Origin of the sequence: Sphingomonas cannabina (assembly GCF_021391395.1) — a bacterium.
In the GTDB taxonomy this organism is placed as follows: Bacteria; Pseudomonadota; Alphaproteobacteria; order Sphingomonadales; family Sphingomonadaceae; genus Sphingomonas; species Sphingomonas cannabina.
The window spans coordinates 3,516,553-3,747,238 of the sequence record NZ_CP090059.1 but is presented as its reverse complement, the minus strand read 5'-3'; the positions used below and the strand labels follow the sequence as shown (position 1 = coordinate 3,747,238).

Annotated in this window: 190 protein-coding genes, 1 tRNA gene, 4 pseudogenes, 1 riboswitch and 1 other annotated feature (2 of these 197 running past the window's edge); of the genes and pseudogenes, 106 read left to right on the top strand and 89 right to left on the bottom strand. The window is 67.2% G+C overall.

The features are described 5' to 3' along the window. The 4 genes from LZK98_RS17600 to LZK98_RS17585 form a co-directional block, all read right to left on the bottom strand. Window positions 1–87, bottom strand: the 5' portion of a protein-coding gene (locus LZK98_RS17600) for an SDR family NAD(P)-dependent oxidoreductase (protein WP_233783819.1). 687 nt of this gene lie to the left of the window's left edge; only the first 87 of its 774 coding nucleotides appear in the window; the start codon lies at window positions 85–87; its stop codon lies off the left edge, out of view. 12 nt (window positions 88–99) lie between these two features. After that, entirely contained in the window at window positions 100–1,287 is a 1,188-nt protein-coding gene (locus LZK98_RS17595; RefSeq protein WP_233783818.1) for a zinc-dependent alcohol dehydrogenase, read from the bottom strand. Further along, window positions 1,287–1,877, bottom strand: coding sequence for an SRPBCC family protein (locus tag LZK98_RS17590; protein ID WP_233783817.1), 591 nt, complete (start codon window positions 1,875–1,877; stop codon window positions 1,287–1,289). Before LZK98_RS17590 ends, LZK98_RS17595 begins: the two co-directional genes overlap by 1 nt. Window positions 1,878–2,051: 174 nt before the next feature. After that, on the bottom strand, window positions 2,052–3,932 hold the full coding sequence (locus tag LZK98_RS17585) for a PQQ-dependent dehydrogenase, methanol/ethanol family (RefSeq protein WP_233783816.1): 1,881 nt from the start codon (window positions 3,930–3,932) through the stop codon (window positions 2,052–2,054). 86 nt (window positions 3,933–4,018) lie between these two features. Between LZK98_RS17585 and LZK98_RS17580 the strand changes: the two genes are divergently transcribed. The 9 genes from LZK98_RS17580 (at window position 4,019) to LZK98_RS17540 (ending at window position 13,981) form a co-directional block, all read left to right on the top strand. Further along, window positions 4,019–4,558 (top strand): c-type cytochrome, encoded by a 540-nt coding sequence (locus LZK98_RS17580; protein ID WP_233783815.1) that lies wholly within the window; start codon window positions 4,019–4,021, stop codon window positions 4,556–4,558. Then, window positions 4,555–5,490, top strand: a complete 936-nt coding sequence (locus LZK98_RS17575) for a cytochrome c oxidase subunit II (RefSeq protein ID WP_233783814.1) — start codon at window positions 4,555–4,557, stop codon at window positions 5,488–5,490. Before LZK98_RS17580 ends, LZK98_RS17575 begins: the two co-directional genes overlap by 4 nt. Then, window positions 5,487–7,391 carry a cytochrome c oxidase subunit I gene (ctaD, locus tag LZK98_RS17570; RefSeq protein ID WP_233783813.1) on the top strand — a complete coding sequence of 635 codons (1,905 nt, stop codon included), beginning with the start codon at window positions 5,487–5,489 and terminating at the stop codon, window positions 7,389–7,391. Before LZK98_RS17575 ends, ctaD begins: the two co-directional genes overlap by 4 nt. After that, window positions 7,384–7,995 (top strand): cytochrome c oxidase subunit 3, encoded by a 612-nt coding sequence (locus tag LZK98_RS17565; RefSeq protein WP_233783812.1) that lies wholly within the window; start codon window positions 7,384–7,386, stop codon window positions 7,993–7,995. Before ctaD ends, LZK98_RS17565 begins: the two co-directional genes overlap by 8 nt. Continuing rightward, window positions 7,992–8,321, top strand: coding sequence for a hypothetical protein (locus LZK98_RS17560; RefSeq protein WP_233783811.1), 330 nt, complete (start codon window positions 7,992–7,994; stop codon window positions 8,319–8,321). The genes LZK98_RS17565 and LZK98_RS17560 overlap by 4 nt, the downstream gene beginning before the upstream one ends. Beyond that, on the top strand, window positions 8,309–9,208 hold the full coding sequence (locus tag LZK98_RS17555; protein WP_233783810.1) for a cytochrome c oxidase assembly protein: 900 nt from the start codon (window positions 8,309–8,311) through the stop codon (window positions 9,206–9,208). The genes LZK98_RS17560 and LZK98_RS17555 overlap by 13 nt, the downstream gene beginning before the upstream one ends. A gap of 407 nt (window positions 9,209–9,615) precedes the next feature. After that, the gene (locus LZK98_RS17550; protein ID WP_233783809.1) at window positions 9,616–11,895 is read left to right on the top strand and encodes a TonB-dependent receptor; all 2,280 of its coding nucleotides are present in this window, start codon (window positions 9,616–9,618) and stop codon (window positions 11,893–11,895) included. Beyond that, on the top strand, window positions 11,892–12,458 hold the full coding sequence (locus tag LZK98_RS17545) for a hypothetical protein (RefSeq protein ID WP_319937512.1): 567 nt from the start codon (window positions 11,892–11,894) through the stop codon (window positions 12,456–12,458). Before LZK98_RS17550 ends, LZK98_RS17545 begins: the two co-directional genes overlap by 4 nt. Further along, complete coding sequence (locus LZK98_RS17540; protein ID WP_233783808.1) at window positions 12,455–13,981, top strand: PepSY-associated TM helix domain-containing protein; 1,527 nt, start codon at window positions 12,455–12,457, stop codon at window positions 13,979–13,981. Before LZK98_RS17545 ends, LZK98_RS17540 begins: the two co-directional genes overlap by 4 nt. 196 nt (window positions 13,982–14,177) lie before the next feature. Here the strand turns inward: LZK98_RS17540 and LZK98_RS17535 are convergent, their stop codons facing one another. From LZK98_RS17535 to LZK98_RS17525, 3 genes are all read right to left on the bottom strand, one after another. Further along, window positions 14,178–14,669, bottom strand: coding sequence for an Hsp20 family protein (locus LZK98_RS17535; protein ID WP_233783807.1), 492 nt, complete (start codon window positions 14,667–14,669; stop codon window positions 14,178–14,180). A gap of 219 nt (window positions 14,670–14,888) precedes the next feature. Next, the gene (locus tag LZK98_RS17530; RefSeq protein WP_233783806.1) at window positions 14,889–15,158 is read right to left on the bottom strand and encodes an usg protein; all 270 of its coding nucleotides are present in this window, start codon (window positions 15,156–15,158) and stop codon (window positions 14,889–14,891) included. Continuing rightward, window positions 15,155–15,490 carry a hypothetical protein gene (locus LZK98_RS17525; RefSeq protein WP_233786677.1) on the bottom strand — a complete coding sequence of 112 codons (336 nt, stop codon included), beginning with the start codon at window positions 15,488–15,490 and terminating at the stop codon, window positions 15,155–15,157. Before LZK98_RS17525 ends, LZK98_RS17530 begins: the two co-directional genes overlap by 4 nt. A 156-nt stretch (window positions 15,491–15,646) precedes the next feature. Here LZK98_RS17525 and groES point away from each other — a divergent pair, with 156 nt between their 5' ends. The 5 genes from groES (at window position 15,647) to LZK98_RS17500 (ending at window position 35,273) form a co-directional block, all read left to right on the top strand. After that, the gene (groES, locus tag LZK98_RS17520; protein ID WP_233783805.1) at window positions 15,647–15,961 is read left to right on the top strand and encodes a co-chaperone GroES; all 315 of its coding nucleotides are present in this window, start codon (window positions 15,647–15,649) and stop codon (window positions 15,959–15,961) included. A 37-nt stretch (window positions 15,962–15,998) separates the two neighbouring features. Next, entirely contained in the window at window positions 15,999–17,618 is a 1,620-nt protein-coding gene (gene groL, locus LZK98_RS17515) for a chaperonin GroEL (protein ID WP_233783804.1), read from the top strand. A 441-nt stretch (window positions 17,619–18,059) separates the two neighbouring features. Then, window positions 18,060–18,135: riboswitch (cyclic di-GMP riboswitch) on the top strand. A 262-nt stretch (window positions 18,136–18,397) separates the two neighbouring features. Further along, entirely contained in the window at window positions 18,398–32,902 is a 14,505-nt protein-coding gene (locus LZK98_RS17510; protein WP_233783803.1) for an autotransporter-associated beta strand repeat-containing protein, read from the top strand. Between the two features lie 414 nt (window positions 32,903–33,316). Continuing rightward, window positions 33,317–33,370: a sequence feature (sul1 is cis-regulatory element that is thought to sense ions involved in sulfur or methionine metabolism; They are found in Alphaproteobacteria), on the top strand. Window positions 33,371–33,475: 105 nt separating this feature from the next. Further along, the gene (locus LZK98_RS17505; protein WP_233783802.1) at window positions 33,476–34,306 is read left to right on the top strand and encodes a TylF/MycF/NovP-related O-methyltransferase; all 831 of its coding nucleotides are present in this window, start codon (window positions 33,476–33,478) and stop codon (window positions 34,304–34,306) included. Between the two features lie 235 nt (window positions 34,307–34,541). After that, window positions 34,542–35,273, top strand: a complete 732-nt coding sequence (locus LZK98_RS17500) for a class I SAM-dependent methyltransferase (protein WP_233783801.1) — start codon at window positions 34,542–34,544, stop codon at window positions 35,271–35,273. A gap of 287 nt (window positions 35,274–35,560) precedes the next feature. On the opposite strand, the gene LZK98_RS17495 is transcribed toward LZK98_RS17500, so the two are convergent. Together LZK98_RS17495 and LZK98_RS20565 are read right to left on the bottom strand one after the other, a co-directional pair. Beyond that, a complete protein-coding gene (locus LZK98_RS17495) occupies window positions 35,561–35,923 on the bottom strand; it encodes a hypothetical protein (RefSeq protein ID WP_233783800.1) in 363 nt (120 codons plus the stop codon). A gap of 203 nt (window positions 35,924–36,126) precedes the next feature. Further along, complete coding sequence (locus tag LZK98_RS20565; RefSeq protein WP_264757856.1) at window positions 36,127–36,258, bottom strand: hypothetical protein; 132 nt, start codon at window positions 36,256–36,258, stop codon at window positions 36,127–36,129. 161 nt (window positions 36,259–36,419) lie between these two features. Between LZK98_RS20565 and LZK98_RS17490 the strand changes: the two genes are divergently transcribed. The 4 genes from LZK98_RS17490 (at window position 36,420) to LZK98_RS17475 (ending at window position 38,031) form a co-directional block, all read left to right on the top strand. Then, window positions 36,420–36,842 (top strand): hypothetical protein, encoded by a 423-nt coding sequence (locus LZK98_RS17490; protein WP_233783799.1) that lies wholly within the window; start codon window positions 36,420–36,422, stop codon window positions 36,840–36,842. Between the two features lie 13 nt (window positions 36,843–36,855). Beyond that, window positions 36,856–37,395, top strand: coding sequence for a hypothetical protein (locus LZK98_RS17485; protein ID WP_233783798.1), 540 nt, complete (start codon window positions 36,856–36,858; stop codon window positions 37,393–37,395). Further along, complete coding sequence (locus LZK98_RS17480; protein WP_233783797.1) at window positions 37,392–37,736, top strand: DUF3761 domain-containing protein; 345 nt, start codon at window positions 37,392–37,394, stop codon at window positions 37,734–37,736. Before LZK98_RS17485 ends, LZK98_RS17480 begins: the two co-directional genes overlap by 4 nt. Before the next feature lie 97 nt (window positions 37,737–37,833). Then, entirely contained in the window at window positions 37,834–38,031 is a 198-nt protein-coding gene (locus LZK98_RS17475; protein ID WP_233783796.1) for a DUF6961 family protein, read from the top strand. A gap of 48 nt (window positions 38,032–38,079) precedes the next feature. On the opposite strand, the gene LZK98_RS17470 is transcribed toward LZK98_RS17475, so the two are convergent. Further along, window positions 38,080–38,715 carry an outer membrane protein gene (locus LZK98_RS17470; RefSeq protein WP_233783795.1) on the bottom strand — a complete coding sequence of 212 codons (636 nt, stop codon included), beginning with the start codon at window positions 38,713–38,715 and terminating at the stop codon, window positions 38,080–38,082. A 375-nt stretch (window positions 38,716–39,090) separates the two neighbouring features. Here LZK98_RS17470 and LZK98_RS17465 point away from each other — a divergent pair, with 375 nt between their 5' ends. The 4 genes and pseudogenes from LZK98_RS17465 to LZK98_RS17450 all read left to right on the top strand — a co-directional run bounded on the left by LZK98_RS17465 (window position 39,091) and on the right by LZK98_RS17450 (window position 42,794). Then, window positions 39,091–39,852: a Crp/Fnr family transcriptional regulator gene (locus tag LZK98_RS17465; protein WP_233783794.1), complete on the top strand. Its 762-nt coding sequence runs from the start codon at window positions 39,091–39,093 to the stop codon at window positions 39,850–39,852. A 739-nt stretch (window positions 39,853–40,591) separates the two neighbouring features. Further along, window positions 40,592–41,458: pseudogene (locus tag LZK98_RS17460) on the top strand (ArdC family protein); the annotation flags it as partial. Between the two features lie 90 nt (window positions 41,459–41,548). Next, window positions 41,549–41,770, top strand: coding sequence for a sigma factor-like helix-turn-helix DNA-binding protein (locus LZK98_RS17455; RefSeq protein ID WP_233786629.1), 222 nt, complete (start codon window positions 41,549–41,551; stop codon window positions 41,768–41,770). A gap of 94 nt (window positions 41,771–41,864) precedes the next feature. Beyond that, on the top strand, window positions 41,865–42,794 hold the full coding sequence (locus LZK98_RS17450; RefSeq protein ID WP_233783793.1) for a nucleotidyltransferase and HEPN domain-containing protein: 930 nt from the start codon (window positions 41,865–41,867) through the stop codon (window positions 42,792–42,794). 9 nt (window positions 42,795–42,803) lie between these two features. On the opposite strand, the gene LZK98_RS17445 is transcribed toward LZK98_RS17450, so the two are convergent. Next, the gene (locus tag LZK98_RS17445; protein WP_233783792.1) at window positions 42,804–43,106 is read right to left on the bottom strand and encodes a hypothetical protein; all 303 of its coding nucleotides are present in this window, start codon (window positions 43,104–43,106) and stop codon (window positions 42,804–42,806) included. Window positions 43,107–43,706: 600 nt separating this feature from the next. Here LZK98_RS17445 and LZK98_RS17440 point away from each other — a divergent pair. From LZK98_RS17440 to LZK98_RS17420, 5 genes are all read left to right on the top strand, one after another. Then, on the top strand, window positions 43,707–44,426 hold the full coding sequence (locus LZK98_RS17440; RefSeq protein ID WP_233783791.1) for a response regulator transcription factor: 720 nt from the start codon (window positions 43,707–43,709) through the stop codon (window positions 44,424–44,426). Window positions 44,427–45,058: 632 nt separating this feature from the next. Next, a complete protein-coding gene (locus LZK98_RS17435) occupies window positions 45,059–45,508 on the top strand; it encodes a hypothetical protein (RefSeq protein ID WP_233783790.1) in 450 nt (149 codons plus the stop codon). A gap of 171 nt (window positions 45,509–45,679) precedes the next feature. Then, window positions 45,680–51,355, top strand: coding sequence for a YadA-like family protein (locus LZK98_RS17430; RefSeq protein WP_233783789.1), 5,676 nt, complete (start codon window positions 45,680–45,682; stop codon window positions 51,353–51,355). Window positions 51,356–51,389: 34 nt separating this feature from the next. Further along, window positions 51,390–51,815: an outer membrane protein assembly factor BamE domain-containing protein gene (gene bamE, locus LZK98_RS17425; protein WP_233783788.1), complete on the top strand. Its 426-nt coding sequence runs from the start codon at window positions 51,390–51,392 to the stop codon at window positions 51,813–51,815. A gap of 19 nt (window positions 51,816–51,834) precedes the next feature. Then, window positions 51,835–52,185, top strand: a complete 351-nt coding sequence (locus LZK98_RS17420) for a hypothetical protein (RefSeq protein ID WP_233783787.1) — start codon at window positions 51,835–51,837, stop codon at window positions 52,183–52,185. 387 nt (window positions 52,186–52,572) lie between these two features. Here LZK98_RS17420 and LZK98_RS17415 read toward each other — a convergent pair whose 3' ends face one another. Beyond that, window positions 52,573–53,418: an oxidoreductase gene (locus LZK98_RS17415; RefSeq protein WP_233783786.1), complete on the bottom strand. Its 846-nt coding sequence runs from the start codon at window positions 53,416–53,418 to the stop codon at window positions 52,573–52,575. 49 nt (window positions 53,419–53,467) lie between these two features. Between LZK98_RS17415 and LZK98_RS17410 the strand changes: the two genes are divergently transcribed. After that, window positions 53,468–54,067, top strand: a complete 600-nt coding sequence (locus LZK98_RS17410; protein WP_233783785.1) for a TetR/AcrR family transcriptional regulator — start codon at window positions 53,468–53,470, stop codon at window positions 54,065–54,067. Window positions 54,068–54,821: 754 nt separating this feature from the next. Here the strand turns inward: LZK98_RS17410 and LZK98_RS17405 are convergent. Then, complete coding sequence (locus LZK98_RS17405; RefSeq protein ID WP_233783784.1) at window positions 54,822–56,297, bottom strand: serine hydrolase; 1,476 nt, start codon at window positions 56,295–56,297, stop codon at window positions 54,822–54,824. A gap of 430 nt (window positions 56,298–56,727) precedes the next feature. Next, on the bottom strand, window positions 56,728–58,113 hold the full coding sequence (locus LZK98_RS17400) for a serine hydrolase domain-containing protein (RefSeq protein WP_233783783.1): 1,386 nt from the start codon (window positions 58,111–58,113) through the stop codon (window positions 56,728–56,730). Between the two features lie 80 nt (window positions 58,114–58,193). Here LZK98_RS17400 and LZK98_RS17395 point away from each other — a divergent pair, with 80 nt between their 5' ends. Then, window positions 58,194–58,679, top strand: coding sequence for a MarR family winged helix-turn-helix transcriptional regulator (locus LZK98_RS17395; protein WP_233783782.1), 486 nt, complete (start codon window positions 58,194–58,196; stop codon window positions 58,677–58,679). A gap of 361 nt (window positions 58,680–59,040) precedes the next feature. Here LZK98_RS17395 and LZK98_RS17390 read toward each other — a convergent pair whose 3' ends face one another. Both LZK98_RS17390 and LZK98_RS17385 read right to left on the bottom strand, forming a co-directional pair. Continuing rightward, window positions 59,041–59,553 (bottom strand): hemerythrin domain-containing protein, encoded by a 513-nt coding sequence (locus LZK98_RS17390; RefSeq protein ID WP_233783781.1) that lies wholly within the window; start codon window positions 59,551–59,553, stop codon window positions 59,041–59,043. 101 nt (window positions 59,554–59,654) lie between these two features. Further along, the gene (locus LZK98_RS17385; RefSeq protein ID WP_233783780.1) at window positions 59,655–60,302 is read right to left on the bottom strand and encodes a hypothetical protein; all 648 of its coding nucleotides are present in this window, start codon (window positions 60,300–60,302) and stop codon (window positions 59,655–59,657) included. Window positions 60,303–60,497: 195 nt separating this feature from the next. Between LZK98_RS17385 and LZK98_RS17380 the strand changes: the two genes are divergently transcribed. Continuing rightward, a complete protein-coding gene (locus LZK98_RS17380; RefSeq protein ID WP_233783779.1) occupies window positions 60,498–63,491 on the top strand; it encodes a response regulator in 2,994 nt (997 codons plus the stop codon). Here LZK98_RS17380 and LZK98_RS17375 read toward each other — a convergent pair. Beyond that, a pseudogene (locus LZK98_RS17375) lies at window positions 63,459–64,091 on the bottom strand (IS5 family transposase); the annotation flags it as partial. The gene LZK98_RS17380 and the pseudogene LZK98_RS17375 sit on opposite strands and share 33 nt — an antisense overlap. Before the next feature lie 132 nt (window positions 64,092–64,223). Between LZK98_RS17375 and LZK98_RS17370 the strand changes: the two are divergent. Then, entirely contained in the window at window positions 64,224–65,045 is an 822-nt protein-coding gene (locus LZK98_RS17370) for a Crp/Fnr family transcriptional regulator (protein WP_233783778.1), read from the top strand. A 682-nt stretch (window positions 65,046–65,727) separates the two neighbouring features. Beyond that, window positions 65,728–66,666, top strand: a complete 939-nt coding sequence (locus LZK98_RS17365) for a family 43 glycosylhydrolase (RefSeq protein WP_233783777.1) — start codon at window positions 65,728–65,730, stop codon at window positions 66,664–66,666. 295 nt (window positions 66,667–66,961) lie between these two features. On the opposite strand, the gene LZK98_RS17360 is transcribed toward LZK98_RS17365, so the two are convergent. Both LZK98_RS17360 and LZK98_RS17355 read right to left on the bottom strand, forming a co-directional pair. Continuing rightward, complete coding sequence (locus LZK98_RS17360; RefSeq protein WP_233783776.1) at window positions 66,962–67,663, bottom strand: hypothetical protein; 702 nt, start codon at window positions 67,661–67,663, stop codon at window positions 66,962–66,964. A 2,114-nt stretch (window positions 67,664–69,777) separates the two neighbouring features. Then, window positions 69,778–71,340 (bottom strand): serine hydrolase domain-containing protein, encoded by a 1,563-nt coding sequence (locus tag LZK98_RS17355; RefSeq protein WP_233783775.1) that lies wholly within the window; start codon window positions 71,338–71,340, stop codon window positions 69,778–69,780. Between the two features lie 45 nt (window positions 71,341–71,385). Between LZK98_RS17355 and LZK98_RS17350 the strand changes: the two genes are divergently transcribed. Then, entirely contained in the window at window positions 71,386–71,904 is a 519-nt protein-coding gene (locus LZK98_RS17350; RefSeq protein WP_233783774.1) for a PadR family transcriptional regulator, read from the top strand. A gap of 659 nt (window positions 71,905–72,563) precedes the next feature. Here LZK98_RS17350 and LZK98_RS17345 read toward each other — a convergent pair. Continuing rightward, window positions 72,564–73,535: a LysR family transcriptional regulator gene (locus LZK98_RS17345; RefSeq protein WP_233783773.1), complete on the bottom strand. Its 972-nt coding sequence runs from the start codon at window positions 73,533–73,535 to the stop codon at window positions 72,564–72,566. Between the two features lie 97 nt (window positions 73,536–73,632). Between LZK98_RS17345 and LZK98_RS17340 the strand changes: the two genes are divergently transcribed. The 5 genes from LZK98_RS17340 to LZK98_RS17320 all read left to right on the top strand — a co-directional run bounded on the left by LZK98_RS17340 (window position 73,633) and on the right by LZK98_RS17320 (window position 80,996). Next, window positions 73,633–74,172 carry a YybH family protein gene (locus tag LZK98_RS17340; protein ID WP_233783772.1) on the top strand — a complete coding sequence of 180 codons (540 nt, stop codon included), beginning with the start codon at window positions 73,633–73,635 and terminating at the stop codon, window positions 74,170–74,172. A 434-nt stretch (window positions 74,173–74,606) separates the two neighbouring features. Then, window positions 74,607–75,176, top strand: coding sequence for an RNA polymerase sigma factor (locus LZK98_RS17335; protein WP_233783771.1), 570 nt, complete (start codon window positions 74,607–74,609; stop codon window positions 75,174–75,176). Continuing rightward, window positions 75,176–76,195, top strand: a complete 1,020-nt coding sequence (locus LZK98_RS17330; protein ID WP_233783770.1) for a FecR family protein — start codon at window positions 75,176–75,178, stop codon at window positions 76,193–76,195. Before LZK98_RS17335 ends, LZK98_RS17330 begins: the two co-directional genes overlap by 1 nt. Before the next feature lie 80 nt (window positions 76,196–76,275). Beyond that, window positions 76,276–78,870, top strand: a complete 2,595-nt coding sequence (locus LZK98_RS17325; protein WP_233783769.1) for a TonB-dependent receptor — start codon at window positions 76,276–76,278, stop codon at window positions 78,868–78,870. Beyond that, entirely contained in the window at window positions 78,864–80,996 is a 2,133-nt protein-coding gene (locus tag LZK98_RS17320; RefSeq protein WP_233783768.1) for an Atxe2 family lasso peptide isopeptidase, read from the top strand. The genes LZK98_RS17325 and LZK98_RS17320 overlap by 7 nt, the downstream gene beginning before the upstream one ends. Here the strand turns inward: LZK98_RS17320 and LZK98_RS17315 are convergent. From LZK98_RS17315 to LZK98_RS17285, 7 genes are all read right to left on the bottom strand, one after another. Beyond that, the gene (locus tag LZK98_RS17315; protein ID WP_233783767.1) at window positions 80,982–82,730 is read right to left on the bottom strand and encodes an asparagine synthase-related protein; all 1,749 of its coding nucleotides are present in this window, start codon (window positions 82,728–82,730) and stop codon (window positions 80,982–80,984) included. The two genes, LZK98_RS17320 and LZK98_RS17315, sit on opposite strands and share 15 nt — an antisense overlap. Further along, window positions 82,730–83,395: a lasso peptide biosynthesis B2 protein gene (locus tag LZK98_RS17310; RefSeq protein WP_233783766.1), complete on the bottom strand. Its 666-nt coding sequence runs from the start codon at window positions 83,393–83,395 to the stop codon at window positions 82,730–82,732. The genes LZK98_RS17315 and LZK98_RS17310 overlap by 1 nt, the downstream gene beginning before the upstream one ends. 51 nt (window positions 83,396–83,446) lie before the next feature. Further along, complete coding sequence (locus LZK98_RS17305) at window positions 83,447–83,566, bottom strand: benenodin family lasso peptide (RefSeq protein ID WP_233783765.1); 120 nt, start codon at window positions 83,564–83,566, stop codon at window positions 83,447–83,449. 123 nt (window positions 83,567–83,689) lie between these two features. After that, window positions 83,690–84,307 (bottom strand): GntR family transcriptional regulator, encoded by a 618-nt coding sequence (locus LZK98_RS17300; RefSeq protein WP_233783764.1) that lies wholly within the window; start codon window positions 84,305–84,307, stop codon window positions 83,690–83,692. Beyond that, window positions 84,304–85,185: a phytanoyl-CoA dioxygenase family protein gene (locus LZK98_RS17295; RefSeq protein WP_233783763.1), complete on the bottom strand. Its 882-nt coding sequence runs from the start codon at window positions 85,183–85,185 to the stop codon at window positions 84,304–84,306. Before LZK98_RS17295 ends, LZK98_RS17300 begins: the two co-directional genes overlap by 4 nt. Then, window positions 85,175–85,804, bottom strand: a complete 630-nt coding sequence (locus LZK98_RS17290) for an acyl-homoserine-lactone synthase (protein WP_233783762.1) — start codon at window positions 85,802–85,804, stop codon at window positions 85,175–85,177. The genes LZK98_RS17295 and LZK98_RS17290 overlap by 11 nt, the downstream gene beginning before the upstream one ends. A 54-nt stretch (window positions 85,805–85,858) precedes the next feature. Further along, on the bottom strand, window positions 85,859–86,626 hold the full coding sequence (locus LZK98_RS17285) for a LuxR family transcriptional regulator (RefSeq protein ID WP_233783761.1): 768 nt from the start codon (window positions 86,624–86,626) through the stop codon (window positions 85,859–85,861). Between the two features lie 243 nt (window positions 86,627–86,869). On the opposite strand from LZK98_RS17285, the pseudogene LZK98_RS20730 reads away from it, so the two are divergent. The 3 genes and pseudogenes from LZK98_RS20730 to LZK98_RS17275 form a co-directional block, all read left to right on the top strand. Continuing rightward, window positions 86,870–87,067 (top strand): annotated as a pseudogene (locus LZK98_RS20730) (transcriptional regulator domain-containing protein); the annotation flags it as partial. Between the two features lie 25 nt (window positions 87,068–87,092). Continuing rightward, complete coding sequence (locus tag LZK98_RS17280; RefSeq protein ID WP_233783760.1) at window positions 87,093–87,704, top strand: DUF2285 domain-containing protein; 612 nt, start codon at window positions 87,093–87,095, stop codon at window positions 87,702–87,704. Window positions 87,705–87,852: 148 nt separating this feature from the next. Next, on the top strand, window positions 87,853–88,419 hold the full coding sequence (locus LZK98_RS17275; RefSeq protein ID WP_233783759.1) for an imm11 family protein: 567 nt from the start codon (window positions 87,853–87,855) through the stop codon (window positions 88,417–88,419). 22 nt (window positions 88,420–88,441) lie between these two features. Here the strand turns inward: LZK98_RS17275 and LZK98_RS17270 are convergent, their stop codons facing one another. The 3 genes from LZK98_RS17270 to LZK98_RS17260 all read right to left on the bottom strand — a co-directional run bounded on the left by LZK98_RS17270 (window position 88,442) and on the right by LZK98_RS17260 (window position 89,678). Beyond that, window positions 88,442–88,750: a type II toxin-antitoxin system RelE/ParE family toxin gene (locus LZK98_RS17270; protein WP_233783758.1), complete on the bottom strand. Its 309-nt coding sequence runs from the start codon at window positions 88,748–88,750 to the stop codon at window positions 88,442–88,444. Between the two features lie 2 nt (window positions 88,751–88,752). Then, window positions 88,753–89,031: a type II toxin-antitoxin system ParD family antitoxin gene (locus LZK98_RS17265; protein WP_233783757.1), complete on the bottom strand. Its 279-nt coding sequence runs from the start codon at window positions 89,029–89,031 to the stop codon at window positions 88,753–88,755. Window positions 89,032–89,111: 80 nt separating this feature from the next. Beyond that, window positions 89,112–89,678, bottom strand: a complete 567-nt coding sequence (locus tag LZK98_RS17260; protein ID WP_233783756.1) for a hypothetical protein — start codon at window positions 89,676–89,678, stop codon at window positions 89,112–89,114. Window positions 89,679–90,310: 632 nt separating this feature from the next. Between LZK98_RS17260 and LZK98_RS17255 the strand changes: the two genes are divergently transcribed. Together LZK98_RS17255 and LZK98_RS17250 are read left to right on the top strand one after the other, a co-directional pair. Next, window positions 90,311–91,348 (top strand): ArdC family protein, encoded by a 1,038-nt coding sequence (locus LZK98_RS17255; protein ID WP_233783755.1) that lies wholly within the window; start codon window positions 90,311–90,313, stop codon window positions 91,346–91,348. Further along, entirely contained in the window at window positions 91,345–91,758 is a 414-nt protein-coding gene (locus LZK98_RS17250; RefSeq protein WP_233783754.1) for a DUF2958 domain-containing protein, read from the top strand. The genes LZK98_RS17255 and LZK98_RS17250 overlap by 4 nt, the downstream gene beginning before the upstream one ends. Before the next feature lie 168 nt (window positions 91,759–91,926). Here the strand turns inward: LZK98_RS17250 and LZK98_RS17245 are convergent, their stop codons facing one another. Continuing rightward, a complete protein-coding gene (locus LZK98_RS17245) occupies window positions 91,927–92,412 on the bottom strand; it encodes a MarR family winged helix-turn-helix transcriptional regulator (protein ID WP_233783753.1) in 486 nt (161 codons plus the stop codon). 141 nt (window positions 92,413–92,553) lie between these two features. Here LZK98_RS17245 and LZK98_RS17240 point away from each other — a divergent pair, with 141 nt between their 5' ends. Continuing rightward, window positions 92,554–92,979 (top strand): organic hydroperoxide resistance protein, encoded by a 426-nt coding sequence (locus tag LZK98_RS17240; protein ID WP_233783752.1) that lies wholly within the window; start codon window positions 92,554–92,556, stop codon window positions 92,977–92,979. 281 nt (window positions 92,980–93,260) lie between these two features. Here the strand turns inward: LZK98_RS17240 and LZK98_RS17235 are convergent, their stop codons facing one another. Both LZK98_RS17235 and LZK98_RS17230 read right to left on the bottom strand, forming a co-directional pair. Then, on the bottom strand, window positions 93,261–93,473 hold the full coding sequence (locus LZK98_RS17235; RefSeq protein WP_233783751.1) for a DUF6771 family protein: 213 nt from the start codon (window positions 93,471–93,473) through the stop codon (window positions 93,261–93,263). A gap of 187 nt (window positions 93,474–93,660) precedes the next feature. Continuing rightward, entirely contained in the window at window positions 93,661–94,104 is a 444-nt protein-coding gene (locus LZK98_RS17230) for a thermonuclease family protein (RefSeq protein WP_233783750.1), read from the bottom strand. A 451-nt stretch (window positions 94,105–94,555) separates the two neighbouring features. On the opposite strand from LZK98_RS17230, the gene LZK98_RS17225 reads away from it, so the two are divergent. The 4 genes from LZK98_RS17225 (at window position 94,556) to LZK98_RS17210 (ending at window position 96,420) form a co-directional block, all read left to right on the top strand. Continuing rightward, on the top strand, window positions 94,556–94,882 hold the full coding sequence (locus LZK98_RS17225; protein WP_233783749.1) for a DUF736 domain-containing protein: 327 nt from the start codon (window positions 94,556–94,558) through the stop codon (window positions 94,880–94,882). A 161-nt stretch (window positions 94,883–95,043) separates the two neighbouring features. Then, the gene (locus LZK98_RS17220) at window positions 95,044–95,268 is read left to right on the top strand and encodes a helix-turn-helix transcriptional regulator (protein ID WP_233783748.1); all 225 of its coding nucleotides are present in this window, start codon (window positions 95,044–95,046) and stop codon (window positions 95,266–95,268) included. Further along, a complete protein-coding gene (locus LZK98_RS17215) occupies window positions 95,261–95,833 on the top strand; it encodes a S26 family signal peptidase (RefSeq protein ID WP_233783747.1) in 573 nt (190 codons plus the stop codon). The genes LZK98_RS17220 and LZK98_RS17215 overlap by 8 nt, the downstream gene beginning before the upstream one ends. Next, entirely contained in the window at window positions 95,821–96,420 is a 600-nt protein-coding gene (locus tag LZK98_RS17210) for a lytic transglycosylase domain-containing protein (protein WP_233783746.1), read from the top strand. The genes LZK98_RS17215 and LZK98_RS17210 overlap by 13 nt, the downstream gene beginning before the upstream one ends. A 124-nt stretch (window positions 96,421–96,544) precedes the next feature. Here the strand turns inward: LZK98_RS17210 and LZK98_RS17205 are convergent, their stop codons facing one another. From LZK98_RS17205 to LZK98_RS17195, 3 genes are all read right to left on the bottom strand, one after another. Next, window positions 96,545–96,733 carry a DUF6961 family protein gene (locus LZK98_RS17205; RefSeq protein WP_233783745.1) on the bottom strand — a complete coding sequence of 63 codons (189 nt, stop codon included), beginning with the start codon at window positions 96,731–96,733 and terminating at the stop codon, window positions 96,545–96,547. Window positions 96,734–97,247: 514 nt separating this feature from the next. Continuing rightward, window positions 97,248–97,445 (bottom strand): hypothetical protein, encoded by a 198-nt coding sequence (locus LZK98_RS17200; protein WP_233783744.1) that lies wholly within the window; start codon window positions 97,443–97,445, stop codon window positions 97,248–97,250. A 69-nt stretch (window positions 97,446–97,514) separates the two neighbouring features. Further along, window positions 97,515–98,153, bottom strand: a complete 639-nt coding sequence (locus LZK98_RS17195; RefSeq protein WP_233783743.1) for a hypothetical protein — start codon at window positions 98,151–98,153, stop codon at window positions 97,515–97,517. Between the two features lie 1,554 nt (window positions 98,154–99,707). On the opposite strand from LZK98_RS17195, the gene LZK98_RS17190 reads away from it, so the two are divergent. Further along, window positions 99,708–100,064, top strand: a complete 357-nt coding sequence (locus tag LZK98_RS17190) for a hypothetical protein (protein WP_233783742.1) — start codon at window positions 99,708–99,710, stop codon at window positions 100,062–100,064. A gap of 95 nt (window positions 100,065–100,159) precedes the next feature. Here LZK98_RS17190 and LZK98_RS17185 read toward each other — a convergent pair whose 3' ends face one another. Then, a complete protein-coding gene (locus tag LZK98_RS17185) occupies window positions 100,160–100,480 on the bottom strand; it encodes a DUF1905 domain-containing protein (RefSeq protein ID WP_233783741.1) in 321 nt (106 codons plus the stop codon). 348 nt (window positions 100,481–100,828) lie between these two features. Between LZK98_RS17185 and rlxS the strand changes: the two genes are divergently transcribed. Together rlxS and LZK98_RS17175 are read left to right on the top strand one after the other, a co-directional pair. Then, entirely contained in the window at window positions 100,829–102,808 is a 1,980-nt protein-coding gene (gene rlxS, locus LZK98_RS17180; protein WP_233783740.1) for a relaxase/mobilization nuclease RlxS, read from the top strand. Then, entirely contained in the window at window positions 102,805–103,056 is a 252-nt protein-coding gene (locus LZK98_RS17175) for a DUF3606 domain-containing protein (RefSeq protein ID WP_233783739.1), read from the top strand. Before rlxS ends, LZK98_RS17175 begins: the two co-directional genes overlap by 4 nt. A 31-nt stretch (window positions 103,057–103,087) precedes the next feature. Here the strand turns inward: LZK98_RS17175 and xth are convergent, their stop codons facing one another. After that, a complete protein-coding gene (gene xth / locus LZK98_RS17170) occupies window positions 103,088–103,867 on the bottom strand; it encodes an exodeoxyribonuclease III (RefSeq protein ID WP_233786628.1) in 780 nt (259 codons plus the stop codon). A 47-nt stretch (window positions 103,868–103,914) separates the two neighbouring features. On the opposite strand from xth, the gene LZK98_RS17165 reads away from it, so the two are divergent. The 4 genes from LZK98_RS17165 (at window position 103,915) to LZK98_RS17150 (ending at window position 110,378) form a co-directional block, all read left to right on the top strand. After that, entirely contained in the window at window positions 103,915–104,493 is a 579-nt protein-coding gene (locus tag LZK98_RS17165) for an alpha-ketoglutarate-dependent dioxygenase AlkB (protein WP_233783738.1), read from the top strand. A 64-nt stretch (window positions 104,494–104,557) separates the two neighbouring features. Next, window positions 104,558–105,475 carry a HEPN domain-containing protein gene (locus LZK98_RS17160; RefSeq protein ID WP_233783737.1) on the top strand — a complete coding sequence of 306 codons (918 nt, stop codon included), beginning with the start codon at window positions 104,558–104,560 and terminating at the stop codon, window positions 105,473–105,475. 255 nt (window positions 105,476–105,730) lie between these two features. Next, on the top strand, window positions 105,731–106,720 hold the full coding sequence (locus tag LZK98_RS17155; RefSeq protein ID WP_233783736.1) for an aminotransferase: 990 nt from the start codon (window positions 105,731–105,733) through the stop codon (window positions 106,718–106,720). After that, a complete protein-coding gene (locus LZK98_RS17150) occupies window positions 106,707–110,378 on the top strand; it encodes a DEAD/DEAH box helicase (RefSeq protein WP_233783735.1) in 3,672 nt (1,223 codons plus the stop codon). Before LZK98_RS17155 ends, LZK98_RS17150 begins: the two co-directional genes overlap by 14 nt. A gap of 372 nt (window positions 110,379–110,750) precedes the next feature. On the opposite strand, the gene LZK98_RS17145 is transcribed toward LZK98_RS17150, so the two are convergent. After that, window positions 110,751–112,037: a DUF5623 domain-containing protein gene (locus tag LZK98_RS17145; RefSeq protein ID WP_233783734.1), complete on the bottom strand. Its 1,287-nt coding sequence runs from the start codon at window positions 112,035–112,037 to the stop codon at window positions 110,751–110,753. A gap of 310 nt (window positions 112,038–112,347) precedes the next feature. On the opposite strand from LZK98_RS17145, the gene LZK98_RS17140 reads away from it, so the two are divergent. The 3 genes from LZK98_RS17140 to LZK98_RS17130 are packed head-to-tail and all read left to right on the top strand — an operon-like array spanning window position 112,348 to window position 114,517. Then, window positions 112,348–113,061, top strand: a complete 714-nt coding sequence (locus LZK98_RS17140; protein ID WP_233783733.1) for a helix-turn-helix transcriptional regulator — start codon at window positions 112,348–112,350, stop codon at window positions 113,059–113,061. Between the two features lie 6 nt (window positions 113,062–113,067). Next, window positions 113,068–114,009, top strand: a complete 942-nt coding sequence (locus LZK98_RS17135; protein ID WP_233783732.1) for a TIR domain-containing protein — start codon at window positions 113,068–113,070, stop codon at window positions 114,007–114,009. 1 nt (window position 114,010) lies between these two features. Next, window positions 114,011–114,517, top strand: coding sequence for a hypothetical protein (locus LZK98_RS17130; RefSeq protein WP_233783731.1), 507 nt, complete (start codon window positions 114,011–114,013; stop codon window positions 114,515–114,517). Window positions 114,518–114,542: 25 nt separating this feature from the next. Here the strand turns inward: LZK98_RS17130 and LZK98_RS17125 are convergent, their stop codons facing one another. Beyond that, window positions 114,543–119,111, bottom strand: coding sequence for a restriction endonuclease (locus tag LZK98_RS17125; protein ID WP_233783730.1), 4,569 nt, complete (start codon window positions 119,109–119,111; stop codon window positions 114,543–114,545). A gap of 313 nt (window positions 119,112–119,424) precedes the next feature. Here LZK98_RS17125 and LZK98_RS17120 point away from each other — a divergent pair, with 313 nt between their 5' ends. After that, on the top strand, window positions 119,425–119,820 hold the full coding sequence (locus tag LZK98_RS17120; RefSeq protein ID WP_233783729.1) for a hypothetical protein: 396 nt from the start codon (window positions 119,425–119,427) through the stop codon (window positions 119,818–119,820). A 268-nt stretch (window positions 119,821–120,088) separates the two neighbouring features. Here LZK98_RS17120 and LZK98_RS17115 read toward each other — a convergent pair whose 3' ends face one another. From LZK98_RS17115 to LZK98_RS17105, 3 genes are read right to left on the bottom strand one after another with little or no spacing between them, the layout of a single operon-like run. Beyond that, the gene (locus LZK98_RS17115; protein WP_233783728.1) at window positions 120,089–120,754 is read right to left on the bottom strand and encodes an HD domain-containing protein; all 666 of its coding nucleotides are present in this window, start codon (window positions 120,752–120,754) and stop codon (window positions 120,089–120,091) included. Window positions 120,755–120,814: 60 nt separating this feature from the next. Next, on the bottom strand, window positions 120,815–121,267 hold the full coding sequence (locus tag LZK98_RS17110; protein ID WP_233783727.1) for a carboxymuconolactone decarboxylase family protein: 453 nt from the start codon (window positions 121,265–121,267) through the stop codon (window positions 120,815–120,817). A gap of 23 nt (window positions 121,268–121,290) precedes the next feature. Next, window positions 121,291–121,980 carry an HD domain-containing protein gene (locus LZK98_RS17105; RefSeq protein WP_233783726.1) on the bottom strand — a complete coding sequence of 230 codons (690 nt, stop codon included), beginning with the start codon at window positions 121,978–121,980 and terminating at the stop codon, window positions 121,291–121,293. A gap of 155 nt (window positions 121,981–122,135) precedes the next feature. Between LZK98_RS17105 and LZK98_RS17100 the strand changes: the two genes are divergently transcribed. The 13 genes from LZK98_RS17100 (at window position 122,136) to LZK98_RS17040 (ending at window position 135,167) form a co-directional block, all read left to right on the top strand. After that, window positions 122,136–123,125 carry a GlxA family transcriptional regulator gene (locus LZK98_RS17100; protein WP_233783725.1) on the top strand — a complete coding sequence of 330 codons (990 nt, stop codon included), beginning with the start codon at window positions 122,136–122,138 and terminating at the stop codon, window positions 123,123–123,125. Window positions 123,126–123,363: 238 nt separating this feature from the next. Beyond that, complete coding sequence (locus tag LZK98_RS17095; RefSeq protein ID WP_233783724.1) at window positions 123,364–125,388, top strand: conjugal transfer protein TraG; 2,025 nt, start codon at window positions 123,364–123,366, stop codon at window positions 125,386–125,388. Window positions 125,389–125,391: 3 nt separating this feature from the next. Further along, complete coding sequence (locus LZK98_RS17090; RefSeq protein ID WP_233783723.1) at window positions 125,392–125,796, top strand: CopG family transcriptional regulator; 405 nt, start codon at window positions 125,392–125,394, stop codon at window positions 125,794–125,796. Beyond that, a complete protein-coding gene (gene trbB, locus LZK98_RS17085) occupies window positions 125,793–126,779 on the top strand; it encodes a P-type conjugative transfer ATPase TrbB (protein ID WP_233783722.1) in 987 nt (328 codons plus the stop codon). Before LZK98_RS17090 ends, trbB begins: the two co-directional genes overlap by 4 nt. Window positions 126,780–126,782: 3 nt before the next feature. Continuing rightward, window positions 126,783–127,127, top strand: a complete 345-nt coding sequence (locus tag LZK98_RS17080; protein ID WP_233783721.1) for a TrbC/VirB2 family protein — start codon at window positions 126,783–126,785, stop codon at window positions 127,125–127,127. Continuing rightward, complete coding sequence (locus LZK98_RS17075; protein ID WP_233783720.1) at window positions 127,127–127,411, top strand: VirB3 family type IV secretion system protein; 285 nt, start codon at window positions 127,127–127,129, stop codon at window positions 127,409–127,411. Before LZK98_RS17080 ends, LZK98_RS17075 begins: the two co-directional genes overlap by 1 nt. Then, window positions 127,405–129,861, top strand: a complete 2,457-nt coding sequence (trbE, locus tag LZK98_RS17070; RefSeq protein ID WP_233783719.1) for a conjugal transfer protein TrbE — start codon at window positions 127,405–127,407, stop codon at window positions 129,859–129,861. The genes LZK98_RS17075 and trbE overlap by 7 nt, the downstream gene beginning before the upstream one ends. Continuing rightward, complete coding sequence (trbJ, locus tag LZK98_RS17065) at window positions 129,858–130,616, top strand: P-type conjugative transfer protein TrbJ (protein WP_233783718.1); 759 nt, start codon at window positions 129,858–129,860, stop codon at window positions 130,614–130,616. The genes trbE and trbJ overlap by 4 nt, the downstream gene beginning before the upstream one ends. Window positions 130,617–130,732: 116 nt before the next feature. Next, on the top strand, window positions 130,733–132,040 hold the full coding sequence (gene trbL, locus LZK98_RS17060; RefSeq protein ID WP_233783717.1) for a P-type conjugative transfer protein TrbL: 1,308 nt from the start codon (window positions 130,733–130,735) through the stop codon (window positions 132,038–132,040). Beyond that, a complete protein-coding gene (gene trbF / locus LZK98_RS17055) occupies window positions 132,037–132,849 on the top strand; it encodes a conjugal transfer protein TrbF (RefSeq protein ID WP_233783716.1) in 813 nt (270 codons plus the stop codon). The genes trbL and trbF overlap by 4 nt, the downstream gene beginning before the upstream one ends. After that, window positions 132,846–133,697, top strand: a complete 852-nt coding sequence (gene trbG / locus LZK98_RS17050; RefSeq protein ID WP_233783715.1) for a P-type conjugative transfer protein TrbG — start codon at window positions 132,846–132,848, stop codon at window positions 133,695–133,697. Before trbF ends, trbG begins: the two co-directional genes overlap by 4 nt. Then, window positions 133,694–134,935: a TrbI/VirB10 family protein gene (locus tag LZK98_RS17045; protein ID WP_233783714.1), complete on the top strand. Its 1,242-nt coding sequence runs from the start codon at window positions 133,694–133,696 to the stop codon at window positions 134,933–134,935. Before trbG ends, LZK98_RS17045 begins: the two co-directional genes overlap by 4 nt. Window position 134,936: 1 nt before the next feature. Further along, window positions 134,937–135,167 (top strand): DUF2274 domain-containing protein, encoded by a 231-nt coding sequence (locus LZK98_RS17040; RefSeq protein WP_233783713.1) that lies wholly within the window; start codon window positions 134,937–134,939, stop codon window positions 135,165–135,167. Window positions 135,168–135,207: 40 nt separating this feature from the next. On the opposite strand, the gene LZK98_RS17035 is transcribed toward LZK98_RS17040, so the two are convergent. The 3 genes from LZK98_RS17035 to LZK98_RS17025 all read right to left on the bottom strand — a co-directional run bounded on the left by LZK98_RS17035 (window position 135,208) and on the right by LZK98_RS17025 (window position 138,046). Further along, window positions 135,208–136,674 carry a tyrosine-type recombinase/integrase gene (locus tag LZK98_RS17035; RefSeq protein WP_233783712.1) on the bottom strand — a complete coding sequence of 489 codons (1,467 nt, stop codon included), beginning with the start codon at window positions 136,672–136,674 and terminating at the stop codon, window positions 135,208–135,210. 159 nt (window positions 136,675–136,833) lie between these two features. Beyond that, window positions 136,834–136,908: transfer RNA gene (locus tag LZK98_RS17030), tRNA-Gln, on the bottom strand. Between the two features lie 46 nt (window positions 136,909–136,954). Continuing rightward, window positions 136,955–138,046, bottom strand: coding sequence for a branched-chain amino acid aminotransferase (locus tag LZK98_RS17025; protein ID WP_233783711.1), 1,092 nt, complete (start codon window positions 138,044–138,046; stop codon window positions 136,955–136,957). A 52-nt stretch (window positions 138,047–138,098) separates the two neighbouring features. On the opposite strand from LZK98_RS17025, the gene LZK98_RS17020 reads away from it, so the two are divergent. Next, window positions 138,099–138,569 carry a MarR family winged helix-turn-helix transcriptional regulator gene (locus LZK98_RS17020; RefSeq protein WP_233783710.1) on the top strand — a complete coding sequence of 157 codons (471 nt, stop codon included), beginning with the start codon at window positions 138,099–138,101 and terminating at the stop codon, window positions 138,567–138,569. A 44-nt stretch (window positions 138,570–138,613) separates the two neighbouring features. On the opposite strand, the gene LZK98_RS17015 is transcribed toward LZK98_RS17020, so the two are convergent. From LZK98_RS17015 to LZK98_RS16990, 6 genes are all read right to left on the bottom strand, one after another. After that, window positions 138,614–139,216 (bottom strand): hemerythrin domain-containing protein, encoded by a 603-nt coding sequence (locus LZK98_RS17015; protein WP_233783709.1) that lies wholly within the window; start codon window positions 139,214–139,216, stop codon window positions 138,614–138,616. A 103-nt stretch (window positions 139,217–139,319) separates the two neighbouring features. Further along, window positions 139,320–140,123, bottom strand: coding sequence for a pyrroline-5-carboxylate reductase (proC, locus tag LZK98_RS17010; RefSeq protein WP_233783708.1), 804 nt, complete (start codon window positions 140,121–140,123; stop codon window positions 139,320–139,322). Beyond that, on the bottom strand, window positions 140,120–140,623 hold the full coding sequence (locus LZK98_RS17005) for a type III secretion system chaperone family protein (RefSeq protein ID WP_233783707.1): 504 nt from the start codon (window positions 140,621–140,623) through the stop codon (window positions 140,120–140,122). The genes proC and LZK98_RS17005 overlap by 4 nt, the downstream gene beginning before the upstream one ends. A 95-nt stretch (window positions 140,624–140,718) precedes the next feature. Beyond that, entirely contained in the window at window positions 140,719–141,018 is a 300-nt protein-coding gene (locus tag LZK98_RS17000; protein ID WP_233783706.1) for an accessory factor UbiK family protein, read from the bottom strand. A gap of 18 nt (window positions 141,019–141,036) precedes the next feature. Next, the gene (locus LZK98_RS16995) at window positions 141,037–141,591 is read right to left on the bottom strand and encodes a TspO/MBR family protein (protein ID WP_233783705.1); all 555 of its coding nucleotides are present in this window, start codon (window positions 141,589–141,591) and stop codon (window positions 141,037–141,039) included. A gap of 205 nt (window positions 141,592–141,796) precedes the next feature. Continuing rightward, window positions 141,797–142,540, bottom strand: coding sequence for a TlyA family RNA methyltransferase (locus tag LZK98_RS16990; RefSeq protein ID WP_233783704.1), 744 nt, complete (start codon window positions 142,538–142,540; stop codon window positions 141,797–141,799). A 170-nt stretch (window positions 142,541–142,710) separates the two neighbouring features. On the opposite strand from LZK98_RS16990, the gene LZK98_RS16985 reads away from it, so the two are divergent. Further along, complete coding sequence (locus LZK98_RS16985; protein ID WP_233783703.1) at window positions 142,711–143,358, top strand: RBBP9/YdeN family alpha/beta hydrolase; 648 nt, start codon at window positions 142,711–142,713, stop codon at window positions 143,356–143,358. Window positions 143,359–143,390: 32 nt separating this feature from the next. Here the strand turns inward: LZK98_RS16985 and LZK98_RS16980 are convergent, their stop codons facing one another. Together LZK98_RS16980 and dxs are read right to left on the bottom strand one after the other, a co-directional pair. Continuing rightward, window positions 143,391–144,200 (bottom strand): helix-turn-helix domain-containing protein, encoded by an 810-nt coding sequence (locus tag LZK98_RS16980; RefSeq protein ID WP_233783702.1) that lies wholly within the window; start codon window positions 144,198–144,200, stop codon window positions 143,391–143,393. After that, complete coding sequence (gene dxs / locus LZK98_RS16975; protein ID WP_233783701.1) at window positions 144,187–146,112, bottom strand: 1-deoxy-D-xylulose-5-phosphate synthase; 1,926 nt, start codon at window positions 146,110–146,112, stop codon at window positions 144,187–144,189. The genes LZK98_RS16980 and dxs overlap by 14 nt, the downstream gene beginning before the upstream one ends. Before the next feature lie 50 nt (window positions 146,113–146,162). Here dxs and LZK98_RS16970 point away from each other — a divergent pair, with 50 nt between their 5' ends. Further along, complete coding sequence (locus LZK98_RS16970; RefSeq protein ID WP_233783700.1) at window positions 146,163–146,699, top strand: GNAT family N-acetyltransferase; 537 nt, start codon at window positions 146,163–146,165, stop codon at window positions 146,697–146,699. Window positions 146,700–146,815: 116 nt separating this feature from the next. Here LZK98_RS16970 and LZK98_RS16965 read toward each other — a convergent pair whose 3' ends face one another. The 4 genes from LZK98_RS16965 to LZK98_RS16950 form a co-directional block, all read right to left on the bottom strand. Continuing rightward, window positions 146,816–148,318, bottom strand: coding sequence for a tryptophan halogenase family protein (locus LZK98_RS16965; RefSeq protein ID WP_233783699.1), 1,503 nt, complete (start codon window positions 148,316–148,318; stop codon window positions 146,816–146,818). Continuing rightward, the gene (locus tag LZK98_RS16960) at window positions 148,315–149,364 is read right to left on the bottom strand and encodes a cupin-like domain-containing protein (RefSeq protein ID WP_233783698.1); all 1,050 of its coding nucleotides are present in this window, start codon (window positions 149,362–149,364) and stop codon (window positions 148,315–148,317) included. The genes LZK98_RS16965 and LZK98_RS16960 overlap by 4 nt, the downstream gene beginning before the upstream one ends. Further along, window positions 149,354–150,079, bottom strand: a complete 726-nt coding sequence (locus LZK98_RS16955; RefSeq protein WP_233783697.1) for a SapC family protein — start codon at window positions 150,077–150,079, stop codon at window positions 149,354–149,356. Before LZK98_RS16955 ends, LZK98_RS16960 begins: the two co-directional genes overlap by 11 nt. Window positions 150,080–150,149: 70 nt before the next feature. Beyond that, window positions 150,150–153,374 carry a TonB-dependent receptor gene (locus LZK98_RS16950; RefSeq protein WP_233783696.1) on the bottom strand — a complete coding sequence of 1,075 codons (3,225 nt, stop codon included), beginning with the start codon at window positions 153,372–153,374 and terminating at the stop codon, window positions 150,150–150,152. Window positions 153,375–153,821: 447 nt separating this feature from the next. Here LZK98_RS16950 and LZK98_RS16945 point away from each other — a divergent pair, with 447 nt between their 5' ends. From LZK98_RS16945 to LZK98_RS16935, 3 genes are read left to right on the top strand one after another with little or no spacing between them, the layout of a single operon-like run. After that, complete coding sequence (locus LZK98_RS16945) at window positions 153,822–156,287, top strand: glycoside hydrolase family 3 protein (protein ID WP_233783695.1); 2,466 nt, start codon at window positions 153,822–153,824, stop codon at window positions 156,285–156,287. Between the two features lie 46 nt (window positions 156,288–156,333). Next, complete coding sequence (locus tag LZK98_RS16940; RefSeq protein WP_233783694.1) at window positions 156,334–157,581, top strand: MFS transporter; 1,248 nt, start codon at window positions 156,334–156,336, stop codon at window positions 157,579–157,581. Further along, window positions 157,578–158,597 carry a LacI family DNA-binding transcriptional regulator gene (locus LZK98_RS16935; protein WP_233783693.1) on the top strand — a complete coding sequence of 340 codons (1,020 nt, stop codon included), beginning with the start codon at window positions 157,578–157,580 and terminating at the stop codon, window positions 158,595–158,597. Before LZK98_RS16940 ends, LZK98_RS16935 begins: the two co-directional genes overlap by 4 nt. Before the next feature lie 7 nt (window positions 158,598–158,604). Here the strand turns inward: LZK98_RS16935 and LZK98_RS16930 are convergent, their stop codons facing one another. The 3 genes from LZK98_RS16930 to LZK98_RS16920 form a co-directional block, all read right to left on the bottom strand. Continuing rightward, on the bottom strand, window positions 158,605–159,903 hold the full coding sequence (locus LZK98_RS16930; protein ID WP_233783692.1) for an MFS transporter: 1,299 nt from the start codon (window positions 159,901–159,903) through the stop codon (window positions 158,605–158,607). Between the two features lie 21 nt (window positions 159,904–159,924). Then, window positions 159,925–160,719 (bottom strand): 2-keto-4-pentenoate hydratase, encoded by a 795-nt coding sequence (locus tag LZK98_RS16925; protein WP_233783691.1) that lies wholly within the window; start codon window positions 160,717–160,719, stop codon window positions 159,925–159,927. Window positions 160,720–160,820: 101 nt separating this feature from the next. Next, on the bottom strand, window positions 160,821–161,906 hold the full coding sequence (locus LZK98_RS16920) for an acyltransferase family protein (protein WP_233783690.1): 1,086 nt from the start codon (window positions 161,904–161,906) through the stop codon (window positions 160,821–160,823). Between the two features lie 188 nt (window positions 161,907–162,094). Here LZK98_RS16920 and LZK98_RS16915 point away from each other — a divergent pair, with 188 nt between their 5' ends. From LZK98_RS16915 to LZK98_RS16875, 9 genes and pseudogenes are all read left to right on the top strand, one after another. Beyond that, on the top strand, window positions 162,095–163,126 hold the full coding sequence (locus tag LZK98_RS16915; RefSeq protein WP_233783689.1) for a LacI family DNA-binding transcriptional regulator: 1,032 nt from the start codon (window positions 162,095–162,097) through the stop codon (window positions 163,124–163,126). A gap of 368 nt (window positions 163,127–163,494) precedes the next feature. After that, on the top strand, window positions 163,495–164,937 hold the full coding sequence (gene uxaC / locus LZK98_RS16910) for a glucuronate isomerase (protein WP_233783688.1): 1,443 nt from the start codon (window positions 163,495–163,497) through the stop codon (window positions 164,935–164,937). 21 nt (window positions 164,938–164,958) lie between these two features. Further along, on the top strand, window positions 164,959–165,801 hold the full coding sequence (gene kduI, locus LZK98_RS16905; protein WP_233783687.1) for a 5-dehydro-4-deoxy-D-glucuronate isomerase: 843 nt from the start codon (window positions 164,959–164,961) through the stop codon (window positions 165,799–165,801). Further along, window positions 165,798–166,553 carry a 2-dehydro-3-deoxy-D-gluconate 5-dehydrogenase KduD gene (kduD, locus tag LZK98_RS16900; protein ID WP_233783686.1) on the top strand — a complete coding sequence of 252 codons (756 nt, stop codon included), beginning with the start codon at window positions 165,798–165,800 and terminating at the stop codon, window positions 166,551–166,553. Before kduI ends, kduD begins: the two co-directional genes overlap by 4 nt. 118 nt (window positions 166,554–166,671) lie before the next feature. Then, window positions 166,672–167,676 (top strand): sugar kinase, encoded by a 1,005-nt coding sequence (locus LZK98_RS16895; protein ID WP_233783685.1) that lies wholly within the window; start codon window positions 166,672–166,674, stop codon window positions 167,674–167,676. A gap of 39 nt (window positions 167,677–167,715) precedes the next feature. Beyond that, window positions 167,716–169,287: a carboxylesterase/lipase family protein gene (locus LZK98_RS16890; RefSeq protein ID WP_233783684.1), complete on the top strand. Its 1,572-nt coding sequence runs from the start codon at window positions 167,716–167,718 to the stop codon at window positions 169,285–169,287. Window positions 169,288–169,291: 4 nt separating this feature from the next. Next, window positions 169,292–169,540 (top strand): hypothetical protein, encoded by a 249-nt coding sequence (locus LZK98_RS16885; protein ID WP_233783683.1) that lies wholly within the window; start codon window positions 169,292–169,294, stop codon window positions 169,538–169,540. Then, window positions 169,531–169,893 (top strand): annotated as a pseudogene (locus LZK98_RS16880) (YciI family protein); the annotation flags it as partial. The gene LZK98_RS16885 and the pseudogene LZK98_RS16880, both read left to right, overlap by 10 nt. Before the next feature lie 126 nt (window positions 169,894–170,019). Beyond that, window positions 170,020–171,282 carry an RNA polymerase sigma factor gene (locus LZK98_RS16875; protein ID WP_233783681.1) on the top strand — a complete coding sequence of 421 codons (1,263 nt, stop codon included), beginning with the start codon at window positions 170,020–170,022 and terminating at the stop codon, window positions 171,280–171,282. Here the strand turns inward: LZK98_RS16875 and LZK98_RS16870 are convergent. Continuing rightward, window positions 171,256–172,302: a glycosyltransferase family 4 protein gene (locus tag LZK98_RS16870; RefSeq protein ID WP_233783680.1), complete on the bottom strand. Its 1,047-nt coding sequence runs from the start codon at window positions 172,300–172,302 to the stop codon at window positions 171,256–171,258. The two genes, LZK98_RS16875 and LZK98_RS16870, sit on opposite strands and share 27 nt — an antisense overlap. Before the next feature lie 10 nt (window positions 172,303–172,312). Further along, window positions 172,313–173,920 (bottom strand): alpha-amylase family glycosyl hydrolase, encoded by a 1,608-nt coding sequence (locus tag LZK98_RS16865; protein WP_233783679.1) that lies wholly within the window; start codon window positions 173,918–173,920, stop codon window positions 172,313–172,315. A gap of 78 nt (window positions 173,921–173,998) precedes the next feature. Between LZK98_RS16865 and LZK98_RS16860 the strand changes: the two genes are divergently transcribed. The 8 genes from LZK98_RS16860 (at window position 173,999) to LZK98_RS16825 (ending at window position 180,050) form a co-directional block, all read left to right on the top strand. Further along, window positions 173,999–174,259, top strand: a complete 261-nt coding sequence (locus LZK98_RS16860) for a CBU_0592 family membrane protein (protein WP_233783678.1) — start codon at window positions 173,999–174,001, stop codon at window positions 174,257–174,259. A 3-nt stretch (window positions 174,260–174,262) separates the two neighbouring features. Further along, window positions 174,263–175,171 carry a phosphoenolpyruvate carboxykinase (ATP) gene (locus tag LZK98_RS16855; RefSeq protein ID WP_233783677.1) on the top strand — a complete coding sequence of 303 codons (909 nt, stop codon included), beginning with the start codon at window positions 174,263–174,265 and terminating at the stop codon, window positions 175,169–175,171. After that, window positions 175,168–175,599, top strand: a complete 432-nt coding sequence (locus LZK98_RS16850; protein ID WP_233783676.1) for a GNAT family acetyltransferase — start codon at window positions 175,168–175,170, stop codon at window positions 175,597–175,599. Before LZK98_RS16855 ends, LZK98_RS16850 begins: the two co-directional genes overlap by 4 nt. A gap of 569 nt (window positions 175,600–176,168) precedes the next feature. Further along, complete coding sequence (locus LZK98_RS16845) at window positions 176,169–176,516, top strand: ArsC family reductase (protein WP_233783675.1); 348 nt, start codon at window positions 176,169–176,171, stop codon at window positions 176,514–176,516. 53 nt (window positions 176,517–176,569) lie between these two features. After that, window positions 176,570–177,016: a hypothetical protein gene (locus LZK98_RS16840; protein ID WP_233783674.1), complete on the top strand. Its 447-nt coding sequence runs from the start codon at window positions 176,570–176,572 to the stop codon at window positions 177,014–177,016. A gap of 64 nt (window positions 177,017–177,080) precedes the next feature. Then, window positions 177,081–177,941 (top strand): 3-methyl-2-oxobutanoate hydroxymethyltransferase, encoded by an 861-nt coding sequence (panB, locus tag LZK98_RS16835; protein ID WP_233783673.1) that lies wholly within the window; start codon window positions 177,081–177,083, stop codon window positions 177,939–177,941. A gap of 67 nt (window positions 177,942–178,008) precedes the next feature. Next, complete coding sequence (locus LZK98_RS16830; RefSeq protein ID WP_233783672.1) at window positions 178,009–178,710, top strand: tetratricopeptide repeat protein; 702 nt, start codon at window positions 178,009–178,011, stop codon at window positions 178,708–178,710. Beyond that, entirely contained in the window at window positions 178,707–180,050 is a 1,344-nt protein-coding gene (locus LZK98_RS16825; protein ID WP_233783671.1) for a PQQ-binding-like beta-propeller repeat protein, read from the top strand. Before LZK98_RS16830 ends, LZK98_RS16825 begins: the two co-directional genes overlap by 4 nt. Before the next feature lie 158 nt (window positions 180,051–180,208). Here the strand turns inward: LZK98_RS16825 and coaD are convergent, their stop codons facing one another. From coaD to LZK98_RS16775, 10 genes are all read right to left on the bottom strand, one after another. Beyond that, a complete protein-coding gene (gene coaD, locus LZK98_RS16820) occupies window positions 180,209–180,718 on the bottom strand; it encodes a pantetheine-phosphate adenylyltransferase (protein WP_233783670.1) in 510 nt (169 codons plus the stop codon). Then, window positions 180,719–181,618, bottom strand: coding sequence for a polyprenyl synthetase family protein (locus LZK98_RS16815; RefSeq protein WP_233783669.1), 900 nt, complete (start codon window positions 181,616–181,618; stop codon window positions 180,719–180,721). Between the two features lie 8 nt (window positions 181,619–181,626). Next, the gene (locus tag LZK98_RS16810; RefSeq protein WP_233783668.1) at window positions 181,627–181,872 is read right to left on the bottom strand and encodes an exodeoxyribonuclease VII small subunit; all 246 of its coding nucleotides are present in this window, start codon (window positions 181,870–181,872) and stop codon (window positions 181,627–181,629) included. 174 nt (window positions 181,873–182,046) lie between these two features. Then, a complete protein-coding gene (locus tag LZK98_RS16805; protein ID WP_233783667.1) occupies window positions 182,047–183,729 on the bottom strand; it encodes a long-chain-fatty-acid--CoA ligase in 1,683 nt (560 codons plus the stop codon). 88 nt (window positions 183,730–183,817) lie between these two features. After that, complete coding sequence (locus LZK98_RS16800) at window positions 183,818–184,018, bottom strand: hypothetical protein (RefSeq protein WP_233783666.1); 201 nt, start codon at window positions 184,016–184,018, stop codon at window positions 183,818–183,820. Window positions 184,019–184,056: 38 nt separating this feature from the next. Beyond that, window positions 184,057–185,739: a sensor domain-containing diguanylate cyclase gene (locus LZK98_RS16795; protein ID WP_233783665.1), complete on the bottom strand. Its 1,683-nt coding sequence runs from the start codon at window positions 185,737–185,739 to the stop codon at window positions 184,057–184,059. 114 nt (window positions 185,740–185,853) lie between these two features. Next, on the bottom strand, window positions 185,854–186,081 hold the full coding sequence (locus tag LZK98_RS16790; RefSeq protein WP_233783664.1) for a type II toxin-antitoxin system RelE/ParE family toxin: 228 nt from the start codon (window positions 186,079–186,081) through the stop codon (window positions 185,854–185,856). Further along, entirely contained in the window at window positions 186,069–186,290 is a 222-nt protein-coding gene (locus tag LZK98_RS16785; protein WP_233783663.1) for a CopG family transcriptional regulator, read from the bottom strand. Before LZK98_RS16785 ends, LZK98_RS16790 begins: the two co-directional genes overlap by 13 nt. Before the next feature lie 3 nt (window positions 186,291–186,293). Continuing rightward, window positions 186,294–188,606 (bottom strand): ATP-dependent Clp protease ATP-binding subunit ClpA, encoded by a 2,313-nt coding sequence (gene clpA, locus LZK98_RS16780; RefSeq protein WP_233783662.1) that lies wholly within the window; start codon window positions 188,604–188,606, stop codon window positions 186,294–186,296. Window positions 188,607–188,735: 129 nt separating this feature from the next. After that, window positions 188,736–188,933 (bottom strand): DUF1192 domain-containing protein, encoded by a 198-nt coding sequence (locus LZK98_RS16775; RefSeq protein WP_233783661.1) that lies wholly within the window; start codon window positions 188,931–188,933, stop codon window positions 188,736–188,738. A 94-nt stretch (window positions 188,934–189,027) separates the two neighbouring features. Between LZK98_RS16775 and LZK98_RS16770 the strand changes: the two genes are divergently transcribed. The 7 genes from LZK98_RS16770 to LZK98_RS16740 all read left to right on the top strand — a co-directional run bounded on the left by LZK98_RS16770 (window position 189,028) and on the right by LZK98_RS16740 (window position 195,710). Continuing rightward, window positions 189,028–190,020: an NAD(P)H-quinone oxidoreductase gene (locus LZK98_RS16770; RefSeq protein ID WP_233786627.1), complete on the top strand. Its 993-nt coding sequence runs from the start codon at window positions 189,028–189,030 to the stop codon at window positions 190,018–190,020. Further along, a complete protein-coding gene (locus LZK98_RS16765) occupies window positions 190,017–190,538 on the top strand; it encodes a hypothetical protein (RefSeq protein WP_233783660.1) in 522 nt (173 codons plus the stop codon). Before LZK98_RS16770 ends, LZK98_RS16765 begins: the two co-directional genes overlap by 4 nt. 88 nt (window positions 190,539–190,626) lie before the next feature. Continuing rightward, window positions 190,627–191,256, top strand: coding sequence for a YqiJ family protein (locus LZK98_RS16760; RefSeq protein WP_233783659.1), 630 nt, complete (start codon window positions 190,627–190,629; stop codon window positions 191,254–191,256). Window positions 191,257–191,290: 34 nt separating this feature from the next. Next, window positions 191,291–192,982 (top strand): flotillin family protein, encoded by a 1,692-nt coding sequence (locus LZK98_RS16755; protein ID WP_233783658.1) that lies wholly within the window; start codon window positions 191,291–191,293, stop codon window positions 192,980–192,982. Between the two features lie 94 nt (window positions 192,983–193,076). Beyond that, window positions 193,077–193,697 carry a glutathione S-transferase family protein gene (locus LZK98_RS16750; protein ID WP_233783657.1) on the top strand — a complete coding sequence of 207 codons (621 nt, stop codon included), beginning with the start codon at window positions 193,077–193,079 and terminating at the stop codon, window positions 193,695–193,697. Window positions 193,698–193,800: 103 nt separating this feature from the next. Next, window positions 193,801–194,679 carry a UDP-2,3-diacylglucosamine diphosphatase gene (locus tag LZK98_RS16745; RefSeq protein WP_233783656.1) on the top strand — a complete coding sequence of 293 codons (879 nt, stop codon included), beginning with the start codon at window positions 193,801–193,803 and terminating at the stop codon, window positions 194,677–194,679. A 5-nt stretch (window positions 194,680–194,684) separates the two neighbouring features. Continuing rightward, on the top strand, window positions 194,685–195,710 hold the full coding sequence (locus LZK98_RS16740; RefSeq protein ID WP_233783655.1) for a glycosyltransferase family 4 protein: 1,026 nt from the start codon (window positions 194,685–194,687) through the stop codon (window positions 195,708–195,710). 139 nt (window positions 195,711–195,849) lie between these two features. Here LZK98_RS16740 and LZK98_RS16735 read toward each other — a convergent pair whose 3' ends face one another. From LZK98_RS16735 to LZK98_RS16695, 9 genes are all read right to left on the bottom strand, one after another. After that, window positions 195,850–196,644, bottom strand: coding sequence for a 3-keto-disaccharide hydrolase (locus tag LZK98_RS16735; protein WP_233783654.1), 795 nt, complete (start codon window positions 196,642–196,644; stop codon window positions 195,850–195,852). A gap of 202 nt (window positions 196,645–196,846) precedes the next feature. Then, window positions 196,847–201,058 (bottom strand): translocation/assembly module TamB domain-containing protein, encoded by a 4,212-nt coding sequence (locus LZK98_RS16730; RefSeq protein WP_233783653.1) that lies wholly within the window; start codon window positions 201,056–201,058, stop codon window positions 196,847–196,849. Continuing rightward, a complete protein-coding gene (locus LZK98_RS16725; RefSeq protein WP_233783652.1) occupies window positions 201,058–203,226 on the bottom strand; it encodes an autotransporter assembly complex protein TamA in 2,169 nt (722 codons plus the stop codon). Before LZK98_RS16725 ends, LZK98_RS16730 begins: the two co-directional genes overlap by 1 nt. A 136-nt stretch (window positions 203,227–203,362) precedes the next feature. Next, entirely contained in the window at window positions 203,363–203,590 is a 228-nt protein-coding gene (locus LZK98_RS16720; RefSeq protein ID WP_233783651.1) for a hypothetical protein, read from the bottom strand. Beyond that, window positions 203,587–205,032: a radical SAM protein gene (locus LZK98_RS16715; protein ID WP_233783650.1), complete on the bottom strand. Its 1,446-nt coding sequence runs from the start codon at window positions 205,030–205,032 to the stop codon at window positions 203,587–203,589. The genes LZK98_RS16720 and LZK98_RS16715 overlap by 4 nt, the downstream gene beginning before the upstream one ends. After that, window positions 204,977–205,705, bottom strand: a complete 729-nt coding sequence (locus LZK98_RS16710; RefSeq protein WP_233783649.1) for a prolipoprotein diacylglyceryl transferase — start codon at window positions 205,703–205,705, stop codon at window positions 204,977–204,979. The genes LZK98_RS16715 and LZK98_RS16710 overlap by 56 nt, the downstream gene beginning before the upstream one ends. Window positions 205,706–206,048: 343 nt before the next feature. Then, the gene (locus LZK98_RS16705) at window positions 206,049–207,488 is read right to left on the bottom strand and encodes a nucleoside hydrolase-like domain-containing protein (RefSeq protein ID WP_233783648.1); all 1,440 of its coding nucleotides are present in this window, start codon (window positions 207,486–207,488) and stop codon (window positions 206,049–206,051) included. Further along, the gene (locus LZK98_RS16700) at window positions 207,485–208,816 is read right to left on the bottom strand and encodes an MGH1-like glycoside hydrolase domain-containing protein (RefSeq protein ID WP_233783647.1); all 1,332 of its coding nucleotides are present in this window, start codon (window positions 208,814–208,816) and stop codon (window positions 207,485–207,487) included. Before LZK98_RS16700 ends, LZK98_RS16705 begins: the two co-directional genes overlap by 4 nt. 4 nt (window positions 208,817–208,820) lie before the next feature. Beyond that, window positions 208,821–211,679: a TonB-dependent receptor gene (locus tag LZK98_RS16695; protein ID WP_233783646.1), complete on the bottom strand. Its 2,859-nt coding sequence runs from the start codon at window positions 211,677–211,679 to the stop codon at window positions 208,821–208,823. Window positions 211,680–212,162: 483 nt separating this feature from the next. Between LZK98_RS16695 and LZK98_RS16690 the strand changes: the two genes are divergently transcribed. Next, window positions 212,163–215,030 carry a TonB-dependent receptor domain-containing protein gene (locus LZK98_RS16690; protein WP_233783645.1) on the top strand — a complete coding sequence of 956 codons (2,868 nt, stop codon included), beginning with the start codon at window positions 212,163–212,165 and terminating at the stop codon, window positions 215,028–215,030. Between the two features lie 84 nt (window positions 215,031–215,114). Here the strand turns inward: LZK98_RS16690 and LZK98_RS16685 are convergent, their stop codons facing one another. From LZK98_RS16685 to LZK98_RS16670, 4 genes are all read right to left on the bottom strand, one after another. Further along, a complete protein-coding gene (locus tag LZK98_RS16685; RefSeq protein ID WP_233783644.1) occupies window positions 215,115–216,743 on the bottom strand; it encodes a hypothetical protein in 1,629 nt (542 codons plus the stop codon). A 181-nt stretch (window positions 216,744–216,924) separates the two neighbouring features. Then, the gene (locus LZK98_RS16680) at window positions 216,925–218,439 is read right to left on the bottom strand and encodes a glycoside hydrolase family 27 protein (RefSeq protein ID WP_233783643.1); all 1,515 of its coding nucleotides are present in this window, start codon (window positions 218,437–218,439) and stop codon (window positions 216,925–216,927) included. A 33-nt stretch (window positions 218,440–218,472) separates the two neighbouring features. Beyond that, window positions 218,473–219,891: an amino acid permease gene (locus LZK98_RS16675; protein WP_233783642.1), complete on the bottom strand. Its 1,419-nt coding sequence runs from the start codon at window positions 219,889–219,891 to the stop codon at window positions 218,473–218,475. A gap of 24 nt (window positions 219,892–219,915) precedes the next feature. After that, window positions 219,916–220,572: a GntR family transcriptional regulator gene (locus LZK98_RS16670; protein ID WP_233783641.1), complete on the bottom strand. Its 657-nt coding sequence runs from the start codon at window positions 220,570–220,572 to the stop codon at window positions 219,916–219,918. A gap of 162 nt (window positions 220,573–220,734) precedes the next feature. Between LZK98_RS16670 and LZK98_RS16665 the strand changes: the two genes are divergently transcribed. Next, a complete protein-coding gene (locus tag LZK98_RS16665; RefSeq protein ID WP_233783640.1) occupies window positions 220,735–221,970 on the top strand; it encodes an NAD(P)/FAD-dependent oxidoreductase in 1,236 nt (411 codons plus the stop codon). A gap of 11 nt (window positions 221,971–221,981) precedes the next feature. After that, the gene (locus LZK98_RS16660) at window positions 221,982–223,169 is read left to right on the top strand and encodes a M24 family metallopeptidase (protein WP_319937567.1); all 1,188 of its coding nucleotides are present in this window, start codon (window positions 221,982–221,984) and stop codon (window positions 223,167–223,169) included. On the opposite strand, the gene LZK98_RS16655 is transcribed toward LZK98_RS16660, so the two are convergent. From LZK98_RS16655 to LZK98_RS16645, 3 genes are read right to left on the bottom strand one after another with little or no spacing between them, the layout of a single operon-like run. Then, the gene (locus LZK98_RS16655) at window positions 223,129–224,643 is read right to left on the bottom strand and encodes a peptide MFS transporter (protein WP_319937511.1); all 1,515 of its coding nucleotides are present in this window, start codon (window positions 224,641–224,643) and stop codon (window positions 223,129–223,131) included. The two genes, LZK98_RS16660 and LZK98_RS16655, sit on opposite strands and share 41 nt — an antisense overlap. A gap of 2 nt (window positions 224,644–224,645) precedes the next feature. Next, entirely contained in the window at window positions 224,646–227,390 is a 2,745-nt protein-coding gene (locus LZK98_RS16650) for a DUF5695 domain-containing protein (RefSeq protein ID WP_233783639.1), read from the bottom strand. Window positions 227,391–227,407: 17 nt separating this feature from the next. Then, the gene (locus tag LZK98_RS16645; RefSeq protein ID WP_233783638.1) at window positions 227,408–229,735 is read right to left on the bottom strand and encodes a S9 family peptidase; all 2,328 of its coding nucleotides are present in this window, start codon (window positions 229,733–229,735) and stop codon (window positions 227,408–227,410) included. 208 nt (window positions 229,736–229,943) lie between these two features. Here LZK98_RS16645 and LZK98_RS16640 point away from each other — a divergent pair, with 208 nt between their 5' ends. Continuing rightward, window positions 229,944–230,686: the 5' portion of a FadR/GntR family transcriptional regulator gene (locus LZK98_RS16640; RefSeq protein WP_319937510.1), read on the top strand. 4 nt of this gene lie beyond the right edge of the window; the window shows 743 of its 747 coding nt (coding positions 1–743); its start codon is at window positions 229,944–229,946; its stop codon lies off the right edge, out of view.

Here is a 230,686-nt window from a genome sequence, read left to right as displayed (position 1 = left end):
GTCGTAGCCGTCGCGCGCCGCGATGCGGGCAATCTCCAGGCCGATGCCGGAGGAGGCGCCGGTGACGATTGCGAACTTGTCGGCCATCGCTCGCCCCCTTCAGGCGGCCGCGGCCATGCCGGGCTTCAGCACGACCTTGGTCACCTCGTTCTGATCGTCGTGGAACATCCTGTAGCCGTCGGGCCCCTGCTCCAGCGGCAGGCGGTGCGAGATGAGGAAGGTGGTGTCGATCTTGTCCTCAAGGATCGCCGCCAGGAGCGCCGGCATGTAGTGCTGGACATGGGTCTGGCCGGTCCGCAGCGTCAGCCCCTTCTCCATGAAGGCGCCGAGCGGGAACTTGTCGACGAAGCCGCCATAGACCGCCGGCATCGACACCCGCCCGCCCTTGCGGCAGGCGATGATCGCCTGGCGGATCGAATGCGCGCGGTCGGTGCCGAGGAAGGTCGAGGCCTTGATCTGGTCGACGACGTTGTCGACGAAGAAGCCGTGCGCCTCCAGACCGACGGCGTCGATCACCGCGTCGGGACCGATGCCGCCGGTCATCTCCATCAGCGCCTCGTAGACTTCGCTTTCCTCGAAGTTGATCGTCTCGGCGCCGAATCCGACGGCCAGCTCCAGCCGGCGCGGGAAATGATCGATCGCGATCACCCTCTCCGCGCCCATCAGCATCGCCGACTGCACCGCGAACAGCCCGACCGGGCCGCAACCCCACACCGCCACCGTATCACCGGGCTCGATCGCGGCATTTTCCGCCGCCATCCAGCCGGTCGGCAGGACGTCGGAGAGGAACAGTACCTTGTCGTCGTCGACGCCGTCGGGGATCACGATCGGGCCGACGTCGCTGAACGGCACGCGGACATATTCGGCCTGCCCACCCGAATAGCCGCCCGTCATATGGCTGTAGCCAAACAGCCCCGACATCTCGGTGCCGTAGAGCTCCATCGCGATGTCCTGGTTGTCGGCGGGCAGGCCATTGGGGCAGGCTGAATATTGATGTTTGCCGCAGTGGTAGCACTGCCCGCACGCGATGGTGAACGGCACCACCACGCGCTGCCCCTTTTCGAGCGTCGACTTCGGCCCGGCTTCGACCACCTCGCCCATGAATTCGTGGCCGAGGATGTCGCCCTTCATCATCGTCGGGATGAAGCCGTCATAGAGATGGAGGTCGGAGCCGCAGATCGCGGTCGAGGTCACCTTAATAATCGCGTCGCGCGGGTTGAGAATCTCGGGATCGTCGACCGTGTCGATGCGGACGTCGTGCTTTCCGTGCCAGGTGAGCGCGCGCATCAGTTCTTCCCCTCCTGGCGAAGGCGGTGGTTGCGCGCGCCGGTGGCGATCTCGCCGGTTTCCATGAGCTGCTTGAAGCGCCTGAGGTCGCGCCGCGCCTGGATCGCCGGCTCGCGCTGGAAGACCTTGGCGATGAGCTTGCCGATCGTGCCGGCCGGCGGATCGTATAGGATGGTCGCGGTGACGACCGTGCCGCGCGGTCCGGCGTCGCGAAAATCGACGCGGCCCGAATTGGGAACGTCGGCGCCCGGCTCGGATGCCCAGGCGATGAACGCGCCCTCCCGCTCTTCGGTGACGACCGAATCCCATTCGACCGTCTTGCTGCCGGGTGCCTTCACCACCCAGTGCGAGCGGCGTCGATCGAGTACGTCGACCCGCTCCACATTCTCCATGAAGGTCGCGAGATTGGCGAAATCGCGCCAATAGGCGAACAGCTCCGGCAACGGCCGGTTGACGGTGACAGCGCGACCGAGCAGCGTATCGCCCTTGCGCTCGATCAGTGCGTCGGTGGCGGCGTCGACCGCTGCCGCCGGATGCTTCGAGGCAGCGAGGGGTGCATCGTCCGAGAGCTTGTTCAAGGCATCGTTCATAGGCCGCCTCCGTCCCCGACGGTCAAAACAATGCGGCAACAAGGTCGTTCCAAGTGGATCGATGCCCAAGGGTCTTTTTTACTTGAATTGTAACATGAGTTAATAATCCTGCCGAAACACGCGGCAGAGTTCTGGCGGCATTCCTATCGATTATATTGCAGAAGCAGCGTCCATTTAGGTCTTCGGAAGCGCAAAGACGAACAGCGTACCCGCACCCTTGTTGGTCACCTTCTTGAGGTCGGCGGTCATGTTGCCCCAGCCCTTGGCGGCGGTCGGATCGCGCGGGTCGAGGTTGTGCGAGATCATCGATCCGATCCAGCCGCCGATGCCGGAGATGATCGCGACATATTCGCGTCCATCGGTCCCGCGGAACACGGTCGGCTGGCCGATGATGCCGGATCCGGTCTGGAACTGCCAGAGCAGCTTGCCCGTGTCGGCGTCAATCGCTTTGAACCAGCCTTCGAGATTGCCGTAGAAGACGATGCCCGACGCGGTGACTGCTGCGCCGCTCCACACCGGCCAGCGCTCCTTGATCGTCCATACCTTGCGCCGGTTCACCGGGTCCCACGCCATGAACTCGCCAGCATTGCCGCCGGGGCCGGGGAAGAAGCGCGGTGTCACGCCGATATAAGGTGTACCGGCGATGTAGTTGGGCTTGCCCAGCAGCCAGTCCATGCAGAGATTGTTGTGCGGCACGTAGAGCCAGCCGGTCACCTTGCTGAATGCGCTCGGGCTCCAGTCCTTGGCACCGGGGGCATTGGGGCAGACGTTGCGGACCACCTTGCCGTGCTGGGGAATCATCTCGGGCTTGTGGCGCAGGCGCCCGGTCCTGAGGTCGACGCCGTCGGACACGGTGTTCGGCACATATTGATCGGCCGCCAGTACCTCGCCGGTGGTGCGGTCGAGCACGTACATATAGCCGTTGCGCTCGGGCCGGATGATCACCTTGCGCGTGCGGCCCTGCCAGGGAAGGTCGAGGACGATGTTCTCGTTGACGCCCGAATGGTCCCACAGGTCATGCGGGCTGTACTGGTAGGCCCAGTGCGCCTTGCCGGTCTTGGGATCGCGGGCGAACACCGCGTCGGTCCACAGGTTGTCGCCGGGGCGTACCTCGTGGTTCCAGGGCGATGGGTTCGAGGTGCCGTGGAAGATGAGGTTCTGCTCGGGGTCGTAGCTGATCCATCCCCAGGTGCCGCCGCCGCCGATCTTCCAGCTGTCGCCCGGCCAGCTCTTCTGCCCCAGGTCCTTGCCGCGATATTGCGGGTAGAAGGGCTTGAAGACCGCCGGGTCGATCAGCACGTCCTTGTCCGGGCCGGTGGCATAGGCCTTCCACGCGATCGTTCCGTCGCCGACATTGAGCGCTGCCACGCCGCCGCGCGCGCCGAACTCGGCGCCCGAATTGCCGACGATCACCTTGCCGCCGACGACGAAGGGCGCCATCGTCATCGTCTCGCCTCTGGTATAGTCCCATACGCGGGTCTTCCACTTAAGCCGGCCCGTCGCGGCGTCGACCGCGAGCGTGTGGGAATCGAGCGAGTTGAAATAGACCGTGCCGTCCGCAAAGGTCGGCCCGCGGTTGACGCCGTCGCAGCACGCCTCCCCCTGCGAGGCTGAATCGGCCATCGCATTGACCTTCCACTTCACGGTGAGGCCCGGGCTGGCGGGATCGGCGGCCTTGCGGAGGTCGATCGCGTAGAGGGTATTGGGGTAGGGTGTGACGAAATAGAGCGTGTCGCCCACCACGATCGGCGCTGATTCCTGTCCCTGGGTAGTGCCTGACGAGAAGGTGAGGGCGAGCTGGAGCCTGCCGACGTTTGACTTGTCGATCTCGGTCAGCCCGCTGAAGCGGGTGTTGGCATAATCCTTGGCGGGCATGATCCATTGCCCGTCGTCGGCAGGCGACGCGGCGGCGGGAGCGACCGCGCGGCCCGCAGCGAGCGCCCGGGTATCGGTCTCGGAACGCGGCGCGGGTGCATCGGCCCGGCCGGTCGACGTGCTGCGGTCGCACCCCGCCAGCAGCGCCAGGCAGAGGATCGCGGCCGCCCGCACTAACATAGATTAGCTCCGTAAAACCAATGGCTTGCCTGGAAACTTTCCTGTCGCTGCAAAGTTTCACGACTGGAACGACAGGAGAGGGGCCGATGCGGTTTCGCGCGCTGTTGCTGATCGCGTTGCTCGCGGGCTGCCACCGCGAGGCGCGCGAGACGCGGGACGCGCCGCTGCCCTTCAGCCAGACGCAGCTCGCGACTACCACCACGGTGATGGCCGGCGGCACCCAGCCCGCCGCGCCCGATCCGCGCATCGCCCGCTACGAGAAGAACGCCTGGCACGTCAGCGAAGGCCAGCGGCTCTATACCGAGTTCAACTGCGTCGAATGCCACGCGCATGGGGGCGGCGGGATCGGCGTGCCTTTGATCGACGACGAATGGATCTACGGCTCGTCGAGCCCGCAGATCGTCGCGACGCTGATCCAGGGGCGGCCCAACGGCATGCCGAGCTACCGCAACCTGCTCACGGAGGAGCAGATGTGGCAGATCGCTGCCTATGTCCGCTCGGTGGCGGGGCAGGTGCCCAAGGACGTGCCGCCGAGCCGCAGCGACACGATGGCCAACACCCCGCCGGTCACGCTGGAGAGCAAGCCGCTGCTGCGCGACAGCAACGAGGATGCGGCCGGGCGATGAGCGCGATCCAGTCCGCGCTCCATCCGGCGGGGGATCATGCCGCGATCACTGGGCAGCTGTTCGCGCTGTTCCTCGGCGTCACCGGCTTCTTCTTCCTGCTGGTGCTGCTGTTCCTCGGCTGGGCGATCTGGCGCAAGGATCGCGGCACGCCCGGCGAGCGGCGACTGCGCGTGAGCGTGGCGGCCTGGGCCGGCCTCATCACGCTCGGGCTGTTCGGGCTCACCATCGCCAGCTACGCGGCCGACCGCGGGCTGTTCTTCGCGGGGTCGGGACAGGTGCCGATCCAGGTCAAGGTGACCGCGCAGCAATGGTGGTGGGAGGTCGAGTACGACGATCGCGATCAGTCGCGGACCATCACCACCGCCAACGAGATCCACCTGCCGCTCGGCCGGCCCGCGCAGGTCACGCTCGTCGCCGACGACGTAATCCACTCGCTGTGGATCCCCAATCTCGCCGGCAAGCAGGACCTGATCCCGGGCCGCCGCACCGACCTCCAGCTCCTGCCGCGCCGGACCGGGCATTTCCGCGCGCAATGCGCCGAGTTCTGCGGGCTCCAGCACGCGCACATGGCGCTCGACGTCATCGTCGAGACGCCCGAGCAGTTCGCCGCCTGGGCGGAGAAGTCACGCCAGCCGGCGCCACCGCCCGTGACCGACGAGCAGAAGCGCGGCTATGCCATCGTCATGAGCCGCCAGTGCGCGGCATGTCACGCGATCACCGGCACCGACGCCTATGGCTCGGTCGGGCCCGCCCTGACGCGCGTCGCCAGCCGCGCGACGCTCGCCGCCGGGGAGGTGCCCAACGTACGCACTTGGCTCGATCGCTGGATCGCCGACCCGCAGGGCCTCAAGCCCGGCAACCGTATGCCGAAGATTCCGCTGTCGCCCGGCGACCGCCGTTCGGTGGTCGCCTATCTCGAGACGCTCAAATGATCCGCCGCGACGGGCCGGACTTCACCGGCGAGGCGCTGCATACGAGGCTCGCCGAGACCTGGTCCGACGCGCCGGGTTTCTGGGGCTGGCTCACCACCGTCGACCACAAGCGCGTCGGCAGGCGCTACATCGTGACCGCCTTCGTGTTCCTGGCGCTCGGCGGCGTGCTCGCGTTGCTGATGCGGCTCCAGCTCGCGCGGCCCGAGAGCGGGCTGATCGGCGCCGACCGCTACAACCAGATCTTCTCGATGCACGGCACGACGATGATGTTCCTGTTCGCCGTGCCGGTGATGGAGGCGATGGCGATTTACCTGATCCCGCTGATGATGGGGACACGTCAGATCGCCTTCCCGCGGCTCAACGCCTTCAGCTACTGGGTCTATCTGTTCGGCGGCGCCTTCCTGTGGATCGCCTTCGTGCTCAACATCGGACCGGAGGCGGGGTGGTTCTCCTACGTGCCGCTCGCCGGGCCGGAATATTCGCCGGGCAAGCGCAGCGACGTCTGGGCGCAGCTGATCACCTTCACCGAGGTCGCAGCGCTCGCCGGCGCGGTCGAGCTCATCACCACCATCCTCAAGCAGCGCGCGCCGGGCATGTCGCTCAACCGGATGCCGCTGTTCGCCTGGTCGATCCTGGTGACGAGCTTCATGATCGTCTTCGCGATGCCGGCGGTGATGCTCGCGTCGAGCTTCCTCATCTCGGACCGGCTGGTCGGCACCCAGTTCTTCAATCCGGCCGAGGGTGGCGACGCGTTGTTGTGGCAGCACCTGTTCTGGTTCTTCGGCCATCCCGAGGTCTACATCATCTTCATCCCCGCGGTCGGCTTCGTCAGCCAGATCGTCGAGACGTTCACCGGGCGCGAAGTGTTCGGCTATCCGCTGATGGTGCTGGCGGTGGTCTCGATCGGGCTGCTCGCCTTCGGCCTGTGGGTGCACCACATGTTCGCGACCGGGCTGCCGCGGGTTGGCTACAGCTTCTATACCGCGGCAAGCATGATGATCGCGCTGCCCGGCGGCGTGCAGATCTTCTGCTGGATCGCGACGATCTGGGACGGCAGGCCGCGCTGGGAGACGCCGCTGCTGTGGGTAGTCGCCTTCATCATCACCTTCGTGATCGGTGGGCTCACCGGCGTGATGGTGGCGAGCGTGCCGCTCGATCTCCAGCTCCACGACAGCTACTTTGTCGTCGCGCACTTCCATTATGTGCTGATTGGCGGATCGGTGTTTCCGCTGCTGGGCGCCGTCACCTACTGGTTCCCCAAGTTCACCGGACGACTGATGGCGGAGCCGCTCGGCAAGTGGAACGTCGCGTTCAGCTTCGTCGCCTTTCACCTGACTTTCTTCCCGATGCACCTGACGGGGCTGCTCGGGATGCCGCGCCGCGTCTACACCTATCCGCACGGGCTCGGCTGGGATTCGCTCAACCTCGTGTCGAGCATCGGCGCCTTCCTGTTCGCCGGCTCGGTGATCCTGTTCCTCGGCAACGTGGCCTGGAGCCTGCGCGGCGGGCGGACAGCCGGGGCGAACCCCTGGGGCGCGGCGAGCCTGGAATGGAAGCCGAGCTCGCCGCCGCCCAGCTATAATTTCGATCATATCCCGGTGGTCGACAGCCGTACCCCGCTGTGGAACGCCGATCGGCCGGTGATGCCGGGCCTCAGGACCGACAAGCGCGAGCTGCTTGTCACCACTGCGATCGACGCCATGCCGGACCTGCGCGATCCGAGCGCGCCGCCCAATGGTTGGCCGTTCGTCGCCGCGGTCGCGACGACGATCGCGTTCGTCGGATCGATTTTCACCCCCTGGGCGGTGGTGTGGGGCGCCGCGCTGATGGCGGTGCCGCTGATCCTGTGGTTCTGGCCGCACGATCCGCTCGAGCCCAAGCCGGAGCAGGGCGATGAGTGACACGCGCTTCGTCGGCGATGCCGCGAGCCTGCCCGATCACGGCTTCGGCACGCGCAGCGCCACCTGGTGGGGCGTCGCCGGCTTCATCGCGATCGAGGCGGCCGGCTTCGCGCTCGCCTTCGCCGCCTATTTCTACCTGATGGCACAGGAGAAGCAGTGGCCGTCGAGCGCGCTGCCGCCCGACCTGCTGTGGGGCACGGCGACGCTGGTGCTGCTGCTCCTGTCCGAGATCCCGAACGTGTGGGTGAAGCGGGCTGCCCAGGCGGAGGACCTAGGCAAGGTGCGAATCGGCCTCGCCATCATGAGCCTGATCGTCCTGCCGGTCTTCGTGACGCGCGGGATTGAGTTCGATCATCTCAACATCGGCTGGGACCGCAACGCCTATGGTTCGATCACCTGGGCGCTGCTCCTCATGCACACCGTGCACCTCATCACCGACTGGGTCGACACGCTGGTGCTGACCGCGCTGATGCATACCCGGCACGCCCACAAGGGGCGGCGCTTCGTCGATACCAGCGAGAATGCGCTCTATTGGCACTTCATCGTGCTGAGCTGGGTGCTGGTCTACGCGATGGTCTACTGGGCACCGAGGCTGACGGCATGACCCGGCTGTTGCCCTGGGCCGGGTGGATGGGCGGCATCGCCGGCTGGGCGATATCCGACCAGCTCGGATCCTACCTCGTCCAGCTCGACTGCACGCGTGCGCACATCGCGATGATGCTGCTCATCGGCGTGGGCGGTGCGGCGCTGGCGCTGATCGGCGGGCTTGCATCCCTGCGCGTCTGGCGGATGCCCGGGCCGCTCGACCAGCCCTATGCCGGCGCGCGCCGCTTCATCGCCGGCACGGGTCTCCTGGCCGCCGCGATCTTCCTGCTCGCAATCCTGTTCCAGACGATCTCCTCCGTCATCATCCCGCCATGCCACGCCTGATCCTGCTGCTCGCGCTCCTGCTCGCGCCCGGGCTCGCCGCCGCGCATGACGGCGCACATCCGGTGGATTCCGGGCCGCCGGGCTGGACGCTTGATCCTTCGGTGACCGTTCCCCTCGCGCTGGCGCTGCTCGCCTATCTGATCGGCTTCGTCCGGCTCGGCGCACGGCGCAGCCTGTGGCGCAACGCGGTGATCTTCCTCGCGGGCTGGCTGGTGCTCACCCTTGCGCTCGTGTCGCCGTTGCACGAGGCCGGCGAGCGCAGCTTCACGCTGCACATGATCGAGCACGAGCTGATCATGCTGGTCGCCGCGCTGCTGCTGCCCATGTCGCGGCCGCTCGGCGTGATGCTGTGGGCGCTGCCGCGCAAAGGGCGGCAAGCACTGGCGCCGGCGGGGCGTTGGCTGAGTGGTCTCGCCGATCCCGTGCTCGCGACCGCCCTTCAGGGCGTCGCGCTCTGGGCGTGGCATGCGCCGCCACTGTTCAACCGCGCGCTCGGGCATCCCGCCTGGCATGTCGCGCAGCACCTGTCGTTCCTCGTCACCGCGCTCCTCTTCTGGTGGGCGATCCTGCGCACGCCCAATCGTAGCTTGGCGGCGTTGTGCTTGTTTGTCACCTCGATCGTCGGCGGCGCGCTCGGCGCGCTGATGGCGTTATCATCAAGCCCTTGGTACGCCGGCTATGCGGCCATGGGCATGATGCCGTTCGGCCTCACGCCGGAGGAGGACCAGGCCTTGGCCGGGCTGATCATGTGGGTACCGGGTGGCTTGGTGCATGTCGGCGCCGCTTTGCTGATTCTCGGCCGCTACATCGCTGGCGGCGTTGCAATACTCCCGATCTCAAGGACGCAGCAAACAGCCCCTCCTGCCATAGCTTCTCCTAAGGAGTGAACACGCTGAGAGAATGGCCGTAAGCTGCTCGCGGCAAATGGCTCCAATGTCTGCAAATTAGACCTCCTTGCCTGAAACCTGCCGGTCGGCAAAAGGCCAAAAGCCGCCCGCTATGCGCTCTCTCTTCGGTCGGTTCAGCGGCCGCCGTGTTAATCACGAAAGCGGCCTTTCGTTCGGGGCGGTCGTCCACATCACGTCGAGCGTGGTCTTCAGCGCCGAGCCGTTCGTTTCCGTCCACGCGGCGAATCTCGCACGCGCTTCGCACATGTCGTTGGTTGCTGCGGGTCCTGTGCGTCATCGTAGGCAATCGCGCTGGTGGGCGTCAGCCCAAGAGCTCCGCGTTCTCAGTTTTGCGATTGACTCGCATTATCGTATCCCACTAGAGCGCACCCCGACAAGGGGGGTGCATGCTGGTTCGTCGATTGACCTTCTCCGCGGTCCTGCTTCTGCCCTGGCTGCCGGGCACCGCCTTGGCGCAGGATATCCAAGTCGATAGCGAGGAGATCATCGTCACCGGCGAAAAGGCCGGCCGCACCGTCAAGGAAACCACCACCAGCGTGGCGATCACCACGGCCGAGCGGATCAGGCAAGAAAACACCCAGACGATCCAGGATATCTACAATCGCACGGCCAATGTGTCGGAAACCTACGGCTCGTCCGGCTTCACCATCCGCGGGATCAACAACAAGGGCGTGGCAGCGGGCGGGGGCGCCGACACGGCGACGGTCTATCTGGACGGAGCACCGCTGCCCAACCAGGCGCTGTTCGGCGGACCTACCGACCTGTGGGACGTGGAACAGGTCGAAATCCTGCGCGGTCCGCAGTCGACGATCCAGGGTCTCAACACGCTGGCGGGTGCGGTGATCATCACCACGCGCGAACCGTCGACCGATCGCTGGTCGGCGGACGGCCGGGTCCTCTGGACCGATCAAGTGGACCGCACCTTTTCGGTGGCGGTCGGCGGGCCGCTCATCGAGGACGAGCTCGGCATCCGGCTGTCGGCGGAGCGGCGCGCCGATCGCGGTATCATCCGGAACATCACCCGGGGCGGACGGGACGATTCGATGCGCTCACTGAGCCTGCGCGGCAAGCTCAAATGGACCCCACAGGCATTGTCGGGCCTCACCGCGACGCTGACCTACAACCGCGTGCGGCGCGACGGCGGCTATCTGTTCGAATATGTCCGTACCGACCTGCCCGACTATTACGACCATCGCCGCAGCACCAGCGACGCCGAGATCCGGGGGCTCGTCCGCACCGATCTCGCCGCGCTCGATCTCGACTATGAGTTCGGCAGCGGCCTGACGCTGACCAGCGTCAGCTCGTGGAGCAAGGTCAGCGGCCGCTCCCTCACCGACGGCGACAATTCGCCAGCCGACGAGGAGCTCATCGACAACCGCTATCATTTCCGCACGCTGACGCAGGAGGTACGGCTCAACTATCGCGGCGAGCGATTGAGCGGCCTGCTGGGCGCCTGGTATTACCGCCGCACCGGCGCCGTCGACGCCGACAGCCGCATCAACATCGACACGCCCACGCCGACAATCGTAAACCTGCTCCGGGCCAACGGATTCCCCGCAGCGTCCGCGACCTCGATCGCGAACAGCTACGCCGTCGCCCTGCCGGTGATCCCGGTCAGCTATTCGGCGGACCAGCCGCTCAGGATCGAGACGATGGCGCTGTTCGGCGATGCCAGATGGCGGCTGACCGATCGGCTCTCGCTGATCGGCGGCTTCCGCTACGATCACGAGCGCAACCGTTTTGCAGCCGAGACGGTCGCGACCTTCATAGGCACCCTGCCGGACCCGGCGGCGTTCGCCCCGGCGGGCAATCCGGTCAATACCGCCGTCCGCGCGATCAATCAGGGCGTACTTGGCCTCGTCGCCCAGGCGGGCTCGCCCTTCGCCTCCAATGCGCGGACCTTCCATGCCTTCCTGCCCAAGGCAGGAATCAGCATGGAGTGGACGCCCGATCTCGTCACCGCCTTCACCGTTCAGCGCGCCTATCGCTCGGGCGGATCGAGCCAGAATCCGGCGCGCGCGCTGCTCGTCCCCTATGATCCCGAGCATAGCTGGAACTATGAGGGCTCGCTGCGCTCGACCTGGCTCGACGGCAAGCTGCGGCTCAACGCGAACGCTTTCTACGTCGAGTGGCGCGACCAGCAGGTGAATGTCTTCAGGGGCCTCAACGCCTATGACTACAACACGGTCAATGCGGGGCATTCGCACCTCTACGGGTTCGAGGTCGAGGCGGAGGCGCGGCCGAGCGCGGCCTTCGACGCCTATGCATCAATCGGTTACGTTCGCACCAAGTTCGACGATTTCGAGCTGCCGGCAGGGACGACCAGCACGGTCCAGCTCGCCGGATCGGAGTTCGCCTATGCGCCGCGCTGGACGCTGGCTGGCGGGGTCAACTATCGCCTCGGCGGCGGGTTCACCGCCAATGCCAATGTCAATTATCGGGGTGCCGTGTACGGCGACGTCGGCTCGAACCAGGCGACCTCCCGCCTTCCCGCCCGCACCATGGCCAACGTGCGCCTCGGCTATGACGCGGGCCGCTGGAGCCTGTTCGGCTTCGTGCGCAATCTGTTCGACGAGAAGTACAAGCAATATGCCCGCACCGACCTCCCGGTAGCGATCCTGGGCGAGCCGCGCACCGTCGGCGGCGGCGTCGAGCTGCACTGGTGAACGCGCTCGCCGCCCCCTTGCTGCTGGCCGGCGGCGCGGCGGGCGCCTGGCTGCTTCGGCGTGCCTGGTCGCTGAGGATCGGCGCCGCGCCCTATCGCTGGGGCGGATGGGCGGTCTTGCTCGCGACGCTGATCGCCGCCTCGTCGACGGTGGGCACGATGCGCGGTGCCTTCGTCGCGCTGACGCTGATCGCGGTTGCGGCGCTCGCCGTCGTCGCCGCCGGCCTCCAGATCCGCGCCGTCCGCGCCAGCCGGAACGGACGCGACTGCCTGGCCCCCGAGCCGCTCGATCGCCCGTCGACGACCTGGCGCGGTGTGCTCCGCTGGCTGCTCGCCGGGCCGATCGGGATGATCGCGGCGATGGCGGTCGGCATCTGTTACGCCGTGTGGATGCCGGGCGAGGCCCAGACGCGGCTGGTGACGGGCGGGCTGATCGTGCCGGTAGCCTGGGGCGGCGCCATGGCATGGACGCTGGCCGACAACCGCATCCTGCGCGCGACGGCGGTGCTGGTGGGAACCGCCGTCCTCGGCTTCGCGGCAGCAGCGTTGAAGGGTTTCGCATGAAGGCCGAGGACATGACGCCGGTCGCGAAAGGCGGGAAGCTGCCCGGGGCTGGCTGGACCATCCCTCCCAATTTCGTCCGTGCCGTCCTCAAGGGGCACAGCTCGCTCGGCCTCGCCTTTGCCGCGGCGATCTACATCGTCTGCCTGACCGGCACGATCGCCGTCTTCGCGCGCGAGCTGCAGCGATGGGAGAATCCGGCGGCGCCGCGGCTCGCCCGCGTCTCGCCCGAAGCGGTGCAGCGTGCCTATTCCACCGCTGCGCTGCGTGCCGGTCCGGGGTTGGAGCATGTCTACATCACGCTGCCGGCGCCGGACCTGCCCCGGCTGATGGTGACCACGGACGCCAGGGGTGGAGAACGTGACTGGATCGCGGACGGCGAAGGGCAACTGATCGAATCGCGGTCGATCTGGACGGAGTTCCTCACGCGTCTCCACATCAACCTGCACCTGCCGCGGACCTGGGGTGTGTTCCTGGTCGGGATGACGGGCGTCGCACTGCTGTCCTCGCTCATCTCGGGCCTGCTCGCCCATCCGCGCATCTTCCGCGACGCCTTCCACCTGCGCATAGGCGGCTCGCGCCGTCTGCAGGAGGCGGATCTCCACAATCGTATTGGCGTATGGGCACTACCCTTTCACCTGACCGTCTCGCTGACCGGTGCCTTCCTGGGGCTGACCACGCTGATCGTGGGCGTGCTCGGACTGGCGGTGTTCCAGGGCGACGTCGGCAAGGTCTACGCGCTGTTCCAGCCGCCCCGCCCGGCGCAGGACGAGCGCCGGGCACCGCCGATCGACCTCAGGCCCATGTTCGCCGAGGTCGCGGCGCGCAATCCGCAAGGCCGGATAGACTATGTCTTCCTCGAACATCCGACGGAAATGGGCGGCGCCGCGCTGTTCAACGTGACCGACGGCTCGACGCGGCTGAGCCAGACGGACGCCTATGCCTTCGACCGGAGCGCCAGGCTCTATCACGCCAAGCGGGCGCGCGAGAACAATCTGGGAGAGCGTGTGCTCGCCTCGCTCGGCACGCTCCATTTCGGCTGGTTCGGTGGCGGAGCGATCAAGATCGGCTATGGCCTGCTCGGTCTGGGCCTCAGCTATCTCGCCGCAGGCGGCGTCTCCATCTGGCTGGCGCGGCGGCGCGACAAGGGGCGCCCGACGTCAGGCTGGGAGCGGATCTGGACGGCGGTCGTCTGGGGACAGCCGCTCGCGCTCGCCGCATCCGCCGCGGCCACGCTCGTCGTTCCAGCCCCTGTCATCGCGCTGGTGGTGTGGGGGGTGATCAGCCTTGCGGCATTGTCCTGCGCCGCGTGGCTCCCGTCATCGCAGATCGGGCGGATGAGCCGCACCGGCACCGCCGCGCTGCTCATCCTGACGGCGATCCTGCACATCACTCTGCGAGGCGGTCGTGATCCCGCGGCCTGGACGGTGGACGGTGTCCTGTTCGCCTTGGGCGTGCTTATGCTCAGTTCGCTCCGGCGGAGGAGGAAAAGCAATCCGGCGCCGATTCAGGTCGTTCCTGACTAAGGGTGAAGTACGCGCTTGTGCGCCTCTCGCATACACCTGCCGGGTAGCGGACGGCATCGGCTGAGAAGGAATAAGAGGTTCGTTTACGTCGACCGACCTCATTCTTCAGAGGCTGCCCGTCGCTAGCGATAAAGGCTTGGACATTCCGCGGTACGAGCAAATGGGCCCGCCGCCCGGAGCGGCGGACCCGGTCGTCTTAGGCAGCTTCGAGTTGCCTGGCTTCAGTTGTCGCCTTCGAGGTGTCCTCGATACGACGCGCGCTTCCGCCGCTTGAGCCGATCGCGATCTTGCGCGGCTTCATCGCCTCGGGAATCTCGCGCACCAACTCGATCGAGAGCATGCCGTCCCGAAGGTCCGCGTTCTTCACCTGGACATAGTCCGCCAAGCCGAAGCGGCGCTCGAAGTCGCGCGCGGCGATGCCGCGATGGATGTAACGGCTGTCGTCGCTGTCCTGCTTGCGGCCGCTGACCGTCAGCATGTTCTGATGCGCGGTCACCTCGATCTCGTCGGGGCGGAAGCCGGCCACCGCCATGTCGATGCGGTAGCGGTCCTCGCCGTCGCGGACGAGGTCGAACGGCGGATAGCCGTCGGCGATCTGCGAAGTGAGGCCGTTCTCGAGCAGGTCGAACAATCGGTCGAAGCCGACGGTCGAGCGCCGGAACGGCGTGAAGTCGTAATTGGTCCTCATATCCAAGTCCTCCTATGAGCAACGAGTCTATGAAGATGCGCCCGAGAGAGCGGACGCTCTCCATGCCGGATCCGTGCCGGCATCCGGCGTTGGTTATCTGGTTAAGGTCAAATGATTTTCAAGGGTCGGGACGCCTCCTTTCATCATCGGAAAGGGATCTGGGAAGCCGATCGTAGCGCCGGCGCGCTTGCTCATGCGGGCGCCCCGATCAGGCCGCTTTCATTGAATCGAGATGACCCCGTCGACCGCCCGCCACTCCGTCGGCCGGATCAACCGCTCGTGCTCGATCCGCACCGAATGGAGCGCCGCCTCGATCTCGCGGCGCCAGTGATCGAGGAAATCCAGCAGCACCGGAAAATCGGGCGCCAGATCATATTCCTGCCAGACGAACAGCTGCAGCAGCGACGGCGCGTCGGGACGGTGATAGTGGATTTCCGCCAGCGTCAGCCCATAGCCTTCGAGTTGGACCAGAAGGGCACGATCGGTCACTGGACCCTCGCTCCTTCCTCCGGCCTGTCGAGCTGGCGAAGAGCCGCGAGCACATCGTCAACCGGAACCGGATGCGGCAACTCAGGCGGCTTGCGTAGCGCCGGCTGGGACTCGACCGCAAATCGGTCGGATGCCCAGGAGGCGAGCACCATGCGTTTGACCTCGGGCATGATCGCCGAGTGTGTGAGAACGTCCTTCGGACTCTTGAATGGAAGCCGAGCGCTGTTCGACACGCGATAACCTCCTTCCTTCAGTCGCTCCTTTTCCTCGGGCACGAACGCCCGAGCAGGTAATTTGTTGAACCTTATCATCAGCTTCAAGCTCAAGATCACGTAAGAATCCCTCTTGGCAGTCGCTGGGCCAGAGTGCTAAATAGGCGCTGCGGGTGTCCGGAAGCGGCTGTCCGTTTCCTCCGGCGCCCGCGGTCGCCGTGCCGCATTCGGGCGGCGACCCTTCACGAACATTGCTGGCAAATGGAGGTTTTGCAGATGCATTTCCGTCCCTTGCACGACCGCGTGCTCGTCCGTCGCATCGAGGCCGAGGAGAAGACCGCGGGCGGCATCATCATTCCCGACACTGCGAAGGAAAAACCGCAGGAGGGCGAAGTCGTCGCCGTCGGCGCGGGCGCGCGCGATGACAGCGGCAAGCTCGTCGCGCTGTCGGTCGAGCCCGGCGATCGCATCCTGTTCGGCAAATGGTCCGGCACCGAGGTCAAGATCGACGGCGAGGAGCTGCTCATCATGAAGGAAAGCGACATCCTCGGCGTGATCGAGACGGCCGCGGAGCTGCGCAAGGCTGCCTGACTTCAACCGATTGGCAAGAAAAGGAGTGATTTGAGCAATGGCTGCCAAGGAAGTGAAATTTGCGTCGGACGCGCGTGATCGCATGCTGCGCGGCGTGGATACGCTTGCGAATGCAGTGAAGGTGACGTTGGGGCCCAAGGGCCGCAACGTCGTGATCGAGAAGAGCTTCGGCGCACCCCGCATCACCAAGGACGGCGTCACCGTCGCCAAGGAGATCGAGCTCGCCGACAAGTTCGAGAACATGGGCGCGCAGATGCTGCGCGAGGTCGCCAACAAGCAGAACGATCAGGCCGGCGACGGCACCACCACCGCCACCGTGCTCGCCCAGGCCATCGTGCGCGAGGGCTCCAAGGCCGTCGCCGCGGGCATGAACCCGATGGACGTCAAGCGCGGCATCGACATGGCGGTGAACGCCGTGGTCAAGGATCTCGAGGCGCATGCGAAGAAGGTCAGCGCCAACAGCGAGATCGCCCAGGTCGCGACCATCTCCGCCAATGGCGACGCCGAGATCGGCCGCATCCTCGCCGAGGCGATGGACAAGGTCGGCAACGAGGGCGTGATCACCGTCGAAGAAGCCAAGAGTCTCGAGACCGAGCTCGAGACGGTCGAGGGCATGCAGTTCGACCGCGGCTATCTCTCGCCCTATTTCATCACCAACACCGAGAAGCTTCGCGTCGAGCTGGATGATCCGTACATCCTGATCCATGAGAAGAAGCTCTCCAATCTCCAGGCGCTGGTGCCGCTGCTCGAGAAGGTGGTGCAGTCGGGCCGTCCCCTCCTGATCATCGCGGAGGACGTCGAAGGCGAGGCGCTGGCGACGCTGGTCGTCAACAAGCTGCGCGGCGGCCTCAAGGTGGCTGCGGTCAAGGCGCCGGGCTTCGGCGATCGCCGCAAGGCGATGCTCGAGGATATCGCGATCCTGACCGGCGGCAACGTCGTCAGCGAGGAGCTCGGCACCAAGCTCGAGAATGTCACCGTCTCGATGCTCGGCCGCGCCAAGAAGGTCACGATCGACAAGGACAATACGACGATCATCGACGGCGTGGGCGCCAAGTCCGATATCGATGGCCGCGTCGCGCAGATCCGCCAGCAGATCGAGACGACCACGTCCGACTATGATCGCGAGAAGCTGCAGGAGCGCCTCGCCAAGCTTGCCGGCGGCGTTGCGGTGATCCGCGTCGGCGGCGCGACCGAGGTCGAGGTCAAGGAGAAGAAGGACCGCGTCGACGACGCGCTCCACGCCACACGCGCTGCCGTGGAGGAAGGCATCCTGCCGGGTGGCGGCATCGCGCTGCTGCGCGCACTGAAGGCGCTGGAAGGCCTCCAGGCCGCCAACGACGACCAGCAGTCCGGCATCGACATCGTTCGGCGCGCCCTGCGAGCGCCCGCGCGGCAGATCGCGGAGAATGCGGGCGAGGACGGGGCCTATATCGTCGGCAAGCTGCTCGAGCAGACCGACTACAACTGGGGCTTCAACGCCGCGAGCGGCGAGTATGAGGACCTGGTGAAGGCCGGTGTCATCGATCCGGCGAAGGTGGTCCGTACCGCACTCCAGGATGCGGCGTCGGTGGCATCGCTGCTGATCACGACCGAGGCATTGGTCGCCGAGCTACCCAAGGAGGAGAAGCCGGCGCCAGTGCCGTCGATGGATTATTGATCAACAAGAATGGGCTCGGCCATCGGCCGAGCCCACCCGCCGCGACGACTACCGACGGGGCGATTCTGTCAGCACCGCAGCTCCAACGCAGCGGACGGCGTCCTCCGTGTCCGGCCCGGAAGGCGTACGCTTTGAACACTGTCGAGCTTGAAACCTGCCTTCGGCTTGCGGCCCATGAGCCGCTGGGCAGTTTCCCGCGTGACCTGCCGGTCAGCTATCTTTGCATGCATGCTAACTAATAACCTTGTCAGTTTACATCTGTTTACAAACGGCTACGGGCGAAACCTGCTGAACAGTTCTTGACACGCGCATTGTAACGAATTGATAAGATAAGGCGTGTCTAGTGTTCGGCGGATCGTTGGCCGAAATTGCGCCAATTGGCTGTTCGGAGCTCGCGACGAACGGCACGCGCACTGAGCGGCGGGAGTTGCGAGCAACGATGCGCTGAAAGGGCAAACTGCCGGTGACGGCAGGACGCAAAGCCTCCGGGCTCGCAAGAGCTAGCGGGGCTGCCAGGGGGGGCTATGAGCGGCTGATATAGCGCTGCGGGGGTACGCTGGATCGACACCGTGCTCGTAGATCGCACGCTCCCAGGAAAAATCCCATTCGAGAATGTGCTGACCAATGGCTGAAATTCGCCGTGGTGGGGCTGTGTGCGTGCAAAAAGGGGCTGCCAGATGACCAGCAAGGTTCGGAAAAACGGGCGCGGGGTTCGCTCCGGAATTCTCCCCGCACGGCTCCTGTGCACGAGCTCGCTTTCCGCCCTGGTACTCCTGACGTTGCCCTCGGTCGCGCAAGCGCAGGACGCGAACCGGAACTGGGACGCCAATAGCACCACGCCCGGCAATGGCGGCACCGGCACTTGGGACACCAGCGGCCTCAACTGGAGTCCGAACACCGATGGCACAAGCGGCCCCTATGACGCCCCCTGGAACAACCTCCTGCTGGACAACGCCATCTTCGGCGGCACCGCCGGCACGGTAACGCTGGGCGTGCCGATCACCGCGCACAATCTCACCTTCAACATTGCCGGCTATGAGCTCACCGGCAACACGCTCACGCTTTCCGGAACCACGCCGACGATCTCCGTTAACACCGGCGTGACCGGCACGGCAACGATCAGTTCCGTTCTTGCCGGCACGAACGGTCTCACCAAGGCAGGTGCGGGCATCCTATTCCTGGACGGAGCGAACACGTTCAGCGGCGGCATAACGCTGAGCGGCGGCACATTGCGCGCCAGCGACAACGCCGCGTTCGGGGCAGCCAGCAATACAATCACGACCACGGCCAACGCAACATTGACCGTCGATTTGGGCACGACAGAGAACCGAACAGTGTCGATCGGGGCAGGAACGCTGCTCACCATAACTGCCGGCGGCGCGGGATCGGCGCTGTACACGGGTTCGGGCAACCTCAGCGTAGGTGCCGGGACCATACTCAACAACGACAACAGCAACTTCACCGGGACGGTGACGCTCAACGGTATTTTTGGTGTTGCCGGGACCGTCACCTTCACCTCCGTTCGCAATGTTGGAGAAGCAAGCTCGCTCGGCGCTGGCGGGACAATTACATTCACGAGGGGAGACCAACAGCCCGACAACATCACCTATAGGGGCGTCGGCAACACCTCGAACCGCGACTGGGTGTTCAGCGGCGGATCGCTCCGCCGGTTCAACAACTCGGGCAGCGGAGCCCTGACGCTCAGCGGCGGCATGTCTTTGTTGCAAGCCACGGAATTCAACGCCGACACCGGCGACTTCAATCTGCAGGGAGTGATCAGCGGCACCGGCGCAGCTGGCTTCACTGCCGCGTCGGGCCGCACAATCACTCTGGGCACCGCCAACAGCTTCACAGGAAATGCGACTATAAATGGGGCTGGCGTCGTCGTCGCCACGGCGCTCTCCGACTCGGGAGTAAACGGTTCCCTGGGCGCAGGATCGAACGTCGCTCTTGCAGGCACCTTATCCTATACCGGGTCCGGTGCGAGCAGCAACCGGGCCTGGACCAGCAACGGCCTGACCGCGATCCGCAATGACGGCACGGGCAGCCTCAATCTTACCGGCAACCTCTCGTTCGTCGCCGGTGGGACCGATACGCTTACGTTTGGCGGCAGCTCGACCGGAACCAGCACATTTTCCGGCGAGATTTCCGGTGTCGGCGGCTTGACCCGCGAGGGTTCGGGCGTCTGGGAGTTGACCCGCGCCAACACCTATTCCGGTGCGACAACCGTGAACGGCGGCACGTTGCGGGCCGGCAGCGCCGGCGCGTTCGGGGCGACAACCGGAATCACGGTCAACGGCGGTACTCTCGATCTCAATAGCTTTGCTCTAGCGACGCCCACACTCAACGGTACGGGCGGCACGGTTGCGCTCGGAAGCGCCGTACTCACGGTCAGTAGCGCCACGAACAGCTCCTATGCCGGCAGCATCGTCGGCACCGGCGGACTGACCAAGCTCGGCGCCGGCACGCTGACGCTCACCGGCGCCAGCACTTACACCGGAGCGACCACGGTCGGCGGCGGCACGCTGGTCCTTGATTTCTCACCGGCCGGTTTACCGGCCAGTAATATCCTTTCAAGCGCGTCGGCGCTCAGCATGGGCGGAGGTACGCTCACCATCACCGGCGCCGCCGGCGAAATCAACAGCCAAAGCTTCAATGGCCTGACGATCACCGGCGGCAACAACACGATCAGGACCACTTCGGGAGGTGCGGGAAGCCTAACGCTGAACCTAGGGACAATCACCCGCACCGGTGGCCTTGCAAACTTCGTGCTCCCGACTGCGGGGGCGATTACCACCACCAACGGCGCCGGTGCGCTGGGCGGCTGGGCCACGGTCAACGGCACCGACTATGCCAAAGTGGTGGGCGGCAACATCGTCGCCTTCACCGATGCCGACTACACGGATCAGGACGACGCGTCGCTCTGGGCGAACGGCCAGTTCATCTCCGACAGCGACGGCGATGCCGACAGCTTCTTCGGTACCGTCGGAAGCTCGGTTCAGCTCGGCGGCCTACAGTTCACGACCCCCGACGCCACGACAACGGTGACGATTGCGGGCGGCCAGACCTTGGGCGTGGACGGATCGATCATCGTCGCGCCATCCGTTCTGACCAACAACCAGACGATCACCGGTGGCAATCTGACCGGCACGTCGGGCGGCGGCGTGCTCGGCGTCCAGCAGAACGGCGCCGGCACCCTGACCATCGCCTCGCAGATCGTCGACAATACGGGCACGATCGGCTTCACCAAGTCGGGCACGGGCAGAGTCGTCGTCAGCGGCAGCAACAGCTACACCGGCGCGACGACCGTCGCTCAAGGCACGCTTTCGGTCAATTCGATCGGAAACGGCAACGCCGCGAGTGCCGTCGGCGCGTCGACCGCCGACGCCTCGAACCTGGTGATCCAGGGTGCGACGCTGGAATATACCGGCGGGACGACAATTTCCGATCGCGGATTCACACTGACGCGCTCGGGCGCGACCACCGCAGGCACGATCTCCATCACGGGCGCGGCGGCGAACCTGACCTTCAGTGGACAAGTCACCAGCCCCGACGCTGCCGGGCTCACCAAGATCGGCGACGGTACGCTGACACTTACCAATGCTGGCAGCGACTATACCGGCATCACCACGATCAGCGACGGCACGCTGGCGATTTCGTCGATCGGCAACGGCGGCGGGGCCAGCACGCTCGGCGCGTCCTCGGCCGCCTCGACCAACCTCGTGCTCCAGACGGGCGGCGAGCTCGAGTATACCGGCGGCACCGCAAGCACCAATCGCGGCTTCACGCTTGGAACCGGCGGGGGCGCGATCGACGTCGCTCAAGGCAGCACGACGCTGACCGTGAGCGGTGTTGCTGCCGGTACGGGGACGCTAAGCAAAAGCGGCGCCGGAACGCTCATACTCTCCGGCGTCAACACCTATTCCGGCGGAACCATCGTCAATGCCGGGATCTTGCGCGCCGGATCGACCCAGGCCTTTGGCACCGGCACGATGACGGTGAATGCCGGCGGCACGCTCGACGTGAACAACCAGAGTCTCACGATCGGGTCGCTCGCGGGCTCCGGGACGGTGACCAATCTCGGAACAAGCGCTCTGACGCTGAGTGGCGGCACGAGTACGTTCAGCGGCGTGATCGGCGGTAGCGGTGCCTTGATTCGCACCGGCGCCGGAGTTCAGACATTCTCGGGGTGCAACAACACTTATACCGGTGCCACCACCATCAACAGCGGCACGATCTCTACCGATTGCCTGGCCGACGGCAGCTTCGCCAGCGGCATCGGCGCATCGGGCAACGCTTCCTCGAACCTCGTCTTTATTGGCGGCCGGCTCACGTACACGGGCGCCAACGTCAGCATCGACCGCGGCTTCACCCTGCAGAGCGGGAACAATTTCCTCAACGTGAACGATCCCGCGGCGTCGCTGGAGTTCGAAGGCGTCGTCACCGGCGCCGGAACCCTGAACAAAGAGGGTGCCGGCACGCTCGTGCTTTCGGGGGCCAACACCCATACCGGCAACATCCGGGTCTTCGCCGGCGTGCTGCGCGCGGGGGCGGACAATGCATTCGGTCCGCAGGGTTATATGACGCTGGATAACACCGCCGGCGTACTGTTGGACCTGAACGACAACGATGCGGTGGTGACCGCGCTGATCGGCGGCGGCGCCAATGGCGGCAATATCGACCTTGGCAGCGGGACATTGACGATCAGCGCCGTCGACGTCCGCTCCTATGCCGGTGCCATCAGCGGGACCGGCGATCTTGTCATGACCGCAAACGTAAACAATGTCGGCAGGGTCCAGGAGCTGACCAGCTGCAGCAGCACCTATGACGGCACCACGACCGTCAGCAGCGGCGTGCTCGCCGTCAGCTGCTTGAACATTGGTGGTGCAGCCAGCTCGATCGGCGATTCAGGCGCGGCGGCCGGCAATCTGGTGCTCAACGGCGGCACCTTGCGCTATATCGGCGCCGGCGGAAGTACCGATCGCCTGTTCACGCTCGGTGCTTCGTCGGGCAGCAAGATCGAGGCGTCGGGAACCGGGGCGCTCGCCTTCACCAATACGGGGGCCATCGCGTTCGACAGCCCCGGCACTGCGCAGACCATCAGGCTCGGCGGCACGAACACGGCTAACAATAGCTTCGCGCTCCAGATTACCGATAACGGATCCGGCGTCACCTCGTTCACCAAGGAAGATGCCGGCACCTGGATCCTGACTAATACCGGCAGCACCTATACCGGCGTCACCAGCATCCTCGGCGGCGTGCTCGGGGTCGACAAGCTTGCGGACGGCGGCCAGGCGAGCAGCATCGGCCGATCGGGCCTCGACGCGACCAACCTCGTGATCGGCTCGGGCTCGACCTTGCGCTACACGGGTGCCGGGGATTCGACCAACCGCCTGTTTACGCTTCAGACCGGCGTCAGCTTCATCGAATCGTCGGGCACCGGGGCGATCACCTTCACCAATACCGGAACCATGGGGTTCCAGGGCAACGGTACGCGCATCTTTGCATTGGGCGGCACCAATACCGACGTCAACATCATGGGCGTCAGCATCACCGACGGTACGGGCGGCGCGACCACGGTTGCGAAGAACGATACCGGCAACTGGTACCTCACCGGCAACAGCACCTATACCGGGCCGACCAACATCAACGCCGGTACGCTGTTCATCGGCAACGGCGGCACCACCGGCTCGATCACCAGCAGCATCGTCAACGTGACCGGCTTCGGCGCGCTCGGCTTCAATCGTTCGGATACGGTGACCTATGCCGGCACCATCCAGGGCTCCGGCGGCGTGACCCAGGCGGGCACCGGCACGACGATCCTCACCGGCAACAGCACCTATACGGGTGGGACGACGATCAGCGCGGGCACGCTCCAGCTGGGCAACGGCGGGGCGACCGGCTCGATAGGCGGCAGCATCGCCAACAGCGGTACGCTCGCGTTCAACCGCAACGACGCCTACACGTTCGGCGGGACGATCACCGGCACCGGCACGATCGCGCAGATCGGAACCGGGACGACCACGCTCACCGCCGCCAACACGGCAGGTGCCGCCACGATCAGCGCGGGCACGCTGAACGTCAACGGCGCCCTGACGACGCAAACCGTCGCGATGACCGGCACCTCGACGCTGAACGTGAACGCCACGATGGGCGCCGCAGCGGGCGGTATTGCGACGTTCACCGGCGATACGGGCGCCAGCACGATCAATATCAATTCCGGCGGAACACTGCGCGCGGCAGGTGATCTCGGCGGCGGCCGCGACGTCATCAACGTCACGGGGGCGCTGAACACCGGCGCGGGCACGCTTTCACTCGGTGACGGCAACGATACCCTGGTGTTCAACGATCCGGGAACATTCAGCGGCAGTGTAGCCGGCGGTACGGGTACTGATGCGCTGCAGGTCAACAACGCGAATTTCCGTGCGCTGAACGGCGCGAACGTCACCGGCTTCGAGACGCTCACCAAAACCTTGGGCGGTATCTTAACGCTGACAGGCGACCATAGCTACGTCAATGGCGTGACCGTCGCCGCCGGCAGGATGGAGATTGGCGATGGTACCGCGACCGGGACGCTCGTCGGGGACATCGCGAATAGCGGCACGCTGAGGTTCAACCGCGCGGGCACCTCGACCTACGCAGGCGCGATTTCCGGAACCGGCTTCGTCCAACATAATGGCAGTGGCACGACGATCTTCACCGGCAGCAGCACCTATACGGGTGCGACCGGCATCAACGCCGGCACTCTGCTGATCAACGGCAACCAGTCGGGAGCGACGGGGCTCACCAGCGTGGCGTCGGGCGCGACGCTCGGCGGCACCGGGACGATCGGCGGCAATGTCAACATTCTCAATGGCGGAACGCTCGCGGCGGGTTCGAACGGCGTCGGCACACTGACGATCAACGGCAACCTCACGCTCGCCAATACGACCCAGCTCAACTTCGAATTCGGCCAGGCCAATGTCCCGGGCGGTCTCTTGAACGACCTGGTCAATGTCGGTGGCAACCTGACACTCGACGGCACGCTGAACGTCACCCAGTCGGCCGGCGGCACGTTCGGCCCCGGCGTTTATCGCATGTTCAATTATGGCGGCACGCTCACCGACAACGGGGTCACGGTCGGCTCGCCGGGATATCTGGTGCAGACCTCGGTGGCGAACCAGGTCAATCTGGTCAACTCGGCGGGCCTGACGCTGAGCTTCTGGGACGGCGATGCCGGGCCGCGTGCCGACGGCGTCATCAACGGCGGGAGCGGCACCTGGCGTGCCGCCGGTGACGTGAACTGGACAGACAACACCGGCATCTTCGCGGCGCCCTTCGCCAATACCAGCTTCGCGATCTTCCAGGGGACGGGCGGCACCGTCGCCGTCGACAACACTAACGGTCCGGTCCAGGCCGTCGGCATGCAGTTCGCCGCGAACGGCTACACCATTCAAGGCGGCGACCTCACGCTGGTCGACGACAGCGGCCAGGCGGGCCTGCAGTCGACCATCCGCGTCGGCGACGGCACGCCGGCGGGCGCGGGCTATACAGCGACGATCGCCTCCAACCTGAGTGGCACCACGCAGCTGGTGAAGACCGATGCGGGCACGCTCGTGCTCTCGGGCACCAACACCTACACCGGCGGGACCGCGATCAACGGCGGCACGCTCAGTATCTCCGCCGATGCCAATCTCGGCGATGCGACCGGCGGCCTCAGCATCAACGGCGGTACGCTCAACACCACCGCGACCTTCGGTTCGAACCGTGCTGTCGACCTTGCCGGCGCCGGCACGTTCCTCACCGACGCGGCAACGACGCTGACGCTGAACGGCGCGGTCTCGGGCGCGGGCGCGCTGACCAAGGATGGTGCCGGGGCGCTCGTCCTGACCGCGGCGAACAGCTATGCGGGCGGTACGACGGTCAGCGCCGGCACGCTCCAGATCGGTAACGGCGGCACGACCGGTTCGATTGCCGGCAATGTCGCCAACAGCGGCACGCTGGCGTTCAACCGATCGGACGGCGCGATTTTCGCGGGCACCATTTCGGGCACGGGCGCGATCGATCAGGCCGGCACCGGCGCGACCATCCTGACCGCCGACAGCAGCTATACGGGCGGCACGACGATCAGCCAGGGCATGCTGCAGCTCGGCAATGGCGGGACGAGCGGCTCGATCGTCGGCAATGTCGCCAATCAAGGTACGCTGACCTTCAACCGTTCGAGCGACTACAGCTTCGCCGGCACGATCTCCGGCACGGGTACTGTCCGCCAGGAGGGCACCGGCACCACGATCCTCACCGCCGCCAACAGCTACACCGGATCGACGGTGATCTCGTCCGGGACGTTGCTGATCAACGGCAACCAGACCGCGGCGGTCGGCGCCACCAACGTGCTCGGCGGCGGCGCGCTGGGCGGCATCGGCACGATCGGCGGCGATGTCTTCGTCGGCGGCGGTGCGACGCTGACCCCAGGGGATGCGACCGGCCCGGGCACGCTCCACGTCAACGGCAATCTCGGCTTCAGCCCGAACGCGGTGCTCGCCTATGAGTTCGGCCAGTCGAATGTAGTTGGTGGCCCACTCAACGACCTGACCGAAGTCGCCGGCGATCTCGCTCTCGACGGCACGATCGACGTGACCGTCTCACCGGGCGGCAGCTTCGGCCCCGGTCTCTATCGCGTGATCAGCTATGGCGGTGCGCTGACCAACAATGGCCTCGATGTCGGCACGATGCCGGCGGGCAGCACGGTTGCGGTGCAGACCTCGATCGACGGGCAGGTCAATCTCGTGAACGCGGCGGGTGGCACGTTCAACTTCTGGGACGGCGCGGCCCCCGCGAACGAGAGCAACAACTCCGTCGATGGCGGCGACGGCACCTGGCAGAACAGCAGCGGCAACAACGACTGGACCGCCACCGATGGTGCGGCGAGCGGTGCCTATACCGACGCCAGCTTTGCCATCTTCGCCGCGGCAGCGGGCACGGTCGACATCGACAACAGCCTGGGCGCAGTCACCGCTTCGGGCCTGCAGTTCGCGAGCGACGGCTACACGATCACCGGTCAGAACCTGACCCTTGTCGGACCTGAATCGGTGATCCGCGTCGGCGATGGAACGGCGGCCGGCCTCGGCATGACGGCGACACTCGACACCAGGATCTTCGGCGCCACCCAGCTGGTCAAGGCCGACCTCGGCACGCTGGTGCTGACGCGGGCCAATACCTACAGCGGCGGCACGCGAATCGACGCCGGCACGCTCCGCATCTCCGGCGATACCCAGCTTGGCGACGCGGCGGGGGCACTCAGCCTCAATGGCGGCACACTCAACACGACCACTGCGATGGCATCCGGCCGGTCAGTCAACCTTCTCGGCACGGGAACGCTGTTGACTGATGCCGGCACGTCGCTGACGCTTTTCGGGTCGGTCTCCGGAGCGGGCGGGTTCACCAAGGCCGGCACCGGCATCCTTATGCTCACCGGGAACAACAGCTTCGGCGGCGATGTCGCCGTGACCGCGGGCCAGATGTTCGTCAATGGCGACCAGTCGGCGGCGACCGGCGCGATGAGCGTCGCGTCGGGCGCAACGCTCAGCGGCTCGGGCATCATCGGCGGCAATGTCGCGCTCGCCGATGGCGCGGCCCTTGATCCGGGCGGCACCCTCTTCAGCGTCGGAACGCTCACGATCAACGGCAACCTGGCGCTGAGCTCCGGCTCGGTGCTCGACTTCCAGTTCGGCGAGGCCAATGTTGCGGGCGGGACGCTCAACGATCTCGTTAACGTGGGTGGCAACCTCACCCTCGACGGCACGATCAACGTGTCGGTTCCGGCTAGCGGCAGCTTCGGGCCGGGCATCTACCGCGTGTTCAACTATGGCGGCTCGCTCACCGACAGCGGCCTGGCGCTGGGCACCCTGCCGGGCGGCAGCGCGGTGTCGGTTCAGACGGCGGTCGCGGGGCAGGTCAACCTCGTCAACACCGCCGGCCTGACCTTGAGCTTCTGGGACGGCGATGCCGGGCCCAAGAACGACGGCGCCGTCAACGGCGGCAACGGCGTGTGGCGCGTCGGCGGCGGTTCCAACGACTGGACCGACGCCACCGGTGCGGTGAACGCCGATTATGCGCAGAACACCTTCGCGATCTTCTCGGCCGCACCGGGAACGGTGACGGTCGACAATGCTGGCGGCAACGTTCTCGCATCGGGGATGCAATTCGCGAGCGACGGCTACACCGTCACGGGCGGCCCGTTGACCCTGACCGGGGCCCAGGCGATCGTCCAGGTCGGCGACGGCAGCGTGGCGGGCGCGAGCTTCACCGCAACGATCGCAAGCGAACTCACCGGCAGCGCGGGGCTGGTCAAGACCGATGCGGGCAGGCTCATACTCACCGGCACCAATAGCTACACCGGCGGCACCACGATCGACGGCGGCACGCTGCAGATCGGCAATGGCGGCGCGACCGGCAGCATCACCGGCGACATCGACAATGAGGGGGCGCTGGTGGTCGATCGCTCGGGTACGCTCAACCTCGATGGCACGATCTCGGGCACGGGTTCTCTTACCAAGCGCGGCAGCGGTGTCCTGACGCTGACCGGCATCAACAGCTATAGCGGCGGCACGCTCGTCGACAGCGGCACGGTGCAGATCTCGAGCGACGCCAATCTCGGCGACGTGGCGGGCACGCTGTCGCTCCAGGGGGGCACGCTGCAGGCCGGCGCCTCGTTCACCTCGGCGCGCGACATCCTGGTCGGCAGCCCGGACTCCAACCGGATCGACACCCAAGGGTTCGATGTCACGCTGACCGGCACCATCGGCAACGGGGCCAACAACCAGGCCGGCAACTTCCTCGACAAGATCGGCTCGGGCACGCTTACCCTGACGGGCGTCAACACCTATGCCAACCGGACCGTCATCGCCGGCGGCACGCTGGCGTTGGCCGGTGCCGGCACGATCGGTGCCGGCAATCTGGTCGTCGGCGCGGGCACCGTCTTCGACATCTCCCAGGCCGATGTCGGTGCGCGCGTCATCCAGCTCAACAGCGGCCCTGCGGGCACGATCGCGCTCGGCTCCAAGACGCTGACGCTCGGCTTCGGTAACTCGTTCAGCGACTGGTCGGGCACGATCACCGACGGCGGCATCGGCGGCGGCACCGGCGGTAGCGTCGTGGTCGCGGCGCCGAACGGCGCGGTGCGCTTCTTCGAGGCCAACAGCTATACCGGCGGCACTACCGTCTTGTCGGGCAGCTTCGAGCTGATCGGCAATGGCTCGCTCTATGCGGGCGGCGCAGTTGACGTGAAGGCGGGCGGCGCCTTCAGCATCGCCGGTCTGGCCGGACCAGGTACCACCATCGGCGACCTCTCGGGCGCGGGCGCGGTTGCGCTCGGCGGCAAGACGCTGACCTTCGGGACGAGCAACAGCACGGCCTTGTCGGGGGCGATCACCGGCACCGGCGGTGCGCTGGTGAAGACCGGCACCGGCACGTTCACGATGAGCGGCGCCAACAGTTACACCGGAACCACCGACGTTACCGCCGGCACGCTGCTGGTCAACGGCAACCAGTCGGCGGCGACCGGGCTCACCAGCGTCGCCTCGGGCGCGACGCTGGGCGGCACCGGTACGATTGGTGGCGATGTCGTCATCGCTGACGGCGCGACGCTGACGCCGGGCGCCGGCGGGGCGGGCGCGCTCACCATCAACGGCGACCTATCGTTGGGTGCTGGCTCGCAGCTTGCCTTCGAGTTCGGCCGGGCGAATGCGCCGGGCGATCCGCTCAACGACGTGGTCAATGTCGGCGGCGACTTGACCCTCGACGGCACGCTCAACGTCGCGGTCACGCCCAGTGGAGCGTTCGACATCGGCCTCTACCGGATCGCCAACTATGCCGGCACGCTGACCGACAACGGCCTCGCGCTCGGCACGCTGCCGGCTGGCGCCGACGTGTTCGTGCAGACCGCGGTCGCCAATCAGGTCAACCTGATCAACGTTGGCGGCGCGACGCTCAACTTCTGGGACGGCGCAGCCGGACCGAAGTTCAACGGCGCGGTCGATGGCGGCGACGGCGTCTGGCAGGCCGGCACCGGCAACGACAACTGGGCTGACGCGACCGGCGCGGTCAACGCGCCGTTCGACGACGGCGCGTTCGCGATCTTCACCGGCACCGCGGGAACGGTCACGATCGACAACGGCCTGGGCGCGGTCACCGCCTCGGGCCTGCAGTTCGCGGCCAATGGCTATACGATCGCCGGCGACGCGCTGACCCTGACCGGTCCGCAATCGGTGATCCGGGTCGGCGACGGCACCGCAGGCGGGGCGGGCTACACCGCGACCATCGCTAGCGAGCTCGCCGGCAATACGCAGCTGGTCAAGACCGACCTCGGCACGCTCGTGCTGACCGGCGCGAACAGCTACACCGGCGGCACTGCGATCAACGGCGGCACGGTGCGGATCGCAAGCGACGCCAATCTCGGCGCTGCGTCGGGCGGGCTCAGCTTCAATGGCGGCGCGCTCAACACCACTGCCAGCTTCAGCTCGGGGCGCAGTGTCGATCTTGCCGACGCGGGCACCTTGCTCACCGATGCGGGTACGACGTTGACTCTGACCGGTGCCGTCTCGGGCGCGGGTAGTCTGACCAAGAGTGGCGCGGGTACGCTGGTGCTTTCGGGGACCGGCGCCTACGCGGGCGCGACCAGCGTCGCCGCCGGCGCACTGCTGGTCAACGGCAACTATGCGGGCGCGACCGGTGCGACCACGGTCGCCGCGGGGGCGAGCCTCGGCGGCACCGGCACGATCGGCGGCGATGTGACGCTGGCGGACGGGGCGACCCTCACCCCGGGCGCGGGCGGCGCCGGCACGCTCACCGTCGGCGGCAACCTGTCGCTGTCGGCCGGCACGACGCTCGCCTACGAGTTCGGCCAGGCCGGTGTCGCCGGCGGCGCGCTCAACGACCTCGTCAACATCGGCGGCGACCTGATCCTCGACGGCACGATCGACGTGACCGTGCCGACCGGCGGCGCATTCGATGTCGGCGTGTACCGCGTGTTCAACTATGGCGGCACGCTGACCAATAACGGGCTGACGCTCGGCACGCTGCCCGGCGGCAGCAATGTCGCGGTGCAGACCTCGATCGCCGGCCAGGTCAACCTGGTGAACTCGGCCGGCCTCGCGCTCGGCTTCTGGGACGGCGCCGCCGGACCCAAGAACGATGGGGTGATCCAGGGCGGCAACGGTATCTGGCAGGCGAGCGCCGGCAACGACAACTGGACCAATGCCGGCGGCACGGTGAACGCGGCCTATTCGGACGGCGCGTTCGCGGTGTTCGGCGGCACCGGCGGGACGGTCACGGTCGACAACGGCTTGGGCCAGGTGACCGCAGCCGGCCTGCAGTTCGCCGCCAACGGCTATACGATCACCGGCGGCAGCATCGCGCTGACCGGGCCGCAGTCGACCATCCGGGTCGGTGACGGCAGCACGGCGGGCGCCGGCTTCACCGCGACCATCAACGCGGCGCTCTCGGGCGACACGCAGCTGATCAAGACCGATGCCGGCACGCTCGTGCTCGGCGGTACCAACAGCTACACCGGCGGCACCGCGATCAACGGCGGTACGGTGCGGATCGCGGCTGATGCGAACCTCGGCGCTGCCGCCGGAGGCGTCAGCCTGGACGGTGGCACGCTGGCGATCAGCGCGAGCCTGGCCAGCGGCCGCGCCGTGACCTTGGCCGGCGCGGGAACGATCTCGACCGCGGACGCCACCACGTTCACGCTGGGCGGTCAGCTTACCGGCACCGGTGCGCTCACCAAGGCTGGCGCCGGCACGCTGCTCCTGACCGGCGACAGCAGCGGCTATACCGGCGCGACCACCGTCGCGGCCGGTACATTGGCGGTGACCGGCAAGCTGGGCAGTGCGGTTGCGGTCAACGGCGGCAGCCGCCTCGAAGGCACCGGCGCGGTCGGCAGCGTCGCCAATGCCGGCATCGTGGCACCTGGCCAGGGCGGGTTCGGCACGCTGACCGTGGGTGGCAGCTACACCGGCTCGGGCGGTCGCCTGGAGATCGAGACCGTGCTCGGCGGCGACAGCTCGCAGACCGATCGCCTCGTGGTGAACGGCGGCACGGCGGGAAGCACGACGATCGACGTGGTCAACCGCGGCGGCCTCGGCGCGCAGACGGTCGAGGGCATCAAGATCATTGACGTGACCGGCACCTCCGACGGCAGCTTCACGCTCAACGGCGACTATGTGTTCCAGGGCGATCCTGCGGTGATCGCCGGCGCCTATGGCTACCGGCTCTACAAGGGCGGGGTCGCCATCCCGACCGACGGCGACTGGTACCTGCGCTCGGCGCTGCTCAACCCGCCGAGCCAGCCCAATGAGCCGCAGGCGCCGCTCTACCAGCCCGGCGTGCCGATCTACGAGGCCTATGGCCAGACGCTGCTCACGCTGACCGAGGTCGGCACGCTGCAGCAGCGGATCGGCAACCGGCAGTGGGCCGAGACCGAGAGCGGCAAACCCTCCGGCATCTGGGGCCGGATGCAGTCCAGCCGCTCGCGGCCGAATGCCGCGTTCTCGACCAGCCTCTCGGACGTCAACGTCGACAGCTGGAAGCTCGAGGTCGGCGCCGACCATGTGCTGAGCGAGCGCAGCGACGGCGCCAGCCTCGTGCTGGGCGTGCTCGGCGGCTATGGCGAGGCGATCGCCAGCATCGGCTCGATCTATGGCAACGGCAGCATCAAGACCAAGGGCTACAGCGCGGGCGCCACGCTGACCTGGTTCGGGCCTGAGGGGTTCTACGTCGACGGCCGGGCCCAGGTGACCTGGTTCGACAGCAAGCTCCGCTCCACGGTGCTCGGCACGCTTGCCGACGGCAATAACGGCACCGGCCAGGCTTACAGCGTCGAGGTCGGCAAGCGCTCGTCCGTAGGCCGGACGCTGTCGGTCACGCCGCAGATCCAGGTCGTCTACCAGACGGTCAAGTTCGACCGGTTCACCGATCCCAATGGTGCGCTGGTCTCGTCCGACCTCGGCGACAGCCTCAAGACCCGCTGGGGCCTGTCGGTCGACCGGCAGGATGCGAGGAGCCATCTCTATGGCGTGGCGAACCTCAGCTACGAATGGCTCGATGGCACCGTCACCGACGTCTCCGGCACGCCGATCGCGCGGCAGAACCATCGCCTGTGGGGCGAACTGGGCCTCGGCGGCAGCTTGCTGATCGGTGATCGCCTGACCCTGTTCACCGAAACCTCGGCGAATACCGCCCTCAACGACTTCGCCAAGAGCTACAGCCTCAAGGCCATCGCCGGCCTCCGGCTTGCGTTTTGAGGTTGGGGCCGGCTCGCACCCCATCAGCCCGCGAGCCGGCCCAAAGCATCTGGGACTGGACACGCCACCAGCGACGCGACCAGCAGGACAAACCCTAACGAAACAACCGAGAGTTCTGCCAATCGCGCCTCCAGCTCAATAGCGGCTCAGGCCGATCTGCCCGTCCGAGTCCGAGCATATGCCGTTTGAAGTGGAATCAATGGAATCGATATCTGACCATGCCGCCTTGTCGAGGCGGATGCCCGCGGGTGATACTCAGCGGTCAATGCCGATCGCATTGCGGGACACCGATCCGATTCGCCCCCTCATCCGCCAACATGCGAAACGCGCAACTGCCGGCCTCCGCCGATCGGATGAAGTACCTCGACAGTTCAGTTGCGCCCGAACGGTAACTTCGTCACCAATCAAGCATCAACCGGACTCGGCTTAGTCGAGTGGCTCGGCCCGGCGCCTATCCCCGGGATAACATAGATGCATTGCCCGGCAGGCATTTCGGTTTCTGCTGTCGATGACCTGCAGGCCATGTGTCTTTGAATAGGTAGTGCAATGCCTCCCAGATCAGACGAACATTCCGTGTCGGGCGCGGTCTGCCTGCCCGACCATCCGGCAAAGCGCTGGGCAAATCGGGTCCTCGAACGTGTTCACCTGCGCAAGCCGCTGGGTAGGGTCCATGTCACCTTGCGCCATTGGGGATTGGCGCCTTGGCAACCGCTCGTTCCGGCGCAGCGATTCTCGGCATGCGTCGACAATGCGCTTGCAGAGCTGCGGCGGACGGATCCCTCCCATCAATTCGGCGATTACCTGGAGTTCGGCGTCAGCCGCGGGACGTCGATGGCAGCGGTCTATCATGTGCTGCAGAAGAACGACTTTGCGAGCGCTCGCCTGATCGGTTTCGATTCCTTTGCGGGCATGCCGCCCGAATCCGCGAGCGAGGGATGGGAGCCGGGCGCCTATGCCTCTCCCATCGGTCTCACCCGGCGGCACCTGCGCAGCAAGGGCGTCGACCTGGGCAAGGTGACGCTGGTGAAGGGATGGTTCTCCGACACGCTGAACGAGACGACCCGGTCGGGCCTTCAGCTGGGCAAAGCCTCGCTCATCATGGTCGATTGCGACATCTATACCGCTTCCAAGGAGGCCTTAGCGTTCAGTGCGCAGCACATCCACGATCGAGCGATCATGATCTTCGACGACTGGGGTTGGCGTGAGCAGGACGGCCAACCGGGCCAGAAGGAAGCGTTCGCGGAGTTTCTGACCGAACATCCGGACATCAAGGCAGATCCTCTCCCGTCCTATCTCGAGCAGGCGCGCGTGTTCATGATCACGCGCTGGGCGAACGCGTTGAAGCTGATCGGGGTGGTTGTCGCGTCAACGTTCGGCCTGGAATTCTCGCTGGAGGCGGTGTGATCGAAGCTTCGAGTTGCTTCATCGCGTCGGCTGCTCTCCAGTCGACCGCGCGTCGGCGACAGCGAAATTCGCGCAGGAGCAGTGAGCCATTATGACCTTCCTCCGCCCACATGCTTGACGGATTCGAGGGCATCGCTGGCGAGAACGTCGTCCGGAAGCGAGCAGTTCAGCTGTGGGGAAGTCGCCCGTTGGGCGATACACGATTTGAGAGGTTCGGATCTTGGGGAGAAAGGGCATGGCTTTGGTGCCCGCGTTCATCCGCCGGTCGAGCCTCTATCTTCGCTATGGTCCTGGCGCGCTGCGGTCGCGATTTCGCGATACCGGCAGAATATTCTCCGAGATTTATGAGAAGAATCTTTGGGGGAGGGATACGGCATCCTTCTACTCCGGACCAGGATCGCGGGGCGCAGCGGCGGATGCCTATGTCGAGCTCGTCATCCGATACGTACGGGACAATAATATCCGCCGGATTGTCGATCTCGGATGCGGCGACATGGTCATCGGCAGTCAGATCGCCCGGGCGTGCGAGCATTACACCGGAATCGACGTCGTCGAAGATCTGATCGCTGCGCACCAGAAGAAGCTTGGCTCCGAGAAGATGCGCTTCGCGTGCCTCGACATCGCCCGGGACCCATTGCCGGCCGGAGATCTCTGCCTGGTCCGGCAGGTCTTCCAGCACCTGTCGAATGCCCAGATCAAGGCGGCTCTCGATCGGATGCTTCCCAACTTTGCCAACATCATCGTGACCGAACATTTTCCGGCGCCAGCCGAGTTCAAGCGCCCCAATGTCGACATGGTGGCCGCTGCCTCAACACGGGTCCTGCTCGGTTCGGCGGTGGTGCTCGATGAATGTCCATTCGGTGTACCCTGCCAGGAGATACTCACCTGTCCCGCAGCGAGTGCGGAATCCGGCCACGAAGATGTTCATTCGCGTGGCCTGATCCGCTCATTCCTGGTCCGGACGTAGTCAAAGAATGCGACCGTAGGCCGGCAATATAACAGCCCCGACCAAGCTCCACTTTTCGTGAAGTGGAGGGGGCCGGCGGCGCCAAGACGCGCGTTGCTTCTTGTCTCTTGCATCGCAGATCGGTGTCGATATTCTGATAATGTGTTGCAATAGGCGGCGCCGAGGCTGAGAATTTCGCTGGAGGCGCGCTCGACGGCGCGACTATTGCCGGGTGGCCGCCGCGCATGTCCAGGCCTCGTGGCTAAAGGCGGCGGCGCGTGTCCCCCAAGACGAGCCGTTGGGCTGTATCAGGCTGCGGTCACGCCGGCGTCCGCTATCATTTCTGCTTCAGCTACGAGCGCCTGGAGAGGTGCTGTTTCAGCACCGGCCATCGGTAAATCGAGGTTTGCTGCTCGGCGTCTGAGGTCTTCGAGCCGCGGATCGGCAATCGGTATTGAGATGAAATCATCCCAATCCCACGGGCCACCCGTGCCGTTCAGAAAGTCTCTGAGGTAGCGCGCAACCTCGTCCGGCGTCCGCTTCACTGGTCGTTCAAATGGTATGAGAACGAGCTTCAGAGCGACAAAAGCGAGGAGCACCGGGGTCAGCAGCACAAACATGAGCACCTTGACGGACCAAGGGCTTTCGTCGCTGATGATGGGGCGTCGCATCGCAAGACTGTATCATCAGTCGTGCCGCTCGTTGATAGGGTGATCGACACCCCTTCTGTCCCACGCCGAACTCTGATTCAGCGTCGGCATAAGCCTCGAGTGAGCGTCAACAGTCGCCCACCTTTATGCTCGCGGGTCCTCGTCGAATAAGGGGCGGCGAGAGCCGGGCGGCTGAATGCTCGGCGTAAGCTCGCCGCTCCCGCTTATTTCGCCTTGTTCGCTGTCTTGGCAACGGTTTGTCCAACCGAGGCAACATCCTTTCCGGCGCCCTCGATGGTGTTGCATCCCGTGAGGGTGACGCTCGCGGCGAGCAAAAAGGTGGCGAGCGTGCGCATTCTCGATTTCCAAGATTGGCGATCGAACTAGCGTAGCTTCCGGAAAAGAAAAGCGCTCCCTGGCGAGGAGGCGAAGGTCGATTGCTTGACGGGCAGAACGATTTCCGTTTCCACTGAAACGATGGTCGGCTGCGGGGGCAGCCGAGTCGAAGGGGGCTCTTGTGAAGACGATCGCCATCGCGCTCGCCGTTGCGGCATGCGCCGCGCCGGCCATGGCGCAACGGACCGAGAAGAATGATGCGCTGACGCACGGCATGGTGCAGATGACCGTGAAGGTCGGGACCACCACGCAGGCGGAGGTGCTCGAGACGTTCGGCGCGCCGAACATCACCACCATCGACGGCAACGGCCGTGAGATGTGGGTCTACGACCGCCACGCGACGGTGACCTACGACAAGTCGTCGGGCTTCTCGATCGGGATGCTGCTCGGCGGGGGCGGCGGGGGTGTCGGTGGCGGAGGCGGCCTCGGCTTCGGATCGCGCAAGTCGAGAAGCGAGCAGACCCAGCGCACGATGACGCTGATCATCAAGTTCGGCCCGGACAAGGTCGTGAGCGATTTCCAGAGCCGCAGCAGCTCATTCTAAAAAGGGGGAAATGATGAGGGGGATGTTGTTCGCGGGAGCAGTTGCTCTCGCCTGCACCGGCAGTGTCGCCGAGGCAGGGAAGAAGGTGGAGCGCAGCGCGCTCGAGATCCAGCAGATGCAGTCGCGCGACATCGAAGGCGACAAGGCGCTGGTGTTCGGCGCGGTGATGACCGTGCTGCAGGACGCGGGCTATCGGATCCAGGCGGCTGACAAGGACACGGGCCTCATCACCGGGGTCTCCTCGACCAAGTCGAAGCTGACCTATAGCCTGTGGAGCGGGTTCGGCAAATCGAAGAAATCGCCGGTCGTCTCGGCGTTCATTGAGGAACGCGCGCCCGGTATCACCAACGTGCGCCTGAGCTTCGTGATGGCGAAGATGAGGTCGACCATCTACGGCTCGGGCGCGCAGGACGAGGAGCCGATCTACGATCCCGCCGTCTATTCGGACGCGTTCGAAAAGATCAACCAGTCGGTGTTCGTCCGCAAGAACATGGCGGCATCGCCCGCGGCGCCGGTGACGCCGACTCCAGCCGCGGTGACGACGCCGCAGTGATCGCCCGCCTCGCGCTGTGCATTGCCTGCGCCGCCGTGATCGCGGCGCCGACCGATGCGCGGCGCGAGCGCCGCCGCCAGGCTGCGCCGCATGCGAGGATAGCCAAGCCGCACCGCCCGCTCATGCGTACGCTCCGGCGGCCGTTGTCGCGCGTGCTCGATGGATCGCTGTTCGGCGGCGCCTATTATCGCTCCGCCGACGGGCATGTCGTGCACCGGCCCGTGTTCGAGGACCGCCGGCCGCCGGGCGCGACCGCGCGATGCCGTGACGGATCGTGGAGCTTCAGCCACAGCCGCCGCGGCACCTGCTCCCACCATGGCGGCGTCGGGACCTGGCTATGAAGCGGCGCCTGCGGGATATCGCGCTTCTGATCCTGGGATGCGCCTATGCCGGTGCCCTGCTCGGCTGGCCGCTGTTGCGCTGGCTGGGCTTATTGCCATGACCCGCGACGAGCAGCTCTGGGGCGCCGCGCTGGCGATCGAGCGGCAGCACGCCGGCCGTGCGCCGGCCTATGTCGCCGAGCGGATCGCCGCCGCGGCACGTGCCGGCGATCCGCTCGGTATCGAGACGATGACGGCGATCGCAATCCGGCTCGATCAGCTGCTCAGCGAGGTAGGAGAACGCCCCGCCCAGTGACCTGAGCGGGGCGCCGATCATCCGAGCTGGATGAGATGGATCAGGCGATCAGAAGCGAACGCCCAGCCCGAGCAAAACCTGATGGCGATCGAAGTCGGCGCTGGCGCCGAAGTCCGTCGTCTCGATGTCATAGCCGCTGTAGTTGGTGTAGACATACTCGAGCTTGGCATAGAGGTTCTTGCCGAAGCCGGACTGGACGCCCGCGCCGAGATGGAAGCCATCGAGGTTGTCGGACACCTTGCCGCTGTCGAGGATTCCTTCGAAGTCCTCGTAGGTCGCCTTCACCCGGCCATTGGAATAGCCGCCCTTGGCGTAGACCAGCGTGCGCGGGCCGACCGGCACGCCGGCGCGCACGCCGAGCGTGATGTTGCGGCGCGCCTTGAGGCAGGCCTCGTCGTCTCCGTAGATTTCCGAGCAATAATCGGTGCTGGCGAGATCGAGCCCAGCGTAGACGCCAAGCACGACGCCGGAGGTCACGACGTCGTAGCCGGCCTCGACGCCATAGGCGACGCCGTCGGTGCCGTCGCTCCCGCTGAACTGGTCGACGCCGTCGTCGTAATCGACGTCGAGATTGACCCGGTCATAGCCGACGTGGGCCTCAACACGGGCGCCGCCCATGTCCTGCGCCATTGCCGGAGTCGCGAGAACGAGCGCCGCGAGCGGCGCAACGAGATGCTTCTTCATTGTTCCCCCTGAAAGGTAAGACCGTCGCGGAGGCGACGGGCGGCGGCCTCTAGCCGGATGCTGGAGTCGCTGTCACGGGTCCGTGACGCCGGTCGGTTCCAACTCTCGGCGACTGTTGCCCGAAGATCACATCTGCGCGCCAGCCTGGCAGCCGTGCGACCAACTCCTATCAGACGCATCGAGGCGGTTCCGCGCCCAATCGCATTCTCGGTTCGCCTGAAGCAGGAGGCGATCCGTCGGAACGGTCGTCCCTGCCATTAACCCTGGTTGGAACGAAGCAGTGTAACCTATGTTGGACAGGCATCGTCGGCCAGCGATCTCGGGCGTCGGCGGCTGGAGGTTGGCTTCCTTCGCCCCAAGCCGAAGGACGCTGTGATGTTCCAAACTTCCCCTCTCTCGCCGATGATCGCGAAGCTCGCGCGCCGGCACCCGCTCGGCTCAACCGAAGTCGATGCGCTGCTCGCGCTTCCGCACCGCGTCGCGCGCCTCGAGCGGGGCAGCTTCCTGGTGCGCGAGGGCGACCGGGCGACGCATTGTCGCGTGCTGCTCTCCGGCTTCGTCTATCGCCATAAATGCACGGGCGAGGGTGCGCGGCAGATCGTCTCCATCCATCTCAAGGGCGATCTGGTCGACCTGCCCAATGTGATGCTCGACGTCGCCGACGACAGTATCCAGGCCCTGACCGAGGTGAGCGTGGCGATCGTCCCGGCCGAGGAGATTCTCGCGCTCGCGCTGGCCTCGCCCAACATCGCCAAGGCGATGTGGGCGGACACGATGGTCGACGCATCGATCCTGCGCGAGTGGCTGATCAATGTCGCGCGGCACGACGCGCGCCAGCGCATCGCGCACCTGATCTGCGAGCTCGCACTGCGCCAGGAAGCCGCGGGCGTTTGCGAGAGGCTCGAATATTACTGGCCATTGACGCAGGAGCAGCTCGGCGAGACGACGGGGCTTACCTCGGTCCACGTCAACCGGACGCTCCAGAAGCTCCGCGCCGAGGGCCTGCTGAGGACCTCGGCACGCCAGCTGATCGTCTCGGACTGGGAGGGCCTCAAGGTCGCCGGCGATTTCACGGCCGGCTATCTGCATCTCACGCCGGCCACGCCATCGCTCGCCCGCGCCTTCGAGAGCGCGTGATCGAAAGGGTCGCGGCGGACTTGCCGCTGCCGGTCAATTGCCGGAGCTTCGCGCGGTCGAGCGCTCGCCCTGGAATCTCCAGCGGATCGGGCCGCGGCGTATCGGCGGTCACCTGACTGTCGATGGCAATCGGCAGGCGCTGGACCTGAGCCATGGCTGGGCGGTTGCGCAGCGAGGTCGAGGCCTAAGACGGACGCACCGGATCCGGCGAAGCCTTCTGCTCGCCGGACAAGCGGCTCGACGCAGTTCAGGATTCGACCAGCATCTTCGGGGAGGCGCCGTTCCGGCAGATCGCCGATCTTGACGCGATGCTCGGTTCCTCCCCGCGACAGGACATAGCCTCTGACGCCATCACTCGACTTCCCGAGCGCGAAGGTGGAATCGCCGCCGGGGGAGTCGCGTTGTTCGCGATGACTGAGCCGTCTTCATGATCGATGCCGGATGTGCCGCGCGTGCTGGCGGCCGGTCGTGCTGCGACGACCGGAAGCGGCCAGCGCGGGCTGCCGCCCGCGCTGGCGCTGGTGCCTCCGGCACCGGTGCGGCGGGGTGGGCGTCGCTTCCCGCTAGTCCCGCCGCGGCGCGCCGCAACCCCGGCTTCGGCCGGGGTCCTCCACTGCGTTTCGGCCCTGCTTCGCGGGTGCGGTCCGCCGCTGGTGGCGGGACTGCCGGTCCGCTCCTGCCGCCCACCCCGCCGTTCCGGCGCCGGGTGCGGTGGTTTTTGGAGGAAGGAGCGAGGATCATGAGGGATACCGGCCATCGCGCGGACCTCTATGGCGAGGTGACCCGCGGGTGATCGCCGAGCTGGAGCAGGGGCGGCTGCCCTGGGTGCGGCCTTGGGACAGCGTGCCGAGCGGCTGCGCGCTGCCGGCCAATGCCGTGAGCGCGCGGCGCTATTCGGGGATCAACGTGCTGATCCTGTGGGCGGCGGCGGTCGCGCGCGGCTATGCGACGCAGCGCTGACTGACCTACCGCCAGGCCCTTCTCCTCGGCGGGCATGTCCGCAAGGGCGAGCAGGGCACAGCGGTCTGCTATGCCGATCGCTTCACGCCGAAGGGCGAGGCCGAGCGCGCGTTCGACGAGGGGCGCGAGGCGCGGGCGATCGCGTTCCTCAAGCGCTTCACCCTGTTCAATGTCGACCAATGCGACGGCCTGCCCGCCGCGCTCTCCCAGCCTTCCGAGGTCCGAGGCGACCTCGACATCCTGCCCGAGGTCGCGACACTGATCGCGGCGAGCGGCGCCGACGTGCGCATCGGCGGGGGCGAGGCCTATTATGCGCCTGGTCCCGATTATGTCGCGGTGCCGCCGCCGGCCGCGTTCCGCGCTGGTCGACTGGTATCGCACCTTGCTCCACGAGCTCGGCCATTGGACCGGCCACGTGAGCCGGCTCGCGCGCGAGCAGCGCGGCAGCTTCGGCAGCGGCGACTATGCCCGCGAGGAGCTGGTTGCGGAGATGGCGAGCGCGTTCCTGTGCGCATCGTTCGGCATCCGGCCGACCGTGCGCCATGCCGACTATATCGGGGCGTGGCTGGCGGTGCTGCGCGAGGACGGCAAGGCGATCGTCCGCGCCGCGAGCGCGGCGAGCAGGGCGGCCGACTATCTGCTTGCCTTCGCCCCGGACCCGGACGGCGTGCTGCGCCCCGGCCCGGCCGCCGCGGTTCCGGCCGCGGCGGCTGGGGGAGGGGAGGGTGCCCGGCTCATGGACCGCAGCGACGACGAGCGCCGCGCGGCGCTCCGCGCCGCGCTCGACCGCCTGCCGCTGTGGCCGCGCGAGGTCTATTGCCTGAGCGCGGTCGAGGGGCTCGGCCATGCCGCGATCGCGGCGCGGCTCGGGATCGATATGGGCGAGGTCGAGCGGCGGCTGGCCGAAGCGATCGTGCTGATCGGCGCACAGCTGGCGGCGAGTGATGGCCGCGCCTGATGCACGCGCTGCATCGCCCGCGACGCGGCAGCCCGGCCCGGCAAATCCGCCGCCGGCTTGCATGCTAGCGAACCCGCTCTAGGATTCGGGCTCCATGCGCACCGACCTCGACCATCTGCCGGCGGCCAAGCGACGCGAGCTCGAGCGCGTCGTGCAGATCCTGTTCGAGGAATTCGAGGAGGCGCGGGCGCTTGCGACCCAGGACTGGAAGAAGAAGGGCCGCATCCTCAAGATCATCCTCTACGGCTCCTATGCGCGCGGCGGCTGGGTCGACGAGCCGCACACCAAGAAGGGCTACCGGTCGGATTTCGACCTGCTCGTCATCGTCAACGACAAGCGCCTCACCGACATGGTGGACTATTGGGCGGGCGCCGAGGACCGGCTGATGCGCGAGCTGTCGATCACCAGGACGCTCAAGACGCCGGTCAACTTCATCGTCCATTCGCTCCAGGAGGTGAACGACGGCCTCGCCCACGGCCGCTACTTCTTCATGGACATCGTCCGCGACGGCATCGCACTCTACGAGAGCGACGACCGCAAGCTGCGCACGCCGACGCCCAAGACGCCCGAGCAGGCGCTGGCGATGGCTAAGGAGTATTTCGAGGAGTGGTGTCCAGCTGCTGTTGGAATGTTCGAGACTGCTCGATTTAGCCAGTCTCAGGGACGGCTTAAGGATGCGGCCTTCCTAATGCATCAGACGGTCGAACGGCTTTATCACTGTGTCCTGCTGGTACGGACCTTCTACACGCCGCACGTCCACAACATCGCCGCGCTGCGCAACATGGCCGAGAAGCTGGACTCGAGGCTGGCGCAGGTCTGGCCGTCCGGCACTCGGCGCGAACGCGGCATCTTCTCGAAGCTCAAGGACGCCTATGTGAAGGCGCGCTATTCCAAGCACTACCGCATCACCATGGAGGAGCTGACCTGGCTCGCCGCCCAGATCGAGGAGCTGGGGCGTGTCGTGCATCTTGTCTGCTCGGAGCGCCTCGCCGAGCTTGAGCGAGAGGCGAACGCCGCGACGTAGCGGTGCCGATTAGGGTCGTTTTCCCAAGAATCGTTCGGTCTGTTCGCGACCCTCTGCCGCGATCACGGCGGCGTCGGCATTGGCGCACTCGTCGCCGCGAACGGAGCCGTCGCGACATTGCGCCACGATCCGCCGGGCTTCGTCGAGATGCGCCGCGAAATATTGCATGCCGCGCGCCTCCGCCAAGGCGGACGGGGCGGCGGCAACCGGCGCCTGCGCGACCGGAACAATGACCGGACGTAGGACGAAACCCGCGACGAACCCGATGAACAGTGTGACCAAGGCGATGATGAGTGTTCTATCTTGCCTCATGACGGCCATCTCCGTGTGACGACGACCTCATTCAAGTTCCTCTAACGATAGCCAAGAGCAGGCACTTCTCTCAGTTGCGGTGGAGGTGAGGTGGGCGGTTCTATCCGATGGCCTCACTTTCTTTACCTCTGGCTTTTGCGGAAATTGCAGTCGCTAGCTACCGCGATCTTGATTATCGGGCCGGGGTAGCCAGCTACTCCGGCTCATCTGCTTAGCGCTCCATTCTGTTCGTTCAGCTGCCCTGAGCAGGTCGCTCCAATGCTGGCTCACGCGATCCTGTAATCCCAGCTCAGCGAAGGTCGATGCCTGGCTGAATCGTCGCGAGCCCGGCCTTCGCCCCATTATGGGCTGCAATGATAGCTATGGCTTTCAAAACGTTCCGCAAAATATTGAGTAAGCTAATCTTTTCTTTTGTCTGAGAATACAATATACACCTCATGCTGATGTTGCAGGTGCAAGCGGAGTGCGTGCTGATGCGTCCCTAGAACGCGGGGGAGCCGAGTCGTGCTGCCGGTTCATTGCAGCACGCGAGAGCATCTGATCCAAAAATAAAGGGGGCGGGAGCGGCGCATGGCGCCCCGCTCGAGTGCGGTGGTGTCTATGCGCGTCATCATTCTCGAGGAAAACGTTGCGGCCTGCCGTCCGCTGCAGAGTCGCCTGGAGCGAGAGGGCTTCGGGGTCGCGAGTGCCGGATCGGCGTTCGAATTCTATCGCAGCATCGCGATCGACGATTACGATATCGCCATCATCGGCGGCGTCTCGTCCGAACCGGCCGGTTTGGAAATCGCGTCCTGGCTCCGCCGCAAGGGCGACATCGGCATCATCCTCATTACCGCCGGCAACAAGGTGCAGGACTACATCCGGGCATTCGAAATCGGTGTGGATCTCCCTCTTGCAGCGCCGCTGACCGACGACGAGCTGGTCGAAGGCGTCCACAGCCTCGCGCGCCGGATCGCGCGACGCGGCGGTCCCGCTCCGACGCCCGCGTTGCCCGCTTCGGAATGGTACTTCGATCCGGCGTATTGGATCTTGCACGCGCCGACCGGCGCAATGGTCAAGCTGACCGCCCTGGAAACCAAGCTCATCGAGCGGCTGCTGCTCCGCTCCGGGACCCTGATCCCGAGGAACGAGCTTCGCGCTGAGCTCGGCTACAGCGCCGATCCCGCTGGCGACCGCAGCCTCGATGCCATTGTGCAGCGGCTGAGGCATAAGATCGAGCGGGCAACCGGTTTGCCTGCACCGGTGAAGACCGTCCATGGCCAGGGACATCTCTTCTCCGCCCCGCTCCTGCCGGACCGTCGGAGAGCCGCCAACCGCTGACGCGGCACGAGAACAGCGTTTGCAGTTGTAACAGCGGCGGCTGTTCGTCGCGCAACCGATATCCATACGCTCGGGACACGCGGCACGCTTGCCAGAGAGAAGGCGGCGCGGGCGCCCGAGGCTCTCCCATTCGCGACGGTGAGGCCGGGGCGCCATGCGGACCGACGCCCGATCTTTACCCCGACTCGCCGACCACAGCTCCCCGCCGAACTCGTGGCATCCGGTAGGATTGATCGGATTAAGCATAATCTTGTCGGAAGCCCATAAAATACTACAAGAAACCACAGCACTTTGTTGCGTTAACCATGAATATTCTGTTAATTTAACTTGAAATCCGGTTAAACCGTGGCATCATTCAAGTAGTGACGACATAAAAGGGGTCATAAACTCTTAGCACGCAACAGTTGAGTGATGATGATCCGCGCCTATGTTGGTAGCGGATGCCGCTCTATTTTTGCAAAAAAGGGGCAGTTGTCTGCATGATTGCGCATCTATCTAAAGTAAAGGCGCTTACCGATCGGCGGGACGCGCCGACAGCACGACGAAGCAACCTGATGGTCGTAACGCTCGTCTTAGTCCTTGTCGGCGGCGGTGTATCGGCGGGCGCCCAGTCCCGCCCCGATGCGAAGGCGATGCCGGCCGGAGACGTCTTCCGCGACCAAGCCAGCAAGCTGGGCGTGCGCAAGTGCGCCAATCTCTTCGCCGCCATGGGCCAGACTGTCTCCCACGGCGCCGCCTACACCGTCCAGGCACAGACCGAAGGCAGTGCGCCGGATGGCCATGGCGTACAGGGCGTGGTCGGCATGACCTACAACACGCCCGGCTATAGCGCCCAGGCGGCCGGCATCGTCATGGCGGCGCCGGTCGGCGAGAAATGCGAAGGACAGCTGGTGCGCGTCGCGCCGTTCCAGCGCGCCTGCAGGGATGTTGTCGCGCTGCTGCCGGCAGGCAGCACCGCCGCCGGCAACCTGTCCGGCGTGCCTCTTTACAACCTGGGCGGTGACCAGGGGCAAGCGATGCTGGTCTCCAGCGGCGGCGCCTGCGTGGTGGTGACGGTCGCGCGAGGTGCCGAGGTCGGATGAGTTTGGGAGGGCGGATGGGCTGAGGCTCATCCCGGCCCTCTCCATCGAGCCGAATTTGAATTCCTGAACTCGTGAAAGCGTCCGCGCGCGCCGGGGCGACGGGGAAGCTGTGTCTGTTCGCTCCCGGCCATCGGCCGAAATGCCGTGGCCAGTTCAACAAGGGGAAGTGCCATGTCCGGATTTGAGTCGCAGAATGTTCGTCGCGCCCGCTTTGCCGCGAACTGGGTCGTCGGCGGTGAGGGCGCGAGCTGGTCGCAGCGGCGGCGGCTGATGGCGGTGCTGCGCCGGGCGCATCGGGTGCTGGGCGTTGGTCGCAAGGACCTGGGCGTGGGATCGCTTGGTTTCGGCGGCGGCGCCCGTGCGGTGCTGCTGTCTTCGGCCAGCGCGCAGGTCATGATCGGCGGCCTCGCTGCCATCGCCACCTTCGGCGCGGCCACACCGGCGCTTGCGCAATATCAGGCGGGTGGCGGTTCGGCGACGGCTCCCAACTCCATCGCCATCGGCAACGCGTCGGCATCCGGATCAGGCTCGATTGCCGAGGGCGTTAACGCCAATGCCGGCGCCACCAACGCCATCGGGATCGGCGTAGGGGCGATCGCATCGGAGGCCAACACGATCTATCTCGGCGCGCGCACGGTGCCCGGCACGGGCGCCACGGGCGGCGGGGCTATCGCAATCGGCACGGACGTAACAGCAAGCGACTCATGGGCCGTCGCGATCGGGCTTCAGAGTGCAGCCTCAGGCCCGAGCGCTGTAGCACTGGGCCGCCTCAGCATAGCGTCAGACAGTGCCGCCACCGCCGTTGGCAACCGCGCCCAGGCGACGGGGAATAGCGCGACCGCACTCGGGGCGCAGGCCTTGGCCATTGGTGCAAGCACCGTTGCCGTGGGCCAAGGTGCCGGCGCCGGATCGACCGCCGGAAACGCAAGCTCCGTTGCGGTGGGCATTGCGGCCGGCACGCTCGTTCAAGGGGCGCAAAATACCGCGATGGGCGGCGGCATCGCCAGCGTGATGCGAGGCGCTGGTTCCGGCGTCACGGGGACGCGCAACGTCGCCCTCGGAAGCGGCAATGGCGCCGTCACCTACGACGGTACGCTTTCCGCCTCGGCAGGCAATCTGGTCACGGGCAGCGACAACGTCGCGATCGGAACCAATGCCGGCATCGGCGTGGCTGCCAACTCGACGACATCGATAGGCATCGACGCCCTGGCCAGCCAGACCAACGGCACCGCCGTTGGCAGTGGAGCAATTGCCAACGGTGTGAACGCCGTCTATCTGGGCGCGCGCACCGGAGCCGGCACGGGTGCCCTTGCTGAGAGCGCCATCGCCATCGGCACAGACGTGATCGCGTCCGCGACCGACACGATCGCGATGGGACGCGAAAGCACTGCGACCGGCGGCAGCGCCGCCGCGCTTGGTGTGGCTTCCAGCGCGGCGGGGACAAGCGCGGCAGCGTTCGGCCGCGAGGCTGATGCCTCGGGCGACTTCGGCGTGGCCCTTGGCAATCAGGCGGTGTCGAGCGGGCGCGGCTCGGTCGCGGCAGGTTCGGGCGCGCAGAGCACTGGCGTCTCCTCGTTGGCACTCGGCAACAACGCCAGCGCGACTGCTGAAAATGCCATCGCGGCCGGCCTGGGCTCGGTCGCGAACACCGCCGATGCCGTCGCTATCGGCACCAGCTCGACCGCGACGGGCGGCAAGGCGGTCGCGATCGGCGCCGGCAACCGCGCCAGCGGCGACGGCGCGGTGGCGATCGGCGATCCCAACACTGCCTTCGGCGACGGCGCGATCGCGAGTGGCAAGGACAATACCGCCAACGGCCTCGGTTCGGTTGCGATGGGCAACACCAACATGGTCGGCGGCGGCGGGCAGGCGGTGAGCACGCCCGGCACGGCGGCGCAGGGCGCGGTCGGCATCGGCTATCAGAACCAGGTGGTCGGCCAGGGCGCCGTGGCGCTGGGCAGCACCAGCAAGGCGTTGGCGGCCGGGGCCCTCGCGTTCGGCGACACGGCGGTCGCCAATACCGACCAGAGCATCGCGATCGGCTCCAATTCGACCGCGACCGGCGGAAGCGCCATCGCCATCGGGCGGCAGAGCGTCGCGAACGGGACAAATGCGTCGGCATTCGGCGCCGGCGCCCTCGCGAACGCTGGCAGTACGTTGGCGCTCGGAAACTCGGCCGCCGCCAATAATTTCGGCGACGTGGCGCTCGGCAACGGCTCGACCACCGCAGCCGCGGTCGGTACGGCCAGTATTACGCTCGGCGGAACGACCTATAATTTCGCCGGCGCCACGCCGACGAGCACCGTCAGCGTCGGTGGCAACGTGACTCCCTCGGGCACCGTGGCCACGCGCACGATCACCAACGTCGCCGCGGGCCGCATCAGCGACACCTCGACCGACGCGATCAACGGATCGCAGCTCTATGCGACCAACCAGGCGCTTTCGGCGGCGATCGCGGGCGCGGCCAGCCATTATTACAGCGTCAACGATGGCGGCAGCCCCAACGGCAACTACAACAATGACGGCGCGAGCGGCATCAATGCCTTGGCGGCGGGCGTGCAGACCGTGGCCAGCGGCGCCAATTCGGCAGCGGTCGGCGTGACCTCGACCGCCTCGGCCGACGGGGCCTTCGTCTTCGGCAACAATTCGACCGCCTCCGGCGTCAATTCGCTCGCGCTGGGCACCAGCACTGTCGCGAACCATCTCAATAGCATTGCGGTCGGCACGCAGGCCCAGGCGTCGGAGGACGGGGCCACGGCGATCGGCACGCTCGCCCAGGCCAGCGGCGGCAGCAGCGTCGCGCTTGGCACCGGCGCCAACGCGAGCGGGCTGGAAGGCGTCGCGATCGGCAATCTGACTCAGGCGACCGCCACCAACGCGACAGCCCTCGGTAATCAGATCGTCGCCGCGGGCGAAGGCAGCGTCGCGATCGGATCGAACACCGGGCTGGCCGTCGATGCGGCCTCGACCAATGGTGTCGCGATCGGCTGGGGATCGACCGTCGCCAACGCGCCGTCGGGCGTTGCCCTCGGCGACACCGCGAGCGCCAGCGCAGCCAATGCAGTTGCGATCGGGACCAATGCCAATGCGGCGGCGGCGGGCTCGCTCGCCTTCGGCAATGCGGCATCGGCCGGCAACGCGGGTGACGTCGCCCTCGGCGCGAACAGCGTCACGGCGGCGGCGGTGCAGACGTCGAGTACGGTGATTGGCGGTACAACCTATAATTTCGCCGGCACCACGCCGACGAGCACCGTCAGCGTCGGCGCGGTAGGTGCGGAACGCACCGTCACCAACGTCGCCGCCGGCCGGATCAGCGACAGCTCGACCGATGCGATCAACGGCTCGCAGCTTTATGCGACCAACCAGCAGGTCACCCAGAACACCACCGACATCGCCAACCTCGACGGCCGCGTGACCACGGTCGAGGGAGACGTGACCAATCTCGACGGTCGCGTGACGACGATCGAGGGCGATCTCACCAACATCAACAACGGCGGCGGCATCAAATATTTCCACGCCAACTCGAGCGATCCGGACTCGCAGGCGCTTGGGACGAACTCGGTGGCGATCGGCCCCAATGCGGTGGCCAACAACGCCGGCGACATTGCCCTCGGCAGCGGCTCGACCACGGACGTTGCGGTGGCCACGGGCGGCACGACCATCAACGGCACGGCCTATACCTTCGCGGGGACGACGCCCACCTCGACGGTGAGCGTCGGCGCGGCCGGAGCCGAGCGGACCATCACCAACGTCGCCGCCGGACGGGTCGACGGCGGCTCGACCGACGCCATCAACGGCTCGCAGCTGTTCGCCACCAACCAGGCCGTCGACGGCCTCGGCACGCAGGTGACCAACCTCGGCAATACCGTCACCAACCTGGGCAGCACCGTCACCAATCTCGACGGCCGGGTGACGACCGTCGAGGGTAGCCTCACCAATCTCGGCAACACGATCACCAACATCGCCGGGGATACCACCTCCGTCTTCACCGACGCGAACGGCGACGGCATCCGCTACGCCCGCACCAACGAGACGGGCCTCGCGCCGACCGACGCCTTCGCCCAGGGGGTAGGATCGACGGCGCTCGGCTATCAGGCGCAGGCGAGCGCCGGCAATGCGGTGGCGCTGGGCCGCGGCGCCCAGGCCACGGTCGAGGGCTCGCTGGCGCTCGGCGCCGGCTCGGTCGCGGATCGCGCCCTGGCGCCGACCGTCGGCCAGATCCCGGCGACCACCGGCTACATTCCCTACAATACCAGTGATCAGACGCTGCTCGGCGCCATCTCCGTCGGCAGTGCCGGTGCCTATCGCCAGATCACCAACGTCGCCGACGGCACCCAGGCGCAGGATGCGGTGACGATCCGTCAGCTGGCGGGGGCGCTGTCGTCCTTCGCGGTGACGCCGATCATGTATTTCCATGCCAACTCGACGGCGGCGGATTCGCTGGCGATTGGCCAGGAATCGGTCGCGATCGGGCCGCAGACCGTGGTCAACGGCAACAACGGCATCGGCATGGGCAATGGCGCGATCGTCCAGGCGACCGCACCGGGCGGCACCGCGATCGGTCAGAACGCGCAGGTCGCCCAGGCCGACGCCATCGCCCTCGGTACCAATGCCCAGGGCAACGGCATCCAGTCGGTCGCGATCGGCGCTGGGGCGAACGCCACCCATTCGGGCAGCGTCGCGCTGGGCGCCGGGGCGACGACTTCGGTCGGCTCCGAGAGCGGCTACACCGGCTATGGCCTCACCGCGCCGCAGAACTCGGCCGGCGAGGTCTCGGTGGGCAGCGCGGGCGCCGAGCGGAAGGTCACCAACGTCGCCGCCGGCTCGGCGGCGACCGATGCGGTCAACGTCAGCCAGCTTCAGGCGGTCGACAACAAGGTGACCAACCTCGACAACCGCGTCACCAACGTCGACAACCGGGTGACCGAGGTCGCCAACAATGTCACCAACCTCGGCGACAGCGTCGCGAACAGCTTGGGCGGCGGCTCGACCTATGATCCGACCACGGGCACGGTGACCACCCAACTCAACGTCGGCGGCAACACCTACAACAACGTCAACGACGCGCTGCAGTCGCTGAATCAGACGGCGAGCGCGGGCTGGAACATCCAGGCCAACGGCGGTCCGTCGACCAACATCGGGTCGAACGGCACGCTCAACGTCACCGCCGGCTCCAACACCGTCGTGACCTTGAACGGCAACCAGCTCCAGGTCGGGGTGGTCGACAATCCGACCTTCGCCGGCATGGTGACGGCGAACGGCGGGCTTACCGTCGGTGCCAACACCAGCGTCAACATGGGCGGCAACGTCGTCCAGAACGTCGGCGCGGGCGCGGTCAACGCCACCTCCACCGATGCGGTCAACGGCGCGCAGCTCCATCAGGTGCAGCAGGTCGCCAACAATTCGGTGCAATATGACGCCGACCATAATTCGGTGACGCTCAATCCGGGCGGGTCGGCGGCGACCATCCACAATGTCGCGGCTGGCGTGGCGCCGACCGACGCGGTCAACGTCCAGCAGCTCAACGACGGGCTGTCGAAGACGCTGCAGTCGGCCAATGCCTACACCGACCAGAAGGTCGCCGGGATCCAGTACGACCTCTCGCAGGTCCGGCGCGAGGCCAATGCCGGAACCGCCGGCGCGCTCGCTGCGGCGGGCATGCCGCAGGCGTTCGAGCCGGGTCGCGGGATGCTGGCGTTCGGCGGCGGCACCTATCGCGGCCAGTCGGCATTCGCGCTCGGCCTGTCGCGGGTGATGGATGATGGCGTGACCGTGGTGAAGGCAGGCGCCACCTACGACACCCAGCAACATGTCGGTGCCAACGTCGGCGTCGGCTTCCAGTTCTGATCCTCGTGAACCCCATCATCTCAAGGAGGACACAATGACCCTCAAGCTCCTCGCCCTTCCGCTTCTGGCCACCCTCGGTCTCTCGCCGGCGATCGCCGGGGAGAAGGCCGGCACCACCCCGGCTTATGTCGGCAGGGTCGATCCCAGCGCGTTCCACCCGACGCCGCTCGAGCACAAGAAGCTGGGCGTGGTCGTCGATCCCGCCGCGGTCCGGATGATCACGCCGGGCGTCGACAAGTTCACCGTCTACCGGCTGATCGGCACGCCCCACTTCGACGAGGGCATCACCCGGCGATGGAACTATGTGCTGTTCTTCCCCACCGCGCCGGGGAGCACGGAGCGGGTGCGTTGCCGGATGGAGATCCGCTTCACGCGCCAGCGCGGCCTCTACAACGTCTCCGTGTCAGAGGTGATCTGGCAGGATCAGGCCTGTGCGGACCGGGTTGCGGCCGCCGACTGATTGGGCGAGAGGCGGCGGCATGCGCTCGATCAGCCTCATCGCCGCCTCCCTGTTTGCCTGCGCCGCGATGCCGGCGCAGGCCCAGACCTTCGGCCCGCCGATCCAGGGCCTGTGCCTGCTGTCGCGCGCCGGCGCGATTGCCGCCTCCCGTGCAGGCCAGTCGATGCAGGCGCAGCTCAAGCAGATGCAGGGCTCGCTGAACGGCGATCTTGCCCAGCGCCGCGCGGCGCTGGATCAGCAGCGCCGGCAGCTCGAGGCGCGGCAGAGCGCGATCGCGCCGATCGAGTATCAACGCCAGCTCACCGCGCTCAATCAGCAGGCGCAGACGCTCGAGCAGCAGCAGAACGCGCGTTTCATCGCCGCCCAGTAGCGCGGCCAGCAGCAGATCGACGGCGCGCTCGGCCAGGCGCTCAGCCGCGTCGTCACCCGCACCGCCTGCAGCGTCGTCATGGAGCGCGACCACGCCTATGGCTGGAACAACGCGATGGACATCACGCCAGCGGTCACAGGCGAGATCGATCGGACACTGCCGGGCGTAACGCTTCCATAGGCCGCTCACTCGTGGTTCGTGATCGAGCCGCTTCATGGTGCTGGCGGACAAAGCCGGCGGAACCCGGTCCCGGGCCGGATCGTCGTCAGCATCGAGAGGGGGCGTCGCCGCATGGCTTCTTATCGCTGGCCGGTCCCCAAAGGTAACACGCGGCCTCGCTTATGTTCGCAGTGACGATCCGTTTCCTCAAGCCTCCTGCGCAATCGCTCAGAGGGGGAAGCCGGTCGAGCGGGAAAGCGCATCCCAGTCGGCGAGCTCCGCGCGCATCGCATCCAGCTTCTGCTCCACCAGTGCCAGCGCGTCCTCGCCCAAGAATAGCCGTACCGGCGGGTTGGGCGCCTCGACAATGGTGAGCAACGCCCGCGCGGCCCTGGCAGGGTCGCCCGGCTGCTTGCCGCTCTTGGCCTGCCGTGCACTGCGGATCGGGTCCATCACTGCATCATAGTCGGCGATGCTGCGCGGCGTACGGTCCATCGAGCGTCCCGCCCAGTCGGTGCGGAACTGACCTGGCGCCAGTGTCGTCACCTTGATCCCGAAGCCGGCCACTTCCTTGCCGAGCGCCTCCGAGATACCCTCGAGCGCGAACTTGCTTCCGCAATAGAAGCTGATGCCGGGCATGGTGATGAAGCCGCCCATCGACGTCACATTGATGATATGGCCATGCCGGCGACCCCGCATCCCGGGCAGCACCGCCTTGATCATCGCCACCGGCCCGAACACGTTGGCGGCGAACTGGCGCCGGAGATCCTCGATGGACGACTCCTCGAGCACGCCTTCGTGACCATAGCCGGCATTGTTGACCAGCACGTCGATGGGGCCGGCCTCACGCTCGGTATCGACGACCGCCGCCGGAATGGCATCGTAGTCGGTGATGTCCAGGAGCAGTGGATGCGCGCGGCCGGGTGCGAGCGCGGCGAAATTCGCGGCGTCGTCGTCGTGGCGCACCGTGCCAACGACCTGGTGCCCGGCCTCAAGGGCCTCGGCGGCGAAGGCGCGGCCCAGGCCTGAGCTGACGCCGGTGATCAGGAATGTCTTGGGATTGGGGGCAATCACTGGTCTACTCTGCTTCCGAAATTGACTATATCATGATATAGATACCTGTATGGCCACGAGCAAGACTGGACCATCCAAGCCTGCCAAAAGAGGCGAGCCGCTGCGCGAGCGCGTGATCGATGCAGCCGAGCGTCTGCTTCGCGAAGGCAAGGCAGAGTTCTCGATGCGCGACCTAGCCTCCGAGGCAGACGTCAGCTTCGCGACGCCGTTCAATCAGTTCGGCAGCAAGGGCGCGATCATGCACGCGCTGTCCGGGCGGCGGATCAATGCCATGATCGAGCGCTTCGACGCGGCGCCGCCTCTTGAAAATGCCGTCGACCGCGTGATGTCGGCTGTCGATGTGGCAGCGGCGGTGATGCTCGAGGAACCGGACGTGAACCGGGCTGTGATGGGCTGGCTCGGCACGGCGACTTCGTCCCCCGGTACGGTGCTGGCGCACTCGACGACATTATGGGCACGCGCGCTGGGCGATGGTGAGGGGCTCGCTGCGAACAGGCGCGAGGTGGCAATCCGTACGCTGCCGGAGCAGCTCGCGTTCACCTTCCGGGGCGTGCTGTCCTTCTGGACCGCGGGCGAGCTGTCGGACGATGCGCTAGCTCCTAGTGCGCACAAGATCGCGAGCACCTTACTGCTCGGCTTCGTCGATTAGCGAAACACTCAACAGTCTTGCCCTTTGGGGCGGCTGTTCGCTCGCGCTTATGCGATACAGAACCATGAAGCTTTGAATGGCCGGCTGCCTAGAGCTTCCGTAGCCTAGCGGCACGGCAATCTAGGGCCGTGCGCATTCGTCCCGCGAACGGAACCGTCGCGACATTGCGCCACGATCCGCCGCGCCTCGTCGAGATGCGCCGCGAAATATTGCGTGCTGCGTGCCTCCGCCGGCGAAGGCAGACGGGCCGGCGGCAAGCGGCATTTGCGTAACCGGAGCAATGATCGGACGCAGGACGAAGCCGGTGCCGAACCCGACAAACGGTGTGACCAGTGCGATGATGAGCGTTCTACCCTGCATCATGACGGCCGATCTTCGTGTGACGACGACTTGCTCTATCAAGATCTTCTAACGATAGCCAAGAGCAGGCACTTCTCTCAATTGCCGTGAGCTGAGCTGAGCTGAGGTGAGAAGGGCGGTTTCCGCCCGGATGGCGTCACTTTCCTCATCTCTCGTCTTCTATGGAAGCAGCTTACTGTCGCTATTCCCGGAATCATCGGGTCAGTGTAACTACTTATCTGGGTTACGTCTGCTTCGCGCCCCATTTCGATCATCCACCCCGTCCGCTAACGCCCACTTTTCGCCATTGAAGGCCCTATCGCGGTTCCTGATCGCCGACGTTCGTTCAGGTTCCCCGCGGCGTCATGATCGATGGACTGAGGGGACGAAGCGGGCTGCACGACCGGCTCGTGGTTCAATATCCCCCGGCAACCGGCAATCGAGCGCCAACAAACTGGGCGATGCGGGTAGTGATCTGAGAATCGGTATTGACGGCGATCGCGATGGCGTAGCCAAGCTCAGGGAACACCATCAGCTCGGCGGCCATACCGGGCGCGCCGCCGCTGTGACCGAACGCACGGGTGCCGTTTACCTGCCGCTCGACAAACCCGTAGCCATACGGTCCCTCTGCAACCTGCAGGCGCGTTGCCTCAGCCAGCAGCCGGGGATTCAGAAGAGTATTTTTGCGAAGCGCTTCGGAGAAGCGTATCAGGTCGCCGACAGTCGAGTAGCCACCACCTGCCGAAGTGCCTCGGCATGGTAGGCTGTCCGTATTAGGGCCGCTCTTCACCGGTCCGGTGGGGCCACGGGTGGTGTAGCCCACCACACGTTTCGGCACATGTGTCGTCTCTGGCAGAGATCCAGTCGCGGTCATTCCTGCCGGTAGGTAGATGTGCGTCCGCACATAGTCGAAATAGCTCTGGCCGGTAACCTTCTCGATAATCGCTCCCAGGAGCACGTAGCCGAAATTGCTGTAGGCGAAGCGTTCGCCGGGTTTGAAGGCTGCATTACGCTTGCCGTATAATGCGACGTAATCGGAGTGCTCGCACAATCCAAGCCGGTGCTGATCGAACTCGGGACCGAAAATATCTCCCGTCCCTCCGGTATGCGTCAGCAGGTGCCTGACCGTCACCTGCGAGGCGAGTTCCTTGTTTGGGTAGTCCCTCAGGTAAGTACCGATAGTGCCATTCAGCGAAATACGGCCAGCGTCGACAAGCTGAAGGATCGCGACGGCAGTGAACATCTTGTTCATCGAGCCGATACGGAACTTGCTATCGGATGTGTTGACGATGCCGTTCTCCCGATCAGCCTGACCGCTGACGAAATCGAACACCGTTCTTCCGTTGTGGGAAACCCGTACCGCTCCGGAGAACGCAAAATCGCCGCTTCCTGCCACCCGGTCGAGTTTCGCCTTCAACGCCGCCAGTGCCTCGCCTTCGGTCATTCTCTTGATGCGTGGCAGGTTCGCGGGCGCCGACGCCGGCTGGAGTGAGATTGCTCTGATTTTGCCGTTTAGCGGATCCACCTCGAGAGTGAGCTGTGAATAGGAGCCTTCCCAAAGCCGCTCCCCAAGAACCGCCACAATCCTGTTGTCGGTCGCGGATTGAAGTTCAACGAGATCAAAGCCGCCCGTTGCGGCTCGCAAGCCTGCGTTGGCGCTGGGCGCCCCGGAAGGTGGAGACTTTTCCCCGAAAAACTCGTTGATCCGCTCAGGCTCGTCGCTGTTGAAGGCTTCAAGGTAGGCACGCAGTTTACGGCCGACCGGCGTGTCGGGGATAGCGGCGGCTTGGGACGAGACCAGTGATGGGGTCGTCTGAGTAGCGATGGGCGTGGACGCGCTCAGTAGCGCGAAAATCGCCATTCGTGTTGCCAAGCGGATTGCCTTAAGCATGCTATTGTCCCCGGCTTATCCCAAGAAATGCGATATCGATCCGAACTCGTTCCAGCTTCAGAACGTGAGCACTGCTAAGATCGCTACAGAGTCTACGGACCTTCTCCATAGACTACATCTGTAGTCGTTCCATTTTTGAATACTGTCAAGGGGACAACTTGTCGGCGCGAGAACCTCGTGCCGGTGCGAGAGAGCTATCGCGCCGGGCCGGCCGCCAATGTCACCGAACCACGCAAGCCTGCCAGCTACGGAGCGGATTCTTTATCGCTGGGCGAGTGATGAGCGAGACTCAACGGCAGGACTTGCTTGAGCGCCAGCGCAACCGTCCCGTGGTGCCCTCACGGCCCGATGCGAAGTGCTAAAGATTTGATGCTGTCCGGTGCTGGATCTCCCATAATCCCGAGGCCAGGACGGCGCGTCACGCCGCAGCTCAGGTAATTGGCAACCGAGCGCCAACGAACTCCGCCGGGTTCGATGCGTGAGGATGCCCACGATTGCACAGCACGATGATCGTGTACCCGGAATGTGGATAGACGGCGAAGTCGGCGTTCACCCCTGGAGCGCTGCCGCGATGGCCATAGCTCGCCTCGCCGTTACGCATAGCGATGCGCAAGCCGAGCGACCATTGCGCGCTTCCGGCCGCGACAGTGGGCGTCGTCAGCAATAGGCGGTGGGCCGGATCGAGCAGGGCGCCCGCTCGCAGTGCCGTCGCGAAACGATGCAGGTCATCGACCGTCGAATAGCCGCCACCGGCGGGCAGTCCGCCATAGTAGGACAGCGGCTTCAATCCCGTTTGCGCGGCTCCGTTGAGCGGGACGGCGGTATCCTCCGCTGATGCGACGGCCGAAGTGGCCGTCATGCCGGCGACACGAAAGACACGTTGGTCCAGATGGGCGTCCCATCTTTGGCCGGATATCTGCTCGAGGATCGCGCCGAGCAGTATGAAGCCGAAATTGCTGTAGCCCCAGCGGGAGCCCGGCGGGAACAGTGGATCGCGCCGTCCGAACAGCCGGACGAAGTCGGATAGCGTGCGTAGCTCCGACGCGTGCGCGTCGTAGTCGGCGCCGAAGAAGTCCCCGGTCCCGCCGGTATGCGCGAGCAGCTGCTCGACCGTCACCGATCGGGCAAGCGGCGTATCGGGATAATCCGGCAGGCGCATCGCGATGGTGTCGGTCAGGCTCAGCCGGCCAGCCTGCACGAGCTGCAGCACGCCGACCGCCGTGAACATCTTGCCGGCCGAGCCGATGCAGAAGCGGGTGGCGGGGGTCACGGCCCGCGTATTTCCGGCATCCTGCGCGCCATAAGCCTCACGCAGGAGGACATGATCTCCCTTGGCGACCAGCACCGATCCCGAGAACCGGCCGGCAGCCGCCTCTGTGCGTAATTTTTCGTGAAGTGCGCGGACGGTCGCGCCTTCGCTCGTCCGCCGAACGACGAAGCCGGCCGGCTCGGACGCGCCAGTGAAGGACAGGTCATCGATGAGGCGGCCGCCGATCGACAGCACGACCTTCGAGAACCGCTCCCAGTTGCGGTCGCGGACCCATGCTGTGATTTCTTGGGGGCCTGTCTGCTCACTGCGCAGAAGGACGAAGCCGCCGGACGCCTCGCGCACCCCCAAATCCTCGTCCAGATAAGGGACCAGGCTCGGAATGTTCCGCCTGATGAACTCAGGATAAGTGGCGGCACCGGGATCGTTGAAGGCGGCCAGCCACCGGGACAGCCAGTCTATGGGCATGAGCGATTGCGCGGCGAAAGCACGTTGCGGACAGGCAAGCGCTAGCCCTCCGCTCAAGACATGGCGTCTCGATAGGATCATGAATCAACCTTCACGAATGATCGTTGCACCTAATTAGGTAGGTGCCTACCGATGAGTCAATCGAGATTTGGAGAACCTTGATGAAGGACTATGTTGCGGAAATGGGTGGTGCCGCGCTCGGCGCGCGCCTGCGGCGCCTGAGCGCGACGATCGATGCCGACGCCTCGCGCGTCTATGCCGCGCGCGGGGTCCGGTTCGAGCAGCGCTGGTTCGGCGTTATCAATCAGCTGGCGCTCGTCGGCCCGCTAGGCGTCCGACAGCTGGCCGATGCGCTTGGGATAACGCATGCTTCGGTCAGCGAGACCCGCCAGTCGCTCGAACGGGCGGGTTTGATCGCATCCGAGGCGGACCCTAGCGATGCGCGTCGGCGCGTGCTCACCCTTTCTCCGTCCGGCAAGGCCTTGGTCGCGCAATTGCGGCCGCTCTGGGCTGCCTTTGACGACGCGGCGCGAGCACTCGATGCCGAAGCCGGCAGAGTGACTGAGGCGCTGGCGAGACTTGAAGATGCACTCGCGCGAAAGTCACTGTTCGAGCGCATTGCCGATGGTGCAGCGAGTAGAATCTAGCGACCTCCTAATCCGTCATTTTGGTGGGACGGGGATGTCCACTTCGCGATCCAGCTCCCCAAAGTGGCTGCTCGATTTCAGCCATATCCAACCACGACGGGTAAGCGCCCCAATCGGCGACCTTTGAGGCTCCTGCCGAGGTTCCTGAAAACGGCCATTCGCTTATAGGTTGCGGCGCTCACACTCAGGGCGAGCCACATAACTGGCCGCCGAAGACCTAGAGCCTGACGCCGAAGCGGGCGAGCGCCCAGGTCATGGCGACATAGAGCAGGCAAGTCAGCGCATCCGGCAACCGGATTCCCCTCGGGGAGCCAAGGATCCAGATCAGCCGCCCGAAGCCGCAGCACGGGCAGACATCCGATCAGGCAGGAACGAGTTTCACGGCGCTCGGCTTCGCCGCTGGGAGACCCGCCGTTTTCGCTTGGGCGAGCAATTCCTCCTTACGGGCCAGCATCTGGTCGCGAAGCGCCACCAGATCGACATCCGTCTTGCGGCACTGCGCGAACATGCCCTCCCTGGGCATTTCCTCCTCGCGTACATGGTGCTTGATGTCCTCACCGAGCACCGTCACCTTGGCCTCGAAGAACTCGTCGTCAGGTGATCCGGATTCGATGTCGTTGATCAGAATCTTGGCACCGTCGTGCTCGACATGCGCCTCGTCGAGGACGTCATCGTCGATCTTGCCGCGAAACGCGGGATAGAACAGCTCCTCCTCGACGATCGTATGGATCTTGAGTATCGTGCAAAGCTCGAGCGCGATCTGCCGCTTCCTGGCGCTTCCCTTTGCTTTCTCGAATTTCTCGAATAGCGCCTCCGCGTCGCGGTGATCTGCCTTGAGCAACATGATGGCATCGGTGAACTGCTGCTTCGCCATGTGGCACCTCCCTAATGACGGTCCAACCATCTCCTGCCGAGGGCGTTCCGCCTGAGTGCACGGGCGCGAGATGATTGTTCGTGGCGATCGTGCGTGCGGGCTCAGGGATGCCGATCGCGAAGCCTGCCGCCGATCGCTCCGCTCACGCTTCCGATGAACGCGCCGATGACGAGCGACAGGCCGGTGAAACCAGCGAAGGTGGCAGCGGCCTTGCGTGCCGCGTCGATGGTCTCGCGCGTCGCTAGTGCGTCCACCGGCGGTGGCGGGACATTCGACAGGGCGGCCGCGACAACCGCGACGATCGCCATCAGGACGGTTGCCATGGCCCAAGTCAGAAAGCCATGGGCCGTGTCGCGGAAGAATACTTCGTCAGTGTGGAGCCCATGCCAGCGGACGCGGAGCCTGCCGGCAAGATAGCCGCCGAGAGCGGCCGAGAGCCATTGGGTGATGATCAGCCATATGCCGGCGCCGATGGTGAATGTGGTCGGCTTGGCACCGACGCCGGGCCAAGGCGAGACCGTAGCTAGGCCGAACGCCGAGCCGAGGGCCAGGAGAGTGAGGGTGAGAGCAATCGCGGCGACGGCGCCGGCGATCACGGCGGACCAGGCCACGGCTGAACTTCCCGCTCCGTCGGGAACGCCAGCCGGATAGAGGGCGGGATCGACCGCGCTGAGGGGTTTTTCTGCCATGATCAGTGCCAGAACAGCAGAAGAAGGAGAATGATCGGCAGCGGCACGCCCAGCAGCCACAATAAAATGCCTTTTCCCATGACCACTTCTCCAGCGACCAATGACTTATAGCTCGGCTGCGCAACGTGTTGCCGGGAGCTGGAGTTCCAACGAGTAGCATTCCGGTCAATCGAACGGTCTTGCGGCCGTGCCTCCTGCAACAAAACGGGGCGCCACTTGTTCAGCGATCGCCAAAAAAAGATGAGAAGGGGACACATGGCCGGAAGCGGGCGCGACGGGCATCATCCGATCACCGCGGACGAATGGCGCCAGATCGTCGACAGCGCGGTCGACACGGCGATCATCACAACTGATGTGGACGGCAAGGTCACCAGCTGGAGCAAGGGCGCGCAGCGGATCATCGGCTGGCGCGAGGACGAGATGCTCGGCCGCACGCTCGAGCGGCTGTTTCCGGACGACATTGGCGCGGAAGCGCTCGATCGCGAGATGCGGGACGCACTTGCTATCGGCCGTGGCGGTGGTGCGGAGGGCTGGCGCGTCCGCAAGGACGGCACACGCTTCTGGGCAACCGGCGAGATGACACCCATCCGCGACATCGGTGGCGAAGTCGTCGGTTTCACCAAGGTGCTGCGCGATCGGTCCAGCCAGCGTCAGGCGGAGGAAGCCCTGATCGAGGAGCGTCGCGCGCTGGAGATCCTCAATCGCGCGGGATCGGCGCTCGCCGCGGAGACCGATCTCCACGAGCTCGTCCAGATCGTCACCGACGCCGGAGTCGAGCTCACCGGCGCCGCGTTCGGAGCGTTCTTCTACAATGTGCTGAACGATGCCGGCGAGAGCTACATGCTCTACACGCTGTCGGGCGCGCCCGCCGAGGCCTTCTCGCAATTCCCCATGCCGCGCAACACTCCCGTGTTCGCCCCCACGTTCAATGGCGAAGGCGTCGTCCGCTCCGACGACATCACCAAGGATCCGCGCTACGGAAAGAACGCGCCGCGCAAGGGCATGCCCGAGGGACATTTGCCGGTGCGCAGCTATCTCGCCGTGCCGGTAGTGTCGCGGACCGGGGAGGTGATCGGCGGGCTGTTCTTCGGTCACGGCGACGTCGGGGTCTTCACGCCCGAATCCGAGCGCGGCCTCGCCGGCCTCGCGGCCGAGGCAGCGGTCGCGATTGACAATGTCCGGCTGTTCCAGGCGCTCCAGCTCGAGCTGACCCAGCGACGTACGGCCGAGGCCGACCTGGCCACCAGCGAGGACCGGCTGCGCCTCGCGAACGAGGCAGCGGACATCGGCACCTGGGACTTCGATCCGGTCAGCGGGAAGCTGCGTTGGGACGCGAAATGCAAGGCGCTGTTCGGTCTGCCGCCCGACGCCGAGGTCAGCTACGAGGGGAGCTTCCTCGCCGGGCTCCACCCAGAGGATCGCGAGCGGGCCCATGCGGCGGTCCAGGCTGCGCTCAGCCCGGACGGCTCGGGCGACTACGACATCGAGTATCGCACCGTCGGTCGGGAAGACGGCGTCGAGCGCTGGCTGGCCGCGACCGGCCGTGCGATCTTCGAGGATGGGCGGGCAGTGCGGTTCATCGGCACCGCCATCGACATGACGGCGCGCAAGCGTACCGAGGAGCGATTGCGCGATCTCAACGACCGGCTCGAGGAGAGGGTAGCGGAAGAGGTCGCACGTCGCGGCCAGGCCGAGGAGGCGCTACGCCAGGCGCAGAAGATGGAGGCGGTCGGCCAGCTGACCGGCGGGATCGCGCACGACTTTAACAATCTGCTGACGGTGGTCACCGGTAATATCGGCATGGCGAAGCGGGCGCTCGACGCTGCCGACATTGGCGACGTGCGCGTGCACCGCTCGCTCGACAATGCCATGAAGGGCGCGGAGCGAGCGTCATCGCTGACGCAGCGCCTGCTCGCCTTTTCGCGCCGCCAGCCGCTTGCCCCCAAGCCGATCGACCCGGATAAGCTCGTCACCGGCATGTCCGATCTGCTCCAGAGGTCCTTGGGCGAGCTCGTCCGGCTCGAGATCGTGACCTCCCCCGGACTGTGGCGGGTCGAAGCCGATCCCAACCAGCTCGAGAGCGCGATACTCAACCTCGCGCTCAACGCGCGCGACGCCATGCCCGAAGGGGGCGAGCTCACCATCGAGACCGCCAATGTGCGGCTCGACGAAGGCTATGCAGCCATGCAGGCCGAAGTGCCTCCCGGCGCCTATGTCATGATCGCTGTCACCGACACCGGCACCGGCATGCCGCGCCATGTGATCGAGCGTGCGTTCGAACCGTTCTTCACGACGAAGGAGGTCGGGAAAGGCACCGGCCTCGGGCTCTCGATGATCTACGGCTTCGTCAAGCAATCGGGAGGGCACGTCAAAATCTACTCGGAGGAAGGCGAGGGGACGACCGTCAAGATCTATCTGCCGCGCCTGCTCACCGATCCGGCCGAAGACGAGGAGCAGATGCGCGTGGGGTCCGGATTCGAGGGGAGCCCCCGCCAGGAGACGGTGCTGGTCGTGGAGGACGACGATGACGTCCGTACCTATACCGTCGAGTGTCTGCGTGAGCTCGGCTATCGCGTGCTCGAGGCGCATGATGGCGCGTCCGCGCTCCGACTGCTGGGGCGCCAGGACGACTGGGTCGATCTTCTGTTCACCGACGTGGTGATGCCCGGCATGAGCGGAAGCGAGCTTGCCGAGAAGGCGCGCGAGCTCCGGTCGGGCCTGCGCGTCCTCTATACTTCGGGTTATACGCGCAACGCGATCGTCCACGGCGGGCGGTTGGACCCCGGAGTCGAGGTGGTCATCAAGCCGTTCACCTTCGAGGTGCTCGCCCAGAAGGTGCGGGACATGATCGATGCCGGCGCCGGCATCGGCAGCGTGCTGATCGTCGAGGCCGAGCCCACCGTGCGCTCGCTGACGGCGGAAGCATTGGCCGGAAGCGGGTTCCGTGTGGAAGAGGCGGGCACGGGCAGCGAGGCGCTCGGCAAGGTGCGGGCGGCGCAGGGGCGCTACGATGCGGTCGTGCTGGACGATGCGCTTCCCGATCGAAGCGTTGACGGCCTGCTTCGCGAACTGCGCGCGCTTCATGCCGACCTGCCGATCGTGATCGCTTCGCAGCAGCGCGCGGACGAATTGAAAGAGCAGTTCGGCGACGATCGCTGCGTTCGCGTGATCGCAAAGCCCTACAAGGCAGGCGTGCTCGACCAGACGCTCAAAGAGCTAAGGGTCGCGTGTGCCGAACGAGAAGTCTAGGCCGTAGACCTCATAAGCTCGCAGCCACAGGCGCATTGAGGCGAGCTGGACCAGGGCGAGAAAGTTGGCGGTGAGCTTGTCGTAGCGGGTGGTGACGCGGCGGGAGTGCTTCAGCTTGGAGAAGAACCGCTCGATCGGGTTGCGCTCGCGGTAGAGCCGTTTGCTGAAGCAGGGCTTCCACTTCCGGTTGCTCTTGGGCGGGATGTTGGGCGTGGCGCCCTGGTCCTGGATCAGCTTGCGGATGCGGTCGGCATCGTAAGCCTCGTCGCCAGCACGATGGTACGCGGTTTAAGGTAGTCGAGCAGTGTGTCGGCGATCTGCCCGTCGTGCGTCTGTCCGGCGGTCAGGCCGAGCTGGATCGGGAGGCCTTCCGCGTCGACGACAACGTGGATCTTTGTTGTGAGCCCGTCGCGTGATCGACCGAGACAGTGATCGGCACCCCTTTTTTGCCGTCGCTGCCAGCTGGTGAGCGCGAACGGAGGTGCTGTCGATCATCTGGATGTCGCCGTCGTGCGCGGCGGTGATGGCGTCCATCGGCCTATCCCACACGCCTGCCTTCCGCCATCGCACGAAGCGATTGTAGCAGGCGATGCTCCGCCCGATTAGGAACTCACAGACCGATCCAGGTTGGAACCAAACATCGCAACCTTAGTTAAGCTACCATCGCCGATCGGGAATTCCGGGCGTCGGCGGCTGGAGGTTCGTTTCCTTCGCCCCGACGCGGAGGATTCCATGAGCCCAGATTCCCCCCTTCTCCATTCGATGGTCGCAAAGCTCGCGCGCCGGTACCCGCTCGGACCGAGTGATATCGACACGCTCCTCGCGCTTCCGCACCGGATCGCCCGACTCGAGCGCGGCAGCTTCCTCGTGCGCGAAGGCGACAAGGCGACGCACTGTCGCGTACTCCTGTCCGGCTTCGTCTACCGGCACAAATGCACCGGCGAGGGTGCGAGGCAGATCCTGTCTATTCACCTGAGGGGCGATCTGGTCGACCTGCCCAACGTGATGCTCGACGTAGCCGACGATAATATCCAGGCGCTGACGGACGTCAGCGTGGCGCTCATCCCTGCCCACGAGATCCTCACCCTGGCGTTGGCATCGCCGAGCATCGCCAAGGCGATGTGGGCGGACACGATGGTCGATGCATCGATCCTACGCGAATGGCTGCTCAATATCGGTCAACACAACGCTCGTCAGCGCATCGCCCACTTGATCTGCGAGCTGGCGCTTCGCCAGGAGGATGCGGGGATCTGCGACAGTGGCCAATATCATTGGCCGCTGACACAGGAACAGCTCGGCGAAACAACCGGGCTCACTTCGGTGCACGTCAACCGGACGCTGCAGAAGCTCCGCGCCGAACGCCTGTTGCGGACCTCAGGCCGACAACTACTGGTCGCCGATTGGGAGGGTCTCAAGGTCGCCGGCGATTTCAGGTCCGGCTATCTGCATCTCGCGTCCGCTACGTCGTCGTCCATCCAGCCCGCCCGGAGCCGTGATATGTTGAGAGCCGCTTTGCGTCATTCACAGGAGCACGCTGTCAGCAGACCCGGGTAACGTCGCCGGCACAGCGCGTCGGCCTGTTGCGGCGGCGGGTGCCGTTGAGGGTCGCTCGCCCTGGATCCACCATCATCGGCGCTTCGTCGGTTCGACGGGCGGCTCGATGCTTGCGCGCCAGTCGTACACCCTGGCCATCGTCATATGAATGCGACAGCTAGCGGGGTCCTTGGCTGCCATCGCAGCAGCCCTTTCAACCTCGGCGCGCTTCCTCAAATACTCTCGATCGCTCATGATACGCCTCAGCGTCGTCCTGTCCGGAATGAGCTTTAGAGGATCGCAAGCCTTGGTTCTTTAACAGTTGTTAGAGGCACTTCGGGCAAAATGCCGATACAGTACAAGAGGCCAGCTGTCGGACGGCTGACCTAGCAAATCTTCTGCACCAGCGGTTCGTTCCGCAACGTGACCACGTCCACGCCAGGACCGCGGGTCGCCGCGAACAGGATAGCCTCAGCCACCTCGGCCGGTGGAAGCATCATGTATGCGTCGATCTGCGCGGCCTTCTGTCAGGGATGTTTATCGGCGCGGTTGCCCATGGTCCGTCCTCTGTCGGCGATCGCGGAGGATGCCTTGGACATAACCACGGAGCTAACCGCAAAATTGGCATCGACGGGCATCGTTCCCCGCGCGCTTGACGACTTGCAGCCAACCTGATCTGACAGCATTAGTCAGACATTTGCAGGTGAAGATTGTGAAGGCTTTCGTGTGCGCCGCGATGCTCCTCATACCCTTGGCGGCTGCAGCGCAAACGCCGATCACCTCTCGCTTCAGCGCGGATCCCTCGCCGCACTTCTTTGCCGGGCAGTTCTACGTTTACGCGACCGACGACGCTTCGAACTCCGGTAAGTATTGGGATTCCACAGCATGGCGACTGTACACTTCCAAAGACATGAAAACCTGGGTCGATAAGGGAGCGCCACTCGACGTCACGGTGTTCAAATGGGCGAAGCCCGAAGCGAAGGCCTGGGCACCTGAAGTCGCTTTCCGCCATGGCAAGTACTTTTTCTACGCGCCGATCGGCGGCGACAAGATCGGCGTCGCCGTTGGGAACCAGCCCGAAGGTCCGTTCCGCGATGCTCGAACCGATGCGCTGATCGACAAGGCACGCGATCCGAATGTGGGCGATGAACCCATCGATCCTGCGGTTTTTCTCGACAAGGACGGCCAAGCCTATTTGCTGTTCGGCACGCGCGTGCCGAAGATCGTCAAGCTGAAGTCCGATATGGTCACGCTCGACGGGCCGATCAGGAACCTGACGATCAATGGCTTTCCCCGTGACGATCCCAAGAAAATGTATGGCGAGGCGCCGTTTCTGCACAAACGCGGCGGACTCTATTATTTCAGTTTCTCGACCGGCTGGCCCGGCCAGATCGTCTATGCCACGGCGACGACGCCGCTCGGCCCTTACCAGTATCGCGGCGTGATTCTGGGCTATCTGCCGATTTCGACGAACCATCAGGCGGTACTGGAGCATGCAGGAAAGTCATGGCTGTTCTACCATGACAATCTGCTTCCCGGCGGCGGCAGCCACCGCCGGTCCATCACCTATGCGCCGCTGCGTTACAACCGCGATGGCGCCATAGAGAAGGTAACGCGCCAGACCGTAGAAGTAGAACCATAACGATCAGGACGAGACGCGATCCTGCCGAAACATCTGGCGAACGGCAGCTATCGCACCTGCTTGCCCGAAAAGCCGCCAGTCCGCTTCCGACCCACGAGCAGCTCGCCGTTTTTGACGTAAGTTGCCGGCCGGGAATGCGCCCTCATTTCGGTCATTCGGCCTACCAGCCGGCGATCCTAGAAGCTGCCATTCGCTCAGATATCGATCGCATGGCGGCTATCTGGTGGTTAGCCGACCGGCAGCTTTGGGTACGCGCGATAGCTGCCGGTCCAAATAAGACCTGCAGCGATGGCAGCTAACGCCCGGTAGAAGCCGCATGCGGTCGGAACACGGCGGGATCGATCAGCGCATTTGGCATGACCTGATTGAAGCTCCAGGCTTCGTCGGGGCCGCTGCCATCATCGGTATAGCTCGAGCCCGACACCATCAACCCATGACTCAAGTCCTTCTGTGTGGAGTAGCATGCGATAGATCCAACGAAGCCGTCCCCCATATTTATGCACCGCGCCTCGACACCCGCGACCATCTCATTCGTGCACCGGTTGATGAGAGGCGAACGGTTGCACGGTAGAACTTTAAAGCTCCACCCTAAGCTCTTGAGATTGTCGGCAGTGGTCGACAGGATCTTGAACTCTCGCCGCAAGATGATGCGAGCTGTGCAAGCGGCCGCATCCGACGTTACTGCAGGAGCTGCCCTGAACTCGGCGATGAATTTCGCGCTCCGGTAGATCTGAAGAGTTCCCGACCATTGACGTTCATGCCCTTCGACCACAGCCTTCTTACCGCGAGCCGAACAGGAATTCTCCAGTTGTTCCAATTCATCGTTCACGGCCGCACTGCCGGTGCGCATCTCTGCATACAGGCCACGAAGTTTTGTTTCGTTTGACCCGGAGACGCCGGTTGGAAGCGGGGCTTCAAATAAGCGATCTTCAGGGGCTATAAAAGCGAGAACCAGAATGAGTAGCGCCGAAGCTCCAGCCACAGCTGACGCAGTCATCGCTCGCGACGTCCAGACGCAGTTCGAATTCGTCCGCTGGACATCCCAATTCTCCTCAATGCGGAAACTTCGCACCATAGCGGCCAAAGTCAATATCAGCGCTCAGTATTCACTCATTGGTGGTGGGAGATCGGGGCAGTTTCCCGCGACTAACGGCACTGCGTAAGCGGAGACTTTTCTCAGCCGAAAGCCCAGACGAAGCGTTGGCGGCGGTTTGCCGTGCCGCAGCTCGTTGCTGCGACAAAAAGCAACTTTGCAGATGCAGGTGGCGAGCTTCCAGGCGGCCGCAAATGGAGCGTTCGCCGACTGGCAGCTCCATCGTCCGAAAACGGCACGGCGGCTTCCAGCCTAGCCGGCGTGCCAACTTGGGCGAAAACGGCCGAGATCGGCTGGTCAGCGGACTGGCGGCTTTTGCTGCGCAGCGCGGCGAATTTGCCGCACAGTTCTGACCCAACGGGTGCCGCTGCGGGGGCGACAGCGCGGGCTTGACTACCCGCGAGTGCAAACTGCATCAGCGCCCCCAGCTGGCGCGTCAGTATTCCGCGCTTGCGGGGAAGTAGAGTTGTACCTGGAATACGGCGGGCGGCAGGTCGGCTGGACGACCTGACCTGTCGACCAGCGGGCGATGGCTAACGGCAATCAGGGGAGCCGCGGCGTCACGGACAAACCCGCTATGGACCAACGGGGATGGGAACGGGCCAACCTCCATCTGCGGCTCGACTACACCAAGCGGAGAGTAATGGGCAGCGTCGAGGCGAGTCGTCACGGCGCCAATAGTCAATGAATTCAGTCGCTGAAAGTATCGTGCTACGCAATCGGAACAGGACACTCCTGTCGTAGTGCGCCAGCGCGCGAAGGTTTCGATGCGGAGTTCGACGTATCGAGTCACGCCCGGTTTGCAGAACCGTGTCTCCGCCCATTGGCGCAAGGTGCCATCCGCGCGGCCGCACGCCCGAGTCGATACCACCACTTGGCTCGGAAACGGTGGGTTGGACGCTTCGGAAGTGTTCCCGGCGGCTTCGATGAGGGCGGCAAGCGCGGCGGCGCTCGGCGTGGCGGCTCCATCTAAGTGCTCGATAACGAGCCGAGGGATTTGGAATAATTCGAGGTTGGTCTCGAATCGACGCTCGGCCAATATGGGGCCACCAGCCACGCGCTGCGTCGTTTGACGAGAGGGGGTTGCGTTCGACAACGCGGATTCAGGAACGTCGATCGCTATCGGGTTGGGCTGGCTGCCCGGCGCGTAGGGCGAATATACCCAAGTCCGTCCAGGTGCAGCTGCCGGCTCAATCGACGTGCAACCACTTGCCGCCAGTCCCACTATTCCGATCGCCAGCAGATCACGCGCCTTCTCGTGGGCGCAAAGTGGGATGGCATGACCGATCGCACTCAACCGCTTCAAAGAATTACTTCGGCTTATCATACACCGTCTCGAAGGAACGAGGCAGAATTTACGGGATAGCGACGCAGCGTACTCTCTCTTCGGCAGGCAAATAGTTTAGTCGAGGATGAAGATGGCCATGTATATCTGCAATCGTCAAGGTACGACCGTTTTCGGGCTCGCGTCACAGCGAGGTTCCGACCGCAACTGGGGCGCGAGCGGTCTGGCCGCTTTTGGTTCGCCACTCTGCGCCGCTACGACCGAAGTTGGGTGCTAGCTGCCGAACCGGTTCAATAGCCGAGTAAGCCAACTTGGGCGTCGCTCGATAATCTCGGCCGTGCCCCAGACCGGATCTGAATGCTCGCGATCAAGATAGCCATTGATCCGAATGAGAATTGCGCCACCCGGCCGCCCTTTCCAATCGGCATCCCACGTAACGGCCATGTATGGTCCTTCACTCTCCGGCCTTACGTAAGTGCGCCCAACGGGGAGCCGCTCGGCCAGATCGGACCAAGCAAACTCCGCTACCTCGTATGCGACGTCACTGACACGAAGTTCCAGTTCCCTATTGTCGTTAGATTGCGCACTCATCTCAACCGATGGCTTATCTGCAAAGCGTCATGATCGCTATTGGGGTTGTGAGCAGACCTTCGATCTAAACACGTCGTGCCGACCGTTATGCGCCCTAATAGCAGCCATTCAGCGCAATCGTGGCGATCCCCTAAAGCTGTCGCTATCGTTGGCGACTGGCTTTGAGCGCCGCTTCGACCCGTTCGAGCGCGCCGGTGGAATCGGTGTTGTTCGCATCCAGCTCGAGCGAGCGCCGGAATGCCTGGAGCGCCGGCTCGAGCAGGCCAGCCTTCTCTAGGCCCTCGCCGTAGCTGTTGAAGGCGTTGCTGCTTCTCGGAAACAGATCGGTCATAGTGTGGAACGCAGCGAGCGCGTTGCGCATCCTGCCGTCCTCCATCAGCGCATAGCCGAGATTGTTCAGGTCACTCTCAGTCAATCGGTATTGCGTACTGTTCGTGCGAAGCTGGTCGACCCTGGCCCTTGCCGCTTCCGCGCCCTGATCAACAAGCGTTGCGCCGTAGATTCGGGCAAGCGACACCGGTTCGTCCAGTGGTGGCAGTCCGGCAAGGATGCGCATGGCCGAGAGCGCCGATTTGTAGAGATTCTCGCTATCTGCGTTGTTGAGCAGGATCACGGTGATGCCGTCGTCCAGATTGCGCATCAGGATCGTCTGGCATCCCGGCATGCCGCCGGTGTGCCATACGATCCTGCCCAAACTCTCATCGCGAAATCGGAACCAGCCCAGTCCGTTGTCGGCATCTCCCATCCCGCCGATGCCGAGCCACACGAAGGTCGGCGAGCCATCGGCGAGGCGCTGCGGTGCATAGGCCAGGTCCAGCGTTTCCGGCCGCAGCAGGACACCCTTGCGAAGCGCCGTGTCGAACCGCAACAGGTCGTCAGCGGTGGCTATCACCGATGCATTTCCGTAGAGCGTCTCAGCATAATAGCCGCGCACGCCCTCAAGCCGAACCCGCTCGCGCGACCAGCGATGTGGCCAGGCATAATTCTGAGCGAAGTTCGGGGTGTCCGCACGGTTAACCAGCGCAGTCTTGATATAGCTGTGGCGCATTCCTGCCGGCCCAAACACATGCGCATCGAGATATTCGGGCAGTGCCTCGCCCGACTGCTTTTCGACGAGCAGCGCGAGCAGCTGAAAGCCGAGATTGGAATACCACCAGCGTTCGCCGGGCTTCAGCTTCATTGTCCGCTGGGCTTGAGCGATCGCCGAAATCAACTCCCTCATCGTGAACGGCTGCGGGGCGAGCTTTGGGGCATAAGCCTCGACGAAGCCCGCCATGTCCTGGTCGGAGAGGCCGGAACTGTGCGACAGCAGCTGGCGGACGGTGACCGCCGGGTAGGGGAAGTCGGGAAAATAGCTCGCGAACGACGCATCGAGCCCGATCTTGCGACGCTCGACCAGTTGGAGCACGGCGGTTGCGGTGAAGAGCTTGCCTATGGATGCAAGCTCGAATTCCGTGTCTGCATCGACAAGCCGGCCCGCTTCCCCATCGGCAAGGCCGATATACTTGCGGTAGATCGGCTTTCCGTTACGAGCGATCAAAATCGCGCCATTCAGCCCATCGCGCTCGGAACGCTCGGTAAAGAAGGCCTCTAGGGCTCTGATCCGATCATCCCCGACGGGAGCTGCAATAGCTTGATCAAGTGCCGAAGCTGGCGCGGCGACGGTGGCAAACAGGGCCAGCGAGAGGAGAAGCAAGCGAACCATGTGCCCTCATGATATTACGATTCGTAATATAGATAGCGAAGCGTGATGACCGGTTCAACCGCCGCGCTTACCGAGCTGGAAGGCGCCGTCCTGTCTGAAATTCATCATCGCGCGAACCGAACAGCATTTCAGGTCCAGCGCGCTTTTCAGCGCTCGCCGTCTACGGAATGGAGCGGGAGTGCGGGAGCCGTTTACCCCGCGATCCGGCGACTGATCGAAGGTGGCCTGATAACGGCAACCCCCATGGCGGGCGGGCGCAAGGCACAAGCCCTGGAAGTGACGCGCGCCGGGGTTTCAGCGCTCACCGCATGGGCTTGCGACCCCGGACGTGCGGCCGGAGTGGGCCTCGATCCGTTTCGGTTGCGATCGGGCATCTGGCGTACCTTGCCGAATAAGGAACGACGGAACGCCCTCGAAGCCGTGGCAGCGGAGATACGACAGGATCTCGCCCGCCAGGGGGCAGACGACGCAGACACGGTGGAGCGGACGCGGGACGAACTTGCCGTCCGCCTCCAGCGGACCCGGCTTGACTGGATCGCCGAAGAACTGAAGGCGCTTGGCTAAACCAGACTTGTCTACATTGGAGGACTGCACCGAACCTCGACGATCTACGCAACGAGGTCCGCACAGATTTCAACCGAATGAAGGCACGCCGTTCGATCACTTAACGGAGGCCCTCGTTGTTCTGCCGCATCACTGTCGGCAGCTATCGCGAACTTACCGCTCCAAAAGCCGCCGGTCTGCTGTCGGCCCAGCTCCGGCCGCAAGCCGAGAAGATCTAGGCGCACGCTGAACGGCAATAACTGGACGTTGGCAGTCGTTCGCACGAGCTCAGCTTGGAACGCCAGCTATCCGACCTTACGCTCCCAGTAGCGGACTGTCCGGTCCTCACCCGAAAGCTGTCGTTCTGCTTCGATGCCGCACTCAATTCACGGATGTAGCGACGAGTGCCATTGTCCGCTCCGGCCTTCCCGCAATCAAACGCGACCGGCTCTGCACCAAGCGGCCCGTATCTACAGCTGGCCTGTTATTGTCCCTGCCGCCAGTGCCGGCTTGTCAATGGCGACGCCACTTAGCTTGAGCCCAAATGAGAGGTCTCGAACGATCTCATTCTGGAGAAAACAATCCTCCTTCGACCCAAATCATGACCTTGCCGGCGATCAATCTACCGTCATGCGCCCAAAAATTCGCCCGCCTTCTGAGCTTCACCCGTTTCGGAAATTTCATTCGACTGAAAGCCGACCGGATTGGATTTGCATCCCCGCGGCGCTGAGACGATCGAAGATCCATGCCAATCCTGAGTCCATCAATGCCACTTTGGGGATGAAGGCGTTGAGTCGGAAGCTGCCCAGAGGCAGCGGTGGGTCCTGAGTGGCTATACCGAAGCGTGTGGCATAGACTTCGGCGAACCGGCGCGGGATGGCGCAGAGCAGATCGGTTGAAGGCAGAATTGCGCAGGCGAACATGAAATTGGGAACGGTGAGCGCGACGCGGCGCGAAAGACCGTCCCTGGCCAGAACTTCGTCAACAAAGCCATGGGGATCGCCGGCGAGCGACACGACCAGGTGCCGGCTCTCGCAATAGGCGGGGATGGTGGAGGTCTGCTGGAAAGGATGGTCGGGACGCATGGCGAGAACGAAATCCTCCTCGTAGAGCGTCCGCTTATCGAACCTGGCCGGGGCATCCTCGACGGGTACCACCGCCACGTCGAACGCCCTCGCCTCAAGCTCCGAAAACGCCTCGCGCCACGCGCGGTCAGGTGCGGTCTCTCCGGCGATCGGCAGGAGCTGGCGAATGCCGATGTCGATTCCCGGCGCGCTAGCGGCGAGATCGATCAGCAGCGGCTGCAGGAAGACTGCGGACACACCATCCGGCGCGCCGATAATCATGCGGCGGACCGATGTCGCGGGATCGAAAGGCGCGGCATCCGAGATGACGGCCCGCACACGTTGCAGCACATCCGCGATCGACGGCGCCAATGTCTGTGCCCGGTCGGTCGCGACCACGCCTTTCGGCGTTTTGAGAAATAGCGGGTCGTTGAGCAGCCGGCGCAACCGACCGAGACCGTGGCTGACCGCGGAGGGCGAAAGGCTCAGTCGATCTGCGGCCCGGCCGACATGCCCTTCCTCGAAGACCGCCTCGAACAGCACGAGCAGATTGAGGTCGGCACGGGAAAGGTCAGTTTCATTCAGCATATTGGTGAAATCATATCATTTTATGCATTATTGAATAGTCGCCATCTCTTGAGGACTGCGCAGCCCGCGCTGCGCACCCGTCAGATGAGGTACGATCATGTTTTTCAGCCATTTCGTTGCGATCTGCGTCGCGGGTGTCGCGACCGTCGGTGCGCTCGGCGCGCTCGCCAGGAGCGACACCGATCCCGATGTGGCAACCCTGGCGGGCCGCGCCGCGGATGCCCATGCGAGCCTGATGCGCGGCGACATCGCACGCTATCGAAGCGCGATCGAGGTTACGCCGGATTTCACCCTGATGGATCCCTTCGGGGGCCAGCCGACCGGGGCGCCCGCCTCCGACGCGCACTGGGAGCGGATCGGCCGCTTCTTTCGCGAGGGACGCGACGCGCGGTTCGAACTGATCCACGCCTATCGTTCGGCCGATCTGGTGGTGCTTGTCGCCAATGAGCACGCCCATGTAGCAGTGGGGTCGCTGACGGCCCAGGACTGGTCGCTGCGCGTGACCCTCGTTTTCCGCCGCGACAATGGCGAATGGCGGCTCGCCCATCGCCATGCCGATCCGCTGGTCAAAGGCCTCACTCTGGAACAGGCTGGCCGGATCACCTTGGGTCGGCCCGAGGGTGAAGGAAATGGGTGAGAGACGCCCGATATTGACCCTCGCTCGCGGCCCTGCCGAACTGAACCCAGTGGTCAGAATCTGACGCTCGGTACCGGCTGACGTTTGCCGACGGTACTAGCTGAGACAGAGAGTTTACGGGCGCTTGAGCGGGCTCTTGGCGGATACTTGCATCTCTTGCTGAAGCCCTTAGTCTGTTCTTGCGCCGCCCTTGCGGCGCCGAGGCCTGAGAAACCTCGAACTTGAGAGACCAGATCCCGCGCGATGATGCGGCCGGGTGGCCGACGCGTATGTCCAGGCCAAACGGCTAAAGGCGTCGGCGCACGTTCTCAAGCGTGTTTCTCACACCCGGCTTTTTCGCCGGCAGGGCCTTGCCACGGGAAAGGTCCGAGGATGCAGTGCGGGTTGACGAGGGTGTCCGGTGATCGCGCGCGGCGGGCGGCGAGCCTCATGCCATGCGGGTGAACGTCGATCCGGTATCGCCGGCCGGGCAGGACGGCATTGCTCCGGCTAATGACGACGGCTCGCCCGGCCGGCTCTCGCTCGACGCACTTTATCGGGCGCAGGCCGGCCGCCTCTTCCGGCTCTTCGTCCGGCGCGCGAGCAGCCAAGAGGCGGACGATCTTGTGCAGGAGACGTTCGCCCGCTTCGCCGGTGCAGGCGCCGATCGCAACATCTCGATCCTCTCGCCCGAACGCTACCTGACGCGGATCGCCGGCAATCTGTTGCGCGACAAAGCAAGGAGCGCTTCGCAGCGTGCGATAAACCTGTCCGTATCGGCCGAAGACGCCGAGCTGACAGGACCCAATCTGATTGCAAATCTCGAAGCGCGCGACCTGTTGAATCGGGTCGAGCAGGTTATACTGAGACTCAAGCCGATGACCCGGGAGATTTTCATCGCGGCCCACTTCCATGGGCTCAGCCGCGCCGAGATTGCCGAACAGACCGGCCTCAGCATCAAGGGCGTCGAGAAGCACATGAGCAAGGCCTATGCGCACATCCATCGCTCGCTGGGGCGGCGCTGATGGTTCGGCAGCACCCGCCGCTGTCGCGCGCCGAGCGCGAGGCCACTGACTGGCTCACCCGTCTGCAGCTGGGCGACGGCTCCGAGCAGGCCGAGTTCGACGCCTGGCTCGCCGCTGACCCCGCCAATGCCGCCGCGTTCGAGGCGGTCAGGCAATCGGTCGCGACGACCGACGTCGCCGCGGGTTCGAAGCTGGTCCGCAATTCACGCCTGCATCGCGCGAGCGTCTTCCAGCGCAAGCCCGGAACGACGCTGGCACTTGCCGCCGGCCTCGCCGCCCTGACGGTGATCGGCGGGGGCGTCGCCTTGCGGGAGCTCGACAGCTTCCGTCCGTCGCTTTCCGCGGGCGAGGCAGCGGTCTATGCGACGCGGACGGGTGAGCTGCGCACGCTCGCGTTGGCGGACGGATCGAAGGTGACGCTCGATGCAGGGTCTCTGCTGCGCGTGACCTATACCGCCGACGCGCGACGCATCCGGCTCGACAGCGGTCGTGCACGGTTCGAGGTCGCGCACGATTCCGCGCGCCCGTTCATCGTCAGCGCCGGTGACGGGAGCATCGTTGCGCGCGGCACCGTGTTCGATGTCAGCGTCGGGCCGTCCGGGGTCCACGTCGTCCTGCTCAAGGGATCGGTCGAAGTGACCAGGAATGGGGAGGGTGCCGGGCAGTCCGCCGATGCGCCGCCGCGGCAGCTCAGGCCCGGCCAGCAGGTCACGTTCGACAGCCGCAGTCCCGTTCCGGAACCGGTGCCGGTATCGTCCGCCGAGCTTCGGTGGACGGCGGGCATGCTGGCATTCGACGACGTACGTCTCGTCGACGCCGTGGCCGAGCTCAACCGCTACTCGGCCCGCAAGATCCGGCTGGCGACGCCCGAGCTGGGCGACCGGCGCATCGGCGGCGGCTACCGCGCCGGCGACGTCGAAGGGTTCGCCCGCGCCGCGGCCGCCGCGCTCGATCTCAGGATCGAGTCCCGTGCCGATGGCATCCTGCTCGCCCCCGCCCAGTACCGCGAGAACCGCTAAAAAAGTCGGGGGGATTGTCCTTCCCGGCTCGTCACGCCTCCCACGACGCCACGCAAGAGCGTCGCAAGGGGAGGGCACGCATGCGGTTTTCATCATCTCTGTCGAGGTCGAGCTGGGGCGCCGCGGTTGCGCTTGCCGCTGCTGCAAGTTCGCCGGTCTGCGCCCAAGAGCAAGCGCGCTATCGCTTCGACCTGCCGGCCCAGAGCCTTGGCGCCGCGCTGCGCGACGTGACGATCATCACGCGCCGCAACATCGTCGCCGCGGCGCATGCGACCGACGGGAGGCGCGCGCCGGCGGTCCGAGGCACCTACACCGTCGAGGAAGCGCTCGCGCTGCTGCTCGATCGCACCGGACTGCGCGCTGACACCGTCGGCGACGCGCTCGTGATCCGGCCGGACGCAAGGGACGGGGCGTTGCCGCCGCCCGCCGACCCGGCCCAACATGACGGCGAGATCGTCATCACCGGGAGCCGCATCCGCGGCGCACGGATTGCCTCGCCGGTGATCAGCGTCAGCCAGGACCAGATCCGCGACGCTGGTCAGGCGACTCTCGGCGACGTCGTCCGCAGCATTCCGCAGAGTTTCGGCGGCGGCCAGAATCCCGGCATCGGCTTCAACGTCCCCGCGATCAGCGGCGTCAATGTCGGCGGCGGCGCCTCGATCAACCTGCGCGGCCTCGGCAGCGACGCGACCTTGACCCTGCTCAACGGCCGGCGGCTTTCCTACAGCGGCTCGCGGCAGAGCATCGACGTCTCGACCATCCCGGTCGGTGCGCTCGACCGCATCGAGATCGTCGCCGACGGTGCCTCTGCGCTCTATGGCTCCGATGCGGTCGGCGGCGTCGCCAACATCATCCTCAAGCGCGACCTCGACGGGCTTGAGACCCGCGCCCGCCTCGGTGCCTCGACCGACGGCGGCAATGTCCAGCAGCAATATGGCGCGACCGGCGGCCTGCGCTGGGGCAGCGGCGGCGTCATCGCCGCCTATGAGTTCAACCGCAATACCGCCGTGGACTCGGCCGATCGCGACTATGCCGCCACGCGCTCGCGCGGGCTCACCCTCTATCCATCGATGCGCAATCACAACGCGCTGCTCAGCGCGCATCAGCACTTGGCATCGACGCTGGAGGTCAGCGTCGATGCCCTGTTCAACGAGCGGCGCCAGGCCTTCACCTATGCCATGAACCCGGCTGGCGACCTTCGGGTGAGTCGCGCCACCCAGTCCACCGACAGCCGTGCCTTCGCGATCGCGCCCAGCCTCCAGTTCGAGCCGGGCGGCGGATGGAACGTCGTCCTGACCGGAAGCTATGCCGAGGACCGCACCGATTTCCGGGTCGATGCCGTCATCGGCGGCGGTGCGCTGGAGCTCGGCGCCGGCTGCTACTGCAACAGCGCGCGATGGGTCGAGCTTTCCGGCGACGGCCCGCTGTTCGACCTTCCCGGCGGACCGGCTAAGCTCGCGCTCGGCGTCGGATACCGTAATATCGAGCTCGAGAGCGACCGCGGCCCCGGTAATCCGCTCAACTTCATCCGCTCGCAGTCGAACCGCTATGCCTATGGCGAGCTCAGCCTGCCGCTGATCGGGCCGGCGCTGGGAATTCCGGGCCTTTATCGGCTCGACCTCACCGCGGCCGCCCGCCACGAGCGCTACGAGCGGGCGGGCTCGGTCACCACGCCCAAGGTCGGCATCGTCTATGCGCCATCGCCGAGCCTCGATCTCAAGGCGAGCTGGGGGCGCTCGTTTCGCGCGCCGACCCTCTACCAGCGCTACCTGCCGCCGGCCCTGACCCTGCTGCCTGCCCGCAACGTCGGCGCCGCCGGCGCCCCGGCCGGCGCAAGTGCGTTGCTGATCGAGGGCGGCCGGCCCGACCTCGCGCCCGAACGCGCGACGAGCTGGTCGGTGACCGCCGGTGTCCATCCTCCGACGCTTGCCGGCTTCACCGCCGAACTCAGCTACTTCGAGACGCGCTATATCGACCGGATCGTTGCGCCGATCGCCTTCGTGAGCCAGGCGCTTGCCGATCCGGCCTATGCCGCCCAGGTCACGCGCTCGCCATCGCCCGAAATGCTGGCGGCGATCCTGGCGAGCGGCGCCTATTTCGTGAACGGCACCGGCGCCCCCTATGATCCTGCGAACGTCATCGCCTTCATCGACAACAGCAACCTCAACGCGGGTCGCCAATGGGCGCGAGGCGTCGACCTCCTCGCCACCTATCGCAGCCGCCTCGGCAGGAGCGACGACGAGATCGCCGTGAGCGCCAATGCCAGCTATCTCAGCAGCCGCCGCCGGATCAGCGCGGACCAGGCCGCCCGGCCGCTCGCCGGCATCCTGTTCAACCCGCCGCACTGGCGCGGTCGCGCCACTGCCAGCTGGCGCCATGATCGCTTCTCGCTGACCGCAATCGCGAACTATACCGGCCGGCTTCAGGACACCCGCTTCTCGCCGGCGACGGTCGTTCCCGACCAGGTCCGGTTCGACTTCACCCTTCGCTACCGCAGCGGCGACACCGGCCCGGCGTGGCTGCGCGGCCTCGATGTGACGCTCGGCGTCGAGAACGCGTTCGGCGCGGAGCCCCCGCCGATCTTCATCTCGTCCGTCACCGACACGCCGTACGATTCCACCAACTACACGCCGTTCGGGCGGGTGATCAGCCTGGCGATCGCCAAGTCATGGTGAGGCGGCGCCCGGTCCATTGGTCATGGCAGTTGCTGAGGCTGGGCGTGTTGTTCGGCTGCCTCGCCGGTGCGGAGCCGGCATGGAGCCGCTGTGCCGATTGGGCGCCGCTCGGCCCGCCGGCAACCGGCGGCCGGACCGTGACCGTCAAGGATCTGGTCGAGCTCGCCGGGATCGGCCGCGCCGATGCCGAGCCGGTCGGCGGCGCCAGCCCGCTCGCGATCTCGCCCGACCGACGCCAGGCGGCGTTCGTGCTCCAGCGCGCCGATATCGACGAGAACCGCTATTGCCAGGCGCTGGTAGTCATCCGCCTGGACGGCCGCGCGCCGCCGCGCGTGCTCGATCGCGGCGGCGATGTCATCACCACCACCGTCGCGATGCGAGGACTGGAGATTGCCAACGGCTTTCCGGAGCAGATCGCCCCGGCCTGGTCTCCGGATGGCGGCGCGATCGCCTATCTGCGCCACGACCAAGACTCGACGCGGGTCTGGAGCGTCTCGCTTGATGGCGGCAGCGCCCGCCCGGTCACGCCCACCGATCTCGACGTGGTGTCGTGGGCATGGATGCCGGACGGCCGGATCGGCTTCGCGTTCGAACCGGATCGGCCGGCGCTCGACCGGGCGATCGACGCCGAAGGCCAAGCCGGCTGGATCTACGACGAGCGGGTGATGCCAGGGATCGGCTGGCGGCCGCAGCTCGGCGCGCCGCTGGCGCTCGCCTACCGAATCGCCGACGTGCGGTCCGGCAGGTCGACCCCCGCGACCGCAGCGCAAGCCGAGGCGCTGCGCGTGGCGGTCACGGCACGGGAAGGGCAAGGGGCAAGCGCTGGTGCGGCGCGCGCCTCGGCCGAGCCGACTGCATCCTCACCGCTGTCGCCGCGGCGCTTGCGGGTGACCGACGCAACCGGAACGCCACGCGCGTGCGTCTGGTCGGCCTGCACGGGCCGTTTTGACGGCCTGTGGTGGGACGAGGCCGGCGGCACGCTGTGGTTCCTGAAGCGCGAAGGCTGGAACGATCGCTACACGGCCCTCTATCGCTGGTCGCCGGGGCCCCTTCCTCCCGAGCGGCTGCTTCTGACGGACGACGTGCTCGAACGCTGCCGGCGCGCGGATGCGCGTCTGCTTTGCATCCGCGAGACGGCGACCCGACCCTCGCACATCGTTGCGGTCGACCTTGGCTCCGGCGCCGTCGATACGCTCTTCGATCCCAACCCGAGCTTTGCGCATCGGGCCGGCGCGACCGTCGAGCGGATCACCTGGCGCAATGCGCTCGGCCTGGAGGCCTATGGCGACCTCGTGCTACCCGCCGGCTATCGCGCGGGGACGCGGCTCCCGACGATCGTCACCCTCTATCGCTCGCGCGGGTTCCTGCGCGGCGGCACCGGCAACGAATATCCGATCTTCCTGTTCGCACAGCACGGCTATGCGGTGCTCAGCATCGAGGGCCCGCCGATGGCGGCGAGCCGCGTTCCCGGCCTCGAGACCTATGATGCGATCTATGCCGCCAACGTTCGCGACTGGGCCGAGCGGCGCAACGTGCAGTCGGCGATCGCGGCCGGGGTCGAGCTGCTGGTGGCCCGCGGCATCGCCGACCCCGCGCGGCTCGGCATCACCGGCCTCAGCGACGGCGCGAGCGCGGTCCGATTTGCGCTCATCAACTCCGAGCTGTTCGCCGCCGCCTCGCTCAGCAGCTGCTGCGTCGACGAATCGAGCGCAGTCCTCGTCGGACCGGCCTGGGGGCGATACAGCCGGTCGGTCGGCTATCCGCTGGCCTTCCCGGTCGATCGCGCGTTCTGGCGCCCCGGCTCGCTGGTGCTCAACGCCGACCGGATCCGTACGCCCCTGCTCATGCAACTCGCCGACAGCGAGGCGCTCTATGCGCTGCCGTCAATCACCGCGCTGCGCCAGCACCGCAGGCCAGCGGAGCTGCGGATCTTTCCCGGCGAATTCCATATCAAATGGCAGCCGCGGCACCGCGCCGCGATCTTCGGCACCAATCTCGACTGGTTCGACTTTTGGCTGACCGGCCGGGTCGATCCCGCGCCAGCCAAGGCTGGTCAATATCGCCGGTGGGAACAGCTGCGCCGCGAGCATGCGCCGGGAGAGGAGCGGCCGTCAGCGCGGCCATGATCGCGCCCAGGCCTCCACGTCAGCCAGCTCCATCGCCCTGGCATAGCTGCCACTCCGGGTCGGCCCGCGATCCTGGAGGACGATCTCGAGGGCCGCCCGGTCGATCAGGCCATGCGACGCCAGCCTCCCATCCAGCAGGAGGTCCGCCAGCGCCGCTCGATTCGCCTCGAAGATCTCGACGACAAAGCTGTCCATTGCGCCCTTCGAGCGCCGCCAGGCGATTTCGGCAGGAAGCCCGTCGGTGAACGCGTGACGCGCGACCGCGCGGTTGCATCCCCGGTCGAACCAGGCCCAGCTCGGTACCGCTACGCAGGCCTCGACGATCGGCTGCACGATCAGCGGCGCCAGCTGCGGAACGGCGGCGCGCGGATCGGGACTTTCGGCGACGCTCTGGGCGGCGACGATCAGGCCGATATGGGCCGCCGAACCGGGAAGGGCGCGCGGCGGCGGGCGGAGCCACGGATGCTCGCACGCCGCGGCCGCCATGGCGATCGCATCCGGCGTGAGCAGACCGGTGTTCACCGCAAAGCGATAGCCGCGCCGACGGCGGAGCGCGCGGGCGAACGCCTTGGCGGCGACCCGCAGCACGCTCACCTGGGCGAGCGTCGCAATATGGCCTGCGGTCGCCCGGAACTGCCGGTCGGGACCGCGGAGAAGGAGCCTGTCAGCGGCCGGCGCCACCGACTGCAGCGCGCAGAAGACATTGTCGCCGCCGCCGCCGGTGACGATCGCCCGTGCGCCGGCATCGCGCGCCAGTGCTTGGGCGGCGGCATGCGTCGCCTGGGCGAAGCTTCGTGCCGATGGTCGCGGCAAGCCGCAGGCGAGCGACCGCGTGACGTCGACCTGGCCAACGTCGCGCCCGATCGCGGTCAGCGGAATCCCGAGCGCCGAGGCGGTCGCCGCGGCATAGTGGCGTTCGTCGCCGCCGGGATCGCGGGTGACCATGGTGAGCGCTAAGATCGGACGGCCGGCGGCGGCAAGGCTCGCCGCGACGATCGAGGAATCGAGCCCGCCCGAGAGCAGGACCAGGAGCGACCGATAGCGTGCGGTCCGCGCCGCGACCGACCGGCGGACGACATCCCCGACATGGGCCGCGGCGGCGGCGAGGTCGACCGGCGCGGCATCGCGCGCGATCGCGTGCCATGGCGACCAGCGCTGCCGCACCGACCAATGTCCGTCGCGCCAGCATCCCTCGGCGCCGCCGGGCAGTTCCTCGATGCCTGCGAGGCAGGTCCTCGGCCGCCTGAGATCGGCGGCGGCGAGATGCTCGGCGACGCCGGTCCAGTCGATGGCCGGCCGATAGCCCGCGAACCGCGCGAGCAGCTCGACATCGGAAGCGATCGCCACGCCCTCGGGCGATCGCCACGCATAGGCCGGGAGGTCGCCGAGCGGCGCCCGCAGCACGCGGATGCTGCCGTCCGCGTGCTCGAGCAGCGCGACATAGGCACCCCAGAAGTTCCGGATCAGCGGCTCGCCTCCGCACACGGCGATCGTCCGCACATCATGCGCCTCGAGCCGGTCGAGCGGCGCCGCGCCTTCGGCGCGGATCACCTCGCCTAGCACGACTCCATGCTCGCCGAGCGCGATTGCCTGCGCAGTGGCGAGCACGATGAGGCCGGGCCGGTCCGCGGCGACCGCGAGCGAAGGCGACCGATTCCGTTCGCGCAGGAACCTGGCGCGGGGGCGGCTGTCGGCGCGATCCGCGGGCAGGAATGCGATGTAGCGCCGGCCCATCATACTACGAGGATCGGCGTGAACGGTGCGACGGCATCACGCTCGTCGCTCACCAGCAGGTCGCCCACCTGGACCCAGGCATGCGCCTGGAACGGGCGTAGCTTGACGCCGAGGACGAGCTCGGCCGCGATGCCATGCGCCGCGCTCCGGCGCATGATCGCCAGCGAGACCGCAAGGCACTCGTCCAGTGCACCGGTCAGCACGGCGGCGCGCCGGAACGCGCCGCCGATCGCCGCGAGGCGGCGCTCGCCGTCGCCGTCCGGCGGCGCGCAGCCCCGCTTGGCCCGCCGGACCGCCATGATCAGGCGACGGAGCGGTCGGCGGCGCAGCTCGAGTCTGGCGCGCAGCAGCGCCGCCGCGGCGCGCGCGACGGCAAGGTTTCCCGCGCGCGCCGGCGGCTCCGCGATCGCCCGTCGGATCGGCGCGATCCTGGTTGGCGGCAGGGTCGTGTCGGTTTTTGCGGGCAGCAGCAGTCCGCGCCGCGCGAGCGCGCCCAGACGATGATGGTCCGCCGCATCGAGCGGGGTTCCGGCGATCATGCGGGCGAAGCTGCGTTCGGCCGCGTCGCCGAGGCAGAAATAGCGGTCGGCATCGAGGTCGAGGAAGATGTGGCGCCCGCCCGCGTCACAGAAGCTGATGCCCGGCGCGATGCGATATCCGCCCATGCTCGGCAATCCCGAAAAGGCGCGCAGGCGGGAACTTGCGCGCCCCATCGGTCAGTCGTCGGAAAGTCCGGGCACGATCCGCCCGAGGACCTCGTCCCCGGGGAGCTGCCCCGGTCCCTGGGTCTCGACGCTGGCGACGCCGAGATCGATCACATCGTCTTCGCGTTCCATGATTCACTCTCCTGCTTGCTGCGCATTGCAGCAGAGGCGAATCTACCGATCTCCCGCATGACGTTGAAACTTATACAGATTCTATATCGAGAATATATTCGGACGGCTGTCCGCGGCACGGGACTATAGGATCGCGACGTCGTCGGAAGCCCGATACAGGCCCCGGACGATCTCCGCCGCGACGCGCTGGCGCCGGCCGTGATAGGCGCCGATCATCCGCCGCACCGCCGCGGTCTCGTGGGCCTCGAACGCGTCGGCGATCGCCGACACCTCCTCCGCGATCGCCGGCAGGATGTCGGTCTCGACCAGCCGGGTCGGATGCAGCTTCGCGTTAGCCCAGCGCATCGCGAGCCGGTGGAGCTGGTTTCGCGAGCGATGGGCAATCGCGAAGAACACGGACGCCGTCAGCGCTGCCGTGTCGCCGATGTCCTGCGGCGATAGTTCGCCCGGCACCGGCGCCCGTCGCCGGAGTGCGGCCAGCAGCAAGTCGCCGTTCCAGTCGTAGAGATCCTTGAGGCCCGGCTCGTCGAGGTGCGGCAGCCGGAATCCCTCGCCCTGGCCGGTCTCCACCAGCCCCTCGCCGACGAGAATGTGCAGCGCGTCGCGCACCGGCGTGACGCTGCTGCCGAATTCCTCCGCCAGCAGGTTGGGATCGAGGCGCGCGCCGGGCCGCAGGCCGCGGCCCGTGAGGCGCAGCCGCAGTGCCTCGTAGACGCGCCCCGACGTCTGTCCGGAGTTCATGCGCGCTGGCTCGCGACGAACGCCGCCACCCCCTCGGCCTGGTCGGGCCGCAGCGCATCGACCGCTCCGAGCGGTTCGGCCGGCGACCCGTCGAGCAGGATCGACGGGCACTGCCCCTCATAGTTGCCGAGGTTGGGGCGGTGCTGACGATAGCCGGCGAGCGCCGCGAGCTCGCGCGGGAAATGCCGTGCCACCTCGGGCGGATAGGCGAGCCATGGGTTCTCGTACGGCTTCAGCCAGCCAAGGCAGTAGCTGACGATCATGCCGCGCCTGACCGTCGCCGAGCGGTTGCCGCCGGCACCGTGCAGCGTCGAACCGAGGAACATGAGCGCCGCGCCCGGCGCCATCTCGGCGACGATCGGCTCGCCAACCGGCTCGGGATCATGACAGCGCGGCCCGTGACTGTGCGGCCAGATCAATGTCGCGCCGTTCTCCGTCGTGTAGCCGGTGAACGGCCACATCACGTTGACGAGATATTCGATGCGGCCGGTCTCGCCCTGCCACATGTCCTGGTCCCTGTGCGGAAATTGCGGCAGCGCGCCGGGATGGAGCGCGATCGCCTGCGTGAGATTGAGCTGGATCGTATCGCACCAGGGCGCCAGGACACGCTCCGCCACACCGAGGACCAGCGGATGCTGGACGAACGCGGCGGCCCGTATCGTGCGCGCGAGCAGCCGGCCGAACCGCTTGGTGCGCGTGCCATAGAAGCCGCCCTGGCAGAACGGCGTCTGGTCGAACGCGTCGCCGAGCTCGGCGTCGATGGCCGCGACCTCCTCCGGCGGCATGGCACCGGGGATGACCGCATAGCCGTCCGTCAGCAGCCGCTCCGTCCACTGCGCAACCGGATCGCCGGCGCGCCGTGCTGCGTCATGCGGCATGGCGGCGCTCCCCGGTATCGACAGGATCGACGAGCACCGGGCGATAGATGCCGGCGTCGCGCAGCCGGGCCGGTGTCGCCGCATCGATCTCGATCGCGAGCGCGCACAGCATCGCACCGCGCTCGGCGACCGGCAGGCCGAGTGGCCGGCATCGCCAGCCGAACGCCAGGATCTGCTGCAGCCAGCCGATCTCGGCGACCCCGGTGTAGGTGGTGACGCCGCGCCACACTCCGAACTCGGCGATTGCCGAGACCAGCCGGTTGCGGGCCTCGCGCCGCGCCGGCGCGCGCAGGCGGCGGTCGAGGCAGAACCGCGTGATCTCGTAGACGGTGGGGCCGAACGGCGGCGGCGTCTCGCACAGATGCGGATAGAGATCGCCGAGGATGTGCGGCCGCATCGTCGGCAGGAGCCGCGCCGAGGCAAGATGGGCGCCCGAGGGATCGGTCAGGACAAGGTAGGTGGCACCCGGTGCGTCGAACTGATCCCGTTCGTAGCAGTCGTCGACCACCGGCACCTGCCATTTGAGCAGGTCGATGAAGACGCGCTTGCGCGCGGCGAACATGCGGCAGAGGCGATCGTCCTCGCGCCAGTCGGCCGCATGATCGAGGATGTGGAGCATGGCTTGGCCCTCCGTTGATCGGAAGGCCAAGGTCCATCGCCGGCGGCCGCGCCGCTATTCCCAGAAATGGGAATAGCGCCACTGCGCGGCGTCGGCGAGGCTGATCGTTCCGTCCAGCAACGTCTGCATGAGGAGCGATGTCCGCTTCTGCACCCCATAGCGCTCGCGAGCCTGCTTGACGTGGCGCACCACCGTTCCTTCGGTGACGCCGAGGATGCGGCTGATCTCCCAGTCCGACTTGCCGCGCGCGACCCAGATCAGGCAGTCGCGCTGACGGTCGGTGAGCGTAGGCAGCCCGGTCCTGGGCGTGCGCACCCGCCAGAGCTTGCGCGCGGCCTCGAAGGCGAAGGCGCCGATGAGCTGCGCGGCCGGACGCATGCACCGCGGCAGCGGCGTGCCGGCGCGCATTGCGAAGGAGACCGAGCCGTTGGACTCGCCCGGCACGTTGGCCGGCACCGTATAGCCCTCGCCGATGCCGTGCCTGCCCGCGAGCTCGAGGACACGCCGGTCGCCGGCGGTCATCGTGATCAGGGTAGGAAGCTCCGACCAGGCAAAGCCGACGCTGGTCACGTGGCTCGCGCGGTGCACCGGGTCGGTGGGACCGAGCGCACTGCGGTCGAAGAACTCGGCCCACTCCTCGGGATAGTCGTGCACCCGGATCGCGGTGTGGCCCGCCTTCAGCATGTCGACATGGTGCGTGAGCGCGAAGAAGTGAAACCCCATTTCGGCGGTGAAGAACGCCAGGATCGTATGCAGGTCCGGGGCGGATTGAACACGTCCGACCGCCCGGACGAAGTCGTCGACCAAGGGCAACAAGACCATCCGTCAATTCTACGACCGCGAGCGGCGTCTCAAGCCGCCCCTTGCCCGGCGATCGTCCTTTCCAGCTGTTCGCCAGCGCGCGTTGATGTCTCAATTCAACGCCGGGCGAGGCCCGAACCTCGAGAATATGATTCCCGCAACTTGGATTCCAGAGAAAATCGGCTCGCCGGCTCCGCGGGGACTATGCCCGGTTGCAGCAGCCATTGGCGGGTGCCTGGCCAGCGGGATGCCGGATAGCGCCCGATGGGCGGGTCGGGGCCGGTCGAGAATTGGCGCGACGGGCGAGCCTACGCGGCCTTGGCCGGCATCGACCGCGCCGGGATCATGTGGGAGTGGCTGCGCCGCGACCCCGGTTACATTGCCTGGTACGCGCGGGCGAGCACCGCGACCCGGGGCAGCGCCGGCAGCGTGGCGCCCGGTGTCGACCCGATCCGTTGGGGGCTTCACTTTCGCCGAGAATCCGGACGTGGCGGCGCCGGAGGCCCGGTTGATCTGGCGTGCCGATCTCGATCCGGCCGTGCTCCGCCTCGAGGCGGTGCCGACCTCCGCCGACGATCCCGAGCGCGTCGAGCCGTCCGTACTGCGGGGCTGGCTGGTAGCGGTGTCCGATGGTGATGGAATCGAGCACGCCGTCCTGACCGACGGCAAGCGCCGCATCCGTCTCGAGGTCGATGGCGGCACGCTGCTGGGCGACCGGCCGGTGTTGCTGCGCTATCGGCTCTCCGGCGTCCGGCGTGTCGCGCCGCCCCTGCTGGCGCTGCGACGATTTCTCCACCTCTATCGGCACCGCCGCTTCCCGGCGTCGCTGTTCCCGCCTGACCGGCAGGCCGGCCGCTGGATCGCCATGCTGCGGGTGCATGACGCGCTCGCCGACGGTGCCAGCCAGCGCGAGATCGCCGAGATCCTGGTCGGACGCGATCGCGTCGCCACCGAATGGCGCGGGGACTCGGAATCGCTGCGCTCGCGCGTGCGCCGCCTTGTCGCCGATGCCCGGCGCATGGCACGCGGGGACTATCTGGCATTGATGGTGCGCGGCTGTTCGCGAGCACGGAAGATTGACGAACGACCCGGCGCCTGACGTCCCGATCCGCTCAGCCTGAGCGCAACGATCGCCGCCCAGGACCGTCCTGGTTCACGGATCGTCTGCTGGCGAGCGCCGGTCGGCCAGATCGGCCGGGCCCCGGCCCAGGTTCGCTATTCCTGTCGTGGCCGTGCGATAGACATCGATGGACCGATGGAGGTCTCAATCACGAGGCAGGCACGTGAATCGAATCTATTGTTTCGAAGGTGTCGACGGTCACGAGTGGCTCCTTCCGGTCGACGGCGAGGAATTCGAGCGCTTCTTCTCCTTGGATGGCCGCGCCGTTCAAGATTGGGACCCGCCGGAGATGACGCTCCTGACGCACGATGAGAGCGGCCGTCCGAGAGCATATTCGGATTTCCCCTGGCTCGGAGAACATGCGCCGATCTTCCGTCGGCGGGCGATAGAGAGGCTCGGCGACGTCGCGCTGCGATATGGTCAGTTCTTGCCGCTCCAGGGCGAGGGCGATGCGTGGCTCTACAATGTCACGAACGTGCTAGACGCATTGGACGAGGAGCGTGCCCGGATCGTCCGTTTCGACGACGGCAGCATCCTCGCGATCGAAGACTATGCATTCAAGGCCGACGTGATCGGCGCCTCGGAGGTCTTCAAGCTGCCGATGCGGGCATCTCCGGTCTTCGTAACCGACCAGTTCGTCGCCCGCGTCCGCAATTCCGGGCTGGTGGGCGTGGCGTTCACCCCTCTCTGGTAAGAACGCGAACCCGGCATCGGCATCAGGACTCGTCGCGCAGCAAGCTCTCGAAATCCTGCCCGCCATAATAGAAGCCGATGACGACCACGGCCGCGTCCTCAACTATGAAGGCGATCGTCACGCGGCGGCGATGGGCCAAAGTGCGCAGGCCAGGCCGAAGATCGTCGCGTGGCGTTCCGATGCGGGGATGGTCGGCGAGCTTCGCCAGGTGATCGACGATCCCGTCGGTGAAGCGCCGGGCGATCTCCGGCGAGGCTGCCTCGGCGATATAGTCGTAGATCGCGTCAATCTGGTCACGCGCCTCGGGCGTGACGACGATGCGCGTGGCCATGCTCAGTCGCGCCGGGCGGCCCGCTCGTGCCGCTTGGCAAGCCCGGCCTTCACCTCATCGAGCGACAGCCCGCGCTGCGGGTCGGCCTTGTAGGCGTCGTAGGCGGGCAGCGCTTCGTTGCGGAGCCAGCTTTCGACGGCGCGGTCGCGCGCCTGGAGCGCCCGCAGGCCGTCCCGGATGACCTCGCTTTCGCTGGCATATTCGCCCGAGGCGACCTTGGCGCGCACCTGGGCCGCCATCTCGTTCGGCAGCGTCACGCTGAATTGCTGGGTCGAGCGCATTCCTCTGTCCCTTCAGGGAATAGGATTTAATCCTATTGGCCGGCCATTTCAATCCGGGCGGGCTGAGCAGTGCTCCCGTCCTACGCCTCGAGATACCATTCGGGAAACCGGCGGACGGTCTTCAGATGATTGGCCGAGAATGTAGCCAGGCACGACAGGCGATCATCGCCGTAATACTCGTCGTGGACGAACAGGCCGTTGCATCCTTCAGGGTCGGCAGGATGGTAGGCGTAGCGCTTGAGGGTGAACTGATAGGTCGCCCGGTTGCCCAGCCGGCGGACCAGGTTGATGCCGTCGATCTCGATCGGCCTGGGATCGAGAATGCCGGCCGACAGGCGAAATTCCCGGACGAACGTGTATTGGCGATCGGCGTCCTTGTTCGAGCGCTCCTCGCCCAGCCGGTCGTCGACCCACCCCTCCTCGATCCAGACCCCGATCTCGTCCTTGCGCCGCAACACGTCCTCCACCGGGAGCGAAGGGGCGTCGTTCAGCAGTGCCACGAACTCGGCCAGCGCGCGGCGGCACATGCGATCCCTGAACGGTGCGCGGTTGACGGCCACGAGCGTGCACGCCGCTGCCTCCGATCCGGACCAGAGCATGCCCAGTCCCGTCGCGGTCAGGCCGAAAAACTGACGACGCCGAATCATCACCGTCCCCCAAGACGAACCGATCGCCAACGAGGGTGGCATTGGCCGGCCGTGCCCGCAACGGTGCTGACGCTCCCATTCGCTGATCTCCGCCCGGGAACCGACCTGGCAAGGTCGGGCGCGATGTCATGGCCAATGGGATCGGCCATGAGACATCCTTGCTTTGCGGCGGCTGGCAGTGGAGCATTCGGGCGCGCCGTCGCGATCGGCGTCTCCGGCCGGGAGCCGGACCGCGCTCTATTCCGCTAGACTTACCCTTTCGGGCGCGTTCGCCAAGCTGCACCGAGCCGCGCCAATTCCGCGTCTCGGCCCTTCGGGTGACGGTCGCTGATGCATGTCGCTGATGCATGGGGCAGGGGCCCATCCGGCCCCTGCATGCGGTCATCGCGCGTGCCGCGCGATGGCGCTTGTCTGGACGGGCCGCGGCCAAAGGGGGTGGGCGGCGCTCCCTGCTAGGCGCGCCCGCGCTGCCGGCAAGCCGGGCTGACGCCCCGGCTCCTCCATTGCATTCCGGCCCTGCGCCTCCGGCTTGGGTGCCGGCGGCGCCTGCGGCGCGCCTCTCCGGTCGCTCTCGCCGCCCACCCCTTTCGGCCGGGGCCCTGGGGGTTTTTCGGGCGGGGAGGAGGAAAGCGATGACATCAACCCGCCTGTCCCGTGCCGGGCCCGGCCGCCGCAAGGGTGGCGCGCGCCGCGCTGCCTCCGGGGAGACCGACCGGGGACGCCTCTACGTCGAGGTGACGCAGCGCATCATCGCCGAGCTGGAGGCGGGCACCGTTCCGTGGGTGACGCCCTGGAGTGCACCCGATGGCTCGGCCGCCGCCGCGGTCGGCCTGCCACGCAACGCACTCACCGGCCGTCCCTATTCGGGCATCAACATCCTCACTCTGTGGGGCGAGCTGTTCGCCAGGGGCTATGCATCGCAATGCTGGCTGACCTTCCGTCAGGCGATCCAGGCGGGCGGCTGCGTGCGCAAGGGCGAGCGCGGCGTCGGCATCGTCTATGCCGATCGCTTCATCCCCGCCGCAGAGCGCGAACGCGCCCGGGACAGCGGGGACGAGCCGAAACACGTGCCGTTCCTCAGGCGCTCGACCCTGTTCAACATCGCGCAGTGCGACGGGCTGCGCCCCGGCCTTGCGCCCGAGCCGGTGCCGCTCCCCGAGCGCGAGATCGTGCCCGTCGCCGAAGCGGTGATCGCGGCGAGCGGCGTTCGCGTCGTCGTGCAGGGGGCCCAGGCCTATTACGCGCCGGGGCCGGACCATGTCGTCGTCCCGCCGCAACCCGCCTTCTTCGAGCAGGTCAACTACTACCGCACCGTCCTCCACGAGCTGACCCACGCCACCGGCCACGCCAAGCGGCTCGGGCGCGACCTCGGTCACGCCTTTGGGAGCAAGGGCTATGCCCGCGAGGAGCTGGTCGCCGAGATGGGTTCGGCCTTCCTGTGCGCCGCGCTTGGCATCGTGCCGACCGTCCGGCATTCGGACTATATCGCCAGCTGGCTGGAGGTGCTGCGCGCCGACCTCAGCGACGACCCCGCCGTCCGGAGCATGGCGGGCCCGCGCGGGCGCGCGATCTTCCGCGCCGCCAGCCTAGCCAGCAAAGCCGCCGATTGGCTGCTCGCGCGCCACCGCGAGGCGAACGCCGACGCCATCGCGGGAAGGATCGCGGCATGATCCTCCTCATTCCCGCCTTGCGCGCGCGGCTCACCGCTAATGCCGAGCGCGCCCGCATCGACGAGGACTTCGACCCGCCGCCGGTCGTCAGGTTCTTCAACCCGCTCGGGGCCGCGACATGGCTCGCGACCGAACTCTATCCGGACGGCGATACCCTGTTCGGCCTCGCCGATCTCGGCTTCGGCACCCCCGAGCTCGGCACGTTCAATCTCGCCGAGCTGCGCGCGGTGCGACTTCCGCTGGGGTTGCGCCTGGAACGCGATCTCCTGTTCGCCAGCGATGTGCCGCTGTCGGTCTGGATCGAAGCGGCACGCCGCTGCGGCTCGATCCGCGAGGCCGAAACGCTGCTCGCGCGCCTCCGCCGCCGCGCGCCCGCCAATGACGACGAGCTTCCGCCGCCCGGCGGATGACGCAGACGGCTGTTTGCCGCCAACCCCGAGCCGAGATCGTGGCGGGCCGCATGGCCGCGTTCTGCCCTTCTCACATGCCCGAAGCCGGCCGCCGACGTCTTTCCGCCCGCCGGCACGGCCTCGCAACGCACCGCCGTTCGTTTGGCCGGCGGCGGCCAGGCCGCAGGTTCAGGATTCCGCCCGGTCGGGCGTGCGCGCGCCCCATTTGCCGATGACGTCGTAGAGCGCGTCGCGAAGCCGCCGCACGCCCCGGTTCAGCTCGCCGAGCTGCCTCGCCGATTGGCCGGATGCCTTCAGCAAGGCTTCGCCGAGGCAACCGGCCCGCGGGCGGAGCGCCCGGCCGCGCGCGGTCAGCTCGACCACGACTTGCCGCTCGTTGTCCGGATTGCGGGCCCTGCGCACCAGCCCCGCCGCTTCCAGCCGCTTCAGCAACGGGGTGAGCGTGCTCGACTCAAGAGCAAGCCGCTCGGCGATCCCGCCGACGGTCTGCGCATCCTCCCGCCACAGGACATTGAGCACCAGATATTGCGGATAGGTCAGCCCGAGCTCGTCGAGCAGCGGCTTGTAGAGCCGCTGGACGGCGATCCCCGCCGAGTAGATCGCGTAGCACAGCTGGTCATCCAGCGGCAGCGGCACATCGGATGTGTCGGTCATGGCAGGCTCCTCGCCACTGATATTAGCGGCCTTTTCGCAAAAATACATATCGCGATAAGATTTATCTTGCGACTCAGAAGGGCGCGCGGTAACAAAGGATATCGCGATAAATGTTATCGTAGATAATAAAGGAGCAGAGCGATGAACATTCTCTATCGTACCCAAGCCACCGCCACCGGCGGCCGCACCGGCCAAGCCCGCACCGCCGACGGTGCGCTCAGCGTCGCGCTCGTCACGCCGAAGGAGCTCGGCGGATCCGGCGGCGAAGGCACCAATCCCGAGCAGCTGTTCGCCTCCGGCTATGCCGCCTGCTTCCTCGGCGCGCTCAAGTTCGTCGCGAGCCAGCGCAAGGTGACGATCGCCGAGGACAGCACCGTCACCGCTGCCGTGGGCATCGGCAAGCGCGACGACGGCCAGGGTTTCGGCCTCGATGTCGCGCTGACGATCGCGCTGCCCGGCGTCGATCCCGAGGTCGCGCGCGAGCTGGTCGACCAAGCGCATGTCGTCTGCCCCTATTCGCACCTCGCCCGCAACGGCCTCGACGTGCGGCTGTCGCTCGCGGCCTGACGCTTCTCCCGTCCCGCAAGCCCCCCGCGATAATGCGGTGAGCGCCCGGATCACTGGCGCCAGGCGTCACCAGGGGCCGGGAACGGGCTTCCGCCGATCCCGGTTCGCAAGGTTGCCCACCGCATCATCGCGCGGCGCCGTGCCGGCTCGCGGCGTCCAGGCGGTCGAAGCACGGGACCGGCCGTTCGCGCGGCGCCGGCGTCGCGGCGAACGGCCGGTCCGGGGCGGAATGCCGTGATCTCCGAGGCGGTCCGCCGGTCGTTCCGGCGCCCGCCCGGCGCTCAACCCATCCGCTCGTCGATCGGCAGCGCCAGCTGTACGTCATGGTGTGCGGCCGGCGCGGCGAGGGTCGCACCGATCCAGCCGGCCAGCGCATCCGCCGCCCGCAACCGTTGCCGGTCGTTGGCCGATGCCAGGCCCTGGCGATAGCTGAGCGGCGCCTCCTCGATCGCGCGCGCGATGGTGCCGAGCAGGTCCGAATCGAGTCGCGTCATGGTGTGCATCAAGAACAAAAAAGGAACGAATACGCAAGCCCGCTGCAACACATGCTCCTTGCCGGCCGGCGCGCGCCCACAGGCTCGGCACTTTCGTTCTCATGCCGTTGCGGGATGTGCGGCCACCGGTCGACGGGGCCCGTCGCCGGGCGGAAACGCGTTCGAAGGCTGCTGCACGTGCCCGCGGTCAGCGCTGCGCCGCCCGTCCGCACCAGGAGGGCTTTGCCCGTCCGCGCGGCCACCATCGTGCCGCACCGATCCGCACCAGCTCGGCCGCGACGTCGCGGCCATCGAGGCGCAACCTCGCAACGGTGCGGTCATAGCTGCGCCCGACGCGTGCGATCGACACCACGCGCCCGCCGAGCAGCGCGCGCGCCTGCTCGGCGGCAGCCCTGCCACGCGCCAGCTCGGCGCGGCAGCGCGCTTGGCCGCGGTGGATTTCCGGCGCGTCGATGCCGGCGATCCGGATACGCTCGCCGCTTTCGAGCCGCACGGTGTCGCCGTCGGTGACATAGGCGATCCGGCCGCGCTCGTCCGCCGCCGCCGTGGCGAGGATCAGCGCCGCGAGGCCGAACGCCACGCGCCGCGCCGATGGCAATAGGCTGCGTTCCCTGCCATGATCCGGTTCCATCCGCTCCCCTCCGCGCGAAGACGGTCGCGATATCGTCCGGGCTGCGTCGCGGCAATCGGCGCAAACCCTTGCGGGCCGGTGCTGGCGTCGCGTGCGCTATGACAGGCCGTTGGGCCGGCAGCGCGGCTAGGTCCCGCGGCGGCGCCTCCTGTCCCTGGCGTGCGGCCGGGCCCGGTTCCGGCTCCTCGGGCGCTGACCTGGAACGGCCGCCGGGGCCCGCAAAACCATCGCCCGGCGGCTGATTTCCCCGCCCGCGATCACCCCGCGCGACAGGCCGCGCGGGTGATTGCCACGGGCTCCTCGCGGCCGCTGCGCTCTCAAATCAGCCTGGGGCTCCGGTCCTCCGCTGCCGCTGCGGCCCTCAGGGTTCGCCGTCCCGGCTGACGCCGTCCCTCAGGTCCGCCCGTCGCCCGGAACGGGTCCGGGCGCACCAAGCCAAGGAGACGTTGAAATGCCTGCACTCGGAACCGTCACCCGCACCGCCGATGGCTTCAAGGGCGTGTTCAAGACCCCGACGATGAGCCGTCCGGTCCGCATCGAGATCGTGCCCAATGCCGAGAAGCGGACCGAGGCCCAGCCCGATTACCGGGTCTATCTCGGCGATGCCGAGGTCGGCGGCGGCTGGAACCGGATCGGCGAGGCCTCGGGCAAGCCCTACACCTCGCTCAGCATCGCCGCGCCCGAGTTCGGCCCGCGGCGGATCTACGCCAACCTCGGCCGCGCCGCCGGCCAGGACGACGAGGACGTTCTCGCCGTCATCTGGAATCCGCTCGACTGAGCGGATGCGCTCCCGCGCCGGCCCCGGCGCGGGAGCTCTTCGACGGGGGAGGGTCGCAATCGCCGATAGCCATGTGCGACCCTGCCGGACCGGTCCGGCCTGGGGCAGGTCGGGGTGCCACGGGCGCAATCGGGCGCCCGGCGCCACGACGGAACCTCACCATGAGCGACCCCGACGATCGCGCGCAGCGGGCGCGCGAGGCCTCGCCGTTCCTCACCACCAAGCAGACCGCCTTCTATCTCGGCATCTCCCCGGCGACGCTGAAGGCGCTGCGGGCGAGGAAGGCGGGCCCACGCGCCCGCAAGCACGGCCGCTCGCTGCGCTTCCATATCGACGACATCGATGCTTGGTCGGCGGCGCGAGGGGCGGAGACGGACCATGGCTGAGCGCCGCGACCTGCCGCTCATCGCCTGGGGCGAGGCGCTGCGCGCCGCCCGGCGACGCCGTACTCGCCTGCGCCGCCGCGCCGCGCTGCTCGGCGCCGGCGTCGCGGCGCTCGGCCACACCATCATCTTCCCGCCGACGCCGCGCCTGGTCTGGAACGCCAGCGCCAGCGCGCCGATCGGCCTCTATTGGATCGATTCCGGCGCGGCGGTCGCACCCGGTGACCTAATTGCGACCCGGCTGCCCGAGGAGGCGGCCGCGCTTGCCGCGCGGCGCCGCTACCTCCCGCGTAATGTGCCGGCGGTGAAGCAGATCGGCGCGGTCGCCGGCGACCTGGTCTGCGCGCGCGGGCGCGTGCTCACGGTCAACGGCCAGGCCATGGTGCTGCGCCGCGAACGCGACCGCCGCGGCCGTCCGCTGCCGTGGTGGGAGGGCTGCCGGCAGCTGCGCCCTGGCGAGCTGCTGCTGCTCAACCGCGCGCGGCCGGACTCGTTCGACGGGCGCTATTTCGGGCCGAGCGATGCCCGGCTGGTGCTCGGCAGGGCGACCTTGCTATGGCCGCGCTGAACCGGCTCGCAAGGACCGTGGCGACTGCTGCGGCGCTGTTCGCCGCGGCGCCGGCCGGCGCCGACCCGCTCGCGCCCTGGCGCGTCCATATCGCCGAAGCCGCGGCGCGGTTCGGCCTTCCGGCCGCGTGGATCGAGCGCGTGATGATCGCGGAAAGCGGCGGCCGGACCAGGTTGAACGGCCGTCCGATCACCAGCCATGCCGGCGCGATGGGGCTGATGCAGCTGATGCCCGGCACCTGGGCGGAGATGCGCGCCCGGCTCGGCCTCGGCCACGATCCGCACGACCCGCGCGACAACATCCTCGCCGGCACCTACTACCTCCGGCTCATGTACGACCGGTTCGGCTATCCGGGCTGCTTCGCCGCCTACAATGCCGGACCCGGCCGCTACGCCGAGCACCTCGCGGCGGGGCGCCCCCTGCCGGGCGAAACCGTCGCCTACGTCGCGAGCGTCGCGGACAAGCCTATCATGCCGTCGCACCCAACAACGATCTTCGTTCGGATCAACGGCGCGGCGGTGTCGCAGCCTGAAGCGCCGTCTCCCACGGCAGCGAGCGCGATCTTCGTTCGCTTGTCATCGCGCTAGCCATGCTTGGATATATTTGCTCCGCGGCTTCGGTTCTGAATGACTATCGCCTCCGGACGACGATTCCCGATCAGGCATAAGAAAGATCCCGAGGTGGACGGCGAGAGGTTGGCCCATTGGACGCTCAGGCCGAGGGCGTCGCTGTTCGGAGCATCTCCAGCTTCGCGGCGATCGCCGTCATCGTCGCGACACCAGTGTCATCGCCCGCGAGCGCCGCGGCACCCAGTCGCTCGGCGACGTAGCGCGGCGCCCGCTCGCCAAACTGCCGCTCCAGCGTCAACGCGCAGGCCCACAGCTCCTGATCCCGTGTCATCGCCCGACGATATGCCGCGATCGGTCGAGTGCAAAATGCAACGCGGGGGAACCGGCATCAGAACAGCGCAGCGACCGAAAGGCCGAGGCTGAGAAGCAGGAGCGCGCCGATGACGGCCACCTCGAAATAGAACAGCCGCCGCTTCATCCGTGCCGCCTGCATTCTCCCGTCGGATCGTTCGCCGGCGATATCGCGGCAATTGTCCGACTGGCCCTTTCACGCCGATCTCCCCGTCGACGGCTTGCGGAACCGGTTGCCGATATCGCCGCATCGGACGAGCAGTGTCATGGCCGGTCGTGCGGCACTAGCGCGATTTCGTGCCATGCGGCGTGCTGCTAGCAGCGACAGCTCGGGCTAACCGTCCCATCGCAGCAGGTCTTGCGGCCGCTGGCGCAGCCGCAGACGCCCTTGTGATGCGAGCAGCAGCCGCGCTGACCAGCCGGGCCCTGGCCGCAGGCCGGCTGCGGTGACGCCGAGCCGAGCGCGGTCACCGCAACCAGCGCGAGAATCTCTCTCACCATGCCGGGCCGCTCGCCCGTTCGCCCGGCCATTTGGCACAGGCGCGTGCCCATGGCGCGACCGGATCGACCAAGGGCACGAAGGCCCGCCCGACGAGCCACCGGCTATAGCCGTTTCGCCTGGGGACCGGCGCGACCGGCGCGCCAATACCGACGCGCCAGAACGGGGCCACGACCCGATGCATAAGGCCCATGATGGCTGCCTCCCTATCCTTGCCTCAGCCGGATATCGCTCGCGCGCAGGTCCTGACGAGATCGCATCGTTACGATGCGGTCTGGCCTGGCGCCGGTGCCGGCGCAGGCGCAGGAGTCCCGGTCGTCGCAGGAACGACCAACGGTGCGGGTGCGCCGCCCGAGAAGGTCACTGGCACGTCCTCGTCGAGAAATGCCTTCATCTGCGAGCCCAGTCCGATCTTGGCGGAGGTGCCGGTCACGAAGAAGCCGACCACTGGAACCAGCGCGACCGACGCGACCACGCCGGCGGTGCCGGTGACGCCCTTGTCGTCCGTCGCCCCGGTGAGCCTGATCTGACGACCGTTCACGCGGACATACAGCGCACGGACATTGATGCGCCCCGATTTCCCCCACATGCCCTTGTTGCGGACGTCGGTGATCTCGCCGACGGCTGGACTGCCGGCGGGAATGACGACGGTATCGCCGAGGCTGAGGGCTTCTGCCGTTTCCATGTTGAAGCGCTGGCCCACCTTGAGCTTCTTCCCCTTGGTGGTGAGCTCCTCCATCATCCGCAGTTGAAGCGGCGTTCCGACGCGAAGGACATTGTCGGCCGGTGCACCCGCGACGATCGGCGTAGATTGTACGGGCGCAGGTGCGGCCGTCTGAGCCAGAGCGTCAAACGACACGACACAGGACGCGCAGGCGAGCGCGCACACGATAGCTTTCATGACATCCCCCCTTCGACTCGGCCGCCCCCGCAGCCGATCATCGTTCCAGTGGAAACCGAATTGCTCCGGCCGTCAAGCGAGCGAACCTTGGCACCCAAAATAGCAAACAAGAAAGTAACTTTTCCGGCGCAATTTTTCGTTGTGGCAACACTGCTCGTTGCTAGCCTGCTACCGCAAAAGGGGGCAGTGAAATGAGCGCGATTCGCGAATTGATGCGCATCTCCAAGATGCGACCCGCAAATGGGTTTCTGCCTCGCACGTTTTTTCCAGCCGGTTTAACATTCTTGCGCGTCATCACCCTAGGAATGCTGCTACTATGCGCGTCCTGCACCTCCGTGGCGACGGTTCATTATAAAATAACTGCATATGTTAGGGATGGAGATATTGTTCGAACGGGAAGTGGAGTGTGGAGTCAAAGCGTTTGGCGGCCACTGATTCCCTTTATTACGCCGTTCAGTGGCAGTATGCATGGCCAAGCGATCCCGATAGAAATTCCGGGGAAAGGGTATGTTTTCATCATACCGGCCGGGCCATATGATTCCGATAGCGCTCCTTGGTCCCTATTGTCCGATTCATTTAATGAGAGGGTCCCCGGCCGCGGTGTTGATAACATCGCCTTTATCGCCGGGATATCTCGATTAAAGGGAGCAACAGTACGCTCCCTTTGCGACTATAAAAGAGATAGAACTCCGAGGGCCGAGATTGCAAATGCCGAATCCTCGCTCAGATTAGCTGAGGGGCAATGTCTACATATCGGATTTGCGTCCAATAGATTAAAAAAATCAGCATTCCACTTAGTGGATTATACAGAACTTCTTAAGCTAACCGATGGCAAGGTGTATATAGATCATATATCTATAACGATAACAAACGAAAAAATCACGACTGGGATTGAGAGCGTTCTACCCTGGTTGGGGAAGGTTACGTCATCGGATGAGTATGATCCCAAAGATACACCATCGAGAGATGAGTTCAGCCTCCGGAGATAAACCGCGCCAAGTAGTCTCGACTTATCCATACTTGCCATGCATGTATATAATATAGGGCAAAAACCCTCGAAGCGGCCGGTGCAAGGGCAGCATTTCCTCCCCGCGCCGATGCGACAACGCTCGCGCGCGCATTCGGACGGGTGGCGAAGCTGGTTCCGAAGGTGCCGGAATATTCTCGGATGAAGGCGCAGTCGCCTAACGAAACGCTATCCGTGATCTGTGATTGGACGGGCTAAGTCCAACGACGGTGCCCCGATCTGGATCGAGCTGGTCCCGATAGGAAGACGAGACCGCCACAAGGGCGGGGAGGGCTGTCTCGGCAAGGCCCAGCATGACGGGCGGCGGGGCGGCTCTCAAGGCCGGCGGCCCCTCCAATTTTGCCGCGAGATGGAGCGCGCTGAAGCGCGCGCATTTGTTGGTCGCTACGCGACAAAATCGGTTCCTCCGCCGCCGCTCGCGCGGCGCCTGCGCTGACGCGCCGGCGGCCCTGACAGCCGCCCCGCCGCCCGTCCTCCAGACGTCGTCCTCAGGTCGGAGGACGCAAGCGAAGGAGGCTTCCATGACCATGATTTCAATCATCGCGGCGGCATCGCGCGATGCCTATCCGGCGCTTCTCGCTGGACTCCAGGCACAGTTCGGAGATGAGGATTCGATCGAGATCGCAACCCATTTTCTCGAAGCGGAAGCCGCCGAATTCCACTGGCAGAGCCGCGTCAGGGAACGGCATCTCGGAACGTGCGAAAGCACCGATAATGGCGAAGATGCGGAGCTCGACCGGGTCGCGATCATGGGCGCACTGCGGCACATCTGGTTCGTCGCGGAGTGCATCGTCGATGGCGATGGCGCGGTCCAGGCGATGCACGGGCTGAGGCTGATGCGCAACGCCGGAGATGCCCAGGACGCGTTCCATCGGATGCGTTGAGAGCGGTCCGCATCGGCTCGACAGCGGCGGCGCCTGGCAGGGTGCCGCCCTGTTCTTTTGCCTCGCTCGCGGCGGGTGGCACCCATGACCATCGGCTAGAGGAGCTCCAGCCGCACCTCGACCTCGTCGCCCGCCGCCAGCCCTTCGGCGCGGCAGATCGCCTTCTTGACCGGCAGGAACCAGCCGCCCTCCTTCGGCGGGAACACCGAGGTCGACCAGCTGCTGTCGCCGATTGCGGCGTTGACCTTGACCGAACCGAACCCGCGCCGGCGGCCGAGCTCAAGCCTGTGCGCCAGCTCATGCCCGCCGATCGCATCGGCGGCTTTGCCGACGATCCTGACATAGCCGATGTCGCCATATTTCTCGGTGTGCCACACCAGCAGCGGCGCGGTGAAGGTGATGGTATCGGCGCTCAAGCGACCGGCCCTCCCACGAGCAGTCCGGTCGCAGAGGCTGTCCCATGTCGCCGGGCGCCGCAAGGGGGATACGCCTGCCTGCAATGCCGCGGATCGAGGGCTGACGAGGTGCCTCCTGGAGCGTGGTGCACGGGGAGAGCACGGAAGGCAAGATAAAGCGCCGGCACCTCTGGTGCCGCAAGCCATTGCCTGTACATCGTTTTTCTTGGAAAGTTGCGGCACTGCCGCGTCGCGGACAGTGCCGTCCTCCCCGCAAACCGCGAAATTCCGCCATGTCCGCCGGCACCGGTTTTCAGCCGCCGCCGCGCCGGCCATGGTAGCGGCGGGGCGCCAGCCGGGACGGGTCCGATGGCCGCTGACGAAGAGTTCGAACCGCATCTCGGTCGCATGCGTGCGTCGTCGGGCCAGCGGCCGCGCAGCTACCTGTCGCGCGTGCTCGCCGCCGCCAATCTCGCCCGCGCGGCATCGCCTGGCGCACGGCGCGGTTTTGCCGGCAGCCGCTTGGGGCGCGGGGCAGGGGTAGGACGCGTGCTCGCCGCGCGCGACCGGTTCGCCGCCTGGCGCCGGCGCCGCGTCATCGTCAAGGCGCGCCTGGTCCGCCTCGCCGGCAAGGGGTTCGAGGGTGCCCGCGCGCACCTGCGCTACATCCAGCGCGACGGGGTGACCCGCGACGGCCGGCCGGGCCAGCTTTACGGTCCGGACTCGGACAAGGTCGACGGCCGGCGCTGGCTCGACGAGCAAGCGGGCGATCGCCACCAGTTCCGCTTTATCGTCTCCCCCGAGGATGGCGACCAATATGCCGACCTCCAAGACCTGACGAAGCGGCTGATGGCCCGGATCGAGGAGGATCTCGGCACCCGGCTCGACTGGGTCGCGGTCGACCATTTCAACACCGGCCATCCGCACACCCACATCATCGTGCGCGGCAAGGACGAGAGGGGCAGGGACCTCGTCATCGCGCCGGACTATCTGACCCGCGGCATCCGCGAGCGCGCGGCCGAGCTCGTCGACCTCGATCTGGGGCCGCGTAGCGACCGCGACATCGAGGCGCGGCTGCGCGCCGAGATCGGCCAGGAGCGCCTGACCAGCATCGACCGCCGGCTGCTCGGCGAGATGGACGGCGAGCGCACCGTCGCCGCGCTCGCCCGCGATCCGTTCCAGCAGAGCCTGCGCGCCGGGCGCCTCGCGACCTTGGCGCGACTGGGCTTGGCCGAGCGGCAGAAGGACGGACGCTGGCGGCTGGCGGACGGCATCGAGGACGCGCTGCGGCGCATGGGCGAGCGCGGCGACATCATCCGGGCCATGCAGCGCGCGTTCACCGAACGCGGCAGGACGCCGGCCGCCGCGGCCGATCTCGCGATCTACGATCCCGCTGCGCCGGACGCGTGCGCGATCGTCGGCCGCCTAGTGGAGCGCGGCCTCGCGGACGAGCATCGCGACCGCCACTATCTTCTCGTCGAGGCGACCGACGGGCGCACCCATTATGTCGACATCGGGAAAGGGGAGGCGGTGCCGGTCCTGCCGGCCGGAGCGATCGTGCGGATCACGCCGGAGCGGCCGGCGGTCCGCGAGGTCGACCGCACGATCGCCGCGGTCGCGGTGGTCAATGGCGGCCGCTACGACATCGATGCCCACCTGCGCTTCGATTCCACCGCGACCGAGTCGTTCGCCGAAACCCATGTCCGCCGCCTCGAAGCGATGCGGCGGCGGACCGGCGCGGTCGAGCGCACGGCCGACGGCAGCTGGGTCATCCCCCCCGACCATCTCGACCGCGCCGCGGCCTATGAGGCGGCGCGCACGCGCGACGCACCGGTCAGGATCGAGACGCTCTCGACCCAGCCGCTCGAGCACCTCGTCGATGCCGAGGCCGCGACCTGGCTCGACCGCGAGTTAGTCGCCGCCTCGCCGGAGCCTCTGCGCGAGGCCGGGTTCGGGCAAGCAGTCCGCGAGGCTCAGCAGCAGCGCCGGCAGTGGCTGGTCGTGCAAGGGTTCGCCGAGGAGGCGGGCGGGACCGTCTCCTATCGCGCCGACATGCTCGCCGCGCTCCAGCGGCGCGAGCTGCTGCGGGTCGCCGGTCGGCTCTCGGAGGAGCTCAAGCTCCCGTTCGTCGAGGCGCCTGCCGGCGCCCGGGTGGAGGGCGTCTACCGGCGCTCGGTCGACCTCGCCGGCGGACGCTATGCGCTGATCGAGAAGAGCCGGGAGTTCACGCTGGTGCCGTGGCGGCCGGTGCTGGAGCGCCATGTCGGCAAGGCGGTGTCCGGCCTGGTGCGCGACGACGGCATCAGCTGGACGATCGGCCGCGGCCGCAGCGGGCCGAGCATGTCATGACTGACCTGCTCGCCGGAACAACGGCCGGGTCTCGTCGATTCTGCGCAGGAAGGAGAGGGTCGATGGCAGACGACAAATCCAAGCGCGGCGGAACCGACCGGCGGCGCGTGGCAGGCGGACAGGGATACGAGGTCAACTATTTCGCCCGCAAGCACGGCATCGGCAAGGACCAGGCGCAGAAGCTGATTGACCGGATCGGCAACGATCGCGAAAAGCTCAATGCGGCCGCTGAGAAGCTGAGGAAATAGATCGGCGGCGCGGGGGCGGTGTGCGCTTCCGTCAGCGCTCGTCCGTCAGGTCGATCCACACCGGCGCATGGTCGCTGGATTTCTCCCACGCGCGCACGTCGCGCTCGACGCCGGCGGCCTTGAGGCGGCCGGCAAGCGCCGGACTGAGCAGGAAGTGATCGATGCGAAGGCCGGCGTCGCGGGCGAAGGCGTTCCGGAAATAGTGCCAGAAGGTGTAGATGTGCGTCTCCGGATGGAGGGTGCGCAGCGCGTCGGTCCAGCCCTGGTCGAGCAACCGCCGGTAGGCGGCGCGCACCTCCGGCGCGAACAGCGCGTCGTCGAGCCAGCGCTCCGGCTTGTAGACGTCGAGCTCGGTCGGCATCACGTTGAAGTCGCCGATCAGCGCCGCCGGCACGCCGGTCCCGAGCAGCTCGGCGGCATGGGCGATCAGCCGGTCGAACCAGGCGAGCTTGTAATCGAACTTGGAACCGGGGCGCGGATTGCCGTTCGGCAAATAGAGGTTGCCGATCAGGATGCCGCCGACCGCCGCCTCGATATAGCGGCTGTGGCTGTCGACGGGATCGCCGGGGAGGCCGCGGCGGGTCTCGACCGGCATGCCGACCCGGCTCAGGATCGCGACTCCGTTCCAGCTCTTCTGCCCGTGCCAGATCGCCTCGTAGCCAAGATCGGCAAGGGCCTGCTTGGGGAAGCGCTCGTCGGGCGATTTCAATTCCTGGAGGCAGACGACATCGGGCGCGGATTCCTCCAGCCAGCGCAGCAGCACGGGCAGGCGCCCGTTGATGCCGTTCACATTGTAGGTCGCGATCCTCATATCGGTAGGCATGCCCGCTCAATTCGCGCGAGCATGCCCACGTTCCCATGGCCGATCTCTTCGCTCTCCCTGCCGTTTCGGGCCTTGCCTATGCCGAGAACTTCCTCTCGGCCGAGGAGGAGCACGCGCTGATCAAGGGAATCGAGGGCGTCTCGCTGGCGCCGTTCCGCTTCCAAGGCTGGACCGGCAAGCGGCTGACAGCTTCGTTCGGTTGGCAGTATGATTTCGACAAGGCGACGTTCGCGCCGACGACGCCGATCCCCGAGTTCCTGCTTCCCGTGCGTGAGCGGGCTGCGGCATTCGCCGGGCTCGATCCGGAGACGCTCGTGCAGGCGCTGCTCATCCGTTACGATCCGGGCGCCGGTATCGGCTGGCATCGCGACCGGCCGGTGTTCGAGCATGTCGTCGGTCTGTCGCTCGGCGCCGAAGCGGTGCTGCGCCTCAGGCACCGCAAGCCGGGCGGCGGCTTCGTTCGTGCCGCGCAGGCACTGGCGCCGCGCTCGGTCTATCATCTGACCGGTGAGGTCCGCCACGAGTGGGAGCACAGCATTGCGCCGATGGAGGTGACGCGCTGGTCGGTTACGTTCCGCAGCCTCTCCGAACGCGGCAAGACCATGCAGGGCTGATCGGCTTTCGCATCTCCGCATTGCGGCCTTGCCATCCTCTCGCCGCCCGGCAAGAATCCCGATCGTGCGCAGCGATATCGACCATCTCCCCCAGCGCCAGCAGGACGAGCTGGAGCGCGTGAAGCGGATTCTCATGGACGAGTTCGCCGTGGCGACCTCGCGTGCGACGCAGCCGTGGAAGCGCAACGGCAAGATCCTCAAGATCATCCTGTTCGGCAGCTATGCGCGCGATGATTGGGTCGATGAGCCGGAGAACGGCTACCAGTCCGATTTCGACATTCTCGTGATCGTCAGCCACAAGGAGCTGACGGAGATCGCCGACTACTGGTACGTCGCCGAAGACAAGATCCTTCGCGATCCCGAGATCGGCCGGCTAGTCAACATCATTGTGCACACTATGGACGAGGTGAATGACGCGCTGGCCCGTGGCGAATACTTCTGGGTGGATGTCGCGCGGGATGGCATCGCGCTCTACGAGCTGCCGGGATTTTCGTTGGCATCGCCTCAGCCGTTGACGCCAGCTGACGCGTACAAACTGTCGTCAAGCTACTTAGAGAGGCAGCTTCCTTCCGCCGATGAGTGGCTCGAACTGGCCGGCCATGCACTTTCTAAGGGCAACGCCGGCGAGTGGCCGAAGAAGGCGGCATTCAACCTTCATCAAGCAACCGAGACGTTATATGTCTGCTTTCTGTTGGTTTGGACGTTCTATTCACCGCGCTCTCATAATATCAAATTCTTACGCTCATTTGCTGAGGAGCGAGATCAGCGGCTGATTGATGCATGGCCACGTGCCACTCGCGTCGAACGACGCCGCTTCGAGCTGCTGAAGCGGGCGTATGTCGACGCCCGCTACTCGGACGCTTACGAGATCAGCATGGAAGATCTTGCCGCACTCTCGCAATCGGTTGAACGGCTCCGCAGCCTGGTCGATGAGATTTGCCAGGAACGTGTCGCGGAGCTGCGGACATCGGCCGGCATATAAGGGCAGCCCCGCCGTATTATTGGAGAATTTCTTCGGACGCGATGCAACATCTCAGATGTCCTTTGACCAGCGACTGACCGGATGTGGGCCGTTTGCGGTCAGACCGCTTCTGGGCGCGATGATCGGGGAAGCCGCCAGACAATTGGTGAGGTGTAGGTGTCTAAACCAGCGTGTGTCAGTGCCACAGGCGGCAGCACAAGGGCTGCGTATAAAAGGCAGAATTCTCACCCGAAACGATAATGGTTCAAATCTTAGTTGCCTCAGTCGGGGGGCGCGGGGCATCCTCACCCTGTGCTACATACCGAGAAACCGCCGCTCACCGAACTCAAGTCCTTCTTCACCGACGCGACCGGGGGCTCAGGCACCTACGGCCACCTGCTGTTGGAACAGTCAACAGCGCCGTTTCAGGACGGCATAGTTGATGCACTTCGTCCCTATTTCGAATCGGCTCATGCCGATGCGCGCGAACACTTCCACAAGGCTGTCCGGATCTCGCTCCATCCTGAGGCGGGCGAGATGGGTGCCGACGCCACCTATCCGAACTGCCTGCCGCCCAAGACTATCCGCGGTCTGTTCGGCGAGGTGATGGCGGGCATGATCGCCGAGGCCTACCCAATGGTGGGCACCAAGTCGTGGCGGATCCCGATCTTCCTTTTTCGCGGCCATGGCGCGGTCGAGGACTACATCTTCGACCTCGCGCGCGATCCCACGAAGAAGCGGGAGGTGCACGGGCGGCCCGGAAACGACTTCATCGGGCTCGAGATGGCCGCCGACGGCACAGTGACTGCCTTCATCGCCGGCGAGGCGAAGTGGCGCGCCGACCTCACGGCTTCGACGATGGACACGATCATGAAGGGCGATGGCACGGGCAAGGGCGCAGCGCGGGTCTACAAGGACAACGGCGTCTGGAACGACATCAACACCGCGCTCCCGGTGCCGAAGGGTCTCCAGCAGATGTGCGACCTGCTCGCGATAAAGGATCGGGACACCTTCGCCCGGACCATCCTTTCGCTGGACGAGGCACTGCTCGGGAAGTCGAGCCCGCCTCGCACCGACCTCGTCCTGGTCGCGGGCAACCGGTCACCGACGCGCCCGAACGGGGCGACGTTGCTGCCGACGGCGGCCGCGCCCGCCGACTATAAGGCGACGCGTCCGCTGCAGATCGTGGAGATCGTCCTCGAAGGCGGCGAAGACCTGATCAAGCGGATATACACCAGCCTGTGGGTGAAGCATGGCGGAGCTTGAGGCGGAACGCCGCGCGCTGGCCGAGGCCTTCCTCGCGGTCCATGCTACGGAGAACGCGCTGACCGCGCAGCAGGCGCGCCTTTTCGTGCGGTCGATCCAGAGCAGCTGGCGGGTCACGTCCCTCGACTGGTCGGTCAGGCAATCGGTCGAGCTTTTCACCGATGCGCGCAGGCTGCTGCACGCAGCGACGATCTTCGAGGAGGGTGATGGCCCGGACGGCGCGGCGGCGGCGTCCTGCTACCGCCGTGCGGGCGAGATCCTGGAATGGCTGACCCGCGCGGGAGACGACGTCACGCACGACGTTCCCGCCGAGGTGCTCGCCGCCGGCGCGTATCAGCTCGCGGGTCTGCCGGCGATGGCCGGCGGGATTCTGAAGCGGGTGAAGCTCGATGGCGTCGGCGCCATCCTGGGCGCGTTCCTCGGTTGCGACTTCGACTCCGTGATGGAGCTCACCGCCGCGTTCTGGGCTAGGCATGGGGATCTGACGGGGCCGGACGGATCGGAAGGGCTTCTCGCTGATACCGACGATGAGCCGCCACAACCGATGCCGTCCATCGCACTGGAGGCGGACGAAGATGGCGACGCGCCGCCGGAAAGCCGGACGAGCCGGGTCGCCTGGTATGTCGCCGTCGAGACGGTGCGGTCTATCGGTCTCCTCGCGGACGGGCTGCGGCGCGGCGAGCTGATCAGGACCGAGACGGCGTTGCAGAAGCTGGCAGCATTGGCGGATGTCGCGACGCGCATCGTCGGCGACGAGGCTTGGATCATGCTCAAGCTGGTCCGCGCTTCCGCTGCCCGTTTCGCGCGGGATAGCCTGCACCGTCGTGCCGCGCCGCTTGCGGCGCTCAGCCCGGATGCGGCTGCGAAGCTGCACCGGTTTGCCCGCGAGCAGTTCGCCCGTGGTCGTGGCGTGCTGTGGCCGTCGCAGGTCAGCGGCCTCGCCCGTCTCGCGGCCGGCAGGTCATTCGCGCTCTGCACCCCGACGGGATCGGGCAAGACGCTGGTCGCCAACCTCGCGCTGGTGAAGGAGCTGCTTCTGACCGCACCGGCGGACGGCAAGCCATCGCCGCTCGCGCTCTACATCGTCCCGTCACGCGCGTTGGCGGGCGAGGTCGAGGCCAAGCTGAGCGCCGAATTCCGCAGCGAGATCACCGTCACCGGACTCTACGGCGGCACAGATTGGGGCATCACCGATTACTGGCTGACGGCCGACACCTCGACCGTGCTGATCGCCACGGTGGAGAAGGCCGAGGCTCTCATCCGCTATGTCGGGCACCTTCTGGTCCGGCGCCTCGAACTGCTGATCATCGACGAGGCGCACCAGGTGGTCGTCGACGGCTCCCCCCGCACCATGCGCAATCTCGCCGCCCACTCCGATCGTGCGATGCGGCTCGAAGGCCTGGTCACCCGCCTTCTTGCGCTCAAGCCAGGCATCGCCCGCGTGGCGCTGACCGCCGTCGCGGGCGGAGCGGCACCGCCGGTTGCGCGGTGGATCGAGGGCGACGATGCGGCCGAGCCCGTGGGGCTCGGCTACCGCAGCAGCCGTCAGCTGGTCGGCGTGCTCGAATCGCGCCCGGGCCAGTCGGCGCGCATCACGCTTGAGCTGAACAACGGCCAGCCGCTTTACGTTCGCGGCCGCGAGGATCCTGTTTTCCTCAACCTCAGCCTTCCCCCGATGCCCGAACCACTGTCGGCCATACGCAACAGTCTCCCGCACTACGTGCAGAACCATGCGCTGTGGACAGCCATGAACCTGGTCCCCGGTGGTCGTCGCATCCTCATCTCGGTCACGCAGGCGCCCGACCGCGTGATGAAGCGCTATGCCGAGGCGTTCACGCTCAAGGGTTGGGACGCCCTGCCGCCATTCGCGCCGCCGGCGGATGGCGTGCAGCTTTTCGCCGACGCGCGCGCAGCCTGCGTCGACTATTGCGGTCCGGCTTCGTCCGAGGTCGCTCTGCTCGACCGCGGCATCGCGACGAGCCATGGCCAGATGCCGCAGCGTCTGCGGCGCTTGATGGTCGAGTTGATCGAGAAGCGCGTCTGTCCGGTGACGGTGGCGACCGCGACCTTGACCGAGGGGGTGAACCTTCCGTTCGACCTCATCATCCTGCCTAGCCTGGAGCGGACCGTGGACATACGGCCGACGGGCCAGCCGGTGACCGACATCCTGCCCACGGCGGAATTCCGCAATCTAGCGGGACGCGCTGGCCGGCCGGGCGCGGCGGAGTCGATGGAGGGCATGACGCTCGTCTGCCTGCCGATGGCCAACTCGTCGACGGCACCGGCCGAGCAGGCGACGCAGCGCAATCAGCGCGACGGGTTCGTTCGCAACCTGAACCGGCTCCTCGACGCGATCGCGGCCGAGTCCCGCGCCGACGCCACCGTCAGCACGCCGCTCCAGACGCTGCTACGTTCGATCTGGCAGAAGGCGCACGACGTGCTGGGGTTACGCACGGTCGCCGACCTGCACGCGTTCCTCGAGGCATCCCTGCCGGAATCGGTCGGCGACAACCTCGGCGTCGGATCGACGCAGACTCTGGACATGCTAGGCGACAGTCTCGACGAACTCGACGGCTTCATCCTGTCGGCGATCGAGGAGATGGAACGCCTGTCTGGAGCGCCGGCGGACGTCGAAGCGGCGATACGCGACATCTGGAGCCGGTCCTTCACCCGATACGCCGGCGTCGCGGAGGAATGGCTAGAGGCAGCCTTCGTGAAGCGCGGCGAAGCGCTAGCCGCACGGCTGTATCCCGATCCCGTCCAGCGACGCGCGCTCTACCAGATCGGCTTCACGCCCTACGTCGGGCGGCAGTTCCAGCAGGTGTCGCCCGCCATCCTGGAAGCGCTTCGTGGTGCAGCCGACTACGGCACATGGGGCAACGCGGAACGGTTCGCGCTCGTCGGGCGGCTGGGCGAACTCGTGCGGGGCGGTAGGGGCTTCGGCTTCACGGCGCGTGGAGCGACCGAGCAGGCGCTGATCGACCGGTGGCTGGATGTCGCTGGATGGTGGGTGCAGCGTGACGGTGCGTCGCCGCCGGCGGCCGGCGAGCTCCGCCGCTGGCAGGGCTTCGTGGCCAACAACCTGGAGTTCCGGCTCGGCGTCTCTGTCGGCGCGGCGGTCGCGGAGGCATGGAACGCCAACGCCGGCGAAGCCGAAGTCCCCAACCTCGCGGAATGGCGCGAGACCACGAAGCTGCCGTGGATCGGTTTCTGGTTCCGCGAGCTGCTGCGCTGGGGCACGCTCGATCCGTTCGTCGCGTTCGCCATGGCGCAGGGGTTGGGCGGGACGCGCGAGGCCGCGACCGTGCTGCGTGCTGAATACGAGACCTGGCTCGCGAGCCGCACGTTGGTCCCCACGGCCGAGGAGCGGATAGATCCGCAGCTCTTCCTCGCCTGGATGGAGGCGCGGCCGCGGGGGATCGTCCCGCCGGCGGTGCCGACGACGGTGGCCGCGGGTCTGACGAGGGTGACCGGTTCTCGCGCCTCGTATGCCGTTCGCCCGATCATTCGCGACGGCACCGTGACGTGGATAGATCCCGCTGGTTTCGAGGTTGGGACCGGGCAGGCGATCCCGGGCGCCGGCGCCGCGCGGCCATCCGGGCACGACTATGTAATCGCGAATGATCAGTTCGGCGTGCGGGTTACGCGGACCTTCTGAGCCCCCCGCCGCAGTGGTTCATCCGAACCGCTTTTTCAGGTCGGTTGCGCTCGCTTCGCGGTGACCTGTCGCCTTGGCGATCGCATCTTGCGCCTCGTTCAACCTGACGCCGCTGGCGGCCCGACGATGAGCTTGGCGGCGGCCTTAGGCCGGTCGGTGTCTTTTAAGGTAATCCGCATCGAACCACTCCGCGGTGCTTTTCGAGGCGTGTCCACTAGGCCCGCGCGCACCCTGGAAGGTCCGTCGGTGGCGATGATCTCCTGCCCTCGGGCTTCGCCAACGTGGACGGCGTGGCCGGATCAGCCACAGGTAGGAATGGCATCGACCACGGCGACGCGCAAGCTGCGATCGCGCCGCCGGCCGCGTCAACCGTCAGGGGCTCCAGCTGCGCAGCGAGTGGATCGCCCGGTCGGCCTGACCCATGACCTCGTCGAGGGGCGGGCAGTCCGGATAGTGCCGAGCGAGGATCATCTTCACACGTTCGAGCCGCGACACCATGACGCCGCGATCCGCCGTCGGCACGGGGCCGTCGCCCTTGGTATGGTAGTAGAGGTTCGAGAACGTCTCGTGGTCGAGTTCGGTCGTGTCGTATTCGCGCATGACCCATTCGTCGAGGTCGCTGCGAATCCGGTCTACGCGGTTCCGCGCGCCGTCGCGCTTGCGGGCATCGGAGATCACCGACTGGAGCAGCGCACCGACTTCCTGATGCGCGTCGATCGGCATCCGCGCGTCGGGTCGCAGCCGCCGGCCTACGAAGGTCATGTTGTAGGGGACCGACGCCCGCTTGCGCGCGGGGCGTCGCTCCTTCGGCTTGGCGTCACGCTTCGCATCCTCGGCGGCGCGCGTCCCCGGCGTATTCACCGCGGCGTAGTATTCGCCCGACGTTCCTGTCCAACGCGTGGCGGTCACCGGGCGCGGCGACTTGTCCAGCGCCGCCGCCAGATCCGCGACGGTCGGCCCCTTCGCCCGGTCGGCCATGAGGAAGATCGAGCAACCGTGGTCCGGCCAGTAGATGCCGCCCCACCGCGGCTTTACGATCTCCCAGCCGTGATGCTCGGCCCAGGCGATGCGCTCGGCGTTCACGGGCTCATCGTGGTCGACGTAGGGCTCGTCGGTGCGGACGTGCCGGCGGTTCACCGGATCCCACCAGACGGCGCTGTGGTCCTGTCCGGGGACGCGGTGGTCGATGCGGCCGTTCGGGTATGTGCGTTTCGAATCCGAAGGCTTGAGACCCGTCGCCTCGATGAACTGCAACGTGCGGGCCACCTCGCAGACCCGCCGGCGCGTGAGTTCGGCGTTCTCCGACATCGGCATGAGCACGAGGTGGTCGGGCGCCTCCGCGCGCACGTTGCCCAGGTATCGGTCGCACCGCGCCTGGGCGGGTGTCAGCAATTCCGCGTAGGTCGCGCCGAGCCCGATCCTGAGCGTTTCCTGTCCCCGCTCCTTGGTCCTGCGGTCGAACCAGCGCGCCGTGATCCAGATATCGTGGCGCGGGCGATCCGCGATCGCGCGGTTGGCGTGCGCGAAGTTCGCGAAGCCGGCAGCGACGGCGGCCCGGTCCAACGCCTCGGCGTGCTTGATTCCCCGCTCGCGCTTGACGTTCTTGGCGAGGCTCTTGATGCCGTCGATCGTCGACGGCCGAACGGTGTTGTCCGACATGCCATTCTCCAGCCCGTGTCGAAGCGTCGCCCGCCAACCGCCCCTCGAGCCCGAGAGACAAGTTCATTCCGTATCGTCGGCAGTGCTGCTTGCAGCTTCGCTCCTGGCGGGCGGCTGGCTCCTACCTGAGAGCGCCCGCGCATCTTACAGGAAAGGGCATGCCAGGGAAGTGCGAAGCACGGCCACTTTCCGAGCCGCCCTTCACAACGGTCTTCCAGTCCGCCGCCACGGATGGTGATGTCCCGGTGATGTCTCTGGGGTGGCCTGATGTGGACTCCGCGTGGAATCCCATCGACATGGGAGGACCGGTATGATTGCTATCGACGACATGGACGTCGGCGAGAACATCAGGGCGCTTCGCGCATCCCGGGCGATGACACAGGAGGATCTGGCCGCGTCGGCGGGTGTCGGCATAGCGACCGTGCAGCGCGCCGAGGCGGGGCGCACGATCGCCGCGGCGTCGCTCGCCTCGCTGGCCGCGGCCCTCGGCGTGCCCGCGTCCGAGCTTGGCTCGGCCGGATCGGGTTCCGACCAGCCTCACGTGCCGCTCGATCGGATCACGTCTGGCCGTGGGCTGGTCGGTTTGCTCCGCCGCGGTCGCAACATCGACTTCGGGTTCTGCGAACTGGACAGCATCGACGACGCCCGCTCGATCCAGCTGTTTCAGGAGCATTGCGAGGCGGTGGCTGCGATCGAGGGCGCCCTGCGCCCCGTCGACCAGGTCGTCCGGGAACTTGAGGCGAAAACGCTGCTCGACGGCCTAGCCGCGCGCGGATTCCTGGTCGGCGGCGCCAGCTTCGACGTCCAGTGCTACGACGTGGACGACGACGGTGGTGGCGGCTTGGCGATCCTGATGGCGCAGTGGATCGAGACCAGGATCGCGCTACGCGTCGCCCGGGACGCATCAGGCATCTCGCGCGCTTTCGTGATGGACGGCCTCGGCGAATACGAGACGCCGCGCGATGGTGTGGTCCTTCCGGAGCGAACCGGGGATGCCGCTGCGTCGACCGACGGGGGGGATTGAGGCGGCATGTTCAACGTGATGGTCACTGCAGGCGACAACGCCTGGGAGGAAGGCGCCTACGTCTGGGACCGCAGCCGCGTGCTCGAGCACACCGCCGAGGACATCCGGGCGCCGCTGCTGGGGCTGACCCCCGCGGTGCTGGAGGAACTGGCGAAGCTCCCGACCCTGTTCATGTATGAGCAGTCGGCGGACGGCGTCCCGCGCATCGGGCACATCCGCCGCATCCAGCAGCGCGGCAGCGACATCCGCGTCATCTTCGAGTTCGACGATTCCATACCCCCGCTGACCGATGAGGCGATCCAGGAACTCCGCTGGGACCTGCAGCTGGCGGATTTCGAGTTTAGCCGGACGCATTGGGCCGTGAAGGACGGCGACTTGTTCGCCATCCTTCGCGAGCATGGCCTCATCGGCGCGGTCGCCGCCGAGGCGCCCGGCGTTGAACCCGAGCCGGTGGCCCCGGCAGTCGACGTTACGCCGGCGAAGGTGTTTCTGGTGCACGGTCGGGACGAGGCGGCCAAGCATGCGGTCGCACGGTTCCTCGAGCGCCGGGTAGGCGTCGATGTGGTCATCCTGTCGGAACGGCCGAACCGCGGACGATCGATCCTCACCAAGTTCCGCGAGGAGGCCGACGGTGCGGCCTTCGCCGTCGTCCTTTTGACCGGCGACGACGTCGGTCATCTCCGGCCCGAACTCGTCCCGGCCGGCGAGGCCGCGCCGGTCGCGGTCCGCCGCCCGCGCCAGAACGTGCTTTTCGAGATGGGCTTCTTCATCGGTCAGCTCGGTGTCGAGCGGGTGTGCGCGCTCGTCTCGCCGGGTGTCGAGCGCCCGTCCGATTACGACGGCGTCGTCTACGTCCCGCTGGACGATCAGGAAGGGTGGCAGCGGCGGCTCGTGACCGAGCTGCACGCCGCCGACGTGCCCGTGTCCGCGACTTGGTGGCAGGCCTAAGGTGGCCACGCGGGACGAGCTCTACGCGAAGTTCGGCGTCACCGCCGAGGCGGCGCAGCTCTTCGAGACCGAACTCGGCACGCTGATCCTGTGCTTGCGCGGGCTCGAGGCGGGCTGGCACGCCGAGCCTGACGGCGATGCGGCCATGCGGCTGCTGCTCGACATCAACCGCAAGACGCTGGGCGGACTGCTAGCCAAGTTGCGCGAATCTTTCCTGTTCGACGAGAATCTCACCGACCTTTTCGCCACGGCGCTGCACTGCCGGAACCGGCTCAATCACGGCTTCTTCGAACGGCACAACTACGCGATCGCCACCGCGGAGGGCCGGGACGCGATGATCGCGGACCTAGAGGAGTCGCACCAGCGTCTGTTCGACGCGTGGCAGATGGCAAGCCGCATCACGACGGCTTTCCAGGAGGCGTTCCTCGCCGCGCGGGAGCAGGCGACCGGCATCCCGAACCCCATATCGAAGGATCTGCCGAAGCGACCGGTCATGCCAGGCGGCTGAAAGACGGTCGGACCGGGCCAATCCCCTAGCGCAGGATTTGTCCGAGCAGGCCCGTCGGCTTCTTCCAACCGAAAAGCGTCTTCTTGCCCTCGGTGTTGGCCTTATCCGCCGCCTTCGCCAGACGCTCACCGACTTCGCCGCCCATGAGCCTCAGGTCCGGGGTGACGCGCCGTGCGGCATCCACCAGCTGCCGCCGATCGGCCGCCGCGATTGCGAGTTCCAGGTAGCGCCAGCGCTCATGCGGATGGTTCGCGGCCGCGGCCTGGGCGAACCAGTGGTCGGAATGGCGCGACCTCGCGTAGCTGGTCCGTCCCGCCCTGGCCGCATCGCCGAGGAAGCCGCGCTTCCAGTCGCGTCCGAGCACGGCGTCGGAATGCGGGTTGGCGGGGCGCATCGACGCCGCAGTTATCCCCAGCGCCTGGTCGGCCGGCGTGGCGGAGGCGAGCCGTCCGTCGATGTAGCCGTCCAGCCACTGGCCTGCGCCCGCCGCCTCCGCGGCGAGCACCACGGTCGCTAGTTGGCCATCGTCGGACGCCTGCTCCAGCACCCTGCCTCGCAACGTGTCGATCTCTTCCGACGACACCGCGCTGAACAGCGACGTGAAGCGTATCGGATGCTTGGCCGGACCCATCGTCACCGTCACGTGCGGGTCGATGCGCCATAGATGGGCGAAGGTCCTGGCCGAGAGGTCGGCGTCGATCTCGGCGTAGTGCTGCGCGAGGGCGAGGCCGACGTTCTGGAGGTTGCGAAGTGCGCGCTCGTCGGTGGTCGAAAGGATGCTGCGCAGCCACCCGGCATATCTGTCCGGTTGCGACCGCGCGAGCACGTCCAAGCCGATCGCGAACGGCCGGCGGGCGACGACGAGCGCGCCGGCGTTCGCGAGGCTGTCGAGGAACTGCTCGAGCTGCTGGCCGAGGAGCCGGCGCCTGCTGGCGAAACGGGCGCCCGACGTATCGGACATCGCCTCCTTCAGGCCCTCGATCGGATTGTCGAACTGCTCGCCCCGGTCTTCCATGCTGATGCGGGCGGCGGTCTCCGGCTGCTCGACCTCGAGCGTCAAGATCGCGTCCGCTGGTGCCTCGACGTCGACATGGACCGTGAGCATTTCGACCGTAGCCTCGATCGTGTCCGCCAGGCGGTCGAGTGCCGCGGGCATGCGGGACGCGACCCAGTCCAGATGCTCCACGGGAATGTCCTCGACGAGATCCTCGCGGCCGCGTCGCGCGATGGCGGCCGAGATCGCCGCGGAGACGGTCCTCGCCCGCCACGTGCGGTCGACGTCGTCGGGACGCGGGAGCGCGAGCACCGCGTCGTCGATGTCGGGATCGTCGTGCGTCCTGGCGAACTCGGCCGCCGCCGCGACCACCTCGGCCTCGTCGCTGCCCAGGCAGCGGATGACGAGATCCCGCATTGCCGGCGTGACCTCGACGGCCCCGTCGGAGAGGAAGATCAGCGTCCGTTCGAGGATGTCGGGATCGCCGTCGATGACCGCGGCCAACCGGTCCGCGGCCTCGGCGCCCGTCAGCGGCTTGGCCACCCGCGAGTATCGGAAATAGTAGGGCGCGTCGTTAGGCAGTGACTGGAGGACGTCGAGCTGCGCGGCGCCGTCACGGGTGGGCAGGACGCTCTCGACCATCGTGCCCGTGATCCAGTCGGCGTCGTCCGACGGCGCCAGCGACGGGTTGGCCGCGATGTCGGCGATCCGCTGGTCGATCGCCTCGATGGTCTCGGCGTCGAGGATGGGGCTGAGCCAGGGCAGGTGCCATGCGAGTTGCCGGAGCGGGAGCCCCGTCCGGGTTGAGATGGTCCGCGCGATCCGGTCCAAAAATTCCCGCAGGGTCTCGAACTCGAAGCGGACGAGGCTCTCCATGGTCCGCTCGAGGTCGTGGTCCTCGGCCGTGGTGCTCATGTGGTTCCACATCGCGGCGGGGTCGATCGCCGCTATGCGCCCGGCTGCCTCCGCGATCCCGGCGGGCGGTTCCGAGGCGGGGTCGAGCGGGTCCGGTTCGGGCCCGCCCATGGCATTCGGCGAGGGCCTCGGCGCGAGCTCCTCGGCCATGTCCTCGTCGGCCTCGGTCCCCATCAGTCGCAGGGCGAACGCGACGGCCTGGCCGGCGAGCGTCGAGGAACCGGGAGCGACGAAGCGTGCGACGTCGTTCCGCACCGCGGCCGCGAATTCCGCCGGATCGATCCGGTTCAGCCGGAGCACCCAGGCGAGTTCGTCGTAGGGCGAATTGTATGTGCCGCCAACCTTGTAGGCGAACGCGAACGCGACCAGCCCGGGCGCGAACGGCGTCTGCGCCCTGCCGGCGAGGTGCAGCGTCGCCGCCATCGCCAGACCGCTCGGCCTCGCGAGTTCGGGGCAGTTCGCGGCGAACCAGGCCCGCTCGTCGGGCGTCAGCGACACGAGACGGGCGTCGATCTGCTCGTTCCTTTCGGTCTGGCGGCGTTCGCGCTCCGGCCCGTCGGCGCTCTCGGGCAGCGCCCGGGTCCAGCTGCCGAGCCAGCGGGCGACGCGCTGGTCCAGCGCGTTCCGCACGCTCTCCCGTTCGGCGGCCGCCTCCAGGATGAAGCGGAGGAAGCGTCCGTCGTCGCGGTCAGTGTCCCGCGATTCGTAGGCGTCGAGGAACGGGCCGGGCCTGGCGGCGATGTACGGCATCAACTCGTCGAACGCGTCCTCGACGTGGTTCTGCAACGATATCCAGACCGCGACGAGCGCGGCGATCCCCGCGTCGGGGTAGCCGGCGTCCATCACGCTCACCGCGACGGCCGCGGTCAGGATGTCGGCGGCCGCGTCGAAGCCCCTGATCGGGTCGATGATCGGCGCGAGCGCTTGGTCTAGGTCGTCCCCCGCGTCGACGTGCGCCTTCAGCTCCTCGGCGATCAGGAGACCGAGAGCGAACCGCAGACTCTCCGGCCGGAACTGGTAGGTGTTGCTGGCGCCGTCGAAGAAGCGCCCTTCCTCGATCTCGGTGAGGTCGTTCCTGATGTCGCGGCCGTCGTCGCGGGTCGCCGCGCCCGAGCGGGTGCGCCACTCGTCCCGGTTGAAGTCGGCGCCCTGGCGTTCGCGGTATTCGCGCGCGTGGCGGACGAGGAGGTCGCGGAAGTCGGTCTCGTTGTGCGCGATCAAGTCGTCGCGCTCCTCGAGCCGGTGCCGCCAGAACTCCATGAGCAGGCGCTCGACGCTGAGGTCCTGCACGCCGGCGAGGCGGGGCAGGATCGTCAGCGCCAGCGCGCAGATCCTCGGATTGCGCATGAACGCGTTGAGGCGCGGGTTCAGATCGTCCGGATCGACGCCGTTCCGGCGCAGCACGTCGGCGAACTCGGCGTCGTCGTAATCGTTCACCTGGACGCGAATGGTCGTGACGTACCGTGGCAGGCGGCCGCCAACCTCGCGGTTCCAGTATTGCTCGCGGCAGGTGGCGACGAGGACGCCGCCCAGGTCGCGGACGGCGGGCAGCAGGTCGCGCAGTATCGACGCCCACGCCTTGCCGCTCGTCTCGTTGAGGCCGTCGACCACCAGCACGAACGCGTCGCGAGATCGGCCACCCTGTGACCACCGCTCGATCCGCCGGCGCCAGCGTGCGACTGCGGTGTCGTCGCGCGATCCCGACTGGTGCGCCGCAAGCCGTGCGAGTATCTCGACCGGCTCGGTGCCGGGCGAGAGCTGCTCCGCGATCCGCCCGATGGACAGCAGCAGGATCGGGCGTGGGTCCGCGGAAAGCCACCAGTTCGTGACCGCCCAGGTCTTGCCGGAGCCCTCGCCGCCCGCGACCAGCACGAGCGTGTCGCCCTCCGCGTCGGCGCGCGCGGTGTCGACCGCCTCGCCGATCGAGCGCCGCAGCGTCGGCCGGTCGGCGGTGAGCGCCCGGTCCTCAAGCGGCACCAGGAACTGGGAGAACTGGCGCTGAGCGAGCCGCCGGCTTCCGAGGGTGGAGTTCGCCCAGTCGGCGTTGCTGTGGCGGAAGGCATCCAGCCCGAGCAGGCCGGGTGACAGCTTACTGCGGATCTCGGCGAGGCTGGCATCGAACCCGGGATCGGCGGCGATGTCGGCGAGGCCGGTGGCGAGCGCCGCGTGCTTGGAGGGATCGAGATGCAGCTTCGCGAACGCCTTCACCCGTTCCGGTACCGCCGCGAGCAGGACGGCGAGCGGCGGCAGCCCGGCCGCCGTCCAATCGAGGGTGAGAAGGCTGAGGCCGCCCTTGTCGAGGATCTGCTCGAGCTGCCGTTCGGTCGTCTCGCTGACCTCTACGGTGGCCACGAGCACCCACAGGTCGACGCCCTCGGCAAGCGCGAAGGCAGCGAGCGTCGACTTGCCGACGAGCTCCTGCAGCGGGACCGAGTTCGTGTAGCGCTTCGCCTCCATGGCGATCGCGAACCGGCCCGCGGTGGTCGCGGCGTCGCGGCCGAACTGAGACCCCGACTTGGCGAGCCTAAACGTGTATCCCGTAAAGCCGGCAAGCGCGTCCGCGACTAGGCCCTCGAAGCCGGGCGCGCCGGCCGCCGGTTCCCACGTGCGCAGTATCTCGTGCAGGGCTTCGCGTGCGGTGACGGGAGGTGTCGGGGATGTGATCGTGATCGTCTTCCGGGGCATCTCGTCGTTCTAGTGGCACCGCTGAAGCCCGCAAGACGAAGCGGATACGCTGACAGGATGGCGTGAATTCGACTTGCGCGTCGGACTTAGAGAAAGACTGCTTTCGGGAACCGAAATTTTTTGATCAACGACCGACATGGGGCGCATAGCCGTCCAACATCGCAGCGACCATCTTGACTCAGACTGCCGCCCCAGAGTCGGATCTCGGTCCGCTCAGTGACTACCAGGGCATCTTCAAGGTCGACGCCGAGATATCAGACCATGTTCTCGATCTTTGTGTGGCCATTGATTTTGCTCGAGAAGGTCGTGGAGTATGAAGCTGCCGATGATTAGAGCCGCTATCATCCTGATCTACGCCATTACCCCGCTCGTCGCCGGACACGGTATCGTGCCGATTGGCGCCGTGCCGTTCATAGACCAGCCACCTTGGTCGTTAATCGCCCTGGGTTGCGGCGCTGCCATGGTAATCGGACTATCCAACAGGAGATGGCGCAGTGGATCGACGACCCCCCTCTTCATTCAGTTGGCTGGCACTTTCGTCCTCTATTCTTCCTGGATCGGTCATGTCGTCGTTTTTGCCCAACGCAGTTCGCCTTCGGAGCGAGGCGCAGCCTTGGAAAGCATGCTGCTGCTATCCTTGCCGTTCCAACTGATCAGTGTCGCGATCGTCTTCAAGTTGATCACTCAAATCAGGGAATCGCTGATTTAAATCGGCAGTTGGGCGGTCAATGGCGATTCTTAGCTGCCAGGACCGAGAACTGGGGATCGAGCGTCTGCGAACGACCCCGTTGCGGACACTGCCGCCATCATGCAGCCTAAGGCCGGTAGGAAGGCGCCGCGATAACGGTGGCTGTTAGCACAGGCTGCTCAGGGTCTTGCGCTATTCCAGGCGCCATTGCCATTGCTTGTCGCATTTGCAAGCCGACCCGCCGCCGAAGCAAGGCAGAAGCAGGTCGATCAACCCGGCTTGCAGATGATTAAGGATCGGGAGCCAGTGACCCGCAGGTCCATGGCGAGGTCAGGATGACGCTGCAGATGTTGCCTGGCCGAAACTCGGGATCTCGGCATGCGAGATAGCCCTCGTTGAGCGTGCCGAAAGTGCTGTCGGGTCGATGTTTGAGGCCGGCATAGAATTCGTCGATGATGCCGGCCTCGAACTCCGGCCCTCGCGGATAGGCAGCGGTTACCGCCTCGCGCTCCTCGGGAGTGAAGTCGGCATAGCCGCGGCCGGCCACATCCATTCCGGTCGCCGCATGCAGCAGCGCGATCTCCGCATCCATGAAGTGCGGAATACCGGGGGTGGTGTGAAGGGCGATGGCCGCCCAGACCTTGTCGATATCCGTTCGGCCGATACCATGACTCTCGAGGAAGTCGCGCGCTGCGTTCGCACCATCGACCTCGAACCGTAGCTGGCTTGTCCGATACCCCGGGGTGAGTCCGAAATCGTGAAACATCGCTCCGACGTAAAGCAGTTCCGGATCATAGATGAGCTTCTTGCGGTTCCCCGCGATCGCACCCCAGAAATACACCCGGAGCGAATGCTCGAACAGCAAGTCGCTCGAAACATCGCGCAGCAACTCGGTCGCCTCGCGCGCGATTTTGCTGTCGGGAACGGTTACGCCGCAGATGGAGGTCGAAGCCATGGCGATACTCCTTGGCCGCTGTGTCGGCATCTCCGGGGAAGCGCTGCTCGGCGGGCGCTCTCAGCTCTTCGCGCCGGACGGCGGACGGCGGAAACTGATCGCCAATCGATTGTAGGCATTCATGAGCCCGATCGCGACGGTGAGGTCCGTCAGGGCCTTGGCGTCAAATCGCGCCGCTGCGGCTTCATATTCGGCGTCGGGCACACCCGTGTCAGCGACGCGAGTCACAGTCTCCGCCCACGCGAACGCCGCCCTCTCGGTGTCGCTGAACAGGTCACCCGCTTCGCGCCAGACCGGAACGAGCATCAGCTTCTCGTGGGGCACGCCTTCCTGCGAAAGCTCCCGCGCGTGCATGTCGATGCAGTAGGCGCAACCGTTGATCTGCGATACGCGGAGGTAGACCAGGTCGATCAGTTCCTTCGGTAGCCCGCTCTGGCCGACATAGCCGTAAACGCCGCCTAGAGCCCTCATCGCGGCTGGTGCCGCCGCCATGTAATCCATGCGCATGGTCATCTGAATTCTCCCGTCTCGATGCTTCAATTTGGCCAGCTCGAACCCAGGATCAGCGCGCAGAAATTCTGGCGGACATAGCTTGGGTCCTTGAGCGCAAGCACGTCGGCCTTGACGTTACCGAAGGTCGTGAGCGGCTTGGGCGCGATGCCATCGGCGAAATGCGCGATGATGTTCTCCTTGAAATTGGCCTCGCGCGGATGACAGGCGCAGACTTGATCGCGCTGCTGCTGAGTGAAATCGTGATAGGCGATGCCGAGCACGTCCATCTCGACGCCGGCGGTCACGAGCGCGACAGTGGGGCGCATATGCTCTGGAATGCCGGGAGTGGTGTGAAGGGCGATAGCCGTCCAGACGTCCTCGACGTCCCGCTCGGTCACGCCATAGCCCCGCATGAAGTCGCGGGCGGCGTTTGCACCATCGACTTCGAAGCGGAGATCGGGGCTCGCATAAGCCGGCGTCAGTCCCATGTCGTGGAACATGGCGCCGAGATACAGAAGCTCGGCGTCATATTTCAGCGCCTTGCGCTCGCCGGTGAGCGCACCCCAGAAGAACACGCGGCGGCTATGATGAAACAGCAGATCATCCTCGGTTTCGCGCACGAGCTGCGTGGCAGCGCGAGCGATCGCGCTGTCGGGAATCCGAATTCCAGCGATCGCACCGTCGATCTCAAATTCGTTTTGCACAAAACCTCCGTGGCGCGAGCGTGCGCGCAAAGTCGTTCGTCTGTTGGTCTTCGGGTCCGCATCGGGAAGGCCGATGCATTCCGCTCGCCTTGTATTGAGATCGGACGCTCCTCGATTCAATGGGCGCGAGCCTGCGATTCAGGACAAGCGCACGTCGATTCCTGCCAACAGCGAGGAAACACCCAATGCCCGCGGTGAAAGTGGCGCTGGTCATCCACCGCGGCGTCCAGGCGCTGGACGTTGCCGGGCCCGTCGACGTGTTTGCGGAGGCGAACGCCTTTGTCGCCGAGGGTGAGCGTTACGAGACATTGCTCGTGGGGCCGGATCGTTCGCCCCTGCGCGCCTCTAATAGCATGCAGCTGGTGCCCGACCTCGGCTTCGACGAAGCGTCGGGTCCGTACGACCTCGTGCTGGTCGCGGGAGGACCGAGCCTGCCTTACGCCGATCCCGATCCCGCCATGGTCGCATGGCTTCGATCCGTGCCTTCGCGAACCGCGATCTACGGCTCGATTTGCACGGGTGCGTTTGCGCTGGGACATGCAGGGCTGCTGGACGGGCGGCGCGTCACTACCCATTGGCAGATCGCAGCTAGGCTCGCCGCCTGCTTCCCTGCGGCGCAGGTCGAGCCCGACAGGATCTATGTCTCGGACGGCGCGCTGATCACCTCGGCGGGCGTAACGGCAGGCATCGATCTCGCGCTCGCCCTGGTACGCGAGCACCACGGAGCTGCCATTGCCGTGGCAGTGGCGAAGCGGCTGGTCGTCCTTGCCCAGCGGCAGGGCGGACAGTCTCAGTTCAGCGCCTACCTCTCTGCTCCGGCTGACCCCCAATCGCCGATTGCCAGAATGCAGACGTGGATAATGGAGAATATCGGCCGCCGTCACACGCTGCAGTCGCTGTCCGATATGGTCGGGATGAGCACGCGTAACCTGGCACGCCAATTCGTTCGGGAAACCGGAATCACGCCACATGAATATGTCGAACGCGCCCGCATCGACGCGGCACGTATGCTGCTCGAAGGCACGCCTCTGCCGTTGAAGACCATCGCGATTGATTGCGGATTCGGTTCGGCGGACCGGATGCGCCTGGTCTTCGTCGACCGCCTCGGCGTCACTCCTGCCCAGTACCGGAGCAGTTTCCAGCACGTTCCTGCACCGGCTGTGGGGGCAAGCTAGCTCGGCCGACCGCCACGCGTCCGACATCGCGGTCCGAACGTGCCATGTTTCGGCTATGAGCAAGTCTTGAGAACGATCTCGTAGCTGACCGAAGGGGCAACCCGCACAAATTCGCGTCCGCCACGCCAGCCTAGCCCAGCACAGCCAAACAGCACCCAGCAGCACCGTTAAATTTCGCATGGTGTGGGCGGATTGTTGAGCCCGATCCCGCGGGACTGCCGCGGGCAGGAGTCTCGGCATGACGCCAACCAAGCTGTTGATCGGGCAGATCCTCGTTGTCTTCGGACTCGTGATCGGCGGCGTGTGGGCGGCGACCCAGTGGGCGGCCGCGATGCTCGCCTACCAGCCCGAACTCGGCCGGCCCTGGACGGTCGTGGCAGGCCTCCCGCTCTACCGGCCCTGGGCGATCTTCCCCTGGTGGTATCACTTCGATGCCTATGCGCCGCACGTCTTCGACAAGGCGGGGACGCTGGCCGGCGCGAGCGGTTTCCTCGGCTGCGGGGCGGCGATCGCCGGATCGGTGTGGCGCGCACGCCAGGCGCGGCACGTCACGACCTATGGATCGGCACGCTGGGCGAGCGATCGCGACGTGCGGCGTGCCGGCCTGGTTGAAGACGCCGGCGTGTTCCTGGGGAGCCTGCGCGGCCGCTACCTCCGCCACGACGGCCCCGAGCATGTCATGTGCTTTGCCCCGACCCGCTCGGGCAAGGGCGTCGGCCTCGTCGTGCCGACCTTGCTGTCCTGGACCGGCTCGGCCGTCATCCACGACATCAAGGGGGAGAACTGGACGCTGACCGCCGGCTGGCGTGCGCGCTTCTCGCATTGCCTGCTGTTCAATCCCACCGACCCGCGCTCGGCCCGCTACAATCCGCTCCTCGAGGTGCGCAAAGGCCCCAACGAGGTCCGCGACGTCCAGAACATCGCCGACATCCTCGTCGATCCCGAAGGCGCGCTCGAGCGGCGCAACCATTGGGAAAAGACCGGCCACGCCCTGCTGGTCGGCGCCATCCTCCACGTCCTCTACGCCGAGGAGGAGAAGACCCTCGCCCGCGTTGCGACCTTCCTCTCCGATCCGCAGCGGCCGTTCGCCTCGACGCTCCGCCACATGATGGCGACCAATCATCTCGGCGATGAAAAGCATCCCCGCGTCCACCCCATCGTCGCCTCCGCCGCGCGCGAGCTCCTCAACAAGAGCGAGAACGAGCGCTCGGGCGTGCTGTCGACCGCCATGTCGTTCCTGTCGCTCTATCGCGATCCGACCGTGGCCGAGGTCACCTCGCGCTGCGACTGGCGCATCGCCGATCTCGTCGGAGCCAGGCAGCCTGTCTCGCTCTACCTCGTCGTGCCGCCCTCCGACATCAGCCGGACCAAGCCGCTCATCCGCTTGGTGCTCAACCAGATCGGCCGGCGCCTCACCGAGCGGCTCGACCCCGCCGCCGACGGCACGCGCCGGCACCGGCTGCTGATGATGCTCGACGAGTTCCCGGCGCTCGGGCGGCTCGACTTCTTCGAGACCAGCCTCGCGTTCATGGCCGGCTGCGGCGTGCGCGCCTTCCTGATCGCCCAGAGCCTCAACCAGATCGAGAAGGCCTATGGCGAGCACAATTCGATCCTCGACAATTGCCATGTCCGCGTCGCGTTCGCGACCAACGACGAGCGCACCGCCAAGCGCATCTCCGACGCGCTCGGCACCGCAACCGAGCAGCGGGCGATGCGCAACTACGCCGGGCACCGGCTCGCGCCGTGGCTCGCCCATGTCATGGTCAGCCGGCAGGAGACCGCTCGGCCGCTGTTGACCACCGGCGAGGTGATGCAGCTGCCGCCGACCGACGAGCTCGTGCTGGTCTCGGGCTACCCGCCGATCCGGGCGAACAAGCTGCGCTACTTCACCGACCGCAACTTCACCGCGCGCGTACTCGCGCCGCCGCCGCTTGGCGATGGCCGCTATGCCGATCGTCCGGCGAACCGCGCCCATGACTGGTCGGCGGCGCCGCGGCGCTACGACGCGCGCCTCGACCGTGAGAACGAGGCGCCCCAGGAGGCGGTCGCCGACGGCCGCGAGCTGCAGCGGACGCCCGACCTTCCGGCGGACCAGCCTGCCAAACCCGCCGAGCCCGCCCCCGGCCGCGAGCAGGAGATCGCCGGTGACGAGGATGTCGCCGCCGACAAGCGCGCGATGGACCGGGCGGTCAGCCTCAGCGCCATCGCCCGCGGCCATGCGATGAACGTCGGCAGCGGGCGCGACCTGATGCCGGGGATGTGAGCCATGAAGGTGCGGCAGAACCTCTACATCGACCGCGCGCTCGCCGACGCGCTGGAAGCGCTCGCCGCCGGCCGGGCCGGCAACAAGTCGCGGATCGTCAACGACGCACTCGCCTCCTGGCTCGCGCGGCGCGCGACCAAGGAGGTCGACGACCTCTTCAAGGCGCGGCTCGACCGCATCGCGCGCGAGATCGCCAACGCCCGGCGCGATATCGACGTGCTGCTCGAAAGCTTCTCGCTGTTCGTGCGCTACCAGCTCACCGTCACCGCACCGCTGCCCGAGGCGGATGCCGCCGCGATGGCGGTCGGCAGGAAACGGTTCGAAGCCTTCCTCGGCCAGGTCGGCCGGCAGATCGCCGCCGGTACGCGCACGCTCGCGGCCGACGCCGCCGACGAGGCGATCCCATGAGCGCCGGCCTTTCCGACGATCGCCGCCGCGCGATGCTGCGTACCGCCATGGGCCCGGCGATCGCCGCGGCGCTGTCCGATGCGCGTGTGCTCGAGGTGATGGTCAATCCCGACGGCGCGCTCCGCCTCGACATCCTCGGCGCAGGCCGCGTCGATACCGGCGCCCGGCTCGACGCCGCCCAGGTCGAACGTATCATCCGCCTCGTCGCCAGCCACTCGCGCACCGAGATCCATGCCGGCGCGCCGATCGTCTCCGCCGAGCTGCCGCCGCACGGCGGCGGGGCAGGGGAGCGGTTTGAAGGCATCCTGCCGCCGGTCTCGACGGCCCCGTGCTTCTCGATCCGCAAGCCCGCGACGCGGGTCTACACGCTTGCCGATTATGTCGCCGACGGGATCATGTCGGCGGACGTGGCGCGGCTACTCAGCCTCGCGGTCGTCGAGCGGCGCAACATCCTCGTCGCCGGCGGCACCAGCTCGGGCAAGACCACGCTCGCCAACGCGCTGCTCGCCGAGATGGCGCATCTCGACGAGCGCGTGATCCTGATCGAGGACACGCGCGAGCTGCAGTCGCCTGCGGCCGATACCGTGGCGCTGCGCACCCGCGCCGGCGCGGTGTCGATGACCGACCTCGTGCGCTCGACGCTCAGGCTCCGGCCCGACCGCATCATCGTCGGCGAGGTGCGTGGCCCCGAGGCGCTCGACATGCTGAAAGCCTGGAACACCGGCCACCCGGGCGGCATCGCCACCGTCCACGCCAACAGCGCGCTGGCCGCGCTCTATCGCATCGAGCAGCTCGTCCAGGAAGCCGTCTTCACCGTGCCGCGCCGGCTGATCGCCGATGCCATCGACCTCGTCGTCTTCATCGCCGGCCGCGGCACCGCGCGGCGCGTCGAAAGCCTCGCCCGCGTCGCCGGGCTCGATCCCGACGGCGGCTACGCGGTGCTCGACCTCACCTCTCCAAAGAACCTCATCCCAGGAGCCTGACCCATGCCCGGAATCGTGAAATCGCATCCGTTCGCCTCGACTGCCCTCTCGTCGACGCTGCGCATCGCCGTGACCGGATTGGTCCTTGCGCCTGCCATCGCCCACGCCTCGGGGTCCGGCATGCCGTGGGAAGAACCGCTGCAGCAGGTCCTGGAATCCGTCCAGGGGCCGGTGGCCAAGATCGTCGCCGTGATCATCATTATCACGACCGGCCTGACCCTCGCGTTTGGTGAGACCGCCGGCGGCTTTAGGCGCCTCATCCAGATCGTGTTCGGCCTGTCGATCGCCTTCGCAGCCTCCAGTTTCTTCCTCTCCTTCTTCTCGTTCGGCGGCGGGGCGTTGGTCTGATGGCGGGTCCCGATCCTGTCGACGGCCGGCACCTCGACGGGTTCGAGGTGCCAATCCACAACGCATTGAGCGCGCCGATCCTGCTCGCCGGGGCGCCGCGCGGCATCGCGATCCTGAACGGCACGCTCGCCGCCGCACTCGGGCTGGGGCTCCAGCAATGGCTCGCCGGGATCGCGGTCTGGGCGATCGGCCACAGCCTCGCCGTGTTCACCGCGCGCCGGGACCCCGACTTCGCGCCCGTCCTGCTGCGGCACCTTCGCCAGAAGAGCCACCTCGCATGCTAGCGCTGCATGAATACCGCCGCCGCGCCGACCGGCTTGCCGATCATCTCCCTTGGGCGGCACTGGTCGCCGACGGCGTCGTCCTCAACAAGGACGGCAGCTTCCAGCGCAGCTTCGCCTTCCGCGGCCCTGACCTCGAAAGCGCAACCGAGGCCGAGCTGATCGCCGCGTCGGCCCGCGCCAACAATGTGCTGAGGCGCCTCGGCTCCGGTTGGGCGGTGTTCGTCGAGGCCGAGCGGCGCGAGGCGCTGGGTTATCCCCGATCCGACTTTCCCGATCCGGTCTCCGCGCTGGTCGATGCCGAACGCCGCGCCGCGTTCGAGGCCGAGAGCGAGCATTTCGAGAGCCGCTATCACCTGACGCTCGTCTGGCTGCCGATGCCCGACCGCGCCGATGCGGCAGGGCGGTCATTGGTCGAGCACCCCGACGAAGCGAAGGGACGCGACTGGCGCGGGGCGCTGGCGTCCTTCGTCGCGGAGACCGACCGCACCCTCGACCTGCTCTCCAGCTTCATGTCCGAGGTGCGTGCGCTCACCTCCGCCGAGACGCTGACCTACCTGCACGGGGCGATCTCGCCGCGCCGGCAGGCCGTCGCCGTGCCAGAGACGCCGATGTACCTCGACGCGTTGCTCGTCGACACGCCGCTGACCGGCGGCCTCGAGCCGATGCTGGGCGACATGCACCTACGCACGCTGACCGTGCTCGGGTTCCCCAACCTCAGCCGGCCGAGCATCCTCGACGCGCTCAACGAGGCGGACTTCGCCTATCGCTGGTCGACCCGCTTTCTCGCGCTCGACAAGGCCGACGCCACCAGGGTGCTGACGAAGATCCGGCGCCAGTGGTTCAACAAGCGCAAGTCGCTCGCCGCGCTCGTCCGCGAGGTCATGTACAACCAGCCGGCGCAGCTCCTCGACAGCGATGCCGACAACAAGGTGGTCGACGCCGACCAGGCGCTGCAGGTGCTCGGGGCCGATCACGTCGCGTTCGGCTATCTCACCACTACGATCACGGTCGCCGATCGCGATCGTAACCGCGCCGAGGAGAAGGTCCGCGCCGTCGAGCGGATCGTGGGCGGCCTCGGCTTCACGTCGATCCGCGAGAGCGTGAACGCGGTCGAGGCGTGGCTGTCGTCGCTTCCCGGCCACGTCTACGCCAACGTCCGCCAGCCGCTGGTCCACACGCTCAACCTCGCGCACCTGATGCCCTTGTCATCAATGTGGGCGGGTCCGGAGCACAATGCCCATCTCGACGGGCCGCCGCTCCTGGTCGCGCAGACCGCCGGCACCACGCCGTTCCGCCTCTCGACCCATGTCGGCGATGTCGGCCACATGCTGGTGGTCGGCCCGACCGGCGCGGGCAAGTCGGTGCTGCTGGCGTTGATCGCGCTCCAGTTCCGCCGCTATCCGGGCGCCCAGCTCTACATCTTCGACAAGGGCTGCTCGGCGCGGGCGGCGGTGCTGGCGATGGGCGGCGCGCACCACGCGCTCGGCCTCGGCGCCGACTGCGGGGAAGGGGGCATCGCCTTCCAGCCGCTGCGCGCGATCGATAACCCCGCCGAGCGCAGCTGGGCCGCCGAATGGGTGAGTGCGCTCCTCGCGCACGAGAAGGTCCTCGTCACGCCCGAGATCAAGGCCGCGGTCTGGTCGGCGCTGACCTGCCTCGCCCCGGCGCCGCCCGAGGAGCGGACGCTGACCGGCCTTGCCATGCTGCTCCAGTCGAACGCGCTCAGGGTCGCGCTCACCGCCTACACGCTCGAAGGTCCCTATGGTCGACTGCTCGACGCCGCCGAGCAGGGTCTCGCCCTCGCCGACATCCAGTGCTTCGAGACCGAGGCACTGATGAACCACGAAGGCGTGGTCGCGCCGGTCCTGACCTATCTGTTCCACCGGCTCGAGGAGCGGTTCGACGGCCGTCCGACCCTGCTCATCCTTGACGAGGCCTGGAAGTTCCTCGATCACCCGCTGTTCGCCGCGCGCATCCGCGAATGGCTGAAGGTGCTGCGCAAGCGCAATGTCGCGGTGCTGTTCGCCACGCAAAGCCTCGCCGACATCGCCGACAGCAGCATCGCGCCGGCGATCATCGAGAGCTGTCCGCAGCGCCTCCTGCTGCCCAACGACCGCGCGATCGAGCCGCAGATGCGGGCGGTCTATCAGCGGTTCGGCCTCAACGCCCGGCAAATCGAGCTGGTCGCCCGGGCGACTCCCAAGCGCCACTATTACCTCCAGTCCGCCCGCGGCAACCGGCTGTTCGAGCTCGGCCTCGGCCCCGTCGCGCTGGCGCTGTGCGGCGCGTCCGATCCCCGGACCCAGCAGCGCATCGATGCGATCCTCGCCGAGCACGGTTCGCAGGATTTTGCCGCCCACTTCCTCGCCGGCGCCGGCCTCGACTGGGCCGCCGAGCTGCTCGCCGATCTCCGCAACCCATCCCCCCGCCCCGAAGGAGAGCTGTCATGACCTCGCTTGCCCGCCGCACCTCCAGGACAATGGCCCGCCGCCTCGGCGGCGCGCTGCTCGGCGCTGCCGTCCTGTCGGGCGGCCTCGCGCTCACCACCCGGCCCGCCGCCGCGCAGATGACCGTGTTCGATCCCAGGAACTATGCGCAGAACCTGCTCACCGCCGCGCGGACGCTCAGCCAGATCAACAACCAGGTCCGGTCGCTCCAGAATGAGGCGACGATGCTGCTCAATCAGGCGCGGAACCTCTCCCGGGTGAGCTTCCCCGAGCTCGATGCGCTGCGCCAGGCGCTCGAGCAGGTCGATCAGCTGATGGCCGAGGCGCAAGGCGTGCGCTTCCGCGTCGACGGCCTCGACCGGCAGCTGCGCCAGCTCTTCCCGACCGACCTCAATGCGGCGCTGCGTACCGACGAACAGGTGGTCGCCGCGCGGGGCCGCCTCGACATCGCGATGACTGCTTACCGCCGGACGATGGGTGTGCAGGCCCAGGTGGTCGAGAATGTCGCGGCCGACGCGCGCATGCTGGAAGCACTGGTCGCGCGCAGCCAGGGCGCGGAGGGTGGGCTCCAGGCGCAGCAGACCACCAACCAGCTGCTCGCGCTCGCCACCAAGCAGCAGTTCCAGCTCCAGCAGCTGATGTCCGCGCAGTTCCGCGCGCAGGCGCTTGAGCTGGCGCGGCGTGGCCAGGCGGAGGCCGAGGCGCGCGCGGCGACCAAGCGGTTCCTCGGCTCCGGCACGGCCTACACGCCCCAATAGGCCCGTGCCGGTGCAGCGCGGCGGCGGTTTCGCCTCCCGCCGTCGCCGCCGCGGGGCGCGCCGCAGCTCCCCCGAGCGTGCCCCGCGGCCTTGTCGCCAGACCTAGGACAGCCACCATGACCGACCTCAACGTCATCGACCGGTTCCTCGAGACCTTCATCACCTACATCGATGCGGGATTCGGGCTGCTGGGCGGCGACGTCGCGTTCCTCACCGCGACGCTGATCGGTATCGACATCACCCTGGCCGGGCTGTTCTGGTCCTTGGGCGGCGAGCAGGACGTGCTCGGCCGCTTCTTGAAGAAGATCCTCTACGTCGGCGCCTTCGCGTTCATCATCAACAGCTTCTCGACGCTGGGCGACATCATCTTCCGCTCGTTCGCCGCCGCCGGGCTCACCGCGGGCGGCGGCACGCTGTCGGCAGACGACCTGCTCAAACCCGGCCGGCTCGCCGGCATCGGCTTCTCCGCCGCCTGGCCGCTCGCCGACCAGGCCGGCAAGATGATCGGGTTCACCACCTTCTTCGACAATTTCCCGGCGATCGCCGTGCTGCTGTTCGCCTGGGCGCTGGTGATCCTCGCCTTCTTCATCCTCGCGGTCCAGGTCTTCGTCACCATCGTCGAGTTCAAGCTGACCGCGCTCTCCGGGTTCGTGCTGGTGCCGTTCGCGCTGTGGAACCGCACCAGCTTTCTTGCTGAGCGCGTGCTCGGCTCGGTGGTGAGCTCGGGCATCAAGGTGATGGTGCTCGCGGTCATCATCGGCATCGGCTCCAATTTCTTCGACGAGTTCACCACTGCCCTCCAGGGACGGGAGCCCGACATCGGTCAGGCGATGAGCCTGGTGCTCGCCGCGCTCACCCTGTTCGGCCTCGGCATCTTCGGCCCGTCGATCGCCTCCGGCCTGGTCGCCGGCGCGCCGCAGCTCGGCGCCGGCGCGGCGCTCGGGACCACGTTCGGCGCCGCCGGCGTGACCATGCTCGCCGGCGCGGGAACGATCGGCGCGGCGCGAGCGGTGGGCGGCGCGGCGGTCGGCGCCGTGCGCTCCGGGACCGCGATGGGTGCGGCCGCCTCGACCGCCTACACCCTCGGCAAGGAAACCGCCGCCGTGCCGAGCGTCGCCGCCGGTCTCGGCGGCATCGCCCGCGCTGCCGGCGGCGCGATCCGGCAGAAGGCGGGAAGCGCCTTCGGCATCGCCGATGCGGCTGAGGCCGGACGCGATACCGCCTGGGCGGCGATGGTCGGCACTAGCGGCAATGCCGAGCCGGCGCCCGCCGGCACCGCGGCCAGCGCTGCGCCGCCCTGGGCGCGCGCGATGACGCGCCGGCAGGACCTGCGCCACCACCGCCAGGTCGCGATCCACGCGCTCCAGCAGGGCGATCGCGGCGGCGCCTCCGCCACCCCGGACATCAAGGAGAAGGAGTCATGATCTTCAGGCGCAGCATCCAGCGCTACGGCCGCACCCCCGAGCCGGAGACGCCCTTCCAGCGCGCCGGCCAGCTCTGGGACGAGCGGATCGGATCGGCGCGGGTTCAGGCCCGCAACTGGCGGCTGATGGCGTTCGGCGGCCTCGCGCTCGCGGCCGCCATGGGCGGCGGCGTCCTCTGGCAGGCGAGCCAGAGCAAGGTCGTGCCCTATATCGTCGAGGTCGACCGGCTGGGCGAGGCGCGCGCCGTCACCGAGGCCGAGCGGAATTACCGGCCGACCGACGCGCAGGTCGCATGGCACCTTGCCCGGTTCGTCGAGAATGTCCGCTCGAAGTCGCTCGACCCGGTGCTGATGCGCCGGTCCTGGCTATCGGCCTATGACTTCGCCACCCGGCGCGGCGCGCAGTTCCTCGACGCCTATGCGCGGGCGAACGACCCGTTCGCCGATCTCGGCAACAAGATCGTCTCGGTCCAGGTGACGAGCGTGGTGCGCGCCTCGGACCGCTCCTTCCAGGTGAAATGGACCGAGACCGCATTCGAGCGCGGGGCGCCGGGCGGCCGATCGAACTGGACCGCGATCCTCACCGTCGTCACGCGGCCGCCGGCCAGCGCCGAGGTGCTCCGCAAGAACCCGCTCGGCCTCTACGTCGACGCGATCGACTGGAGCCGCGAACTCGATCCGGCGAGCGGCACCGCGCCGTCGCCGGCCCCCGCACCGGCGCCGCAGCCGCCGGCCGGCCTTCCGCTCGGCTCGCCGCTCGACCCGAACCTCGCCCCTCAGCCCATGACCGTTCCGGAGAACCGCCCATGAGACCGCACCTGATCCCCTCGACCCTTGCGCTGGGCCTGCTGCTGGGTGCCGCGGCACCGCCGCCGCAGGATCGTCCGGCGGGGCGGCAAGGCAGCCCGGCACGGGTGTTGGAGGCCAACCGCGCCGCCACGATCGCGCCCGGGCCGCGGTCGTTCGTCAACGCGGCGGCGGTCCATCCGTTCGCCGAAGGGGCGATTTATCAGGTCCACACGGCGCCCGAGCGGATAACCGACATCGTCCTCGAACCCGGCGAGACGTTGAGCGCGATCGCGAGCGGCGACACCGCCCGCTGGGTGATCGGCGACACGACCAGCGGCTCCGGCGCAGGCCGGCGCACGCACGTCCTGGTCAAGCCCTTCTCGGCGGGCCTCTCGACCAACCTCGTCATCACCACCGACCGGCGGACCTATCATCTCGCTCTCGTCAGCAGCGCCGGGCCGGCGATGACGTCGGTCTCGTGGACCTATCCGCAGGACGCGCTCATCGCCTACCGCCGCGCGGCCGCGGAGGCCGAGGCAGCGGCCCCTGTCGCCGACGGGCTGGAGCTCGACGCGCTCCGGTTCGACTATGCGATCTCGGGCGATCGTCCGGCATGGCGGCCGCTGCGTGCGTTCGACAACGGTCACCAGACCTTCATCGAATTCCCTGCCGCGATTGCGGTCGGCGAGGCGCCACCCTTGTTCGTGGTCGGCGAGAACGGCGAGGCGCAGCTCGTCAACTATCGCCAGCGCGGGCGCTTCTACATCGTCGACCGGATCTTCGATGCCGCCGAGCTCAGGCTCGGTGCCCGGCACCAGGAGGTCGTACGGATCACGCGCGGCGCCGGGCGGAGAGGGCGGGCGTCATGACTGGCGCTCCCGAGCCCGATGCCGTGCCGGCAATGGAGAGCACGCCGAGGAAGCTCGATCCCGAAACGACAGTGCTGCGCGGCGGCCCGAGCCGTGCAATCCGGTTTAAGCGAGGTATCGTCGTCGCCGCTGCGGGCGCGGCGGCGCTGATGGTGGTGGCGACCACCTGGATCGCGCTCAAACCGGCGAGCCTGCACCTCGTCCCGCGAGAGGACGAGAACGTCGCGCCGGCAAAGGTGCCCAGCGATACGCTGAGCGTGTTGCCCAGCTCCTATGGCGAGGTGCCGAAGCTCGGGCCGCCACTGCCCGGCGATCTTGGTCGGCCGATCCTCGAACGTCAGCGCGCGATCGGCGCAGCGCCGATCGCAACAACGCCCGATGCCGGAAAGCAGGCCGCCGAAGCCGAGCGCCAGCGCATCGCCGCCGAGCGCAAAGCCGCCCGTGAATCCGGAGTGATGGTGCAGGTCTCGGGCGCCGGGTCGGCGAATGGAATCACTCCGGCCGCTGCATCCTCGGCACCTGCCTCTACTGATACTGACGCAACAGCTACGCGCCTCGCGCTCGATCCCGAGCGCGATCCCGCCAACCAGCAGCGCAAGGCCGACTTCATTTCCGGCAAGGATGCCGGCGGCGACGTCAACCCGCATGTCTTGGTCGGGCCGCCGTCGCCCTATACGCTGAGTGCCGGGACTGTCATCGCGGCGAGCCTGATCACCGGGCTCAATTCCGATCTGCCGGGACTCGTGGCCGCGCAGGTGACCGAAAATGCCTATGATACGATGACGGGGCGGATCCTTCTGATTCCGCAGGGATCACGACTGATCGGCAGCTATGACAGCGTCGTCGCATTTGGACAGAAACGGGCGTTGGTGGTCTGGCAACGGATCATCCTGCCCGACGGGTCTTCGGTCCGCATCGACAATGTGCCGACGACCGATACCGCCGGCTATGCTGGGCTTGCAGACAAGGTGGACCTGCATACCTGGCAACTGCTGAAGGGCGTCGCGCTTTCGACCCTGCTGAGCGTCGGCACCGAATTGAGCTTCAGTGCCGAGAGCAATCTTGTCCGTGCCATCAGGGAATCGAGCCAGCAGAGCGCTTCGCGAGCGGGTGACCAGATCGTCATGAAGAATCTGAACATCCAGCCGACGATCATGGTCCGACCGGGCTGGCCGCTCAGGATCGTCGTGCACAAGGATATTATATTGCGGCCCTGGCAGAGCGGGGGGAGGCCCTGACATGTCCGGCATCAGGCTGGCCAAGCTGCCCGATCGCACCCCGATCAAGCTGACAATCAGCATAAATCCGGAGCTCAGCCGCGCCCTTGCGCGATATGCCCAGTTTTATCAAACCGCATATCGGCAAGAGGTAGCCGTCGCTGAACTCGTGCCTGCTATCGCGCAAGCCTTTCTCGAAAGTGACAAAGCCTTCATCCGCTGGTGCCGGGAAGCGATCGATCGGAATGCGTAGTCATTCCGATCGATCGGCTCGGCCGCTGGCGGATTCGGCGTCAGACCTCATCACTGCGGACGAGTTTGCGCGTATCGCACGGCTGTCGAGAAGACAGATCGATCGCTTGCGAAAGCGCCGGCCGCCAAGCTTCCCTCGGGAATATGAACTTGGCAGCGGGTTGAGCAAGTATCGGAGCTGTCCGCGCTTCAGGCGTTCCGAAGTCGATGCTTGGCTGGACTCCCGAGCCTTGTGGTAGCTGGAGGGTGACGGACATTTGAGTACGTGGCATCTCGATCTCCGGGACGCCTAGCGCCTCCGCCACGCCCGCGCGCTTGGCGATCGCGGCCACCTCCTGCTCCCAAGCCAGGAACCAGGCGCGCTTCTCCTCTTCCAGCGCATACTGATCATAGGTGCGTTCCAGCCCCTTCTTGACGTGATTGAGCATGGCTTCCGCAGTCTCATAGTCCACCTTGAGCCGCTTGGTATTGGAGCGCGCAGTGCGCCGGAAGTCGTGTGGGGTGAATCGCTCGATCGGCTGGCCGGCAAGCGCTGCCATACGCGCGCGAACGCGATCGCGCGCCTTATACCAAACCGAATTGTTGCGCGGTCCATCGGCTCTCGGAGCCGGGAAAATCCACTCGTGATTGCTTTGCATGAGTGTGCGGCCCCAAGGGCCAAGTGCGATGGTATGTGCGAATGAATTTTTTACGCGCGGACTTGGGATCGTCCACACTCCATCGACCACCTCGGCGCTCTTCGCCTTGACGAGCTCCGAAATGCGTGCGGCAGTCAGCAGCCAGAGCAGCATGCCGCGCTGGACCCAGCGTGGTTCATCCACCAAGGCTGTCAGGAACCACTCCAGCTCTAACAGGCTCAGGTTTCGGGACCGTTCCGTCTCGGGGAAGCGCAGATCGCCGAGGCGTCGCGAGGGGTCGACTTCGAGACCCACTTCAAGTCCGCGCAACGACGCTGCCCAGCCGAAGAACACCTTCAATTCGGCTGCGAGGCGATTTGCTCGAATCTTGGCGACCTTGCCCTTGGCTTCGATGAGCTTGATCAGGTCCGTTTCTGTTACCTCATAGATGCTGCGCTTGGCGAGCTTCGGCGCAATGTCGCGATTGTAGATGTCGAGCTTATCCTTGATCGTTCTCGGCTTGTTAGGCCGTTTGGCGCGAGACGACCGACCCTCCCGAACTGCGACCATATAAAGCCCGTGGGCACGGGCCACCGTCATCTCTGCGCGAGCTTTCTCTTCACGCAAGGCAATGCGCGGATCTGTGCCCGCCTCCACCTTTTCATTGAGACCTCGCGCCCATTCGCGCGCGTCGGCAATTGTCCGTGCAGGAAAGAGGCCGCCGAACATCGTGACAATCGTCTTCGTGCCAGCGACTAGCCGCCGAAACCGCCATCGCTTCTTACCGCTCGCCAGCACCTCGATGGCGAGGCCTGGTGTTAGGAGATCTGCCAGCAATCCTTTTTGCAGGGCGTCGATCGACGCGGGGGTAAGCGCAACTTTCCTTCCCATAACCGACTCCGGCCGGCTCCCGGGCAGATAAAATCATGACAAAAATCATGACAAAATAGCCGTCGAATCCAGTCTAGCCGAGGCTAGCCGGGTCGAGCTGACAGCGTGTCGATTTTTATCGTAAGTCACTGCACTGGAACCGAATCTAGAGGACTCGGTTGGCTGGGGCGGCAGGATTCGAACCTGCGAATGACGGTACCAAAAACCGTTGCCTTACCACTTGGCGACGCCCCAGCGGGAAGCGCAGGCCCTTAGAGGGTCGCGCCTCCGAAAGAAAGCCTCAAGCCAGCCGGTCGATCCAGTCGTGCGGGTCGGGTGCGCGGCCGCGCTGGATGTCGGACAGGCGGCGCAGCAGCCGCGCCGTGGTCTGACCGGTGCCGCCGCTGCCGATCGTCACCTCGTAGCCGGGGCCCGAGAACTTGCCGATCGGCGTCACCACCGCGGCGGTGCCGCAGGCGAAGGCCTCGGTCAGCTTGCCCGACGCAGCGTCCTCGCGCCACTGGTCGATCGAATAGAGTTCCTCGCGTACCGTCAGCCCTTCGTCGCGGGCGAGCTGGATGATCGAATCGCGCGTGATGCCGGGCAGGATCGTGCCGGTCAGCGGCGGCGTCGCCAGGCTGCCGTCGGCGAAGACGAAAAAGATGTTCATGCCGCCCAGCTCCTCGACATAGCGGCGCTCGGCCGCGTCGAGGAACACCACCTGGTCGCAGCCGTGGCGGATCGCCTCGGCCTGGGCGGCGAGGCTGCTCGCGTAATTGCCGCCGCACTTGGCGTCGCCGGTGCCGCCGGGCGCGGCGCGGGTATAGTCGTGGCTCACCCACAGCGACACCGCCTTGACCCCACCCTTCCAATAGGCGCCGACCGAGGAGGCGAGCACGCAATAGAGATACTCGGCCGAGGGCTTCACCCCCAGGAACACCTCGCTCGCGATCATGAAGGGGCGCAGATACAGGGCACCTTCGTCGCCTTCGGGAATCCAGTCGCGCTCGATCGCCACAAGCTCGCGGCAGGAGGCGACGAACATCTCCTCGGGCAGCTCCGCCATCGCCATGCGGCGCGCCGAGTTGCGGAAGCGCGCCGCGTTCGCCTGCGGGCGGAACAGCGTGATGCCGCCGTCGGCGGTGCGATAGGCCTTGAGACCCTCGAAGATCTCCTGCGCATAATGGAGCACCGCGGTCGCCGGATCGAAGCTCAGCGGCGCGCGCGCGACGATCTTCGCATCGTGCCAGCCCTTGTCCGCCGACCAGCGCGCCACCGCCATGTGATCGGTGAAGACGCGGCCGAATCCCGGATCGGCGAGGCGCGAGGCGCGCTCGTTGGCGGAGGTCGGCGTGGCGGTGGGTTCGAAGGCGAACAGGGGTTGCGCGGTCATCTCGGCTCCATCGGTTGCCAGCCGAGTAGGAGAGGTGCCAGATGGGGTCAACATGGCCACCGCTTCGCCCCTGTTCCTGACCGAGCCCGAGATCCGCCGCGGGATCGAACTGCTGTTCTTCGGCTATGGCCAGCTGACCCGCGCGATCGACCTGGCGCTGGAGGAGCATGACCTTGGCCGCGCGCACCAGCGGGCACTCTATTTCATCGCGCGGCGGCCGAACCTCAGCGTCGGCGAATTGCTGACGTTGCTCGCGGTCACCAAGCAATCGCTTGCCCGCGTGCTTGCCGATCTCACCAAACGCGGCCTGGTCGAGAGCCGTCCCGGCGATCGTGACCGCCGCCAGCGTCTGCTGCGGCTTACCGTCGAGGGCGCCGCGATCGAGGCGCGATTGTTCCAGGCGCTCAGTACACGCATGGCGGAGGCCTATTCGCGCGCGGGGCAGGAGGCGGTCGGCGGCTTCTGGGGCGTGCTCGAAGGGCTGGTGCCGGCGCGCGACCGGGGGAAGCTGCTGGGGCGGTAGGGCTGACGAGGCTCCTCCCCGTGCCGGGGAGGAGCTTTGGGGAGTTAGGCCAGCTTGAACCCTTCCTTGTTCATCGCCGCGGTCAGCAGCTTGTTCTTTTCCTCGCTGAGCTTGGCCTTGAGCGAGGGGAACAGCTGGTTTTCCTCCTCGGCGATATGCTCCTCGATCTCGCTGCGGAACCTGCGGACCGTCGTCAAGTAATCCGGGCTGTCGTTCGGCATGTTCTCGAGCTCGTAGAGATATTGCTTGATGTAGCCGTGCTCCTTGTTGAGCTCGTCGGCGGCCTCGACCTCGCCGGCTTCGCGCAGCGCGGGGTAGATCACATTCTCCTCCTCCAGCGCGTGCTTGGCGAGCGAATGCTTGAGCTGAGAGAGCAGGATCGCGCGCTTGCTGGTGTTGCGGCTTTCGGTCGCCTCCAGCGCGTCGAACAGCTTGAGCACCGCCTTGTGCTCGGCCGCGAGGGCCTGGTCCCATTCGCCCGCGAGCAGGGTCGGCGCCTGCACCACTGCCTTGCGCGCGAGCATCGCCAGCATGCCGAGCGCCATACCCGCGGCGCCGACGCCGGCGAGCGTGCCGAGATTGGACGAGCTGCCGCCGTTCTTCTGGCTCGAAGTGCTGCGGCTGCGGGACGCACTGGTGGTCGCCATCGGGATTCCTCCGCTGGATTGGGTTCAGCGGCTAGAACCCTCGGCGACGCGGTCGCGTTCCCCCGCGCGGTCACATCCAATGGTATTCCAACAGTAGCGGGGTCTATCCCCGCGCCTCCGCCGCCATCTCGCCGTTGCGGCGCACGGCAGCTGCGATCGTCTCGCGGATCAGCGTCTTCAGCGCATCGTCCTTGTCGAGTACGGCATAGCCCTCGCGGGTCGATCCGCGGGGGGAGGCGACGCGGTCGGCGAGCACCGATGGCGGCACGTCCGCCGCGGCGGCGAGCAAGCCCGATCCCTCGACCGTCGCCACCGCCAGCCGCTGCGCCTGCTCCGGCGCGAAGCCCATCGCCGTGCCGGCATCGGCGAGCGCGTCGATGAAGCGATAGACGAACCCCGGCCCGCTGCCAGCCACCGCGGCAACGACATCGAACAGCCGCTCCTCGACCCATTCGACCAGGCCGAGCGGCGCCATCAGCGTGTCGACCGCCTTACGCTGCTCCGCATCGGCGCTGTTGCTGGCGAGGCCGACCACCCCCTTGCCGATCGCGACCGGCAGGTTGGGCATCGCGCGCACCACCGCGCCGGCGTCGAACTTCCGCGCCAGCGTCGCCTCCTCGACCCCGGCGAGGATCGAGATGAGCAAGGGTACACCGGCGATGCGCTCCCCGTGCGCCGCAGCGATCTCGTCGATCTGGAAGGGCTTCATGCCCAGCATCACCGCATCGGGCAGCGGCCCGTCGGGGAAGGCGCGGCCCTGGCGCACGCCGGCGGGCAGCGCGCGATCCTGGCGGTTGACGACGAACACCTGCGCCGGATCGACCGCGCCCGCGGCGATCCAGCCGTCCAGCATCGCACCCGCCATATTGCCGCATCCGACCAGCCACAGCCGGCGGAGGGCGGTCATGCCTCGCCCTGCGTCTCGATCAGCGCCGCGGCGATCGCCTCGCGCGGGGTCTTGCCGCCCCACAGCACGAACTGGAACACGGGATAGAAGCGTTCGCACTCGTCGATCGCGCTCTCGACGAGCAGCTCGGCCGCGCCCAGCGTCATCGTCGCGCCGTCGTCGCCATCGATCATCGCGGCATGGCGGAACAGCAGGATGCCGCTCGACGACCATAGCTCGAAATGGCCGATCCAGAGCTGCTCGTTGACCAGGCCGATCGCCTCGTAGATCGCCGCGCGGCGCTCGTCGGCCACGCGCACGTCGGGGAAGCACAGGAACTGGAGCACGCCGTCCTCCGCACGCCAGACCGCGCGGAGCTCATATTCGGTCCAGCTGCCCTTGACCTTGGCGACGATCTCGTCCTCGTCGCGCTCGTGGTTCCACCCGTGCGCGGCGTAATAGCGTTCGAGCATCTCGATCGGGGCTTCGCCGTCCGATCCGTCTTCAACTTCGTCGAGCATCACCCCTCCCGCCGAGCATTGCCCGGCCGAGACCCTGCCGTCCGGCGCTGCGGCGCACAAGACGCCGCGCTCCATAAAGCTGTGGAAAAAATGCGTCAGCCCGCCTTTGGTGCCCTGGGTGCCTTTGTAGCCTTGGGCGCGGCCGGCGAGGTGGCGGCTGCGGCTTCGAGCTTGTCGAGCCGCGCGCGCAGCGCATCGGCTTCGTCGCGGGCGGCCGCCGCCATGGCCTTCACCGCCTCGAACTCGTCGCGGCTGACGAAATCGAGCCCGCCGATCCATTCGCGGGCACGCTCGCGCGCGGTGCCTTCCGCCTCGCGCGCCACGCCGGCGAAGGTGCCGGCGGCGCCGTTCACGAACTTCACGAAATCGTCGAAGATGCGGTTTTCGCTTTGCACGGGTCTCAAATCCTTAAATCAGATTACAATTTGGGTGGTGTCGCCGCCCGGCACAAGGGTTTCCGCGCCGGGGTTGAGCCGGTCCACCTCGACGATCAGCGCCAGCGCGAAGGCGAGCCACAGCAGATAAGGGACCATCAGCGCGCCCGCCGCCGCGCGCACGCGCCGGAACAGCCAGGCGGTCGCGGCGGCCAGCACCAGCAGCAGCGCGAGCAGGATCACCGACGCGCCGACCTTGTGCAGGCCGAAGAACAGCGGCGGCCAGACGAGGTTTGCCGCCATCTGTATCGCGAACAGTGCGAGGGCAGGGCCGCGCAGGCGCGATCCGCGCGCGTTGATCACCAGCGCGAGTGCCAGCCCCAGCAGCACGTAGAGCAGGGTCCAGGCGATCGGGAAGACGGCATTGGACGGCATGAACCCCGGCTTGGCTAGGGCGGCGAACCAGCGGTTGTCGTCGCCGCTCGGCGCCAGCCGGCCGGAGGCGAAGCCCAGCAGCAGGATCAGCGGCACCGTCACCATCGCCCAGCGTAGATAGGATGCCCGGAGCTGTCCCTTCGACGCGATCTCGCTCATTGCCTGCCCCTTCGCTCCCCCCGGGGCGCACCTCTTATCGAGGATCAGGACGGGGAACAAACGCGATCGTTGCATGATGCTGGCCAAGAACGATCCACAATTCCGTTCGTGCTGAGCTTGTCGAAGCACCGTCCTTCTTCGGGCGGCGGCAAGAGAAAGGACGGCCCTTCGCCAAGCTCAGGGCGAACGCGATGGGTGATTCCGATCAGCTTGGATTCGCCCTGATCGCGGCGATCAAGAACTCGACGTTGCCTTCGGGCCCGGTAATCGGGCTCGGCGTCACCCCTTCGACCCGCCAGCCCTGCGTCTCGAACCAGGCGGCGACCTCGTCGCAGACGCGGGCGTGCACTGCCGGGTCGCGCACCACGCCGCCCTTGCCGACCTCGTCGCGCCCTGCTTCGAACTGGGGCTTGATCAATGCCATCGCGCGGGCCTCCGGTCCGGTGAAGCCGAGCGGCACCTCCAGCACCTTGGACAGGCCGATGAAGCTCGCGTCGCATACGATCAGGTCGACCAGCTCGGGGATATGCGCCGGGGTCAGCACGCGCGCACTGGTCTGCTCGTGGACGATCACGCGCGGATCCTGGCGCAGCTTCCAGGCGAGCTGGTTGGTGCCCGAATCGACCGCATAGACCCGGGCGGCGCCTCGGGTCAGCAACACGTCAGTGAAGCCTCCGGTCGACGATCCCACGTCGATCGCCACCGCGCCGGTCACGTCCCAGCCGAAATGGTCGAACCCATGCGCAAGCTTGATCCCCCCGCGCGACACCCATGGGTGGTCGCGCCCGCGCACCTCGATCGCGGCGTCCTCCGGCAGCGCCTGGCCCGGCTTCTCGACCTTACGGTCGCCGGCGAAGACGAGGCCCGCCATGATCAGCGCCTGGGCGCGCGTGCGGCTTTCCGCGAATCCGCGATCGACGAGCAGCTGATCGGCGCGATGTTTGACCATGACGCATGCTTTGGACGCTTCGGCGGATCGTCGCAACCGGACCTCCGATGGGCGCAGCGGCTATTGCCTACTTATTCAGTAGGAATATATTCCGGTTCCGGGTGGAGTCGTCGTGCGGCGTCCCCTAGAGCGCCGTCCGGCCTCTCCCCCACCCCGATGGGAGAGACAGGATGGCGCATTTCTCCGAGGCCTCGTCGCCGACGATCCTGACGGTGCCCGGGCTCAACAACAGCGGTCCCAGCCACTGGCAGAGCCTGTGGGAGCGCTCGCGCCATGATACGGTGCGGGTCGATCTCGGCATGTGGGACCGGCCGCATCGCAACAGCTGGGTGACCAAGCTCGACCAGGCGATCCGTACCGCCCGCGCGCCGGTGGTGCTGGTCGCGCATTCGCTCGGCTGTCAGGCGGTGGCGTGGTGGGCAGAGCTTTCGGGTCAGCCCTACGGCTGGCCGGTCGCGGGTGCGCTGCTGGTGGCGCCGGCCGATGTCGATCGTACCGACGCGCCGGAGGAGCTCTCGGGCTTCGCGCCTGCGCCGGCGAACGTGCTGCCGTTTCCGTCGATCCTGGTCGCGAGCCGCGACGATCCGTGGATCGATCTCGGGCGCGCACGAGCGCTCGCTGGACAATGGGGCAGCCATTTCGTCGACATCGGCTGTCAGGGCCACATCAACGCCGCGAGCGGCATCGGCGACTGGGCGGAAGGGCAGGGGCTGCTCGACCGATTGATCGACACCGCGCGCGGCGATGCCCCTAAGACCCCCGCTGCGGCGAAGGCGGCGCTGACGGCCTCGCTGGCGGAGGAACGGCCTGCCTTGTAACCATCGGGTGGTTGGCACCGCGCGACTCGCTTTCAGTTTCCTCGCTGCCAATATGCAGCAAACAAGGTCTGCTGGGATCGCTCGGCGGATGCTCTGAAGCCGACAAAGCGATTGGTGAGCGCCAGATCGGCCGGTTTTTCCAGCGAGCGCTTTTGAACGACGACCATGGTTCTGCCGATCTCTTGCCCCGGATCGCTGTTCAGCACCGCTGTAACCTCACATAGCGATTTTGCGCAGTATACCGTCAGCTTGTGCTGCGGCGTGTCGAGATCGGGAATTGCGGCATAGTGGGCGCGCAGAGCCTCTTCGGCTTCAGGAGCCCAGCGCTCGTCACGGGTTTCAGCTTTAACCAGCGTATGCCAATGCCCCGGGCTGGGGCTTTCCTTGTAAAGCGGCGCGAGCTCGCCGGTATCCTGATCTGCAGGTGCGATAGGAAGCTGGAAGGGTGACGGCTGGTGAGATGTGCCGATCGCAAGAGCCAACCCAGTTGCGCCAAGCAAGATCGTCCCGATGCCTGCCATGAGATAGATGCTCCGTCGATTCCTGCTTTCCGCGCCTGCCGCGGCAGCTTCCGACGGCGTCGATGCTCCGCCTCGGTCTGATCCAGCTACCCCGATTTGCTCGTCCCGATTTTCTTGTGCCTTCAGAAGCCGCGCCAGCTCGCGGCTGCTGCCGACTCCGGTCTTGCGGCGGGCCTCGCGCAGCCGCTCGTTGACCGCGCCGACCGAGCGGCCGGTCAGAGCGGCGATGCTCTTGGCGGTATGGCCCTCGCCGAGCAGGCCGAGCGCCTCGCGCTCGGCTTGATTCAGCCGGCCGAGATCGACTTCGTCAGGCCCGCGCACCCTCGACTACGCCGCCGCTGTTGTGCCTCAGTGCCGCCAACACCGTGTCCACGATATGCTCGGCGTTGAGCCGCGCCTCGTCATATTGGAGCTCGGGCTTGTCCTGGTCCTGGAAGAGGTCGGGCAGGCGCATCGTGCGCAGCTTGAGGCCCGCGTCGATCAGCCCGGCGTCGCTGGCGTAGGTCAGGACATGCGCGCCGAGGCCGCCGATCGCGCCTTCCTCGATCGTCACCGCCACCTCATGCGTGGTGAGCAGACGGCGGATCAGCGCCTCGTCGAGCGGCTTGGCGAAGCGCAGGTCCGCGACCGTGGTCGACAGCCCCCTGGCATCGAGCGCATCGGCGGCCTTGAGCGCCTCGGCCAGCCGCGTGCCGAGCGAGAGGATCGCGACCTTCTTGCCGTCGCGGACGATGCGTCCCTTGCCGATCTCCAGCCGCTCGGGCACCGCAGGCAGCGCCACGCCGACGCCGCTGCCGCGCGGATAGCGCACCGCGATCGGCCCGCTGTCATGGAGCGCTGCGGTGTAGGTCATGTGCACCAGCTCGGCCTCGTCGGCGGCCGCCATCACCACGAAATTGGGCAGCGTCGCCAGATAGGTGACGTCGAAGCTGCCGGCATGGGTCGCCCCGTCGGCGCCGACGAGGCCGGCGCGGTCGATGGCGAAGCGGACCGGCAAGTTCTGGATCGCGACGTCGTGGACCACCTGGTCGTAGGCGCGCTGGAGGAAAGTCGAGTAGATCGCGCAGAACGGGCGCATTCCCTGCGCCGCCAGGCCGGCCGCGAAGGTCACCGCATGCTGTTCGGCGATGCCGACGTCGAACGCGCGGTCGGGATGCGCCGCGGCGAACTTGTCGACGCCGGTGCCCGACGGCATCGCCGCGGTGATCGCCACGATGCGCTCGTCGGTCTCGGCGAGCTTAGCCAGCGTCTCGCCGAACACGTTCTGGTAGCTCGGTGGTCCCGGCGGCGCCTTGGCCTGGGCGCCTGTGATGACGTCGAACTTCTGGACGCCGTGATATTTGTCCGCGGCATTCTCGGCCGGGGCATAGCCCTTGCCCTTCTTGGTGACGACATGGACCAGGATCGGCCCCTGCTCGCTGTCGCGGACGTTCTCCAGCACCGGGATCAGATGGTCGAGGTTATGCCCATCGATCGGCCCGACATAATAGAAGCCCAATTCCTCGAACAAGGTGCCGCCGGTCGCCATGCCGCGGGCGAACTCCTCGGCCTTGGCGGCGGCGTCGTAGGCGCGGCGCGAGATGCGGCGGATCGCCTTCTTGGCGAAGCTCCTGAGGCCCACATAGTTGGACGAGGAGATGAGGCGCGCGAGATAGGCGGACAGCCCGCCCACCGGCGGCGCGATCGACATGTCGTTGTCGTTGAGGATGACGACCAGCCGGTTGCCCGCGGCCTCGGCGTTGTTCATCGCCTCATAGGCCATGCCGGCCGACATCGCACCGTCGCCGATCACCGCGATCGCCTTGCCCGGCGCGCCGGTCAGCCTGTTGGCGGTGGCGAAGCCCAGCGCCGCCGAGATCGACGTCGAGCTGTGCGCCGCCCCGAACGGGTCGTACTCGCTCTCGCTCCGCTTGGTGAAGCCGGAGAGGCCGCCGCCCTGCCGGAGCGTGCGGATGCGGTCGCGCCGCCCCGTCAGGATCTTGTGCGGATAGCATTGGTGCCCGACGTCCCAGATCAGCCGGTCGTCGGGCGTGTCGAACACATAATGGATCGCCACCGTCAGCTCGACCACGCCCAGCCCGGAGCCCAGATGCCCGCCGGTCGTGCCGACCGCGGAGATGGTCTCGGCGCGCAGCTCGTCGGCGAGCTGGCGGAGCTGTTCGGGCTGGAGCTTGCGCAGGTCGGTGGGCGTCACCACCGTGTCGAGCAACGGCGTCTCGGGTTTATCAGCCATTGACGCGATCTACTCCAGCCTGCGAACGCTGTCGAATGGTTAGCGTTTCCATGTCCTTCTCCCACCGTCCTGCCACCACCGCCGACCTGCCCCGCCTCAAGGCGCTGATGGCGCTGGCGATCGACCGGCTCCAGGCCGGTTTCCTGACGCCCGAGCAGGTCGTCGCGAGCCGCGCGGTGATGGGCCTCGATACCCAGCTCGTCGCCGATGGCACCTATTTCCTGGTCGAGTCGGACGACGGCAGGCTCGCCGGCTGCGGCGGCTGGAGCCGGCGCGCGACGCTCTATGGCGGCGATCACAGCACCGAGCTGCGCGAGCCCCGCCTGCTCGATCCCGCGACCGAGGCGGCACGGGTGCGCGCGATGTACACCCATCCGGACTTCGCCCGCCGCGGCGTCGGTCGCCTGATCCTGTCGCTGTGCGAGGACGCCGCCGCCCGCGAGGGCTTCACCCGCGCCGAGCTGATGGCGACGCTCGCCGGCGAGCCGCTGTACCGGGCCTGCGGCTATGTGGAGATCGAGCGGGTTGCCGACAATGTCGACGGCGTGCCGGTTCCGCTGGTGCGGATGGGGAAGGCGCTAAATTGAATCGTCATTCCCGCGAAGGCGGGAATCCATTGTCGCTGAAACTGATGAGCCTCACTGCCGTCAGCCAGAATGGATTCCCGCCTTCGCGGGAATGACGGTGGTGATATATCTCCCCCTCACGCCGCCTCCGGCAACGGCGCCGCCGCGTAGCTGCGGATGAAATCGGCGTGGCTCGGCATTCCTGCCAGGCCATGCGCGATGCCTTGCTTGAGGTCGCCGAGCGCTTTGCGGAGCTCTTCGGGCGGCAGCATCCGCGGAAGGTGGTGGTGGCTCTTGGGCGCGATGCCCTGGCCCATCAGCACCTCGACCCAGCTGTCGATCCGGAACAGGTCGTCCTGGTCCTGATAGGCGAGGGCCCCTTCGCGGAACAGGGCGATGCGTTCGGCCAGCGAGTCGGGGATCGCCATCGCGCCCGAGCGGCGCCAGAAGGCGCTGTCGTCGCGGGCGGTCGCCTTGTAGTGCAGGATGATGAAGTCGCGGACATGCTCCCACTCGCGCCGCGACTGCTCGTTGAACCGCGCAGCCAACGCTTCGCTTCCCTCGCCGAACGGGAAATTCCGGATCAGGCGGAGGAGGGCGATCATGATGAGGTGGATGCTGGTCGATTCGAGCGGCTCGATGAAGCCGCCGGCCAGCCCGAGGGCGACGCAGTTGCGGTTCCACATCCTGCGGCGCGCGCCGGTCTTGAAGCGCAGCAGCCGCGGGTCGAACAGTGGCGCGCCGTCGAGCGCGTCGAGCAGCTGCGCGCGCGCCTCGTCGGGCGACATGAACTCGCTCGAGAAGACGAAGCCGTTGCCGACGCGGTGCTGCAAGGGAATGCGCCAGCGCCAGCCGGCCGTGTGGGCGATCGCGCGGGTATAGGGGACGATCGGACCGGCGGATTCGGTCTGGACCGCGAAGGCGCTGTCCATCGCCAGCCAGTGGCTCCAGTCGTCGAAACCGGTCTCCAGCGTCTGCTCGATCAGCAGCGCGCGGAAGCCAGTGCAGTCGACGAACAGGTCGCCCTCGATGCGCGCGCCGGACGCCAGCACCAGCGCACGGATGTCGCCGGACAGCGGATCCTGCTCGACCTGCTCGATTCGTCCCTCGACACGCTTGACCCCGGCCGGCTCGGCGAGGCCGCGCAGGAAGCGGGCATAGGCGGTGGCGTCGAGATGATAGGCATAGGCGAGCGGCGAATCCGGCCCGGTCGCGAACTTGCCGGCGGTCGCTGCCTGCAGCTCCAGCGAATAGTCGCCGTAGTCGCCGCCGAAGCCGTGGCGGCGCGCTTCGAGCCAGAAATGCTGGAAGTCGGCGACGAACACCGATCGCCCCACCGAGCCGAACGCATGGAAATAGCGGTCGCCGAGTTTCGCCCAGTCCTCGAACCGGATGCCGAGCTTGAAGCTCGCCTGGGTCGCGCGGAGGAACTCGCGCTCGTCGATGCCCAGGAAGTCGTGGAACGAGCGGACGGTGGGGATGGTCGATTCGCCGACGCCGACGGTGCCGATCTCGTCCGATTCGACCAAGGTCACGTCGACCAGCGGGATCAGGTGCTTGGCGAACGCCGCGGCGGCGAGCCAGCCCGCGGTGCCGCCGCCGGCGATCACGACGCGCTTGCGGGGAGTGTCTGCGGTCATCGGTTGAGCCTGTTGATGAGGAGCGCGCGCAGCTGCCGCGCGCTGGTGGGGTCGAGCGGGGCGAGCGGGCCTCTTGCGGCTTCCGGGATGTGTGCAGCGGGGCGCTCGGGATCGCCGAACAGATAATAGTCGAACAGCGTCCGCCATGCCTGCCGCTCGCTGTCCGGACGGTCGCGCAGGCTGAGCAGTCCGTGGAGCAGGGTGGTCATCGGCGTGTCCATGAAGGCGGGCACGGCGTTCCACCAATAGTTGACCAAGATGTTGAAGCGGTCGAGCGCCTCGACATGGTGCCACCACAGCGCCGGGTAGACGAGCACGTCACCCGGTTCGAGCTCGGCAATCTCGGCATTTGCGATTGCGTCGGCGAAGCGGGGATAGCGGTCTAGATCGGGGGCGGCGAAATCGACCATGCTCACTACCTGCCCGCCCGGGGTCGGCGCGAGCGGGCCCGGGTAGAGGTTGGCGACCTGGTCGGGCGGGAACAGCGTGAACCGGCGGTGCCCCGCCACGCAGCAGGCGACGTTGTTCGACATGTCGTAATGCGCCGAGGCGATCGTGCGGTTGCCGATCCAGATGCTCATCAGCGGCGGATGGCGCTCGAACAGCCCGTCGGCGGGACGGAGATCGTTCGCCGCGCGCAGGCCCGGCAGATAGAGGTCGACGTCGGTCGACCCGACATAGAAGGCAGGCGGATCGGGATCGTCGAGATGCGCCTCCAGCCGCGCGAGGATGTGGGGCAGCGGCGCGCGCTCGGCGGCGAAGTTCATCGCGGTGGCGTCCGCCGTATAGTGGAAGCGCCCGCGGATCGCCGGATCGCCGACATAGAGGGTGATCGGCCTGCCTGCGTCGAAACGCGAGAGATAGGCGATCGCCTCCTTCGGCGACGCCAGCCCGGCCTGCACGAGCGGCCAGTGTGCGACCGCGCCCTTGAAGATCGTCGGGCGCTGCGCCTCGGCGAGCGCTTCGAGCGGGACGTCGCCAGCGGCGACGCCGGTCACCACCTCGGTGCGGCGCTCGATCGTGAGCGGGCGGGTCTCAGCGTTCACGGTCGCGCCGGTTCTTCATCTCGATCAGGCGGGTGATGTTCCTGAGCGACGAGGCCGCCCAGATCGCCGGGCGCAGGAAATCGGAGCCGTGCAGCGCCGCCAGCTGCTCGCCGTCGAGTGCGGAGAGATGTGCGGGGGCGATCGTGTAGCAGTCGGGCAGCTTGTACCCGCGCGCATCGTCGAGGCGGACGTCGAGCGTCACGGGTTCGAGCAGGTCGTGCTTCTCGAAGGCGGCGAACATCGCCTCGCTCACCTTGCTGCCGACATAGATCGCCTGCAGCACGCGGGCGATGTGGTCGAGATAGGGGGCGTTGCCGCCGTGATCGAGGAAGACCGGCTCGCCCTCGCTGCGGCTGATGCGGGGATGCGAGGGGTCGACATGGATCATCGGCTCGCCCGCCTCGCCAGGGCCCGGCACGCCGATCGAGAAGGGGCCGCGCTGCATCAGCGCGGGGATGTAGCGCGCGGTCCACCCGCTCTCGTCGAGATAGAGGTTCTCGCCCTCGTCGAGCCCGAGCAACACGACCGAGCGATAAACGCCCTCCGCGTTGCGGCGGAACAGGATCGCATAGTCGCGCTGCAGTTCCTCGAACTCGGTCGGGAACACCGTCACCTGATTGACGCAGTCCCCGAAGGCTGCGCCATGACCCTGCACGATCCGCAGATCGTGATGGTCGACATTGTTGAGCAGCACGGGCGACGACATGGCGGTCATGCTTATCATGCCGGGCGACGGCCGGCAGCGGAAAAGGCGAGGGAGGTGACCACCCCCCTCGCTTCCCCCTTTAGAAGCGGTACCGGGCGCCGATCAGGTAGCGCGCCGAACCTTCGGACTCGAACCAGGTGTTGATCTTGTCGCGGCCGTAGGTGCGGACCCCCTCCTCGAGCAGGTTGATGCCCTCGAAGGTGACCGCGAGCTGCGGCGTGACGTCGTAGCTGATGTTGAGGTCGAGCTGGCCATAGGGTGCAGTGAACACCGGGTTGTGATAGGTGTCGCGGTTGGTAGCGCTCAGGAACTTGTCGCGCCAATTGTAGGCGAGTCGGCCCGAGATGCCATATTTGTCGTAGATCAGCGTGACGTTGGCGGTGTCCGACAGCCCGACCAGCGCGAACTGGTCGACGTTCGGATCGGCCGCGACGTCGATGCCGACGTTGCCGCGGACCAGCGTATAGCTGGCGGCGATGCCGACGCCGGTGTTGCCGAAGAAATGCTGCCCCGCGATCTCGACGCCCCAGATTTCCGCGTCCCGGTTGTTGATCGGCCTGTTGACCGCGAAGTTGAGCAGCGGGTCGTTGGCATCGGCGGTGATGTCGATCGAGGCAAGCGTCGAGTCGACGAAGCCCTGGTCGAGCGCGCGCGTCGCGCTGTTGTAATGCGACTGGAACTCGGCCTGTGCCGCAGCCGCATTGCCGCCGTTCTTGACGACCAGCGCGGTGGCGGTGAACAGGTTCACGTCGCTGATGTCGGCGCCGAGGTTGGTCAGGATGTTCCTGGCCGTGCCCGAGCGGGTGCCGGCCTGACCCGAGGATGGATCACGCAGGCCGAACAGGTTCTGGTTGACCACCGTGTTGCCGATGAAATTGTGCACACGCTTGTCGAAGAAGCCGACCGAGATGAAGCTGTCGCGCTTGTAATACCATTCCAGCGACACGTCGAAATTGTCCGAGGTCAGCGGATCGAGATCGGTATTGTTCTGGAACCCCGGCGGCACGCCGCCGATCGCCGTCGGTCGCGGCGGCGTGCCGACGCTGGTCGACGCAAACAGGTTGTTGTACGGCGCCCGCGCGATCGTCTTGCTGTAAGAGAGGCGGCCGATCAGGTTGCGCGCGATCTCCACCTGAAAGTCCATCGACGGCAGCAGGTTGTTGTAGCGGCCCTTGTCGCTGATCGCCTCGCGGTCGGCCGAATTGAAGACGGTGAAGTCGTTGTCGGCTTGCCAGACCACCGCCAGCGGTACCGGCTGGAGCGAGGTTGCACGCACCTTGGTGCTCTCGAACCGCACGCCGGCCACCAGGCTGGCGTTGCGGCCGGCGAGCTCGCCCTTCCAGGTCACCTGGCCATAGACCGCCCAGATATTCTCCCTGACCCGGTTGTCGATGTCGTCGGTGATCCGGCTGCGATGGTTGACGCCGTCGACCGACACGCCGGTCGCAGGATCGTACGGCAGGTTGGTGTAATAGTCGTAGAGCGTGTTGTAGAGCTTGGTCGCGTCCTGCGTCCGGAAGGCGACCATCGTGTTCGCGTCCGCGTCCGGGTCATTGTGGTGGAAATTGCAGACGTTGCAGAACTGGAACACCTGACCCGGCGCGAGGCGTTCGATGTCGGGCGGCAGAGCGTTGCCCCAGTCGCCCAGCGTCTGGGTCGTATTGTACTGCGTCTGACGCGTCTTGGTGGTGCGGTAGTTGGCGCCGAAGTCGAACTTGCTGCCGCCGCCCAGATCCCAGCTGCCGTCGAGGCGCAATTCCTTGATGCGCTGCGTCTGGGTGGAGGCGAACTCGCGTTGCACCGCGCTTGACAGGTCGCCGACGTCGATCACGCCGTTGGCGTTGCCCTTGGTGAACGGCACGCCGGTGGGCGTGGTGCTCTGCGTCGCGTCATTGAACGTGATCTTCTGACGGGGGAAGCCGTCGGTGCCCCAGTCGAGCGACTGCGACGTCACCACCGGCGCGTTGAACGCGACCGCGGTCGACGTCTTGCCGTTGGGATTGTCGGGCAGGCTCTCGGCCTTGCCGATATGGCCGTCGAGCGAGAATGACAGGCGGTCCGACACTTCCCACCGCGCGTTCGCACCGATGTCCCACAAGCGGTTCTTCTGTGCGCGATAGGCCTGCTCGAACGCCGCGTCCTTCACGCCGTTGATGGTTTCGTGCAGGTAGCGCGTGGTCGCGATGCCGTCATCGGCATCGTCGAACGTCACCTCGTCGAACGGGCGGTTGAACCAGTTCGATTGGGTCGAGCGGCGCTCTGATTCGCGCTCCTGCGCGTACAGGCCGTCGACGGTCAGATGCAGAGCGTCGGTGGGATTGAACTGGAGCACCGCCTGGCCGTTGATGCGCTCGCGGCTCGCTTCCGAATAATGATAGCGGCTGTCGTTGGGCACCGCGACCAGCGTGCCGGGATCCGCCGGCGCATTGTTGATCTTCGTCGATGCGTTGACGAAGCCGTTGCCCGGGTTGAGGAAATCCGCGAGGGTTCGGATGTTCCAGGCGTCGTTCGCCTGGCTCGGGACGCTGTAGTTGCGCTTCTGATAGCTGCCGAACACCGACACGCCGAAACGCTGGTCCTTGTCGCTCCAGCTGAGCAGTCCCGAGACTTCGGGCGTTATCTTCGATCCGCAATCGATGCAGTCGTCGGCGCTGGTGTCGTAGCTCGCCTTGGCGCCGATGCTGCCGTTGAAGCCGGAATCCTGGGCGTCGAGCGGGCGGCGGCTGACGATGTTGATCGCTGCGCCGATGCCGCCGGACGGAATCGCGGCGCGGCCGGTCTTGTAGACCTCGAGCGTCTTGACCCCTTCCGAGGCAAGATTGGAGAAGTCGAACGAGCGGCTGTTCCCCGCCGGGTTATCGCCGTTCTGATCGCCGCCGACCGAGACGACGCGCGACGTAGCGAGCTGGCGGCCGTTCAGCGTGACCAGATTATACTGCGAGCCGAAGCCGCGGACGGTGACGGTCGAGCCCTCGCCGTTGACGCGGTCGATCGACACGCCGGTGATGCGCTGGAGCGATTCGGCGAGGTTGGTGTCGGGGAACTTGCCGATATCCTCGGCAGAGATGGCGTCGACCACGCCGAACGAGTTGCGCTTGATCTCGATCGAACGCTCGAGCGAGGCGCGCACGCCGGTGACGACGATGTCCTCGGTCTGGCTCGGGTCGTCGGCTTGCGCCGTCTGGGGTGCGTCCGCTTGCGCGGCCTGGGCTGCTGCGACGCCCGGAACGGCCGCGAGGCCGGCAGCGATAGCGATGACGGAAGCCGAGCGCGCGAGCGCCATCGGCAAGGCGATCCCCTTCATTATCCTCCCTCCACTCAGGCCGGCGCCTCATGACGTCGGCTATTCTTTGTCAGCGGCGTATTCCCGCTTGCTTGTTACGTATCACCTTCGACATCGATGTCAACAATTTCCAGACAACGATGTCAGGCGTAATTTTATTCTCCAAAATCTCGGATCGGCGCCCGATTCGCTGCCCGGCAGTTGTCCCGAGACAAAGAGACGGCGGCCGCCGTAGCGGCCGCCGTCAAGCCCGACTGGACCTAGCCGGGTGGGGAGCAATCGAGCCCGATGCCGATCGCGAATCGCGGAAGGCGGCTTTCACCGTCATCCGGCGCGGGCGAGCAGCTGGCGAAATCCTGAAGCGCATCCTCATGCCCCTTTCATGAAGCTTGACGTAATGGTCGCGAAAGCCGACATCGATGTCAACACCTGTCGGCGCATCGACGCGGCGGAACAGAGGGAGAGGCTATGAAGGGTGGGAATTGGACGAGGGTCGTGTCGGGCTGCGTTGCCGTGCTGGCGGCGAGCGGCGGAATTGCACAGGTCGCACCCCCGACGCCCTCGACTCCGGCCAACACCGCGCATCCGTCGGAATGGCCCGGACAGACCTCTCCCGTCCCGCGCGATCCGGCGATCGAGGCGAAGATCGATCGGCTGCTCGCGGCGATGTCGCTCGAGCAGAAGGTGGGGCAGGTGGTGCAGGGCGACATCGCCAGCATCACGCCCGAGGACGTGCGCCGCTATCATCTGGGCTCGGTGTTCAACGGCGGTAATTCCGATCCGCACGGGCAGTACAACGCCCCGGCGAAGGACTGGCTGGCGCTGGCCGACGCCTTCTGGGATGCCTCGACCACCGACGATCCCAAGCTGCCCCGCATCCCCGCGATCTGGGGCATCGACGCGGTGCACGGCCATTCGAACATCGTCGGCGCGACGCTGTTCCCGCACAACATCGGACTCGGCGCGATGCGCGATCCCGATCTGATGCGGAAGATCGGCGAGGTGACGGCGGTCGAGATGCGCGTCACCGGCATCGACTGGACCTTCGCGCCGACGATCGCCGTCGTCCGCGACGACCGCTGGGGCCGCACCTATGAAGGCTTCGGCGAGGTGCCCGAGATCGCCGCGAGCTATGCAGGCCCCTTGGTCGAGGGGCTGCAGGGGAAGGTCGGCGGCAAGGATTGGCTGAGGGGCCCGCACGTCATCGCGACCGCCAAGCACTTCCTCGGCGACGGCGGCACCCATAACGGCCGCGATCAGGGCGATGCGCAGGTGGGCGAAACCCAGCTGCGCGACCTGTTCGCACCGCCCTACGAAGCTGCGCTCAAAGCGGGCGTGCAGTCGGTCATGGTCAGCTTCTCCAGCTGGAACGGCCGCAAGATGACCGGCAACGACAGCCTGCTGACCGGCGTCGTCAAGCAGCGCTGGGGCTTCGACGGCTTCCTGGTCGGCGACTGGAACGCGCACGGCCAGGTCGAGGGCTGCACCAACACCGATTGCCCGCAGGCGATCAACGCCGGGCTCGACATCTACATGGCGCCGGACAGCTGGAAGGGCATCTGGGAATCGACGCTGCGCGAGGTCAAATCGGGCGCGATCCCGATGAGCCGGCTCGACGATGCGGTCCGCCGCGTGCTGCGCGTCAAGTTCCGCGCCGGCATCTTCGACGCGGTGAAGCCGTCGGCGCGACCCTATGCCGGCCGCTATGAGCTGCTCGGCTCGCCCGAGCATCGCGCGGTGGCGCGGCAGGCGGTGCGCGAATCGCTGGTGCTGCTCAAGAACGCGGGCTCGCTGCTGCCGCTCAAGCCCGGCGCGCGCATCCTGGTGGCCGGCGACGGCGCCGACAACGTCGCCAAGCAGGCCGGCGGCTGGACGCTGTCGTGGCAGGGGACCGGCACCACGCCGGCGGATTTCCCGAATGCGACCTCGATCTGGCAAGGCATCCGCGAGACGGTGCAGACGGCCGGCGGCACCGCGACGCTCAGCCCCGACGGCAGCTTCGCGGCCAAACCCGATGCGGCGATCGTGGTGTTCGGCGAGAATCCTTACGCCGAGTTCCAGGGCGACCGCTCCGACGTCGCCTTCGACGATCCGGCCGACACGCTGGCGACCATGAAGCGCCTCAAGGCCGCCGGCGTGCCGGTGGTGGCGGTGTTCCTCTCGGGGCGGCCGCTATGGACCAATCCGTGGCTCAACGCCGCCGACGCCTTCGTCGCCGCATGGCTGCCCGGTTCGGAGGGCGGCGGCGTCGCCGACGTGCTGTTCGGCAAGGCCGAGTTCCGCGGGAAGCTGCCGTTCAGCTGGCCGAAGCGTTCCGACCAGACGCCGCTCAACGTCGGCGATGGCGGCTATGACCCGCTGTTCCCCTACGGTTTCGGCCTCACCACCAAGGACCGCGGCGAGCTGCCGGCGCTGCCGGAGGTGCGGGCGAGCGGCGGCGGCGATGCCCACACGCTGTTCACCGCCGGCAAGGCGACCAACGGCCGCCGCCTGCTGCTCGGCACCGGCGACGCGCTCGCGACCAATCCCGGCCCCGAGCTGATCGCGCAGCGCCCAGCCGACCGCGTGGCGCAGGAGGACTCGGTCCGCATCACCTGGACCGGGCGCGGCGCGGCCACGGCGGCGCTGGTCGGCGATCCGGTCGACCTCACCCGCGAGGCCAACGGCGACGTCGCGCTGATCGTCACCTTGCGCGTGGCGAACGGACCGGCATCCGCGGTCACGCTCGGCGGCCGCGACGTCACCACGCGGCTGCGTGCATTGGCGCAGAGCCATGAGTGGGGTGACGTCGCTGTTCCGCTGCGCTGCTTCACCGGCACCGATCTCGCCCGCGTCACCCGCCCGTTCGTGATGAGCACCGCGGGGGCGCTCGACGTGACCGTCTCGCAGGTGCGGCTCGGCTCGCCGACCGCCGGCCTGGTGGATTGCCGCTGACATGGGGGCCGTTGCGTGGGAAGGCGGAGGCGATAGGATCGCCGGCGTGAAGTCGTCCGACCTTTCCGCCGCCGAGCGGCAACGCGCCTCGCGCATGTTCCGCCTGTCGATCGGCAATTATTTCATGGGCGGCTTCCTCGTCTGCCTGATCAGCCTGCTGGTCCCGCGCCTCAAGCTGCTGATGGGGCTCGACTATACCCAGGCGTCGCTGGTCCAGCTCGCCTTCCACTCGAGCTACCTGCTGTTCGCGCTGCCGATCACCGCGATTCTGGTCAGGATCGGCTATATGCGCGGCATGGCGGTGGGGCTGGGGGTGATGGCCGCCGGCTGCATCGGCTTCGCGGCGGCGGCGGGGTTCGCCAGCTATGTCGCGGTGCTGCTGGCGCTGCTGGCGCTGGCGGGCGGGATCACCTTCCTCCAGATCGCCGGCAACATCGCCGTCGCGGTGGTCGAGCCGGAGGAGCGCGCGGTCTCGCGGATCACGCTGCTGCAGGGGTTCAACTCGATCGGCACGGTGCTGGCGCCGCTGCTCGGCGCTTCGTTCCTGCTCACCGAGCGCAGCGCCGAGGGCGACGACACCGCCTGGCTGATCCTGGCCCTGCCGTTCCTGGCCAGCGCGCTGGTGCTGGCGGGGCTGGCGCTGGCCTTTGAGCGGGCCCGCAACCTGCTCGCCGACCTGCCGGCGCCCGAGCGTGTCCCGCTCGCGAAGCTGCGGGAGGTGTTCGGCGACCGCAAGCTGCTCGCCGGGACGGGCGCGATGTTCGCCTATGTCGGCGCCGAGGTCACGATCGGGACATTGCTCACCAACTATCTGGTCCTGCCCGAGATCCTGGGAGCCACGCCGGTGGCGGCGGCGCATCTGGTCAGCCTCTATTGGGCGGGAGCGATGATCGGCCGCTTCGTCGGCGCCGCGATCCTGATGCGCTGGCCGGCGCCCCGGGTGCTGGCCTGGTTCGCCGCGGCCGCGACCGGACTGGTCGCGCTGGCGATGATCGCGACCGGCGTAGTCGGCGCGACCGCGCTGATCGCGGTGGGGCTGTGCAACTCGATCATGTTCCCGACGCTGTTCACGCTGTCGCTGCCGGCGGACGAGACCAAGGCGCCCTATGCCTCGATGGCGCTGTGCATGGCGGTGGTGGGCGGCGCCGTCATCCCGGTGCTGACCGGCGCGCTCGCCGACATGAACGGGCTGGTCGCGTCCTTCTCCCTGTCTGCGCTGTGCTATGTCGCGATCGCCGCCTTTGCGATCGCCTGCGGCGGCGTCTGGGCGCGCGAGCGGGTGGCCGCGGTATGACCGTCATCACCATCAAGGATGTCGCCGCCCGTGCGGGCGTATCGGCCAAGACCGTGTCGCGCGTCATCAACGGCGAGCCGCACGTCCGCGCCGAGGTGCGCGAGGCGGTGATGAAGGTGGTCAAGGAGCTCGACTATCGTCCCAACGCCTTCGCACGGGGCCTGTCGAGCTCGCGCTCCTTCCTGCTCGGGCTGTTCATCGAGGAAGTGGCGTCGGGCTATGCCGCGGACATCCAGCGCGGTGCGGTCGAGCGGTGCCGCGCGCTCGGCTATCATCTCGTCATCGAGACGGTCGAGCTCGGGCAGCGGGAGTGGCTGAAGGAACTGCCGGCGATCCTGAACACGCTGCGGCTGCAAGGGGCGATCCTGGCGCCGCCGCTATGCGACTGGCCCGATCTGCTCGACATGCTCGCGGCCCATGAGGTGCCGGTCGTGCGGATTGCTCCGCGCGATACGCCCGAACGGACGCCGTTGGTGCGGATGAACGACCGCGCCGCCGCACGCGATCTCGCGAACGAGCTGATCAAGCTCGGTCATCGCGACATCGCCTTCATCAGGGGCAATCCGACCCACAGCGCCGCGACCGAGCGCTGGCTGGGCTTCTCGGATGCTGTCCAGGCCGCAGGCCTGACGGTGCGGCCGGAGTGGGTCGTCGACGGCGACTTCACCTTCCGCTCCGGGGTCGAGGCTGCCGAGAAGATTCTGGAAACCACGACTCTGCCGACCGCGATCTTCTCGTCGAACGACGAAATGGCGCTTGGCGTGCTCGTATCGGCGATGCGGCACCGTATCGAGGTGCCGCAGGCGCTGTCAGTGGTCGGCTTCGACGACACCCTGATCGCGCGCATGGCCTGGCCGCAGCTCACCACCATCCGTCAGCCCAATCCGGAGATGGCCGCGGCGGCGGTCGACCTGCTGGTCGGGCCGCCGAACGGGCGGCGGAGCGCCGAGACCGCCAGCGTCGAGCTGCCCTATTCGCTCGTCCGCCGCGATAGCCTGGCGCCGCCTGCCCGATAGCCGGACCTTACCTGGCCGCGACCAGATCGACGCGGCGGACGTTCGGGACGAGCAGGTGGATGATCAGCATCGCCAGCAGATAGACGCTGCCCGCGACCGCGAAGATCAGCGTATAGCTGCCGGTGAGCTCCAGCACCTTGCCGGTGTAGAGCGACATCAGCGCCCCGCCGATCGCCCCCGCGGTGCCGCCGATGCCGACCACCGATCCCACCGCCCGGCGCGGGAACATGTCCGACGGCAGCGTGTAGATGTTGGCCGAGAACGCCTGGTGCGCCGCGGTGGCGAGGCCGATGATCGCGACCGACAGCCACAGATTGCCGACGTACTGCGCGAAGAACACCGGCGTCACCAGCAGCGCGCAGCCGAGCATCGTCAGCTTGCGCGCGCGGTTGGCGCTGAACCCCGCGCGCATCATCCGCGACGAGCACCAGCCGCCTACGACGCTGCCGAAATCGGAGATCAGGTAGATCGCGATCAGCGGCGGCCCGAAGCTGACGAGATCGAGCTGGTAGCGTTTGGAGAGGAAGTCGGGCAGCCAGAACAGGTAGAGCCACCAGATCGGATCGGTCAGGAACTTGCCGATCGCGAACGCCCAGGTCTCGCGATAGCCGAGCAGGCGGCCCCAGGCGATCGGCTCGCCCACGTCGGCGGGATCGCTGTCGATATAGGCGAGCTCGGCCGGGGAGACCCGCGGATGCTCGCGCGGACGGCGGTAGATCCAGATCCAGGCCACCAGCCAGATCAGGCTGAACGCGCCGGTGATGACGAACGCCGCGCGCCAGCCGAGCGCCAGCGTGACGACGATATAGGGAACGACGATCGGCGTCAGGATCGCGCCGACGTTCGCTCCGGCGTTGAAGATGCCGGTCGCGAACGCCCGCTCGCGCGCCGGGAACCATTCGCTGACCGCCTTGATGCCCGCGGGGAAGTTGCCCGATTCGCCGACGCCGAGCAGGGCGCGCACCAGCGAGAATTCGAGCGCCGTGCGCGCCGCGCCGTGCAGCATGTGGGCGGCCGTCCAGATGACGAAGGCGATGGCATAGCCGAAGCGCGCGCCCACCACGTCCATGACCTTGCCGAACGCCAGATAGCCGACGGCATAGGCGAGCTGGAACCAGACGACGATGCCGGCATAGCTCGTTTCCGACCAGCCGAGCTCGGCCGAGATGGTCGGCTTGAGCACGCCGATCATCTGCCGGTCGACATAGTTGATCGCCGTCGCCGCGAACAACAGTCCGCAGATCACCCAGCGATAGCGGCCGACCCGCGACGCCGCCTCGATCACCTCTGCCGGCTGGTCAGTCATCCGTCTCTCCCATGCCCGTCGTTATGCGGGCTTGATCGTGCATTCGACCGTCAGTGTCGAGTTGAAGCGTGCGACGACGCGATCGCCGACCTCGACGGGATGGACGCCGGTGACGGCGCCCGACGAAATCCACTGGCCGGGCCTGAGCGCGATGCCGCGCTCCGCCAGCGCCTCGAACAGGAAGCGCGCGGCGCCGATCGGGCCGTCGAGCATGTTCGCGGTGGTGTCGCGGCCGATCGGCTCGCCGTTGATGAGCAGCTCGACCAGCCAGTCGTCGAAGGGGACCGCGCCGCCGCCCGCGATCTCGGGGCCGATCACCAGCCCGTTGTTGTTGCCGAAATCGGAGACGGTCACTGGCGCGCCGAGCGCGTTGATGCCGGGGAAGGGCGAGCTCGCGATCTCGATGCCCGCGTGCACGGCGTCGATCGCCGCCGCCGCTTCCGCCATCGTGTAGCGGCGCTTGGCCGGATCGAAGTCCGCGCCGATCCGCAGCAGGAACTCGGCCTCCGCGGCGGCGAATCCGTCGGCGAACACCGGCATCGCGATCGGCTTGGCGGTCGCTTCGAATACCGCGTCGGCGAAGATCGGGCCGGCCAGTCGATCGATTCCGCCGAGCGGCGGATTGACGCGCCCGACCTTCCAGCCCGCGACCGGTTCCTCGACGAGCGCCAGCGCAGCATCCTGGATCGCATAGCCGGTGGCGAGGTCGGTGGGGACGGTGCCCGGATAGTCCGGAAGGCCCCGGGCCGCGCGACGCGCCTCGACGAACGAGCGTGCGATCCTGCCCGCATCTGCGGCCGCCTCGACTGAACTCACTAAACAGCCTCCCCTTCCGGCGCGTGCTCTCGCGCTGTGCCAGCGGCTTATTGGAAACCGGTGTCAATGACAAGCGGAGGCCATGATTCCTTACAAGGATCCTATGCGGCCGGCTCGCGTTCGGTCGAGGGAACGAGGACGGGCGCACTCGGCGGCGTGCGTCGTCCGGCGGAGAGATATCGGGTGAGCGCCGCCCGCACTCGCGCATCGCCGATCGCGGCCCGGTGCGCGACGAGGACGATCCCGACGACATAGGCGAGCGCCAGCGGCAGACCCCAGTGCTCCAGATGGAGCAGCTTGAGCGATCCTTCGAGCACGAAGACCGGCGGGCCGTGCAGCGCATAGACCGGGTAGGAGATGTCGCCGAGGATTTGGAACGCGGCCTCGTCGCCGGTCGTGGCGCTGCGGAAGCCGGCGGCGACCAGCAGAGGGCTGCCGACGAGCACGAACAGCACGTCGATCGGTGCCCGCTCGGGCAGCAGGAGGACGGCGCCGAGCCCGGCCAGCAGCAGCCACGGCGGAATACGGCCGAGGCTCGCCGGGACAAGATGGCGGTGGCGATAGAGCAGCACGCCGAGCGGAAAGGAGAACATCACCCGCGCGAAGCCGAGATCGATCGTCCGCCACGACCAGCCGAAGTTGATCGTGCCCAGCGTCAGCACCCCCGCGATCACGACGGCCCCACTGATCGCCGCCACCAGCATCAGCAGGCGGTCGCTCAGGTGACGGTGGAAGATCGCGAACAGGAGGTTCGCGACGATCTCGAACGAGAGCGACCAGGCGGGACCGTCGAGCGGGAAGGTGAAGTCGAGGCTGCCGTTGAACGGCGACGGGATCCAGAGCGCCGCCAGCACGAACGAGGCAAGCGTCTCCAGCCCGCTGAGCTTGCTGTGCCCGGCGGCCATCAGCAGCAGCTGGACGCCCAGGCCGACGAACAGACCGGCCAGGAACAGCGGGTACATGCGGATCAGCCGCCGCCGGGCGAAGTCACCGACCGTCATGCCCTCGGCGAGCGGCCGGTCATAGGCTGCGGCGACGACGAAGCCGCTCAGCACGAAGAACAGGTCGACCGCGAGCGGCCCGGCGCAGTCGTAGCCGAGCACGCGGTGGAGGTGGAACCACACCACCGCGATCGCAGCGATGCCGCGCATCGCGTCCAGCGCCAGATAACGCCTCCGGTCCTGCATCGATCCCGCCCCTGGGAACGCGCGAACTCATTGTCGCGCCGGAATGATACCGGGTCCGAGCGACGAAGCCGATCCTCCCTCCGGCGGTAGCGGCGGATTTTCGGGGTTAGGGCGGCTAATTAAGCCCCTCCCGGACGGGCAGCCACCACCGCCGTTGCACCGGCGCAGGATCGGCGTATCCCTTGCGCATGAAGAAGTCCGCGCAACCTACGATCAACGATGTCGCCCGCGTGGCGGGGGTCTCCAAGAAGACGGTCAGCCGGGTGATCAACCGCTCGCCGCTACTCAACGACGAGACGCGCCGGAAGGTCGAGGAGGTGATCAGCGATCTCGGCTACATCCCCAATCCTCAGGCGCGCGCGCTGGCGCTCCGGCGCAATTTTCTGATCGGCCTCGTCCACGACAACCCCAATGCCCAGACCGTGATGAACGTGCAGCAGGGCATGCTGGAGGCGCTGCACGGCACCGAGTTCGAGATGGTGGTGCGCCCGCTCAACCGCGGTTCGGCGACGATGCTGGACGACCTGCGCCATTTCCTCGAGCGGCAGCGGCTGTTCGGCGTGCTGCTGATGCCGCCGGTCAGCGAGAACGATACCGTCGCCGAGCTGTGCGACGCGATCGGTTGCCGCTACGTGCGCATGGGGTCGGCGATGCTCGACAGCGACGAGCATATGGTCGCTTCCAACGATCGCGAGGCGGTGCGCGCCGCGACCGACTATCTGATCGCGCAGGGTCATCGCCGCATCGGGCTGGTGAGCGGCCCGCACGGTTTCCGCTCGGCGCGCGAGCGGCGGACGGGGTTCGAGGAGGCGCTGTCCGCCGCCGGGATCGCGCTCCCGCGCAGCATGGTCGCGGACGGCAACTACACCTTCGAATCGGGCATGGTCGCGGCCGAGCGGCTGCTCGACCTGATGCCGCGGCCGACCGCGATCTTCTCCTCGAACGACGAGATGGCGGCGGGCGTGGTCCATGTCGCGCGCCAGCGCGGGCTCGACGTGCCGCGCGATCTGTCGGTGATCGGATTCGACGATACGCCGATCGCCGCGCATATCTGGCCGCCGCTGACGACGGTGCGCTGGCCGATCGCCTCGATGGCGCGGTCGGCCGCGCTCAAGCTGATCGCGGACCCGGTCGACAACGACGAGAATGTCGTGCAGGAGCCGTCGATGTTCCTGTCGACGCTCATCCGCCGCGCATCGGTCGCGCCGCCGCGCGATTGAAAGGGCGGATGAGGCGGCGGGAGCGGTTGCACCGTGACCCGGGACGGATCGATATTCAGCCTTCGCCCTCTCCCCTCCTTCAGGAGGGGAGAGGGTTGCGCAGACTTAGCGGCTGCGGAGCAGACGCTTAGTCGGAGCTGGGAGAGGGGTGGGGGCCTGCGTAGCAGGCGCGCGAGGCTTCGCCTCGCTCTACCCCTCTCCCAACCTCCGCTAGGCGCGCAAGCGCGCCAAGCTGCGGTATCCCTCTCCCCTATCAAGGGGAGAGGGCAAAAGCTGAATATCGATCCGCCCCAGTAGTTGCACCGCAACCTGACACCGGTTACCAGGGCGCCCGCGGCGCTCCTGAGAAAGCGTGAGGAGACGATGTGATGGCACGGCGACTGGAGCTCGACCCCGATCGGCTGTTTCCGGCGGACGCGGCGACACGCGCGATTGCCCGCAGCCTATACGCCGGCATCGCCGAGCTGCCGATCGTGAGTCCGCACGGCCATACCGATCCGCGCTGGTTCGCCGAGGATACGGCGTGGACCGACGCGACCACGCTGCTGCTCGCGCCCGACCATTATCTCTACCGGATGCTCTACAGCCAGGGCATCGCGCTGGATGCGCTCGGCGTGCCCGACCGCAACGGGACGCCGGCGACCGATCCGCGCGCGGCGTGGCGGCTGTTCGCGGCCAACTACCACCTGTTCCGCGGTACGCCGTCGCGGCTGTGGCTCGACCACGTCTTCGCCGAGGTGTTCGGGATCGACGTCGCGCTGGAGGCGGCGACGGCCGACCATTATTACGACGCCATCGGCTCGGCCTTGGCGACCGAGGCGTTCCGCCCGCGGGCGCTGTTCGATCGGTTCCGCATCGATTTCCTCGCCACCACCGAAGGCGCGCAAGACGACCTCGGCCATCATCATGCGATCCGCCGCTCGGGCTGGGGAGGGCGCGTCGTCACCACCTATCGCCCCGACGGCGTGATCGACGTCGAGCATGAGGCATTCAAGCCCGCGATGGCGCGCTTCGCCGAGCTGACCGGCGAGGACGTCTACGGCTGGAGCGGCTATCTCGCCGCGCACCGCAAGCGTCGCGCCGATTTCCGCGCGGCGGGCGCCACCGCGACCGATCACGGCCATCCCACCGCCGCCACCGCCAACCTGTCGCCGCAGGAGGCGGAGGCGCTGTTCCGCCGCATCGTCGGCGGCGACTGGACTCCGGCCGACGCCGAGCTGTTCCGCGCGCAGATGCTGACCGAGATGGCGGCGATGTCGGTCGAGGACGGCATGGTGATGCAGATCCACCCCGGTTCCTGTCGCAATCACAATGCCGGCCTGTTCGCCAGCCACGGCCGCGACAAGGGCGCCGACATCCCGACGCGCACCGACTATGTCCACGCGCTGAAGCCGCTGCTCGACCGCTTCGGCAACGAGAGCCGGCTGTCGGTGATCCTGTTCACGCTCGACGAGAGCACCTACGCGCGCGAGCTGGCGCCGCTCGCCGGCCATTACCCGTGCCTGAAGCTGGGGCCCGCTTGGTGGTTCCACGACAGTCCGGAGGGGATGCGCCGCTTCCGCGAGATGACCACCGAGACCGCCGGCTTCTACAACACCGTCGGCTTCAACGACGACACCCGCGCCTTCCTGTCGATCCCGGCGCGGCATGACGTCGCGCGGCGGGTTGACTGCGCGTTCCTGGCGCGGTTGGTGGCCGAGGGTCGCCTGGCCGACTGGGAAGCGGCCGAGCTGGCCGAGGAGCTGACCAGCGGCCTGGTGCGCCGCGCCTACAAGATCGACGACCCCCATTTCGCCGCCCAGGCGGCCTGACCCGAAGACGGAGCCTCGTTCATGTTCGACCGGACCTATTACGCCACGCATCCCGACATGATGGAGTGCGTCAGCAACGAGGAGCTGCGCGACCGTTACCTGATCCAGGACCTGTTCCGCGCCGGCGAGTGCGTGCTGAACTACACCCACGCCGACCGCTTCGTGATCGGCGGCGTCGCGGTGGGGGCGAGCCCGGTCAAGCTGCCCGACCAGACCGAGCCGCCGTCGGCTGCGGGCCATCCGTTCCTCGAGCGGCGCGAGCTGGCGATCGTCAACGTCGGCAAGGTGGACGGCACCGTCACCGTCGACGGCGAGGCGTTCACGCTCGGCAACAAGGATTGCCTCTACGTCACCATGGGGGCGAAGGACGTGCAGTTTTCGGGCGAGGGCGCGCGCTTCTACCTGGCCTCCTGCCCGGCGCATAAGGCGTTCCAGACGCGCAAGCTCTCGATCGCCGACGCCAACGCGCTGGAGCGCGGCAGCCTGGAGGAATCGAACGAGCGCACCATCTTCCAGCTCGTCATCCCGGGCGTGTGCGACAGCGCGCAGCTGGTGATGGGGCTGACCGTGCTCAAGCCCGGCAGCGTGTGGAACACCATGCCGCCGCACATCCATGAGCGCCGCAGCGAGATCTATTTCTACTTCGAGCTCGACAATACCGACACCGACCGCGTGATGCACTTCATGGGCGAGGGCGAGGCGACCCGGCACATCGTCATGCAGAACGAGGAGGCGGTGATCTCCCCGCCGTGGTCGATCCACATGGGCGCCGGGACCAAGTCCTATGCCTTCATCTGGGCGATGGCCGGCGAGAACCAGGACTATACCGACATGAACGTCCTCGACATCTGCCAGCTCGCATGACCAGTCCCTTCGATCTTTCCGGCAAGGTGGCGGTGGTCACCGGGGCCAACACCGGCATCGGCCAGGCGATCGCGCTGGCGCTGGCGGAGGCGGGGGCGGACATCGCCGCCGTCGGCCGCACGCCGGCGAGCGAGACCGTGGAGAAGGCGCGCGCGCTCGGCCGGCGCGCCGAGATCGTCTCCGCCGACCTCTCGACCATCGAACCTGTGCAAAGGGTCGTGGATGAGACTGTGGACAAGCTCGGTGGGCTAGATGTCCTCGTCAACAACGCCGGCATCATCCGCCGCGCCGACGCTGTCGACTTTACCGAGGAGGATTGGGACGCGGTGGTCGACACCAACCTCAAGTCGGTGTTCTTCCTCTGCCAGGCGGCAGGTCGGCACATGATCGCGCAGGGATCGGGCAAGATCATCAACATCGCCTCGATGCTGACCTTCCAGGGCGGCATCCGCGTGCCGAGCTACACCGCGTCCAAGTCGGGCATCGGCGGCCTCACCAAGCTGCTCGCCAACGAATGGGCGGCCAAGGGCGTCAGCGTCAACGCGATCGCGCCCGGCTATATCTCGACCAACAACACCGCCGCGCTGCAGGCGGACGAGGTGCGCAACAAGGCGATCCTCGACCGCATTCCGGCGGGGCGCTGGGGCGATGCCAGCGACCTCGGCGGCGCCGCGGTGTTCCTGGCGAGCCGTGCTTCCGATTACGTGCAAGGCCATATCCTCGCAGTGGACGGCGGCTGGCTGGCACGATGACGTTGCCGCATTCCCATCGTCACCCCGGCCTTGTGCCGGGGTCCACTATGCCCCAAGCGGCAGTCTTTGCGGCTCGGTGGATGCCGGACCAAGTCCGGCATGACGAAGGAGGTGAGGCATGACGCTTGTGGCTTTCGGTGAGATCATGCTGCGCCTGTCGCCACCGGGCCGCGAGCTCTTGCTGCAGACGCCGAAGCTCGACGTATGGGTGGCGGGCGCCGAGGCGAACCTCGTCACCGGGCTCGCGCGGCTCGGGCACGATGTGGCGATGGTGAGCGCGGTGCCGGACAACGACCTCGGCCGTGGCGCGCTGACGACGCTGCGCGGGCACGGCGTCGATTGCTCGGGCATCCAGTTGAGCGGCGAACGCATCGGCCTCTATTTCGTGACGAGCGGCGCCGGCCTCCGCGCGACCGACGTCGTCTACGACCGCGCCCATTCCGCCTTCGCCGAGGCGCCGGTCGCGAGCTGGGATTGGGACCAGTTGCTCGAAGGCGCCGACCGGCTGCACCTGTCGGGCATCACCCCGGCGCTGGGGCCGGTGCCCGCCGAGGCCGCGATCGCGGCGGCCGAAGCGGCGAGCGCACGCGGCATCCCGGTGTCGTTCGACGGCAACTGGCGCGGCAAACTGTGGGAGCGGTGGGACAGCGATCCCCGCGCGATCCTGTCGCGGCTGGTGGCCCATGCCGACCTCATGTTCGGCAACCATCGCGATATCGCGCTGCTGCTCGACAAGCCCTTCTCCGGCGACGGCGAGGCGCGGCGGCGCGAGGCGGCGGAGGCGGCTTTCGACGCCTTTCCCAAGCTCCGGACGATCGCCTCGACCGCGCGCCACGTCATCGACAGCGACCATCACCGCCTCTCTGCGCGCATCGACACGCGCGACGGCACCGCCCAGACCGAGGAGGTGGCGGTGACCGGCATCGTCGACCGGATCGGTGCCGGCGACGCCTTCGCGGTCGGCGTGCTGCACGCGCTGCGCCGCGGCGAGAGCATCGAGGTGGCGGCGCGCACCGGCCTCGCGCTCACCGTGCTCAAGCATTCGCTGCCGGGCGACGCCTCGCTGTTCGGGCAGCGCGATCTCGATCAGGCCTTGCAAGGCGGAGCCGACGTCCGGCGCTGACCCGCCGCCGTCCGCATCCGCAAATATGGGGAGGGGACGATGACGGAGGGGAATGTTTCGCGGCGCACGGTGATGGTGGCGGGGCTGGCGTTGACCTTGCCGGGCGCTGCTTGGGGGCAGTCGGGCTCCGAGGTGACCGCCCCCGCCGGAACCTTCGTCGGCGACCGGCAGGCGGACGGCGTGACGGTGTTCCGCGGCATCCGCTACGGCCGGGCGAAGCGCTTCATGGCGCCCGAGCCTGAGCCGCGCGCGCCGGCGCCGGTGCGCGCGATCGCCTTTGGTCCGTCTTGTCCGCAGGCGGGGCAGGGCTATCGCGGCGACGTGCCCGGCGTCACCGCGAGCGAGGATTGCCTCGTCCTCAACATCTGGACGACCGGGCGCGGCAGCGCGCCGAAGCCGGTGATGTTCTACATCCACGGCGGCGCCTATTCCTCCGGCACCGGATCGAGCGCGCTTTACGACGGCAGCCGGCTCGCGCGCGAGCAGGACGTGGTGGTTGTCACCGTCAACCACCGCCTCAACGCCTTCGGCTATCTCTATCTTGCCCGGCTCGATCCGCGCTTTCCCGACAGCGGCAATTGCGGCCAGCTCGACCTGATCCTCGCGCTCAAATGGGTGCAGGACAACATCGCGGCGTTCGGCGGCGATCCGAAGCGCGTGATGGTGTTCGGCCAGTCGGGCGGCGGCGCCAAGATCGCGACGATGATGGGGATGCCGGCGGCCAGGGGCCTGTTCCACCGCGCCGTCACCATGAGCGGACAGCAGGTCACCGCCTCCGGCCCGCTCAACGCCACTGCGCGCACCCGCGCCTTCCTCGCCAAGCTCGGCGATCCGGGCATTGACGCGCTGCTGGCGATGCCGGCGGAGAAGCTGGTCGACGGCCTCGCTGCGACCGACCCGATCCTCGGCGGCGGCGTCTATTTCGGGCCGGTGCTCGATATGAAGTGGCTGGCGCGCCACCCCTTCTGGCCCGATGCCAATCCGCAGTCGCTCGCCATCCCGATGATCCTCGGCAACGCGAAGCAGGAGACGGGCGCCTTCATCGCCCCGGACAGCCCGACGATGCAGGGCCTCGACTGGAGCAACATCGCCGAGCGCATGGCGCCGCAGCTGCGCATCGACATCCTGCCCGAATGGGTCGTCGCGCGATATCGCGAGCGCTATCCCACCTGGTCGCCCGAGCAGGTGATGTGGGACGCGACCACCGCCGGGCGGAGCTGGCGCGGCCAGGTGATCGAGGCGGAGGAGCGCGCCCGCGCCGGCGCGCCCGCCTGGGTCTATCAGGTCGACTTCGCCTCGCGCTCCGATCCGCGGCGGGGGGCGATGCACACGATGGATATCCCGCTCGCGTTCGGCACGCTCGACGCGCCGGGATCGCAGACCGGCACCGGCGCCGACGCGCGCGCGGCGTCCAAGGCGGTGCAGGACAGCTATGTCGCCTTCGCGCGGACCGGCGATCCCAACCATGCCGGACTGCCGCGCTGGCCCAAATACGACCTCCAGGCGCGCGCGACGATGATCTTCGACACGGCCAGCCGGGTCGAGAACGATCCGCGCCGATGGCAGCGCGAGCTGTTCGCGCGCGTGCCCTACATCCAGCCGGGGACCTGATAGGATGAAGGCGATCGACCGCCGCACGGCGATATGGGAACGATCGGTGGCGTGCTGGTTGCAACGACATGTAAAGCAGGAAATGGCGCGAACCTGCGGCGGGCTTTCCTGGAAGAGCGATCGCTTCGACGCGGGTTTCGGCGGCTTGAGAAAAATTTGCGGAACGCTGTCGATTCCTGACAAGCTCGTTCGTCGTCCCGATGAGAGGCCAAGAGGGGCCGGCTCAGAACAAGGAGACAGACGATGCGTGTGATGGTGTTCGTGAAAGCCACCGAGGACAGCGAAAAGGGCATGGCCCCCACGCCCGAGACGCTGGAGATGTTCGAGGCGATGGGCCGGTTCAACGAGGAACTGGTCAAGGCCGGCGTCTTAGTGGCCGGGGCCGGGCTCAAGCCCAGCGCCGAGGGCAAGCGCGTCGCCTTCGATGGTCCGGGCCGCACGGTCATCGACGGGCCGTTCGCCGAGACCCGCGAGCTGGTCGCCGGCTTCTGGATCTGGGAGGTCAGGGACATGGATGAAGCCGTGGCCTGGACGAAGCGCTGCCCCAATCCCATGATGGGCCCGAGCGAGATCGAGATCCGGCCGTTCTACGAGGAGGCCGATCTGGCAGAGTACGTGACGCCCGAGAAGCTGGCGACGCCCCGTGAGGGCGAGCGCGGGAAGCTCGGCGTCGCCTGATCCCGCTCGCGGGAACCCGCTTGCCCCGCCCGCGGTCCTGGCCGAAAAGGCGGCGTGACCGCGGGCGAGACGCACCAGACGATCGAGGCGACCTTCCGTATCGAGCGGGCCAGGCTCATTGCGGGCCTGGCCCGGCTGGTGCGTGATATCGACCGTGCGGAGGAGCTGGCGCAGGACGCGCTGATCGTCGCGCTCGCCGAATGGCCGAGGACGGGCGTTCCGGCCAATCCCGGCGCCTGGCTGATGACGGCGGCCAAGCGCCGCGCCATCGACGCGATCCGCCGCGACAAGATGCGGACACGCAAGCACGAGGAGATCGCGCGGGAGCAGGACGATAGCTACGACGACGAGGCGCAGGCGATCGCGGCGATGGACGACGATCTCGGCGACGAGCTGCTGGGCCTCATCTTCGCAGCCTGCCACCCCATGCTGTCGCCCGACGCCCGCGCGGCGCTCACCCTGCGGGTGGTCGGCGGCCTGACGACCGACGAGATCGCCCGCGCCTTCCTGTCGAGCGAGGCGACCATCGCTCAGCGCATCGTCCGCGCGAAGAAGGCGATCGCCAAGGCCGGATTGCGCTTCGAGGTCCCGCAGGGCGCCGAACGGACGATGCGGCTGCCCTCGGTGCTCGAAGTCGTCTATCTCATCTTCAACGAAGGCTATGCTGCCACCGCCGGCGACGACCTCGTCCGGCCGGGCCTGGCCCAGGAGGCGCAGCGGCTGGGCCGTATCCTGGCGGGGCTGATGCCCGAGGATGCCGAGGTGTTCGGCCTGCTGGCCCTGATGGAGATCCAGGCATCGCGCCTGCCGGCACGCATCGGTCCCGATGGCGCGTTCGTGCCGCTGACCGAGCAGGATCGCGGGCGCTGGGACCATTTGCTGATCGAGCGGGGCCTCGCCGCGCTGGCCCGGGCCGAAGCGCTGGCCGGCGCCGAGGATTGCGGCCCCTATGTGCTGCAGGCCGCGCTCGCCGCCTGCCACGCCCGCGCGCGCCGGGCCGAAGATACCGACTGGCCGCGCATCGCCACGCTCTATGACCGGCTGCGCGTCGTGGCGCCCTCGCCCGTAGTCGATCTCAACCGTGCGATCGCCCACAGCATGGCGTTCGGGCCCGAAGCGGGCCTCCGGCTGGTGGACGAGATCGCCGACGCCGCCGCTCTCCGCCACTATGCGCCGTTGCCGGCGGCGAGAGGCGACTTCCTGTTCCGGGCCGGCCGATTGGCCGAGGCGCGTTCCGAATTCGAGGCTGCGGCGGCGCTGACCCGCAACGCGCGCGAAAGAACCTTCCTGCTAGCACGGGCGGAGGCCTGCGACTGAGGCGCCGCCTGACCCAGCGAGGATCCGCCAATACAGCGCCAGATACTCATCCGCCATCCGGTCGACCGAGAAGCGCTCCTCCGCCGCCCGGCGGCAGGCAGTGCGGTCGATCTCGCCGATCCGCCCGATCGCCGCGACGGCCTCGTCGAGATCGCGGACGAGGAAGCCGGTCACCCCGTCCTCGATCAGCTCCGGCATCGATCCCCGCGGATAGGCGATCACCGGCGTGCCGCAGGCGAGCGCCTCGACGACCGACAGGCCGAACGGCTCCTCGAAGCCGATGAGGTGGAGCAGCGCCTTCGCCCCTCCCAGCGTCCGCGCGCGATCGGCGCCCCCGACGACGCCGAGATGGATCACGCGATCGCCGTCGACGAATGGGGCGACCTCGCGCTCGTGATAGCTCTGGTCCTGCACGATGCCCGCCATCCTCAGCTTGTGCCCCGAGGCGAGCGCGGCGCGGATCGCTTCGCCGGCGCCCTTGTCGGGGTGGATGCGGCCGAAGAAGACGAGATCGGGACCGCCCACCGGATCGAAGGGGAAATCCTCGATCCGGATGCCGTGGTGGATGGTCGCGGCATAGCTGAGGTCCGGGTGTCGGTCGGCCTCGCTGATCGCGACATAGGCGACGCGGTCGTCATAGCGCCGGTAGACCGGCACGATCCGTTCCGACGAGAAGCCGTGGATCGTCGTCACCATCGGCGTCGCGACCAGCCGCGAGAAGGCGAGCGGCATGAAATCGGCCTGATTGTGGATGAGGTCGAACTCGCCCGCGCGCTCGAACAGATGCGCGATGTGCAGGATTTCCTGCACCTTGGCGTCGAGTGTCGGGTCCTCCGAATAGCCGCGCGGCACGACCGCCTCGAGCCGGCCGGCAGTGAGTGAATCGGCGGTCGCGAACAGCGTGACGTCGACCCCGCGCGCGACCAGCGCCTCGGTGAGCAGGCTGGTCGCCAGCTCCCAGGGGCCATAGGCGCGGGGCGGGGTGCGCCATGAAATCGAGCTCAGCATCGCAACGCGCAAGCATCACCTCCTAGCGTCGGATCGATAGAATGGCTTCGTTCGGCCGCAGCCGCGTGCGGTCCGCGGGCAGGTCGCCGTGAATGGTCGAGAGGAGCGGCGCGTAGTCCCGTGCGATCTCCGGCATCGCCTGCGGTTCGCCGCCGAGGTTCAATACGACCAGGAACTCCTCCCCGCCGCCACGCCGCAGATAGGCGAGCACGTCGCCCTCGGCCTCGACGGAGGCGTAGCTGCCGATCGACAGCGCCGGGTGGCCGCGCCTGAGGCGGAGCAGGCGCCGGTAGAGGCTGAGCATCGATGCCGGGTCCTCCCGCTGCGCCGCGACATTGCGGGTCGGCCAGTCGGGATGGAGAGGCAGCCAGGGCGTGCCGGTGGTGAAGCCGGCGTTGGGCGAGCCGTCCCACGCCATCGGCGTCCGTGCGGGATCGCGGCCGAGGCCTAGGCCGGGCTCGCGCAGCTCCCTGGGATCGCGCACTTGGTCGGGGCGGAGCACCACCTCGCCGATCCCGATCTCGTCCCCCTGGTAGAGCGTCGGCGTGCCGCGCAGCGTGAGCAGCAGCATCGCCGCGACCCGCGCCTGCGCTTCGCCCAGCCGCGCGGCGACGCGGCGCGCGTCGTGGCTCCCCAGCACCCAATTGGGCCAGGCGCCGGGCGGCAGCGCGGCCTCATAGGCATCGATGAAGCTCGCGATGCCGCGTGCGTGCCACGGCGCCTCGATCAGCTCGAAGTTGAAGGGCAGGTGCACGCCCTTCGCCTGCGCGCCGTAATAGGTGACGAGCTTCGACAGCGGCAGGCAGACCTCGCCGACCAGCACCCGCTCGTCGCCGCCGCCATAGCTGTCGGCGAGCGCGCGCATCTCGGCGATCAGGTCGTGCACCTCCGGCTGGTCGGTCGAGTTGAGCTGGAGCACCATGAACTTCTCGCCCATCGACGGGTGATAGTCCGGGTTGACCGGATTGTCGGGAAAGCCCTCGGCCTTGACGATGTGCCACAGCACGTCGATGCGGAAGCCGTCGACGCCGCGGTCGAGCCAGAAACGCATCGCGTCGAACATCGCCCGGCGCAGCTCCGGGTTACGCCAGTTGAGGTCGGCCTGCTCCTTCAGGAACGCGTGGTAGTAATATTGGCCGGTCGCCGGGTCGTACTCCCAGGCCGAACCGCCGAAATCGCTCGTCCAGTTGTTGGGCGGCCCGCCGTCGGGGGCGGGATCGCGCCAGATGTACCAGTCGCGCTTGGGCGAGGCGTGCGACGAGCGGCTCTCGACGAACCAGGGGTGCCGGTCGGAGCTGTGGTTGGGCACGAAGTCGAGCAGCAGCCTGAGCCCGCGCTCGTGCGCGGCGGCGAGGAGCGCGTCGAAATCCTCGATCGTCCCGAACAGCGGGTCGACGCCGCAGTAATCGGCGACGTCATAGCCGAAATCGGCCATCGGCGAGGGAAACATCGGCGACAGCCAGATCGCGTCGACGCCGAGGTCGGCGATATGGTCGAGCCGCTGGCGGATGCCGACGAGGTCGCCGACGCCGTCGCCGTTGCTGTCCTGGAACGAGCGCGGATAGACCTGATAGACGCACCCGGCCTCCCACCATCGCTTCGTCACGTCGATACCTCCCGCTGCTTCCATTATCGATGAAGGCCCGTTTTGGTTCCTCCTTCCGGCCGCTCGCTTGCCGAGGCGGGGCGGCTGGGCGATAGGAGGCCCATGGGACTGAGCCCCGAGCGCATCGCGATCGAGATCGTCGGCTGGACCGGCGCCGCGCTGATCCTGATCGCCTATCTGCTGCTGTCGGCGGGGCGGCTCACCGGCCAGTCGCGGGTCTATCAGTGGCTGAACGTCGCCGGGGCGGCCGCCTTCGTGCTCAACAGCGGCTGGAACGGGGCGATCCCCTCGGCGACGCTCAACGTGATCTGGATGGGGATCGGGCTGTTCACGCTGTGGCGCATCCGGCAGGGGATGGCCTGAGGCGTGTTCTTCTCCTGCTTCGATTTCCGCCTCCGCTCCGAGATTCCGCTTGGCGAGCTCACGCCCGCCGACGACCCCGACGACGCGCGGCCGATCGTGGAGATCAGGCTGGACAAGCTGCCCGAGCTGCTCACGGGGGCGCCGCCGGCGGTCCATGGACTCCAGGCCGCGAACGGCGAGGCGCTGCTCACCGTCACCGGCAATGCGCGCTACCTGATCCGCGAGGGGCGGGAGATCGTCGTCGACCCGCTGCCGGGCGCGGCGGAGCGCAACGTGCGGCTGTTCCTGCTGGGATCGGCGCTCGGCATCCTCGTCTACCAGCGCGGGCTGCTGCCGCTCCACGCCAACGCGATCGTGGTCGAGGGCGGCGCGGTGGCCTTCACCGGCCAGTCGGGCGCGGGCAAGTCGACGCTCGCCGCGCATTTCCAGCGTGCCGGCTATCCCGTGCTGTGCGACGACGTCTGCGTGGTCGGCTTCGACGATGCCGGCGTGCCGCTCGCCTGGCCGGGCCTGCCGCGGCTCAAGCTGTGGGAGGACGCGGCCCACGCCTTCGGCCACGATCCCGCCGCGCTCGACCGCGCCGTCGAGGGGCTGGAGAAATTCCATGTGCCGATCGGACGGACCGCCGATGCGCGGCCGGTCCCCCTCCGCCGCCTCTATACCCTGGCGCGCGCCGAGGACGGGGAGGGCCGCATCCTGCCCCTGCGTGGCAGCGAGGCGATGGCGGCGGTGATGGAGAACAGCTACCGCGGCCTCTACCTCCCGACGCTCGGCGCGACCGCGGCGCATTTCCGGCAATGCGCGATGCTGCTCCGCCACGTCGAGGTGTTCGCCGCCACCCGCGCCTGGGGCTTCGACGTGTTCGAGCGCGAGGCGGCGATGCTCGAGCGCCACGCGGCGGGCGCGGCATGATCCGTACGGCGAAGGCGGAGGACCAGGCGGCCGTGGTCGCGCTGTGGCGCGAATGCGGGCTGACGCGCCCGTGGAACGATCCTGACCGTGATTTCGTGCTGGCAGCGGACGGCCCTGCCTCGACCGTGCTGGTCGCCGAGCGCGACGGGCGCATCGCCGGCAGCGTGATGACCGGCTTCGACGGCCATCGCGGCTGGGTCTATTACCTCGCCGTCGCGCCCGACGCGCGCCGCGCCGGCCTCGGCCGCATGCTGATGGCGGCGGCGGAGGCATGGCTGCGCGAGCGCGGCGCGCCCAAGGTCCAGCTGATGGTCCGCGAAGGCAACGACGCGGCACTCGCCTTCTACGCGGCGCTGGGGCTCGAACCGCAGCCGGTGGTGACGCTTGGTCGCTTCCTGGCGCCCGCTTCGTTGGAGACTGACGCATGACCGTTACGATCTACGGCATCCCCAACTGCGGGCGATACCGTAGGGTTGTAGACTAATCTCGCCGTGTGAAACGATGAGAGCCGCCGCATTTTTCGACAATGTGCCGATGCGAGCCAGGCTGATCGGCTGGAGCCTCTTGCTTGGTCCTCTTATCCTATTGCTGTTGATGGGGTTCTTGTTTTTGCGGCCAGAGCCGATTGCGCGAGCGGCTGTGCTGGGATGTTACCAGGCCACGGGTGCCCCTTGGCTCCGGATTGACGCAGACAGGATACGAATTGGCGAGCCGGAGCAACGCGCGTTTAGTTTTGTCGCCGAACCGGCCAAGGAAGGGTATCGGCTTGAGGTTCGGCCTGCCTTGAACCTTATTCCGCTTCCTGATGGTCGCTATATCTTCCGGTCGGAGCGCGGCATCGGGTATTTTTGGCCGTTGCTTACGTTGTCGTCGGACCGACCCGGCGAAATGCGCCACCCAGGTGATTTTGGCGGACGCTTCCGCATCGTTGCCCATGATGGCGCCGAACTAATCTACGTCCGATCGGACCCACAAACATGTCGATAAGGGAATTTCGATGACGTTAACCATGTACGGCATCCCCAACTGCGATACCGTCAAGAAGGCGCGCAAATGGCTCGATGCCGCCGGCGTGACCTATGGTTTCCACAACTACAAGACCGACGGCGCGCCGGCCGAGAAGCTCGCCGCCTGGGCGAAGGAGGTCGGCTGGGAGAAGCTGCTCAACCGCGCCGGCACCACCTTCCGCAAGCTGCCCGACGCCGACCGCGAGAATGTCGACGAGGCCAAGGCGCTCGCACTGATGGCCGAGCATCCCTCGCTCATCAAGCGCCCGGTGATCGAAGGGGCGGGGCCGTTGCTGGTCGGCTTCGATCCTGATCGTTACGGGGCCGTCTTTCCCTAGCGGAACCGCCCCCGATCCGGTACTCTTGCGACCGGACAAAGAGGGGATGACGGATGGCGACCTATCTCAAGCAGCGGCCTCCGGCGTGGTTCTGGATCGTCGCGATACTGTTCCTGCTGTGGGGAGCGATGGGGTGCTGGGCCTGCTACCAGCAATTCAGGATCGGCGCCGACGCCTGGGGTGATCCCGCCAACGCCGAATACAACCGCGCGCTCTATGCCTCGCTGCCGGCCTGGTACAATTACATCTACGCGATCGCGGTCGGCACGGCGCTGCTCGGCGCGCTGGCGCTGCTCGCGCGCTCGGCGGCGGCGCGGCTGTTGTTCATCGTCTCGGCGGTCGCGATCGTCGTGCAGTTCGGCTATGCCTTCCTCACCACCGACCTCATCGCGCACAAGGGCGCGGCGGCGGTGCTGCCGTTCCCGATCCTGATCTTCGTCATCGCGCTGGTCGAGATCTGGTTCGCCGGCCTCGCACGGCGGCGCGGCTGGATTTCCTGAGGCGGGGGCGGCCTACGGCTCCAACCATTGCCAGTAGGGAGGGCAGGCCGTAGGGCTGAGCCCCATGTCGACCACCTTCACCCTCGACACCTCGACCAGCCGCGCGCACCCCACGCCGGCGCCGATGAAGCGGCTCACCGTGCCCGCGATCACCGCGCGCAAGGGGAAGGAGCCGCTGGTGATGCTTACCGCCTATACCGCACGGATGGCGCAGCTGCTCGATTCGCACTGCGACATGCTGCTGGTCGGCGACAGCCTGGGGCAGGTGATCTATGGCCTGCCCTCGACCCTGCCGGTGACGGTGGAGATGATGTGCGCGCACGGCGCCGCGGTGGTGCGCGGCAGCTATCACGCCGTGGTGATCATCGACCTGCCGTTCGGCAGCTACGAGGGCTCGCCCGAGCAGGCCTTCGCCACCGCCTCCCGCGTGCTCGCCGAGACCGGGGCGGCCGGCGTGAAGCTGGAGGGCGGCGAGACGATGGCCGAGACCGTCGCCTTCCTCACCCGGCGCGGCATCCCGGTGATGGGGCATGTCGGCCTGACGCCGCAGGCGGTGAACGCGCTCGGCGGCTATGGCGCGCGCGGGCGCTCCAACGCGGAACACGCGCAGATCATCGACGATGCCCGCGCGATCGCTGAGGCCGGCGCCTTCTCGATGGTGGTGGAGGGCGTGGTCGAGCCGCTGGCCAGGGAGATCGTCGCCGCGGTCGGCTGCCCGGTGATCGGCATCGGCGCCTCGGCCGAATGCGACGGCCAGGTGCTGGTGATCGACGACATGCTCGGCATGTTCGAGCGCACCGCCCGCTTCGTGAAGCGCTACGAGGATTTCGCCGGCCGCATTTCCGCCGCGGTCGAGACCTATGCGGGCGAGGTGCGGGCGCGCGAATTCCCCGGTCCCGAACAGGTATACGCGCCGAAACCCTGAACGCTTTCCCTTCGGCCAGCACGCGGCTAAGGTCCGCCGCCGATCATCCCCCTGGAGTAGCCTGTCCGTGGCGCTGAGCCCGCAATCCAACGAAGCATTCTTCCGCGAGGTCGACGATGAGCTGCGCCGCGATCAGGCGGTCGCGCTGTGGCGCCGCTGGGGCATCGCCATCGTCGCCGTGGTCGTGCTGGCGCTCGCCGCGTTCGGCGGCTGGCTCTATTGGCAGTCGCACCGCGAGGCCAAGGCCGGCGAGCAGAGCATCACCTTCAACAAGGCGCTCGACGAGCTCGGCAACCGGCGGACCGAGGCTGCGCGCCCGATGCTCGAGCAGCTCGCGAAGGAGGGGACGCCGGGCTATGCCGCGCTCTCCAAGTTCACGCTCGCGGACCTCGCGCTCCAGAAGAACGACCTCAAGGCCGCCGCGGCCAGGTTCGCCGAGGTCGCGAACGACGGCTCGGCCGCCGAGCCGCTGCGCAACCTCGCGCTCATCCGCCAGACGCTGGCCGAATATGATTCGCTCCAGCCGCAGGTGGTGATCGACCGCCTGCGCCCCTTTGCCGTCAAGGGAAACCCCTATTTCGCGAGCGCGGCGGAGATGACCGCGGTCGCCTATCTGCGCACGGGCCGCAAGGACCTGGCCGGCCGCCTGTTCGGCGACATCGCCAAGGATGAGACGGTGCCGGCGTCGGTTCGTCAACGCGCGGTTCAGATGGCCGGCGTACTGGGGGTCGACGCGGTCGCGCAACCTGAGGAAAAGAAGGCTCAATGAGGAAGTTTGTCACCGCGTGCACCGCGCTCGCGTTGGTTGCGGGCCTGAGCGGCTGCGGCGTCTTCAAGGGCGGCAAGAAGAAGACGCCGGTGCTCGGCGAACGCGTGCCGATCCTGATGAGCGAGAATTCGATCTCGCCCGACAAGTCGATCGCCGCGATCGAGGTGGTGCTGCCGCCGCCGGCCGCCAACGAGAGCTGGAACCAGCCGGGCGGGAACGCCGCCAAGTCGATGGGCCATCTCGCGCTCGCCGATGCGCCGCGTCAGATCTGGCGCGCGCAGATTCCGGGCGGCGACACCCGCGTCCGTCTGGCGGCCGCGCCGACCGTCGACGGCGGTAAGCTGTTCGTGATGGACACGGAGGGCGCAGTCCATGCCTTCGACGCCAATACCGGCGCGAAGCTGTGGACGGTCGAGACTGCGGCCGCCGGCAAGGACAAGAAGGAAGCCAAGAAGAATGCCCGCGCCCGCTTCGGCGGCGGCGCCAGCGCCGAGGGCGGCAAGGTGTTCGCGACCAACGGGCTCGGCGACGTGGTGGCGCTCGATGCCAGCAACGGCGCGGTGCTCTGGCGCGCCAAGCCCGGCGGTCCGCTGCGCGGCGCGCCGACGCTCGCCAACGGCAACATCTATGTGCTGAGCCAGGACAACCAGCTGTTCGCGCTCAACCAGGCCGACGGCAGCGTGGTGTGGACGCAGGCGGGCAGCCTCGAATCGCAGGGCGTGTTCGGCGTCGCCGCCCCCGCCGCGGCGCAGGGCACCGTCGTCGCCGGCTTCTCCTCGGGCGAGCTCAACGCATACCGTTATGAGAACGGCAGCAGTGTCTGGGCCGATACGCTGTCGCGCAGCAGCATCTCGACCTCGGTATCGAGCCTGTCCGACATCGACGCCGAGCCGGTGATCGACCAGGGCCGCGCCTATGCCGTCGGCCAGGGCGGCCGCATGGTGGCGCTGGAACTGGTGACCGGCCAGCGCCTGTGGGAACAGAACCTCGCCGGCATCTCGACGCCATGGGTCGCGGGCGAGTGGATCTTCGTCGTCACCGACGATGCCCGCCTGATCTGCCTCGCGCGCGCCAGCGGCAAGATCCGCTGGATCAGCCAGCTGCGCAAATACCGCAAGGAGAAGAAGCAGAAGGACCCGATCGCGTGGATCGGCCCGGTGCTTGCCGGCGGCAAGCTGTGGCTGGCGAATTCGCAAGGCCAGATCGTCTCGGCGTCGCCCACCGACGGCACTGTCGGCTACACGCTCGAGACCAAGGGCCGCTTCGGCCTGCCGCTGATGGTGGCGAATTCGACGCTCTATTCGCTGAACGACAAGGGCGGGCTGACGGCGTATCGCTAGGTCTCGACCCTCCGTCGTCATGCCGGACTTGTTCCGGCATCCACGTTTCCGCGAGGAATAGCGTCGAGATTCCGGCAATATTCTCGAAACCAGTCCTCGACTGCATCGTGGGCCCCGGCACAAGTCCGGGGTGACGGTCGAGGCCGCCGCTAAGCCGGTCAGTGAGCGCCCTTGCGCCCCAACTGGGCAACCCGCGCATCGACTTCCGCCTTCACCGCGGGCGTCACGAACTTGGCGATGTCGCCGCCGTAGATGGCGATCTCCTTGACCAGCCGGCTCGCGATCGGCTGCAGCGAGACGTCGGCCATCAGGAACACCGTCTCGACGCGGCTGTTGAGCTGCTGGTTCATGCCCGCCATCTGATATTCGTACTCGAAGTCGGCGACGGCGCGCAGGCCGCGCACGATGACGCTCGCGCCCTCGCGCTCGGCGAAGTCCATCAGCAGCGAATCGAAGCCGACGACATGGATCTCGCCGTTGCCGATCGCCGCCACCTCGCGCTGCACCATCGCCATCCGCTCCTCGACCGAGAACATCGGCGACTTCGACGGGTTGGTGGTGACGCCGATCACCAACCGGTCGACCAGCTTCGCGCCGCGGCGGATGATGTCCATATGGCCCAGCGTGATCGGGTCGAAGGTGCCGGGGTAGACGCCGATTCGGGTCATTTAGCGGTCTCTCTCCAGAACATAGCGCGCGACGTCGCGCAGTAGGTCGGCCTCGGGTCCGTAGCTGCGCAGATGCTCCACCGCCTGCTCGACCAGCAGCGCCGCCTGGGCCCGCGCGCGGTCGAGGCCGAGCAGGGTGACGAAGGTCTCCTTGCCGGCCGCCTCATCCTTGCGCAGCCGCTTGCCGGTGGCATCCTCGCTGCCCTCGACGTCGAGAATGTCGTCGGCGATCTGGAAGGCGAGGCCGATGTCGCGGGCATAGCCGCGCAGCCCCGTGCGCGCCTCGGGCGGCACGCGGCCGAGGATCGCGCCCGCCTCGACCGAGCAGCCGATCAGCGCGCCGGTCTTGAGCGCCTGGAGCCGGGTGACGGTGGCGAGGTCGAAGCTCGCCTTCTCCGCCTCGAGGTCCATCATCTGGCCGCCGGCCATGCCCGCCGGGCCGGCGGCGCGGGCGATCTCGCCGACCAGCTCGATACGGACGAAGGGGTCGGGATGGGTCGCCTCATGCGCGGCGACCTCGAAGGCGAGCGCGTGGAGGCTGTCGCCGGCCAGGATCGCGGTCGCCTCGTCGAAGGCGCGGTGGACGGTCGGCTTGCCGCGGCGCATGTCGTCGTCGTCCATCGCCGGCAGGTCGTCGTGGACCAGGCTGTAGACGTGGATGCACTCGATCGCGGTGGCGGCGCGCGCGGCGCAGTCGCGGTCGACGCCGAACATGCCCGCGGTCGACATGGTCAGGAAGGGGCGCAGCCGCTTGCCGCCGCCGATCGCGACGTGGCGCATGGCGCGGTAGAGGTCCGCGCGCGGATCGTCGGGGACGGCGAGCAGCAGGTCGAGCTGGCGGTCGACTTCCGCCGCCGCCTCGCGCAGCGCGGCGCCGAGCGCCAGCGACGCCTGCGCCACCGCCGTCCTCACCCGGCGTTGAACGGGGTGGTGCCGGCGGGCTGCCCGTTCGCATCGAGCCTTACCGCCTCGATCCGCGCCTGCGCCGCATCGAGCCGTGCGGCGCATTGCCGGCGCAGCTTGTCCCCCCGTTCGTAGAGCGCGATCGCCTCGTCGAGCGCGGCGTCGCCGCTCTCCAGCCGGGCGACGATCGCCTCCAGCTCCTTGAGCGCCTCCTCGAACGAAAGCGCCTCGACCGCACTGTCCTCTGTCATGGCGCCGCTATGCGGCAGGGGCGGGGGGGATTGCAACAACTCCTCCCCGGCACGGGGAGGGGGACCATCGCGCAGCGATGGTGGAGGGGGCCCTGATCTTGGCGATTCGTTTGCGGAGAGCCCCCTCCACCACCGCCTTCGGCGGCGGTCCCCCTCCCCGTGCCGGGGAGGAACTTAGTTGCCCATAACTTCCGCCTTCAGATCCTTCCGGCTGAGCTTCCCGATCATCGTCTTGGGCAGCGTCAGCCGCACCACCACCTCGTCCACCCGCTCGTGCTTGCCGAGCTGCGGGTTGAGCCAGTCGCGCAGCTCCTCGCCGGTCGCCGCCGCGCCGTCGAGCAGCGTGACATAGGCGCGCGGATGCTCGCCGCGGTAAGGATCGGGCAGGCCGAGCACCAACGCCTCCTTCACCGCCGGATGGTGGTGGAGCAGCGCTTCGATCTGGCTTGGGAACACCTTGAAGCCGCTGACCGCGATCATGTCCTTGAGGCGGTCGACGATGCGGATATAGCCATCCTCGTCGATCGTGCCGACGTCGCCGGTGCGCAGCCAGCGCGTGCCCTCGGCATCGTCGACGAATACCTCGGCATCGGCGTCGGGACGCTGCCAATAGCCCTTCATGATCTGCGGCCCCGCGGCGACGATTTCGCCCGGCTCGCCCTCGGGCGGTGGGCGGGTCGGGTCCTCCTTGTCGACCAGATGGACGCGCGTGCCGGGGATCGGCTGGCCGATGCCGGGCTTCATCGGGCCGGCATAGGGATTGGCCGAGAGCACGCCTGAGCTCTCCGACAGGCCATAGCCCTCGATCAGCGTCGATCCGGTCGCCGCCTCGAACCGCGTCTTGAGTTCGGCGGGCAGCGGCGCGCCGCCCGAGATGCAGAATTTGACCGAGGAGAAATCGGTGCGGCCGAACCGCGGGTTGTCGAGCAGCGCCTGGTACATCGTCGGCACGCCCGGCATCGCGCGCGGCCGCGTGCGCTGGATCGCGGCGAGCACCTGGCCGGCGTCGAAGCGCGGCAGCATGATGATCTCGCCGCCCTTGATCACGGTGCGGTTGAGCACGCAGGTGTTGGCGAAGACGTGGAAGAAGGGCAGCACGCCCAGCACCGTGTCCGCCTCCTCCGGATGCGGATCGAGCAGCGCTACCTGCCGCGCGTTGGCCGACAGGTTCTGGTGGCTCAGCATCGCGCCCTTGGGGGTGCCGGTGGTGCCGCCGGTGTACTGGATCAGCGCGAGGTCGCGATCGGGGTCGAGGTCCGGACTCGGGCAGGCGCCGTCGTTGGCGATCAGTCTGGAGAAGGCGATGATGCGCTCGTCGTGCGGGCGCGGGGTCACCTCGCGGCCGCGGAACAGGCGGTAGAACAGCGACTTTGCCGGCGGCAGCGCACCCGCGACCGATCCCACCACCAGCCGCTCGAGGCTGCTCGCCTCCAGCACCTTGAGCGCGTTGGGCAGCAGTGCGGTGGCGGAGAGGGTGAAGAGGAGGCGCGTGCCCGAGTCGGCGACCTGGTGGGCCAGCTCCTCCACGGTGTAGAGCGGCGAGAAGTTGACCACCGTCGCACCGAGCTTGAGGATGCCGTAATAGGCGGCGACGTAATGCGGCACATTGGGCAGGAACAGTCCGATGCGGTCGCCCGGCCCATAGCCCAGCGCTTTCAGGCCGCAGGCGACGCGGTTGGCGCCGTCCAGCGTCTCGGCATAGCTGTAGCGGCGGCCGAGGAAGTCGAGCAGCGGCGCGTCCGGCACCCGCGCCGCCGTCTCCTCGAACAGCGCGACCATCGTCGTCGGCGGGAAGTCACGATCCCAGGGGACGGGATGGTGATAGGCGCTGCGCCAGGCGGACTCGGGCTCGCTCATTGACACGAATGTAAGCGGACCCGGCGGTGAAAATCTAGGGGCGCGCCGGCCGAATCCTCGCTTCATGGCGAGGGTTTGCGCCTTGACCTTACGGAATCAGGTGCTCGCCGGACCAGGTCACCAGCAGATTTATCGCGACCACGCCGGTATCGATGGCGGTTCGCACCTGATGCGGCGCGAGATCGGTCGCGTCATGGGTGAGGATGCGGATGTCGACGGTCGGATGCCGCACCGCCGCGACCAGCAGCAAGGCGGCGAGGATGATGAACGCTACGCTGCGATTCCGCATGGGGCCGCCATAGCCGAGCTACCGGGCGGCGGCAACGATCAGGCGGCGAGGGATCGCCCGCGCCGTGCACGGTCGCGGCCGGCAGACTTGGCGTCGAACAGCGCGCGGTCGGCGCAATGGTAAAGCCGTTTCCAGTCGACCTCGTCCGTGAGCGGGCCGAGGCAGCTGCCGATACTGGAGGTGACGGTCAGGTCGAACGGCATCCGCGCCGACCTCAGCTTGGCGAGGATGCGCTCGGCGTCGATCGGCATGTCGGCGGCGGCGACGATCGCGAACTCCTCGCCGCCGATCCGCGCAACCAGTGCGCCGGTCGGCACCAGGGTCCGCAGCACGCGGGCGTAGACGCGCAGCACCTCGTCGCCGCCGTCATGGCCGAGCGTCTCGTTGACCCGCTTGAAATGGTCGATGTCGATGACGTGGAGCTGCTGCTCGCCCTCGCGCCCGATCGCCTGGGACAGGAAGGCGCGGCGGTTGAGCAGGCCGGTCAGCGGATCGGTGTCGGCCAGCCGCCGCGCGAGCGTCTCGCCCGCCAGCGCCTCGTCGCGCTCGCGGCTCAGCATCCACACGCGATAGGCGATGGCGATGCTGGACAGCAGCGCCTCGATCCCCAGCGACAGCACGGTCGAATTGTCGAGCCAGAAATTGGTCGGGATGACGTGCAGTGCCGCCAACACGCGCGCCATCGAGAAGACGATCGGCGCCGCCCAGGCGACCGCGAACATCCACAGATAGTCGCTCTTCTGCCGCCACGCAGACCACAGGATCGGCCCGACCATCGCCAGCCCGGTGAGGAAGCTCCACGAATAGATCGCATCCGCAAGCGGCGTGGCGAGATAGGACAGCGGCCAGAACAGCACCGCCACCGTTAGCAGCAAGACGATCGCCGCGCGGGTCAGCGCGCTGAGCCGGGGCGTGAACACCCTGGGCTCGAAGAAGGACCGCGCGAACGCCAGCGCCGCCGCGGCGATGATGCCGAGCAGCAGGTAGTTGATCCGGAGCCGGACGTTGTTGTCGATCCCCGGCCACGCCCAGGCGAGCGCGCCCGAGGAGGAGAAGGTATAGGCCAGCATCGCCCCGACCATGACGCAATAGGCAAGCTGGAACCGGTGGCGGAGCGCCCCCCAGATCGCGAGATTGTAGACGAGCAGGGCGATGGCGAGGCCGGCGAAACCGCTGTAGATCGCCGCCATCGCCAGGTTGGCGCGCTCGGCTGCCGGGGGATTGGCGATCCGCTGCCCGAGCAGGATGCCGCGGACGTTCGACGCCCCCTCGACGTGCCAGAGCAGCCGCGTGACCGGCGCCGGTCGTGCCGGCAGCGCGAACTCGATGATCGCGCCGAGCTGGACGTGGCGCGACAGCGTGGCGCTGGTGGTGGGGATCGTCTCGACATGGCCGTCCGCGTAGAGCGCGTGCAGCGTCAGCGCCCGCTGCCACAGACTCAGCACGCGCACGCGGACCTCACCGTTGCCGAGCGCGGCCGGGACGGGTGCGGACAGTGCCCAATAGTCGCCTGGGCCATGACGATGCTGCGGAGAAGCGCAGTCGTAGGGGAGGCGGCCGCGCAGCGCTTCTGCGGCGGTCGAGCCGGGCAGGGCCGGGGCGATGCACACCGGAAGCGGGAGCACCTCGGGCGCAGCCGAAGTCGCCGCGCTCGCGCCCAACGGCAAGGCGAGCGCGAGCAGCAGCGCGCCGATCAACCTGACAATGCGAACCCCCGGCATGGCTTCCCCCGTAAGCACCTATGCCAAACAAGCCGTTAAGCGCGTTTTGTTGCCGGAATCCCTGCTCCGACGCAATCAGCGGCGCGCACCGTGGCGGACCGAGACGATCTCCACTCACTCGCGATGAACCCGATAGCGAATCAGGTAGGGATAAACGACGGAGAGCTGCCGCAATCCGCGGCCGATCCTGCGTCCCTTGTGCGGGAAATCGGCGAGGCCTTGGGCTGCGGAAATGATACGATTCGATATTCGCCCGGCAGCGTCTGGATCGAACTGCTCGATATAGAGGCCGATCCGGTCAAGTTCGTCGATCGCGCGATCCGACCAATCTACTCGCCGCACTTAGGTCTCGGCAGCCGATTGCCTGTTCCCCACGACTTAAGCCAACGGATCACCGCCTCATTGCTGACGGTCCGTCCGGCGTCCAGGTCGGCGATGCCGGCGAGGTCGGCCTCGTCGAGCTCGTCGTCCGGCCCAATCTCATAAAGACCCACCAGGGGTTCGCTCTCGAACCCCTGGCGGTCCTCGCCGACCTTGCGGTCGCCGGCCATGGTTTACTTCGCCTTGACCTTGGCCGGCGCCTTGCCGCCCTTCCTGGGCTTGCCCGGCGCCGCGCCGACGATCTCGAAGGCGAGCGCGCCGTCCTTGAGTTTCACCGTTACCTCGCCGCCATGGACGAGCTTGCCGAACAGCAGTTCCTCGGCGAGCGGCTGCTTGACCTTCTCCTGGATCAGGCGGCCCATCGGCCGCGCGCCATAGAGCCGGTCGTAGCCGCGCTCGGTGAGCCACGCCTTCGCCTCGTCGTCGAGGCTGATGTGCACGCCGCGATCGGCGAGCTGCAGCTCGAGCTGGAGGATGAACTTCTCGACCACGCGGCCGACCACCGCCGGCGGGAGGTAGTCGAACGGCACGATAGCATCGAGGCGGTTGCGGAATTCCGGGGTGAAGAGCTTCTTCACCGCGTCCTCCTGCGCGTCCTCGCGGCTGATCTCGCCGAAACCGATCGATTCGCGCGCCATGTCGGCGGCGCCGGCATTGGTGGTCATGATCAGGATGGTGTTCCTGAAATCGACCGTCTTGCCGTGGTGGTCGGTCAGCTTGCCGTTGTCCATCACCTGGAGGAGGATGTTGAACAGGTCGGGATGCGCCTTCTCGATCTCGTCGAGCAGCAGCACCGAGTGCGGCTGCTGGTCGACCGCATCGGTCAGCAGGCCGCCCTGGTCATAGCCCACATAGCCCGGAGGCGCGCCGATCAGGCGGCTCACCGAGTGGCGCTCCATATATTCCGACATGTCGAAGCGCTGGAGCGGGATGCCGAGGATGTTGGCGAGCTGCCGCGCGACCTCGGTCTTGCCGACGCCGGTGGGGCCGGAGAACAGATAGTTGCCGATCGGCTTGTCCGGATCGCGCAGGCCCGCGCGGCTCAGCTTGATCGCCGAGGACAGCACCTCGATCGCCTTGTCCTGCCCGAACACGACGCGCTTCAGGTCGGTGTCGAGGTTGGCCAGCGTCCGCGTGTCGTCGGTCGACACCGACTTCGGCGGGATGCGCGCCATCGTCGCGATCACCGCCTCGATCTCCTTGACGGTGATCGTCTTCTTACGCTTCGACGGCGGCACCAGCATCTGCATCGCGCCGACCTCGTCGATCACGTCGATCGCCTTGTCGGGCAGCTTGCGGTCGTTGATGTAGCGCGCGCTGAGCTCCACCGCCGACTTGATCGCGTCGGGGGTGTATTTGACGTTGTGGTGCCCCTCGAACGCGGTGCGCAGGCCCGCGAGGATCTTCACCGTATCCTCGACCGACGGCTCGTTGACGTCGATCTTCTGGAAGCGGCGCAGCAGCGCGCGGTCCTTCTCGAAGTGGTTGCGGAACTCCTTGTAGGTGGTCGAGCCGATGCAGCGGATCGCGCCGCCCGACAGCGCGGGCTTCAGGAGGTTGGACGCATCCATCGCCCCGCCGCTGGTCGCGCCGGCGCCGATGACCGTGTGGATCTCGTCGATGAACAGGATCGCGTGCGGCAGCTTCTCCAGCTCCGCGACGACCTGCTTCAGCCGCTCCTCGAAGTCGCCGCGATAGCGCGTGCCGGCGAGCAGCGCGCCCATGTCGAGCGAGTAGATCACGGCTTCCTTGAGCACGTCGGGCACCTCGCCCTCGACGATCTTGCGCGCGAGGCCTTCCGCGATCGCGGTCTTGCCGACGCCCGGATCGCCCACGTAGAGCGGGTTGTTCTTGCTGCGGCGGCACAGGATCTGGATGGTGCGATCGACCTCCGGCCCGCGGCCGATCAGCGGATCGACCTTGCCGGCCTTGGCCTTCTCGTTGAGGTCGACGGTGAACTGCTTGAGCGCGCTCTCGCCGCCCTTCTTGGCGTCCTTGGGCTTCTCCTCCTCGGCGCCCTTGACCTCGCGGGTCTCGATCGGCTGACCGCCCTTGCCGACGCCGTGGCTGATGTAGCTGACCGCGTCGAGGCGGCTCATGTCCTGCTGCTGCAGGAAATAGACGGCATAGCTCTCGCGCTCGCTGAACAGCGCGACGAGCACGTTGGCGCCCGTCACCTCGTCGCGGCCCGAGGACTGGACGTGCAGGATCGCGCGCTGGACGACGCGCTGGAAGCCGCTGGTGGGCGACGGATCGGTCGCCGCGGCGACCTTCAGCGCCTCCAGCTCGGTGTCGAGATAATGCGCGACGGTGGTCTTGAGATCGCCGAGGTCCACGCCGCAGGCGCTCATCACCTTCGACGCGTGCTCGTCGTCGATCAGCGCGAGCAGCAAATGCTCGAGCGTCGCATACTCATGCCGGCGGGAGGACGCGGCCTCGAGCGCCTTGTGCAGGGTGGTTTCCAGGGCGGAAGCGAAGGACGGCATCAAATTACTCCAGACGGGCGGGTGCAGATGCCCGCCCCTTGCCCATTATGTCGGAAGTCCGGGGCCGCGCATCAAGCAGGGCGCCCCCGCACCGGTCTGGCTTTGCGCCTTTGGCCGGTGCCGCCGCGCTCATCGCTTGAATAGCGCGTCAGCGCTTGCGCGATGGTTAACGGCGCGTTCAATTCTTTGTTTGGACCGGGCAATTTCCGCTTCGAGCGCAGCGATGCGTTCCTGCAGCTCCTCGACCGAGAAGGGATCGAGGTCCTGCCTGGCGAGCTCCGCGACCAGGTCGCGACTCTTGCGCGGAAGGTTGTCGTCGACGTCCATTGCCATGCAGCGTTGACCGCGGGGGGGCGGCTGTCAATAAGCACGCGCGGGGCTTGCGATGAAACGGGGACGGCGCGTGGCGATTCCGACGACGATGCTGGCGATCGATCCGGCGGAGCCGGGCGGGCCGGAGGTGCTGGTGCCGGTCCAGCGGCCGGTGCCGCAACCGGGGCCGGGCGAGGTGCTGATCCATGTCGCCGCCGCCGGGGTCAACCGGCCGGAGGTACTCCAGCGCAAGGGGCTCTATCCGCCGCCGCCCGGCGCGCCATCGATCCTGGGGCTGGAGGTGTCGGGCGAGGTGGTCGCAGTCGGCCCCGATGGGCCGGAAGAGCTGCTCGGCCAGCCGGTCTGCGCGCTGGTCGCGGGCGGCGGCTATGCCCAATACGCCGTCGCGCCCGCCGGCCAGTGCCTGCCGGTGCCGCCCGCGCTGACCATGGTCGAGGCGGCGGCGATGCCGGAGACTTTGTTCACCGTCTGGACCAACCTGTTCGAGCGCGGCTTCGCGGCGGAGGGGGATACGGTGCTGGTCCACGGCGGCACCAGCGGCATCGGCACCATGGCGATCGCGCTGTGCAATCTGTTCGGCATCACCGTCATCGTCACCGCCGGCTCGCCCGAGAAGGTGGCTGCCGCGCGCGGCATCGGCGCCGACCATGCGATCGACTACAAGGCCGAGGATTTCGTGGAGCGCGTGAAGGAGATCACGGGCGGCAAGGGCGTCGCGGTGGTGCTCGACATGATCGGCGGCGACTATGTCGCGCGCAACCTCCAATGCCTCGCCGACGACGGCCGCCACGTCTCGATCGCCGTGCAGGGCGGGGCACAGGCGACCGTACCGATCTTCGAGATCATGCGCCGCCGCCTGACGCTGACCGGCTCGACGCTGCGCCCGCGCGACACGGTGTTCAAGTCGATGGTCGCCGACGAGCTCCATCGCACCGTCTGGCCGCACGTCGAGGCGGGGCGGCTGAAGCCGGTGATCGATTCGACCTTCCCGTTCGCCGAGGCGCCCGCGGCGCACGCGCGGATGGAGTCAGGAGAGCATGTCGGGAAGATCGTGCTGGCGATCCTGGGGGAGGGGGAATGAGGCTCTATCAGCTATTGCTGCCGGCGACGGTGCTGATCGTCGCCGCGGTGCAGTTCGTGACGCCGGGCCACTTCGGCGTCCTGGTCAATCGCCCGGCGATCGCGGATGTCGCCGAGATCCCGCCGCGCGCGGATCACGCGAAGCTCCGCCGCTTCCTTGATGCACAAGCAATCGTGCTGCCGGCGGATTTTCCGATGACGCCTCCGGACGAACCGGCGCCGGTGCGGCTCGGCTACAACTATCGCACGCTGAGCCTGCTCAAGCTGCCGCTGCTCGCCTATCGCGACCTCGGTTTCGTGCTCTACGACGACAACGATATGCGGCAACGCATGATCCCGCTCGACGACGACTATATGAAGCTTCTCGCGAAGGAAGCGGGCGAGCCGCTCGGCCAAGGCTATGCCTTCCCCTTCTGGCGCTATGTCTGGGGCTGGCTGATCGTCGCCGCGCTGGCCGCCGCCCTTGTTTCCTGGCGGCGCGAGGAAGCCGCGAAACGGCTGGCATTGGGGATCATCTGATACCCCGCTCGCCTGCCCGGCGACCGATTCCGCTAGAGAGTCCCGACGTGTCTCCGTAAACTCCTCCTCGAATCGGGGGCAGGGGCAAGTGCTGGCGTTTCTGAGGGCATCGGAGAACATCGCCTTCGTCTCGGCGATCGTGCTGATGGCGCTGATCGGCGTCGTCCAGCTCGTCGGGCTGGGCGGCGATCTCGATGCGGATGCCGATGCCGACGCCGATCTCCATGCCGGCATCTCGGGCGACCTGCTGAGCTGGCTTGGCGTCGGGCGGCTGCCGCTGCTCATGCTGCTGGTGGTGTTCCTCACCTTGTTCGGCCTCGTCGGCCTGATCGGGCAGCAGCTCAGCCGCGACCTTACCGGCGCGCTGCTGACGCCGTGGATCGCGGTGCCGGCAGCGGCGCTCGCCGCCCTGCCGCTGACCGGGCTCGCCGCCCGCGGCCTCGCCCGCATCCTGCCGCGCGACTTCACCACCGCGGTGCCGCTCGAGGTACTGGTCGGGCGCACTGCCCATATCCTCACCGGCCGCGCCAGCCGCGGCTCGCCTGCGCGCGCCCGGGTCGAGGACCAGTGGGGCCAGGCCCATTACGTCATGGTCGAACCCGACAACGACGGACAGAGCTTCGTCGAGGGGGAGGCCGTGCTGCTCGTCCGGCGCGAGAACGATCTGTTCCGCGCCATTGCCCGCGGCGATCATTACCTGCCGCGCCTGGAACCCTGACCGGAGGACCGTCGTGCCCCAAGGAGTCGCTGCCATGCTGCCCTATCTGATCTATGCCGGCGTCGCGCTGCTGGCGCTGCTGGTGCTGGGGCTGATCCTCGCCAAGCTCTACAAGCGTGCGTCGAAGGAGATCGGCTTCGTCCGCACCGGCTTCGGCGGCGAGAAGGTGGTGATCAACGGCGGCGCGCTGGTGCTGCCGGTGTTTCACGAGACGATGCCGGTCAACATGAACACCGTCCGCCTCGCGGTCGAGCGCAAGAACATGGACGCGCTGATCACGCTCGACCGGCTGCGCATCGACGTGAAGGCCGAGTTCTACGTCCGCGTGAAGCCCGACGCCCAGTCGATCGCCACCGCTGCGCAGACGCTCGGCCTGCGCACGATGAACCCGGAGGCGCTGAAGGAGCTGGTCGAGGGCAAGTTCGTCGACGCATTGCGCTCGGTCGCGGCGGGCATGACGATGGCGCAGCTCCACGAGCAGCGCAGCGAGTTCGTGCAGAAGGTGCAGCAGGTCTCCTCGGTCGACCTGGCGATGAACGGACTGGAGCTGGAGAGCGTGTCGCTGACCGGGCTCGACCAAACCTCGATCGAGCATTTCAACGCCAACAACGCCTTCGACGCCGAGGGCCTCACCAAGCTCACCGAGCAGATCGAGCTTCGCAAGAAGGCGCGCAACGACATCGAGCAGGACACGCGCGTCCAGATCGAGACCAAGAATCTCGAGGCTTCGCGCCAATCATTCCTGATCGGCCGCGACCAGGAGTTCGCGCGGCTGGAGCAGGAGCGCGAGGTCGAGATGCGCCGCGCCGCGCAGGCGGCCGAGGTCGCGCGCGAGCAGGCGCTGCGCCAGCAGGAGGCCGATCAGGCCAGGATCGAGGCCAAGAAACTCGTCGACAGCCAGCAGATCGAGGCCGACCGCGCAGTCAAGGAGGCGCAGATCGCGCAGGAGCAGGCACTCGCGCTCGCCCGGCAGGAGCAGCAGATCGCGGTCCAGAACAAGAGCCGCGAGGAGAGCCAGGCCAAGGCCGAAGCCGACAAGGCGCGTGCCGAGGCGGTGGTCGCCGAGGAACAGGTCGGCACCGCGCGCGAGGCCGAGGTCGCCGAGCGCCAGAAGCGTATCGAGCTGATCGACGCCGCTCGCGAGGCCGAGCGCGCCGCGATCGCGATCAAGGTCCAGGCCGACGCCGAGAAGCAGGCCGCGGCCGACCGCGCCGAGGCGGCCCGGCTCCAGGCCGAGGGCGAGGCCGAGGCGGCCAAGCTCCGCGCCGAGGCCGACCGCGTCCGCTTCGAGGTCGAGGCGGCGGGCCAGCGCGCGATCAACGAGGCGGCGAACTTGCTCTCGTCCGACCAGGTCTCGCTCACCACCAAGATGGCGCTGCTCAAGGTGCTGCCGGAGGTGATCCGCGAGGCGGCCAAGCCGCTGGAGGCGATCGACAGCATCAAGATCGTCCAAGTCGACGGCCTCACCGGCCGCGGCGGTGGCGGGGCGGGCGTGGCCGCGGCGAACGACGAAGGCGGCGATCGCAACCTCGCCAATTCCGCGGTCTCGGCGGCCCTGCGCTACCGGGCGCAGGCGCCGGTGATCGACGGATTGATGCGCGAGCTCGGTTTCGACGGCGGCTCGCTCGACGCGCTGGTGAACGGGGCGGCGGGGACTGCCGTGCCGCCGCCGGCGATTCCGCCCGCGCCACCGTCGCCCGCCGCTGAGCCGCAGGCAGCGGAATAGGGTGATCCATCAGCCGCACTTGTCATCGCCCCCGCGTCTTCGATTGGCGCGGGCCGCGATCGGCGGCTAAGCGCGACGGCGGGAGGAACGATCCATGACGGCCACGCTCACGCTGCACCAATATGCCCAGTCGGCGAACTGCTATAAGATCTGGCTGACCGCCGCCCATCTCGGCATTGCGCTCGATCGGCGCGAATACGACATTCTCAAGGGCGAGACGCGCACGCCCGAGTTCCTGGCCAACGTCAATTCCAACGGCCGCATCCCGGTGCTCCAGGTCGGCGACCGCTTCCTACCCGAAAGCAATGCGATCATCACCTATCTGGCACATGGATCGCGGCTGATCCCGACGGATCGGTTCGATCACGCTGACATGCTCCACTGGATGTTCTTCGAGCAATATCATGTCGAGCCCAATCTCGGCACCGTCCGCTTCTGGCGCCGCTTCGTCGGCGAAGGCGCGCTCACCGAGTTCCAGCGTGCGCAGATCCCCGCCAAGCTCGCCGCGGGCGAAGCGGCGCTCGCGCTGATGGACGAGCATCTCGCCGGCCGCGACTGGTTCGTGGGGCAGGGGATGACGCTCGCCGACATCGCGCTCTACGCCTACACCCATGTCGGAGAGGACGGCGGCTTCGCGGTGCGCAGCCATCCGAACGTCGCCGCGTGGCTGGCGCGGGTCGCGGCCGAGCCGGGGCATGTCGGCATGAACGATTGATTCTGCTGAGTTTTATGACGAGGCGATGACTCGCGAACGATTCGTTCTGTCACATTTCTCGGGCAGTGGAGCGCGGACAAGGGCTTAAGCGGGGACGCTGCTCATGGACGCGATCACCAGACTGCCGGTCGGGGCCGATATCACCGACCTGGCCGATTTCGCCGCATCGAAACCGACCTATCCGGAGAAGACGGTCGAGGAGCGCCGCCGCTACCGCACCATCTGGATCTCGGACGTGCACCTCGGCACGCGCGGCTGCAATGCCGACATGCTGATCGACTTCCTCGACCACGTCGACAGCGACACCATGTACCTGGTCGGCGACATCATCGACGGCTGGCGGCTCAAGAAGAAATTCTACTGGCCGGCCGCGCACAACGACATCGTCTGGCGCATCCTGAAGCGCGCCAAGCGCGGCACGCGGATCGTCTACATCCCGGGCAATCACGACGAGATGTTCCGCCAGTTCACCGGGCTCCACTTCGGCGGGGTCCATATCGTCCGCCAGTGCGTGCACGAGACCGCCGACGGCCGCCGCCTGCTGATCCTGCACGGCGACGAGTTCGACGCGATCACACTGTCGCACCGCTGGCTCGCCTATCTCGGCGACTATGCCTATGAGTTCATGATGGCGCTCAATCGCTGGGTGAACGCCTGGCGGCGCTTCTTCAACCTGCCCTATTGGTCGCTGTCCAAGCACGCCAAGCACAAGGTCAAGAAATCGGTCGAGTTCATCTCCAATTTCGAGGAGGTCGTCGCCCATGCCGCCGCCCAGCGCGGGGTCGACGGCGTCGTCGCCGGACACATCCATACCGCCGAGACTCGCGAAATCGCTGGAATCGCTTATTATAACGACGGAGATTGGGTAGAAGGCTGCACCGCGCTCGTTGAGCATTTCGACGGACGGATGGAGATCCTGCATTGGGCCGAGGAAATGGCGGCACGCGCAGACGCAAAGGTCGAAACGCTGGCGGCGGCCTGACCGGCGTGCGTATCGCGATCGTCACCGACGCCTGGGAGCCACAGGTCAACGGCGTGGTCCGGACCCTCCAGGCCGTGCGCTGCGAGCTCGAGCGGCAAGGCCATCACGTCCTGGTGATCTCCCCCGAGCGCTTCTACTCGCTGCCGTGCCCCACCTATCCCGAGATCCGGCTGGCACTGGCGCGGACCGCGGCGGTCGGCGCGCTGCTCGAGGAGTTCCGCCCCGACGCGATCCACCTCGCCACCGAGGGCCCGGTGTGCGTCGCCGCGCGGCGCTGGTGCCTGCGACGCGGCTTTCCTTTCACCACCGCCTATCACACCCAGTTCCCCGATTATGTCGAGGCGCGCTCGGGCGTGCCGGCGGAGTGGGTCTGGCGCTACATCCAATGGTTCCACGGACCGAGCCAGGCGATCCTCGCCTCGACCCCGTCGATCCGTGAGACGCTGGTGGAGCATGGCCTGACCCGCGTGCGCCACTGGGGACGCGGCGTCGACCTGGCCAACTTCCATCCCGGCATGGAGGCGCATCCGGCCTTCGCCGGGCTGTCGCACCCGATCCAGCTCTACGTCGGCCGCGTCGCGATCGAGAAGAACATCGAGGCGTTCCTCAACAATACCCATCCCGGCACCAAGGTAGTCGTGGGCGACGGACCGGCGCGCGCCAGCCTGGAGGCGAAGCATCCCGACGCGCTTTTCCTCGGCGCCCGGTTCGGTGCGGAGCTGGCGCAATGCTATGCCGGCGCCGACGTGTTCGTCTTTCCGAGCAAGACCGACACCTTCGGCCTTGTGATGATCGAGGCGTTGGCCTGCGGCACGCCGGTCGCCGCCTATCCGGTCACCGGCCCGGTCGACGTGCTGACGCCGGAGACGGGTGCGATGGCCGATGATCTGGACACGGCGATCGCGCAAGCGCTCACCCGCGATCGCGCCCGATGCGCGGCCTACGGCCGCAGCTTCACCTGGGAGGCGAGCGCTCGCCAGTTCCTCTCGGCGCTCGTGCCCTTCGGCACCGGCGAGGCGCTGGCGGCCTGACCAGCACGTTTAAGCCCCTCCCCTTCAGGGGAGGGGTTGGGGTGGGGCCTGTCCACGAGCCGGACGGCCTGCCGCACTCCCCCACCCCCAACCCCTCCCCTGAAGGGGAGGGGCCTAGAATGCGGATGCCGACCTGCCTTTATCCCTCGAGAATCTGCAGTTCGACGTTGTCGAACTCGACCGGATGCCCCTCGCTCTGGAGCGCGATATAGCCACTGGTCAGGCGCAGGTCGCTGCCCGCGCGGGCGACGGCGTCCTTGCCGATCGGGTCGGTCGGATCGAGCCTGGCATTGGTATAGCGCTGCACGACCTTGCCGTTGATCCGGTGGAGAATCTCGCCCGATGGCAGCACGTCGAGCTCGGCCTGCACCCAGGTTCCGTTGGGGATCGTCGGCCCGTTCGAGGGCGTGCAATGGTCGGGCGCCCGCTTGCCGCCGATGTCGACGTCGGTCCCCGGCGTGCAGACGGCGCCCGTCGGCCGCGGCTTGTCGCCGTCGCGGCCGAGCAGCTGGAACTCGATCGACACCGGGAAATTCTGGTCGCGCCCGATGTCGCGCGGGTTTTCCGACAGAAGCATGATGCCGCTGTTGCTGTGCGCCCAGGTCGGCGCGTCGGGCAGGCCGGGTTCGAGGAAGCGATAGCGCAGCCGCAGCCGGAAGAAGCGCAGGGGGCGATCGTAGAACAGATGGCCGAACCGGCCGGCGAACTTGCCACCGTAGTTGGCATAGGACACCTGGAGCTTGCCGTCCTTGACGACGAAGGTCCGCCCCGCGTCTTGGCCGGCGGCTTCGCCGACGATCTTGGGCGTCCAGCCGGCCAGCGTCCGGCCGTCGAACAGCCGCTCCCACCGCGGCGCCGCGCCAGTCGGCTGCATGGGCACGAAGCCCTGTAGGGCGAGCAGCGATGCGAACGCGATTCCGAAAGCAGGCTTCATGACGTGCGCTCTCCCCGTATCCGGCCAATGTGGGCCGAAGTTCTAGAGTTTGATCCATCTCGCTTGAAGCAGCTGTTCCCCGGCGAAGGCCGGGGCCTAGCTGCGGTCGGCTCGATACTTGGCCCCGGCCTTCGCCGGGGAACAGATTCAAACTGGCCAAATCCGACTCTAGGATCGGCCTTCACCTCCCGCAATGGGATCATCAATAGTCCCGCGAGTAGCGCAGGTTGACGTTCGATCCGCCGAACGAGCCGGTCGAGGACAGCAGGCTGAGCGCCTTGGTCAGCGCGATCTCGAGCTGGGTGGCGGTGAAGCCGCGCGCGTCGGTGATGATCTCGATGTAGATGTCGTCGGTGATGTATTTCCCCGCCGCGAGCGCGGTGCCGCGGCCGGTCGCCTCGTCGGAGCCGAGCAGGCGCAGCCGGTCGATGCCCGCCACCGACCTGAGCTTGCCGAGCGGATTGAGCCCGCCGCCTCCGCCCCGCAGCGAATTGAGCGCGGCGGCGAGCTGGATCGCCTCGGTCGCCGACAGGTTGGTGACCGAGCTGCCGAACAGCAGCCGCGACAGCACCTCGTCCTGCGGCAGGCTGGGCGTGGAGGTGAAGGAGAGCTGCGGCGCCTGGGCGGTGCCGCCGATCTGGATCGACGCGGTGATGCCCTCGGTGGTGGTGTTGGCGACGATGTCGAGCGCCGGGTTGGTCAGCGCGCCGCCCTCGAACCGGACCAAGCCGCGCGCCACCTCGAAATTCTTGCCGGCGAAGGCATAGGTGCCCCGGATCATCCGCGCCTCGCCGGTGATGCGCGGCCGTGCAGTGCTTCCCCTGACGCGCAGGTCCGCCTTCCATTCGGATTCGAGGCCCATGCCCGAGATGAAGATCCGGTTGTCGGCATGGATGCGGATCGCCAGCCGGAAGCGGCTCGGCAGCTCGCCGCCCTGATCGCCCTTCGCCGCCGCCTTGGCGACGTCGCTCTTGCGGCGCACGCCGGTGAGCTGCGGCACTTCGGCAGCGCCCTGGGTGACGATCTGGTAGCGCACCTCGGGGATGTTGAGGTCACCCTCGATCAGACCGCCGCGTTCGCGGCTGTTGGTGACCTGGAGGGTGCCGGTGGCGGTCGCGCCGATATCGTCGCTATGGGCGAGCGAGGCGTTGTTCAGCTTCGCGCGGATGTCGATCGGAAAGCCGCTGTCGGCGGCGAGGCCCACCGTCCCCTGCGCCGCCACCGTGCCTTCGCCCGCCCTGGCGGCGAGCTCGACCAGCTCGAACCGGTCGTTGGTGAAGCGGCCGTTGACGCGCATGTCGGTGAGGCGCGTGCCGTAGGTCTCGTTCTCGTAGGTGAGCTGATTGGCGCGCACGACACCATTGAGCTGGGGCGCCGACAGTCGTCCGCCGAAATCCGCGGCGACACCGATCCCGCCGCCGAGCTGCTGACCCGAGAAGCCGGCGAAGGAGAACAGTACGGCGGCCGGTCCGTTGTAGCGGATGCCCCCGCCGAGCGGCGCCGCGAACAGGCGCTCGGTCCACGACCCGCCCTCGCCCAGGGGGCGCAGCGTGGCGAGGAGCCGGCCGACGGTGGTGGTACCGCGCTTGATCAGCGCGCGCGCCTCGCCCCCCTCGGCATCGAGCCGGCCGAGGAAGTCGATGTTCACCGGCGTCGACACCGAGGCGAGGCTCGAGCGGGTGAAGTTGGCGACCGTGATGCGCGCGTCGGCGTGCGGCACGCTGGCGCCGGCCGCCTGGGTGAAGGTGACGCTGCCGGTCGCGGCGCCGCCGATGCCGAGATTGGGCACGAAGGCATTGACCACGGCGAGGTCGAGCCGGTCGAGCCGCGATTGCAGGGCAAGGCCGCGGCCATAGGTGCCGGCCAGGCGCACCGACCCTTGGTCGAAGTCGATCCGCGTCGGCAGCAGCCGGTACTCGCTCTCATGCGGCTCGATGCGCGCCGGGGCGGCGGTGCGGAAGTTGATGCCGTTCGCCTGGCCCTGCAGTGCCGCCAGCCACAGCCTCGGCGAGAAGCGCGCGTTGGCGCCGATCCGGAACGGGACGCCGGACGAGCCCTCGGCGAAAGCCTGGGCGGTGCCGCTGCCGCCGCGATAGTCGATCTTCGCGCGGGCGGCCTTGAGCATGAAGTCGCCCATCTTGAGCGTGGCGATCTGCGCGTCGCCGACGATGGCCGGCTTGTCCGGATACATCACCGCGTTGCCGGTGATGATCGCCTGCCCGATGGTGAGTCCGGCGGTGCCGGGGATCACCGCGTTATAGGCGCGCGCATCGACGTCGGCCCGCTGATACTTCCCCTCAGCACCGAGCCCGAGCGTGCCGTTCACGCCCGACCCGGCGAAGCGCAGGCTGCCGGCGAAGGGCCCCGCGGCGGTCTGCTGGACGCGGCCGTTGAACAGGATGCCGGCGAAGCGGGTGTCGCGCACGTCGGCGGTCAGGCGAGGCGACGTGGCGAGCAGGAGATTGGCGTTGAAAGGACCATAGTCGGTGCCGCCGGTCGCGACGACGGCATAGCGCGCGCCCTGTCCCCGGATCGTGGCGTTGAGGTCGACCAGGCCGATCCCGACTCCCGGCCGCGGCGCGCGCAGGTTGACCACCGGCGCCGCCAGCGTGCCGTTCACCCGCGCGAACAGCGGACCGTACTGGCGCGACCAGGCATCGGCGTTGACCAGGATCGGCCCCGCAGGATCGTAGCGGCCGGAGCCGTTCGTCACCTTGAACCCCGGCGCATTCACCCGGAGCCCCGAGAAGGCGATGATCCCCTGCGGCGTATAGTCGACGTCGGCGCGGCTGTAGGCGTTGCCGCCGAGGAACTCGCGCAGCCCGTCGTTGAAGATGCGCGCCGTCCGGGCCGCCACGCGGCCGCGGATGCCGAAGCCGCCCGACGCCGGCGAATAGAGCCTGGCGTCGGTGTCGACGTTGACGATGCCGACGCCGTCGATGCGATAATCGTTGACGCGCCCCTTGAGCGCGCCGGTGTAGCGGCCCTTGGCCATGTTGGCGGCGACGATCGCGGTGGCGTCGATCTTATCCGAGCGCACGCGCAGATTGTCGGAGAGGATCTCCGTACCGCCGTTGACCGCGAGATCGCCATTGACGCGGACGTTGGTGAGCAGCCCGCCCGCCGCGGCGTTGAGCCCGGTCACGCGGGCCGCCCGCGCGGCGATCGGGATCAGGATGCGGTCCGCGTCGACGCGCGCCTTGCCCTCGGCATAGAGCCCTTCGACGCCCATCGATCCGAAGCCGAGCGCCGCGGCCTGGACCTTGTAATCGACCACCGGCCGCGCGAACGGCCCGTCGAGCGCGACGGCGGCGCGCACCGACCGGCCGTTGAGGTTGGGCGCGATCGCGCCCGGGGTGAGCAGCTGCGCCTCGGCCCGGACGTTGCCGAACCGGCTCTTGCCGAGGTCGAGCAGCCCCTCGGCCGCCACCGCCAGCGCGCTCGAGCGCAGCTGCAGCTTCGTATCGGCCTTGCGATCGTCGAGCGTCGCGTCGAGCGCGACGTCGAGCCGCGGCGCCGTCAGCCGCTCGACCGGTCCCTTCAGGTAAAGCCCTGGCCGCGTCGGCCCGCGCACCCGGAAGGTGCCGCTGCGCGCCTCGATCGCGAGATCGGCGAGCCGGCCGGTGCCGAGATCGGCGACCGCGCGGCCGTTCCAGGCCTTCCAGCTGCCCTTGCCGTCGACAGTCGCGGTGAGCGGCGCCTCGAGCTTCGCCATCGTCGCGACCAGGCCGCCCTTCGGCGCGTTCAGCTTGAGGTCGATGGCGAGCCGGTCGGCGTCGGGCACCGCATCGAGGTTGAGCGCGAGCCGGTCGCCGCCGCCGATCGTCACCGCATTGGCCACCACCTGCGCGCGCCGGTCGGCGATATGGGCGCTGCCGTTCAGGCTCAGCAGCCGGCGCTGTCCGCTCACCGTGGGCGCGAGGTCGATGCGCCGGATCGCCAGCCGGTTCACGTCGATGTCGATGTCGGGCAGGATCGGCGCATTGGGCTCGCTCGGCACCGGCTTGAGCTCGGGCAGGCGCGTGACGGTGACCAGCGGGCTGGTCAGCGAGCGGACGTCGACGTGGCTGCGGATGAAGGCGAACGGCCGCCAGTCGACCGCGATCCGCGGCGAGGTGGCGAAGGTGCCGTGCTGGTCCTGCACCTTGACGTCGCGCAGCACCATCGCGCCGTAGAGCGATCCGTCGATCCGCCCGACGCGCAGGTTGAGCCCGTTCGCCATGGTGTAGCCGGCGATGCGGTCGGCGACGAAGCGGCGGCCCGGCTGGGTATCGAGCCCGAACACCAGCAGCCCGGCGAGCACGACCAGGCCGACGAGGCCGACGCCGATCCACAGCGCGACCCGCTGCCACAGCGGCCGGCGTGCCGCCGCGGTCTCGGCGGCGGGCGGCGGGGGCGTCTCTTCTTCGGCCATCAGAACGCCTGCCCGATCGAGATGTAGAGCGCGATCTTCGATTCGCCCGGCTTGCGATTGATCGGCGTCGCGACGTCGAGGCGGAACGGCCCGAAGTTGGTATAATAGCGCGCGCCGATGCCGACGCCGAAGCGGATGTCGGACATCTTGGGCAGCTCGCTCTCATAGACCTGGCCCGCGTCGACGAACGGCACGATGCCGAAATTGCCGAAGCGATAGCGCGCCTCGATCGAGAATTCGTTCAAGCTGCGGCCGCCGACCGGCCGGTGGATGGTAGGCGAATCCTTCTCGTCCGGATCGGTCGGGTCATAGTCGGGATTGGGCTCGGTCGTACGTGGCCCCAGCTCCTGGAAGCCGAAGCCGCGCACCGACCCGCCGCCGCCGGCATAATAGCGCCGCGACGGCGGCAGATTGTCGCGCCCCGTTCCTGCGATCGCCCCCGCCCGCGCACGGCCGGCGATGACCAGGCTGTCGCTGATCGGGTAATAGGTGGTGCCCTCCAGCATCGCGCGGACATAAGGGCGCACCGCTCCCTGCACCGACGTCTCCGGGCTGACGTTCAGCTTCACGCGGAAGCCGCGCGTCGGGTTCAGCAGATTGTCCGAAGTATCATAGCCGAGGAATGCCGGCAGCGCCGCGATGCCATAGGTGCGGCGCACGCGATCGTTGAGATCGAAGTCGTAGACGCTCTCGTTGGTGCCGACCAATTCGACGCCATAGAAATAGGTCCAGCGCTTCTGCCAGATCGGCGTCGAATCGCGGCTGATCCGCGCCGACAGCGTGCCGGTATAGGCGCTGAAGGCGTCGTAGTTGCTATGGTTCAGCGCGGCGGTCAGCGAGAAGGTGCGGTCGCGCTTGCCGGCGTTCGAACGGCGGAAGGTTGCCGACAGGCCCTGCTCCTGCGTGCCGGCGACGCCGGAGATGATCAGCGCGCCTTCGGGCGGGAACAGGTTGCGGTGCGTCCAGCTCGCCTCGGTGCGGAAGCCCTGGCCGGTGCCGTAGCCGACCGTGCCGGCGAGCGTGCGCTGCGGCCCCTTGTTCTGGCGCACCATCAGGTCGACCTGCTCGGTGCCGTCGGGGCCGGGCCGGCCGGTCTTGCGCGGCGACACGCCGACGCTTGAGAACAGGCTGGTCGCGACCAGCGCCTGGCGGAGGTCGTCGACCTTGCGGCTGTCGTAGAGCTCGCCGGGCTTGAAGCGCGCGAGCACCGCGATGTGATCGGCGTCGAACACCGGATCGCCGCGCGTGACGAAGCCGCCGAAGCTGCCGCGCGGTCCGGTGTCCACCGGCAGCGTATAGTCGCCCGTCAGCGTGGCCTCGTCGAGCAGGATGTCGCGCTGGCCGACCTCGGCGAAGGGATAGCCCTGCTGCGGCAGCTTGAGCGCGACATTGGCTTCGGCGCCCTCGATCCGCTCCGCCTCGATCGGATCGCCGACCTTGAGCGGCAGCTCCTTGTCGATCAGCCCGGGCGGCACGGTCGGCGCCGCCTTGATCGTGATCGACCCAAGCGAATAGCGCCGGCCCGGCACGGCGGTGATCGTCGCGCGGACGCGGCCGGGCTGGTTCGGCACCTGCTCGATCATGGAGGTGGCGGTCGCGTCATAATAGCCGCGCGAGGTCATCAGGCGGACGGCGAGCCCCTCATCCTCCCTGGCACGGGCGTTGACCATCGCCGCGTTGGGCGCGTCGTCGTCCTTGCGCAGCGCGGACAGCGCATTGAACTCATCGTCGAGCCCCACCGTATCGAGCCCGATCACGCGCGTGTCGTAACGGATCGCGGCGGCGGGCTGATCGTCGACCCCGGCGATGGTGACCGGGGTCACGTCGAAGCCGGACAGCGGCGGCAGGGGCTGCGCGAGCTCGCTCTCGGACGGTAGCGGGACCGGCGTCAGATCATCGGGGGCGGGCTCGACTCCGGCCTGCGCGGGGGGCGCCGAAGGCGTGGCCGGCAACGGTTCCAGGGGAGCATTGATGTCGCCGGACAGCGGCGGAATCGATTTCTCGAACTGGTCGTCGGGAACGATCGCGCCGTCAGGCGGTGGTTGATTCTGCGGCTGGGGCTCGGGCGTCGTCGCCGGTGCAGGCGCGATCTGAGCCCGCGCGACACCGGACGGCGCTGTCAGACCGATCGCCAGTCCCAGAAAGATCGCGATCGAACCTGGTCGCACGCCCCTTGTGCCTCCGCCTGAGGGCACATCCGTTCAGGCGCGCCCTTCTTGTCATGAACCGAAACGACCCGGATCGAATTTAGTGCCGCTCCAGAGAGATGAGGTCGATTTCGCAGAAACGCGCGACAATAGCCGATCAAATCTCCTCGTCATCAGGTTGTCGCAATAGCCATCGTCCCCACGTGAACGCACCGAAGCCGATGGCGAAGGGAACGCCGCCGATGATCAGGGGCAGGAGGATCGCGGAGGGCTCGCGTATCGCCACCTCGAAGCCGCTGACGACGACCACCAGCGAGCACAGCCCGCTGCACGCCATGATCAGGATTCCCGCTGCCAGGAGCAGTCCGCCGAACAGTCGTTTCATCCTTCCCCCCTCGCTCGTGCGAGCACCGATTCCCCTTCCGCCCCCGGACGGTAGAAGCTGTTGTAGGTATCGAACGGAATGATCTGCCGATCGGGCGTCACGAAATGCACGCAACTGCGCTTCACGGTGGCCAGGTCGAAATTGTAGCGGTCCAGGAACTGCAGGATGACCACACGGAAGCTGCTCGCATAGCCGAGAGTCTCGGGCACCAGCGCGTTGGGCAGGCAGCACAGGACCTCCGCCAGCTTCTCCTCCGTATTGCATTGCGTGGTGGCGAGGCTGAGCAGGTCGACCATGGCCTGGCGGAGCGCCGGATAGGCTTCGTAGCTGATCGTGTTCGGCCCCTGCAGGATCAGTTCGCGCGGCAGGAGCGAGGTGATCGGCGTGACGGTGCGGCCGTCGCGCAGGCCATAGCCGATGCAGATCTGGTCGGGATTGCAGGGCAGCGGGATCATGTCCTCGGCCGCGAAGACGCCGGCCTTCACCACCTCCCGCCGGATCTGCGTGAGCAGCATCCGATTGGCCTTGGCGTCGAAGCCTTGGTTGCGGCCGGCATCCTGCACCGGCTGGAACGTCACGCCGCGCACGCACGACCATTCGAGCGCGTGATTGACGATGGCGGCGATCTCGCCGTCATTCACGCCGCGCTTCACCACCGCGACCAGCGTCGTCGACAGCCCGACGCGCTCGAGCGCCTCGAGCGCCGCCCGGCGGATGCGCGACAGCCTGGCGCCGCGCAGGTTGAGCAGCGCGCCGTCGTCCATGCTGTCGAACTGGAGATAGACCTCCAGCCGGGGAGCGTAGCCGGCCAGGCGGGTCACGAACGCCTCGTCCTGGGCGATCCTAACGCCGTTGGTGTTGATCATGACGTGGCGGATCGGCCGGCGCTTCACCGCGTCCAGAATCTCGAAGAATTGCGGGTGCAGCGTCGGCTCGCCGCCCGAAAGCTGGACGAGATCGGGCTCGCCCTCGCTCTCGACGAGCGCATCGAGCATCGACTCGATCACCTCGAGCGGCAGATGGCCGCCGTGCATGTCCTCGGCATCGGCAAAGCAGACCGGGCAGGCGAGGTTGCAGGCGGAGTTCACCTCGACGATCGCAAGGCAGCTGTGCTGCTCGTGATCGGGGCAGAGGCCGCAATCGAACGGGCAGCCGGCTTCGGTCCTGGTCTGCGCGCGCAAGGGGCGGTCCCCCGGCTTGAGCCAGTCCTTCTGCGCGCGCCAATAGGCCAGGTCGTCGCTGATCAGCGTTTTCTGGACGCCATGCGACCGGCAGCGCTTGAGATAGTAGACACAACCGTCCTCGATGATGACCTTCGCGGGGACGAGCTCCAGACATGTCTCGCACAGGCTCGTCGTCTGTCCGTGGAAGATGTAGGGCGCCGCCTTACGCTCCGGCGACGGCTGGACGGTGGCGGCCGCGAGCGATCCAGATGAGGGCATAGGCGCTGAGTCCGATCATCACGAGGTGGAAGACGTTGAACGGGCCGACCAGTGGTGGATAGGGCTTGAGGAATTCCCACGCAAACCGCTGCGCCGCATAGGCGAGCACGAACGCGTGGAACCCGTGCCGCTCCGCCCACGGGCGATGCTTTGCGAGCGCTCGCCAATAGACGACGAGGAAACCGGCCATCGCGAGCGATTCGTAGATCTGGACGGGATGACGCGAGATGCCGTCTCCCAGGTCTACGCCCCAGGGCAGATCGGTCGGGATGCCATAGGTCTGGTCGTCCAGACCGGCGAAGAGGCATCCCCATCGCCCCACGACGATCCCGATCGTCAGTGGGATCACGAACGGCCCGCCGGTCGATTCCCGCACGCCGCGCAGCCACTTCCAGACCTCGACCGCGACGATCGCGCCCGCCAGCGCGCCGGCGATCGAATGCGACAGCACCGGCCGCGAGTCTCGAAGCGTGTTGAGCGAGCCCAACAGCCAGGCGCCGAGCGCTGCGCCTGCCGCGAGGCTGACGAAGTAACTCGGCACGGACTGCCGCGAGAGCCGCTCGACGCTGGCGCGGCGGTGGCGATACACCCATCGCGCACCGAGAAACGCGGCAAGCCACGCCGTCAGGTCGCCGACATAGTGGAGCCAGGGAGCTGCGGGAACGTGAAGCACGCCCGTCGATACCATATCGGCCACATGTTTAGGGCTCGATCCATCTGAGTTGAAGCAGACCTGTACCCCGGCGAAGGCCGGGGCCCAGCTGCAAGCAGCCCGAGACTGGGCCCCGGCCTCCGCCGGGGAACGGATTCAAACTGCCTGAATCCGACACTAGGGCCTGTCTTGTTCAGGATGAATTCAAACGGAACCGCTTGTCACCCTCACCCTTCCGCGGCTTCGCCGCTCCCTCCCTCTCCCGTTGGGAGAGGGAAGGGGCCCGCCGCCGAAGGCGGTGGGAAGGGTGAGGGTGACCGTCGCTTCCAATCGATCTCATTCCACTCCAGGCGCCGAACCCGCCTCAATCGACGACGTCGATGATCACGCGCTTGTATCGCGTCAGGCGCGGCGTGCCGTGGTCGGTGACGGCGAGGATGACATGGATCGTGCCGGTGCCGGGCGGCACCACGCGGTCGGTCTTGACCGTCAGCCACGCCTTCGGCTGGTCGGCGTCGTTGACCGGGAGCTTTACGCCCGAGACGTTGTTCGACATGCTGCGCGTGCCCGCCTCCTCGTACACGAACCAGTCGTAGGAGAGGGCGTCGCCATCGGGATCGCTCGATCCCGCCGCGCTCAGGTCGACGCGCTGGCCCGGCTTCGCGGTGATGGATGCGGGCATGTCGAGCCTCGGCACCGGCGGATGGTTGGCCTGGCGGCACGGCTTGATGGTCCAGTCCATGCGCGCGACGAAATCGTTCTGGAAGGCGGCGCGCCAGCGCCACACCGTGGCGTACTGGTCGTCGTGCCATTCGCCGTCATGGCCCAGCACCTCGTCGCTGGCGTCGGTCCAGATCGGCCGCGTCTCGGGCGCCAGGAACCACTTGCGCATGGGCGGCGTGTAGAGCTCGTAGCGGCCGCCCCAGCCGCCCCAATTCGGGTGATCGGGGTCGTTGAGGCCGTTGTCGATCAGGTACAGGAACGACGGCGTGTCGCCCTCCATCTGGAACTTCCAGTTGGGATATTCGTCGCTGAGCGGCCCCTTGCCGCGGATGTTGCGGTCGATCCATTCGTTGGTGACCAGCGAATAGTCGCCGCCGGCGAACCGGCCGTGGAACTTGTCGCCGCTGATCCCGATCCAGGTCGAGTGGTGGAAGGTGTTCCCGGGATTGACGATGTAGAACAGGCCCGGGAACTCGCGCCGGATCCAGGGGCCGCTGTCGTCCTGGTCGGAGATGGCATAGACCCTGAGCTTGGCGACGAAGCTGGCGAGTTCGGCCTTCGACCGCGTCTGCCGGACCTTCCACAACGCCTGGGCGAGCACGCTCGGCCCGCCCCAGACCGTCACCCAGAGCGGGCGATCGTCGGCACGGTCGACCGCGCGGATCAGCAGGTCCGATCCGGACGAGTCCATGCCCGGCCCCACGCCCTTGATCCCGTCGGTCAGCGGGCCCTGCGCGATCCTCGTACGCAGCTCGCCAGCCGTGGGAAAGCCGGGCTCGTGCAACTCGAGATTGTCGCGTACCTTGCCATAGGCGGTGACGATGTCGCCGATTAGCTCGGGGAAGACGCCGCGGCTGTTCCTGGTCGCGACCAGCCCTTCGATGTCGAACTGGTTGGCGTAGGTCATCAGCCGGACCATCGACATGCGGTCGTCGGGGTCGCCGCCGATGTCGGTGAGGACGAACAGCCGCCGCTTCGACGGTGCCTCCTGAGCGGTGCCGCAAGCCTCTGCCCAGGCGGCCTGCGGAACGGCGACGACCGCCGCCAGAACCGCGATCGCGATCCGGCGCCAACGGGTCACAGCATTTCCAGCGCGAGCAGGTTCCAATCCATGAATCCCTTGTGACTGAGCGGCCTGCCGGTGTCCGGGTGATAATATTCGTTCAGGCTGCCGTCCGCCGCGAGCGACGCCACCAGCAGCGATACGGTCTTGTCGGCGAGGTCGTCCGCCTCCCGCCGATAGCCATAGGCCGACAGCGCCTTCCACACGAAATAATTGGAGATGATCCAGACCGGCCCGAGCCAGTTGCTGGGATTGCTGGAAAAGGCGAGCGTATACATCCGCTCGCGGTTCGACAGCGTGCGCACGCCATGCTCCGCGCGCAGCCGATCGTCGGCGAGATAGTTCCTCTCGATCATGGCCCTGGCCTGCTCCGCGGTCGCGAGGCCGCACCAGAGCGGCAGGAAGCCGGTGAACAGCTGCAGCCGCATCGGCAGGGTCGACCACGACATGTCCATGCCGGGAGCGACATTGGTGATGAGCGCTGCGCGACGATCGACGCACTGGACGTCGACCGTGTAGAAGAAGGCATCGCGCGGATCCCAGCATTCGCGGAGGATCGCCGCGCCGAGCCGCTCGATCCGCTTGGCCAGGGCCGCGCGCTCCTCCGCCGGGCGATTCAGCCTCGCCGCCAGCTCCGTCAGGGCGCGCAGGTCCTGGTAGAAGAGGCAGTTCAGCAGGAGGTTCGCCGACGAGAAGGGCGGCCGGCCGAAGGTGGTGGGATCATTGTCGTTGCCGATCGCGACGTCGTTGCTCCACACCAGCAGGCCCGGGCCGGCTTCGTTGTGCGCGCGCCAGCTGTCGTGGAACCGGGCGAGCTTGTCGAATATGGGGCCGCACCAGCCGGCATCGCCGGTACGGTCGGCGATCAGCAGCGCAAGCTGCGCCATGACCGGCTTCGCCTGGTTCCGGTCGCGCGTCGCGAACGGAAAGCGATTCGCATCCCGGTCGGCCGACGCCATTACGATCGGCAGCCGTCCGTCGGGCTGCTGGTTGTCGAGGAAGTTGAGCAGGCTCCCCTTGGCGTGGTCCGCCACCTGCCGCTTCAGCGCCGCATCGCCGGTGACCTCGGCGAGCGCGAACAGGCCGCGCACCGTCCACAGCGTATCCCAGTCCCACAGCTCCGCCGAATATTGCCGGGCAGGAAGGGTGGGGGCGATCGAAGGATGGCGAAAGAAATCCTGTGCCGGACGCAGCAGTTTCGGACCGTTGGCGCGAAGATAATCGACCAACGGCTGCGCCTCGGCACGCCGCGCACTCTTCGGTGAGGCGCTCACGGTCCGGGACCTCGTGAGCGCCGCCGCGGCGAGCGCCGATCCGATCGCCTGTCGCCGGGAGATGCCGCTCATCGCCCTAGAACTTCACACGCACGCCGGCGTAGAACTGGCGCCCGTTCAGCCGGTAGTTCACCCAGCGCCGTGCCACGGAGTCGCTGTACTGAACGTCGGCCTGGTTGGTCAGGTTGAGCGCGTCCACGCTGATCGTCAGATTCTCGGTGATGTCGTATGAGGCCGAGGCATCGACATAGGTCGCGCCGCGCGTCCCAGCCACGTCCTGATTGAAGGCGGCCGGAACGCCCGTCAGATACTGGTCGCGGTAGTTGACCGACCCGCGCGCCTGGAAGCCGCCCTTCTCGTAATAGAGCGTACCGTTGATCGAGTTCTTGGACAGATTGAGCAGCGTCGCGGTGACCAGTGCCGCCCCGGCGCGATATTTGATGTCGGAATCGACATAGGTGTAGTTGGCGAGCACGCCGAAGCCGCTGAGCAGTCCGGGCAGGAAGGTGAACTGCTGCTGGAGGTTGAGCTCGACCCCCTTGAGCGGACCGCCCGGCGTATTCGTGACGTTGGTGATGACGAAATCGGTGTCGGGCGTGACGTTGGTGCCGGCGAGAAGCTCGGCCGGCAGCCCCGTCGTCGAATAGGGCGCGGTGATCGTGTTCGATTGGATGTAGGTGCTGATCTTCTTGTAGAAGGCGCCGATCGAGACGATCGATCCCCGGCTCGGGTACCATTCGATCGAGGCGTCGAGATTGTCCGACTTGAACGGCTTCAGGTACGGATTGCCGGTGGTCACGGTCCGCGACCCGCCGGAGACGTTGACGGTGGTGGCGCCGGCCAGGCTGCCGAGCGGCGGACGCGAGATGGTTCGGGCTGCGGCCAGCCGGACGACGAGGCTGTCGCTCGGCTCGAACGCGAGGTTCGCGGACGGCAGGAAGTTGCGATAGGTCCGGTTGACCTCGGTCGGCACCACCCCGCTGGGATCGACCGATACGGGCACCGTCGTCAGGAAGTTGGACCGCTGCTTCGTGATCGTGAACCGCCCGCCGAGGTTGCCGCGCACGCGCATCCCCAGCAGCTCGCTGTCGAAGCTGGCCATTCCGTAAAAGGACCAGTCCTGCTCCTGCACCGACCGGTTGTCGCCGCGCGCCGCGGACACCGTGTTGGAGAGCTGGGCGCGACCCGTGTTGGAGAAGATATCGTACGTATCGGCGAAGGCGGAGATGTTGGGCGTCGTCCAGCATTTGGTGTTGCCCGCCGGCATGTCGAACGCCTCGAAACCGCAGAACTGCTCGGTCAGGTCCTGGATGCTGGAGCCGGCGGGGATCGCCGGCCAATCCGCCTCGCCCAGCAGATAGCGCAGCGATTGCGAGGCGAACTTGTACTTCTTGTATTCGGCGCCGACCATCAGCTTGAGGTCGTCCGCCGCCTCGAACGTCAGGTCGGCGCGCGCGGTGGTGTTGCGGTTCTGGATATAGTTCGGCCGCAGGCGGATCTCCGGCCCGGTCGCGCCGGTACCGCCCGGCTGGGTCACGCGCGGCCCGAAATACCAGTTGGCGGGATTGGCGACGTCGATCCCCCAGTCGATCTGCGGCGCATTCTGGCCGTTCGGCCGCAGGTCGTAGGAGAAATTGTCGACGTTGAACGAGTCGATCTGGGTCGAGATATCCACGAAATTGTCGAAGTCCGACCGCGAATGGCCCGCCAGCGCCTTCAGCGTGAGCCGGTCACCGAGCTTCTGCTCGAGCGCCAGCGTCGCCTGCACGAACTCGGTGGTGAAATTGTCGCGGTTGTGCTCGGATCTGAGGTCGACGTTGTCGAGTAGCGCATAGATCAGCGAGTTGTTCGAATCGATGATGCCGTCGCGGACGATCGTCTCGGGCTTGCCGCCCTGCGACGCGGCGCGGCTCAGGCCGATCGGCTCGAGCGCCCAGTCGTCGCGCTTCACGTCGAACTTCGAATAGAGCACGTCGAGGACCAGGTTGGTGCGGTCGCTCGGCTTCCACTGGACGCTGCCGGTGAAGCCCAGCCGCTCGGTCCTGCCGACGCCCTGCACGTAGCGCGGGAAGCGAGGGTTGTAGACCTTGGGGTCCTGGAGCTGGTTGTAAACGGCCAGGTTGGTGCCCGCGCACGCCGCTGGCCTCGCGACCGGATTGCAGAAACCGCCGTCGCCGATGCCCTGGTTCCAGTCGCCCGAATTGCTCTGCTGGAAATTGCCCGATTGGCGGGAATAGGCCCCCGATACGAGGAAGCCGAGCGTGCCGTCCGCCGTCTGCGTCGCGAACACCGCGGCGAGGCGCGGGTCGACCTTCTTGGCCTGGTCGTTGTAGCCGCCCTGGGCGGACAGGGTGACCGTCGTCTTTCTGAACGACAGCGGCCGCGCGGTCGTCAGGTCGACAGTGGCGCCGAGCGATCCCTCGGGCAGGTCGGCCGCGGCCGTCTTGCGGACGTCGATCTGGCTGAACAGCTCGGACGCGAAGACGTTGAAGTCGAAGCCGCGCGACCGGTTGGCGCCGTTGTAGCCGTCGGTCGTCGCCTGGCTCTCCATGCCGTTGATGCGGGTCGAGGTGAAGTCGCCGCCGAGCCCGCGCACAGATATCGACCGGCCCTGACCCTGATCGCGCGAGATGGCGATGCCGGGGACACGCTGGATCGATTCGGCGAGGTTGTTGTCCGGAAACTTGGCGATGTCCTCGGCGACGATCGAGTCGACCACGCCGGCGCTCTCGCGCTTGATGTCGAGCGCGCGCTGGAGGCTGCTGCGGAAGCCGGTGACGATGATGTCGCCGGGCTGGGGGCCATCGCCGACCTGGGCCTGTGTTTCCCCTTCAGCAGGTGCTGTTTGGGCATGAGCTGGCGAAACGAGGTTCGCGAGCAGCATCGCGCCGAGCGATGCACCGGCCAAGCTGTGCGATGATATACGGCGTGCCATGTTTCCTCCCCTCCATTGCCGGCCATTCGGACCGCCTAGCGACGCCTGTTTCCGTGAAGCTGGCGCCGACGCTCGAATCGGAGGGGCGGTAACGCTCGCAAACATACCTCCCCTCGACAGGCGGTCGCCGTTTCGGCGATCCGCCATTCTATCACTCCTGCCAAACTGGTATTATCAGCAGCTGATAACGCCATCGTAGGACGGCAAAAAACGTCGAGTCAACCGCTAATGGTTGCGCTAACTCGACGTGGTGGGGCGCATTTGAGCTGGGATGTATCCTGTGGGGGAGGCGGCGTCAGATGCGGGCGCTATCCGCCTCCGACAGTCGCATTCGCCGCGCAACCTTATCGTCTGAGCCGTTAAGATATAATATTTCGTATACTATATTTGACTTTTGAGCCATAGAGCGCGATGATCGGTCCGACCGAAAGGGAGGACCTCATAATGCGGCATCGTCGGACAAGATTTTATTGGACAGCTGCGGTGGCGGCCTTGCTGCCGACCATGGCTTACGCCCAGGCGGCGCAAGAGGCGGATGCGGGGGCGTCCGAGGAAATCGTCGTCACCGGCACGCGCATCAAGCGCCCCGATCTGGAGAGCAACAGCCCCCAGACGGTGATCGGGCAGGAGGAGTTCAAATATCAGGGCGCGACGACGGTCGAAGGGGTGCTGAACCGGCTGCCGCAGTTCACCGCCGACGCCAACGAGAACGTCTCCAACGGATCTGACGGCACGTCGAACATCAACCTGCGCAACCTCGGCTCCAATCGCGTGCTGGTGCTGGTCAACGGCCAGCGGATGCTGCCGCAGCAGGCGATCGACCTCAATTTCGTGCCGGGCAGCCTGGTCGAGCGCGTCGACGTGATGACCGGCGGCGCCTCGGCGGTCTACGGCTCCGACGCGCTGTCGGGCGTCGTGAACTTCGTGCTGAAGGACAATCTCGACGGCGTGCGCGTCGACGCACAGGTCGGCTTCGCCCAGCACGACAACGACAATCGCGCGGTGCGCAGTCTGCTGAGCGAGAAGGGATATGCCCTTGCCCCCAAATCGGTGGCGGACGGCGGCAAGCAGGACGTCACCATCTCGGCCGGCAAGAACTTCGCCGACGGCCGCGGCAACGTCACCGTCTACGGCGGCTACCGCCATTTCAGCCCGGTCAAGCAGTCGAGCCGCGACGTCTCGTCCTGCGCGCTCCAGGCGGCGGACGAGAATACGCTGTTCTGCGGCGGATCGAGCAACACGCCCTACGGCACCTTCGTGCCGCTGGAGGGCGCCTTCCAGGGCCAGACGCTGACCAACAACCGCGACGGCACGCAGACCTTCGTGCCCTACGACAATAGCTACGCCTATAATTATGCCCCCGACAATTACTTCCAGCGCTCGGACGAGCGCTACACCGCCGGGGCATTCGCGAAGTTCGAGCTGAGCAAGGCGGCCGAGGTCTACGGCAGCTTCATGTACATGCGCGATCACACCTTCTCGCAAGCGGCGCCCTCGGCGATCTTCCTCGGCTCGCCCTTCGCGATCTCGTGCAACAATCCGCTGGCGAGCGCGAGCCAGCTGCAGACGCTGTGCGGGGCCAAGGCCGGCACGAGCCAGACCGCCGATGCGCTGGTCGGCTATCGCATGACGATCGCACCGCGGCGCGACGATCTGCGCCACACCGACTATCGCTACACCGCGGGCGTGCGCGGCGATCTCGGCAGCGGGTTCAGCTATGACCTGAACTATCTCTACTCGCTGGTGCGCTACAAGGAGCGGTATCTCAACAACGTCGACGCGGTGAAGGCGCAGCGTGCGTTGGACGTGGTCAGCGTGGGCGGCACGCCGACCTGCCGTTCGGTGGTCGACGGCACCGATCCGGACTGTATCCCGGTCAACGTGTTCCAGGCTGGCGGCGTCACGGCGGAGCAGGGGAGCTATATGTTCACCCCGAGCAACACCGCGTCGCGCAACTCGCTGCGGGCCTTCTCGGGCACTCTGAGCGGCGACCTTGGCCAGCTTGGTATCACTAGCCCCTGGGCGAGCCGCGGCATCTCGATCGCAGTCGGCGCCGAGCAGCGCCGTGAAACGCTGAAGTTCACCGCCGACGAGATCGCGCAGCAGGGCGGCGCGACCAACGCCGACGGCATCATCAGCGTGGTCGAAGGCTATGGCGAGATCGAGATCCCGATCATCGAGGACAAGCCCTTCTTCCGTTCGCTGACCATCAACGGCGGCGTGCGTTATTCCTCCTACGACAACAAGCAGAACTCGACCGGATTCAAGTCGAGCTACAACGTCTGGACCTACAAGGGCGAGCTGAGCTGGCAGCCGATCGAGGACCTGCGCCTGCGCGCCAGCTACAATCACGCGATCCGTGCGCCGAACGTCGCGGAGCTGTTCGCGTCGCAGTCGGTCGGCAACGTCGCGGCGCAGGACCCCTGCGCCGGATCGAGCCCGTCGGCGTCGGCGTCGACCTGCGCGCTGACCGGGGTCACGGCGGCCCAATATGGCCATATCGTCGAATGCCCGGCCGACACCTGTTCGGCGCAGGGCGGCGGCAACCGCTTCGTGAAGCCCGAGACCGCCGACACCTGGACCGCCGGCTTCGTGCTGTCGCCGCGCGCGCTGAAGGGGTTCTCGCTGTCGATCGACTATTACCGGATCAAGGTGAAGGACTATATCAGCTCGATCGACCCGTCGCTGATCATCAGCCAGTGCGTCGCGACCGGCGATCCCTTCTACTGCAGTCTGTTCAACCGCGATCCGCGTTCGGGCGCGATCTTCGGGCAGAACGGCTACATCGTCTCGACCACGCTCAACACCGGCTATCTCCAGACCTCCGGCATCGACGTGATCGGGGACTATACGTTCGGCATTGGGTCGCTGGGCAAGTTCAACGTCAACGTGATCGGCACCTGGCTGGCCGAGCAGGTGGCGGAGCCGCTGCCGGGGCTCGGCACCTACGACTGCAAGGGTCTCTACGGCTATACCTGCGGCCAGCCTTCGCCCGAATGGCGCCATGTCGCGCGCTTCACCTGGATGGCGCGGGGCGACACCACGCTGTCGCTGTCGTGGCGCCACCTGGGATCGACCAAGCTGTCGAGCCTGTCGGACAATCCCTTCCTCACCGGCACGCCGAGCGTGATCAACAAGCGGATCGAAGCCTATAACTATTTCGACCTGTCGGTGACCCAGGCGGTCGGCAAGCAGCTGCAGTTGCGCATGGGCGTGAACAACCTGCTCGACAAGGATCCGCCGGCGATCGCCGCGGGCATCCTGTCGGCGTTCGGCAACGGCAACACCTATCCGGGCGTCTATGATCCGCTCGGCCGGACGGTGTTCTTCGGGGCCACGGTCAACTTCTGATGAAGGGGAGAGCGTCGGGAGGATTTCCCTCCCGGCGCCTCTGCCTGTCGGAGCAGGATCGGCACCGACCGGATGGCACGCCGGTCAGCTGGTCGTCTGCTTTTCCTCATAATAGAGCGGCCCCAGCGCATCGATGATCGCCACGGCATCCAGCGCGCGTTGCGGATCCGCGCCGGCATCGACGTAGCGAATGGTGAGCTCGGTCTTGAAGCCCGTCGGCCGGCTGCTGATCTCGACTCCATATTGCGTCGTCGTCATGCGCCGCGAGAAATCCTTCCGTTCGACGATCACGAAGGCCGGCTTTCCCGCCGCGCGCGTCACCTCGGCCGCACGCAGCAGCGTCATCTCCTGGACGAGGGCCGCAGACGGCGTGTTGCCGATGAACTCCACCTTGGTGGTTCCGTCCGGGTTCGCGATCGTGCGGAACCCGTCGGTGCGGCCGATTCCTCCGAGCAGGCTGGTTCCCATACTCAGCGCGCCGCCGACCAGCGCGCCCAGGATATTGGGCCGCGCGCGTTCATAGTCGATGACCGCACGCGGCGTCTCGGGCGCGATCAGCGTGCTCGGGGCGATTCCCGCCAGCTCCTTGAGGCGGTTCTCGCGCAGTTGCTTCTCGAAAGGCGCGACATCGGGCACCAGCCCCGCATCCTTTACGGGAACCGCCGCCCGAAGCGCGGTCAGCAGCTCGATCGTCGCCGCGTCGTACGGCAGCTGCGCGCCCACCAGCGCGCCGATCGCGTCGGCAGACCGCGCTTCCGCTACCGCGATGCGCGCCTCGATCTGGCGGCTGCGGGTCTCGACGTAGCGATCGAGCATGGTGGTCGGCTGGGATGCCAGTTGGGCGAGGGCTCCTTCGACCGGCGCGGGACGCGCCGCAGCCATATGTTTGCGCACCTCGGCGAGGTCGCGGCGCGCACCCGCGGCATCGCCCGTCGCCGCACGGGCATAGGCGGTGTGGAGCGTGATCAGCATGGCCGAAAGCAGCCGCACCGTGTCTGAATCGGGCGCGACGAGGCCGATCGGTTTGAGTGGCTCGCCGGGCCAGTTGACCGTGACGTTCGGGCGCAACGCAAGCACGCCCGCGAAATTACCGATCTCGGCTTCCTTGCTGATCGCCGTCGCCTCCGCCTGAGGATCCAGGCGGGCCGCGGACAGCCATGGCGAGGGTGAGGCGTCGCGCATCGGGCGGGCGGCCTGGACGATCGTGGCCGCCGCGCGCTGAATCTGCAGCGAATAGGGACGCGCTGCGCCCGCTTCGCGTGCTAGCCTGACCGCGCCCGGCATATCGTCCGACTGGGCAAGTGCCAAGGCGCGGAGCAGCTTGAGCGAAACCGCCATGCTGCGCTGATAGAAGCGGTCGTTGGCGAGGTTGGCGGTCGCCGCTTCGGCCGCGTCGATGTCGGCGACGGCCTTGGCGATGTCGCCTATGCCGAGATAGGCCGAAGCCCTCGCGCGCAGCAGATGGGCCCGCCTGAGCGTCTGCGTCGGCAGCAATCGCGGGCTTGCCAGGGCGCGGGTACAAGCGCCGATATCGCCCTTGCGCTGGAACAAGCTGGTGAAGCGCCCGGTCCCCGCCTCGCCGCGCATCCCGTCATCCTGGCGTCCCGGATGAACGCGCCCGTCGCACGCCTCGAAATCACGCTTGTCCGATGATGCCTGCGCCGGCACCGCGACGAGCGTGCCGAGCGCGAGCAGCGCAATCCTGCCCCCCATATTTTGTCCCCCAAACAGACCCCACGCGTTGGTAGGGGAGGAGTATCGATCGGACAAGCGGGCCGATCGGCTTCCCGCGTCCGGTGATGGGATCGTGCTCCTGCGAAGGCAGGAGCCCTGGATTATCGGGAGTGTCGCTTGCGGCCAAGGCTCCTGCCTTCGCAGGAGCACTGACGCCGGATCATCCGCCCCTGACGGCCACCATGACCGCGCCGTGCGCCGGCACGGTGTAGCTCTCCGGCAGGCCGGCGGCGGTGGCGCCCGACCACAGGTCCTGCACCTGGCTGATCGACCGCAGCCCGGCGTCGGCCGCCGTCAGCGCGAAGGATGCCTCATCGGTGCCGCGGTTGAACAATGCCAGCGCGACGCGGCCGTCGGCGAGAGGCTTGGCCCAGACCTCGATCCTGCCGTCCTTGCGCACCGCCTTGCCCTGGATGCCGCGCGGGTCCTGGTCGACGGCGATGACGTGACGGTTGGTCAACAGCGCCAGCATCTCCGGCGTCGTCCTGCGCAGGTCGTGGCCCATCATCAGCGGCGAGGCGGACATCGCCCACAAGGTCATGTGCGTGCGATATTCATCGAGGCTCATCCCGCCGTTGCCGATCTCGAGCATGTCGGCATCGTTCCAGCCGTGCGGGCCGGCGTGATCGGGATCGCCGTTCCTCTCGAACCCGATCTTCGCCATGGTCTCGTAATCATCGGTGATGTCGCCGGTGGTGCGCCACAGCTGGCCCCCGACGTCGCGGCCCCAGCTGCCGACCTCGAAGCGGCCATATTCGCACAGCGAGAAGACGATGCCCCGGCCGGTCGCCTGCAGCGCCGCGCCCATCTCGCGGTAGCTGCGCTTCACCGTATCGGCGTTGGGATAGAACCATTCGCCCGAGCACAGGTCGTATTTCAGATAATCGAAGCCCCAGTCGGCGAAGGTCCTCGCGTCCTGGGCGACATGACCGTAGCTGCCCTCGTAGCCGGCGCAGGTGCGGGGCCCCGGCGAGGAATAGATGCCGATCTTGAGGCCCCTGGCGTGGACATAGGCGGTCAGCGCCTTCATGTCGGGGAACTTGTCGTTGGGCTGGAGTACGCCGTTCGCGTCGCGCCTGCCCTGCCAGCCGTCGTCGATGTTGACGTAGCGATAGCCGGCGTCGCGGAGCCCGCTCGACACCATTGCGTCGGCCATGGCGCGCACCGTCTCGTCGTCGATATGCTCGGCGAACCTGTTCCAGCTGCTCCAGCCCATCGGCGGCGTCGCGGCCAGCCGGCTGGCGATCGGTGCGCCGAGCGGCGGCAGCGGCGCGACCTTGAACGCACGGGCCTTCGCCGCCTTTGCGGTGCCGCGATAGCCGGTGGCGTCGACTTCGGTTGCCCAGATCTGCCCCTGCAAGCGCACCTGCCCCTTGTCGAGGCTGACGCTCCAGCGGCGGAACGGATGGTCGCGGTCGTTGATGTTGCGCGCGTCGAAGATCAGTCGCCCGTTCTCGACGCGCGGGTCGATCATCGTGATCGGACCATACCAGAGGGTGGTGACGCGGCCTTCGATCCTGGTGCCGCGGCTCGTCACCTCCATCATCGTGACGCCGGGCATCGGCGGCGCCTTGTCGAACAGCCAGACGCCGTCGAAGGCGGTGCGGGCGGACGCCGCGGCGGGCGCGAGCATGATGGCCGCGAGGGCGGTGGCGGCGAACAGGGCGCGCGTCATCGCTGATCTCCTTTGGAAGGGATGGGGATGAGGTCAGGCGGCGGCCGCGGCCTGCCGCGCGGCATCGCTCCTGCGGCGGCCGTAGAGGGCGTAGAGCAGCAGGCCGATGACGTTCCACGCGCCGAAGCGGACCAGCGTGGTGCCGGGCAGGCTGAACAGCAGATAGGCGCAGCCGAGGATGGTCAGCGTCCCCACTACATAGGGCTGCGGGCAGCGGAACAGGCGCGGCAGCTCGGGCGAGCGGCGGCGCAGGATCATCAGGCAGGCGCCGACCGAGATGAAGGCGACCAGCGTGCCGGCATTGGCTAGCTCCGCGATCTCGTCGAGGCGGAAGATGCCGGCGACCAGCGCGATCGACAGGCCGGTCACCAGGGTGATGCGCGTCGGCGCGCCGGTGCGCGGGCTGACCGCCGCCAGGCTCTTCGGCAGCAGGCCGTCGCGGGCCATGACGAAGAACACGCGGCTCTGCCCGTACATCATCACCAGGATGACGGAGGGGAGAGCGATCACCGCCGCCAGTGCGATCAGATGCGCGGCGCCCGGATGGCCGAGCTGGCGCAGCACCAGCGCCAGCGGTTCGGGCGAGTTGGCGAGCTGGAGGAAAGGCAGGGCGCCGACCGCGGCGATCGCGACCGCCATGTAGATGGCGGTGCAGACCAGCATCGATCCGATGATGCCGATGGTGAGATCGCGGCCAGGATTCTTCGCTTCCTCCGCCGACGTCGCCACCGCGTCGAAGCCGTAGAAGGCGAAGAACACGATCGCCGCCGCCGCCATCACCCCGCGCGTCTCGCCGCCGATCTGGGTGCTGGCGAAGCCATAGGGCATGAAAGGCTCGAGATTGCCCGACTGGAAGGCGGGCAGCGCGAGCGCGACGAAGATCGACAGCGCGACCAGCTTGATGATGACGAGGACGATGTTGAGCGTGGCGCTCTCGCGCGTGCCGGCGATCAGCAGGCCCATGACGGCGAGCGCAACAAGCACCGCGGGCAGATTGACGATGCCGCCGCCGTGAGGGCCGACCAGCAGCATCTGCGGCAGGTGGATGCCCGCCGACTGGATCCAGCCGACCAGATAGCCCGACCATCCGACCGCGACGGTGGAGCAGGCGAGCGAATATTCGAGGATCAGGCTCCAGCCGACGATCCAGGCGATCGTCTCGCCCATCGCGGCGTAGCTGAAGGTGTAGGCGCTGCCCGCGGCGGGGATCAGCGTCGCCATCTCGGCATAGGCGAGCGCGGCGCAGGCGCAGACCGCGCCGGCGATGGCGAACGCCAGGATGACGGCGGGGCCGGCGCGCTCGGCGCCGACGCCGGTCAGCGTGTAGATGCCGGTGCCGACGATCGCGCCGACGCCCAGCGCGATCAGATGCGGCCAGCTGAGGGTCTTGGCGAGGCTATGCCCGGATGCGCGGTTGATCAGCGTCTCGATGGGTTTTCGCGGTCCGAGCATCTGGCCCCCTGATCTGTCTTATGGCTATTGCGTGTGGCTGGCGGCGAAATGCGCGCGCAGGTCTTCGAGCGTGTTGGCGATGTGTTGCGTCAGCAGCTTGTGGAGCAGCTTCGCGTCGCCCGCCACCCAGGCGTCGAGCAGGCCGCGATGCTCCAGATGGGCACGGTCGCCGCGCCCGGCCGGCTCGAGATGCGCCAGCACATAGCGCTCGGCGAGCACCTCCAGCCGCTCGACCAGCTGCGTCGTCAATATGCGCCCGCCCGGCCGCACCAGCGAGACGTGGAACTCGCGGTTGCGCATGGCGACGTCGTTCAGATTGTCATGGGCGGCGGCGTCGAGCGCCTCGAACGCCTTGACCGCGGCCTGCCGGTCGTCGTCGGTCGCCTGGCTGCAGGCGAAGGCGGCCGCCGTCGGCTCGATCGCGAGGCGCAGCTGGTAGATCTCCTCCGCCTCGTCGGACGACATGGCGCGCACGAACCAGCCGCGGTTGGCCTGGCTGGTGAGCAGTCCTTCGTGCTCCAGCCGGGCGAGCGCCTCGCGCAGCGGGATCTTGCTGACGCCCAGCTCCGCCGCGAGCGCGTCCTGCCGCACGGGTTCCTTGACGGGCAGCTTCCCGGCGACGATCCGTTCCCGGATCACCTCGAAAACACGTTCGGCGAGCGTGCGGACAACGATGGTCACCTGTTCATCTCCGTACCGGATGAGGCAGCGCGATCATGACGATCGCTTACATACGATATACGGTAGATAATGGGATTTCGGACAGCAAGCTTGCTCACGAAGAGGTGAATGCCTTGTGCTGGGGCAGTGAACGCATATAACGTATACGATATCAGAAGATCGATGCAACGGGGTTTCGTGGGGCATACGGGAATAATCGGCGGCGGCGTGATCGGCCTGTGCACGGGCATCCGGCTGCTCGATGCGGGGCATTCGGTGGTGATCGTCGACGACGATAGCCGAGCGAGCGCCGCGTCATGGGGCAACGCCGGCCATATCGCGGTGGAGCAGGTGGCGCCGCTGGCGTCGCCTGCGATGATCCGGGCGCTGCCGGGCAAGCTGTTCCTGCGCGGCGGTCCGTTGAGCTTTCCGGCGAGGTCGGCCGCCGCCTGGCTGCCGTTCGGTCTGCGCCTGCTCGCTGCTGCGACGCCGTCGCGGTTTCGCAGCGGATGCGACGCCCTGCGCTCGCTGCTGGAACCGGCGATGTCCGACTGGGAGGCGATGGCGGCGGATATCGGTGCGCCCGGATTGCTGAAGCGGGACGGGCATTATGTGCTGTGGCATGACGGTGCAACGGCCCGGGCGGGCGCGGCGGCCTGGCGCGCGACCGATATCGGCACGGCGACGGTTCGGCCGGCGAGCGAGGCGGAGATCGCGAGGCTCTCGGGCCTGTGCGCGAGGCCGATCGCGGGCGCGATCCGCTTTTCGGGCAGCGGCCAGATTGCCGACCTGGATCAGCTTCGCGCGGCGCTCGAAGCCGCCTTCGCCGCACGAGGGGGGAAGATCGCGCGCGAAAGAACTTCGATCGTGCGGGCGGGCGATCGGGCCGAGCTGTCCTGCCTGGACGTCGACCGGATCGTCGTCTGCGCCGGGGTCCGCTCGCGCGGCCTGATGGAGGCGATCGGCCACAAGGTGCCGATGATCGCCGAGCGCGGCTATCATGTCCGGGCCGACGCCGGGCCATGGCCGGAAGCGATGCCGCCGGTGGTGTTCGAGGAGCGGTCGATGATCGTCACGCGATACCGGGATTGCGTGCAGGCGGCCGGCTTCGTCGAGCTGAGCCGCATCGACGCGCCGGCCGACCCGCGCAAATGGGACCGGCTGGAACGCCACGTCGCCGAGCTCGGCCTGCCGATCGCGGGGCCGTTCCGGCGCTGGATGGGATGCCGGCCCACGCTGCCCGACTATCTGCCGGCGATCGGCCGGTCGGCGCTCGCGCCCAATCTCTACTATGCCTTCGGCCATCAACATCTGGGACTGACGCTGGCGCCGGTCACCGCGCGGCTGATGACGGCGCTGGTGGCGGGGGAGCAGCCGGCGTTGCCGATCGGCGCGTTCGACATAAAGCGCTTTGCCTGAGGAGACGGACAATCATTGGTGGATCGACCGCGGAGACCGAACTGGAGCGCCTGCGCCCCTGGGCTGACCGTGCCGCGCCCATCGCGGCAGCGGAGCGGGACGCGCGGATCGCGCGTGCGGCGGCGCTGACCGCCGATGCCGGCGCCGACGCGCTGCTGGTGAACGCCGGCGCCTCGCTGCGCTACTTCACGGGCGTGCCCTGGGGGCAGAGCGAACGGCTGGTCGCGATGCTGCTGCTGCCGGGGCGGCGGCCGATCATCATCTGTCCGCATTTCGAGATCGGGACGCTCGAAGCCGACCTCGCCATCGCCGCCGACATCCGGTCCTGGCAGGAGGATGAGAATCCGATCCGCCTGGTCGCGGATGCATTGGCGGAGGCAGGTGTCGGGACGCTCGCCCTCGACCCGGAGCTGCCGTTCCATTTCGCCGAGCGGCTGCGGGGCGCCACACCCGCACGGTTGCTCGACGCGACGTCGGTCATCAGCGGCTGCCGCATGGTGAAGTCCGCGGCGGAGCTCGCGCTGATGCAGCAGGCCAAGTCGATGACGCTGGCGGTCCAGGCGGCCGCCGCGCGCATCCTGCGGCCGGGCATCCGCGCAAGCGAGGTGACGCGCTTCATCGACGAGGCGCACCGGCGGCTGGGTGCCGGCGGATCGAGTTTCTGCATCGTCCAGTTCGGCGAGGCGACCGCCTATCCCCACGGCCTGCCCGGCGACCGCGCGCTGGAGGAGGGGCAACTGGTGCTGGTCGACACCGGCTGCACGATCGAGGGCTATCATTCCGACATCACCCGCACCTATGCCTTCGGCGCCGTGTCGCAGGAGGCGCGCGACATCTGGGCGATCGAGAAGGAGGCGCAGCAGGCGGCGTTCGACGCGGTGCGGCCGGGCGAGCCGTGCGAGAGCGTGGACGCCGCGGCGCGCGCGGTGCTGGTGCGGGCGGGGCTGGGACCGGACTATCGGCTGCCCGGCTTGCCGCACCGCACCGGCCACGGCATCGGCCTGTCGATCCACGAGCCCGCCTATCTGGTGCGCGGCGACCGGACGGTGCTGCAGCCGGGCATGTGCTTCTCCAACGAGCCGATGATCGTGGTGCCGGGGCGGTTCGGCATCCGGCTGGAGGATCATTTCCACGTCACCGACACCGGTGCGCGCTGGTTCACCCAGCCGCAAGCGGCGATCGATCGGCCGTTCCCTTGAGGACCCGCCCGACGAGAATGCTGGCGACAAGCACGGTGCCGCCGATCGCCACGGCGACCAGCCCGATCCTGAGATAGGCGTCGAGCACGACCGCCCGGTCGGCGCCGCCGTGCCGTCCGCCCATCGCCTCGATCACCGACGCGATCACCCCGGCGCTGAAATTGCCCGCCGCCGTCGCCAGGAACCAGGCGCCCATCAGGAAGCTCAGCATGTGCCGCGGCGCGAAGCTCGACATGGCGGACAGCCCGACCGGCGACAGGCACATCTCGCCGGTGGCGTGGCAGAGGAAGAGCAGCAGGATGAACAGCAGCGGCACCTTCTGATCGCCGGGGACGAGCAGCTGCGCGGCCGCCATCACCACGAAGCCGGCACCGACCATGATGATCGCGAAGCCGAAATTGCTGAGCGGCGCCGGCGTCCTGTCGAGCCTGGCCAGGCGCAGCCACAGCGCGGCGAAGGGGACGGCGAGCAGGCAGACGCCCAGCGGCGGCAGCGATTGGAACACCGACGCCGGCACCGCGAAGCCGAGGATGACCCGGTCCACATGATTGTCGATGAAGAGGCTGAGCGACGATCCGCTCTGTTCGTAGAGGCCCCAGAAGACCGGCTGGATGACGAGCAGCAGCAATGCATAGAGCAGCTTGCGCCGCTCCTCGCCCTCCAGCCGCGCGACCGCGATATAGACGAGGGCGAGCCCGATCAGGCCGCCGCCGGCCGCCAGCAGCACGCCCGTCGCCCGTGGCGACACCAGCAGCGCCCAGCTCAGCAGCGTCAGCGGCAGCGCGCTCGCATAGATCAGCCACTCCCGGCTGACGCCGAGGATCGGCCGGGCGAGATGCACCGGATCGGGCGGCTCGCCGCGGCCGAGCAGGTAACGCTTGCCGCGGGCGAAGACGACCAGGCCGAGGATCATGCCGATCGCGGCAGCGCCGAAGCCGTAGCTCCAGCCGAGTATCTCGCCGAGCAGGCCGCAGACGATGGGGCCGACGGCGCCGCCGATGTTGATGCCCATGTAGAACAAGGTGTAGGCCGAATCCCGACGCGGGTCGTGCTGGGCATAGAGCTGCCCCACCAGCGCCGAGATGTTGGCCTTCAGGAACCCGGTGCCGACGACGATGAGGGCGAGACCCAGCCAGAAGGCGGGCAGCGCCGACGGCGAGCCATTCAGGAGGTCCTCGGCCCCCAGCACGATATGGCCGGCGGCGATCACGATGCCGCCGAACATCACCGCCTTGCGCTGCCCCAGCCAGCGGTCGGCGAGATAGCCGCCGATCATGGGAGAGAGAAAGACGAGCGCGATATAGGCGCCGTAGAACAGGCCCGACTGCTCGCCGGAAAACAGGAAATGCTTGGTCAGGTAGAAGATGAGCAGCGCCCGCATCCCGTAGAAGGAAAAGCGCTCCCACATCTCCGTGAAGAACAGGACGTAGAGGCCCTTGGGATGGCCCCACAATGTGTCCGGCGCGTCCGCCACGCTCAGCGCGGCGCCAGGGTAACGGTGGTCGCCGCGGCGCCGAGCGGGATCGCATAGCCGCCGCGATCGGCGGTGCCGCCGTCGAGCGCATAGGGACGCCCGCTCGCCGTGGTGGTCTCGAACAGCAGCCGCGCGGCCGGCGCGATCGCCGTCGCGGGGTCGAGGGTCAGCGTCACCTTGCCCGAAGCGCTGTCGTAAGTGGCATCGGCGATGCGCCCGGCCTGCAGCGTGATCCACAGCCCGGCGGGGGCGATGAACAGCCGCCGGCGCGCGCCGTCCTTCGGCACGATGCGGACGATCGCGCCCTCGCTCGTCAGGTCGCCGCCGAAGCCGAGCCAGCCGAAGGCCGGGTCCTTCACCACATAGGTCGCTGATGCGATGGCATGGCCATAGAAGCCCATGCCATAGTCACCGGTGATCGCGTCCCAGCGCATCATGTCGGGCCAGGCGTGGAAGGCGGCCGAGCCGAAACCCTGTTGGTCGATGTTGGTGATGCCGCCCATCATGCCGCCATAAGCGACGCGCAGCAGGTGGAGGTCGGCCGGGTTCTGGCGATAGGCGTCGAACAGCGGCACCGCGTTGAGCGCGGAGCCGTAATGGTGGATCTGCCGCTCGATGCGCGAGACCTTGCCGCCGTAGAGGAAATCCCAGTAGCGCCGCGCGTTGCCGTTGTAGCCCCAGCTCGGGATCGTGGGGTCGTAGCCGAGGATCACCTCGCGCGTGACGTCCGCCTGCGGCTGGTAGCCGAAATAGCGCATCCAGGCGTAGACCTCGGGCTGGCCGGTCGAATCCCACGCCATCTCGCTGCCGAACGGGTATTTGAGCGTGCGCCAATGGTCGGCGCGGCCCTTCATCAGCCGCTCCATCTCCGCCGCCTCGACGGTCATCCCTTCGCGCTTCAGGTCCTTGAGGATGTCGAGGAAGACGTCGCCCTCCATCTGGCCGAACTGGGCGTAATAGGGCGCGTCGCGCATCATCGCGACCGACGTGCGGTACGCCCAGTCGAGGTAGAAGCGCCAGTCGTGCCGCTTCACCAGGCCCTGATTGTCGCGCGCCAGGCGATAGAGCACCCAATGGCCGATCGCGACATGGGGATAGTTGTAGGAACGGCCGAGGTCCTCGGCTTCCTTCCTCGGCCAGGCGGTCCAGCTCTTCCAGTTGATGTTGGGATCGTAATAGTCCGGGAATTCCTTGGGATCGTAGTAGAACAGGCTTTTCCTGACCGCGCCGGCATGGGGCCCTTCGGCGACCTGGAGGTGGCCGAGCACGGTTTCGTTGACCAGCCGCTCGAGCTTGGCGACCTCTTGGGGCTCGGGATTGTCGAGCTGCTTGATCGCGGCGGCGACCCAGCTGCCGGCGCCGCCCTCGTCGCTCATGCCGGCGACCCAGGCGCGCGAATCCTGCGTCAGGATCTTGTCGGCCTCACGATCGTAGGTGAGGATCGCGGGTGAGCGGTGGAAGGGATCGCCCTTGCCCTCGAACCATTGTCTCGTCGTGGTGAAGCGGCCGATGTCGGCCATCACCTGTTCCAGCGGCTTGGTGATATAGTAGCTGACGGTCTGCTTCTCGCCGTCGGCATAGGTGACGGTCAGCCGCGCCTGGCCCCAGCCGCTGGCGCGGACGGTGTAGCGGGCCCAATCCGATCCGCTCTCCGCAGGTGTCGCAGTCAGGGCGCCGGCGGGGAAGGACTCGATCGTCGCGACCGCGCTCGGTGCCTTCAGGAACAGGCTGGCCTGCTGGTCGGTCGGCACGACATAGCCGGGGATGCCGATCGCGACCGGGCGCTTGTTGGCGACCAGCGTGTCCTCGATCGCGCGGATGCTGGGTGACCTCACGAAGCGCAGGCCGATGGTGCGGCGCTCGCCCGGCGCCAGGGTGAAGCTGGTCGGCTCGTTCCACTGCTGGCCGGCCTTGGCCCATTCCTTCTCGGCGAAGCCCTTGCTGGCGATCGTCCAGTCGTAGAAGCCCTCCGACACCTGGCCGCGCGGGCTGCGGTCGGTGAAGATGTCGCCCGGCGGCGCGGCTTTGGCCTCCAGGATCGGGCGATAGGCTTCGAGCGGCGTGCCCTTCTCGGGCAGCACCAGCAGCGCCGGGCCATGGCCGTTGAGGCGGGTGATCTGCAGATAGCCGGCGTCGCGGCCGATATAGGGATCGACGAAGCTCGCCTGCGCGTGCGCCTGGTCGAGGTCGCGGTCGAGGATGATGTTGTCGAACACCATCGGCAGGCCGAGCCCGCCGATCTCCACCGGCGCGTTGCTGGCGTTGGTGAGCGTGAAGCGTACGGCCAGCGCACCCTTGTCGTTCACCCAACGGCGCTCGACGCGCAGCGGGATGCCGGCCCCCATCGACGCGGTGATGTCGGCGGCGGCGAGTACCTCACCGCGCGCGGCCAGCCTGGCGATGGCCTTGCGCGCATGGGCGGAGGAATAGTCCTGCCACGCGCCGCCCCCGCTCTTCAGGCGGATATGGATGTCGCCGATGTGAACATAACCGTCGCCGGCGCGCTCGGCTTCGCGGCTGGCCGGCACGAAATCGAATGCGGCCTCCCCGCGCGGCGAAAGCTGCGCCAGCGTCTGGGTGTCGGTGCGCAGCGCCAGGTCGAAGGACTGCGTGCGGAACGCGGTCTTCGCGATCGGCGGGAAGACCTTCTTTGCCGGCGCCTTCTCGGCCTGGGCGAACAACGGCGTCGTCGCCGGCACAGCGGCGAGTAGCGCGACGAGCGGGAGGGCGTGCAAGAAGGGCTTCATCCTGATCCTCGCGGAAGTCATTTCGCGGCCGGCGCGGCGCCGGCGGAGGCGGTCTGCTGTGGCGGGCCGAGCGGCGGCGGCGCCTCGCCGAGCAGGTTCAGCGTGAAATAGTCGCGCAGCTTCTTCCAGAAGAAGGGCTGGTAGACGCGGTGGGTGGTGTTGGGCAGCACCACCATGTCAACGTCGCGGCCGGCGTCCATCAGCGCCTTGGCGAGGCGGAAGCTCTCCGTGACCGGCACGTTGTCGTCGATGTCGCCGTGGATCAGCAGCAGCTTGCCCATCAGGTTGCCGGCGACGGACATGTTGGAATTGCGCTCCCACGTCGCCTCGTCGGCGAAGCCCATCGAGACTTCCGGCCACCAGCTCTTGTCGAGGCGCAGGTCATGGTTGCCCGAGGAGGAGACGCCGACCTTGAAGAAGGCCGGGCGCCTGAGCAGGAAGCGCGCGGTGTCGTAGCCGCCCGCCGATCCGCCGTACACGCCGACGCGGCTCGCATCCATATAGGGATAGCGCGCCGCCATCTGGCGGATGAGCGCGATATGGTCGTCGAGCCCGACCTCGCCGAGGTTCCGGTACGCCGGCAGGCGAAAGGCCTGGCCGCGCCGCGACGTGCCTGTACCGTCGATCATGACGACCACCGCGCCGATCTGCGCCACGCTGTTGCCGCTGACCGTCAGCGCCTGCCCCCAGGTGGCGGGCACGTTGGTGGTGGTCGGCCCGGTGTAGACATTGTCGATGATCGGATAGCGGCGGTTCGGATCGAAGCGCGCCGGGCGGTAGATCATCCCGTAGATCGGCGTGCGGCCGTCGGCAGCGAGACCCTTGAACGGCTCGGGCGGCGTATAGCCGGCGGCGCGCAGGCGGCTGTCGTCGCCCTTGGCCAGCTCCATCACGATCCGTCCGGTCGTGCCATCGCGCAGCACCGCGCGGTTGGGCGAGGTCGGGCTCGACATCTGGTCGACGATCCACCTGCCGTCGGGCGAGACCTCGGCATCGTGGTCGAGCGGCTCGGGCGTCAGCTCGATGGGAGCGCTGCCGTCGAGCGGCACGCGATAGAGCGCGCGCCAATAGGGATTGCGCGCCGCCTCGCGGCCGACGCCGGTGACGATCAGCGAGGAGCCGTCCTTGGCGACATGGTCGACCGACAGCACCTCCCATTCGCCGCGGGTCAGCGGCACGCCGCCGTCGGGCGCGTCCGGGCGGACGAGGTAGAGCTGAGCCCAGCCGGACCGTTCCGAGATGGCGAGTTCGCCGCCAAGCTCCGGCGCCGGCATGATCATGCTGGAGGTAACGGTGACGAGGGGTTTCACCGCCTCATGTGCGACGATATGCGCTGCGCCGGTCTCGGGATCGGCGAGGTAGACCGCCTGCTGACCATAGCCGCGCTCGGTCCAGAGGATGCGCGGCTTGCCGTTCTCCCAGCCCATGTCGGGCGGCGCGGGATAGAGGAGGGATTCGCTGGGAATGGCGAGCGGGACGACCTTCGCCTTGCGCTTGCGCATCGCTCGCTCGACGTCGATGACGACGCGCGTCGCCTGCGGCAGCGTCTCGGCGCCGGCGAGCGGGTAGATGTAGGAGAAGCTGCGCGGATAGAAGCTGCCGGGCGGGTTCTGCTGCGTGATCGACAGTTTCTTGACCCCGCGCGTGTCGAGCCGCCAGGTCAACAGGTAGCGGCCGTCGGGCGACCACTCTGCCGACACCGGCATCGCCGGCTCCTCGGCCCCTTCGCGCAGGATGTCGGAGAGCTCGGGGATCGAGCGGCCATAGGGCTGCTCCCGCGTGCCGTCGGTGGTCAGCGGGACCTCGCGGCCGGTCTTGGCGTCGACCGCGATCAGGTTGAAGTCGCGGGCGACGATCCGCACTCGGCCATCGGGCGAGGGGAGGGCGCGCTCGTCGCGCTTCTCGTCCTCGGCTTTTTCGGCACGCCCGTCCGCGCCGAGCCGCCAGCGGTCGCCGAGCGCGCGAAACCGGACGACGCCCGCCGCCGGATCGAAATCGACGTCGCCGATCTTGGCATCGTCGGCACTTGCCGGCCTGCCTGCCTTCGCGAGAGCCGCGAGGAGCTGCGCCGTGGTCGCGACTTGCCGGCGCGCGGCGGTGGCGAGATCGATATAGTCGTAGCTCTGGCTCCGCGGGTTGCCCGTGCGGATCAGCAGCCCGATGCCGTCGCCGACGAAACGCGGTGCGACATCGGCGTTGTCGATCAGCTCGGCCAGCCGATTGCCCATGAAGCTGTCCGCCTGGGCATAGCGTTCGGCGATACTGGGCGCCGGCGGCATCGCCGCGACCACCGGGCGGTCTGCGGGACGGCCCTCGGCAAAAGCTGGCGAATGGAGGGTCGCCATCCAGGCAAGGGCCAGCAGGCCGGCCGATGTCTTTGCGGAAAACTGGCGATTGCCCACGGTTGCCGGCCACCCTGTCATGCGATGAGGACGGCATCTCATGACGCGCGCGACATGGTGCGTCAATGATAATATACGATATATGATCCGTCTTTTATCCAGGCCCGCTCCGGTGCCCTGTGATAAGGGATGGTCGAGAAAAGGTAGCTGGATGAAGCGGATGATCGGACGAAATGGTGCCCTGACCGGCGAGCAGGCGCCCCTGGCAAAGGGGCGACTCCACCAAGCGGTGGCGCAGCTGCTCGCGACCCAGATCGTCGACGGCACCGTCCCGGTCGGCCATGTCTATCCGGCGGAGGTCGAACATGCGGAACAGCTCGGGGTCTCGCGCTCGGTCCTGCGCGAGGCTTTTCAGATCCTGACCGCCAAGGGGCTGGTGACCAGCCGGCCGAAGGCGGGAACCCGGGTCAGCGAACGGCGTCGATGGAGCCTGCTCGATCCCGATGTCCTGGGATGGCAGATCCAGTCCGGGCCCTCGGAGGAATTCCTGCGCGACCTGTTCGAGCTGCGCATGGTGGTGGAGCCGCAAGCGGCGGAGATGGCGGCGCTGCGCCGGAGCGACGACCAGCTCGTCGACATGGCCAATGCCCTCGACACGATGGAGCACCAGACGCTCGCGACCGAGAAGGGGCGCGCGGCCGACCAGCGGTTCCACGGATTGCTGATGGAAGCGACGCATAACGAGATGATCCATGCGCTTTCGAGCTCGATCATGGCGGCGATCGCCTGGACCACGACGATCAAGCAGCGCGTGCAGCAGACGCCTCGCGATCCAATGCCGGAACACCGCAAGCTGTTCGAGGAGATCGCCGCCCGCAATGCGCGCCAGGCGCAGAAGGCGATGCGCGTCCTGATCGAGCTTGCGCTCGCCGACATGCAGGTGGTGTTGCGGAG

Bases quoted from the DNA above. Each gene is read 5' to 3' on its own strand.
- dxs (WP_233783701.1), bottom strand. From the start codon at position 146,112: ATGGCTGATAAACCCGAGACGCCGTTGCTCGACACGGTGGTGACGCCC.
- LZK98_RS17075 (WP_233783720.1), top strand. From the start codon at position 127,127: ATGGCGGGTCCCGATCCTGTCGACGGCCGGCACCTCGACGGGTTCGAG.
- LZK98_RS17395 (WP_233783782.1), top strand. From the start codon at position 58,194: ATGAAGGACTATGTTGCGGAAATGGGTGGTGCCGCGCTCGGCGCGCGC.
- LZK98_RS17020 (WP_233783710.1), top strand. From the start codon at position 138,099: ATGGCCACCGCTTCGCCCCTGTTCCTGACCGAGCCCGAGATCCGCCGC.
- xth (WP_233786628.1), bottom strand. From the start codon at position 103,867: ATGAGGATCGCGACCTACAATGTGAACGGCATCAACGGGCGCCTGCCC.
- LZK98_RS17580 (WP_233783815.1), top strand. From the start codon at position 4,019: ATGCGGTTTCGCGCGCTGTTGCTGATCGCGTTGCTCGCGGGCTGCCAC.
- LZK98_RS17290 (WP_233783762.1), bottom strand. From the start codon at position 85,804: ATGCTCCACATCCTCGATCATGCGGCCGACTGGCGCGAGGACGATCGC.
- LZK98_RS17305 (WP_233783765.1), bottom strand. From the start codon at position 83,566: ATGGAACGCGAAGACGATGTGATCGATCTCGGCGTCGCCAGCGTCGAG.
- groES (WP_233783805.1), top strand. From the start codon at position 15,647: ATGCATTTCCGTCCCTTGCACGACCGCGTGCTCGTCCGTCGCATCGAG.
- LZK98_RS17445 (WP_233783792.1), bottom strand. From the start codon at position 43,106: ATGAGGCAAGATAGAACACTCATCATCGCCTTGGTCACACTGTTCATC.
- coaD (WP_233783670.1), bottom strand. From the start codon at position 180,718: ATGACCCGAATCGGCGTCTACCCCGGCACCTTCGACCCGATCACGCTG.
- LZK98_RS16700 (WP_233783647.1), bottom strand. From the start codon at position 208,816: ATGAGCGGCATCTCCCGGCGACAGGCGATCGGATCGGCGCTCGCCGCG.
- proC (WP_233783708.1), bottom strand. From the start codon at position 140,123: ATGACCGCCCTCCGCCGGCTGTGGCTGGTCGGATGCGGCAATATGGCG.
- LZK98_RS17535 (WP_233783807.1), bottom strand. From the start codon at position 14,669: ATGAGGACCAATTACGACTTCACGCCGTTCCGGCGCTCGACCGTCGGC.
- LZK98_RS17015 (WP_233783709.1), bottom strand. From the start codon at position 139,216: ATGGCGACCACCAGTGCGTCCCGCAGCCGCAGCACTTCGAGCCAGAAG.
- LZK98_RS20565 (WP_264757856.1), bottom strand. From the start codon at position 36,258: ATGCGCACGCTCGCCACCTTTTTGCTCGCCGCGAGCGTCACCCTCACG.
- LZK98_RS17370 (WP_233783778.1), top strand. From the start codon at position 64,224: ATGAGCCCAGATTCCCCCCTTCTCCATTCGATGGTCGCAAAGCTCGCG.
- LZK98_RS17315 (WP_233783767.1), bottom strand. From the start codon at position 82,730: ATGGGCCGGCGCTACATCGCATTCCTGCCCGCGGATCGCGCCGACAGC.
- LZK98_RS16680 (WP_233783643.1), bottom strand. From the start codon at position 218,439: ATGACGCGCGCCCTGTTCGCCGCCACCGCCCTCGCGGCCATCATGCTC.
- clpA (WP_233783662.1), bottom strand. From the start codon at position 188,606: ATGCCGTCCTTCGCTTCCGCCCTGGAAACCACCCTGCACAAGGCGCTC.
- trbB (WP_233783722.1), top strand. From the start codon at position 125,793: ATGAGCGCCGGCCTTTCCGACGATCGCCGCCGCGCGATGCTGCGTACC.
- LZK98_RS16990 (WP_233783704.1), bottom strand. From the start codon at position 142,540: ATGGTCAAACATCGCGCCGATCAGCTGCTCGTCGATCGCGGATTCGCG.
- LZK98_RS17025 (WP_233783711.1), bottom strand. From the start codon at position 138,046: ATGACCGCGCAACCCCTGTTCGCCTTCGAACCCACCGCCACGCCGACC.
- LZK98_RS16750 (WP_233783657.1), top strand. From the start codon at position 193,077: ATGACGGCCACGCTCACGCTGCACCAATATGCCCAGTCGGCGAACTGC.
- LZK98_RS16810 (WP_233783668.1), bottom strand. From the start codon at position 181,872: ATGACAGAGGACAGTGCGGTCGAGGCGCTTTCGTTCGAGGAGGCGCTC.
- LZK98_RS17295 (WP_233783763.1), bottom strand. From the start codon at position 85,185: ATGCCGCATGACGCAGCACGGCGCGCCGGCGATCCGGTTGCGCAGTGG.
- LZK98_RS16800 (WP_233783666.1), bottom strand. From the start codon at position 184,018: ATGCGGAATCGCAGCGTAGCGTTCATCATCCTCGCCGCCTTGCTGCTG.
- LZK98_RS17235 (WP_233783751.1), bottom strand. From the start codon at position 93,473: ATGACGCGACTCGATTCGGACCTGCTCGGCACCATCGCGCGCGCGATC.
- LZK98_RS17005 (WP_233783707.1), bottom strand. From the start codon at position 140,623: ATGCTCGACGAAGTTGAAGACGGATCGGACGGCGAAGCCCCGATCGAG.
- LZK98_RS17035 (WP_233783712.1), bottom strand. From the start codon at position 136,674: ATGGGAAGGAAAGTTGCGCTTACCCCCGCGTCGATCGACGCCCTGCAA.
- LZK98_RS17320 (WP_233783768.1), top strand. From the start codon at position 78,864: ATGGTGAGGCGGCGCCCGGTCCATTGGTCATGGCAGTTGCTGAGGCTG.
- panB (WP_233783673.1), top strand. From the start codon at position 177,081: ATGTCGACCACCTTCACCCTCGACACCTCGACCAGCCGCGCGCACCCC.
- LZK98_RS16645 (WP_233783638.1), bottom strand. From the start codon at position 229,735: ATGGCGACCCTCCATTCGCCAGCTTTTGCCGAGGGCCGTCCCGCAGAC.
- trbL (WP_233783717.1), top strand. From the start codon at position 130,733: ATGACCGACCTCAACGTCATCGACCGGTTCCTCGAGACCTTCATCACC.
- LZK98_RS17350 (WP_233783774.1), top strand. From the start codon at position 71,386: ATGACCGGTTCAACCGCCGCGCTTACCGAGCTGGAAGGCGCCGTCCTG.
- LZK98_RS17165 (WP_233783738.1), top strand. From the start codon at position 103,915: ATGGCCGATCTCTTCGCTCTCCCTGCCGTTTCGGGCCTTGCCTATGCC.
- LZK98_RS16935 (WP_233783693.1), top strand. From the start codon at position 157,578: ATGACCGTCATCACCATCAAGGATGTCGCCGCCCGTGCGGGCGTATCG.
- LZK98_RS16825 (WP_233783671.1), top strand. From the start codon at position 178,707: ATGAGGAAGTTTGTCACCGCGTGCACCGCGCTCGCGTTGGTTGCGGGC.
- LZK98_RS17265 (WP_233783757.1), bottom strand. From the start codon at position 89,031: ATGCGCTCGACCCAGCAATTCAGCGTGACGCTGCCGAACGAGATGGCG.
- LZK98_RS17485 (WP_233783798.1), top strand. From the start codon at position 36,856: ATGAGGGGGATGTTGTTCGCGGGAGCAGTTGCTCTCGCCTGCACCGGC.
- trbF (WP_233783716.1), top strand. From the start codon at position 132,037: ATGATCTTCAGGCGCAGCATCCAGCGCTACGGCCGCACCCCCGAGCCG.
- LZK98_RS17310 (WP_233783766.1), bottom strand. From the start codon at position 83,395: ATGGGCGGATATCGCATCGCGCCGGGCATCAGCTTCTGTGACGCGGGC.
- LZK98_RS17300 (WP_233783764.1), bottom strand. From the start codon at position 84,307: ATGAACTCCGGACAGACGTCGGGGCGCGTCTACGAGGCACTGCGGCTG.
- LZK98_RS16770 (WP_233786627.1), top strand. From the start codon at position 189,028: ATGCTGGCGATCGATCCGGCGGAGCCGGGCGGGCCGGAGGTGCTGGTG.
- LZK98_RS16735 (WP_233783654.1), bottom strand. From the start codon at position 196,644: ATGAAGCCTGCTTTCGGAATCGCGTTCGCATCGCTGCTCGCCCTACAG.
- LZK98_RS17405 (WP_233783784.1), bottom strand. From the start codon at position 56,297: ATGCTTAAGGCAATCCGCTTGGCAACACGAATGGCGATTTTCGCGCTA.
- LZK98_RS17540 (WP_233783808.1), top strand. From the start codon at position 12,455: ATGAAGGCCGAGGACATGACGCCGGTCGCGAAAGGCGGGAAGCTGCCC.
- LZK98_RS16785 (WP_233783663.1), bottom strand. From the start codon at position 186,290: ATGGCCGGCGACCGCAAGGTCGGCGAGGACCGCCAGGGGTTCGAGAGC.
- LZK98_RS17435 (WP_233783790.1), top strand. From the start codon at position 45,059: ATGCCGGCCGGAGACGTCTTCCGCGACCAAGCCAGCAAGCTGGGCGTG.
- LZK98_RS16970 (WP_233783700.1), top strand. From the start codon at position 146,163: ATGTCCTTCTCCCACCGTCCTGCCACCACCGCCGACCTGCCCCGCCTC.
- LZK98_RS17120 (WP_233783729.1), top strand. From the start codon at position 119,425: ATGAAGCTGCCGATGATTAGAGCCGCTATCATCCTGATCTACGCCATT.
- LZK98_RS17560 (WP_233783811.1), top strand. From the start codon at position 7,992: ATGACCCGGCTGTTGCCCTGGGCCGGGTGGATGGGCGGCATCGCCGGC.
- LZK98_RS17555 (WP_233783810.1), top strand. From the start codon at position 8,309: ATGCCACGCCTGATCCTGCTGCTCGCGCTCCTGCTCGCGCCCGGGCTC.
- LZK98_RS16840 (WP_233783674.1), top strand. From the start codon at position 176,570: ATGGCGACCTATCTCAAGCAGCGGCCTCCGGCGTGGTTCTGGATCGTC.
- trbJ (WP_233783718.1), top strand. From the start codon at position 129,858: ATGACCTCGCTTGCCCGCCGCACCTCCAGGACAATGGCCCGCCGCCTC.
- LZK98_RS17225 (WP_233783749.1), top strand. From the start codon at position 94,556: ATGCCTGCACTCGGAACCGTCACCCGCACCGCCGATGGCTTCAAGGGC.
- LZK98_RS17380 (WP_233783779.1), top strand. From the start codon at position 60,498: ATGGCCGGAAGCGGGCGCGACGGGCATCATCCGATCACCGCGGACGAA.
- LZK98_RS17140 (WP_233783733.1), top strand. From the start codon at position 112,348: ATGATTGCTATCGACGACATGGACGTCGGCGAGAACATCAGGGCGCTT.
- LZK98_RS17275 (WP_233783759.1), top strand. From the start codon at position 87,853: ATGGACCGATGGAGGTCTCAATCACGAGGCAGGCACGTGAATCGAATC.
- LZK98_RS17205 (WP_233783745.1), bottom strand. From the start codon at position 96,733: ATGACACGGGATCAGGAGCTGTGGGCCTGCGCGTTGACGCTGGAGCGG.
- LZK98_RS17045 (WP_233783714.1), top strand. From the start codon at position 133,694: ATGACTGGCGCTCCCGAGCCCGATGCCGTGCCGGCAATGGAGAGCACG.
- LZK98_RS17090 (WP_233783723.1), top strand. From the start codon at position 125,392: ATGAAGGTGCGGCAGAACCTCTACATCGACCGCGCGCTCGCCGACGCG.
- LZK98_RS17345 (WP_233783773.1), bottom strand. From the start codon at position 73,535: ATGCTGAATGAAACTGACCTTTCCCGTGCCGACCTCAATCTGCTCGTG.
- LZK98_RS16950 (WP_233783696.1), bottom strand. From the start codon at position 153,374: ATGAAGGGGATCGCCTTGCCGATGGCGCTCGCGCGCTCGGCTTCCGTC.
- LZK98_RS16995 (WP_233783705.1), bottom strand. From the start codon at position 141,591: ATGAGCGAGATCGCGTCGAAGGGACAGCTCCGGGCATCCTATCTACGC.
- LZK98_RS17550 (WP_233783809.1), top strand. From the start codon at position 9,616: ATGCTGGTTCGTCGATTGACCTTCTCCGCGGTCCTGCTTCTGCCCTGG.
- LZK98_RS16795 (WP_233783665.1), bottom strand. From the start codon at position 185,739: ATGCCGGGGGTTCGCATTGTCAGGTTGATCGGCGCGCTGCTGCTCGCG.
- LZK98_RS17360 (WP_233783776.1), bottom strand. From the start codon at position 67,663: ATGACTGCGTCAGCTGTGGCTGGAGCTTCGGCGCTACTCATTCTGGTT.
- LZK98_RS17145 (WP_233783734.1), bottom strand. From the start codon at position 112,037: ATGTCGGACAACACCGTTCGGCCGTCGACGATCGACGGCATCAAGAGC.
- LZK98_RS16850 (WP_233783676.1), top strand. From the start codon at position 175,168: ATGATCCGTACGGCGAAGGCGGAGGACCAGGCGGCCGTGGTCGCGCTG.
- LZK98_RS17215 (WP_233783747.1), top strand. From the start codon at position 95,261: ATGGCTGAGCGCCGCGACCTGCCGCTCATCGCCTGGGGCGAGGCGCTG.
- LZK98_RS17390 (WP_233783781.1), bottom strand. From the start codon at position 59,553: ATGGCGAAGCAGCAGTTCACCGATGCCATCATGTTGCTCAAGGCAGAT.
- LZK98_RS17335 (WP_233783771.1), top strand. From the start codon at position 74,607: ATGCGGGTGAACGTCGATCCGGTATCGCCGGCCGGGCAGGACGGCATT.
- LZK98_RS16715 (WP_233783650.1), bottom strand. From the start codon at position 205,032: ATGCCCTCATCTGGATCGCTCGCGGCCGCCACCGTCCAGCCGTCGCCG.
- LZK98_RS17175 (WP_233783739.1), top strand. From the start codon at position 102,805: ATGACTGACCTGCTCGCCGGAACAACGGCCGGGTCTCGTCGATTCTGC.
- LZK98_RS17190 (WP_233783742.1), top strand. From the start codon at position 99,708: ATGATTTCAATCATCGCGGCGGCATCGCGCGATGCCTATCCGGCGCTT.
- LZK98_RS17430 (WP_233783789.1), top strand. From the start codon at position 45,680: ATGTCCGGATTTGAGTCGCAGAATGTTCGTCGCGCCCGCTTTGCCGCG.
- LZK98_RS17270 (WP_233783758.1), bottom strand. From the start codon at position 88,750: ATGGCCACGCGCATCGTCGTCACGCCCGAGGCGCGTGACCAGATTGAC.
- LZK98_RS17400 (WP_233783783.1), bottom strand. From the start codon at position 58,113: ATGATCCTATCGAGACGCCATGTCTTGAGCGGAGGGCTAGCGCTTGCC.
- LZK98_RS17330 (WP_233783770.1), top strand. From the start codon at position 75,176: ATGGTTCGGCAGCACCCGCCGCTGTCGCGCGCCGAGCGCGAGGCCACT.
- LZK98_RS17150 (WP_233783735.1), top strand. From the start codon at position 106,707: ATGGCGGAGCTTGAGGCGGAACGCCGCGCGCTGGCCGAGGCCTTCCTC.
- LZK98_RS16775 (WP_233783661.1), bottom strand. From the start codon at position 188,933: ATGGACGTCGACGACAACCTTCCGCGCAAGAGTCGCGACCTGGTCGCG.
- LZK98_RS17110 (WP_233783727.1), bottom strand. From the start codon at position 121,267: ATGACCATGCGCATGGATTACATGGCGGCGGCACCAGCCGCGATGAGG.
- LZK98_RS17200 (WP_233783744.1), bottom strand. From the start codon at position 97,445: ATGGGCCTTATGCATCGGGTCGTGGCCCCGTTCTGGCGCGTCGGTATT.
- bamE (WP_233783788.1), top strand. From the start codon at position 51,390: ATGACCCTCAAGCTCCTCGCCCTTCCGCTTCTGGCCACCCTCGGTCTC.
- LZK98_RS16915 (WP_233783689.1), top strand. From the start codon at position 162,095: ATGAAGAAGTCCGCGCAACCTACGATCAACGATGTCGCCCGCGTGGCG.
- LZK98_RS17220 (WP_233783748.1), top strand. From the start codon at position 95,044: ATGAGCGACCCCGACGATCGCGCGCAGCGGGCGCGCGAGGCCTCGCCG.
- LZK98_RS16745 (WP_233783656.1), top strand. From the start codon at position 193,801: ATGGACGCGATCACCAGACTGCCGGTCGGGGCCGATATCACCGACCTG.
- LZK98_RS16845 (WP_233783675.1), top strand. From the start codon at position 176,169: ATGACGTTAACCATGTACGGCATCCCCAACTGCGATACCGTCAAGAAG.
- LZK98_RS17420 (WP_233783787.1), top strand. From the start codon at position 51,835: ATGCGCTCGATCAGCCTCATCGCCGCCTCCCTGTTTGCCTGCGCCGCG.
- LZK98_RS17195 (WP_233783743.1), bottom strand. From the start codon at position 98,153: ATGAAAGCTATCGTGTGCGCGCTCGCCTGCGCGTCCTGTGTCGTGTCG.
- LZK98_RS16765 (WP_233783660.1), top strand. From the start codon at position 190,017: ATGAGGCTCTATCAGCTATTGCTGCCGGCGACGGTGCTGATCGTCGCC.
- LZK98_RS17325 (WP_233783769.1), top strand. From the start codon at position 76,276: ATGCGGTTTTCATCATCTCTGTCGAGGTCGAGCTGGGGCGCCGCGGTT.
- LZK98_RS16685 (WP_233783644.1), bottom strand. From the start codon at position 216,743: ATGGGGGGCAGGATTGCGCTGCTCGCGCTCGGCACGCTCGTCGCGGTG.
- LZK98_RS16965 (WP_233783699.1), bottom strand. From the start codon at position 148,318: ATGACCGCAGACACTCCCCGCAAGCGCGTCGTGATCGCCGGCGGCGGC.
- LZK98_RS16695 (WP_233783646.1), bottom strand. From the start codon at position 211,679: ATGGCACGCCGTATATCATCGCACAGCTTGGCCGGTGCATCGCTCGGC.
- LZK98_RS17095 (WP_233783724.1), top strand. From the start codon at position 123,364: ATGACGCCAACCAAGCTGTTGATCGGGCAGATCCTCGTTGTCTTCGGA.
- uxaC (WP_233783688.1), top strand. From the start codon at position 163,495: ATGGCACGGCGACTGGAGCTCGACCCCGATCGGCTGTTTCCGGCGGAC.
- LZK98_RS17470 (WP_233783795.1), bottom strand. From the start codon at position 38,715: ATGAAGAAGCATCTCGTTGCGCCGCTCGCGGCGCTCGTTCTCGCGACT.
- LZK98_RS17565 (WP_233783812.1), top strand. From the start codon at position 7,384: ATGAGTGACACGCGCTTCGTCGGCGATGCCGCGAGCCTGCCCGATCAC.
- LZK98_RS16730 (WP_233783653.1), bottom strand. From the start codon at position 201,058: ATGGCCGAAGAAGAGACGCCCCCGCCGCCCGCCGCCGAGACCGCGGCG.
- LZK98_RS17115 (WP_233783728.1), bottom strand. From the start codon at position 120,754: ATGGCTTCGACCTCCATCTGCGGCGTAACCGTTCCCGACAGCAAAATC.
- LZK98_RS17125 (WP_233783730.1), bottom strand. From the start codon at position 119,111: ATGCCCCGGAAGACGATCACGATCACATCCCCGACACCTCCCGTCACC.
- LZK98_RS17230 (WP_233783750.1), bottom strand. From the start codon at position 94,104: ATGGAACCGGATCATGGCAGGGAACGCAGCCTATTGCCATCGGCGCGG.
- LZK98_RS16665 (WP_233783640.1), top strand. From the start codon at position 220,735: ATGCAACGGGGTTTCGTGGGGCATACGGGAATAATCGGCGGCGGCGTG.
- LZK98_RS17255 (WP_233783755.1), top strand. From the start codon at position 90,311: ATGACATCAACCCGCCTGTCCCGTGCCGGGCCCGGCCGCCGCAAGGGT.
- LZK98_RS17080 (WP_233783721.1), top strand. From the start codon at position 126,783: ATGCCCGGAATCGTGAAATCGCATCCGTTCGCCTCGACTGCCCTCTCG.
- LZK98_RS17135 (WP_233783732.1), top strand. From the start codon at position 113,068: ATGTTCAACGTGATGGTCACTGCAGGCGACAACGCCTGGGAGGAAGGC.
- LZK98_RS17100 (WP_233783725.1), top strand. From the start codon at position 122,136: ATGCCCGCGGTGAAAGTGGCGCTGGTCATCCACCGCGGCGTCCAGGCG.
- LZK98_RS17595 (WP_233783818.1), bottom strand. From the start codon at position 1,287: ATGCGCGCGCTCACCTGGCACGGAAAGCACGACGTCCGCATCGACACG.
- LZK98_RS17040 (WP_233783713.1), top strand. From the start codon at position 134,937: ATGTCCGGCATCAGGCTGGCCAAGCTGCCCGATCGCACCCCGATCAAG.
- LZK98_RS16955 (WP_233783697.1), bottom strand. From the start codon at position 150,079: ATGACCGCCATGTCGTCGCCCGTGCTGCTCAACAATGTCGACCATCAC.
- LZK98_RS17495 (WP_233783800.1), bottom strand. From the start codon at position 35,923: ATGCGACGCCCCATCATCAGCGACGAAAGCCCTTGGTCCGTCAAGGTG.
- LZK98_RS17285 (WP_233783761.1), bottom strand. From the start codon at position 86,626: ATGGTCTTGTTGCCCTTGGTCGACGACTTCGTCCGGGCGGTCGGACGT.
- LZK98_RS17575 (WP_233783814.1), top strand. From the start codon at position 4,555: ATGAGCGCGATCCAGTCCGCGCTCCATCCGGCGGGGGATCATGCCGCG.
- LZK98_RS17410 (WP_233783785.1), top strand. From the start codon at position 53,468: ATGGCCACGAGCAAGACTGGACCATCCAAGCCTGCCAAAAGAGGCGAG.
- kduD (WP_233783686.1), top strand. From the start codon at position 165,798: ATGACCAGTCCCTTCGATCTTTCCGGCAAGGTGGCGGTGGTCACCGGG.
- LZK98_RS16805 (WP_233783667.1), bottom strand. From the start codon at position 183,729: ATGAGCGAGCCCGAGTCCGCCTGGCGCAGCGCCTATCACCATCCCGTC.
- LZK98_RS16885 (WP_233783683.1), top strand. From the start codon at position 169,292: ATGAAGGCGATCGACCGCCGCACGGCGATATGGGAACGATCGGTGGCG.
- LZK98_RS16860 (WP_233783678.1), top strand. From the start codon at position 173,999: ATGGGACTGAGCCCCGAGCGCATCGCGATCGAGATCGTCGGCTGGACC.
- ctaD (WP_233783813.1), top strand. From the start codon at position 5,487: ATGATCCGCCGCGACGGGCCGGACTTCACCGGCGAGGCGCTGCATACG.
- LZK98_RS17450 (WP_233783793.1), top strand. From the start codon at position 41,865: ATGCGCACCGACCTCGACCATCTGCCGGCGGCCAAGCGACGCGAGCTC.
- LZK98_RS16675 (WP_233783642.1), bottom strand. From the start codon at position 219,891: ATGCTCGGACCGCGAAAACCCATCGAGACGCTGATCAACCGCGCATCC.
- trbG (WP_233783715.1), top strand. From the start codon at position 132,846: ATGAGACCGCACCTGATCCCCTCGACCCTTGCGCTGGGCCTGCTGCTG.
- LZK98_RS17210 (WP_233783746.1), top strand. From the start codon at position 95,821: ATGGCCGCGCTGAACCGGCTCGCAAGGACCGTGGCGACTGCTGCGGCG.
- trbE (WP_233783719.1), top strand. From the start codon at position 127,405: ATGCTAGCGCTGCATGAATACCGCCGCCGCGCCGACCGGCTTGCCGAT.
- rlxS (WP_233783740.1), top strand. From the start codon at position 100,829: ATGGCCGCTGACGAAGAGTTCGAACCGCATCTCGGTCGCATGCGTGCG.
- LZK98_RS17440 (WP_233783791.1), top strand. From the start codon at position 43,707: ATGCGCGTCATCATTCTCGAGGAAAACGTTGCGGCCTGCCGTCCGCTG.
- LZK98_RS17355 (WP_233783775.1), bottom strand. From the start codon at position 71,340: ATGGTTCGCTTGCTTCTCCTCTCGCTGGCCCTGTTTGCCACCGTCGCC.
- LZK98_RS17475 (WP_233783796.1), top strand. From the start codon at position 37,834: ATGACCCGCGACGAGCAGCTCTGGGGCGCCGCGCTGGCGATCGAGCGG.
- kduI (WP_233783687.1), top strand. From the start codon at position 164,959: ATGTTCGACCGGACCTATTACGCCACGCATCCCGACATGATGGAGTGC.
- LZK98_RS17340 (WP_233783772.1), top strand. From the start codon at position 73,633: ATGTTTTTCAGCCATTTCGTTGCGATCTGCGTCGCGGGTGTCGCGACC.
- LZK98_RS16920 (WP_233783690.1), bottom strand. From the start codon at position 161,906: ATGCAGGACCGGAGGCGTTATCTGGCGCTGGACGCGATGCGCGGCATC.
- LZK98_RS17455 (WP_233786629.1), top strand. From the start codon at position 41,549: ATGGACCGCAGCGACGACGAGCGCCGCGCGGCGCTCCGCGCCGCGCTC.
- LZK98_RS17260 (WP_233783756.1), bottom strand. From the start codon at position 89,678: ATGATTCGGCGTCGTCAGTTTTTCGGCCTGACCGCGACGGGACTGGGC.
- LZK98_RS16755 (WP_233783658.1), top strand. From the start codon at position 191,291: ATGCTGCCCTATCTGATCTATGCCGGCGTCGCGCTGCTGGCGCTGCTG.
- LZK98_RS17245 (WP_233783753.1), bottom strand. From the start codon at position 92,412: ATGACCGACACATCCGATGTGCCGCTGCCGCTGGATGACCAGCTGTGC.
- LZK98_RS16985 (WP_233783703.1), top strand. From the start codon at position 142,711: ATGGCGCATTTCTCCGAGGCCTCGTCGCCGACGATCCTGACGGTGCCC.
- LZK98_RS16890 (WP_233783684.1), top strand. From the start codon at position 167,716: ATGACGGAGGGGAATGTTTCGCGGCGCACGGTGATGGTGGCGGGGCTG.
- LZK98_RS17240 (WP_233783752.1), top strand. From the start codon at position 92,554: ATGAACATTCTCTATCGTACCCAAGCCACCGCCACCGGCGGCCGCACC.
- LZK98_RS17250 (WP_233783754.1), top strand. From the start codon at position 91,345: ATGATCCTCCTCATTCCCGCCTTGCGCGCGCGGCTCACCGCTAATGCC.
- LZK98_RS17465 (WP_233783794.1), top strand. From the start codon at position 39,091: ATGTTCCAAACTTCCCCTCTCTCGCCGATGATCGCGAAGCTCGCGCGC.
- LZK98_RS16930 (WP_233783692.1), bottom strand. From the start codon at position 159,903: ATGACTGACCAGCCGGCAGAGGTGATCGAGGCGGCGTCGCGGGTCGGC.
- LZK98_RS16865 (WP_233783679.1), bottom strand. From the start codon at position 173,920: ATGGAAGCAGCGGGAGGTATCGACGTGACGAAGCGATGGTGGGAGGCC.
- LZK98_RS17585 (WP_233783816.1), bottom strand. From the start codon at position 3,932: ATGTTAGTGCGGGCGGCCGCGATCCTCTGCCTGGCGCTGCTGGCGGGG.
- LZK98_RS16895 (WP_233783685.1), top strand. From the start codon at position 166,672: ATGACGCTTGTGGCTTTCGGTGAGATCATGCTGCGCCTGTCGCCACCG.
- groL (WP_233783804.1), top strand. From the start codon at position 15,999: ATGGCTGCCAAGGAAGTGAAATTTGCGTCGGACGCGCGTGATCGCATG.
- LZK98_RS17590 (WP_233783817.1), bottom strand. From the start codon at position 1,877: ATGAACGATGCCTTGAACAAGCTCTCGGACGATGCACCCCTCGCTGCC.
- LZK98_RS16650 (WP_233783639.1), bottom strand. From the start codon at position 227,390: ATGAAGCCCTTCTTGCACGCCCTCCCGCTCGTCGCGCTACTCGCCGCT.
- LZK98_RS16720 (WP_233783651.1), bottom strand. From the start codon at position 203,590: ATGAAACGACTGTTCGGCGGACTGCTCCTGGCAGCGGGAATCCTGATC.
- LZK98_RS16945 (WP_233783695.1), top strand. From the start codon at position 153,822: ATGAAGGGTGGGAATTGGACGAGGGTCGTGTCGGGCTGCGTTGCCGTG.
- LZK98_RS17500 (WP_233783801.1), top strand. From the start codon at position 34,542: ATGGCTTTGGTGCCCGCGTTCATCCGCCGGTCGAGCCTCTATCTTCGC.